Origin of the sequence: Paenibacillus sp. M-152, assembly GCF_003856555.1 — a bacterium.
Taxonomy (GTDB): Bacteria; Bacillota; Bacilli; order Paenibacillales; family Paenibacillaceae; genus Paenibacillus; species Paenibacillus polymyxa_C.
In genome coordinates, this window is the sequence record NZ_CP034141.1 from 2697501 (window position 1) to 2928186 (window position 230686).

97 protein-coding genes, 2 rRNA genes, 6 pseudogenes and 1 riboswitch (2 of these 106 only partly in view) are annotated in these 230686 nt (G+C 45.7%); of the genes and pseudogenes, 79 read left to right on the forward strand and 26 right to left on the reverse strand.

Annotated elements, in window-relative coordinates; genetic code table 11:
• The 4 genes from EGM68_RS12115 to EGM68_RS12130 all read left to right on the forward strand — a co-directional run.
• Positions 1-1409 (forward strand): 23S ribosomal RNA (locus EGM68_RS12115); it begins 1518 nt to the left of the window's first position.
• A 145-nt stretch (positions 1410-1554) separates the two neighbouring features.
• Positions 1555-1671 (forward strand): 5S ribosomal RNA (gene rrf, locus EGM68_RS12120).
• Between the two features lie 383 nt (positions 1672-2054).
• On the forward strand, positions 2055-2906 hold the full coding sequence (locus EGM68_RS12125) for an alpha/beta fold hydrolase (RefSeq protein ID WP_013371126.1): 852 nt from the start codon (positions 2055-2057) through the stop codon (positions 2904-2906).
• A 257-nt stretch (positions 2907-3163) separates the two neighbouring features.
• Positions 3164-3886 carry a YjjG family noncanonical pyrimidine nucleotidase gene (locus EGM68_RS12130; protein WP_013371127.1) on the forward strand — a complete coding sequence of 241 codons (723 nt, stop codon included), beginning with the start codon at positions 3164-3166 and terminating at the stop codon, positions 3884-3886.
• Positions 3887-4068: 182 nt separating this feature from the next.
• On the opposite strand, the gene EGM68_RS12135 is transcribed toward EGM68_RS12130, so the two are convergent.
• Positions 4069-6342: an alpha-galactosidase gene (locus EGM68_RS12135; RefSeq protein WP_013371129.1), complete on the reverse strand. Its 2274-nt coding sequence runs from the start codon at positions 6340-6342 to the stop codon at positions 4069-4071.
• A gap of 70 nt (positions 6343-6412) precedes the next feature.
• A complete protein-coding gene (locus EGM68_RS12140; RefSeq protein WP_013371130.1) occupies positions 6413-7411 on the reverse strand; it encodes a LacI family DNA-binding transcriptional regulator in 999 nt (332 codons plus the stop codon).
• 175 nt (positions 7412-7586) lie between these two features.
• Here EGM68_RS12140 and EGM68_RS12145 point away from each other — a divergent pair, with 175 nt between their 5' ends.
• The 7 genes from EGM68_RS12145 (at position 7587) to EGM68_RS12180 (ending at position 17202) form a co-directional block, all read left to right on the forward strand.
• The gene (locus EGM68_RS12145; protein ID WP_014599749.1) at positions 7587-9395 is read left to right on the forward strand and encodes a sensor histidine kinase; all 1809 of its coding nucleotides are present in this window, start codon (positions 7587-7589) and stop codon (positions 9393-9395) included.
• Positions 9388-10494 (forward strand): response regulator transcription factor, encoded by a 1107-nt coding sequence (locus tag EGM68_RS12150; protein WP_025678391.1) that lies wholly within the window; start codon positions 9388-9390, stop codon positions 10492-10494. Before EGM68_RS12145 ends, EGM68_RS12150 begins: the two co-directional genes overlap by 8 nt.
• Positions 10495-10689: 195 nt before the next feature.
• Complete coding sequence (locus tag EGM68_RS12155; protein ID WP_013371133.1) at positions 10690-11991, forward strand: ABC transporter substrate-binding protein; 1302 nt, start codon at positions 10690-10692, stop codon at positions 11989-11991.
• Positions 11992-12067: 76 nt separating this feature from the next.
• On the forward strand, positions 12068-12946 hold the full coding sequence (locus EGM68_RS12160) for a carbohydrate ABC transporter permease (protein ID WP_013371134.1): 879 nt from the start codon (positions 12068-12070) through the stop codon (positions 12944-12946).
• A 28-nt stretch (positions 12947-12974) separates the two neighbouring features.
• Positions 12975-13817, forward strand: coding sequence for a carbohydrate ABC transporter permease (locus EGM68_RS12165; protein ID WP_013371135.1), 843 nt, complete (start codon positions 12975-12977; stop codon positions 13815-13817).
• Positions 13818-14011: 194 nt separating this feature from the next.
• The gene (locus tag EGM68_RS12170) at positions 14012-15613 is read left to right on the forward strand and encodes an alpha-amylase family glycosyl hydrolase (RefSeq protein ID WP_013371136.1); all 1602 of its coding nucleotides are present in this window, start codon (positions 14012-14014) and stop codon (positions 15611-15613) included.
• 524 nt (positions 15614-16137) lie between these two features.
• Positions 16138-17202 carry a Gfo/Idh/MocA family oxidoreductase gene (locus EGM68_RS12180; protein ID WP_013371137.1) on the forward strand — a complete coding sequence of 355 codons (1065 nt, stop codon included), beginning with the start codon at positions 16138-16140 and terminating at the stop codon, positions 17200-17202.
• A 161-nt stretch (positions 17203-17363) separates the two neighbouring features.
• Here the strand turns inward: EGM68_RS12180 and EGM68_RS12185 are convergent, their stop codons facing one another.
• On the reverse strand, positions 17364-17882 hold the full coding sequence (locus EGM68_RS12185) for a DUF3231 family protein (protein ID WP_025678384.1): 519 nt from the start codon (positions 17880-17882) through the stop codon (positions 17364-17366).
• 151 nt (positions 17883-18033) lie between these two features.
• Between EGM68_RS12185 and EGM68_RS12190 the strand changes: the two genes are divergently transcribed.
• The 5 genes from EGM68_RS12190 to EGM68_RS12210 all read left to right on the forward strand — a co-directional run bounded on the left by EGM68_RS12190 (position 18034) and on the right by EGM68_RS12210 (position 22377).
• Complete coding sequence (locus EGM68_RS12190) at positions 18034-18297, forward strand: WGxxGxxG family protein (RefSeq protein WP_013371139.1); 264 nt, start codon at positions 18034-18036, stop codon at positions 18295-18297.
• A gap of 188 nt (positions 18298-18485) precedes the next feature.
• A complete protein-coding gene (locus EGM68_RS12195; RefSeq protein WP_014599751.1) occupies positions 18486-18914 on the forward strand; it encodes a MarR family winged helix-turn-helix transcriptional regulator in 429 nt (142 codons plus the stop codon).
• Between the two features lie 213 nt (positions 18915-19127).
• A complete protein-coding gene (locus EGM68_RS12200) occupies positions 19128-20150 on the forward strand; it encodes an NADH:flavin oxidoreductase/NADH oxidase (protein ID WP_013371141.1) in 1023 nt (340 codons plus the stop codon).
• 193 nt (positions 20151-20343) lie between these two features.
• The gene (locus EGM68_RS12205) at positions 20344-21396 is read left to right on the forward strand and encodes a helix-turn-helix transcriptional regulator (protein ID WP_013371142.1); all 1053 of its coding nucleotides are present in this window, start codon (positions 20344-20346) and stop codon (positions 21394-21396) included.
• Positions 21397-21582: 186 nt separating this feature from the next.
• The gene (locus EGM68_RS12210; RefSeq protein WP_043885951.1) at positions 21583-22377 is read left to right on the forward strand and encodes an SDR family NAD(P)-dependent oxidoreductase; all 795 of its coding nucleotides are present in this window, start codon (positions 21583-21585) and stop codon (positions 22375-22377) included.
• Between the two features lie 276 nt (positions 22378-22653).
• On the opposite strand, the gene EGM68_RS12215 is transcribed toward EGM68_RS12210, so the two are convergent.
• Complete coding sequence (locus tag EGM68_RS12215; protein WP_013371144.1) at positions 22654-24039, reverse strand: MFS transporter; 1386 nt, start codon at positions 24037-24039, stop codon at positions 22654-22656.
• A 112-nt stretch (positions 24040-24151) separates the two neighbouring features.
• Between EGM68_RS12215 and EGM68_RS12220 the strand changes: the two genes are divergently transcribed.
• From EGM68_RS12220 to EGM68_RS12240, 5 genes are all read left to right on the forward strand, one after another.
• On the forward strand, positions 24152-25030 hold the full coding sequence (locus EGM68_RS12220; protein WP_013371145.1) for a LysR family transcriptional regulator: 879 nt from the start codon (positions 24152-24154) through the stop codon (positions 25028-25030).
• A 350-nt stretch (positions 25031-25380) separates the two neighbouring features.
• The gene (locus EGM68_RS12225) at positions 25381-26754 is read left to right on the forward strand and encodes an MFS transporter (protein ID WP_129549256.1); all 1374 of its coding nucleotides are present in this window, start codon (positions 25381-25383) and stop codon (positions 26752-26754) included.
• Positions 26755-26983: 229 nt separating this feature from the next.
• Positions 26984-27988, forward strand: a complete 1005-nt coding sequence (locus EGM68_RS12230) for a LacI family DNA-binding transcriptional regulator (protein ID WP_013371147.1) — start codon at positions 26984-26986, stop codon at positions 27986-27988.
• 435 nt (positions 27989-28423) lie between these two features.
• Positions 28424-29905, forward strand: coding sequence for a glycoside hydrolase family 5 protein (locus EGM68_RS12235; RefSeq protein WP_013371149.1), 1482 nt, complete (start codon positions 28424-28426; stop codon positions 29903-29905).
• A 784-nt stretch (positions 29906-30689) separates the two neighbouring features.
• A complete protein-coding gene (locus EGM68_RS12240) occupies positions 30690-31658 on the forward strand; it encodes an aldo/keto reductase (RefSeq protein WP_129549257.1) in 969 nt (322 codons plus the stop codon).
• A gap of 36 nt (positions 31659-31694) precedes the next feature.
• Here the strand turns inward: EGM68_RS12240 and EGM68_RS12245 are convergent, their stop codons facing one another.
• Positions 31695-32516, reverse strand: coding sequence for a helix-turn-helix domain-containing protein (locus tag EGM68_RS12245; protein WP_129549258.1), 822 nt, complete (start codon positions 32514-32516; stop codon positions 31695-31697).
• A gap of 87 nt (positions 32517-32603) precedes the next feature.
• Here EGM68_RS12245 and EGM68_RS12250 point away from each other — a divergent pair, with 87 nt between their 5' ends.
• From EGM68_RS12250 to EGM68_RS12270, 5 genes are all read left to right on the forward strand, one after another.
• Positions 32604-32891: an oxidoreductase gene (locus EGM68_RS12250; RefSeq protein ID WP_129549259.1), complete on the forward strand. Its 288-nt coding sequence runs from the start codon at positions 32604-32606 to the stop codon at positions 32889-32891.
• Positions 32892-33049: 158 nt separating this feature from the next.
• Positions 33050-34561: an aminotransferase-like domain-containing protein gene (locus EGM68_RS12255; RefSeq protein ID WP_129549260.1), complete on the forward strand. Its 1512-nt coding sequence runs from the start codon at positions 33050-33052 to the stop codon at positions 34559-34561.
• 36 nt (positions 34562-34597) lie between these two features.
• A complete protein-coding gene (locus EGM68_RS12260) occupies positions 34598-35527 on the forward strand; it encodes a D-alanine--D-alanine ligase (protein ID WP_040101347.1) in 930 nt (309 codons plus the stop codon).
• Positions 35528-35815: 288 nt separating this feature from the next.
• Positions 35816-36370 (forward strand): GNAT family N-acetyltransferase, encoded by a 555-nt coding sequence (locus tag EGM68_RS12265; RefSeq protein WP_129549261.1) that lies wholly within the window; start codon positions 35816-35818, stop codon positions 36368-36370.
• A 36-nt stretch (positions 36371-36406) separates the two neighbouring features.
• Positions 36407-37018 carry a DUF1349 domain-containing protein gene (locus EGM68_RS12270; RefSeq protein ID WP_013371156.1) on the forward strand — a complete coding sequence of 204 codons (612 nt, stop codon included), beginning with the start codon at positions 36407-36409 and terminating at the stop codon, positions 37016-37018.
• A gap of 452 nt (positions 37019-37470) precedes the next feature.
• Here EGM68_RS12270 and EGM68_RS12275 read toward each other — a convergent pair whose 3' ends face one another.
• From EGM68_RS12275 to uxuA, 6 genes are all read right to left on the reverse strand, one after another.
• On the reverse strand, positions 37471-38199 hold the full coding sequence (locus tag EGM68_RS12275; protein WP_129549262.1) for an HAD family hydrolase: 729 nt from the start codon (positions 38197-38199) through the stop codon (positions 37471-37473).
• Between the two features lie 29 nt (positions 38200-38228).
• Positions 38229-39278: a 2-amino-2-deoxy-D-mannitol dehydrogenase GutB1 gene (gutB1, locus tag EGM68_RS12280; RefSeq protein WP_129549263.1), complete on the reverse strand. Its 1050-nt coding sequence runs from the start codon at positions 39276-39278 to the stop codon at positions 38229-38231.
• 34 nt (positions 39279-39312) lie between these two features.
• On the reverse strand, positions 39313-40581 hold the full coding sequence (locus EGM68_RS12285; RefSeq protein ID WP_481855621.1) for an aspartate aminotransferase family protein: 1269 nt from the start codon (positions 40579-40581) through the stop codon (positions 39313-39315).
• Between the two features lie 222 nt (positions 40582-40803).
• Complete coding sequence (locus tag EGM68_RS12290; protein ID WP_129549265.1) at positions 40804-42012, reverse strand: MFS transporter; 1209 nt, start codon at positions 42010-42012, stop codon at positions 40804-40806.
• A gap of 362 nt (positions 42013-42374) precedes the next feature.
• Positions 42375-43982, reverse strand: a complete 1608-nt coding sequence (locus tag EGM68_RS12295; protein ID WP_040101343.1) for a mannitol dehydrogenase family protein — start codon at positions 43980-43982, stop codon at positions 42375-42377.
• Entirely contained in the window at positions 43983-45062 is a 1080-nt protein-coding gene (gene uxuA, locus EGM68_RS12300) for a mannonate dehydratase (RefSeq protein ID WP_129549266.1), read from the reverse strand.
• A 158-nt stretch (positions 45063-45220) separates the two neighbouring features.
• Between uxuA and EGM68_RS12305 the strand changes: the two genes are divergently transcribed.
• Entirely contained in the window at positions 45221-45874 is a 654-nt protein-coding gene (locus tag EGM68_RS12305) for a GntR family transcriptional regulator (RefSeq protein WP_058831429.1), read from the forward strand.
• A 186-nt stretch (positions 45875-46060) separates the two neighbouring features.
• On the opposite strand, the gene EGM68_RS12310 is transcribed toward EGM68_RS12305, so the two are convergent.
• Together EGM68_RS12310 and EGM68_RS12315 are read right to left on the reverse strand one after the other, a co-directional pair.
• Positions 46061-46915 (reverse strand): SDR family oxidoreductase, encoded by an 855-nt coding sequence (locus tag EGM68_RS12310; protein WP_129549267.1) that lies wholly within the window; start codon positions 46913-46915, stop codon positions 46061-46063.
• A gap of 98 nt (positions 46916-47013) precedes the next feature.
• On the reverse strand, positions 47014-47829 hold the full coding sequence (locus tag EGM68_RS12315; RefSeq protein ID WP_058712353.1) for an AraC family transcriptional regulator: 816 nt from the start codon (positions 47827-47829) through the stop codon (positions 47014-47016).
• A 139-nt stretch (positions 47830-47968) separates the two neighbouring features.
• Between EGM68_RS12315 and EGM68_RS12320 the strand changes: the two genes are divergently transcribed.
• Positions 47969-51616, forward strand: a complete 3648-nt coding sequence (locus tag EGM68_RS12320; RefSeq protein WP_129549268.1) for a glycosyl hydrolase 115 family protein — start codon at positions 47969-47971, stop codon at positions 51614-51616.
• Between the two features lie 85 nt (positions 51617-51701).
• On the opposite strand, the gene EGM68_RS12325 is transcribed toward EGM68_RS12320, so the two are convergent.
• Positions 51702-52589 (reverse strand): dihydrodipicolinate synthase family protein, encoded by an 888-nt coding sequence (locus EGM68_RS12325; RefSeq protein WP_129549269.1) that lies wholly within the window; start codon positions 52587-52589, stop codon positions 51702-51704.
• A gap of 172 nt (positions 52590-52761) precedes the next feature.
• Positions 52762-53415, reverse strand: coding sequence for a YczE/YyaS/YitT family protein (locus EGM68_RS12330; protein ID WP_129549270.1), 654 nt, complete (start codon positions 53413-53415; stop codon positions 52762-52764).
• Positions 53416-53529: 114 nt separating this feature from the next.
• On the opposite strand from EGM68_RS12330, the gene EGM68_RS12335 reads away from it, so the two are divergent.
• The 3 genes and pseudogenes from EGM68_RS12335 to EGM68_RS12345 form a co-directional block, all read left to right on the forward strand.
• Positions 53530-53982 (forward strand): MarR family winged helix-turn-helix transcriptional regulator, encoded by a 453-nt coding sequence (locus tag EGM68_RS12335; protein WP_129549271.1) that lies wholly within the window; start codon positions 53530-53532, stop codon positions 53980-53982.
• Positions 53983-54012: 30 nt separating this feature from the next.
• Positions 54013-54534, forward strand: coding sequence for a spermidine/spermine N(1)-acetyltransferase (paiA, locus tag EGM68_RS12340; protein ID WP_102163756.1), 522 nt, complete (start codon positions 54013-54015; stop codon positions 54532-54534).
• An 8-nt stretch (positions 54535-54542) separates the two neighbouring features.
• Positions 54543-54641, forward strand: a riboswitch (guanidine-I (ykkC/yxkD leader).
• A gap of 94 nt (positions 54642-54735) precedes the next feature.
• Positions 54736-54873: pseudogene (locus EGM68_RS12345) on the forward strand (DMT family transporter); the annotation flags it as partial.
• A gap of 106 nt (positions 54874-54979) precedes the next feature.
• Here EGM68_RS12345 and EGM68_RS12350 read toward each other — a convergent pair.
• Positions 54980-57148, reverse strand: a complete 2169-nt coding sequence (locus tag EGM68_RS12350; RefSeq protein ID WP_129549272.1) for an amidase — start codon at positions 57146-57148, stop codon at positions 54980-54982.
• 475 nt (positions 57149-57623) lie between these two features.
• Positions 57624-57852, reverse strand: a pseudogene (locus EGM68_RS26070) (LysR substrate-binding domain-containing protein); the annotation flags it as partial.
• A 209-nt stretch (positions 57853-58061) separates the two neighbouring features.
• On the opposite strand from EGM68_RS26070, the gene EGM68_RS12360 reads away from it, so the two are divergent.
• The 10 genes and pseudogenes from EGM68_RS12360 to EGM68_RS12405 all read left to right on the forward strand — a co-directional run bounded on the left by EGM68_RS12360 (position 58062) and on the right by EGM68_RS12405 (position 69674).
• A complete protein-coding gene (locus tag EGM68_RS12360) occupies positions 58062-59735 on the forward strand; it encodes an RICIN domain-containing protein (protein ID WP_129549273.1) in 1674 nt (557 codons plus the stop codon).
• 436 nt (positions 59736-60171) lie between these two features.
• Positions 60172-61236 (forward strand): NAD(P)H-dependent flavin oxidoreductase, encoded by a 1065-nt coding sequence (locus EGM68_RS12365; RefSeq protein WP_129549274.1) that lies wholly within the window; start codon positions 60172-60174, stop codon positions 61234-61236.
• Positions 61237-61609: 373 nt separating this feature from the next.
• Positions 61610-62413 (forward strand): AAA family ATPase, encoded by an 804-nt coding sequence (locus EGM68_RS12370; protein WP_129549275.1) that lies wholly within the window; start codon positions 61610-61612, stop codon positions 62411-62413.
• A gap of 353 nt (positions 62414-62766) precedes the next feature.
• Positions 62767-63030 carry a dCTP deaminase domain-containing protein gene (locus EGM68_RS12375; protein WP_240664159.1) on the forward strand — a complete coding sequence of 88 codons (264 nt, stop codon included), beginning with the start codon at positions 62767-62769 and terminating at the stop codon, positions 63028-63030.
• A 29-nt stretch (positions 63031-63059) separates the two neighbouring features.
• The gene (gene rpsN / locus EGM68_RS12380; RefSeq protein ID WP_025678316.1) at positions 63060-63329 is read left to right on the forward strand and encodes a 30S ribosomal protein S14; all 270 of its coding nucleotides are present in this window, start codon (positions 63060-63062) and stop codon (positions 63327-63329) included.
• Between the two features lie 278 nt (positions 63330-63607).
• Positions 63608-64618 (forward strand): CobW family GTP-binding protein, encoded by a 1011-nt coding sequence (locus tag EGM68_RS12385; RefSeq protein ID WP_129549276.1) that lies wholly within the window; start codon positions 63608-63610, stop codon positions 64616-64618.
• A gap of 127 nt (positions 64619-64745) precedes the next feature.
• Positions 64746-65350, forward strand: a pseudogene (locus tag EGM68_RS26540) (GTP cyclohydrolase, FolE2/MptA family).
• Positions 65351-65580: 230 nt separating this feature from the next.
• Positions 65581-65988: a MarR family winged helix-turn-helix transcriptional regulator gene (locus EGM68_RS12395; protein WP_013371190.1), complete on the forward strand. Its 408-nt coding sequence runs from the start codon at positions 65581-65583 to the stop codon at positions 65986-65988.
• Positions 65989-66067: 79 nt separating this feature from the next.
• Positions 66068-67837: an ABC transporter ATP-binding protein gene (locus EGM68_RS12400; RefSeq protein ID WP_129549277.1), complete on the forward strand. Its 1770-nt coding sequence runs from the start codon at positions 66068-66070 to the stop codon at positions 67835-67837.
• Positions 67824-69674 (forward strand): ABC transporter ATP-binding protein, encoded by a 1851-nt coding sequence (locus EGM68_RS12405; RefSeq protein ID WP_129549278.1) that lies wholly within the window; start codon positions 67824-67826, stop codon positions 69672-69674. Before EGM68_RS12400 ends, EGM68_RS12405 begins: the two co-directional genes overlap by 14 nt.
• Positions 69675-69891: 217 nt before the next feature.
• Here the strand turns inward: EGM68_RS12405 and EGM68_RS12410 are convergent, their stop codons facing one another.
• Genes EGM68_RS12410 through EGM68_RS12420 form a run of 3 tightly spaced genes read right to left on the reverse strand, consistent with a single transcriptional unit; the run spans position 69892 to position 71109 of the window.
• A complete protein-coding gene (locus EGM68_RS12410; protein WP_165264017.1) occupies positions 69892-70392 on the reverse strand; it encodes an aminotransferase class I/II-fold pyridoxal phosphate-dependent enzyme in 501 nt (166 codons plus the stop codon).
• A 46-nt stretch (positions 70393-70438) separates the two neighbouring features.
• Entirely contained in the window at positions 70439-70570 is a 132-nt protein-coding gene (locus tag EGM68_RS26545; protein ID WP_481855663.1) for an aminotransferase class I/II-fold pyridoxal phosphate-dependent enzyme, read from the reverse strand.
• Positions 70571-70626: 56 nt separating this feature from the next.
• Complete coding sequence (locus EGM68_RS12420) at positions 70627-71109, reverse strand: MarR family winged helix-turn-helix transcriptional regulator (RefSeq protein ID WP_129549281.1); 483 nt, start codon at positions 71107-71109, stop codon at positions 70627-70629.
• Positions 71110-71449: 340 nt separating this feature from the next.
• On the opposite strand from EGM68_RS12420, the pseudogene EGM68_RS26080 reads away from it, so the two are divergent.
• The 6 genes and pseudogenes from EGM68_RS26080 (at position 71450) to EGM68_RS26085 (ending at position 75835) form a co-directional block, all read left to right on the forward strand.
• Positions 71450-72516, forward strand: a pseudogene (locus tag EGM68_RS26080) (dihydrolipoyl dehydrogenase family protein).
• Positions 72517-72518: 2 nt separating this feature from the next.
• Positions 72519-72662, forward strand: a complete 144-nt coding sequence (locus EGM68_RS26550) for a hypothetical protein (protein ID WP_129549284.1) — start codon at positions 72519-72521, stop codon at positions 72660-72662.
• Between the two features lie 204 nt (positions 72663-72866).
• Positions 72867-73673, forward strand: a complete 807-nt coding sequence (locus EGM68_RS12440; protein WP_129549285.1) for a MerR family transcriptional regulator — start codon at positions 72867-72869, stop codon at positions 73671-73673.
• A 43-nt stretch (positions 73674-73716) separates the two neighbouring features.
• A complete protein-coding gene (locus EGM68_RS12445) occupies positions 73717-74040 on the forward strand; it encodes a YetF domain-containing protein (protein WP_129549286.1) in 324 nt (107 codons plus the stop codon).
• 375 nt (positions 74041-74415) lie between these two features.
• Positions 74416-75282, forward strand: coding sequence for a DMT family transporter (locus tag EGM68_RS12450; protein ID WP_129549287.1), 867 nt, complete (start codon positions 74416-74418; stop codon positions 75280-75282).
• A 352-nt stretch (positions 75283-75634) separates the two neighbouring features.
• Positions 75635-75835 (forward strand): ferritin family protein, encoded by a 201-nt coding sequence (locus tag EGM68_RS26085; protein ID WP_240664162.1) that lies wholly within the window; start codon positions 75635-75637, stop codon positions 75833-75835.
• Between the two features lie 388 nt (positions 75836-76223).
• Here EGM68_RS26085 and EGM68_RS12460 read toward each other — a convergent pair whose 3' ends face one another.
• Both EGM68_RS12460 and EGM68_RS12465 read right to left on the reverse strand, forming a co-directional pair.
• On the reverse strand, positions 76224-76886 hold the full coding sequence (locus EGM68_RS12460) for a response regulator transcription factor (protein ID WP_129549288.1): 663 nt from the start codon (positions 76884-76886) through the stop codon (positions 76224-76226).
• Between the two features lie 6 nt (positions 76887-76892).
• Positions 76893-78410 (reverse strand): sensor histidine kinase, encoded by a 1518-nt coding sequence (locus tag EGM68_RS12465; RefSeq protein ID WP_129549289.1) that lies wholly within the window; start codon positions 78408-78410, stop codon positions 76893-76895.
• 662 nt (positions 78411-79072) lie between these two features.
• Between EGM68_RS12465 and fabD (EGM68_RS12470) the strand changes: the two genes are divergently transcribed.
• The 12 genes from fabD (EGM68_RS12470) to EGM68_RS12525 all read left to right on the forward strand — a co-directional run bounded on the left by fabD (EGM68_RS12470) (position 79073) and on the right by EGM68_RS12525 (position 138750).
• The gene (fabD, locus tag EGM68_RS12470; RefSeq protein WP_129549290.1) at positions 79073-81346 is read left to right on the forward strand and encodes an ACP S-malonyltransferase; all 2274 of its coding nucleotides are present in this window, start codon (positions 79073-79075) and stop codon (positions 81344-81346) included.
• A complete protein-coding gene (locus EGM68_RS12475) occupies positions 81343-84321 on the forward strand; it encodes a type I polyketide synthase (protein WP_129549291.1) in 2979 nt (992 codons plus the stop codon). Before fabD (EGM68_RS12470) ends, EGM68_RS12475 begins: the two co-directional genes overlap by 4 nt.
• On the forward strand, positions 84318-88985 hold the full coding sequence (locus EGM68_RS12480) for a type I polyketide synthase (RefSeq protein ID WP_129549292.1): 4668 nt from the start codon (positions 84318-84320) through the stop codon (positions 88983-88985). The genes EGM68_RS12475 and EGM68_RS12480 overlap by 4 nt, the downstream gene beginning before the upstream one ends.
• Before the next feature lie 19 nt (positions 88986-89004).
• Positions 89005-108705, forward strand: a complete 19701-nt coding sequence (locus tag EGM68_RS12485; RefSeq protein ID WP_165264032.1) for an SDR family NAD(P)-dependent oxidoreductase — start codon at positions 89005-89007, stop codon at positions 108703-108705.
• A 50-nt stretch (positions 108706-108755) separates the two neighbouring features.
• Positions 108756-115646: a beta-ketoacyl synthase N-terminal-like domain-containing protein gene (locus tag EGM68_RS12490; protein WP_129549294.1), complete on the forward strand. Its 6891-nt coding sequence runs from the start codon at positions 108756-108758 to the stop codon at positions 115644-115646.
• Between the two features lie 18 nt (positions 115647-115664).
• On the forward strand, positions 115665-125156 hold the full coding sequence (locus EGM68_RS12495) for an SDR family NAD(P)-dependent oxidoreductase (RefSeq protein ID WP_129549295.1): 9492 nt from the start codon (positions 115665-115667) through the stop codon (positions 125154-125156).
• Positions 125157-125348: 192 nt separating this feature from the next.
• Entirely contained in the window at positions 125349-125960 is a 612-nt protein-coding gene (locus tag EGM68_RS12500) for a PadR family transcriptional regulator (RefSeq protein ID WP_240664170.1), read from the forward strand.
• Between the two features lie 197 nt (positions 125961-126157).
• Positions 126158-129595, forward strand: a complete 3438-nt coding sequence (locus EGM68_RS12505; RefSeq protein WP_129549297.1) for a condensation domain-containing protein — start codon at positions 126158-126160, stop codon at positions 129593-129595.
• Between the two features lie 48 nt (positions 129596-129643).
• On the forward strand, positions 129644-133429 hold the full coding sequence (locus EGM68_RS12510) for a non-ribosomal peptide synthetase (protein ID WP_129549298.1): 3786 nt from the start codon (positions 129644-129646) through the stop codon (positions 133427-133429).
• Positions 133430-133462: 33 nt separating this feature from the next.
• Entirely contained in the window at positions 133463-133837 is a 375-nt protein-coding gene (locus EGM68_RS12515) for a hypothetical protein (protein WP_044788341.1), read from the forward strand.
• A gap of 379 nt (positions 133838-134216) precedes the next feature.
• Complete coding sequence (locus EGM68_RS12520; RefSeq protein ID WP_129549299.1) at positions 134217-135635, forward strand: efflux RND transporter periplasmic adaptor subunit; 1419 nt, start codon at positions 134217-134219, stop codon at positions 135633-135635.
• On the forward strand, positions 135628-138750 hold the full coding sequence (locus EGM68_RS12525) for an efflux RND transporter permease subunit (RefSeq protein WP_129549300.1): 3123 nt from the start codon (positions 135628-135630) through the stop codon (positions 138748-138750). The genes EGM68_RS12520 and EGM68_RS12525 overlap by 8 nt, the downstream gene beginning before the upstream one ends.
• A gap of 417 nt (positions 138751-139167) precedes the next feature.
• On the opposite strand, the pseudogene EGM68_RS26555 reads toward EGM68_RS12525, so the two are convergent.
• Positions 139168-139426, reverse strand: a pseudogene (locus EGM68_RS26555) (IS30 family transposase); the annotation flags it as partial.
• A 1960-nt stretch (positions 139427-141386) separates the two neighbouring features.
• Between EGM68_RS26555 and EGM68_RS12535 the strand changes: the two are divergent.
• From EGM68_RS12535 to EGM68_RS12595, 11 genes are all read left to right on the forward strand, one after another.
• Positions 141387-141632: a hypothetical protein gene (locus tag EGM68_RS12535; protein WP_129549302.1), complete on the forward strand. Its 246-nt coding sequence runs from the start codon at positions 141387-141389 to the stop codon at positions 141630-141632.
• A 73-nt stretch (positions 141633-141705) separates the two neighbouring features.
• The gene (locus EGM68_RS12540; RefSeq protein WP_129549303.1) at positions 141706-183948 is read left to right on the forward strand and encodes a non-ribosomal peptide synthase/polyketide synthase; all 42243 of its coding nucleotides are present in this window, start codon (positions 141706-141708) and stop codon (positions 183946-183948) included.
• Between the two features lie 693 nt (positions 183949-184641).
• Positions 184642-186549: a carbohydrate-binding protein gene (locus EGM68_RS12545; RefSeq protein WP_058830772.1), complete on the forward strand. Its 1908-nt coding sequence runs from the start codon at positions 184642-184644 to the stop codon at positions 186547-186549.
• 186 nt (positions 186550-186735) lie between these two features.
• Positions 186736-187449, forward strand: a complete 714-nt coding sequence (gene bglS, locus EGM68_RS12550) for a beta-glucanase (protein ID WP_013371213.1) — start codon at positions 186736-186738, stop codon at positions 187447-187449.
• 664 nt (positions 187450-188113) lie between these two features.
• Entirely contained in the window at positions 188114-188653 is a 540-nt protein-coding gene (locus EGM68_RS12560; RefSeq protein ID WP_129549304.1) for a GNAT family N-acetyltransferase, read from the forward strand.
• 515 nt (positions 188654-189168) lie between these two features.
• Positions 189169-189909, forward strand: a complete 741-nt coding sequence (locus EGM68_RS12570; RefSeq protein ID WP_025677748.1) for a LytR/AlgR family response regulator transcription factor — start codon at positions 189169-189171, stop codon at positions 189907-189909.
• A gap of 1 nt (position 189910) precedes the next feature.
• Positions 189911-191212 (forward strand): sensor histidine kinase, encoded by a 1302-nt coding sequence (locus tag EGM68_RS12575; RefSeq protein ID WP_129549305.1) that lies wholly within the window; start codon positions 189911-189913, stop codon positions 191210-191212.
• Positions 191213-191335: 123 nt separating this feature from the next.
• Entirely contained in the window at positions 191336-193378 is a 2043-nt protein-coding gene (locus tag EGM68_RS12580) for a serine hydrolase domain-containing protein (protein ID WP_129549306.1), read from the forward strand.
• A 317-nt stretch (positions 193379-193695) separates the two neighbouring features.
• Positions 193696-194679, forward strand: coding sequence for a LacI family DNA-binding transcriptional regulator (locus EGM68_RS12585; protein WP_025677743.1), 984 nt, complete (start codon positions 193696-193698; stop codon positions 194677-194679).
• Between the two features lie 198 nt (positions 194680-194877).
• Entirely contained in the window at positions 194878-196113 is a 1236-nt protein-coding gene (locus EGM68_RS12590) for an MFS transporter (RefSeq protein ID WP_058830777.1), read from the forward strand.
• A 26-nt stretch (positions 196114-196139) separates the two neighbouring features.
• Positions 196140-197609, forward strand: a complete 1470-nt coding sequence (locus tag EGM68_RS12595; protein ID WP_481855666.1) for a glycoside hydrolase family 32 protein — start codon at positions 196140-196142, stop codon at positions 197607-197609.
• Between the two features lie 249 nt (positions 197610-197858).
• Here EGM68_RS12595 and EGM68_RS12600 read toward each other — a convergent pair whose 3' ends face one another.
• Positions 197859-198872 (reverse strand): LacI family DNA-binding transcriptional regulator, encoded by a 1014-nt coding sequence (locus EGM68_RS12600; protein WP_080771922.1) that lies wholly within the window; start codon positions 198870-198872, stop codon positions 197859-197861.
• 317 nt (positions 198873-199189) lie between these two features.
• Between EGM68_RS12600 and EGM68_RS12605 the strand changes: the two genes are divergently transcribed.
• The 8 genes from EGM68_RS12605 to EGM68_RS12645 all read left to right on the forward strand — a co-directional run bounded on the left by EGM68_RS12605 (position 199190) and on the right by EGM68_RS12645 (position 228595).
• The gene (locus EGM68_RS12605) at positions 199190-200578 is read left to right on the forward strand and encodes an MFS transporter (protein WP_040103719.1); all 1389 of its coding nucleotides are present in this window, start codon (positions 199190-199192) and stop codon (positions 200576-200578) included.
• 528 nt (positions 200579-201106) lie between these two features.
• Positions 201107-201331 carry a hypothetical protein gene (locus EGM68_RS12610; RefSeq protein WP_013371223.1) on the forward strand — a complete coding sequence of 75 codons (225 nt, stop codon included), beginning with the start codon at positions 201107-201109 and terminating at the stop codon, positions 201329-201331.
• Between the two features lie 627 nt (positions 201332-201958).
• Positions 201959-203182 (forward strand): ACP S-malonyltransferase, encoded by a 1224-nt coding sequence (gene fabD / locus EGM68_RS12615; RefSeq protein ID WP_129549308.1) that lies wholly within the window; start codon positions 201959-201961, stop codon positions 203180-203182.
• Positions 203157-215804, forward strand: a complete 12648-nt coding sequence (locus EGM68_RS12620; RefSeq protein WP_129549309.1) for a non-ribosomal peptide synthetase/type I polyketide synthase — start codon at positions 203157-203159, stop codon at positions 215802-215804. The genes fabD (EGM68_RS12615) and EGM68_RS12620 overlap by 26 nt, the downstream gene beginning before the upstream one ends.
• A 23-nt stretch (positions 215805-215827) precedes the next feature.
• Positions 215828-225187, forward strand: a complete 9360-nt coding sequence (locus EGM68_RS12625; protein WP_129549310.1) for a non-ribosomal peptide synthetase — start codon at positions 215828-215830, stop codon at positions 225185-225187.
• Between the two features lie 166 nt (positions 225188-225353).
• Positions 225354-226046 carry a response regulator transcription factor gene (locus EGM68_RS12630; protein ID WP_013371228.1) on the forward strand — a complete coding sequence of 231 codons (693 nt, stop codon included), beginning with the start codon at positions 225354-225356 and terminating at the stop codon, positions 226044-226046.
• Between the two features lie 4 nt (positions 226047-226050).
• Positions 226051-227103 carry a HAMP domain-containing sensor histidine kinase gene (locus EGM68_RS12635; protein ID WP_129549311.1) on the forward strand — a complete coding sequence of 351 codons (1053 nt, stop codon included), beginning with the start codon at positions 226051-226053 and terminating at the stop codon, positions 227101-227103.
• 325 nt (positions 227104-227428) lie between these two features.
• Complete coding sequence (locus tag EGM68_RS12645) at positions 227429-228595, forward strand: alpha/beta hydrolase family protein (RefSeq protein WP_129549312.1); 1167 nt, start codon at positions 227429-227431, stop codon at positions 228593-228595.
• Positions 228596-228779: 184 nt separating this feature from the next.
• Here the strand turns inward: EGM68_RS12645 and EGM68_RS12650 are convergent.
• Together EGM68_RS12650 and EGM68_RS12655 are read right to left on the reverse strand one after the other, a co-directional pair.
• Positions 228780-229024: pseudogene (locus EGM68_RS12650) on the reverse strand (TetR/AcrR family transcriptional regulator); the annotation flags it as partial.
• A 140-nt stretch (positions 229025-229164) separates the two neighbouring features.
• Positions 229165-230040: a LysR family transcriptional regulator gene (locus EGM68_RS12655; protein ID WP_013371232.1), complete on the reverse strand. Its 876-nt coding sequence runs from the start codon at positions 230038-230040 to the stop codon at positions 229165-229167.
• A gap of 133 nt (positions 230041-230173) precedes the next feature.
• Between EGM68_RS12655 and EGM68_RS12660 the strand changes: the two genes are divergently transcribed.
• Positions 230174-230686: the 5' portion of an alpha/beta fold hydrolase gene (locus tag EGM68_RS12660; RefSeq protein ID WP_013371233.1), read on the forward strand. 336 nt of this gene lie beyond the right edge of the window; the window shows 513 of its 849 coding nt (coding positions 1-513); its start codon is at positions 230174-230176; the stop codon falls past the right edge of the window.

A 230686-nucleotide genomic window follows, 5' to 3' on the forward strand; every position in this document is an offset into this window, starting at 1 on the left:
AGCAGTGAGGCTGATGTGTAGGCAAATCCGCACATCGTTAAGGCTGGGCTGTGATGGGGAGCGAAAATTAGAGTAGCGAAGGTCATGATCTCAGACTGCCAAGAAAAGCCTCTAGCCAGGAGAAGGTGCCCGTACCGCAAACCGACACAGGTAGGCGAGAAGAGAATTCTAAGGCGCGCGGAAGAACTCTCGTTAAGGAACTCGGCAAAATGACCCCGTAACTTCGGGAGAAGGGGTGCCTCGGTAGGGTGAATAGCCCGAGGGGGCCGCAGTGAAAAGGCCCAAGCGACTGTTTAGCAAAAACACAGGTCTGTGCGAAGCCGCAAGGCGAAGTATACGGGCTGACGCCTGCCCGGTGCTGGAAGGTTAAGGGGAGTGGTAAGCCTTCGGGCGAAGCTATGAACCGAAGCCCCAGTAAACGGCGGCCGTAACTATAACGGTCCTAAGGTAGCGAAATTCCTTGTCAGGTAAATTCTGACCCGCACGAATGGCGTAACGACTTGGGCGCTGTCTCAACGAGAGATCCGGTGAAATTTTAATACCTGTGAAGATGCAGGTTACCCGCGACAAGACGGAAAGACCCCATGGAGCTTTACTGCAGCTTGATATTGAATTTGGGTACGATCTGTACAGGATAGGTGGGAGCCGTAGAACTTTGAGCGCCAGCTTGAAGGGAGGCATCCTTGGGATACCACCCTGATCGTATCTAGGTTCTAACTTGGTACCGTGATCCGGTACGAGGACAGTGTCAGGTGGGCAGTTTGACTGGGGCGGTCGCCTCCTAAAGAGTAACGGAGGCGCCCCAAGGTTCCCTCAGAATGGTTGGAAATCATTCGAAGAGTGCAAAGGCAGAAGGGAGCTTGACTGCGAGACCTACAAGTCGAGCAGGGACGAAAGTCGGGCTTAGTGATCCGGTGGTACCGCATGGAAGGGCCATCGCTCAACGGATAAAAGCTACCCTGGGGATAACAGGCTTATCTCCCCCAAGAGTCCACATCGACGGGGAGGTTTGGCACCTCGATGTCGGCTCATCGCATCCTGGGGCTGAAGTAGGTCCCAAGGGTTGGGCTGTTCGCCCATTAAAGCGGTACGCGAGCTGGGTTCAGAACGTCGTGAGACAGTTCGGTCCCTATCTGTCGTGGGCGTAGGAAATTTGAGAGGAGCTGTCCTTAGTACGAGAGGACCGGGATGGACGTACCGCTGGTGTACCAGTTGTTCCGCCAGGAGCACCGCTGGGTAGCTATGTACGGAAGGGATAAGCGCTGAAAGCATCTAAGCGTGAAGCCCCCCTCAAGATGAGATTTCCCAATACGTAAGACCCCTTGAAGACGACGAGGTAGATAGGTTGGGGGTGGAAGTGCAGTAATGCATGGAGCTGACCAATACTAATCGGTCGAGGGCTTATCCTAAGATAAAGCGCAATGAAGTTTCGGATCCAGTTTTCAGGGTGTAAGTTCAGTATATCGTCAGCTCAAGTAGCTGAAGTTACACGGACAAACACACAGCATTTGGCGATGCTGATTCCTGAAAAAGAATTTACACCGTAAATTCATGTTTGGTGGCGATAGCGGAGGGGTTCCACACGTACCCATCCCGAACACGACCGTTAAGCCCTCCAGCGCCGATGGTACTTGGACCGCAGGGTCCTGGGAGAGTAGGACGTTGCCAAGCACAAAAAAAGAGCACAGCCTTAATGGCTGTGTTTTTTTTGTATATCCGATTCATTTATCATTCATATGAAAGGCTCATGGCATGCCTTTGGTTAAAAGCACTACAATATTCTGATTGTTCCCTTGTATAGTGCTGCTGCTGGAGGACACTTAAGGCTTGAAGTTTACGGGTAATTTCCTTTTGCCACTTTGTATCTCCGACTTGACGGCAAGATTGAGAAGATCCAAATTCGGTTTTGTTTTAAAAAAAATCATGTTAAACTTTTCTCATAAAATAAACAGACTTTCAGAGGTGAGTTATAGTGCTGGAACGATCTATGGAGAATACAAGGGATTTAAACAACGGAAAGGGAGTGATTTAAAGAAGAAAAGGAGACGATGAAGATGAGCACTTATCAAACAGTTATTAGTGATGGATTTGAGCTGAAATATACTATAAGAGGTAACGGAAAGCCGATATTGGTGATCGGCAGTAGTGTATATTATCCTCGCTTATTTTCAGACCATTTATATAAAAAGTTTCGGTTTATTTTCTTAGATCATAGAGGGTTTGCAAAACCGACTCGTGCTTTAAAACCAGAAGACTATACTTTGGATAAAGTCATTAATGATTTAGAAACAGCAAGACGTTGCCTTCATTTAGATACATTTATTATATTAGGACATTCCGGGCATGCTTTTATGGCTTTGGAATATGCTAAACAATTCCCAGGCTATGTTGAAAAAGTGGTGCTATTAAATTCAGCACCTACGAACAGCCAAGAAAGACAGCGGCAAAGCTTTTCATTCTTTTATGAAACGGCCAGTCCAGAAAGAAAGGACCGTTTTGAAAAGGAAATTGCTTTATTAGAGAATGATATCAAAAGAGAGCCCGACAGAAGATTTGTTCACATGTGTATACGTATGGGAGCACAAAGCTTTTATGATTATACCTATGATGCAGCTTATATGTGGAATGATGTGCACACAAACATGCCTATCATAGATTATTTATGGGGAGAAGCCTTCGGAAAGATGGATTTGATACAGTCCTTGGCGGATGTCGATAAGCCCGTGTTTATTGGTCTTGGGAGATCTGATTACTTAGTCGCACCTGTTTCATTATGGGATCGGGTCGATGATAGCTATACGAACGTAAAAAAGGTGGTTTTTGAACATAGTGGGCATAATCCGATGTTTGAAGAACCTCATTATTTTGATCAAACATTAACCGAATGGATTAATGAAAATCACTAGGATTTTAAAACGGTCGATTCCTATTATAAGGAGTCGACTTTTTTGATATTTGGAGCACAATAGCAAGGATCAGCAAGTTTGATTCAATTATGGCGTGTTCCATGACTTGACGAATCAATGAGGTTCTGTATAATTACCGGGAGATCATACTGTATTGATAGTCTATTTCCGTTTTTCTATATCCTATTTGGGACAAGTCTATAGTTCATGGAACTTAACCATATAGCAAAGTTATGACATGGAGGTTGGGGGTCGTTATGAAATACGAAATTATTTTATTTGATGTTGATGATACGCTGTTTGATTTTAAAATGGCAGAGAGTCATGCGCTACATAATACGTTTGCCCAATTTGGATTGCCGCAAGGGGCCACTGAGTATAAATCTAGCTATGATGAGATCAACAGTTCGTTGTGGCGAGAGGCAGAGGAAGGACTTATTACCTCGGCACAGCTGCGGGTGGAAAGATTTAAACGATTGTTTACTGTTCATAAGCTAGACTTCAATCCAGACGCCTTTAGTGCTGCTTATTTACGTTATTTGGGTGAAGGAGCTTTTTTGATGGACGGAGCGGTTGAATTATGTGACGTACTATCTGAGTGTCGTTTGGCGATCATTACGAATGGAATAAAAGAGGTCCAAACCTCCAGAATTCAGCTTTCCCCGCTGCGTCATGTGTTTGAGCAGATAATTATTTCAGAAGAAGTGGGTTACCAAAAGCCGCAGGCCGAAATTTTTGATTACGCATTTACCAAGCTAGCTATTTCAGATAAAAGTAAGGTCCTAATGGTGGGCGATTCTTTAACCTCGGACATTCAAGGAGGGAATAAGTACGGAATTGACACTTGCTGGTTCAACCCTTCCGGAAAAACAAATACATCCGGCATTCAACCCACTTATGAAATAGCAAGTTTGATGGAACTACCGAGTAGTGTACTTTCAATGCCTCCCGTACTGAACCATACATCTTTAGAATACTAGATAATAAGAAATTGAAGTCAGACTCTAGCAGGTTAAAATTGTATAGTATGATATGGAAAAGGAAAATCAAGGACTGTTATGAACTGAGATGTCTGAATAAAGAGAAACGGATTCATTGTAGAACGAATCCGTTTCTCTTTTTATTTCCTATTGCGATATTGAAGCAAATCCCTTCATTTTGATTAGCAAGAGATCGCTTTAAGGCGGAAGGTAGAGCTGGCAAAATCCCCAGTAAGATCCGAGACAACAAGCCCAATTTTCATTAAGCGGTCACCTCCAAAAATTTCGCCGTCAAACGCTAGACGGAAAGGGGAAACGCCATCTTCAGTCGAGGTATTAATAGGATCTGAAGTATTGCCGGTCGCACCGGTTTCGATTATATACTTTTTGGCTGGGTCAAGTCCTTTTAGCGTTAGTCGCCGGATAGGTCCATTTGGCTCAGCCAGCACACGGAAGTAAGCGACAAAAGCTTCGGACTGGTCCTCGCTAACAAACATCCAGGCAGTATCGCCTCGGCCTTCAAACGGACTAAGAAGTCGATACATATCTCCCTGCTGTACAAGGGAGCGGATTTCTTTATACTGGGCAATTTGTCTGGCAGCGAGCTCTTTTTCTTCATTTGTAAATGCAGTAAGGTCAAGTTCGTAGCCAAAATTCCCGCTCATTGCCACGTCGCCACGTATGGCGAGGGAGGTGTTTCGTCCCACCTGGTGGTTCGGCACGTTCGATACGTGGGCCCCCATAGTACTGGCCGGATACACGATGCTGGTGCCGTACTGGATCGCCAATCTTTCAATAGCATCAGTGTCATCACTGGTCCATGTCTGCGGCATATAGTAGAGCATCCCTGGATCGAATCGTCCGCCTCCGCCAGAACAGCTTTCAAACAAGATGTCCGGGAACCGTGAGGTCAGGCGTTCCAGCAGATCATAAAGTCCTAGCATATAACGGTGCGCAATTTCCTTTTGGCGTTCGCTAGTAGCAGTAGCCGAAGCGATCTCCGTCATATTACGATTCATGTCCCACTTGACATAAGTAATTGGAGCGATCGAGAATACGGAGCTAAGCGTCTCGTACAAGTAATCGCATACTTCTTTGCGGGAGAGATCAAGCACCAATTGGGATCGACCTTCCGTCCGCCGCCGACCTTCTGCATGCAGGCACCAGTCGGGATGGGTGCGGTACAGTTCACTATCAGGTGATACCATTTCCGGCTCAACCCATAAGCCAAACTGTAATCCTTGTTCATTAACTCGTTTGGCCAAATCGGTAAGACCACCAGGTAGCTTGCGGCGGTCTTCGAACCAGTCTCCAAGCGAACTGTTATCGTTGTCACGCTTGCCAAACCAACCGTCATCAAGGACAAATAGCTCAATTCCAAGAGGTCCCGCTTCTTTGGCAATCGCCTCAATTTTATCGGCGTCGAAGTCAAAATATGTGGCTTCCCAATTGTTCACGAGAATCGGGCGTTCCTTGTCGCGATAAGTTCCCCGGCACAGACGTGTGCGGTAGAGCCGGTGATAGGTGCGCGACATGCCTCCAAGACCTTCTTCGGAAAAGACCAGCACGGCTTCAGGAGTCTGGAATGACTGACCCGGTTCAAGCCGCCAGGAGAAGTCAAAAGGATTGATTCCGATACTTACACGAGTCTGATTAAATTGCTCTACTTCCGCCTGTGCGACGAAGTTGCTGCTGTAAATTAGACTGAAGCCGTACACATCCCCACGATCTTCAGTTGCATCAGGACGAAGCAGTGCCAGAAAAGGATTCATTTGGTGACTGCTGGAGCCCCGTCGGCTTTCCAAGCGAATGGCGCCGGGCCCAAGATCGCGGCGCTGGATATGTCTTTCCCGAACCCAGGCACCAGATAAATAGAGAGCTTGGTAATTGGAATCGGCGAAGTCGACAGAGGCGCTCATCGCATGCTCAATATTCATGACAGCGCTTCCCTTATGTTCAAAAAGAGTAGACCTAGCAATGGCGCTGTGGTTCGCAAACACAGTATAAAGCAGTGTAGTCTTAAGGCCTGAGTGTTGATCCTCGAGGAACAACAAGAGAGTTGTTGCTTCATCATCTGATTCGGTATAGACGGAAGGAAGTCCTTCGAGCTTGGGTTTACCCGGTTCAATACGGTAACCACTATATTTTAGCTCTGTAGTCCGAGTTCCATCGGCAAGCGCAACTTGATAAGCCGGCTGACGGAAGTCGCTTGTTCCATACTGTGGATATTCCTGTGGAAGCGTATCCAAAGAAAGCGTACGACTGGAAGAATCGGGAGTGGGAGAGAAGGAACAGCGTTCTCTAAGCTCCAATATACTTGCAAGACTTTGGTCATGATGAAGTTGAGCTCCCCAATAGACATGTGCAGGATATCCTTCTACAAGCTGGATAATATAGCTGCAATCCTTGGACTGCAGGTGAAACAAACCAAGCGCCTCGTTAACATGAATGTTCATGATATTCACTCCTTAGGGGTTATCATCTCGATTGTCTTACGTAAGGATACTTATCAATGACAAATGACTCTTAAGAATTGATTTTACTGTTTAAGCATGAGCTTTCCCGTATGACAAGCTTAGTCCCGATCACGCTGTACGCAGGTGGTTCACGTCCCTCAAACCGTTCAGAGAGCAGCTGCACAGCAGCCTTTCCCATCTGTTCGGGATAGGCACGCACTGTAGTTAGCGGAGGCTGAACGAAGGCCGCCATCTCAATGTCGTCGAAGCCGACAACAGCCATATCTTCTGGTACCTTGACTCCATGTCCATGAAGGGCGCGGAGAGCACCGATGGCGAGCGGATCACTTGCAGCGAAGCAGGCTGTTGGTCGTTCCTGCTCGGCTAGGAGCTCATTCATCATGAGATATCCATCCGCTGTACTCCAGGCGCCTACCCGGACGAATTGAGGATTGTACAATCCTCGTTCCCGCATAAATCGTTCAAAATAATGCGCCCTTCGCTCTCCGTCGCTCTTGCCACCGATAAATCCGATTTGTCGGTGGCCAAGCTCGAGCAGATGTCCGAGTGCCTGATCAACCGCTTGCCGGAAATGGAGGCGTACGGAATCGTATTCTAGCTGCTCATGGTACTGGTCAACAAGGACAATGGTGTTCTTGTCTGGATACAGCTTGGACACCTCTTCAGGATCAACGCCTCCTACGACAATCAGACCGTCCGCCTTCTGCAAGGTGCCGAGAGATGAGCGGCCTCTCAGCGTCTGCCCCAATGTCAGGCCAAGCTCTTCACAGCGCAGTTCGATTCCACGGCGGATTGAGGCGTAATACGGATCGTCCCTTTCCTCCTCAATGGAACACCACAGCAGGAGGGCGACCGTTTTCCCGGCACGTTCCGTATTCCGCTTTAACTGCCTCAGCCGGGAAGGCTTATACCCAAGCTGTTCAGCAATTAAAAAAATTCTGTTTTTGGTGTCTGGACTCACGGACAGTGACAGATCGTTATTTAAAACCCTTGAAACGGTTGCGGCAGACACACCCGCTTCGCGGGCAATGTCTTTAATGGTTGCCAAAGAGCTCACACCTTTTTAGTTAATAATTTTACTAAAAATCGACTTTATCCTAACATATCCTTTTGCCACTTTCAAGATGGAGCGTTGAATTTTTTTAACAATATTTTAGTTCTACTACTGTTCAGATTAGTTGTGTTAACATGATGAATATTCTTTGATGACGGAGGGGGTTTATTTGAATATTCTGTCCCTAGCTCGTAAGTGGTTTGGTCGCCTTCGCTTTAAAAGCAAGGTTATAGCGGTATTTCTCCCGCTAATCATTATTTCTCTGCTCATTCTTGGACTTGTGTCCAATCAACTTTTCAGCCGTTCATTGATAGAGCAAACTACCAGCAACGTAGTGGACGAATCGCAGCTTATCCTGTCCCGGACCGACTACATATTCAGTAGTGTGGAAACAGCGGCCAATATTATGGTCACGAATATTAACCGCATGTATGATTCATACGGCGCTAGACCTGATACTGCTATGGATCGTGTTCAATTTGGAAACCTGATGCAAAGCCGCCTATCTATTGACTTGTCTATCTTTCGCGAGGTAGATGCGGCGGTATTTATTGATACTGAAGGGACAATTTTCGCTTCTTATACCGAAAGTGGGGACGATAGCAAAGTCGATAGCATGCTCAAACGGGTAAGGGAATCTGAAAGTTATGGACAGGCACTCTGGTTTGATATGGAGAAAAGAGATTTCCTAACACCAGATCCAAACTCTCCGGTTTTGACGCTGGGAAAGATGGTCATTAATATAGACACCGGCGACCCCTATGGAACGCTTTTTCTTTTGGTAAAGGAAGAAGGTTTGTCTGATTATTTTCGTTCCAGCGATCCCGATACGAACAAATCTTATTATTTTTTAGATAACGAGATGCGTGTGGCTGTGGCAGAAGACAATGGGATGCTGATGAAGCCAGTGAGTTCACAGTTGGCGGAGGCCATCCAAGGCTGTGGATCTAATGTGTCCCCAAAAACATGCTCATTTGAGGACGGCGGCAATCTCGTAACGGTCAATGATTATAACCGAATGGGTTGGAAGCTAGTCAATATTGTTTCTCTTAGCCTGCTTACAGCTGATGTCCGGCAAAATGTAAGGCTTTCACTCTTAATCGGCGTATTCTGTCTTGCTTTTTCCTGGCTCGGTGCTAGCTTTCTGTCCAAAATGGTCGTTAGCCCGCTCGAACAACTGACTAGAGCCATGCGAAAAGTAGTAACCGGCGATTTACAATCGGTTGCGACAGTCCGAACAGAAGATGAAATCGGTACCATTGCTGAAGCTTTTAACTTTATGATAAGACGGATTAGGGAGTTACTGGATGAAGTTAGGCAGGAACAAAACCGCAAGCGTGAATATGAACTTGCACTGATGACCGCTCAAATAAAACCGCATTTTCTGTACAACACTTTAGATACCATTTATGCACTGAATGAGTTGGATCGTAATGATGAGGCTAGAGATACTACGAAGGCGCTGGCAGATTTTTATCGAATGGTGCTGAATAAGGGACGGGAACTCATTATTTTAGAGAAGGAAGCTCAGATTACGGATGATTACCTGACAATTCTGCAAATCCGTTATCCCGATGTGTTCCGCTATGAAGTGGATATCCCTTCAGAGCTTGCGGGTACACCGATTCCGAAACTCTCGCTCCAACCACTTGTCGAGAATTCGATTTACCATGGTCTTAAAAAGAAAGGAACCAAAGGTTTTATCCGTATTTTCGCTTTTAAACAGAACGATAGGGTGATCGTCCGGGTAGAGGACAACGGTGTGGGAATGAACGAAGTTCAAGTTCAGAACATTATGTCCAGACATTTACCGAAAGAAGGAATACGATCAATCGGTACCTACAGTGTTCAGCAACGGCTGAGCCTGTATTTTGGCGAGGAGTACGGGATATCCGTGCAGAGTGTTCTCGGAGAGGGAACCATTGTTGACCTGTCACTACCAACGCTGCCAAAGGGGAGTGAACACCAAGATGTATAAAGTGATGATTGTTGATGATGAGCCGCTGTTCCGAGACTTTCTGCGAATTAAGATAGACTGGGAAAGTCACGGCTTTCGAGTTTGCTGCGAAGCAAGGAACGGGCGGGAAGCGCTTCAGGAAGCCGAGCGGCATCAGCCGCATCTTGCCCTCGTTGATATCAATATGCCATTTATTGACGGAATTGAATTAGCCCAGAGATTGAAAGTCAAGTTCGAACGAATCGTAATTGTATTCATATCCGGGCATAACGAGTTTGAGTATCTACAGAAGGCCGTTCGAACTGGAGTGCAGGATTATTTGCTGAAACCGTTCAATGCCGAAGAAATGCTTTCAATGTTGGAGCGTATTAAGCCGAAATTACCAGTGCTTCCACAGGAGAGCGAAAGCGCAGAGTTAAGGGGACAGGGCGGCGAAGCGTTGCATAGCAGAGCAGGTATGCCTGATTTGGGCCATCTACGCGATGCGGTTGTGCTTGACCTCCGAATGAAAGACAGTGAAACGCTAGAGGAGGTCCGCAAGGCAATCCGTCAGCTTAGTAAATATAACTGGGGAGACGAATACGCAGATGCGATGCTTATGGGAATCGTATCTTTAGCCCTTTCCTTTGCCAGTGAACGAGGCATTCCTTATGACCAGCTATGGGAAAACGGAGGAGACAATTCTCCTTACGAACGGCTGCGGGAGTTAGATTCCTGGGAGGCAGCTGAAGGTTGGATGCTCACCCTATACCGCAAGCTGATCCAACTGATGGAGAATATGCGTCCGACGAAGGCTTCCAATTTATTTGCGGCGGCGATCAACTATATTGAGGAACATTATGCAGACTCAGAGCTGTCTGCTGAGCAGGTTTCGTGCGGAGTATTCGTCGATCCCAGCTACCTGCGCCGCGTATTTCGCAAGGAGTCTGGCTTTTCCATAGTGGATCATATTACACACATCCGAATGAAGAAGGCTAAGGAGCTTTTGCTGAAAGGAAATCGGAAGCTGTCAGAAATCGCCGAAAGTGTAGGATACAGTGACCCTAATTATTTCAGCAAATGTTTCAAGAAACGCTTTGGTATGACACCCACAGAATATGAACAACTCAAAAAGAGGTAGCATCTGCCTTGTGAGGCAGAACACATCGATTTAAGCCTGGCGGTTTTCCTATATGGAGGACCGCTGCTCTATTTGTCCCGTTTTTTACTGATAATACCCGTTTTATTCCTTAAAGAAGAAAAGAGGCAGCGGTATACTGTAGTCAAGCAAATGAAAGCGTAATCATCAAAGACTCTTCATAAGGGGGAAAAACAAATGAAAAAAAATCTCAGAATTTGGAGTTCAGCCTTGCTAGTGCTCACCATGTCCGTCGGATTGGTCGCTTGTGGTGAAGACAACTCAGCCTCTTCCAATAACGGATCAGGGGATGGAACGATTAAATTGAAGGTGTATGCGCAGCATTTCGATGACGATACCATAAAGCCGTTCGATTATGCGGTGGAAGAGCTCAAGAAGAAGATGCCAGACGTAGAAATTGAACTAGATCCTGCCGTGCAGGACGGGGGACAGAAGCTTAAAACTTATGCAGCAACGGGCAACATGCCAGATATCTATTTAGCGGATTGGCCTGTCCTGCAAACTTTTGCAAAATCGAAAAATGTCGAGGTGCTGGACAACTATGACACAACTGCCGAATTCAAAAAGAATCTTAACCCAGGTGTGGAATCGCGTTTGGTAGCTCCTGATAATCATGTGTATGCTTATCCCGAGACTGGTATTGAATTCCAAATGATCTATTACAACAAGTCAATTTTTGAGAAGGTAGGAATCAAGACACCACTTAAGACGATTGACCAGATGGCCGATGCAGCTAAGAAGTTGAAAGCTGCTGGTTATGTACCGATGTCAATCTTTGCTAAAGAAAAATGGATTACGACCGCTTTTTATAATGGGCTGGTTACAAGAGAGCAACCACGTGGATTCGGAGCACTTGAGGAGAAGGGTGTAAAAGCATTGCCAGAAGCATTCGTAACAGCGGCACAGCAGATGAAGCAACTGCAAAGAGCCGGATTGTTCGATGCCAACGCCACGAACACCAATTATGATCAGGCATCGTCCCTATTTTATCAGGGCAAAGCTGCCATGTTCGTAAATGGACAATGGGAAATCTACAGCTCCCAGGAAAAGCTGGGCGATCAAGTCGACTGGATGTACTGGCCTGCAAAGGATGAAGCAACCTACGAGAATTCCAAATACTTTATTGACGGCTCAGGTTCTCCACAAGGTTACGCAGTATCAGCGAATAGCAAAAATAAGGAAACAGCCGTAAAGGTAGCGGCATTCCTTGCCTCAAAATCAGCAGAGTACAGATACTCCCAGCTTGGAAGTCCAATTGTTCCAGTGAAAGTTGATAAACCAATGGCCTCCAATGTTCCAGCAATGATGCAGCGAGTTGTTAAAGAGTTGTTACCAAATGCGCAGGAATATGCTCAACTTCTGAGTAATACAAAAATTCAGAACACGATTAATGACAATACTCAGAATATGATGGTCGACAACTTTTCAGAAAACGATTTTGTAAGTAATCTGAATAACACATTGAATAAAGAAAACTGAGAATTCAGGGAACGGCAACCCTTGGCGCATAAGGCGCTGAGGGGGCTGTTCCAAAGATAAGGGGTGGAAGCAAGACATGAATAAATATTTGGGGAACAAACCGGCGCTCGCACTGTTTCTCCTCCCTGCTTTGATACTGTATAGCGTGATTCTAATCTATCCCGTTTTGCAAACCGTTCTTCGCAGCTTTTATGATTGGGATGGCCTCAGTACACTGACCTTTTCAGGATTGAATAATTACCGGGAATTGTTCTCTGATCCTCTACTTGCTACTTCGCTTAAGAACGGATTGATCTTTGCCATTGTGCTGGCAGTCTTTCAGATCGGACTGGGAACGATATTGGCACTAATCTGTGCGGACCCACGTACACGCGGGCGGAAAATACTGAAAACCGCTTATTTTATCCCAGTTGTCCTATCGGTAACCGTGGTATGCCAGCTGTGGATTGCAATTTATGATCCAACCAACGGATTAATCAACCGACTGTTTGATCTCTTGAACATTCCGTATCAGCAAAATTGGTTGAGCTCCCCAACAACATCCATTATTGCCATCGCCTTTGTTAATGCTTGGCAGTTTATGGGATACCAATTCTCGTTGTTATATGCGGGAGTTAAGTCAATACCCGAGGACTACTTTGAGGCTGCCACGATTGACGGTTGCAGCAAATGGAAAGCGCATCTGCATGTTACGCTTCCTTTAATGAGAGAAACGTACAAATTTTGCTTCATTATCGCGATAACCTCTGGAATAGGGGCGTTTGTGCAGATGCTGATTATGACAAATGGTGGGCCCGGTACTACAAACTATACACTGACATTCATGATTTATCGCTATGCTTTTATGGAGAGCAACTATGGTTATGCGTGTGCTGTATCCGTGCTACTTGTATTAATCTCGCTATTGGCAACTGTAGTTATCAATAAGCTGTTCGACCGCGGACAAACCGCCTGATAAGGCGTGTATTGAAAAGGAGAACGAAATGAGTAAAACCGCTTTGAGCAAGTTCAGACATGCTGCCCTGCAGATACCACTGTGGTTGTATCTAATTGTTTCGGTCTACCCGTTGTTTTGGATGGTATCCTACTCGTTAAAGAACAACGATGAGATCTTCGTCTCTAACCCATTTGGACTGCCAACGCATTTTCGATACGAAAATTACATCAATGCCTGGACACAATTTAATATTCCCCGTTACTTTCTAAACAGTCTGGTCGTATCAACGATTTCGACTCTGTTTATCCTTTTACTGGCTCTGATGTTTGCCTTTGCAGTGGCTCGTATGAGGTGGAGATTTCGTTCTACCGTCCGGACTTATATGACCATAGGAATGTTTATGCCACTTCAGGTTATCATGATACCGCTGGCGATTCTGGTTCGCGATTTTAATCTAACGAATACGTATGGAGCTCTTATTCTTCCTTATATCGCAATTGGCCTTCCTTTCTCGTCCATGATTTTCTATGGGTTCCTTACGGGAATCCCTAAGGAGATTGAAGAGGCAGCATGCATGGATGGAGCTAATATTTATAGACTGTTCCTGAAAATCATTGTACCCCTTGCATTACCTGCAATTGCGACTGTAGCCATTTTTCAGTTTTTGAATAACTGGAATGAATTCACTTTGGCCTATATTCTCATTTCTGATGAAAATATGAAGACATTGCCGCTAGGCTTGCTTTTCTTCCAAGGCTCTTATAGTACAGATTGGGGAGCGATGGGTGCTGTTATGACTATTGCCTCCTTACCGATGGTACTCGTCTATCTGTTCTTGAGTGAACAAGTAGAGCGGGCGATGACGGTAGGTTCCGCTGTAAAAGGGTAAAAATAGACTTTCAAGCAAACTGCCTGGGTTAAGGATCACCAAGAGATCCTCTAACCCAGGCAGTTTGTTCGATAACGACATCAGACAATAAAATCGATATTTTCCACTATAATAGATAATAATATCCCCTTTTTTTGGGTGGTTTTTCTTTATAATGAAGGCGCACCCATAACAATTAAAGGAGCTGATATGTTTTGACTCGTAACCAACGCTTAAGAAAATGGTCCACAATCCTGTTAACGGTGCCTATGCTCACGATGTTCACCTCAGGTGCAATGGCCGAGCAGGATATGAACGGGCATAAGCCTCCGAATTCTGCTGGAAGCGGCGTGTTTTACGAAATTTATATTAATTCTTTTTATGATTCGAATGGGGACGGACATGGTGATTTAAAGGGTATTACACAAAAGCTTGATTACTTAAACGATGGCAATCCCCGTTCGGGCAAGGATTTGCAGGTCAGCGGTCTCTGGCTCATGCCACTGAATCCGTCTCCAAGCTACCATAAATATGATGTAACTGATTACTATCAGGTGGACCCGCAGTACGGGAATCTGAATGATTTCCGCACCTTGACGAAAGAAGCGAAAAGAAAGGGTGTCAAGGTGATCATCGACCTTGTTATCAATCATTCGAGCAGCGAGCACCCTTGGTTCAAGGAGGCCAGCGCCAACCCGCAAAGCAAATACCATGACTATTACGTATGGGCAGATGAGAATACAAATCTGGATGAGAAGGGATCATGGGGCCAGCAGGTATGGCATAAAAATCCGAATGGCGAAGGGTATTTCTACGGTACCTTCTGGTCGGGGATGCCGGATCTGAACTTTGACAATCCCGAAGTCTGCAAGGAAATGATCAAAGTCGGCAAGTATTGGCTACAGCAGGGTGCAGACGGATTCCGGCTTGATGCGGCGATGCATATTTTTAAAGGGCAAACGAAGGATGGCGCAGATAAAAACATTGCGTGGTGGAATGAGTTCCGTTCCGAGATGGAAAAGATAAATCCAAATGTATATCTGGCAGGAGAAGTATGGGATAAACCGGAGACAATAGCTCCTTATTACGAATCGCTCCACTCTCTGTTTAATTTTGATCTGGGCGGAACGATTTTGAACTCCGTGAAAAACGGCCAGGATCAGGGTATCGCAACATTCGCAGAGAAAACGCTAAAGCTGTACAAATCATACAATAGGGCGGCACTCGATGCTCCGTTCCTAAGCAATCATGACCAGACCCGTGTTATGAGCGAGCTGGGCGGGGATGTGCGAAAAGCCAAACTGGCTGCATCCATTCTTTTGACGCTGCCGGGCCAGCCATTTCTCTATTACGGGGAGGAGATCGGCATGAAGGGAGAGAAGCCCGATGAGTTTCTTCGGGAGCCTATGCGCTGGTACAAGGGAGAAGGTCTCGGTCAAACGAAGTGGGAGGAGCCCAAATACAACAAAGGCGAAGTATCGGTGGAAGCGCAGTTGCGGGACAATGATTCCCTGCTGGCAAGCTACCGTACGCTTATCCGCCTGAGGGAAGAACATGAGGCTCTTCGCAGCGACAATCTAGAACCGTTCCAAGCAGGTTCTGCCAACGTGGCGGCATACAAACGTTCCTCAGGCAAAGAAACATTGTATATATATCATAACCTGTCAGGAGAGCCGGTTACCCTCCAGATGAAAGATTGGGATAAGCAGAAGAGGAAAGTAGTCTTCTCCAGCTCAAAGGATTTGAAAGTAAAGAAAGATACGGTGAAGATTCCCGCCTACAGCTCTTTGATTACCAAAGAAGATAGAAAGAGCTGAGCTACGCAAACTTACAGCCACAATAAGGATAGACATTTATTGGTAAACTCATGTGGGGGTGTGAAAAACACCCCTCATAAGGAGGAAGCAACATTCTAAAAACGAATTACTGATTCATGATTTCAAATTAAAGTCTTCGGGAGACATTTTCGAACTGCCATAATATCTTTGAAGGATCAAGAGTCATATGAGGAAGCTTGTAAAAAAGCAAAATTTGCAGCAAGGATGGCCGGTTCCATGCGAGACAACTTAATAAATATGCTCCAAGAAATAGGATTGCAGATTTTTTGAAGGTGTCGCATGTACGTAATTAATTGATTCAGACTGCTCGTTGTTACATACAACTTCTTTAAACCACCTTGATCATAATAACCCCCTTTTTTTGGGGAAAGATTTCCTTTATAATGAAAGCGTATGCAATAACATCTTACGGATAGTTGCTTGGCAATAACCTATTTACAATTGAATTCGATCCGTGAGCAACCATTTGATAGGTGGTGGCTCAATTTAGGAGTGGAAGGAAAATGAAAATGGACAATCGGAAATACAATGTCGTTATTATTGGTTATGGAGGTATGGGAAGCTACCATGTTCAATTAATTGAACCTATTGAGCAGCTTGCCATTGGCGGTGTATATGATATTGTTGATTATCGGATGGAATTGGCTGCAGCAGCCGGCTATAAAACTTATGCCAGTCTAGAGGCTGTTCTCGGCGATCAGGACGTAGATATTGTATTAATAGCAACGCCTAATGACGTTCATAAAGAAATCGCGATCCAAGCACTGCAAGCTGGCAAACATGTCATTTGTGAAAAGCCAGTTACGATAACAAGCGCAGATTTCTTAGATATTGTCGAGGTGGCCAAGCAAGAAAATCGTCTGTTTACAGTACATCAGAATCGCAGATGGGATGAAGACTTCCGGATTGTCAAAGATATAATCAGTAAGAAGACCGTTGGCGATCTTTTCCACCTGGAATCGCGGGTTCAGGGAGCTAACGGCATTCCAGGAGACTGGCGGCAATTAAAGGCGTATGGTGGAGGAATGCTATTGGATTGGGGAGTGCATCTGTTGGACCAGCTTCTTCAGATTACGGACAGCCAAATCGAAAGCGTGACTGCTACCTTAAGTTATATTCTGGGGACAGAAGTGGATGACGGCTTTACCAGCTTGATTGAGTTCAAGGACGGTCTTACAGCGGTCATTGAAGTAGGTACAACGAATTACGTAAAGTTGCCGCGTTGGTATATTAAAGGAACTGAAGGAACAGCAGTGATCAAGGATTGGGATTTGAGCGGAGAGATTGTCACCCGAAATCCAGATGTCGCTCACGTGGAACCCAAACCGATTCAAGCAGGTCAAGGGTTGACGAAAACGATGGCACCGCCGTCTGAGGAATCCACCCTTAAGTTCCCGATTGAGAAAATACCTGCTGCAGCAGAAAGCTTTTACGAAAATTTTGTCTCCACCATCGAAGGAAAAGCCGAGCTTGCGATCAAAAGCGAAGAAGTGCACCGTGTGCTGGTGCTGATCGAAACCATTTTTGAGGCAGCAGCGACCAAAAGCGTGATTCGAAGATCGATTTAAAAGAAACGCAGAGTCTTTCACAGATTCTGGAATGAAATAATTTGAGAGCATGGCCAGGCGGATATGGCTCGTGAAAGCACCCCCTTTATCCTCATAGTGAGGACAAAGGGGGTGCTTGTTTAATCTACCCTGAATATAGCCAGCAGAAATTTTAGTCTGTTTTACACTTCAACAGCTTCGGGTCTTTTCACTTGGAGAGGAGGTGGAATTAACCATCCTTTTTCTTTAGACATTTGAAGAATCTTAACGCCTAAAGCAGTTTTGGTGGCATGATATTTTGCAAACAAGGCCCCTATATCCTCTCTGATGGATTGACCCATCACTTGACTACAAGCCACCAGTCCCAATGATGTATCAGACGCAATTTTAGCGGCGATCTCCGGGTCAGTAAACCGCGCACCTACAGGAATATCTTCAAGTTTCACTGGAGGTCTTTCTGGTAAGGCTGGCGCTGGGGCAATCCCATTGTCAGTAAGAAGCGTATCACACTCCTTAATTTCAAGTTTCGCTTGATCAATGAGTGCATCCAATATTTTTCTCAAATCCTTATCACCTGCATGATTCAGGAATGCTTGGTAGAAAGACAGAGCTCCTTTCGCGGCCAATGAAAATTGCCAAACACCGGAAATTTCACCATAGTGCATAGGTTCGTCTTTTGGATTCCCACTTAATATTCCCATCATAACCGCTCCTTTAATATTTTTTACACCAATCTTATAGTTCCAATTAATGATTAAAAGTATCCAAATAAATTTGTAAATACGCAATAGAATAAGGAGCGGATTTTTGGAGAAATTATATGCATCACACTTTCAGGGAGGATTCCTTTTTATGAAAAAACAAATAGTCACAGCGGTAACTTCCATTTGCTTATTTGCAGCTTTAGCCACCCCTTCTTTAGCACAAAGTCCAAATGTAAATGCAGCCAATGACCCAGCTCAAAACCCTTATCAAAGTAACAATCCAACTTATAACGCTAACAATGTACGAGCAAACGCCGTAGATAATGACAACGATATGGATTGGGGTTGGCTTGGCTTGCTTGGTTTGATAGGACTGGCTGGAATGCGTAGAAAAGTATCTGACCATAAATAATTTGTAAATAAAATCAAATTCAAAACAAAACACCTTCAGAAGATGCATTCCTAAGCATGGAAGCTGATTTGAAAGGTGTTTTTGTGTTGTTTTGACCATTTCCGGTAACCCTGATAGAATTAATTATTCCCTATGGTGACACCTATAATATGTGTAATTTATACTTAGAATAGAACGGATGAGTCGAAATGCATAACAACAATACTATCGAATTTTTAAATATTTGGCTGTCCCTTACTAAACTCCAATCGAACATAAACGATGAATTGGAACGCGCACTTCAAGAAAACTATAGTTTATCCTTAAATGAATTTTTGGTTCTGTATTTCTTATCTCAAACTGAGGAAAAGAAATTGAGATTGCAGCATTTACAAGAGATGGTTGGGTTAAGCCAAAGTGCATTATCTAGACTGGTAGTCAGAATGGAAGCAAAAAGCTGCGGAGCTTTGCAAAGACATATATGTGAAGATGATCGTCGGGGAATCTATACAAGCATGACCGATTTTGGTGAAAAGAAATTTGATAGAGCGCTCGAAACCTTCAACCAGATTCTGGAGTCAGTCCTTTCAAAAGATGAGTTGAAGCAAAAATTACAATCACTTATTGAAAAAATATAATCCTTTCATATAAATTAAAACTTAATACGAAAGTTAATGCTTGAATAGAGCAAGATTTAATCCTAGGTCTAGAGAATACAATCTCTGGGCCTTTATTACGTAAACGCATAGTTTAAACGATAGTTGACAAATAAAAAATGCATGCTGTATTATATGCATGTGCATGCATTTAATATAGTGTTCACTATAAAACCTAGAAAGGGGTCTTTCTTAATGAAAGATTTATTTAGTGCTTATAAATTTAAAGGCTTGGAATTAAAGAACCGGGTCGTCATGCCTCCAATGTGTCAATATTCTGTTGAAAAAAAAGATGGTATAGCTACCGATTGGCATTTCATGCACTACGTAAGTCGTGCAATTGGTGGAACTGGATTTATTATAATTGAAATGACCGATGTAGAACCCGATGGACGGATTTCTGATTTCGATCTGGGATTGTGGTCTGATGAGCAAATTCCTGCATTGAAAAGAATTGTAGATGCCTGCCATAGTTATGGAGCAAAAGTAGGTATCCAAATTGCTCATGCTGGACGTAAAGCAGAAGATGCTGAGGTGCCTGTTGCTCCGTCCGCTATTCCATTTGATGAGAAATCTAAATTACCCAGAGCTCTTTCAACACAAGAAGTTAAAGAAATGGTGGAGAAGTTCCGCGGTGCTGTAGCACGTGCTGTGAAGGCCGGAGTTGATGCCATTGAATTGCATGGAGCTCACGGATACTTAATCCATCAATTTCACTCTCCTCTTACCAACCAAAGAGATGATGAATACGGGAAAGATCTTACAAAGTTTGGTCGGGAAATTATTCAGGCAGCCAAGGCAGAGATGCCGGAAGACATGCCGCTTATCATGCGTATTTCCGCTAAAGAATACGTAGAAGGAGGATACGACATTCAAGAAAGCATTTCTTTTGCCAAAGAATATCAACAAGCAGGAGTAGATATTTTTGATATTTCTTCAGGCGGGGAAGGACCTATCGCTGCGTGGGGTAGACCAGGCAGTCACGCAGCATACCAAGTGACACTTGCTCGAGAAATCAGACAAGCACTCGAAGTTCCAGTCATTGCAGTCGGAAGACTCGATGATCCGATCCTGGCAAACGCTGTAGTAGGAAATGAGGACGCAGATCTTGTGGCTGTCGGGAGAGGAATGTTAAGAAACCCTTATTGGGCTCTTGAGGCGGCAACAAACTTGAAAAAAGAAACAACGATCCCGAAACAGTATACTACAGGTTTTTAGATACAGTTTCTGCTGGTAGAAATATAGGAAACTGCAATTATCGAAATAAAAATGACTCAAAAGCAACCGATATATCGGTTGCTTTTTTATTTATTGTGGTCAAACATTTAGTAAGCATATGTTAACAAAATTCACTATACTGGAATGGTTATAGAGCTTGAATAATGTAAGTAAATAAAGGAGGTCTATATGTATGAAGAAGACTCATACCTCTGACCATATTAAAATTCCGCCAGGATTTTGGACGGGATTACACGAATTAGGAATTTCTGCTCACGACGTAGCTCATAAAGCACGGCTGCCGCTTAACATTATGACAGAACCAGTAGTCACCCCAGCCCAATATTTCGCGATCTGGCAGGCTTATTCCGATCTCATTGGTGACACTGCCAAAGGAATCATCAAGCTTGCAACCGTCTTTGAAACAACGAAGTACCCACCGACCGTCTTAGCGTGTTACCACGCTCGTAACTACCGCGACGCTCTAAATCGAATGGCTCGGTACAAACAATTATGTCCCCCTGAAACCTTACGTATCACTGAAGAGGGCGAGCACTGTACAATCGAACTGGAATGGCTGTATACCGAGCAGCCTGGTCCACCGATGCTGGTCGGTATTACGCTGGCATGTCTTCTGGAGCTTGGGCGCCGGGGCACTGGTCAACCTTTGACGGCACAGCTTGTGGAATTTTCGCAATCAATGGGAGATGTACAAGCTCTTGAAGCTTACTTCGGTTGCCGTATCCGGATTGATGCAAAATGTAATCGAATGACGCTACATCGAAGAGATCTGGACCTCCCTTTTGTTTCGTACAACGAAGAATTGCTGGAGATTCTCACTCCCGTCCTAGACCGATCTCTGGCTGAACAGCAGCGCAACTGCTCCATTACCGAAATGGTCAAATGGATTATAAAACGGAGCCTCACAGGAGGACGCCCTGATATTGAGGCTATCGCGAAGGAACTCAACATGAGCGATCGCACGTTGCAGCGCCGGCTCACTGACCAAAACACGAACTTTAAGCATCTGCTGACACAAGCTAGACATGAGCAGGCACGAAAGTACTTGGCAGACCCATCGCTTGATATTAAAGAAGTAGCTTTCTTGATTGGATATGAAGACCAGAACTCGTTCTATCGGGCTTTCCGCCTTTGGGAAGGTGACACTCCTTTAAATTGGCGTACTAAACATTTAGCTGCAAACTCAATATCAGAAGGACAGCTCGGAAGACCGTCAATTCATTAATAGATTCCAGACTAGCCAATTGTTCAAAGAGCTAGTTTTATTGAGTTTTATCAATTGGCGTGTGAAACAAGAATTTTGGCGCAATATGCTAGTTACTGAACAATCCAGGCAAGGTAATATAATCAGGACTCTTTAAAAGGCTGATCTTAACATAGTTTGGAAGTAGAGAAAAAGGAGAAATGTATGATGGATATGAGTTTAAACAATAAAACTGCTTTAATAACAGGATCAACGAAAGGTATAGGTAAAGCAATAGCGATTGAACTTGCCAAAGAAGGTGTGAATGTACTTATTAATGGACGGAATTATGATGAGGTAGAACAAACAGTAAATGAAATAAAGTCAAAGTTCCCAACTACCTCTCCCCAAAATGCTACGGCCGATATTGTGGATAAAGAGCAAAGAAAAGCATTATTTGAAAAATACCCCGAAGTTGATATTTTGGTTAACAATATGGGTATTTACGAAATTATGCAGTATGAGGACGTTGACGATGAAGTGTGGGAAAAATACTTCCGTACTAATGTTCTTGCTGCAAATGGATTAGCTAAATTTTACTTATCTAAAATGTTGAAAAACGATTATGGACGCATTGTTTTCATTGCGAGTGAAGAAGCAATTATGCCTTCAGGACAAATGCCTCAATATTGTATGACCAAATCCATGCTGCTATCATTGTCAAAAAGCTTGTCTAAATTAACAAGAGGTACAGAAGTTACCGTTAATACAATCATGCCAGGACCAACACTTTCTGAAAATGTACATCAAATCATAGAGGGGATTTACACCAATGAAAATATGACTTTTTCAGAAAAAGAGAAACAATTTATGGCCGCAAACCTGCCTCAATCCGAAATACAGCGATTTATTAGACCTATTGAAATCGGTAGATTAGCCGCATTTGTATGTAGCCCATATGCGTCTGCATTTAAGGGTTCTCCAATCCGTATGGATGGGGGAATGGTGCCAACTATTTTTTAATATTTTTACTGCGAACAGGGCTTCGCTGCGTTTTACCGTAATGCATCAAGCACATCATCGAGCGCAAATACTGTCCTGATGAGACAAGCTAATTTACCTTTGCATAAAGGGATTTGAAAGCTGGATTAGGGATGTGAACTGGAATTATTGTCACCTACCAATCGCTACCAAAAACAGCCGATTGCTCGGCTGTTTTTTAACTAAATTCCTTTCTCTTTCGTTGAAAAATTAACGTTAAATAAAGAGTAGAGGGGTTTATTTGAAGAAACGGTAAACCTATGACTCTCGCAATTGTCCTGAATCCAGGCGTCGCCGACTCATGAATACCAAAGTCAATGCAATTACCGTAAGGACAATTCCAAGCACTTGAAATCCCTCGAAGCTGAACTTACCTCCCATTACGATACCTATCAATAATGAAGAGAAAATGGTTCCCAGATATCTTGATGTATTAAATAATCCGGATGCTACACCGATTATTTCTTTTGGAGAACTTTGGAACAAGGCTGCTTGCATACCTACATTGTTCAGTCCGTTGCTAATACCGAATGCAGCCAAAGCCAAACACACGCTGATCACCGGAGAAGTTGGATTTAATGTTACAAGCCACACAGATCCCAATGTCATCAGGATTGCCGATACCAGTAATGCCGGTCTGGGTCCTGATTTATCAATCCATCGTCCTGCTATTGGAGAAGCAGCAAGCGAGCACAAGCCTAAGCTTAGCATGAGAATCCCTGTTTGGAACTCGCTTACATGCCTTACCACTTGCAAGTAGGACGGAAGCCCGAAAAAAAGCGAGTAATAGAGTACGTTAACGAACATGAATTCGACATTAACCCAAGTCAACGCAGGATATTTGGCGAACGTGCGTAAAGGAATAAAGGGTGACGTCGCTTTTAACTCATATCGTACGAATGCCCCCAGCGCAACGAGGCCTATTAACCCGACAATGACGTTTTCTAACGAGATATGCCCAGATGATTTTGCCGAGAGTAATCCGACGAGCAGGGCAACCAGCCCTAATGTGAAGAGTAGGATCCCTCTTGCATCAATTAAATCAAACCATTTACGAAAGGACATGTTGCGTGCAACAGATGTTGGCGATTCGTCCTTAGGAATAGTCCTCCAAGCCAATAGAAAGCTGGCTACCACAAACGGAATATTGATGAAAAAGATGGCAGGCCAATTCCACCAATGAACCAAAACCCCGCCAATAAAGGGTCCAATTGCTGCCGCTCCTGATAGGAAAATGGACAAAACAGACAGCGCAGTCGCTTGTTTCTCTGTAATATGAATTCGAACAATGGCCATTCCAACCCCAACCATCATACTTGTTCCGATGGATTGTACAATGCGGAACACGATGAGCCATCCAAAGGTTGGTGACAACGGAGCTAATAATGATGCAATGAAGGCTACAACAAGTCCAATAAGAAACATCTTCCTACGGCCGAATAAATCGCTGGCCTTTCCCATGATAGGTTGAGCTATGCTACTTGCAATGTAGAAAGAAAAAATAATCCAGGAAACACCTGTAAAGTCAAGTTGGAACACATTTTGCAGACTTGGAATTGCAACAGAAACCATCGAAGAATTTAATGGGTTCAATAATATCCCTAGACCAACTGAAATCATTAACCACCAGCTGCGAACACTCATTTCTGCCCCCCCCATAGCGAATTAATGTCATCGTACTTGAAATCGATTATTTATTCCAATGCATTTGATGTTATAATCTCATTGATTTGAGGGAATGAATGGGGGATGCGAAATGGAACTTCTTCAACTGCAATATTTTCTCACGGTAGCTCATTTGGAACATGTAACCGAAGCTGCACGAAGTCTGCACGTTACTCAATCGTCGCTCAGCAAAACGATTCAACGCTTGGAGGAAGATTTGGGAGTCCCTTTATTCGATCGAACAGGGAGGAAACTGCGATTGAATGAGTTCGGAAGCAGATTCCTTTACCGTGCAGAAAGGGCTTTATTTGAATTAGAACAGGGGAAGCAGGAGCTTAGCGACTTATCCAGCCCAGAACACGGAACTCTCGAATTGGCAGTGACCACCGCAAGCACATTACCAGGTATTCTTCGAGAGTTTCGGAGAAAACGGCCCTATATTCAATTTCATGTACAAATGCTGACCACACAGGAAATGGTTACACTTCTTCATAGAGGAGAAGTTGATTTTTGCTTGTCTTCACCTCCTGTTGAAGGCGATGACATCGAATGTAAAATCGTATGTATCGACCCCATTCTTGTAGCTGTTCCAAAGGGGCATCGGCTTGCGGATCGAAATAGCGTATCCTTGACAGAGCTAAGGGAAGAATGGTTTGTCGGCGTAAAAAGAGGCTATGGTACTCGTGATTTAGTGGATTCTGTATGCATGTCGGAAGGATTTGTGCCTAACTATGTGTACGAGGGGGATGAACCTGCAAGGCTTAGTACTCTTGTGGAAGCCGAAATTGGGATAGCTTTCATACCGAGCACGGCACGAAATTCGCAGGAACATCTCAAATATCTCCAGGTAGAGAATCACGAATTGATACGTGAGATTGCTTTATTATGGAACAGGAATCGGTATATTTCGCGGGCTGCTCAGGAATTCCGCGAGATAGTAGTAGAATATTTTGCGACGAATTCCAAATAGACAACTTAACTCCATATATGTTTTTGATGATCTACCATTGAAAATAAATAAGTAGGAGATTGCGTTAATAAGATAGCGCAGAGGCTAAACATTGTTATCCAACGAGCAGGAACTAACCGTTTTTGCTTTACCTCGTCATGAAATGATTATTGTCAAAAATAACAGGTGATATTTTTATTATTTTAGTGATAATATGGTTAGGTAATTGCAATTAAACAGATTTTTACTTTTATTTTGTGGAGGCGTTAGAATGAAGTACATAGTGAAAAGAAGGGCACAAATTAAAGGGGATAACGCATCACTGGCCCTATAAACTGCGTAATCCCTGGCATTTTTAAGGGGTTTGCATAATGGAAAAATCGATTGAGAAACGTATTCCTAAATCTTTGATTTGGCTGTGCGTGCTTGCATTTTTCAGCGTATTGAATGAGACGGTGTTCAACGTATCGTTGCCCGACATTGCCGCTCAATTTGGAATTAAGCCATCCGCTGCAAATTATGTTAATACCAGCTTCATTCTTTCTTTTGCCGTAGGAACGGCCGTTTACGGAAAAATATCGGACATTTACGGCGTAAAAAAACTGGTTCTCATCAGTATGATGATATATAGCGGGGGATCGCTGTTTGGCTTGCTTTTTCATGCCTGGTTTCCGATTTTGCTTGTTGCACGATTTATCCAAGGAGCGGGTGCTTCTGCCGTCCCCGGACTGATTATGGTCATCGTTACCAAAAGTATCGAAAAGCAGCATCAAGGAAAAGCTTTTGGAATGATTGGATCGACCGTTGCTCTGGGAGAAGGTTTTGGTCCTATAGTTGGAGGCTGGATCGCGGACTATGTACATTGGTCCTATCTGTTTTTCCTGCCAATGATGACGCTTGTCACACTACCTTTTTTCTTACGGACGCTGCCTGACGAACCTATGAAAAAAGGTGGGCTTGATGTTCTGGGAGGCCTGCTCTTTGTTCTTGGAATTGTTTCGTTCACTTTATTTACGACACATTACGAGTGGTGGTATTTGACCAACAGTGTCATTCTTTTCATAGGATTTGTGCTGAGAATTCGAAGAGCTAAGGAACCTTTCGTAGAACCAGCTTTATTCAAGAGGAGAAGGTTTATTGTCGGCGTATTTGTAGGGGGAATACTTCTAGGGACCGTTGCAGGATTTATGTCTATGATCCCTTACATGATGAGAGAAGTACACCAGATGCCGACAAGCCTTATCGGAGGCGGTGTTCTGTTTCCAGGAACGCTTAGCGTGATTCTTTTTGGGATCGTTGGCGGTTCTTTGGTCGATAGGCAGGGAGCTCGTTTTGTCATGGTTGCAGGGTTATTGCTTCTCGTGATGGGGCTTTTCATCGTTTCACTTTTTGCCGATCGTAGCCTCTGGATCATTTCAGGAGCATTGGTTTTGATTTTTGGTGGGCTATCCTTTGTCAAAACGGTCATCTCAACCATTGTGGCAGGCTCGCTAAGTGCTGACGAATCAGGCTCAGGTATGGGGTTTTTAAATTTTTCCTGCTTTTTGGCGGAAGGGATTGGTATCGCAATTGTAGGAGGACTGCTTACACAGCTTAGGTGCAACTTTCCTATTCTCCCGATCGTTACTGACGTTGCAGCATATTTGTACAGCAATTTGACGTTACTACTTCTAGCTGTAGTAATTACAGGCGGTGCCATTTTTATGATCGTATTTAAGGGAGAAAAGGCTTCCTTGGATCATTAATAGAAAATAATAATTTTTATAGAGCTGACATTGATACGTAATGATGTCAGCTTTTTTGTACAAAAAACTAAACTTTTTAAAGGGTGCATACATTGATTATTTGGACATCAACTAGATGTTTTTTGGTATTACTAAACGTTTCCTATGAGGCTGAGCATCGCGTATAATATATAGTAAATTGTTATGTACCGAGTGTGAGATTCGTTTATTTTGGTTTGGGGTGAGTGTAGTGGCATCTATTCATGAGGTGGCGAAACAAGCAGGGGTATCGGTGGCAACGGTATCCAAAGTGATTAATAATTATTCTGATGTCAGCAGCAAAACGAGAAATAAGGTGAACAAGGCGATTGAATTGCTGAACTACCAGCCGAATGTGGTTGCCCGAAGCCTCGTGAAAAAGCGTTCCTGGACGGTCGGGATGTTCCTGCTGGATTTCTTCACGAATCCTTTTATTTCGGAGCTTCTTGATGGGTTAAGAAAGTCTCTTGAAGATAGCGGTTATGACCTGCTCTTTCTATCACCGAATCTTAGCAATCCCGATTATACCTTCACTAAGCATTGCATCAGCCGCAATGTAGATGGAGTTGTCATGTTTGGTGTCGATCGAACTAATCAAAATTTTTTGGATCTACTTCAGGCTGAGATGCCGACGATGATGATCGATACCGATCTGCTGGGACCTAGAACCGGATATGTAACAGCCGACAATCGCATAGGTGCTTACTTAGGTGTTCAGCATTTGGTGGAACTCGGACATAAACGCATCGCTTTTATTTCAGGGGATTTGGGATGTCTGGTTGGTCAAACGAGATTTTCCGGGTATCAGGAGGGGCTGCGCTCGAACGATCTTCCTTACTACGACCAATATGTGGAGGTAGAGAAATACAGCATTGAAGGTGGATATAAGGCGATGAAGCGCCTGCTACAGCTTCCGGAAGCACCGTCCGGCGTAATCTGCTCTTCAGACTATATGGCGACCGGTGCGATCGAAGCAATTCGCGAAATCGGAATGCGAGTACCTGATCATATTTCCGTTGTTGGGTTTGACAACACATTCTATGCGGAACTGTCCATGCCCAAGCTTACAACAATCAATCAGAACATTACGCTAATGGGAATGAAAGCAGGAGAGCATCTCATCCGAATGATTGAGAATCCCGATTATTCACCGCCAACGGAGATTGTCCCGGCAAATCTGGTTGTACGAGACTCGACAGGAGAGTATAAGGAATAGTTTTTTAAGAATTGACAAACACAAAAACAAATTGTATTTTAATTATGGTGTAAGCGCTTAATATAAGGTCCCTTGAATCACTTCTGCTCGTTCTTGTTTCATTCCCGAGTTATGGACAAAAGGGAAGGTCTCATATTGCGTCAGAGGGGAGGAAACTGGAATAGATATGATTTTAAAAGAAGGTGGTGATCCGGAAGACGTAGGGCGATATGTTGTTAACCTGAGGAAAGCGTGAAGATGTTAATGGTTGAATCTAATTGAGTCTATTGGAACAGGAGGTTTCACTAACATTTTTATTTCATTTTCGAAAACGTTTTCGCCAACAAGTTTGAATGCTGTCACTGTTCTTGAATCCGGCCGATATGCAGATGAATATCGGGGCTACTTGCCGAAATTTTTCGCGTAATCATGCCATATTAAAGGGAGAAGAGAATTATGAAAATGTCGTTCAATTCATTCACTAAGCCATTAATCATGATCCTACTGTTCAGTTTATTAACGCTACTTTTTCAAGCGGCCTTACCTGCAACGCCCGCTTCTGCAGCTGCCTGCGCAAACCCTGTAAGTTATTTCGGTGAAATGAAAGCAAGTGGAAACAAGATTAACGGCTCCAAAACGAATCGGCCTATGATGGTCAAAGGGTCGAGCTTCTTCTGGAGCAACTGGTCCGGTCCATTTTGGAATACCGCCACGGTGAATCGGATGGTGGATGAATTCCAAGTAGAGATCGTAAGAGCGGCATATGGCGTGGACCCCAGCGGAAATCCGTATAACACGGCCGATGAATCCAAAGTTCGTGACGTGGTCAATGCGGCAATTGCTAAGGGGATCTATGTTATTATCGATTGGCACTCACATGACGCGCACAACAACGTCAACGCCGCTAAAAGTTTCTTCAGCCGCATGGCGCAGGAATACGGAAGCTATGATAACGTCATTTTCGAGATCTATAACGAACCTACGCAAGTCTCGTGGGGGACAATCAAAAGTTACGCTGAGCAAGTTATTCCAGCCATTCGTCAACATTCTGACAATCTAATTGTCGTTGGTACGCCATTCTGGTCTCAGAATGTAGACCAGGCAGCGAACGATCCCATTACATCCTCTAGTAATATCGCCTATACATTGCACTTTTACGCTGGAACTCATTTTCAGTCGCTCCGGGACAAAGCCAACTACGCAATGAGTAAGGGCATCCCGCTATTTGTTACCGAGATGGGCTTTGTTAACGCGGATGGCGACGGCGGCATTAATTACGATTCCACGAACCAATGGCTTGACTGGATGAACCAGAATAACCTGTCATGGGCCAACTGGGCGATTAATGACAAGACAGAAGGCGCCAGTATTTTCAATACGAACGGGAGTCTCACAGCAGGAGGTAACTATCTGAAAAGCATTCTAGCCGGGCACGCACCGTATGCCGAGTGGAGGCAGAATGCGGCTTGCGGTGGCAGTAGCGCAAACACATTATATGACTTCGAGGGTAGTACGCAGGGCTGGACCGGTTCGAATATATCCGATGGTCCATGGAGCGTAAACGAGTGGTCATCCAAGGGCAGTAATTCTCTTAAAGCGGATATCATCATGTCTGCTAATTCCCAGCACTACCTGCTTCTCTCACAAAGCCGCAACCTTAGTGGTAAGGCAACGCTAAGCGCGACCGTCAAACATGCATCTTGGGACTCCGCAGGTGACGGACTCAATGCCAAGATTTATGCCAAGACAGGATCAGGTTGGGCTTGGTATGCTGGCAAAGCTGTCAAGATAAATTCTTCTGGAGGTACGACGCTGTCGTTCAACCTTGCATCTGTACCCAATCTTGACGATGTTAGGGAAATCGGCATACAATTTCTTGCCTCGGCGAACAGCAGCGGTAAGTCAGCCGTTTACGTTGACAACGTGACACTTCAATAATACACTCCTAACTTTTCCTGCTAAGGGACTTCATCGCTATATTGTGGGCTTGTCCTTTCGACCAAGTTATTTGCGAATAGTGGAGAAATAATGCTAGTGATAGTTGATTGATCCATAAAACAGTGCCAAATTAAAGAGGAAAGACGCAAGATAAAGCTCTTGCCCAAACCAAGTGACAAGAGCTTTATCTCATTACCGATTGTGTCAATAATATGATCTCATTACTCATGGTCTTCATGAAGTACCCGTGTTTTGTAGTTGGGAAATATAAGGCTTACAAAAGCTGGTACATATACCGAATTACAAACCAAACACCTCAGTAATTAAATAGAATCAATAAACCTCCTTTTAAGCACAACCTTATCTTAGTCCTCGGACTGGAGGAAGGTTGTTTTTCTTTGTTATAAAATAGGAATCCTTTGTTGTTTCACACAATTATTCCCTAATTAATCATTCACATTATGATATCGCGGATTTACGAGAGAAGACAGGGACTATGATGAATAAAGCAAAATTCTCATTATTGAAGATTTAGTAGCTGTCCTATTATCAAATAACATTATGACATGTATTTTTATCACAGTGACATTCCAATACATAAGAATTGTTAGATATACTTGAGCTGCCTAAGGTTAGGTCCTCAACTTTATGACATGTCTTGAGGGAGGCGTGAAATGAGAAATAAGAAATAAGAAGAGGGCACGTCAGAGGCCAGTATTTTGCTAGGAATGAGAAAGGATGAAATCAGGTGACTTATATTGCACAAGAGAATTGATACGAACAAATGAAATATCGGCGGATTGGACGGAGCGGTGTCAGGCTCCCGGCCATTTCGCTCGGCTTGTGGCAAAATTTCGGCGGGGACAAACCGTTTGAGGATAGTCGTGCAATGATATTACGTGCCTTCGATCTTGGTGTCTCGCACTTTGATTTGGCAAACAATTACGGACCACCTCCCGGATCGGCCGAGGAAACCTTTGGACACGTTTTAAAAAAGGACCTCGCACCTTATCGGGATGAGTTGTTTATTTCAACAAAAGCTGGCTACTATATGTGGCCTGGCCCGTACGGTGAGTGGGGATCGAGAAAAAACCTGCTTGCAAGCCTGGATCGCAGCCTTCAGCGAATGGGACTCGACTATGTCGATGTCTTTTACCATCATCGTCCCGATGGTGATACCCCCTTAGAGGAATCGATGGGAGCGCTTGCTCATGCTGTGAAATCAGGCAAAGCACTGTACGTCGGTTTATCCAATTACGGACCGGAGGAGACGAAGCAAGCAGCTGTGATCCTTAAAAACCTTGGTACACCGCTGCTCCTCCACCAGCCTATGTATTCGATGCTGAACCGGTGGATTGAGAACGGATTGCAGGACGTGCTGACTGAAGTAGGAGCCGGCACAGTGGCTTTCTGCCCGCTTGGTCGCGGACAGTTGACGGGAAAATACATCGATAAGCTGGAAGCTGAGTTTAAAACAGGCCTGCGCACGTTGAAACTAGAGGCCATATCTCAGGAGCGGATTAACAAATTCCGTGCGCTGGAGGCGATCGCGAAGCGCCGCGGTCAAACGTTGCCGCAAATGGCGTTGACATGGGCGCTGCGCGAAGGAGGTGTGGATTCGGTGCTAATCGGTGCAAGCCGTGTAGGTCAAATCGAGGAAAACGTGCAAGCAGTACACGCGGAACTGCTATCGGCAGCGGATCTTCAAGAGATCGACCAAGTTATGCATAATATCGGGGATGTCCCCTGGTAATGTCATGGCAACAACACGATTCATTAAACGAACAAATCAGTCGAGACTTGAAAGACCCATTGAGCTGTCTCTTTTAAGCCTTGAGCGAAAGTGTGATGGAGAAAGTCCCTTCACTTTTTTAAACATTTTGGAGAACAGTAGCGGGTCGCTATAACCAACAGAATAGGAGACTTCCGTGATGGACAGCTGCGAATTGTCCAGCAGATCGCCTGCTTTGTCCATCCGGAGGTTCAACAGGTATTGTTGTGGGGAAACATTAAGAATCTCCTTGAAAAGGACGGACAGATAGACACGATCAATCCCAACTATGTGTGCGACCTCGGAAATGGAAACTCTTTGGTTATAGTTCATTCGAATAAACTCGACCGCTTTACGAATGTAGGCGTCTTTGGGCCGTACCTCGGGCAGTAGTTGACTCGTAGCAACCAACATATCAATCCAATCGGCGAGTGACCTGAACAAAATGCTCTGTCTTCGTAGTTCACTGGTGCTGTGGTTCACGTCGCAGGCAGAAAATTCATCCAAATAAGAATCAAACCAAAACAATGGGGAGTACCTGAATACGGGATGAAGGGGAGAAATGTGCGCCTGCTCGAATAGAGGTATAACCCCGTTACCCGAAAAGGCTATCCAAGAATAAATCCAAGGATCAGTTGGGTCCGCTTCCATGTAACAAAGAATGTTGTCGTATACGATAAAGCCTTCGCCTTGCTGAAGATGAAAGGTCTTTCCGTCAATCTGGTAAACGCCTCTACCCGCATGGATAAACATGATTTTGTATTGTTCTTTGATGCCGGGCCCCCAAGAATAGCTGGGTTCACAAACTTGTTTGCCGTGATAACAGTAACAAATATCCATCTGGTTGCTTTCCTCCTATAATAGTACATCATGACATATAAGATCCTGAAAGTCACTTGCGAAATGAGTTCACTTATAAGGAGTATAATGCTTGATCAGTTCCTTACGAGCTATACGAATCGTCGAACAGATGAATACGGTGGATCCATTGAAAACCGGATACCAGTTATTGCGAATGGCCAGCTTGATAATCCTGATAAGGCTACCACAATCATTGGGCAAGGGTTTGCTGACGTAATTGCGTTGGGGAATGGCGTACTTGCAAATTATGATTGGATAAAGAAGGTTAGAAATGGTAAACCGTTATCTGAGCTGGATCAAAATAAAGTTTTAAGACCGGATGCAACCATTAAGGATTTCGAGATTAGTCAATAAGATGATCATTGCGTAACCAACCATTTGGAGGTACGGATATGATGAGGACGTAGCTGGGATAAAATCGGAAGAACCATCGAAGGATGAAAAGTCCAGAGCGGTGGTTCTTTTTTTCTTTTGTTACCTATGCCATCATTATAGATGGAGGGCGATGAACAATGTTCCAAGATTTTAAGCTCGTTGGTGACCGTCCGGTCGCGATACAAGTAAAAGAATATATTAAACGTTTAATTATAAAAGGGACGTTTCACAAGGATCAGAAGCTACCCTCCACACGAGAAATGAGTAGTGTGCTCAAGGTGAGTCGCAATACAGTTATTGCAGCCTATGAAGGCCTAGAGGACGATGGATTTACGTATACAATACCGAGTAGAGGCAGCTATGTGGCCGCTATGGTGGACTGTTTGGTTGCGAATAATGGAGGGGATGATGCCTCCTTCGCCTGGCAGATTGATTGGAAGACAAGAATGAGCAAGTACGCTGTATCGGCTGCAGAGCTTGATATGATGAAGCAGGGCATTCGCGCCCCAAGAGGAATCATCTCGTTTACAAGCATCGCACCGGATGAGCAGCTGTTTGATCTGGGAGATGTAAGGCGAGCCTTTATGGATCGGATGGCAATCGAAGGGCAGGTGCTGCTCAACTACGGCTATGCCAAGGGTTACAAACCACTGATCGATTACCTGATTAGATATATGGAGAATAAGGGCGTCGATATAAGCGGCAAGGATCTACTGATTACAAGCGGTTTTACAGAAGGCTTCGATATTGTGCTGTCAGCACTTCGCCCTTCAGCGCGCCGCGGTACAGTAATTTGTGAAAATCCGACCCATCACACAGCGATCAAAAATTTAAAGCTACAAGGCTTTGAGATTACCGGCATTCCAATGGAGCGGGATGGTATTAATGTGGAGCAGCTTGAAGCGGTATTGCAGAAGCAGACAAGTAGCTTCGATCTCGCCTATTTGACTCCTTCCTATCACAATCCTACAGGCATTGTCATGTCGCCGGCAAAGCGCAGCGCTGTAATGAATTTAATGATGCGCTATCAGATTCCGGTGATTGAGGATGGTTTTAATGAGGAGCTGCGCTATTCAGGAGCGCATATTGCGCCATTAATAGCAACAGCAGGGCGAGGGAACGGAGTCATCTATATTGGCAGCTTCTCCAAGGTGCTGTTTCCTGGCTTGCGAGTAGGCTGGGTGCTTGGAGATCGAGCGCTGATTGACACTCTGGAAAGCATTAAGCGTGCGCGCACCATTCATACCTCAACAATCGACCAATCGATATTATATCAATATTTGCTCAATGGAAATTTTGAGAAATATGTAAAAAGAGCACGTATGGAATATAAGCGCAAATACGAGCTTACGAAGGCATGCTGTGATACCCATCTCTCTGAGGCGCAACTATCTGGCGATGGGGGCTTGCATGTGTTTCTTACCTTCCCGGCAGGTGTAAATACGCGCCAGTTGCTTGAAGCATGCATAGATCAAGGCGTTATATATACACCTGGAGACAAGTTTTTTATACAGGAAGGTGAAGGGACGAATACTTTGCGGCTTGGCTTTTCCCGAGTAACGGATGAACAGATCGAGCGGGGTATTCAGATTATAGGCCAACAGGTGCGTAACTTTCATAAGGCATGTGGTCATAAGAACAATCCGTAACTGCACTATGATTTTTTAAGAAAATGGGGTGTCATGATGAAGATTGGCGTTATTATGGGGGGGACTTCCACTGAGCGTGAGGTTTCTCTGCAGACAGGTCAAGAGATGCTGAATCATTTGGATCGCAGCCGCTATGAGGTGGTTCCAATTGTGATCGATCAGCCAGCGGATTTAATCGCACAGGTTCAGCACACAGACATCGATTTTGCGCTGTTAGCGCTGCACGGCCAATATGGCGAGGATGGCACGGTGCAGGGAGCGCTGGAGACACTGGGCATTCCCTATACAGGGAGCGGTGTTCTGGCAAGCAGCCTGTGCATGAATAAGCAGCTGTCCAAGATGCTGCTGAAGTCGGCAGGGGTGCTTACGCCTGCAGGCCTCTGCTGGCAGGGAATGGGCGATTATGATCAGCAAGCGGTAGAGCAGTTGGGTTATCCCGTTATTGTGAAGCCGAATATGGGAGGATCCAGCATCGGCATCCAGCTTGTGCATAATGAGAAGGAGCTTCACTCGGCTATTCAGAAGGCTTGTGCTTTGGATCAGACGATTTTGGTTGAGCCTTTTATTCAAGGGACGGAGCTTACCTGCTCAATTGTGGATGGCGAGGTATTACCGATTATCAGGATTCGCTCTGCCCATTCTGAATGGTTCGACTATAAAGCGAAATATGAGACCGGCGGTGCTGAGGAGAAGGTGATCCAGCTTCCTCCCGTTATTGAGCAGCGTGTGCGCGAGACGGCGCTTGCCAGCTATCGGCTGCTGCAGTGCAAGGTGTATGCAAGGATCGATATGATTTTGTGCCAGGATGTACCTTACGTTTTGGAGGTAAACACCTTACCCGGAATGACCGCTAACAGCCTACTTCCGAAGAGTGCAGCTGCAGCAGGCATAACCTTTACGCAGCTGCTGGACCGTATTATTACTAGCTCACTTCATGAGCGAAAACGGGAATGGGAGAAGGTTTAACATGTTTGATGGATTAGACCAGCTAGAATACCTTGATACGGAAGCTTTCATCTGAGGGAACATCGGAAGACTTTGTTCATCTTAAAGAGAATTTAATGGTCTATAAAGTAAAGGGATTAGACAGAAAATGGCGAAATATTGTTATAATGGTTAGAACGGAACAGCGTTAAACTGATGTAGATTTGAAGAATGTTGCAGCAGTAATGCAACTTGATTTTGCTTCAAGATGGGGGAGGTGTTCACATCTCTATTCGCACCTTATAAAACTGTAGGAGAACGAATACGAAAATGAATATTTTAATCAGAGAAGTGAAGGCTGAGGACGGTGAGTGTAGCACAAACATTGATGGTAGCTTTATCGTGGATTCTACCCTTGTTTTGCAATTAACGGGACAGCAAATCGAATATACGGTGAAGGAGAGGCCTATTAGTAAAAAAAGCTACGATGATGATCAGTTTGAGGAAGACACAGTTGAGGATTATTCGAATTATATCGACAATCCCGATCAGATCATATATTTAGCGCTCGTAAATAATCAAGTCGTAGGTCAAATTGTTCTGAAAAGGAATTGGAATAAGTATGCATATGTGGAAGATATCAAAGTCGACAAGCTATATAGAAGCTTCGGTATCGGTAAGGAACTAATCGAACAGGCTAAACGCTGGGGGAAGGATGGCAGAATGCCAGGAATCATGCTGGAGACACAAAGTAATAATGTTCGCGCTTGTAAATTCTATGAAAGTTACGGTTTTGTGATCGGTGGATTCGACTCCTACGTCTACAGAGGCCTAGATAAAGAAAGTGACGAGATCGCGATCTATTGGTATCTGATGTTTGATTAGAACGACAAATTTATTTGAATAAAGGAGGACAAAAAGATGACTAAAAAGAGAATGGAATGGGAGGAAGGGAATTGGATCAATTCACCTCTATATGCCCGGAAAGAAGGAGATTTCCTTAAGGTTGCGCCTGAAAAGGGAAGAGATTTTTGGAAAAAGACATTATATGGTTTTGAATTTGAAGATGGGTCCGCTTTATTATCGGATTGGAATAACAACACGGCGGTGGAAGTATCGTTTCAACTCGCATCCTTTACGGAGCTTTATGATCAGGCAGGTATTTTGTTATACCATGGCCCCGAGCAATGGATTAAAGCGGGGATAGAAATCAATGATGGCATTCCTCAGCTTTCCACAGTCGTAACCGCTGGGTATTCTGACTGGTCGCTTGCGGCTGTGCCGGAGTGGGTTGGTGAAGAAGTCACCCTCCGCGCTTCCATCATCAAGGATGCTGTGGTCATTCGCGCACGGACGGAGAATCATGGATGGCGAACGATTCGTGTGGCGCGTTTTCCCTACACCACTGGAAATCAGGCAGGTCCATATACCTGTTCGCCAACCCGTGAGGGCTTTGAGGTTACCTTTACTCGCTGGCACTTTACAGAGCGGGACCAAGACCTTCATAGTGATCCTCCTGTAGAACATCATTGAAGAACGAATGCACAGCTGAGCACAGCAATATGAGATACGATAAACTAGCTTATATGCACATGAAATAATGATTAAGAGTAGGTGTCTCATAATAAAATATATTGTAATAGACCCAAAAGGGAAGATGTGTATTTTGGTGTGAAATCCGGGACTGATAAGGAAGACCAAAGCGGAAAACTACTACTTGACACAATAAAATACATACTCTAAAAACTCCGATTTTGTCTTTCCTAAGTTCAGTTTTTTACGCAACAGACATGAGGTTGAAAAATATTTGATGTAAAGCACGCCCCATAGAGTACACACAGGGTAGTCTAAATGACATACTCTACTATGTACTCTATGGGGCATAATTATATCTGTCATTATCCATTTTAAAGATCAGGCGGTTTAATATATTTATAGAGGAGATATGCCTTCCAGCATCTTACAGCCCTTCTCTTGGCAGACAACTATTCCCCGAATGGCAAGCTCTCTTTAAGCGCCCACAGGTCATCATAGCTGGAAATACGGTAATCTGCCTTGGATAAATCCTGCTGGCCCGAGCCTGGGGTGTGTAAACCAATGCAGCGCATACCAGCACTCTTGGCTGCATGAACACCATTTCGTGAATCCTCAATAACAATACAATGGTCCGGGGCTATGCCAAGTAGTTCGGCGGCATATAGGAAGATGTCTGGTGCCGGTTTACCCTGGGATACCTCTTCTCCAGTGATTCGAATATCAAAGTAACGGCCAAGTCCCGTTTTTTCCATAATGAGATCAATCAGCGACCGCGGAGAGGAAGAGGCTACTGCAATCGGAATTCCTTTTTCCCGTAACCAGTCCAGCCACCGTTCCAGTCCGTCGATCGCCATCAGGCCCTCATATGCTGTTATGGTCTGCATCACATTTTTTCGGTGATAGGCAAGTGCCTCTTCCAATGTATTAGTAAGTTGATGCCTGTCCAGCACTTGACGCCACATGGATTCGAGTGTCACTCCAACATAGGTGTGATGCTCTTCTTCCGTCATGGGTGCACCGAAATGGGCAAAGGAGCTGCGTTCAACCTCAAAATAAATCGGTTCGCTGTCTACCAACACCCCATCCATGTCGAAAATGACCGCTTTGACCGGAACGGACGCTGATAGGTCTCCTGTGCATTCATGATTCGTCGGTGTAACATGATGAATGCTCGTCATGTCCATTCTCCCCCTTGTTAGTAGCTAATTTAGTTGCCGGAGCCATTCGATTGCAGCACAATCTTGATCGCCTGAGACGAAGGCTGAAGTGTCCGCTCGCTGATATTACATCCAAGTGTCTTAAAGGCTTCATGGTAGTCATCAAGCGGATACGAGTGGGTAATGATTTTTTTGGCGGGAATGATTTGCTGCTCAATCAGATAATGCGCCGTGGAGAACGTGCCCAGAGAATCAATCGAGCCGATGATTTTAAGGCTACGGTCAACGACCTCTTTCGGATTAAACGAGCTTATCCCATCTCTCAGCCCCACCAGCATCAAATACCCGCCGCTCGCAAGCTGGCTTAGTACCTCGGTGCCGACCACGCCTGTGGTATCCACAATCATGTCCACCTGATTCTTTGCCGGAGCCAGCCTATGAATGGCCGCCTCCAGCGTGGCATGCGCGGACCACCGTTCGGGGGCAATAGAATCCGCAATGGCGAGCCGTTCCTCCGAGATGTCAACAAGGCAACCAGTCACGCCTTTCGAAGCAAGAGCATAGCTGTACAGAATCCCGATCGGACCTGCGCCTATAATAACAGTGGTGAAGTTCGGCAGCAGGTTAATCTGGTTGATCCCGGTCAGCATACAGCTCAGCGGTTCGGTCAGCGTCGCTTCTTCGTAGCTGATATGATCCTTCAGCTTGTACAAAAAACGGTCCTCAGTCACATAATAATCGGTGAACGTACCGTCGGCGCTGACTCCGGTCTCTGTTACGGCTTTATGTGTGCAATGATTCTGTCTTCCTGTCCGGCACATTTCGCATTGACCGCAGTAATATGTTGGATCAATCACCACACGGTCCCCAGGCTGCAGTGAACTGACGGCTGATCCTACAGCGATCACATCCCCCGCTGATTCGTGGCCCAAGATCGTAGACGGCACGGCATGATATTTACCGCTAATGATACCTAGATCCGTACCGCATACGCCTGTCGCCCGAATTCGGACAAGTACATCGTTATCTTTTTTAATCTCCGGGATAGGTCTTTCTTCAAGTGCGACATCCCAAGCTGATTTGTATACCAGTGCAAGCATGAATAATTCCTCCTTTTGCCTATTGGGCAGATCGTTAGTGAAGGGTAGCAAGAACGGTGTCAAGCCGTTTAACAATTTCGACAATCTCATCTTCTGTAGCCGTGAGGGAAGGTCTCACTTTGACCACGTTGCCATAACCGTAACGGGAACCTCTGAGAATTAATTGCTGTTCCTCAAATGCACGATCGATAATTCCATTGCTTTTCACTGCATCCGGGGCATCGTCCTCGTCTACAATTTCCAGTCCCCACATCAGTCCGACACCGCGAGCCTCACCAATGCAATCATGCTTGTCAGCCATCTCGGTCAGCAGGGATCCTAGCAGGCTTCCTTTGGACCGGACGGCTTCCAGAAAACCGGGCTCGGTTACAACCTCCAGCGTGGATTTGGCCGCCGTGACCGAGATCAGATTGCTACCCGAGGTAAAGGAATGCTCGTGCTTCTCCAGGACATCGAGACGAGACTGCATCAAGACCGCCGCAACCGGGACACCAATACCGCCTAGACCCTTGGCGAGAGTAATGATATCCGGTTGGATGTCAAACAGCTCACTTGCGAACATGTAACCTGTCCGCCCAATTCCGGTCTGCACTTCGTCAGCAATCAGAATCATTCCGTGCTCGTCGCATAGCTGACGGAGACGCTTGAAATATCCTGGAGGCGGGATGATATTACCTCCGTTGCCCAGAATGGGTTCGATAATCATGCAGGCCACAGACCCAGAGCTTGCATACTCAATGGCGTCTGATATGGCGTCAATACAATGATGACCACACTTGTCTGGTGAAGAATTAAAGGGACAGCGATAGCAGTAGGGGGCAGGCACATGCAGAGAGTTTGCTGCAGTTGAGTTAGGGAAGTTTTTCCGGCGGAAGGCATTGCCGGAAATGCCTGTTGCGAATTGGGTTTGTCCATGATGTGACAGATGCAAGCTGATGATATCAGTAGCTCCGGTATATTTCTGGGCCAGTTTCACAGCACATTCGTTCGCTGTGGAGCCGGTAATATCTCTCATCCACCCAGCGTCGATACCGTTCGGGGTGTACTGGATTAGATGATCTAGGACTTCTTCGACATAAGGCTCTGTAAAAGACGAAGACATGTGAGCAAGATTGCCGACCTGCTCCTGTACTTTTGCGACGACATGAGGGTGGTTATAACCGAGCGACAAGTTGAAGGTGCCGGATACGCCATCCAAATACTCCTTGCCCGAATCGTCAATCAGAGTAATGCCTTTACCATATCTGAAACGTTCTTTGGTTAACGTATGCACGATATTTACCCTCCATATCAGAATATACATTCTTATTAAGTCATCTTATAAAAGTGTACCACCCTATTAGAGCATCACGCGGCTGAACTCACCTCCCCAAAATAAGAAGTTTATCTTCCTTGCCCTCATGGGCAAGGGAGCACAATCTGGTGCTTCTGCGATTTCACAGATATGAGAGATAACCGCAGTAACAGAATCAGCCCGAAAAGCAAAAATGCGATAGGCCTCACCTCCCCTAAGAACTAAGCGATGTCATCCTTCCTTGCTCTGATGGGCAAGTGAATCAACTACTCGGCTACCCCGATTGTTCCACAGATGCGTGAGAATAAGTGCCAACAGCAAAATCAGAGTAAACCCTCCTAAAATCCAGAGGCTAGCCGCCACCGGCCATTCGCTCATGCTCCAGCCTATAACATATTGAAGCACCGATCCGCCAATTCCGCCTGACGCAATCAGAATGCTGGTCGTCCGTTCGGTCATTCCTGGAATCATTACGTTGGCGTAGACAAGCGCGATACAGAAGAGGCCAGACATGAATATGCCTGCACCAAAAATGAGAAGGTATGTAACCCATTGGCTGGATATAAACACCATGAAAACCAGAAAACAGAAAGTTCCAATTGCACTCCATAACAGATAAGGAATATATCCTGCTGATTCTGCAATCTTTCCTGAGAACATACGACCAATGATCATTGCAATCCAAAGCACGCTGACACCTAGCGAGGCAACAGATCCCTGAAGTTGTAGCGTTTCTGTCAGAATAGAAGGTAGGAAGTTCATGAGCCCCAGTTCAAGACCCATATAAACAAAGAAGAAAATAATGAAGATTCCTAGCAATACACGGTGCTGTCCTGAGTAACGAGCTTGTTCAACTGAACGCTCAGTAGTGCGGATGTCTGCTTGTGTGAGGTGAGTGGAGGCGGAAACAGGCATGGTAAGCCAAAATAGCAACAGGATAAAAGTAAGAAAGGAGATGGTGTAAAAAGTTAGATTCCATATTCCAAACCAGATATATAGGCTAACGATGGCAGGCATAAGCAGTGCACCAAGTGCAAAATAGACATCCAGCTTGGACATGGCCACGGCTTTTTGCTCCTCCGTAAACTCAATTGTAAACGCTCCGATGGATGATTCAATAATGCCTGAGCCGAAGCCAATCCAGATGGCCATTGCGATGACCCAATTCCATGAGGGCAGTACACCCAAGATAGTACATGCGATGACAATACTCCCCAAGGCAATAGCAAGCATGGACTTGCGGCCCATATGTAGAGCCATGAAGGGAGTGAGCAGAACGCCGACAAGAAAGCCGAAAAACTGCAAGAACAGCAGCAATCCACCATCGCTGTACCCCCGTCCATAGTGAGGCAGCAAAGTCGGCAGTAATGCCCCCAGCACAACGCTGGTGACACCGATTAACAGATAGAAAGCACAACTTAAAGCGAAAAGTCTCTTCAAGGCCTGTCCCTCCATAAGGTCATATTTTTTTATATGAGCATTGTTTTTACTAGAATATACCATTACTCTGGAAAAGTATATATACAATTCCACAGAAATTGTAAAAATAAATCGATAGACTCTTAATAATATGCGTCATGCTCCTTATCAACGTGATACACATCAGTTTTATCTTGAAGGCACTATATACTTTCGTACAATTGACTTTGATTTAGAAGTTGGTCCATCCTTCAAATGAACGGTTGATTAAAAACATTGGAGGGATCTTTCATGCGTTTGGGAGGAAAAGTTGCGGTCGTTATGAGAATTACAAATCCCCCTGACCAAAGTTTCGTAGCAGGGGGATTGCTTTAATATAAGTTCTAATTCACATACTTCTCTATCGTACTTCGGACTGCTCCGGGACTTGCCAGCATTTCATGAAACATGGCTTCAATCTTGTCGCCCAGACCAATCTCATATAATCGGACGCCGAACAGTTTTTCATCCTCAAGGAGGTAGCGAATTTCGGAGGTCTGATCGCCTAGCTTCGTATTCTGTAAATATCCCTGTAATGTATCCAGTAACGGGTCCGGACTGAGTGTGAAGGGAGCTCCTTGATCATCCAGTCCCAGCAAATAGCGACACCAAATCGCAATGGTCAAGGGAATAGCAGTCAAGTTGGCAGGATCAAGACCTGCTGTGCTAACATAAGACTTTATGGTTTCCCCAAAACGGATGCTCATCTTTTGAGATGTATCTGTTGCAATCCGCTGTGGTGCATCCGGAATATAGGGATTGGCGAAGCGTTCCTGCAATACCTCGTCAATGAATGCTTTCGGTTGGATAATTCCGGGATCAACCACAACAGGCAAGCCTTCCTTGTAGCCGATGGTTTCCACCAGACGACGCAAGGTGTGATCCTTCATTTCATCTGCAATGAGTTGATACCCTAGTAGACACCCGGAGAGGGCCAGCGCTGTATGTAGCGGATTGAGACAGGTAGTCACTTTCATCTTCTCCACTTTGTCCACCGTATCCCGATCCGTGAAGATGATGCCAGCTTCCTCTAGGGCAGGTCTCCCGTTTGTAAACTTGTCTTCAATGACCAAATACTCGCTAACCTCAGCATTGACAAAGGGGGCCGTATACGTATGCCTGGTGGTAACGATCATCTCCATGTCGACCAACCCCAGCTCCCGAAGAGCAGACTGTACCTGTAAGGAAGGGCGGGGGGTGATTTTATCAATCATAGTCAGCGGGAAGGTTATTTTCTCCTCATTCTGCAGATAGTCTACAAACCCTTTCTCAACTAGACCTCTGTGATTCCACTCCTTGGCGATAGTAATCATACTATCCATTAACAGATCGCCGTTATGGGAGCAATTATCCATGCTTACAAAGGTCATTGGAAGCTGCCCCTTCAGATAACGCTGATAGACAAGCGAAGTAGCTATGCTCATCACATGCACTGGCTGTTCAGGACCATTCGCTAAATCCCTCTCTACAACAGCCAGATACTTACCGTCGGGCCCGGTGAGGACGTATCCTTTTTCCGTGACAGTAAAGCTGGCCATCTGCAGAGTCGGATTTTCAAATATTTCAATCAGACGGAGGTAGTCGTCCGGACGATTCTGCTCTGCTGCGAGACCTTCAACGATGCTTGCGACCACACTCTTGCAAAATCTTCCGTCTGCACTCATCGACACCAGTAGGGTTAGATTGTCGTAAGGCTTATAGGCTTTGTCGATCATTTCAAAATCAAAGGCTTCGGCCGCAATTATACCTGTATCCGCTTTCAAACTATTCAGCAGCTGTTGCTGTGCATTGGCTACGAACCCCCGAAAAATATTGCCTGCGCCGAAATGCACCCATTGCGGTCTAACTCGGGTATTATGGGCTACAAGCTCCAAATCATATTTTGGCAGTTCAATACCTGCTGCTTCCCAGGCCGTCCTGTCTAAAAGGCTTTTCCGGTTAAGCTGGAGCATCTAATTCACTCCCTTGTTGTTTTGAGCCAGACTATCCCAGACACCCAGCAAGTACATAACTCCCAGTGCACGGTCATACAAACCGTAGCCTGGCCGACAATTCTTTTCTTCTCCCCATAGATGTCTGCCATGGTCTGGGCGCACATATCCCTGATAGCCGTTCTCGTAATAAGCTCTAACTACTTCCGGTACATCGACGCTTCCGTCCTTTCCACGGTGTGACACTTCAATAAAGTCGCCATTTTCGAACACCTTAACATTACGAATATGCGCAAAATGAATACGATCATGGAACTCCCGAATCATAGCTGGCAAATCATTCTCAAGATTAGTCCCCAGTGAGCCTGTGCAGAAGGTTAGACCATTATATGGACTGTTCACTGCATCCAGGATACGCCGGATGGTCTCACGACGCCGAACAATTCTCGGTAACCCGAAGATGGGCCATGCCGGATCATCAGGATGAATGGCCATCTTGATGTCAACCTCCTCGCAGACGGGGATAATGCGCTCAAGAAAATACTTTAGATTGTCAAACAGCTTGTCTTCAGTGACTTCCGCATAAGCAGCAAACAGTTCATCCAGTCTCGCCAACCGCTCAGGTTCCCAGCCTGGCATCGTGAACTTCCCTGCTCCCTTGAGAATCCGATCCACCATTTGGCGGGGATTATCGGTAATGGCAGCCTTCTCATAAAACAGAGCGTTAGATCCATCAGGTAGTTCTTTATACAACTCTGTTCTGGTCCAGTCAAAGATAGGCATAAAGTTATAGCAAATCACCTTGACTCCCACCTTGGCTAATTTGCGAATGGTGTCAATATAAATGTCAATGTATTGATCGCGGGATGGGAGGCCGATTTTGATATCATCGTGGACATTTACACTTTCTACGACCGCCGTACTAAAGCCCTTGCTTGTGATCTGCTCAGCTACCTTCTCAATTCGTTCCATTTCCCATACTTCACCAGCTACCTTATCATGTAAAGACCAGACAATACCCATAACTCCCGGAATTTGCCGGATATGATCCAGTGTAATATTGTCGTTGCCTTCTCCATACCATCTCCAGGTCATGTTCATAAAGATACCCTCCCTGATTTTATTGGTGATCTTGTATACAAGATCGGTTTGATCATAAAGTACAAAGTTTGCCCTTGTCAATGACAATTTTAGAGGGGGTCAACACATCAAAATGTTTTATAATAAGTCTAGATTTATAAAGTGAAGGCAGGAATGATATGTTTACAAAGGAAGAAATCAAGCAGCTTTTGAAAAATGATATTTTGTCGATGATCTTAAAGCCTGGTACTCTGCTCAGCGAGACGACCTTGTCAGAACGCTTCCAGTTGTCCAGAACTCCGCTGCGCGATGTATTGAAGCAGCTTGCACTGGAATCTTATATTGATATTTATCCCAAAAAGGGGAACATTGTCTCTTATATCGATCTGGAGTCCGTAGAACAAATGAGCTACTTGAGAAGCGCAGTGGAAAAAGAGATTATGAAGGAGCTTTCTACGCAATTTGCATTAAGCGATATACAGAAGCTGAGCGAAATTCTGGACAGACAGAGGGCTGTCATTGATGAAGATCATGCTACGGATCAATTTCTCATTTTGGACGATCAGTTCCACCAAACTATGTTCCAATTGGTAGGCCGAGAATTTCTTTGGCAGCTAATTCAGCAATCAAATGTTCACTATATCAGATATCGCAAGCTTCATATGCTGCAAGCAGGGAAGCTGATGGAAATCTGGCATGAGCACCAAACCATGCTTGAATATATGTTGAATCAGGAAACGAGCAAAATGGATGATCTGGTTCACCATCATCTCAGAAAGGATATACATTCTCTCGAATTTCTCCGGCAGTTCGCTGACTATATCAAGAAATAATGCTGGTGTGTGTTATTCATTTTTTGTTTATGAGTTTAGTTGTTTGCCGTCAAGTGGTGGTTGGAATTAAAGGGTTTCCAAAGGAATTCGAGATCTTGTATACAAGATAAGGCATTGTTGACACACTAAGCCCCTTGCCGGTTCGCAATTGTAAAATAGAAGGGCAAGGGCTGGAAAATGAAGATTCTATACCCCCGAATAGGCCATGAAACCACCATCGATAGGAATGACTGCACCTGTCACAAAACCGGAAGCGGTTTCATCGACCAGCCAAAGCAGCGTTCCGAGGAGGTCTTCAGGTTCACCGAAACGGCGCATTGGGGTGTGGGCAATAATCTTGGCCGAGCGCTCGGTAAGCGAGCCGTCCTCGTTGGTGAGCAATTGTCGGTTCTGCTCTGTCAGGAAAAATCCGGGGGCAATGGCATTCACCCGAATGCCGGATTCGGCTAGATGTACGGCCAGCCACTGGGTGAAGTTGTTGATGGCGGCTTTGGCAGCGCTGTAGGCGGGAACCTTGGTCATCGGGCTGGGAGCGCTCATGGAGGATATGTTAAGGACCACAGCGCCGGGTCGCCCGATCATGCTTTTGGAAAAAATCTGTGTTGGGATTAAAGTCCCGATAAAATTTAAATCAAGTACATTGCGGAAGCCAGGCACACTGAGATCGAAAAAGGTAGTGATTCCAGGCTGGTTCAGATCTTCAGGATGAAACGTCTCCAGACTCGTATTCGCACTGGGGTGGTTGCCGCCTGCTCCATTGATTAGAATATCGCACGGACCGAGCAGGAGGCGGACCCTCTCCTCAGCCTGCTTCACGCTTTCGACATCGGTCACATCGCAGGCAACCGCGATGGATTCTCCGCCGCTTTCACAAATTTCCTTTGCTATCAATTCGCCCTTATCAGCAGTACGGTTCAAAATGGCGACCTTGGCACCCTGGCGGGCAAGCTCCTTGGCCATGGAGCTGCACAACACGCCGGAACCGCCGGTTACCACAACTGTTTTTCCGGACAAAGCCGGATGCAGGGGAAGACTAGTCAATTTACATTCCTCTTTTCGGTGGAAGATAAGCCCGTATTACGCTTATACGCGTCCCACAAGCTGTCATGAATTTTAGTCTAAAACGATAACAGATGATCTTATCTAGCTTTCTTTCTAAATTCGCTAGGTGTCATGAATATCGTTTGTTTAAAGATCTTACAAAAATACATGGACGAGTTGAAGCCACATTCGTTACCAATCTCGAGTATCGTTAACTTTGTATTGATCAGCAAGTTGCAAGCATGTTGAATCTTAATATTATTTAAATATTGAATAACCGTAAGTCCCGTGACTTCTTTAAAACGATGACACAAATAATATTTGGACATGTAAAACGACTTTGCAATATCTTCGATTTTAGTGATTTTGTTATAGTTTTGGTTGATGTACGACAGAATAGGTCCAAAGTTAGCATACTTGGAAGACTGCTGCTCCACGGTTTGGGAATCCTTATTATTATTTAATAGTGATAACAGTTCAGCTAAAAGTATAAAAATACGATCACTCTCACCCGAGACGTTTTCTTTCTCCAGGGATTTCAATAGCCTTTTCACTTTCGCAAACACTTCTTGGTTCAAAGAGATGATGATTTCTGTGTTAAAGCAGCCTAATAAAGATTTTATCGCCCGCTCCGTAAAATATAATCGCAAGAAACGCTCCGTGAAATAGACACATGTTCTGGCACAGCCTTGATTTTGGTAGCTTCTATGGAACAAATTTGGTTTGAACAGTGCAACATCATGCAGCTCAATGTCATAGATGGAGTCCTGGATCAAAATCTGATGGTACCCTTTTTCTAGAAAATAAAGTTCATATGCATCGTGATAATGAAAATTGGTCATGTTGTGGTCTGCATCATGGACGACATACTCGATTGAAAATAGGGGATGCATATGACTTACATCAGCAATCATCGCTCAACCTCCATCCTATAGCAATATAATATAACAAATCGATAATTCGGCAACATATTAAAAGATTATTGCTTGGTATTCAGGTATAGTTTAGCTACCAGATTTTCTTCCGAATGGACCACATGAGGAGGTTAGACACTTGAAATCACACCAAGGAACCCAGAATGAATTTGAACTGTTGAAAAGAAATCACACGGTGCCTGTTTTTGTTTCCGAAACGGAAAACAGCGCGGTGCATCTTGCCTTTTGCAATCTTATGCGAGATATTGATTGGGTTTGCGGTTGTAAGCTATTGCGAGCAAAAGAAATGGATCAAAGCAGCATCGTGATCGGCACGATCACAGACAATGAGCCGTTACTCGCTTATCTGCAAGAAAAAGGGGTATCGCTGAAAAAACTAGCGCTGGAGGATGGCTCATATCGGTGGGAAGCGTTTCTTCAGGAAGTCATTGACGGTGTCTTATATATCATAGGAACCGACAGGCGCGGTACCATCTTCGGAATCTATGACTTGTGCGAGGCAATGGGTGTGTCTCCGTGGTATTACTGGGCAGATGTACCGGTGAAAACCTACGATGTATTTTGTCTGCCTTTGGACTACTCCAAAGCAGATTGGCCAGCGGTTCAGTACCGGGGAATTTTCCTGAATGATGAGGAAGAGCTTGATGACTGGGCCAAGATTCATACGCAAGATGGCACCATCGGGCCTGCCGCGTATCAATCCATTTTCGAACTTTTACTTCGACTGAAGGCCAATTTCATCTGGCCTGCCATGCATGTGAATTATTTTAATGAGAATCCCGAAAATGGAGCACTCGCTGAAAAAATGGGGATTGTTGTAGGCACGTCGCATTGCGATATGTTGCTTCGCAGCAACCAGAATGAATGGGAGCCATGGCTTGCAGCCAAGGGTTATGACGACGCCTCATACGATTATTCCATCGAAGGCCGAAATCGCGAGATTCTACAGGAGTATTGGCGGGAAAGTGTCGAGAAGAATAAAAATTACGAAGTGTGTTATACGGTTGGCATGCGTGGAATCCATGATTCGGGATTTTATACGCAGGCCATTGATGAGGACAATTCCATGACTAAGGAAGAACGGGCAGAAGCCAAGTGTTCTCTGCTAGGAAAGGTCATACAAGATCAAAAGCAAATTCTCAAGGACGTGATCGGCGAATCAAAAGAAAATGCTTCATTACAGACATTTATCCCGTACAAAGAAGTACTAGAGCTATATGACCGAGGTCTTGATATACCTGAAGGTGTGACTCTCATTTGGGCAAACGATAACTTTGGGCATATGCGCCGATACCCGAATGAGAAGGAACGTCAACGCAGTGGAGGCAACGGTTTGTATTATCACAACTCTTACTGGGCAGCTCCAGGAACGGGGATGAGCTATCTCTTTATCAATTCAATTCCATTGGCCCATACAGAAAATGAATTGAAAAAATCGTATGAATCGGGAATTCGAAAATTGTGGATTCTGAATGTTGGCGGGTTGAAGCCCCTTGAACAGGATATGGAATTCTTTTTGCGATCTGGCTGGGAAGCCGGCAAAGAGGAAGGAATGACCAAGAATGCATCCCAATTCGTTGAATCTTGGATAAACGCCAATTTTTCCGGCAACCACGGACCTGAAGTTGCGGAATTATATGAGACATTTGCACAGGTCACTAACGTACGAAAGATCGAACATATGCAATCCAATGTGTTTTCACAAACTGTATTAGGTGATGAAGCAGGGCGTAGATTAATGCGGCTGGAGGATATTTTTCGTCGAGGCAATGCCATAATGTACAGCCTTCCGGTCCAGGAGCGGGCTGCATTTTTCCAGATGTTTCTCATGAAAATTCACGCGTCATATTATACCAACCATGAGTTTTATTTTGCCGACAGAAGCACGCTTTCTTACGAGCGCGGAAACATGCAGGCTGCTGACCGATATGTGGAGCTTTCGATAAAAATGGCGGACTACAAGCGAAGAATGCTTCATTTCTATAATGCAAAAATGAGTGAAGGCAAGTGGAATGGAATCCTCACACCGGAAAGCTTTCCACCACCGCCTACCGCCTTGTATCCTGCGCGAAAGCCCGCATTGAAAATTGCTCAGGGTGGCATGAGAATCGACCTTTGGAATGAAGAAACCACACTGCGCTTTTCCATCCATGGTCAAAAACAAAAATGGTTTGAGATTGGAAACCAGGGGAACGGGACTATTCCATTCACGATTGAGGTAATGGAAGGCGAAGATTGGATCATTCTTTCCGAAAGTGAAGGATTGATCCAAACGGAGAAAAGAATTCTTGTCTCGATCATTGATCCGCATCAGCATGCTGGAAAGACTGGACAACTGACCGTCCGAAACCATAAAGATATGACTTCTGTTCCAATAAAGGTGCAAGTTGAGGAAGGTGTAAATGTTCCTGAAACGTTTTACGGACATATAGAGGCAGACGGGTATGTGTCTATCCCAGCAGCCTCCTACGACCATAATGTTCCCGGTGCAGATTCGACAGATAAGTCTGGTTGGGTAGTCATACCGGGGATGGGAAGATATGAAGGAGCCGCGATGATGGCCTGGAACGGTGAACTACGACCCCTTGGAGGAGAGCTTAAGAATCATCCATATTTAGGATACGATATTTTTTTGAAAGAGGCTGGGCAGTTTACCTTAGAGATTCACCGTTTTCTTACTTTAAATTCGACAGGCAACATTCGTTTCGGTATCGGAGTCGATGATATAGCACCTATTCTGGTAGAATCAGAGACTCGTGACGAGTGGCTGGGCACCTGGCAGGAATCCGTTTTTAATAACGGTGAGAAGATAAGAGTGGAGCTGCCCTACCTAGCTTCCGGTATACATGCCTTAAGAATTTATATGGTAGATCCTTATGTCACGATTAACAAGTTAGTGATATATACGAATGAGCAAAAAACGTGCAATTTAGGACCGATTGCCAGTCAGCATTATCATAGGTTGGTTACCGATCACGGTCTGGAAAGTCCTACTGTGAATTGGAATGAAATCGAACAATTATGTAATCAATTTTACGAAACTGGAGAGCATGAAGTACCTCTCCCCGTCGTTCTTTATGCCACAAGAGATTTTTACGCTACCATCGATGAGATCTTCTTGAAATGTTTTGATGTTCCGCAGACCATGTTGGGGGACAAACGCTATGTGGACATCTGTGATGCTGACGGTACAAAGGATATTATAAAAGAATTTGGTGCGGGTATGTTTATCGAATCAAACAGCATCGTTGCGATCGAAGCCGAATATGCATTGGAAAACTCTAAAAATGCGTATCTCACGTCCAGTAAAGACGGTAATGCTATTGATTGGAGCCACGTACAGGCCGAAACCAATGGAAGAACAGGTTTCGCCATGCATGTCTCTGAGCCTGGAAGGCAGTGGGAGAACCCGGAGATTGCTCCAGGGATGCATTACAAAATAAACATCACGAATTCAGGTAATTACCATATTTGGATTTTGGTTCGACATCATAACGGCCAATCCGATTCATGCTACTTATCGCTGGACGGCGTAGTGAGACCTTTATCCGAACAACTGGGCCAGGGCACACTGCATACGTATAACACAGCTCAAGTGTACTATTGGTGTTTACTGTCGGATTTGGAATTGACCCGTGGTGATCATCTGTTTTCGATCTTAGCTCGAAAGTCGCAACTCAGAGTCGACCGGATATATATGACACAAGGGAACGAATTACCGCCTGTGGATGCACTCTGGACGGATTCGATAAGAAAACAGCCCTAAGTTAAAGTAGCGCCTCCATGCTGAAAGAGCGGAATTTAGATACATGTTGAGATTCCGCTCTTTTTTCGATAATAAAAGAAACAATTCATTCCTGAAGATTGTTTAATATGAGTTTCAAGTGTTCTCTAGCTGATGGATTCAATGGTTGTAAGGGTAAAGGAAGACTGGGACTTGAGATCAAGCCACTTATTTCTGCTGCTGCTGAAACAACACGAAGGCTACCATATTGATGAAATAACGTCCAAATAGGTTCAAGTAGTGCCGAGAGTCGTTCTGCTTCGTCAGCAAAACCGTCCTGGGCCAATCGGGTCATATTTAGACACGCCTTTGGGAACAATCCGCCAAGAACTGAGAACCATGCTTCACAACCTGCATTCAAGCCGGTGACTGCAAATGAATCTCCACTTACTCCTATAGTTACGTGGGGAGGAATCGACCCTCGTAGTTTTTTGATGCGTGTCTTGGCTGCTTCGGGATCAGTAGGCACTCCGGGAATCTTAATCGAACCAACATTAGGTAACTCAGAAATTCGTCCGTGCAATTCATCACTGAAATGAAAATGGGAGGTACCCGGATTATCATAGACACAAAGTGGAATGGAGAGTGAACTGGTTACCTGTTCATAAAGTGAAAATACTTCTTCATTCGTTAGTGCTTGATAGGAGATGGGGGCTAGCAGCACTGCACTTGCTCCTGCTCTTTGTGCATCTTCCGCTAATCGAAGTACTTCTAAGGTACGAATCGCACTTATACTTGTCATCACGGGAATCCCCTCGGCTGAGTGGACAGCAAGTTGAAGAACACGTAAACGTTCTTCTCGATTAAGATATGCATAATTTCCAGTTGAACCTAATGCACCAATTGAGTCTACACCAGCTGTAACTAATCGTTGAATCAGCGTCACAAATGCTTTTTCGTCAATGCCTGTCTCATTAACCGGTGTGAGTGGAAAAGCAGATAATCCGTGGAACATAAAGTTACACTCCTTTATGAATTGACCTTCAAAATACAAACACATTATAAAAATGAATAAGACACAATTAAAGTACCAATTAAGAAACAAATAACTGTACCAATTCTTCTAGAGAAACTTAAAATTGAAAATAAAGATTCTGTTTCGAAATTAATGTAATGATATTACGCCTTCAGATCAGGTTAGTTGAATGCTTTTTGTCTTTATCATGATTTGGTGATGTACCAGAGTGTGTTAAGGTGCGATCTAATACTTTTCCAGTGAGGGGCATGAAATAATTGAGTATTAGCCCCCCTAGACCAACAGTTAACAAAGTTCCGATGCCAATGGGTCCATTTAAAATGAACGCTATGACCAAGAATATGAGGTAAATGAATGTTCTTGAAAAAAATAGATTTGTTCTAGTTAATTCCTGTACGATTATTGTTAATCGGTCAACTGGAATGGGCGCAAAGTTTGTCTGTAAATATGTTGCAGTTCCTAATCCAACAACAATTAAACCAATTCCAAAACAAACAACTTTGCTGTACCATAGTTCAGGCGTTAACACATCCTGCAATAAAAAAAGCCACATATCAATACCAATCCCCGTTATAAATGCTGTTAACAACCCCAGAACTTCTGGTCTTTGTCTATTTAAAAGTGAATTACAACAGATCAAAATCAAAGCCATTATGATTTCCCAACTTCCTACAGTAAGCCCCACATTTGTGGATAGTCCTACCAAAAGTGCATCAAAAGGTGATGTCCCAAGGTCTGATTGTATAGTGAAAGAAATACCAAGGGATAATATAAAAATACCTATTACAAAAAAAACATATTTCACTTTACTCGACCTCTTTAATATAATTTTATATTGCAAATGCAACAAAGTTAGGGTAGATTAAATATATACCATGTTTATTGCATTTGCAACAAAATAGGGGCAAAGGAGTTCATTATGAAGGAAGTACTTCGTGAAATTGGGATGATAGCCAGAGCATTAGATTCGATAAGTAATATTGAATTTAAAGAATATGACCTTACAAAAGGACAGTATTTATACCTTGTACGAATATGTGAAAACCCAGGAATCATTCAAGAAAAGTTAGCTGAGATGATAAAAGTAGATCGAACAACCGCATCTCGTGCTATCCAAAAACTTGTAATTAATGGGTTTATTGAAAAGAAAGAGGATCAGCATAACAAAAAAATTAATAAACTCTTTCCAACAGAAAAGGGGAACAATGTCTATACTTTCATAAAAAGAGAACATGATTATTCGGATAATGTTGCCTTAGCGGGATTTTCGGAAAGTGAAGTAAACACCATTTTTAATCTACTTCAAAGAGTAAGAAAAAATATAAGCGATGAATGGGAATTTGTGAAAAAAGGGAACAAAAGAAATTACTAATTGATTTATATGAAGGAGCATAAATTTATAATGAATGCGAAAATTATCAAATGCAGCCGTGCAGATTTACAAACACTCCAAGAAATAAGCATTGAAACATTCAACGATACTTTTAAAGAACAAAATTCACCTGAAAATATGCAAGCCTATCTGGAAAGAGCATTTAACTCGAAACAGTTAGAGAAGGAATTGTCCAATGTCTCTTCAGAATTCTTTTTCGTCTATTTTAATGAAGAACTTGCTGGATTTTTAAAAGTAAATATAAATGATGCCCAATCCGAAAAAATGGGTGATGAGTCACTCGAAGTTGAGAGGATTTATATCAAAAACAAATTTCAAAAACATGGGCTTGGTAAATATCTGTTAAATAAAGCTATGGAAATTGCACTGGGACATAATAAAAAGAAGGTCTGGCTCGGGGTATGGGAAAAAAATGAAAATGCCATTGCTTTTTATAAGAAAATGGGGTTTGTTCAAACGGGTGCACACTCTTTTTATATGGGGGATGAAGAACAAATTGATTTCATAATGACCAAATCAATGATACTATAATTGAATTTAAAAATGTTTTCTAGGGTTCCGCGATGTCATATCGGCTGGTCCGAGAGAAAACTCACAGTCGTTGCACTGTGTCACGGAAGGATAAAAGCCTGGGAGAAAAACTGCTGTATGCAGTATGATCTCAGGCTTTTTTTAATTGCTGCTTAGATCCATATTACATTTGCAACGTTATCAAAAAGGAGGAAGTACAAAATGAACAAGACATGGTTATCTGTTGTAATTGCGGTATTATTTGAAGTTGCATGGGTTATCGGGCTGAAACATGCCAGTGGATGGTTAGAGTGGGGAGGGACTTTGGTTGCTATTTTTGTAAGTTTCATACTCATGATTTGGACTAAAGCTTGTAGGCTAAACAATGATGGGATTTGAAGACAAACTCCCTATACTGGGAAAGCAGCTAGGGAGTTTGTTAATTTATGTTCTATGATGTCCTTCGTCATTGGGGTAATGTGACAGATTTGATTTGAGCAGAGGTATTTCCGTAAATATCCTTCGCCAGCACAAGAATATGCAGTGTATCGGCTTGGGAGGCACCACTCTGTTTGTATATCGTAGTTGGAAGTGTTGCTGACCAATTAGCTTTATCTTCTGTAATAGCGACACGCATGCCATTGACATAAACTTTGAGCTGAGCGATTTCACTTTGATCTGTGACTGAACCTTTCAAAGCGAGAATATCGCCCTTGAGCGAAGCATTCAACTTAAGTGCAGGAGCTTCTGTTTCCTTGCGTTTAGAGGGTGGGAGAGCAGTTTGTGGGTTATAGGAAAAGGTTTCATCCTCAAGCGCTGGCGTGCGTGTTGCAATAGGACGGTTTTTGGTTGCTTGCTCATAGGAATAAGCGTATCGAAGCAGGTCGTTATCGCTATATGCGGCACCTGCTATCGTCAGGTTGACGGGCATACCAGTATCTTTCATAGCACCCATACTCACAGACACACTCGGGATTCCGTACTCGCGTAGAAGGAAATTCGTATTGGAGAAATAGTTGCCATTCTCCCAAGCCTCCTCATAGGATGTTTCATTCACATCGGAGTCCGCTTTGCCGATATTCGAATTGGCCGGGAAAACTATAAAATCAAGGTTATTTTGCTTCATCCAATTTTCAAAATCAATCTTTCGTACATTTTCAAGCCCCCGTAGCCCTTCTTGAAACTGAGGAATTTGTTCGTAAGGGGTGACGCCTTTCTTTATTGTGTCAATGAATACGTCATAGTGACCAAGGTCTCTGCCACGTTTGGCATCAACTGAACCGGGCGGATTCGGAAAGACGGTTGCAGGGTCGATATTAGCCCATGACGGGAAATTCGGATCGCCCACACTTTTAAGGAATTCCTCAGCTACATAAGGATTAAGCAGCCCGAATTCCTTTTCAGCCCACTTTGCCGGCATCAAACCGCGTTCTTCAGGTGTTTTCGCTGTTGGTCGGTCCTTCTCGCTGTTCACTTGCAAAGGGAAGTCAACTTCCACAACTTCAGCTCCAAGAGCAGTTAAATCCTTTACAGCTTTTTCCCATAATGCCTGTATTGAAGGTCTGAATTTAATCGGAGTTGTGGTTTCAGGGTCCTTACCGATATAGATTTTTGGAACACCAATGCGTTTGCCTTTCAAAGCTTGAGTATCTCGCAGCTCTAAATAGGAATTGGGACGGACACTGTTGACAGAAGGGAGCCGAACAGCTTTCTGTTCTCTCCAGAAATCGCCCTTGGTGATCTTATCCTCAACAACAATCACGTCAAGCAGGCGGAGCATGTCCTCGATAGTTCTCGTATGTGGAACAACGACATCCCGTATAGGGAAGAGCGGCCAATTCCCCCGAATGGAGATTAGGCCCCGCGATGGGGTGTAGGCAATTAAACCATTGTTCGAAGCTGGTGATCTTCCAGAGGATACCGTTTCTTCCCCCATACCGAAGGCAGCGAGGTTGGCGGCTGTTGACACGCCAGATCCGTTAGAGGAGCCAGAGTACCAGGCTGCAGCCAAATAATCTGGATTGTACGGACTTTCGGCACGACCATAAACGCCTCTTTGCATTCCACCGGCTGCCATTGGCGGCATATTGGTTTTACCAATGAGCACCCCACCGGACTTTCGTATCTTCTCTACTGTAAAGGCATCATCTTTTGCCATCAGGTTTTTGAAAGCCGGAGATCCAGAAGCAACAGTGAGTCCCTTAACCTTGTAACTGTCTTTAACCGTGTAGGGGATGCCTTGCAGAGGCCCGGTATTAATCCCCTGAGCCCTTTGCTGATCAGCCTGAGCGGCTTCTTTTAGTACGTCAGGATTCAGAACAGGGATGGAATTCAGCCGAATGCCACTAGAATCATAGGCATATACCCGGTTAAGGTACATGGCTGTGAGCTCGACACTCGATAGTGCTCCTGACTTCATCGCGTCCTGCATCTGAGCAATCGTAGCCTCTTGCAATTGAAATGTAACCAGGGAGGAGGTAGGTTCACTAGTTTTACTTGAGGATGAGAGTGAGGGTGAAGGAGCGGCGGATGCAAACGAGCATCCCGTGAGAGTTACAATCATACCAGCTGCGATCCATTTGTAATAGCTACCGATTACATTCCTTGTATTCGCTTTTAACGTTCGTGCGCGCATAGCATTTTCACTCCTTAAAATAAGATAGGTAGGATCAAGAATTTGAATAGAGGGGAATGAGGAAAGGACTCTTTTTTGTACAAATCTTTCTATTTATACTACTTATTTTCATTGTAAATGTCAATTTTTGTAATGTTGAAAGCGAGAAAGTACAGCTAATAAGTTGCATTACAATCCTTGATACGTAAAGATACTTTCAGGACTGATATATTTTGGTTCCAATCAAGTAATCTATGAGAACAAATTAATATGAAGAATAAACAACTCAGTAATCAGATTTCTACAGGAGGCGGGTCAGTATATTAAATAAAAGATACATTGAAAGAGATCCACTATGAAGCATTAAAAGAAAAAAGACAACTTAATTACGCTAGTTTTTCACAATTATAATTGGCGCTCCTAGAGGGCAATAATACCAGTTATCCAACAAGTGGTCATCTTGAATTTTCGATCTCGTTATCCGTTTTACGGATCGATTTATAACAAGTTCAGAGAAAGCTTTCACTGTTGGAGATAGCCACTTTTTCTTTTTAATCAGCGTATGGGAGTATATAGGATCGAACTTTTCGGAATGATTTACAATTTAAGTTTTCCTCTATTTACGTTTCTTTAACTGTAATATAAGGCAAAAAAGAAAATCCAAGCCCACTCATAACGGTTTGTGTAATCGCCTCTACACTCCATAACTCCATGGTTTGAAAATGAAACTGGAAATGAAAATGAAGAAAAATGTTAAGCAAAAAGACCTATTTTTCAAGATATTACTATTATCAAACATTGAAGTGCCGATAAACATAATAGCGCAGAAAAAACAGGTATATATACCAACTCAAAGGAGAATTACATAAAGGAGGGATCGAGGATAAAATAGCGGAGGATTTATTTTAAACACACTAATATAAGGGGAATGTAAATGTTGAAAAGAATACTATTAGTATCCATTATTTTTTGCCTAGTAATAAGTACGTTTGAATTCACTGAGAAAACATTGCCTAAAGCTGCAGCATCCACTGGATTTGCTCATCCTGGCCTATTACATACGAAAGAAGATTTTGACCGAATTAAGCAAATGATTAATGAAGGCAGACAACCGTATTTGGATGGTTGGAATCAATTGCTGTCCAGTCCACTTTCACAGGCTGGATGGAAATCACGCGCTACTTCTACCATTATCAGGGGAGGAAGTGGGCAAAATGTAGCTGTGTTTTACAATGATATAGCTCGTGCTTATCAGAATGCACTTCGTTGGAAAATTACAGGGGACACCGCAAATGGAGATACAGCTCGTGATATTTTGAATGCCTGGTCCTCTAATCTTAAAACGATTTCCGGCAATGCTGATCGCTACTTAGCGGCGGGAATTTATGGATATGAGTTGGCTAATGCAGCAGAACTTATGAGAGATTATCCGGGGTTTAATGTGGAACAAATGCAGAACATGCTTCTTACCGTATTTTACAAACCATTGAACGAGAGATTCCTTATTGGCAATGAATATGGGAATAGTCATAATGATTCATATATACAGAATTACTGGGCGAACTGGGATCTAAGCAATATGGCTGCCACCATTGCAATCGGAATATTCTGTGACCGCCGGGATATTTATGATATCGGTGTTGAATATTTTAAAAATGGTGCAGGAAATGGGTCCATTTATAATGCGATCCCATTCCTTCATCCTGATGGTCTTGCCCAATGGCAAGAGTCTGGAAGGGACCAAGCGCATACTCAATTAGGTATTGGTTTAATGGCCACAATTGCTGAAATGGCGTGGAATCAGGGAGATGACCTTTATGGATGGGCGGACAATCGTTTCCTGCGTGCTGCTGAATATGTTGCCAAGTACAACAATGGCGAGGATGTGCCATTTACAACTTATGAATGGGGATCAGGTAGAAACGGCGCGATAAATAGTCAATCCGGAATATCGCCTGCCAGTCGTAATGAAATGCGGCCCATCTGGGCAATGATTTATAACCACTATGTCAATCGAAAAGGTCTATCTGCACCCAATATTGCTGCCCGAATGGCTCTGGAAGGTACCGAAGGTGGTCCGAATTTAAAATATCCATCAACGTTTGACCAACTTGGTTTCGGAACTCTTCTCTACACCCGGCCTGCTGGCAGCGGAGATAAAGCAAGCATTCCTGATGGAAATGCTTCTAATGGTATTTATCGTTTCAACGTGCGTTTGGACGGCAAGGTCATGGAAGCCGATAATACGATAGAAGGGGCAAATGTAATTAAATCAACCTATGCAGGTAAAGAAAATCAGCAATGGAGTGTTACGCATCTAGGTGGCGGTCAATACAGTATCAAGAATGTGCAGAGTGGACGTTCACTCGAGGTAACAAATGGCTCTCTGGATCATGGCGCTAAATTCCAACTGGCTGCTAGTACTGACCAAGATCAACAAAAATTTGCTTTTATCTCTACAGGAGATGGTTACTATCGCATCACTCCTGTAATTTCCAATAAGCCAGCTGATGTCACAGGCCTATCAACTGCAGAGGGAGTTCCTATCCAGCAATGGCGGTATACATCCAATTATAATCAACAATGGAAGCTTGAATCTATTGAATAGCACTGATCAGTAATTTGCCTAAAAGCATCAATCTAACATCGTTTATTCAATCGGTTGAATCTCATTCAGCATTTCCTTAGTCAAGCCACTATATTGGGAAAAGCTGTGCGGCAAAAACTGGTGTCGATATTCTGTCGGCGCCAGTTTTTTATTTTGGTACTTGAAAGATATATTACTCCAAGACAATAGTCCGTCTGGTCATAAGCGCCTCCTCTTTAACCAACCTCTTTATTGTAAACAACATAAGTTGTATAGTTGATTTTGAATGAAACTCGAGTATTATTTAATCGGCAATAGTGCTTCATTTTTGCCTAGACAACATGTATAAAAAATTGTTGAAAATAAGGAGAGCAGCCTATCGCGTCTTCTTGCCACTTTGTTGCTTGTTGAACTACCAATAGATCTTCAAATTTTCAACTAAAAGGAGGATTTAAAAGTGTTTGAGACTGAATTGACGCGTACTCTAAAAATTCGATACCCGATTTTTCAAGCGCCGATGGCAGGTGGCGTTTCGACGTCTGAATTAGTAGCGGCTGTTTCAAACGCTGGTGGGCTAGGCAACCTAGGAGGCGGATACTTAACGCCGGAACAACTCTGCAGCGAGATCCAAAAAATCAAGCAACAAACGGATCACCCATTCGGAGTAAACTTGTTTGTGCCTGAGCAATTTGAAGAGTCGGAAGAAGCTATCTACCGGATGACAGATTATCTCAATAAATATCGTATCGAACTTGGCACTGCTCAAAATCCATTGATTTTGAAGTCTGCAGAATCATTTGAGGAACAGGTACAGGTATTATTGGAGGAACGTGTGCCCATATTTAGTTTCACGTTTGGCATACCATCTCCAAACGTGATTCAAACCATGAAACAGCATGGAATATTCGTCATTGGAACTGCAACAACCGTTGATGAAGCCAAGCAATTGGAAGCAGGGGGTGTAGATGCTATTGTGACTCAGGGGAGCGAAGCAGGCGGGCATAGAGGGACCTTTCTGAAAGATGCCTCCCATGATGCTTTGATAGGCACCATGGCTATTGTTCCGCAGATCGTTGACCATGTGTCGATCCCGGTCATCGCAGCGGGGGGAATCATGGATGGGCGGGGACTTGCAGCAAGCCTTTTATTAGGAGCTTCTGCAGTACAGATGGGCACTGCGTTTTTAGCCTGTCCTGAGAGCGGTGCCCACGAAAAGTACAAGCAGAAAATCCTCTCGACAAATGAAGACTCCACTCAAATTACACGTGCTTACTCCGGCAAAGCTGCAAGAGGCATTCAAACAAAATTTATGATTGACATGCATCAGTACTCCGGTACAATCCCTGCTTACCCTATTCAAAACGCGATGACCCGGGACATTCGTCAGGCGGCTGCAAAAGCAAACAACCCCGAGTATATGTCACTTTGGGCTGGCCAGGGGCTTCGGTTAGCCAACGACCAACCTGCTGCTTCAATTGTAAAACAAACCATTGATGAAGCCAGTATTCTTGTCCAAAGTTAAAAGGCCATTATTCCGTTTTGATCTTATTTGAAGGGCGATTTCCCTGAGGTTTGGTGTCGAGATAATTTTAGATACCAGCATACTTGAGAAAATAAATGCGTGAAGACAAAGTCTATGGACTTCTGGAGAGAGAAGCAGTGGTCTTCTCTGGAGATGTACATCACACTTATAATTTACTCTCCCATGAGTACGAAATAGATGGTACCTAGTCACTTGGCTGGGTTTTTTTTTATTGAATAATAGAAAAAACATTCTAGATAATGAAAGGATAAACATGCCAGCAAACTATTTGAGCTGTTTGGTGGAAATCATAACCTGATTTTGATACACTTCTAATCGTAAATATTACTATTTAAAGAGGCAGGTAAAGACCGTGAACAATAAAAGCAAAAGCAATGCTGCTGTGCGGCTCCCGCGTGCCAAAGGCATTGATATGGCGACCGTATATACACCAAAGGAGTGCGCCCGCAAGGTCAAACGAATCGTACTAGCCGAGAAAAACCAGACAATTGTGGATGAGTTTATTACGATTTTGGGAATGAAAGAAAAGTTTGAGGAGCAGGATGTGCCCATGCCTAACAAGATCGTAATGTTTGGTCCACCAGGAACTGGAAAAACACTAACGGCTTTTTATTTGGCGCAGCGCTTGGATCTGCCGCTTATATTAGTGAGGCTTGACGCGATTATCCATAGTCATTTGGGGGAAACAGCGAGCAATGTGCGCAAGATCTTTGACTATGCAAATGGGACGCCTTGTGTTCTGTTTCTTGATGAATTTGATGCTCTGGGGCGTATGAGGGATTCAAATGATGAGGTGAAAGAGATGGCACGAGTGGTGAACACGCTGCTACAATGTCTAGACGAGTTCGGCGGAGAGAGTGTTTTTGTCGCAGCCACCAACCTTGAGGAAGAACTGGATACAGCGATATGGCGCCGTTTTGACACGAAAATGACGTATACATTGCCAACGCATGCGGATCGGATTCAATACATTGAACTGCTGATCGGGGAGAGCCTTGCTGGACAGGCTGCAGATTTGCTTGCCGGATGCAGCTTTGCTGATATTGAGCAGATTGTGTTAAAAGCAAAACGAAAAGCGATTATAGAGAACCGAGCACTTAATTTTGAAAACATAGAAAATGCACTGTCGGAGTATAATCCTCGCATGAAGGTATAGAAAGAGAAAATTCAAAAATACCCAGACGCCTATTAGCTGATTTGGGTACTCACTGGGTATTGTCATTATGGAGCCAATTTTTGATTGGTTCTCATATGTATTTATGTATATGCTATGTAAATAATCTTGGGCGTCGATAATTGTTTAGTGTGAAACAAATGTGGGAAGTAGATTTATAAACGACATGTTGTATTGACATGTGGACAAAACAGGATTATAGTTTTTTATTAATCGTAATTATTACTATTTAAATAATTCATCCTACAATCATGCAGGGTGAATACAACGATGTAAAAAAGGTTCATGAGAAATGACACCCTATATCTTGATCTGTGAAACTTATTCTAGAAGGAGTGCATGAAGTTATTTTATCTGACCGCACGCTGCGAACGCTGATCAGGCAAAAAAGGATGACCGTATCTCCGCTGACAGAGGAACAGATTCAGCCTGCTTCCATTGATAGTGAAGAGACCTTGATTCCACCGTTATCCTTTATGCTCGCAACCACGATTGAAACAATTCGGCTGCCGGGTTATATTACGACTTTTGTCGAAGGGCGGATTTCAATTGGACGTATGAGCTTATTTATGAAGCGGTCCGATCTGACATGCATTTAATCTAATACTAAAAGGAGCTAGAAAAATCAATGGCCAAAAAATCAAAAGTAGTACGTGAGAAGAAACGTCAGGAGACCGTAGCCAAATATGCAGAGCTGCGCCGTCAACTGAAAGAAAGAGGGGACTATGAAGCATTGCAGAAGTTACCACGTAATGCATCCCCTACTAGACTGAAAAACCGTTGTGAACTGACGGGGCGCCCGAGAGGATATTTGCGTAAGTTTAAAGTATCACGGATTGTTTTCCGTGAACTGGCTCATAAAGGACAAATTCCTGGTGTTACCAAGTCGAGTTGGTGAACAGAACAGAAGTCCAAGATGAAGCAATTGCTATTTTGACCGCATGTCTTGTTGCATTACCTACCGTGCATAAGGAAATGGGGAACATTCGCCGCACAGCTCACGAGCAGACAACTGCTAACCTCTGTGGGGGGGATTTTTCATGGCCTGCTTCATAGAAGATGTATAAAAAATCTACATTGAAGGGGTTTGAGCATGGAATAAACATGTGAAAAGTCTGATTGGGAGTTTGCAAGGAATGTACAGTTTAGAATTAGGACCTTAAGGGGGGGACTTACATGGAAACGGAACAAGATCCACGCATTCCGGTAACGATAATTACGGGATTTTTAGGAGCTGGTAAAACGACGCTGCTTAATCATATATTGAAGGCAGATCATGGTTATAAAATCGCTGTTATTGTGAATGAATTTGGAGAAGTGGGCATCGATAATGAACTAATTGTGGAATCTGGCGAAGAAATTATTGAAATGAACAATGGCTGCATCTGCTGCACAGTACGAAGTGATCTGGTGGATATCATGAAAAGTTTGTTGCATCGCAAATTTGCAGAGACTCTTACACCTGTCGAATATGATCGGATTGTTGTTGAAACTACGGGTTTGGCTGATCCGGGACCGGTCATACAGACTTTTCTTGCGGAGCCACTGATTTCAAACTTTTTCAAAATTGATGCTGTTATAACCGTAGTAGACGCTAAACATGCTGAACATCATCTTGATAACGGACATGAGGCAAAGGAACAAGTCGCTTTTGCCGATGTCATATTATTAAACAAAATAGATCTTGTCGAAAAGGAAGATATTGCTCGTTTGGAATCCCGGTTGAAAAAGATGAACTCACATGCCCGATTGACGCATACACATCAATCCTTAATTGATTTGGATCAGATTCTTGGAGTTAATACATTTGATCTTGATCACAAACTCGAAGTCGATCCACATTTTCTGGAAGAACATCATCACCATCATCATGATGACGATATTTTCTCCATTGTTCTCACTGAAACGAGACCTTTGGATTTAGATAAAGTGAATAAGTTTATAAACGATTGGTTGGTGGAGCATTCAGCTGATACGTATCGATACAAAGGAATTCTTAATGTACAGAAAACAAATAAAAGGGTCGTATTTCAGGGAGTTCACATGATATTGGGGGTGGATACTGACAGGGAATGGAATGTGGATGAAGACAGAACAAGCCGCATCGTTGTAATTGGAAAAGATTTGGATGAGGACTGGTTCAGAGCACGATTTAGCGAATGTGCGGTTGCCGAAGCAAGCGTCTGACAAGGAGCAGGATAACATGAGTAAGAGTGTGACACATTCATTTGTACTGCCTGATAAGGCTGAAAGGCTTGGGCTATTCGGTTCAGTTGATCCAATACAGGGAGACAAACCTGTTCTCAAAGAAGAGATGCAAGATTTGCAAAATAGCAAAAATGATTTTCTGTTTGAGTTACAGCAAGTAGGCATCGAAAATTTGAAGTATCCTATCGATGTTATTTCGGTAAAAAGTCCTGTAAAGGTGTCCAGCATTGGCAATTTTCGACTGACTACCTCACTGGAGCGGGAATTTAAAGGCATTAATATGAGCAGATTGGCAGAACAGCTTCAGTATAGTCGCAATGAGGGACTGAGTGACCAAATTACAGATTTACTTAGACTGACGCAGCGAATTGCCGAACAGATGTATCAACAGAAATCACAACGTTATGTCCTTGTTCTAAAGAAATAAGTGAATATAGTGCACACAATCAGCGTGGTATGCTACGAATTCAGGTACAGGGCAACCCTGGAGAATTATTGCCAAGTGATTGGAAGGAAAATCTGTTGGATGCCGCTGAATCCAATGCAAGCAGTTGCCTTCATCCCGTATTAAAAAGGCCTGACGAGAAACAGGTTACAGAACGTGCGTACGAGAATCCTCGATTTGTTGAAGACGTAGTGCGGTTGGTGGCTGCTGATTTGTATGAAAAGCACTGGATAAGGAAAGTTGATGATTACTTTACTTTAATCTAGATCATCAGAAGATGATAAACATCAGAGTGAACTGCACCCCAATTTTTAGACGCGATCTAACTTTGGAGGTGCAGTTTTTTGTGTCAAGTTGCAATGAAGTATTCCTCTTCGCATTCAGGTCGTGAGTGGTCATGAAACTTCAACCATTACATATTTTCCCGAATTGACTTTATGTCCGGATATCATTATTATCTTACAGTATAAGATAAATGCAGAAGGTGGTACTGCCAATGGACTATAAAGCGTCAGCAACAGAACTATTCGAGTGTATCGTCAAATCGCGCAAACCGGTGTTAGAGGAACGAGCGCATTTCTCTCGTGGTGAAATGGGGATTCTCATCGCTTTGAGTCATCAGGATGGGGTTACTTCGGGCCATTTGAGCGAATACTTGTCCGTCAGTACGGGACGGATCGCAACGGCACTGAAAAGTTTGGAGAAGAAAGGGTTGGTTGTACGACGTACGGATGCTAACGACAAACGTAAGGTGATTGTATTCATTACGGATTCAGGCAAGCAATTTATGATGGACAGGTATAACGAAGGAGTCGCATGGAGCGAGAAAATTCTTCGAAAGCTGGACGAACAGGATGCCAAAGAGTTTATCCGACTCATCAAGCTTATTGTCTCTAAAAGCTGAATTCCTATGTAGAGGACGTATGCAGGATACGTTAATTGCACCAAACACCTAAGATTTTCAGATAAAGGAGAAGAACAGAATGCTGAAGATATTCAAATATCTCAAGAAAAATGAATGGATGTTCGTGCTTTGCAGCTTGGCCTTCATCGTTGTGCAGGTGTGGCTGGATTTGAAGCTGCCTGATTATATGGCCGAGATTACAACCAAGCTGCAAACCGCAGGAACGCCGATGTCGGAACTGCTGATTCCCGGTATTTATATGCTGTTATGTGCTGTCGGCAGTATGAGTGCATCTATTATTGTCGGCTATTTTGCGGCAAAGGTCGCGGCAGGGCTGGCCATGCGTCTGCGTGCGATGGTCTTTGACAAGGCCTTATCTTTTTCCATGGAAGAGATGAACAGCTTTTCAACAGCCAGCCTTATCACCCGCTCCACGAACGATGTTACCCAAATTCAAACGGTGGTTGCGCTGGGGCTGCAGGTGATCATCAAGGCGCCGATTCTGGCCGTGTGGGCCATTGCAAAGATTGCGGATAAAAACTGGCAGTGGACTGCCTCTACAGGAGTGGCTGTGGCTGTTCTGATCCTGATGCTGAGTGTCATTGTTATTTTCGCTCTTCCGAGTTTCCAAAAAATCCAACGTCTCACCGATAATCTGAACAGGGTAACACGTGAGCATCTGACCGGGCTTCGGGTGGTGCGCGCTTATAATGCAGATCAGTATCAGGAGGAGAAGTTCGGGCAGGCTAATGCCGAATTGACGAATACAAACCTGTTTGCAAACCGGTTAATGGCAATGGTTGGCCCGGGTATGACCTTTATTATGTCGGGTCTGAGTGTCTCAATCTATTGGATTGGCACTTACCTGATTAACGGAGCGGCCGTGCCGGACCGCATTACGCTATTCTCTAATATGGTCGTATTCTCCTCATATGCGGTGCAGGTGGTCATGGCCTTTATGATGGTAAGTATGATATTCTTCCTGATGCCTCGAGCTTCGATTTCTGCCAAACGGATTATGGAGGTATTGAATACCGAATCTCGCATCATCGACGGACATGAGACAGCTGGAGAAGAGGGCGTTATGGGTCAGGTGGAATTCCGTAATGTCAGCTTCAAATATCCGGATGCGGAGGAACCTGTGCTTCGCAACATTAGCTTTTCGGCAAAACAGGGCGAGACAGTTGCCTTTATTGGCGCAACAGGCAGCGGCAAAACCAGCGTAATCAATCTGATTTCCCGTTTCTACGATGTGACTGAGGGAGAGGTGCTTGTGGATGGCGTGAATGTCAGAAATTATAAGCAGCAGACACTTCATAACAAAATCGGGTATGTCCCACAGAGAGCCGTACTTTTCAGCGGTACAGTGGCGTCCAACGTTTCGTATGGCGATAACGGAAGGTCAGAAGCATCGGAGAAACTCGTCAAAGCCGCCGTGGGGATTGCCCAAGGTACGGAGTTTGTTGAAAAAATGGACGGTCAGTATGAAGGACGGATTTCACAAGGTGGAGCGAACGTGTCCGGTGGTCAAAAGCAACGTCTGTCCATAGCGCGTGCCATCTACCGTCAGCCGGAGATTTATATCTTCGATGATTCCTTCTCGGCACTGGACTACAGAACAGACCGGATTCTGCGCTCCGCGCTTAAACAAGAAACCGGCCATGCTACGACACTCATTGTTGCTCAGCGCATAGGCACCATAAAGGACGCTGACCGCATTATCGTACTGGACCAGGGCGAGATTGTAGGAAACGACACACATGAAGAGCTGATGGCGAATTGTAGCACCTATCAGGAGATCGCTTATTCGCAGCTTTCGAAGGAGGAACTCGTACATGGACAAGAATGAACACACCGTCGACAGTGAGCATATCAAAATGAAACAGCAAGGTCCCATGGGTAAAGGTCCTACGGAGGGGATGGGGACTGGTAAAAAAGCGAATGATTTTAAAAAGAACATCCGTCAGCTCTTATCCTACATCAAGGCCTGTGCGCCTATGATTATCCTCTCTATGGTGCTGGCACTGGCCGGTTCCGTCTTCAATGTGATTGGTCCGGATAAGCTCAGCGATATTGCCAACCTGATCCAGGAAGGAATTGTAACAGGGATTGATATAAATGCTATTCAGAAGATTGTTCTTGTACTGGTAGTTTTGTATGGTCTCGGCCTTATCTTTAATTATTTCCAAGGATTCATTACGGTAACCGTGTCACAGCGCCTTACAAAGAAGATGCGGACAGAACTGTCCCAAAAAATCAATCATATGCCTTTGAAGTATTTTGATGCTACGAGCTATGGTAATGTGCTCAGCCGTGTGACTAACGATGTCGATACCATCGGACAAACGTTAAACAACAGTCTCGGCACACTTGTCAGCGCACTGGCAACCTTTGTGGGTGCATTGATTATGATGCTGTATACGAACTGGATCATGACCATTACCGGGATTGTAGCTACGCTGATTGGTTTTTCACTGATGACCGTAATTATGAAGCATTCACAAAAATATTTTGTAGCACAGCAAGCAGAGCTTGGCCAGATCAACGGTCATATTGAAGAAACCTATGCTGGTCATAACGTAGTCAAGGTATATAACGGAGAAAAAGCAGCCAAGGAAGTGTTCCATGGCATTAATGGCCGCTTGTATACAAATGCATGGAAATCCCAGTTCATGTCTGGCCTGATGATGCCGGTTATGATGTTCATCGGGAATTTCGGTTATGTAGCGGTCTGTATCGTGGGCGCTTTGCTGGTGAACCAACATGTTATAACGATCGGAACTATTGTGGCCTTTATGGTGTATATTCGTCTATTTACACAGCCCTTGTCACAGTTGGCGCAGGCTGCAACCAATTTGCAATCGGCGGCTGCTGCCAGTGAACGTGTATTCGAATTTCTGGATGAAGAAGAATTGAAAGATGAAAGTGACAAGACCATGAAGCTAGATAACGCCAAAGGGGATGTTGAATTCAAACATGTTCGTTTCGGTTATAACGAAGACCATATGATTATCAAAGACTTCTCTATGAAAGCTGAAGCTGGTCAGAAAGTCGCCATTGTTGGCCCGACAGGTGCTGGTAAGACGACGCTCGTGAATTTGCTCATGCGGTTCTATGAGCTGAACGGAGGGGAAATTTATATTGATGGAACTCCGATCAGCCAATTAACACGTGAGAATGTTCATAAATTATTCTGTATGGTACTGCAGGATACATGGCTGTTTGAAGGAACGATTCGTGAGAATATCGTCTTTTCCCAAGACCATGTTACCGATGAACAGGTAGAAGCCGCATGTAGAGCAGTGGGTCTGCACAACTTCCTTAAAACTCTGCCGCAGGGCTATGATACAGTACTAGACGACAAAGCCAATCTCTCTGCTGGCCAAAAGCAATTGATTACCATTGCAAGAGCCATGATTGAAGATGCGCCTATGCTCATACTGGACGAAGCCACAAGTTCGGTCGATACGCGTACGGAGTTGCTGATTCAACAAGCGATGGACCGACTTACTGTAGGGAAAACCTCTTTTGTGATTGCCCATCGTCTCTCAACGATTAAGAACGCCGATCTGATATTGGTCATGAAGGACGGTAACATTATCGAAACGGGTAATCATGAGGAATTGCTGGGTAAAGGCGGATTCTATGCCGATTTATATAACAGCCAGTTTGAACATGCATCCTGAAAAATATAATTTTAGGGAAAAACTATAGGAACACATGAAACTGGACAAATGTCTAGGGACAAGAACGTTGAAGCAAAAAAAGTCGCTACATAGCGGCTTTTTTGTTTTATTGAACAAGCTTTTGTGTCGTGTCAAGGACAAATGCTTGTTCCAATTATGAAGTTTATAAACATCTATGCAGATATGCGACTATTGATAATCTATAACTAAAATTCTCTTAATCGAGACCTTGCAGACTTCTTTCCATACTTTCTAATGCTCGTTGCAGCAAAGATCTAGGGCAAGCAAAGTTGATTCTTTGAAACAACTCTCCGCCAGCGCCAAAGATAAATCCATCATCCAATGCAACCTTGGCTTTTTTCTGCATTAACTGTTGCAGTTCAAGATCCGAAAGTCCGAGCTCTCTAAAGTCTAGCCACGCCAAATAGGTCGCTTCCGGTTTGATCAATTTTACTTTGGGCATGCGTTCTTTCACAAACCGATCAATAAAAGTCAGGTTCTCCTCAAGATAGGTAAGCAGCTGCACAAGCCATTCTTCTCCATCATTGTACGCAGCAATTTGGGCGATAGTTGCAAAAGAGCCCGGGTCAATATCGATGGTTGTTAATTTGTGGTTCAGCTCGTTCCGAAGTCTTTCATTCGGAACAATGATATTCGATAATTGCAAGCCTGCAAGATTGAACGTTTTAGAAGGAGATGTACATACGATAGAGTTCATTCTGAATTCTTCGGATATTTTTCCAAAAGGAGTATGATGATTGGGCTTAAAGATCAGAATGAATTTCGTCGGAAACGATAAGCACATTATTCCAAATACAAATCTCACCTAAACGTTTCAATTCTTCTTCAGTCCATACGCGGCCAACAGGAATATGTGGGCTGCACAGAAATATCATTTTCGTTTTAGAATCCTGGGCGATTGTTCCCAATTCATGGCTGAATATCTTGTGTTCTATTCGCTTCGTGGAGAGAGCATCATTTCAGTATATCGCTGCATCACGTTGTAAAAAGCCTTAATTTCTTCGCTACTGAAACTTTCGTGTAACGTTTTGTCGGCCCACATGAGTTCTTTAATATCGTATAATTTGTGCGCTCTGCTCAATGCCTCTCCTTTTTCTGTAGCGTAAAGGTTTAAGTTTTTTGCATTACCGTTTTCTTTTTTTCGAAGGATGAATCCGCGTTGCTCCAGCTTTTTTAGAATCTGTGAAGTTGCTCCTTTTGTACGGTTCCACTCCAATGACAGCTTGGCAGCAGTGATCCCTGGATTCTCTTCAATCATCGTCAGGGTGTGTACTTCGACCATGTTGATCTCTTCGCCAGTACCGTAGTCCCGAATGGCTCTAATATAGTCGCTATACGTCATAACAAATTTATATATGATACTGGCCTTATTATCTAATTCATGATATTTGTCGTCTTGTTCATGGAGTTTCATCGATTGCACCTTGTCTTTCATTAAGTATCTAATTGTATCGTACCACATGGTTCAAGCAGGTACATAATACATTGAGAAACATTACAGTTGACTTTCATCAACTTAGGTTCAACATTTTCAAAGATACAATCTCGTAAGGGCTTGGTCTTCTTTACCTTTATTGACGAGAATAGTCCAGGAAAACATGCTAACGTTAAAATAAAGTTGGATGTATTGACTCTTGAATTACTCCATAGTTTATTCTTGTTTTTAGATAGATCATACTGACACAAGGTGGTTAGGATATTGTTAAAAAATCATTATGATATTATTATCATTGGCGCAGGTGCAGGTGGACTTAATGCAGCTCAAAAAAGGAATTGAGTTAGGTAAACAAGTATTACTTGTTGAAAAGTATAAACCAGGTGGAGAGTGCACATGGGCAGGTTGTATCCCAAGTAAGGCTCTAATCCAAATCGCTGATGAAATTTTTACAGCTAAAAAATATGGAAATGTAACTCATTCATCTAACATCATGAGTAAAGTTAGAAGACTTACCGAGGAGGCTCATCAAGGAGAAGCTGTTGAAGTATTAGTTGGAGAAGGCATCGACTACTTCAATGGGACAGCAAAGTTTGAGAATGAAAACATGATCAATGTCAATGATACACTAATTAGTGCAGACTATATTGTCATAAGTACAAGCTCATCTACTTATGTGCCGCCTATTAAAGGTCTGGAAAGTATACATTACTTGACTAATGAAAATGTGTTTAAACTGACTGATTTGCCTAAAAGTTTGATTGTCGTCGGGGCAGGGCAATTGGAGTTGAGTTAAGTCAGGCTTTTAATCGACTGGGCGTTCATGTAAAACTTGTGGAACGAGCCGATCACATCTTGCTTAAAGAAGAATTGGATCTGTCTCAACATCTTGAAAGCATTTTAAAGCAGGAGGGGATAGAAATTTTTACGGGCTATAGTGCCGAAGAGGTGTCGGAAGATGAGACAGGGGTTTCTTTGAGTATCGTAAAAGATAGTCATAAAGAAGTTCTTCACGCAGAGAAAATTCTATTTGCACTTGGCCGGAAACCAAATGTTCATAGCTTAAACCTGGATGATGTAGGAGTAATATATACGGCAAAGGGAGTTCAAGTGAACGAGTACATGCAATTCAGTGCTCCTCATATTTTTGCTGTTGGGGATTTGGTGGGTTCCTATATGTTCTCTCATATGGGAGCTATTCAAGGTAAGCTCGCTGTGAATAATGCCTTCAATAAACAAATGAAAAAAGTATCCAATGAGTATGCATGGTGTACTTTTACACATCCAGAACTAGCAAGAACAGGCTTAACTGAACAAGAGGCACGTGAAAAGTACGGCAACAATATTAAAGTATATACTAGAAGTTATAAAGAGTTGATCGCGTAGTAGTGGATGGAAAAACGGATGGTTTTGCAAAAGTTATTTGTGATTCTAACGGATATGTGCTTGGAGCAAGTATTTTAGGTGAGAGAGCTTGTGAGATGTTAGGTGAAGTTCAATTACAACACTACACTTACCTCTTTCCGTTCTGAAGGATAGTATTCACCCGTACCCTTCATATAGTGAATTATTACTAGGTTTAAGTAAAGAGGCTTCTTTTGCTTAATAATAGTTCAGTCAGATTATTTCTGGCTGATTTTTTTGATCCTAAATCAGGAAAGGAAATGGGAGTCTGAGCACCTAATAGAATCTCAAGAGTGGAAAATCATTAAACACACAATAAGGAGGGAATAAACATGGACAATCCTTTTTTTAAAACAGGAGATATAGCGAAACTTCATAATGTAAGTACGGATACGGTGCGTTTATACGATAAAGAAGGGCTTGTTAAACCATCTCTTGTTAGAGAAAATAAATATCGTTACTATACTTTGCAAGAAGTCATGAATTTTGGTAATGTGACTATGTTCAGGGAATTGGACCATTCAATCAGCTCCATCAAAAAACGGTTGGATTTTAGTACAATCGATGAAGTTGTATCTCTTAATCATAATCAAATGAGCCATTTATCTAAGGAGATTAAACAGTTAGAAAAAAAGATGGCTTACCTTCAAACTCTCAATGAGCACCTGCATTCATTTTTAGAAGCACCCAATACTATACAGCTAATTGAGAATCCTTTCTTATTTATTTGCAGGGGAATGGAATTCTCTTGGGGAAAAAATGGAATAAGCTTAAGCTCTTCCTATGAAGATGAAGGTGTGGCTGAGTTATTTTGGACCCGAACTTCATTGATAAGCCGGAATTATCATAAACAGCCTGATCAAACTGTAAGGACTACAATGTATTGTTCAAATATAATAAATAGTGATTGTGAAGCTGCTGAGAAAATTAAAATTAAGCGTGCACTACGTTACAATTATGTAGGCAATCCTTTTGAGCACACGGATTATATGCAAGAAATAGATCAGCAAATTGATAGCTACTGTCAGGAGCAACAACTTACAATAAGCCAAGAGAAATATGAGGTTTTTCTCATTTGCCTATTAGATGAAAACCATTCCGAAAATTGTTACATCCATATCCTATACCCCTTGATTTAGAAAAAGGAGTCTTCTTTCATGATTTTCCGATTTCGGGAAGACTCTGAGCAAAGCGAAAAAAGGAAAACTAGAAATAAATAATTTACGCAGGCTTCGAGTGTCTGTTGATGACCTTGAAAAACGTCTGCGAATGGTTGGTATTTCGAATATTGAAGATGTGAAGTACGGTACGACTGAAAATAATGGCGAGTTTGGTTATGAGTTGTACCCCGAAGCAAAGCCAATAACAAAAAAAGACATGGAACTTATGTTGAAATCTTATTTGCCTAAGCCTAACAGAGACGTTTCATCAGGGGTGAAAAGAATTTCTTTAGAAGGAGACCAAACGGAATCCCATCGTGACGAAGTTCCTACACAACTTCAATGATTTAAAGTAGAAGAAGGCAATCCCAACACTCCGTCTGAGTTTGAAAGGGGATATTGTTACATGGAAAAGAAGACCTTTAACTTGATGGGCGGGTGTTTTCGCTGAAATACCACCAGATTGAGCATGATCTATATAAAAAATGCACTTAACAACTGGTTATTATAACTTTCGTGCATAACGCAGGCACAATATAGAACTCCCTCCAATAATTTATACATATGAGATCTATCACCAAGTCATATACCATGAAACCAATGGAAATCACTCTAATTGAAGATGATGTTTCGTACAGTTCTTTTCTGAACTCAAACCTATACTATACCTACATGAATAAATTTCTCTAAATACAATCTAGCAGGAAAGAGGCGATAAATAATGAAACAGAGAAGAATCTATCTGTTCCTTATTTTAGCTAATTTATTTTGGGCAGGGAATTATATTTTTGGAAAAATGGTGGTGTCAGAGCTTACTCCCGTACAGATGACTTTTTTCCGTTGGACTATTGCAATCTGTATCTTGTTTCCGATTTCTCAGATCGTAGAAAAACCGAAATGGAAAGAAGTTTGGAAGAAATGGCCTATTCTTTTATTAATGGGGTTACTAGGAGTTATCGGATATAATTTTCTACTGTATGTGGCATTACGTTTCACTTCTTCTTTGAATGCATCTTTGGTCAACGCAATGAATCCTGCTTTAATCGTATGCTTTGCGGCCCTTTTTCTGAAGGAGCCCCTTACGCTATCAAGGATGGTAGGTCTTTTGATGTCACTTATCGGGGTTCTTCTGGTTCTTACAAATGGTCAACTTGGAATGATTTTTCGGACAGTATACAACGTGGGAGATATGCTGATGCTGGCAGCGATCTCAGTATGGACAGCATATTCTTTGCTGGGACGCAGAATCAAGGAGATCCCACCCATCGCTGCAATTGCAGTATCTGCTTTACTTGGTTTATTTGTTCTTGTATTCTTTCTCCCAACCTCTGGAAACCCATTTCCTTTGAATGGGAGAGTAGTGATAGGTATTTTGTATATTGGATTGTTTCCATCTATACTTTCATTTATTTTTTGGAATGCCGGTATTCGGGAGATAGGGGCAAGTCGTGCAGGCGTATACATGAATTTAATTACTGTATTTACTGCGATAATGAGTGTGGCTATGGGGAATCCTGTTCATCTTTCGCAGATCATTGGAGGATTAATTGTATTTGCTGGAGTATATGTGACAACATTGAAGGTGTAATGAGCGATTAATGGAGTCATTTTCAAATAGAGTTTTGTCAATAATTTCCATATAGTAGTTCCTAATATTAGGAACCGACATGGGCAGATGCGCATATATTTTCTATAAACTAACGTCGGGAGGAGACAAACTTGTATCAAGTACCTTCTTACTGGGTAAATTCAAACTATATGCGGGTCGATTTTGTTCCTATCTGGAACACAGGATTTCCAAAAGCAGTACAAATGATAAAGGAAGCGGTACAAGGGGAGCGTAACGATGAGCGCGGCCACAATAAAATGTTTAGAGAGATGTATCGGGCTTTGACAGGTCAAGAGAAATTTCAGGCATCAGTAGTGAGGAATATGAGAAAGTGCAATCCTATACAGAAGGTCTACAGCGCGCCTTGATGGGGGAGTTGGATGCGGTGGAACGATATCGCGACATCTGGTTTGGATTGCCTGCTGGCATCTATAAAGATACAGTGTACGGTGTTATATTGGATGAGCTTAAGCACGCTGCCAAATACAATTATCTGATTACGTTGAATCTTAAGTGTTTAGTTACCAAATAGTACTCTGAGAGCAATTCTAAAACACAACTCAGATGTAAGGCACAAACAAAAGATCGAAATCATGTAGTATTGCTCGATTAGTAGAAAAAACGAACTGTTCTTATCAAGGGAGTAGTTCGTTTTTTCTTTTTAAGAGTTATATCATTTGGATAATAGACAAAGCTTAAAGTGTAAAAAATTGTGCTATCAGGTGAGGAATATGAAGTAGAAGTAGTTGACTTTCCTTACAATTGTAGTTTTTATTGAAATAAGTTCTGATTTACAATTACAAATAAATTAGTCGGCTATGAAAAGTTAACATAAAAATAACATTGTGTAATAACTATGGGAAAAATTTAAGGTATAAATATATGAATTGATCGTTAAAATTGTTAGTTATTCAAGATGCCTAAATATTAATGTTTACGATACCATGACGAACGGCTTCGGCTAACGCTTCAGAACGATTGGTTACTTTTAATTTCTTGAAAATTTTAGTAAGATTATATTCTACTGCCCGTAGACTCATATAAAGATCATCAGCGATTTGCTTATTATTTTTTCCTTTAGCGATATATTCTAGCAATTCTTTTTCCTTCTGGGAAATGGTTACTCTACTGGTAGAGTGCAAAGAATTATTTTCTTGAGCACTTTCATATACAAACTCGGTAACTCTCAACTGTTTAAGTAAAGATACAGGTATTAACGTATACCCATTGATAACAGAGCGGATAGACATAATTAGATCTTGTTGAGAAGCAGATTTGCTTAGGATACCGCTAATACCTGTGTCAATTAACAGATTGAATATGGACAAATATTCAAATCCGGTATATAAGATGATCTTGGCATTCTTATGTATTTTCATAATTGACTTGGCAAGTTCAATACCGCTGCACTGAGGCATATTCATATCAAGCAAATACACATCGTATTGTTTATGTCTTAGATCATTTAACATTGAGTTAACATCGCTGGAATAAGTAGCAGACATGTCTTTCTCCAACTCAATCATTTTTTTAGTTCCTTCACCAACTAGCTGATGATCGTCCACGATAATTATTTGAATCAATTGGTGTCACCTCGGTATACTTATTTGAACAACAGTACCTTTGCCAACGGATGTTACGATCGTTATCTCCCCTCCCAGTGAACGAATCCGCTCTTTAATTCCTGACAGCCCCATGTGTTGATGAAGGGAACGCGATGATTCCAGATCAAATCCAATTCCGTTATCACTGTATTTAAGCAAAATCATGGAGTCTACTTCGGAAATGCTAAGAAGTACGTTAGTAGATTGGGAGTGTTTTTTTGCATTGTTAATTAACTCTTGAATCACTCGATACAAAGATAGAATTTGTTCGAAATTATAGTATTTTTCCTGAATATCATAATATTCGAAATGGATAGTGAATTCAGCCCTTAGCTGTGCCTGTGACAGCCATTCTTTGACTGAGCCAATTAAACCAATATCGGATAAGAGAGAGGGTCGAAGGTCGTTGCATGTACTGCGGATTTGATGGATAACATCCAGCATACCGACTTTTATTTTTTCCAATTGGCCCCTTAAATCTTCCTCCAAAATGTTTTCACCGAGTAGCGTCTCAAGTTTACGATACCATAGAATTTGATCTTGCAGAGCCTCGTCATGCAGATCGGAAGCAAGTCGGCGGCGCTCTTTTTCTGATAATTGAAAAATGAGCCGTCTAAGTGTGACGGAATAAATTTGCTCTTCGATATTCTGCTCTTCAAAACTCTTAATTACTTGATGAATACAATTCAAATTTTCATAGACTAGATGTATGTATTTCCCAAATGTTAAAAACCATTGCTTTTGTTTTTTACAGAAAGCCGCTCGTTCCAACGTATGACCAACCCAGACGACATAACTGGTTTCTTGTTTGTTATATAGAAATATACCGATGTCTCCATCTGATTCATACAACTCATAGCGAGTTTTTGTTTTCATTTCATTCTTCATATTATCGGTTATTACAAATTCCTCACTATAACAGCCTGTATTGCTATATAAACCATAATTTTCGGTTCTTGCGGTATATTTCAAAAAAACTAGATATGAGGGATTCAGGATCTGTTGAATCTCTTCAGCGATAATTTTATTTAAATCTTCAGTTCTCATTATAGTAGGGAGTTGTTGTATAAATTTATCAAGCCGCTCATGTAAATTATTATTTGGGTGTAATACACTCAACAATTTCATAACTCTTTTCTCTTGCGGGATGAGCAAAATATGTAGGGCAAGCAATTCCAAGAAAATCTCAACGAAGAAAACAAATCCTTTCTCGGCATTTTCAAACAATATGTAGAAAATATATGTATTTAAGCTACTGTAAATTAAAGATAACAGCACGGCATATTTCCAATGGTGAAACAATGGGTTCTCCCGTATCGGCAGTATGGAAATGCCTTTTTTGAGTAGGTAGAAGAAAAAGGTGATTAGAATTAATTCTTCCATGCTCAAAAAAAATTCAAATAACGATGTATCCAGCGTGGAAAAGCTCCAACACATAACAAAATATATGAAACTGAAAGCTAAAATTAAAATAAAACCATTACTTTTATGTGAAATACCCATGAGAATATGCTCCTTTCTATAGTATTTATATTCAAAAGCATTGAAATTAATATTTTCTTAAATTTTACCGTGGTATGGAAATTGGACTTTCTTTAAATGTATTGCATGAATCTTTTAAAACAATGTTGGATTAGGGGAATACACAATCAATTTGCGGTGACAAGCCATATAGTTTACGGTTCATACCATTCAATATAGAGCTAAAATACTAATAAATACTTAGTGAGTATACACTTTAAGGAGATTTCTATATGAAAAGTCCTTCAATCCTCGTTCTGAGGGAGGAATGCTAGAAGTTACTGTTCACTCTTCCACTACAGATGAAACTTATATCTAATATGGTAATTATTTAAAATTTTAACTTTTGATCCTTATAACATCCCTTTTCTCTCAAGATTATTTTTGGCAAGCCATTTGCGAGCCAATTCGTTTTGCTGAAGCAGCAAAATCTACGATCATTCCATGAATCTACCGTATACCTTGATTTGAGTCTTTCTGGAGATATAGTCAATACTTTAAAGGAACTGATATATATCAGCTAACAACTGATTAATATCCGTTTTTGCCCATTTGTTCAAAACTGTGCACAGTTAGACAGCTTTGTTTTAATACATAAAAATGAAAGATTAGGCGAAGAAATAAATTTTAAGGAGGACAACAAAATGCTTGGATATATATTCCCGGGTCAAGGGTCCCAAAAAAAAGGAATGGGAGCGGATTTGTTTGACCAATTTCCAGATATCATCAGACAAGCTGACGTTATTTTGGGCTATTCCATTTGCGACCTATGTACTCAGGATCGTAATAATCTGCTTCGACAGACACAATATACACAGCCGGCTTTGTACATAGTTAATGCTTTAATGTACATGCAAGCGACCCAGAAGGGAGAATATCCCCATATTGTCGCTGGCCATAGTCTCGGTGAGTATAATGCTTTGTTTGCAGCTGGCGTGTTCGATTTTGCAACTGGCCTAAAGCTGGTACAAAAAAGAGGGGAATTGATGAGTCGAACAAGCGGGGGAGCTATGGCCGCTATTTTGGGTTTAAATGAAGAAGAATGTACCGAAGTTTTGAATCGTGTTCCTTCTCATACGATTTCAATAGCCAATTATAATTCTGCGAAACAGTATGTTATTTCTGGGACACAAGCTGATATCAACAGGGTACAACCTTACTTTGATGAAATAGAGAATATTACATATATTCCGTTGAACGTAAGCGGGGCTTTCCACTCTCAATATATGAGTGAAGCAAAACAGGAGTTTGGTAAATTCATTCAACAGTTTTCTTTTTCTGAGCCATCCTTACCCGTCATCTCTAACTTGAAAGCTCGTCCTTATCGTTTATCTGAGATTGCATTCAATTTAATAGAACAAATAACTCATCCTGTAAAATGGTCCGAGACTGTAAGGGTTATGCAAGGTTTTGGTGACATTAGTCTAGTGGAGATAGGCCCAGGCCACGTACTCACGGGACTAGCAAACCGAATACAGCAAGAGTTTGATCCTATCCGACTCTCTTCCGAAGAATGGGCATGGCAGGAAACGAAAACAGCTGCTCCACTTCAACCTAGCTCGTCCGTGAAAACCTCAAGTGCAGAAAAACTTGGAAGTGATGAATTTAAACAGGCTTATAATCTAAAATATGCGTATTTATCGGGGGGGATGTATAGAGGGATTGCATCCAAAGAGCTGGTGATCAAAATGGGGAAAGCCGGAATGATGGGTTTCTTGGGTACAGGTGGATTAACGCCAGAAAAAATTGAAGAAGACATCAAATATATTAAACAAGCGTTGAATCAAGAGCAGGCTTTTGGGATGAATCTTCTGCATACTCCTGATAAGCCAGAAAAAGAAGAACAAAATGTCGAGTTGTTTATGAAATACGGAGTAAAGAATATTGAGGCTGCAGCATACATAGGCGTAACGCCAGCATTAATTAAGTTCCGGGCGATGGGCTTATCTGAACTTCCAGACGGTACAGTGGTAGTGAACAATCGTATTATTGCAAAGGTATCTAGACCAGAAGTTGCACAAAATTTTTTGAGCCCAGCCCCTGAACAACTATTGGAGAAAATGTTGAAGACAGGAGCTATATCCCACCAGCAAGCAAAATGGTTGAGGGAGATCCCGGTAGCCGATGATTTATGCCTTGAGGCTGATTCGGCAGGTCATACCGATGGGGGTGTGGCTTATGTGTTAATGCCAGCCATCAGTAAATTACGTGAAGAGATGATGGAAAAGTACAAATATAGGAAAAAACCTAGTATTGGTGCGGCTGGGGGGATAGGTACACCAGAAGCAGCCGCAGCTGCTTTCCTTATGGGAGCTGATTTTATAGTTACTGGATCTATTAACCAATGTACAGTAGAGGCCTGCACAAGCGATGCGGTAAAAGATCTCCTTCAGCAAATCAACATCCAAGACACAGCGTACGCTCCAGCCGGTGATATGTTCGAATTAGGCGCTCGTGTCCAGGTATTGAAGAAAGGTGTGTTTTTCCCAGCTAGAGCCAATAAATTATACGAGCTTTATGTACAGCATTGTTCAATAGATGAAATTGACGAAAAAACAAAGAAGCAGTTGCAAGAACGATATTTTAAAAAAAGTTTTGAAGATGTATATGCTGAAGTTAAACAGTATTACGACCAGGCTGAAATTGAGAAGGCCGAACTCAATCCTAAACGTAAAATGGCACAGATCTTTAAATGGTATTTTGCATATTCCAGCCGGGCTGCAATTGAAGGCATAGCAGGTTGTCAAGTGGACTATCAGATTCATTGCGGTCCTGCGCTCGGAGCATTCAATCAGTGGGTCAAAGGCACAGAGTTGGAGGAATGGCGGTATCGTCATGTAGATGAGATCGCTTTAAAGTTATTGGCGGGAACAGTCAAGTTGCTTCAATTAAACGCGAGAAAAGAGTGGGGATCATGAAATCCAGAAGAAGAGAGATAGCGGTGATCGGCATAGCCTGCCGCTTTCCAGGAGCTAATGATTACAGCTGTTTTTGGGATAATTTAGAAAAAGGTGTGAATTCAATCCGAGAAATAACCCCAGATCGGTGGGATCCAGACATTTATTATAGTCCCGACGCAGATAGTCCGGGGAAAAGCGTAAGCAAGTGGTGTGGGCAAGTAGAAAATATTTACGATTTTGATTCCGGCTTCTTTAATATTTCACCGCGTGAGGCATTGACTATGGACCCGCAGCAAAGAATTTTATTGGAAGAGACTTGGCATTGCATCGAAGATTCAGGAATTCCGTTATCAGTTCTACAAGAAAAAATTACGGCTGTATATGTGGGAGCTATGACAACTGACTATAGACAAGAGTTTACTTCCGTTAACCTTAATACAGACAGCTATGACTGCTTAGGAAATTTTGAAAGCATATTGGCCAATCGTATATCTTATACATTTGATCTAAAGGGAACTAGCCAAACATTAAATGCCGCTTGTGCTTCTTCACTGGTAGCTGTGCAAGAAGCACGGCGTGCATTAATAGAAGGTGAATGTGACTATGCGCTTGTTGCAGGGGTAAATCTTAACTTGCACCCATGGAAATATGTATCTTTTTCCAAATCGCGTATGTTGAGTCCGGACGGTCAGTGCAAAACTTTTGATATTGCCGCTGACGGTTATGTACCAGGTGACGGGATCGGCGTGGTGCTCCTACAGCGTGTAGATGAGTCCACTATGGATAAAAACCATATTTATGGGGTGATAAAAGGAGCTGCCGTTAATCATGTGGGCAAAAGCTTATCAATGACGGCTCCCCGAATGGAAGCACAGCGTAATGTCATATTATCAGCACTTGAAGATGCGGAGGTACAAGCCGAGACAATTAGTTACATTGAGGCTCACGGAACAGGTACGTCGCTAGGAGATCCCATTGAGATTCAAGCGCTGACCCAGGCTTTTCAAAAGCACACGGAGAACAAACGGTTTTGTCATATTGGATCTGTAAAGACCAATATCGGGCATCTGGAGGGAGCGGCAGGGTTGGCGGGTGTAATTAAGGTATTGCTAATGTTGCAACATCGAAAAATACCAGCCACTTTAAATATTAAAACGATCAACCCTATTCTTCAACTGGAGCAAACACCATTTTGCATAGCAGATCAACCTTTAGCATGGCAGGATAATGGAACAAATCCCTTACGCGCGGGTGTCAGTTCTTTTGGATTTGGAGGAGTCAACGCACATATTGTGATAGAGGAATACGTGAATAGAGACCCTGAGACTGATGATTTCCAATCCGCTTCTGTAGCTTTGGAGTTTTTTGCTTTATCGGCCAAAAGCTCCTCAAGTTTGTCAGATGCTTTACATAGCTGGACATCTGGCCTGCTTCATAATAAATGGGGGTCTTATACGTTAACCGACATAAGCAAGACATTATTGACGGGCAGATCGTCCTTTCCCTATCGATACGGATGCCTTGTGGAGAGCAAAGAGGCGTTACTGCGACAACTAGCCTCCCGTAGCGAGTTGCTGACAAAAGTTCCTCATTCCTCTTGGGTTTTGCATATTGGACAAAGATCATGCAGTGGCTTTGGAGAATTTAGTGATTTTTATGCAGAATGCTATTTATTTCGTAAACAAATAGACCAACTAATCAAAATACTGAAGAAATTAAGATATCAACGAAATGTGTGTAATGATTTTTATGAATCCGTGTGGCCAGAAAAGTATGTCGATTTGTACAATTTTATAGCTCATTTTGCTTATGTTTCGGTTTATTTGGAGCTAGGCTGTTCTCTACACCAGGTGACTTGCGACATTTCAGGTATATGGGTTGCCATTGCCGTAAGTGCAATGGCTCAAATAGAAAAAATTTTGGCGGTGAAAAGTGGCAGAATGTCTTTGGCAATGTTGCAATTAAAACGTCCCCGTATTCCATTTAAAGATCCGGTTAGCGGCAACGAATTATTGCCCATTGTTATTGACGCTGAATACTTGCGGGAACTAATTACAAGCATACTGGAGCAGATTCCTATTGAGAAAGCAGATCATACGAGGCAATGTTACGTAGCAATTTCTAATAATTTCGTTGATTATCTTGAAAAAACAAAATTACTGTATCACAGCCAATTCACTTTAAAAAAATATATAGACGAATGGCAGGAACAAATTATTCGGATCACAGGATACGATATTTATAAACATATAAACCAGGAAGAAACCACTGTAAATATTACGCAAAGTACAAACAGGGAACAGTTATTGCTAGGATTGGCTATTGTATGTTCATGGCGCAAACTTAACCGCAAGTGGAACCTTCAAGACCAGACTGAACTGCTGGATTCTAGATTCCAGGAATTAACAGATTTAATTATCGATGATTTTATCCCCGCAGAAGTAATACTGGAATTGCTAACTGATCAAAAAGCTCCTTGGGAAAAAGTGGCTGATATCTTGGTTGATGCCCAGTCTAAACTCAGTTATGAGCACCATCCTTATGTATTGCTTAAAAAACATAATGAGCAACTGCGTGAAATTATAAACGTTTCCGAGTGGTTGACTGCGGCGAGTGACATGGAGCCAAGTACAGTAGACGAAAATTCGATTTGCCTCTGTATCAAGGACGACCTGGCAAATGCGACAGATACCAATAAAACATTTAAGGAAAATCTTCTACGTTTATGGTTACAAGGAGCTGATATAGATTGGAGTCGTCTTTATGAGAAACCAGTTCACAAAGTACAATTGCCAGGCTATTTTTTTGACAGATCGACGTGTCGTATATCTCAAAATCAAAAAGGAGATAAACATCTATTTTCTTGCCAATCCGATAGCAAACAGGACAAAAATTTGCTTGTGCAAGACTTAGAACTGCAACACTTGCTGAAGTTACTGGAACAGGGGAATCTTGGGGTTGATGAGCTAAAACAAATAATGGGGGCCGAATGATGGATGACAATCAGATGTCAGTGGATAACATTCTACACATGATTAAGGACGGTCTTATGAGCGCAAAGGAAGGTTTTTCCTGCATTAAGCGCATTCAATATCAGCAAGAAGTAATTCATCATTCATCATTAACTCAGCCTGCTTTACTGTATCAGCCAGTGTGGGACGAACAGATTGCAGTTCCACGGCTTAGCGAATCACGTCAAATCATAATGTTTGATACAGATGATTGTCACTGGAACGTTTTAAAACAAAATGGGGTAAGAGTGACACTTGTTAAGCCAGGAACTTCGTTCAAATGCTTAGCAGAAGATGTATATGAAATCTCTCCTATGGTGGAAAACGACTACAATAAAATATGGGGAGCTTTATTAGATAAAGGTCAGGAAATAACAGATATCATTCATTGGTGGTCGAAAATAGGACAGGACTCGAATGAATTTGAAAATAATAATCATTTATATCATTTATTTTTTCTTACCAAAGCATTAATGAAAATAGAGCGACAAGAGCCAATCCGACTTTTATATGTCTTTAAAGAACAAAAAAACAAACTGAATTTCCTGGAGGCAATGGGTGGATTCGCTAGAACTGTAAGACGCGAAAATCCTGATTTTATCTATAAAACGTTCCAATACACTGAACCTGCTGAACATATAGTGGATCAACTTTTGGAAGAGTTACGTTCAGCAGATAAAGACGTTGAAATTAGATGCTATAAAGGAAAGCGACAGGTCAAACAGATGGTTCTCATGCAAAAAAGGCAGCAACAGCCATCAGCAATACCTTTTAAAAAACATGGAACTTTTCTGATTTCAGGGGGATTAGGCGGGCTTGGATATATTTTTGCTGTACATTTTGCAGCTAAATTTCAGGCCAATTTGGCCATTGTTGGCCGCTCCGAACTAACTTCATCAAAGAGAGAAATGATACATAGACTGGAATCGCTCGGAGCTAAAGTGTTGTACATACGTACCGACATCGCTACGAGGGAAGGAGCCCACGAAGCCGTTAAACTAGCCAAGCAGCAATTTGGTGCTGTGAATACCGTCATTCATGCAGCCGGTGTTCTGCGTGACTCATATATTCCTTATAAGACTGTTCAACAAATACGGGAGGTTCTAGAACCTAAAGTAAACGGAACATTTTGGCTGGATGAAGCTACAAGTGATGAAACACTAGACTATTTTATTATGTTTTCTTCTATTATGGCTTTTAAAGGAAATCCGGGACAAAGTGACTATGCTTTTGCCAATGCCTACATGAACAGTTTCGCAGTTCAAAGAGAGTCATTACGCAAACAGAGAGCACGGACAGGAAAAACAATTTCTGTGAATTGGACTCTGTGGGAAGACGGTGGGATGAAAGTGGATGATGCCACACTGGTTTTTTTGGAAAACACAATGGGGATTGTCCCTTTATCCACATTGGAGGGTATTCAGGCCTTTAAATACGTCATTGCCGCTGGAGCACCTCAAGTGGCTGTATTAAAAGAACTTTCTGACGTGAAAATTGTTTCTAAAAGCAGTGCGGATAATCAACCTCAAAAGCAAGGCACCACCACAACAAGTGAAGACAAAGAGTTGTATGATTTTATTTGTCTGGAAATAAAAAAACTGATTTCTGAAATTTTGTATGTGGATGTATTAAAAATTGATCTTGATACGGACAAAAACGAATATGGTTTTGATTCTATATCTGTAACCGATCTTATTAACCGTCTAAACAAAAAATTCGGACTTGAGCTGACTCCGCCATTATTTTATGAATATAGCGATTTCTCTGCATTTTGTTCGATGCTCAGAAAAAAATACTCCCGTCAAATTGCATTTGTGTATGGTCAATTGGATTCTGACAAAAAACTGCCGCCACTTGTTCAAGATTCTATCTTGTCGCCCAGTCCTGTTAACTCCATTCCCAATTCCCAAAATAGAACTTTTATAAATGAATCATATGAAGCTGAACCCATAGCCATTGTAGGCATGTCCGGCGTTATGCCACAGACCGCAGATTTAGATGAGCTTTGGCAGCAAATATACCATGAGGCCGATTTAATTACAGAAGTACCGAAAGACCGTTGGGACTGGCGAGAATATTATGGTGATCCGCTTAAGGAGACGAATAAAACAAACATCAAATGGGGGGGATTTATGAATGAAGTTGACAAGTTTGATGCCCTCTTTTTCGGTATTTCACCGCATGAAGCTGAATTGATGGACCCTCGTCAACGCATATTTCTAGAAACAGTATGGAAAGTAATCGAAAATGCCGGTTATAAAACTTCTGATTTGTCTGGGAGTCAGACGGGACTTTTTGTAGGTGTGGGCAATTCGGATTATAATGATGTGCTAATTGACAATAAGACAGAAATACAGGCTCATACTCCATCGGGATTATTTAACTCAATTTTAACAAACCGTATTTCCTATATCCTGAATTTGCATGGGCCAAGTGAGCCGATCGACACAGCTTGTTCAAGTTCTTTAGTTGCTGTTCATCGGGCTGTAGAGTCTATTAGAAGCGGCGAATGTGAAATGGCAATCGCAGGAGGAATCAATGTCATTCTCAGTCCCAAACTCTTTATAGCTCTGAATAAAGCGGGGATGCTTTCAGAAAGTGGACGCTGCCACACATTTGACCGCAGAGCTGATGGGTATGTGCGTGGTGAGGGAAGTGCTGCGGTGATGTTAAAACCACTCTGTAGAGCTATCAAGGATGGGGATACAATTCATGCTGTTATAAAAGGTTCATCCGTAAATCATGGTGGACATGCCACTTCCTTGACTGCACCCAATCCAAACGCACAAGCCCGTTTAATCATTGAAGCATGGAGAAAAGCGAATATTGATCCCGCTACCGCTGGCTACATCGAGGTTCATGGATCGGGAACACCTTTGGGAGACCCCATCGAGATCAATGGTCTTAAGAAAGCATTTGACGAATTATATTCCTACTGGGGACGAGATATTCCGGTGGAACCCCACTGCGGCATCGGTACGATAAAGACGAATATCGGTCATTTGGAATCAGCTGCTGGTATTGCAGGCTTGGTTAAGGTAGTGCTTTGTATGAAACGACAAAAATTAGTGAAGAACCTTCATTACGAAGAGCACAATTCCTACATTGAGTTAAATAACAGTCCATTTTATATTGTGAACCAGACTGGAAATTGGAACCGAACAGGTAAGGATATACCGCTTAGGGCGGGCGTAAGTTCTTTCGGTTTTGGTGGAGTCAATGCTCATGTAGTGATTGAAGAGTGGATGAATCAGAAAAAAACAGCCGAAATAACAAAGCAGGCAAATGTGATTGTTATTTCCGCCAAAAATGAAGACAGATTGCATGCTTATGTTAAAAACATATTGAATTATCTCGAAAATAGCGATCCGGAAATATCCGATCTTTTCTATACACTTCAAGAGGGTCGGGACGAGATGGATGAAAGACTGGCTGTAGTAACGGATGATAAGCAGGATTTGATTGCTAAATTGCAATTGTATCTCCAGCAGAAGTCGGCTACAGAATCTATTTACCGAGGAAATGCCAAATCCGGTTCAATTGTACTGGGCTCCCTGATGGATGGTGAAGAAGGAAAAGCATTTATTGAACACCTTATTAAAACGCATAAGCTAAATAAATTAGCTAAATTATGGGTTTCTGGTATGAAAATAAATTGGAAACTATTATATCAATGCCTTCCTAATCGTATCCCATTGCCCGTTTATCCTTTTAAAGGTGAGAGATACTGGATATCTCCGTCTACCAAAATCGACACAGAAACTTCCAGCCATTACGCTTATGAAAATCATCCACTCATACAGCGGAATACATCCGATTTGTCGGAATTTCGATTCAGTTCAATACTTTCAGGACATGAATCTTATTTGGTACATAGTAATGAAGGGGAGTTCCCAGTATTTACTGGAGGAATTTTTCTGGAGATGGCTTGTGTGGCTGTTCAGGCCATAACGGGGTTACAAGAGCGCAAACTAATAGGGCAAGAACTCCACATAGCTCTTGAGGATATTCACTGGATTTCTTCCGTACAGACGAATACAGGCCCCTTTGATATCCATATCGGGCTTTGCCCGGAAGAAGATCAGTATATAAATTATGAAATCTATGGAGGATGTCGGACTCAAGATGAGCAAATGGTGTATAGCCAAGGAAAAGGATTTATTGGGAGCTATTTAGAGCAAAACTTTGACATCGGAATTCTCCGTTCACAATTTCCGCAGCTTGTGGAATTGACAGAGCAGTTTTATAAGGAATTTTACAGCTTGCAGGGGTCTACATTTGCCCGCCAAGAACTCTGGAGGATCGACTCTTTATATACAGGATTAAGCGGAGCTTTAGCCAGATTTTTACCTACATCCGCTGAGTCAGATAATTTTCAGCAATTCGTACTCCACCCTTGTCTTGTAGATCTAGCTTTGCAGACTCTCGTATGGTTCTATGAACCAAACCAAGCGGAAAGTGGAAACTCACAAGAAATGGAAAAGACTTTTGCTATGCATAAATTAACAGTCTTACAAACGTGCCCTAAGGCGTTGTGGATTCATATCCAGTACACTCCCGGCAGAGAGACAAAGACATTTGATATAAACATGTTAGATGAACAAGGCAGACTATGTGTACGGATGGAAGGTCTTACCTATAACTGATCCGAAGGAGATTCTAACCATGACAAAAATGTTGATGTTTGAACCTATATGGTGTGATCAACTCTCTACTTCAAACAAAATTGAATTTGAAAGAATTATTGTTTTGCTCTGCGATCCTGAAAAAGAATTTAAAGAAGATTTATGTGAGTATCTAAAGGAGAAATTATCCTCAGCCTTTAAAAACCACTCTTTCAAAAATACAGTTGACGCGGTGGATTGTTCGCGTATAGATACAACTGAGAACCGCCGGGATCGAATATTTCGGGACTACGCTTTGCAGAGTTTTCAGGTATTAAAAAATGTAATGGAAAGTAAGCCACGGGGGCATATTCTTTTTCAAATTGTTTCAGTGCTTCCACGCCACGCAGAGCAACAATTGCGGGCTGGTTTAACAGGATTATTGCGTACTGCTAAGCTTGAAAATCCAAAAATAGTAGGACAATTTATTGAAATCAATTCGGCATGTTCCGCGGAAAAGTTACTTTCCATTCTAAAAGAGAACAGTCAATATCCTCAGGAACACCATGTTCGGTATGTAGATAATATACGTGAGACGGCTTCTTGGAAGGAGTGTAATGTACAGGACCAAAATCACACGATTGTAGAGCTTAATAACCCCGTCCCATGGAAAGATGGAGGGGTATATTTAATTACCGGAGGAACCGGTGGAATTGGACAGATTCTTTCGCATGAAATAGCGGATACAGTAAAACATCCTACGATTCTGTTGGTCGGTCGCTCTCCTGCTAATAGTGCAAAGGGATTTCTTTCAGAACTGCAGGCTAAGGGGGCTAGAGTAATATATGAAAGCGTAGATATAACTGACTCAAGCTCTATCCAGAAATGGATGAATCTTGTTGTGGAAGAACACGCTCAACTTAATGGAGTTATCCATTGTGCAGGTGTTCATAAAGATAACTTTATTATAAAGAAGGATAGTTCCGAAGTTGATGAAATCATGTCTCCAAAGGTCGCGGGAACAGTGAATTTGGATGAAATAACTAAAGACATGAAGCTGGATTTTTTTCTAATGTTTTCTTCTGCCGCGGGTGCTGTTGGTAGCGTAGGACAGGCCGATTATGCGCTGGCTAATTCTTTTATGGATCGGTACGCAGCTTATCGGAATGAACTTGCCAATAGACAAGAGCGGTATGGTTGGACACAATCTATCAATTGGGCCCTCTGGGAACGTGGGGGAATGAAGGTAGATGATGTAACCAAGCATACGATGAAGGAAACCATGGGAGTAATACCTATGCTTTCAACCTCGGCCATTAAGGCTCTATACGCTGTTATGAAAAGTGAAAAACAGCAAGTGTTATGTGCAGAAGGTGAAGAACAAAAGCTTAGAAATTATATCCTTTGCAATCATGCCGCAAGCAACTTGAAAAATAAAGAACAGGCTTCCTCAAATATAGATAAACAACGATTAAGAATGCAGGTTCAAACTAAGTTAAAAGAATTAATGAGCAAAGAGTTAAAGCTTGAAGCATCCCAAATAGATGTGTTTGAACCTCTGGAAACATACGGTATTGATTCTCTAATTATTATGAGTGCGAACCGAAAGCTTGCTGAAGTATTCGATGATTGCTCAAAGACCCTGTTTTATGAATACAGAACATTACATGAGCTAAGTGAATATTTCACAGAAAATATGACAGACAGTTGCTCTGAGTGGACAGGATTTCTGATAACTACTCAGGATGAAGGGGAATCACAGGATCATACGCAAGTCGAGACACGGAAGTTAAGAGAGAAACCTCTGAAAAAAACAAAAAAAACCAACTCTTTCTTCTATACGTCTTCTCCATTTTCACGGAATAAGTCAAAAGATCCTATTGCTATTATCGGAATAAGCGGGCATTATCCGGAGGCAGACAATTTGGATGAATACTGGAATAACTTAAAAAATGGAAAGGATTGTATTAGTGAGATTCCCACGGACAGATGGACATTGGATGATTTTTATGAACCTGATCCCAATAAAGCACTAGTTGAAGGGAAAAGTTACAGCAAGTGGGGGGGATTCTTGCAAGGATTTTCTAACTTTGATTCCTTGTTTTTTAATATCTCACCTCGTGAAGCCCTCAATATGGATCCTCAGGAGCGCATATTTATCCAGACTTGCTGGGAAGCCCTAGAAGATTCAGGTTATACAAGAGCATTAATTAAGCAACGACATTTTGGAAAAGTCGGAGTATATGCGGGTATTACTAAAACTGGTTTCAGCCTCTATGGACCAACTTTTTGGAGCCAAGGTGATAAATTATTTCCACATACATCATTTAGTTCTGTAGCTAACAGAATATCTTATTTATTAAATTTGAATGGTCCTAGTATGCCTGTTGATACGATGTGTTCGTCCTCCTTAACGGCAATACATCAAGCTTGTCAGCATCTGCATAACGGAGATTGTGAAATGGCAATTGCTGGCGGAGTAAATTTGTATATGCATCCTTCCAATTATATAGAGTTATGCAATGCAAAAATGTTATCAGTAGACGGTAAATGCAAAAGCTTCGGGCAAGGTGCTAACGGATTTGTTCCAGGAGAGGGTGCAGGGGCAGTTATACTGAAGCCTCTATCACGGGCCCTCGCAGATGAGGATCATATTTATGCACTTATCAGTGCAAGTCATATCAATCATGGAGGTAAAACTAACGGTTACACCGTGCCTAATCCTGTTGCCCAAGGGGAACTCATCCGTGAGGCCATGCAAAAAGCGGGGGTTAATGCCCGAGCCATTAGTTACATCGAGGCCCATGGAACAGGAACGGAACTTGGAGACCCTATTGAAATAACGGGGCTTCAGCAAGCGTTTGATAAAGACACGCAGGATACAGATTTTTGTGCAATCGGCTCGGTCAAAACCAATATCGGACATCTTGAGGCTGCAGCTGGAATAGCGGGATTAACCAAAATCGTTCTTCAACTTAAACACAGCCAATTAGTACCTAGTCTGTACGCAGATAAGCTAAATCAGAATATAAATTTCTCTAAAACACCTTTTTTTGTGCAAAAACAACTATCAGAATGGAAAAGGCCGTTACTGAATACTGGAAAGGAATTTCCAAGAATTGCGGGTATTTCTTCCTTTGGCGCTGGGGGCTCCAATGCCCACGTTATTATCGAGGAATATATCCCTAAGGCAGAAAGCAAGTCGGTGTGGACGGTAAGTTCGGAGCAGCCAGCCATCGTGGTGTTGTCCGCACGAAATACGGAGCGGCTACAGGAGCAAGCCGGGCAGTTACTACAGGCGATCGAAGAGACGCAGATACCGGACGAACGCTTAGGGGATTTGGCGTATACCCTGCAAATTGGCCGGGAGCCGATGGAGGCGCGACTGGGATTTCTAGCCAGCTCCATGCACGATCTAAGGGACAAACTAACGGCATATCTGTCGGGCGAAGCCGGGAAAGCGGAACTGTATACGGGTCAAGTCAAGCGCGGCGGGGAAGGCGTGCGCACGTTGACGCTGGATGAGGATATGCACGAAGCGGTGGGGAAATGGATGGAGAAACGCAAGTACGCCAAGCTGCTGGACTGGTGGGCTCGCGGGCTGAATGTGGAATGGAACCAGCTCTACGGAAATATACGTCCACGGCGGATGAGCCTGCCGACCTATCCGTTTGCTCGCGAGCGGTATTGGGTGCCGCAACCCGCTGAACCCCGTGTATTGCCCACTGGAGTGAATCCAGCAGGTGCCCCTGCCCGGGCTGTGCTGCATCCGCTGCTGCAGGAGAATACCTCGGATCTGGCGGGACAGCGGTATAGCAGTACCTTTTGGGGAACGGAGCCCTTCTTGCGCGATCATGTGGTGCAGGGAGCAGCGGTGCTGCCGGGGGTGGCCTACTTGGAGATGGCACGGGCGGCGGTGGAGAGCGCCAGGGGGACGCAAGAGCAGCCTGGGGTGCTGCAGCTCAGCCGGATCGTCTGGTCTCGTCCCCTACAAGTGGAAGGGGACGCGGTACAGGTGGATATCGGGCTGGCGGTGGAGGAAGACGGCCGGATCTGCTATGACATTTACCAAGAAACCGGCGTCTCTGGGGAACCGGTGGTGCACAGTCAAGGACAAGCCCGCTGGCTGGAAGCAAGCGAGATAGCCCGGGTCGACCTGGCAGCTCGTCAGGCCGCCTGCACGCAGGGCGTGATGGAAGGAGCCGCCTGCTACGCGCAGTTTGCCAAGCTCGGGCTGCAGTATGGGCCGACGCACCAAGGGCTGGTGCGCCTGCATCTGGGCGAGGGGGAGGTACTGGCGCACGTGAGACTGCCAGAAGAAGCCCGGGCTACGCAGGCCCTCTACACCTTGCATCCGGCACTGATGGATGCCGTCTTGCAAGGGTGCCTGGGGCTGCAGCTGGCAGCCGGTCAGGGAGCTCCCAAGCCAGAACTGCCGTTTGCCCTGGAGGCTTTGGAAGTGAGACAGGCTTGCCCCGAGGAGGGGTGGGCATGGATCCGCTACAGTGCAGGTAGCGGACCTGAAGCGCGGGTGCGCAAGCTGGATATCGAGGTTTGCGATCCGCAGGGGCAGGTCTGCGTGCGGCTCAGCGGGTTCAGCACCCGGCCGCTGCATGGGGAGAAAACGCAGCTAGGTACCGTCATGGCGGAGCCAGTTTGGCACGCGCAAGAGGTCCCGGCAGCACACGCGCAGCAGGAACCTGAGGAAGCACATCTGGTTCTGCTGTGTGCCCCGCCGAAAAGCGCGTCGCCAGTGGCATGGGCAGCATTGCTAGACTTGCTGCAGACCTCGCCGCAGGTGGTGTGTCACCGCCTGCAGGCCGAGGCACAGCGTCTGGAGCAACGCTACGAGCAATATGCGATGCAAGCGCTGGAACGAATCCAGGAGGTGCTGCGCAGCAAACCACAGCAGCGGGTACTCATTCAAATTGTCTCCGTGGATTCGGAGGTAGAAGAAGCGGGATACGCCGCCTTATGGTCAGGGCTGACAGGCCTGCTGCGCACAGCCCAGCTGGAGCAACCGAAGCTGCGAGGACAGATGATTGAACTGGGACGGCTGTCCACGGGTCAGGAAGGTCTGCAACGGCTGCAGGACAACCGCCGTTGCACGCAAGAAACAGACATCCGCTACCGTGCCGGGGCACGCGAAGTAGCCCGCTGGCAAGTATGCCCGGAACCGACGAGTCCAGAAACGTTACCAACGTTACCTTGGAAAGACGGCGGGGTGTACGTTGTGACGGGCGGAGCTGGAGGCCTGGGGCAGCGGGTGGCGCAAGACATTGCGGCGAAGACGAAGCACCCGATTCTGATCTTGGCCGGTCGCTCACCCGAGTCAGCAGCGGCAGAGCCATTGGCGCAGCTGCGGGCGCAAGGGGCAGAGGCGATCTATGCCCAGCTGGATGTAACCGACGGCCCGGCGGTACACGCCCTGATGAAGCAGATTCAGCAGAAGTATGGAGCGCTGAACGGGGTGATTCACAGCGCTGGAGTGATTGAGGACCAGTATCTTTTGAAGAAAAACGTAGCGGAAGGGAAGCGGGTGCTGGCACCGAAGGTGGCAGGCACCGTGCATCTGGACGAAGCGACGCGCGGCATGAAGCTAGACCTATTCCTGTTGTTCTCGTCGATAGCTGGGGTGCTGGGGAACGCAGGTCAGGCGGACTATGCGATGGCCAATGCCTTTATGGATCGTTATGCGGTATACCGCCAGGAGCGGGTGAAGCAAGGCATAGGACACGGGCGCACGCTATCGCTGAACTGGCCATTATGGGCAGAAGGCGGAATGCAGGTGGACTTGGCTACGCGGCAACGGATGGAGCAGCAGTTAGGCCTGACACCGCTGCGGACGACCACGGGAATAACGCTATTGTATCAAGCACTGGCCGGTACGTCCGCTCGCATAATGGCCGCCGAGGGACGGATAGCACGGCTGCGTACAGTATTGCTCAACGAGAATGCGCCTGAAAGGGCAACGGTGCAGGTGGAGCCTAAGGTAGAGGGAGTAGATTCTATCGCTTTACAGGATGAGGTAGAACACGCCTTGACCCGTCAGATCTCAAACATGCTGAAAGTGAAGCTGGACGAGATTGATCACGAGGGGGAACTGCATGAATACGGATTTGATTCCATCACCCTGACGGAGCTGGCCAATGTGCTGAACCAAACCTATACCCTGGACCTGACGCCAACGATCTTTTTTGAATATGCCACCATCCGAGACTTGGCGGGATATTTGGTGCGGGAGCACCGCGGAGCCCTGTCCCGCAGTTTCGGCGGGATGAGGCAGACCGCAGCTTCGGTTCCAGCTCGTCCAAGCTTCGTAGAGCCACAGGCATATGAGTCCGAAAGCGGCCAACCGCCTGTACGTCTGGCAGGACGGGGGCACCGGACAGGGTTTGCCCCTGCCGCTTCAACCCCTACAGCCCGAGAAGCGATTGCCATTATCGGGATGAGCGGTAAATTTCCCGGTGCCAACAATGTAGACGAGTTGTGGCAAGGTCTGGTCTCAGGTATCGACGGCATCCGGGAAATCCCGGCCGAGCGGTGGGACTGGCGTGCATATTACGGCGACCCGCAGGAAGAAACGAACAAAACTAACATCAAGTGGGGCGGTTTTATGGAGGGGATGGATGAGTTTGATCCCCTGTTCTTCGGTATTTCGCCCCGAGAAGCGGAGCTGATGGATCCGCAGCAGCGGCTGCTGATGACATATGTGTGGAAGGCCATCGAGGATGCCGGCTATGCGGCACAGAGCTTGTCCGGGAGCTCGACAGGCATTTTTGTGGGTACAGGTAGTACAGGCTACCATGAACTGATCGCCCAGTCTCAAGTTGCAATTGAAGGGTATTCTTCCACCGGGAAGGTGCCTTCGGTGGGGCCGAATCGGATGAGCTATTTCCTGAATCTGCATGGGCCGAGTGAACCGATTGAAACAGCCTGCTCCAGTTCCTTGATCGCCGTGCACCGCGCCGTACGGGCTATGCAAGCAGGAGACTGCGCTATGGCCGTGGTGGGCGGTGTGAATACCCTGGTGAGTCCGGCGGACTACATCAGCTTCAATAAAGCAGGCATGCTTAGCGAAGACGGACGGTGCAAAACCTTTTCGGCCGAAGCAAACGGCTATGTGCGAGGCGAAGGGGTGGGGATGATTGTGCTCAAACGGTTGTTCGAAGCAGAACGAGACGGGGATCATATTTACGGGGTAATTCGGGGAACGGAGGAAAATCACGGAGGACGAGCGAACTCGCTGACCGCGCCGAATCCCAAGGCGCAAACCGAACTGCTGAAGTCGGCTTACCGCAAAGCTGGAATTCACCCAGCGACCGTAAGCTATGTGGAGACGCACGGCACCGGAACGCCACTGGGCGATCCGATTGAAATTAGTGGGCTCAAACATGCGTTCGAGGAACTGAGTGAAGAAATGGCCGATCCCGGGCTGGGGAGCGGGACTCCCCAAGTTCGCTGCGGCTTGGGGTCAGTAAAAACCAACATAGGGCATCTGGAGCTGGCAGCAGGCATAGCCGGGGTGATTAAGATCCTGTTGCAAATGAAACACCAAACCTTAAGCAAAACCTTACACTTTGAACGGTTAAATCCATACATTGACTTGCAGGATAGCCCGTTTTATATCGTAGAGGAAACGATGCCTTGGGAAGCACTTACCGATGCCCAGGGACAGGAAATACCGCGCCGGGCGGGGGTGAGTTCGTTTGGATTTGGGGGCTCCAATGCCCACGTTATTATCGAGGAATATATTCCTAAGACAGAGAGCAAGCCGGTGTGGACGGTAAGTTCGGAGCAGCCAGCCATCGTGGTGTTGTCCGCACGAAATACGGAGCGGCTACAGGAGCAAGCCGGGCAGTTACTACAGGCGATCGAAGAGACGCAGATACCGGACGAACGCTTAGGGGATCTGGCGTATACCCTGCAAATCGGCCGGGAACCGATGGAGGCGCGACTGGGATTTCTGGCCAGCTCCATGCACGATCTAAGGGACAAACTAACGGCATATCTGTCGGGCGAAGCCGGGAAAGCGGAACTGTATACGGGTCAAGTCAAGCGCGGCGGGGAAGGTGTGCGCACGTTGACGCTGGATGAGGATATGCACGAAGCGGTGGGGAAATGGATGGAGAAACGCAAGTACGCCAAGCTGCTGGACTGGTGGGTCCGCGGGCTGAATGTGGAATGGAACCAGCTCTACGGAAACATGCGTCCACGGCGGATGAGCCTGCCGACCTATCCGTTTGCTCGCGAGCGGTATTGGGTGCCGCAAACCAGTGAAACCCGTGTACTGTCCGTTGGAGTGGCCCCTGCCCGGGCCGTGCTGCATCCGCTGCTGCAGGAGAATACCTCGGATCTGGCAGGTCAGCGGTATAGCAGTACCTTCTGGGGAACGGAGTCCTTCCTGCGCGATCATGTGGTGCAGGGAGCAGCGGTGCTGCCAGGGGTAGCCTACTTGGAGATGGCACGGGCGGCGGTGGAGAGCGCCAGAGGGACGCAAGAGCAACCTGGGGTGCTGCAGCTCAGCCGGATCGTCTGGTCCCGTCCCCTACAGGTGGAAGGGGACGCGGTACAGGTGGATATCGGGCTGGCGGTGGAGGAAGACGGCCGGATCTGCTATGACATTTACCAAGAAACCGGCGTCTCTGTGGGACCGGTGGTGCACAGTCAAGGACAAGCCCGCTGGCTGGAAGCAAGCGAGATAGCCCGGGTCGACCTGGCAGCTCGTCAGGCCGCCTGCACGCAGGGCGTGATGGAAGGAGCCGCCTGCTACGCGCAGTTTGCCAAGCTCGGGCTGCAGTATGGGCCGACGCACCAAGGGCTGGTGCGCCTGCATCTGGGCGAGGGGGAGGTACTGGCGCACGTGAGACTGCCAGAAGAAGCCCGGGCTACGCAGGCCCTCTACACCTTGCATCCGGCACTGATGGATGCCGTCTTGCAAGGGTGCCTGGGGCTGCAGCTGGCAGCCGGTCAGGGAGCTCCCGAGCCGGAACTGCCGTTTGCCCTGGAGGCTTTGGAAGTGAGACAGGCTTGCCCCGAGGAGGGGTGGGCATGGATCCGCTACAGTGCAGGTAGCGGACCTGAAGCGCGGGTGCGCAAGCTGGATATCGAGGTTTGCGATCCGCAGGGGCAGGTCTGCGTGCGGCTCAGCGGGTTCAGCACCCGGCCGCTGCATGGGGAGAAAACGCAGCTAGGTACCGTCATGGCGGAGCCAGTTTGGCACGCGCAAGAGGTCCCAGCAGCACACGCGCAGCAGGAAGCCGAGGAAGCGCATCTGGTCCTGCTGTGTGACCCGCCGGAAAGCGCGTTGCTCTCTGGTGAGGAAACCGCATGGGCAGCATTGCTAGACTTGCTGCAGACCTCGCCGCAGGTAGTGTGTCACCGCCTGCAGGCCGAGGCACAGCGTCTGGAGCAACGCTACGAGCAGTATGCGATGCAAGCGCTGGAACGAATCCAGGAGGTGCTGCGCAGCAAACCACAGCAGCGGGTACTCATTCAAATCGTCTCCGTGGATTCGGAGGCAGAAGAAGCGGGATACGCCGCCTTATGGTCAGGGCTGGCAGGCCTGCTGCGCACAGCCCAGTTGGAGCAGCCGAAGCTGCGAGGACAGATGATTGAACTGGGACGGCTGTTCACGGGTCAGGAAGGCCTGCAACGGCTGCAGGACAACCGCCGTTGCTCGCAAGAAACAGACATCCGCTACCGTGCCGGGGCACGCGAAGTAGCCCGCTGGCAAGTATGCCCGGAACCGACGAGTCCAGAAACGTTACCAACGTTACCTTGGAAAGACGGCGGGGTGTACGTTGTGACGGGCGGAGCCGGAGGCCTGGGGCAGCGGGTGGCACAAGACATTGCGGCGAAGACGAAGCACCCGATTCTGATCTTGGCCGGTCGCTCACCCGAGTCAGCAGCGGCAGAGCCATTGGCGCAGCTGCGGGCGCAAGGGGCAGAGGCGATCTATGCCCAGCTGGATGTGACCGACGGGCTGGCGGTGCACGCCCTGATGGAGCAGATTCAGCAGAAGTATGGAGCGCTGAACGGGGTGATTCACAGCGCTGGAGTGATTGAGGACCAGTATCTTTTAAAGAAAAACGTAGCGGAAGGGAAACGGGTGCTGGCACCGAAGGTGGCAGGCACCGTGCATCTGGACGAAGCGACGCGCGGCATGAAGCTAGACCTATTCCTGTTGTTCTCGTCGATAGCCGGGGTGCTGGGGAACGCAGGTCAGGCGGACTATGCGATGGCCAATGCCTTTATGGATCGTTATGCGGTATACCGCCAGGAGCGGGTGAAGCAAGGCATAGGACACGGACGCACGCTATCGCTGAACTGGCCGCTGTGGGCGGAAGGCGGAATGCAGGTGGACTTGGCTACGCGGCAACGGATGGAGCAGCAGTTAGGCCTGACACCGCTGCGGACGACCACGGGAATAACGCTATTGTATCAAGCACTGGCCGGTACGTCCGCTCGTATAATGGCCGCCGAGGGACGGGTAGCACGGCTGCATATAGCATTGCTCAACGAAAGGGCAACGGTGCAGGTGGAGCCTAAGGTAGAGGGAGTAGATTCTATCGCTTTACAGGATGAGGTAGAACACGCCTTGACCCGTCAGATCTCAAACATGCTGAAAGTGAAGCTGGACGAGATTGATCACGAGGGGGAACTGCATGAATACGGATTTGATTCCATCACCCTGACGGAACTGGCCAATGTGCTGAATCAAACCTATACCCTGGACCTGACGCCAACGATCTTTTTTGAATATGCCACCATCCGAGACTTGGCGGGATATTTGGTGCGGGAGCACCGCGGAGCCCTGTCCCGCAGTTTCGGCGGGATGAGGCAGACCGCAGCTTCGGTTCCAGCTCGTCCAAGCTTCGTAGAGCCACAGGCATATGAGTCCGAAAGCGGCCAACCGCCTGTACGTCTGGCAGGACGGGGGCACCGGACAGGGTTTGCCCCTGCCGCTTCAACCCCTACAGCCCGAGAAGCGATTGCCATTATCGGGATGAGCGGTAAATTTCCCGGTGCCAACAATGTAGACGAGTTGTGGCAAGGTCTGGTCTCAGGTATCGACGGCATCCGGGAAATCCCGGCCGAGCGGTGGGACTGGCGTGCATATTACGGCGATCCGCAGGAAGAAACGAACAAAACTAACATCAAGTGGGGCGGTTTTATGCAGGGGATGGATGAGTTTGATCCGCTGTTCTTCGGTATTTCGCCCCGAGAAGCAGAGCTGATGGATCCGCAGCAGCGGCTGCTGATGACATATGTGTGGAAGGCCATCGAGGATGCCGGCTATGCGGCACAGAGCTTGTCCGGGAGCTCGACAGGCATTTTTGTGGGTACAGGTAGTACAGGCTACCATGAACTGATCGCCCAGTCTCAAGTTGCAATTGAAGGGTATTCTTCCACCGGGAAGGTGCCTTCGGTGGGACCGAACCGGATGAGCTATTTCCTGAATCTGCATGGGCCGAGTGAACCGATTGAAACGGCCTGCTCCAGTTCCTTGATCGCCGTGCACCGCGCCGTACGGGCTATGCAAGCAGGAGACTGCGCTATGGCCGTGGTGGGCGGTGTGAATACCCTGGTGAGTCCGGCGGACTACATCAGCTTCAATAAAGCAGGCATGCTTAGCGAAGACGGACGGTGCAAAACCTTTTCGGCCGAAGCAAACGGCTATGTGCGAGGCGAAGGGGTGGGGATGATTGTGCTCAAACGGTTGTTCGAAGCAGAACGAGACGGGGATCATATTTACGGGGTAATTCGGGGAACGGAGGAAAATCACGGAGGACGAGCGAACTCGCTGACCGCGCCGAATCCCAAGGCGCAAACCGAACTGCTGAAGTCGGCTTACCGCAAAGCTGGAATTCACCCAGCGACCGTAAGCTATGTGGAGACGCACGGCACCGGAACGCCACTGGGCGATCCGATTGAAATTAGTGGGCTCAAACATGCGTTCGAGGAACTGAGTGAAGAAATGGCCGATCCCGGGCTGGGGAGCGGGACTCCCCAAGTTCGCTGCGGCTTGGGGTCAGTAAAAACCAACATAGGGCATCTGGAGCTGGCAGCAGGCATAGCCGGGGTGATTAAGATCCTGTTGCAAATGAAACACCAAACCTTAAGCAAAACCTTACACTTTGAACGGTTAAATCCATACATTGACTTGCAGGATAGCCCGTTTTATATCGTAGAGGAAACGATGCCTTGGGAAGCACTTACCGATGCCCAGGGACAGGAAATACCGCGCCGGGCGGGGGTGAGTTCGTTTGGATTTGGGGGCTCCAATGCCCACGTTATTATCGAGGAATATATTCCTAAGCCAGAAAGCAAGCCGGTGTGGACGGTAAGTTCGGAGCAGCCAGCCATCGTGGTGTTGTCCGCACGAAATACGGAGCGGCTGCAGGAGCAAGCCGGACAGTTACTACAGGCGATTGAGGAGACACAGATACCGGACGAACGCTTAGGGGATCTGGCGTATACCCTGCAAATCGGCCGGGAGCCGATGGAGGCGCGACTGGGATTTCTGGCCAGCTCCATGCACGATCTAAGGGACAAGCTAACGGCATATCTGTCGGGCGAAGCCGGGAAAGCGGAACTGTATACGGGTCAAGTCAAGCGCGGCGGGGAAGGTGTTCGCACGTTGACGCTGGATGAGGATATGCACGAAGCGGTGGGAAAATGGATGGAGAAACGCAAGTACACCAAGCTGCTGGACTGGTGGGCTCGCGGGCTGAATGTGGAATGGAACCAGCTCTACGGAAATATACGTCCACGGCGGATGAGCCTGCCGACCTATCCGTTTGCTCGCGAGCGGTATTGGGTGCCGCAAACCAGTGAAACCCGTGTATTGTCCGTTGGAGTGGCCCCTGCCCGGGCCGTGCTGCATCCGCTGCTGCAGGAGAATACCTCAGATCTGGCAGGTCAGCGGTATAGCAGTACCTTCTGGGGAACGGAGCCCTTCTTGCGCGATCATGTGGTGCAGGGAGCAGCGGTGCTGCCAGGGGTGGCCTACTTGGAGATGGCACGGGCGGCGGTGGAGAGCGCCAGGGGCGCGCAAGAGCAACCTGGGGTGCTGCAGCTCAGCCGGATCGTCTGGTCCCGTCCCCTACAAGTGGAAGGGGACGCGGTACAGGTAGATATCGGGCTGGCGGTGGAGGAAGACGGCCGGATCTGCTATGACATTTACCAAGAAACCGGCGTCTCTGGGGAAACGGTGGTGTACAGTCAAGGACAAGCCCGCTGGCTGGAAGCAAGCGAGATAGCCCGGGTCGACCTGGCAGCTCGTCAGGCCGCCTGCACGCAGGGCGTGATGGAAGGAGCCGCCTGCTACGCGCAGTTTGCCAAGCTCGGGCTGCAGTATGGGTCGACGCACCAAGGGCTGGTGCGCCTGCATCTGGGCGAGGGGGAGGTACTGGCGCACGTGAGACTGCCAGAAGAAGCCCGGGCTACGCAGGCCCTCTACACCTTGCATCCGGCACTGATGGATGCGGTCTTGCAAGGGTGCCTGGGGCTGCAGCTGGCAGCCGGCGAGGGAGCTCCCGAGCCGGAACTGCCGTTTGCCCTGGAGGCACTGGAAGTGAGACAGGCTTGCCCCGAGGAGGGATGGGCATGGATCCGCTACAGTGCAGGCAGCGGACCTGAAGCGCGGGTGCGCAAACTGGATATCGAGGTTTGCGATCCGCAGGGGCAGGTCTGCGTGCGGCTCAGCGGGTTCAGCACCCGGCCGCTGCATGGGGAGAAAGCGCAGCTAGGTACCGTCATGGCGGAGCCAGTTTGGCATGCGCAGGAGGTCCCGGCAGCACACGCGCAGCAGGAACCTGAGGAAGCACATCTGGTTCTGCTGTGTGACCCGCCGGAAAGCGCGTCACTCCCTGGAGAGGAAACCGCATGGGCAGCATTGCTAGACTTGCTGCAGACCTCGCCGCAGGTGGTGTGTCACCGCCTGCAAGCCGAGGCACAGCGTCTGGAGCAACGCTACGAGCAGTATGCGATGCAAGCGCTGGAACGAATCCAGGAGGTGCTGCGCAGCAAACCACAGCAGCGGGTACTCATTCAAATCGTCTCCGTGGATTCGGAGGCAGAAGAAGCGGGATACGCCGCCTTATGGTCAGGGCTGACGGGCCTGCTGCGCACAGCCCAGTTGGAGCAGCCGAAGCTGCGAGGACAGATGATTGAACTGGGACGGCTGTCCACGGGTCAGGAAGGTCTGCAACGGCTGCAGGACAACCGCCGTTGCACGCAAGAAACAGACATCCGCTACCGTGCCGGGGCACGCGAAGTAGCCCGCTGGCAAGTATGCCCGGAACCGACGAGTCCAGAAACGTTACCAACGTTACCTTGGAAAGACGGCGGGGTGTACGTTGTGACGGGCGGAGCTGGAGGCCTGGGGCAGCGGGTGGCGCAAGACATTGCGGCGAAGACGAAGCACCCGATTCTGATCTTGGCCGGTCGCTCACCCGAGTCAGCAGCGGCAGAGCCATTGGCGCAGCTGCGGGCGCAAGGGGCAGAGGCGATCTATGCCCAGCTGGATGTAACCGACGGCCTGGCGGTACACGCCCTGATGAAGCAGATTCAGCAGAAGTATGGAGCGCTGAACGGGGTGATTCACAGCGCTGGAGTGATTGAGGACCAGTATCTTTTGAAGAAAAGCGTAGCGGAAGGGAAGCGGGTGCTGGCACCGAAGGTGGCAGGCACCGTGCATCTGGACGAAGCGACGCGCGGCATGAAGCTAGACCTATTCCTGCTGTTCTCGTCGATAGCCGGGGTGCTGGGGAACGCAGGTCAGGCGGACTATGCGATGGCCAATGCCTTTATGGATCGTTATGCGGTATACCGCCAGGAGCGGGTGAAGCAAGGCATAGGACACGGACGCACGCTATCGCTGAACTGGCCGCTGTGGGCGGAAGGCGGAATGCAGGTGGATATGGCCACGCGGCAACGGATGGAGCAGCAGTTAGGCCTGACACCGCTGCGGACGACCACGGGAATAACGCTATTGTATCAAGCACTGGCCGGTACGTCCGCTCGTATAATGGCCGCCGAGGGACGGGTAGCACGGCTGCATATAGCATTGCTCAACGAAAGGGCAACGATGCAGGTGGAGCCTAAGGTAGAGGGAGTAGATTCTATCGCTTTACAGGATGAGGTAGAACACGCCTTGACCCGTCAGATCTCAAACATGCTGAAAGTGAAGCTGGACGAGATTGATCACGAGGGGGAACTGCATGAATACGGATTTGATTCCATTACCTTGACGGAACTGGCCAATGTGCTGAATCAAACCTATACCCTGAACCTGACGCCAACGATCTTTTTTGAATATGCCACCATCCGAGACTTGGCGGGATATTTGGTGCGGGAGCACCGCGGAGCCCTGTCCCGCAGTTTCGGTGGGATGAGGCAGACCGCAGCTTCGGTTCCAGCTCGTCCAAGCTTCGTAGAGCCACAGGCATATGAGTCCGAAAGCGGCCAACCGCCTGTACGTCTGGCAGGACGGGGGCACCGGACAGGGTTTGCCCCTGCCGCTTCAACCCCTACAGCCCGAGAAGCGATTGCCATTATCGGGATGAGCGGTAAATTTCCCGGTGCCAACAATGTAGACGAGTTGTGGCAAGGTCTGGTCTCAGGTATCGACGGCATCCGGGAAATCCCGGCCGAGCGGTGGGACTGGCGTGCATATTACGGCGATCCGCAGGAAGAAACGAACAAAACTAACATCAAGTGGGGCGGTTTTATGCAGGGGATGGATGAGTTTGATCCGCTGTTCTTCGGTATTTCGCCCCGAGAAGCAGAGCTGATGGATCCGCAGCAGCGGCTGCTGATGACATATGTGTGGAAGGCCATCGAGGATGCCGGCTATGCGGCACAGAGCTTGTCCGGGAGCTCGACAGGCATTTTTGTGGGTACAGGTAGTACAGGCTACCATGAACTGATCGCCCAGTCTCAAGTTGCAATTGAAGGGTATTCTTCCACCGGGAAGGTGCCTTCGGTGGGACCGAACCGGATGAGCTATTTCCTGAATCTGCATGGGCCGAGTGAACCGATTGAAACGGCCTGCTCCAGTTCCTTGATCGCCGTGCACCGCGCCGTACGGGCTATGCAAGCAGGAGACTGCGCTATGGCCGTGGTGGGCGGTGTGAATACCCTGGTGAGTCCGGCGGACTACATCAGCTTCAATAAAGCAGGCATGCTTAGCGAAGACGGACGGTGCAAAACCTTTTCGGCCGAAGCAAACGGCTATGTGCGAGGCGAAGGGGTGGGGATGATTGTGCTCAAACGGTTGTTCGAAGCAGAACGAGACGGGGATCATATTTACGGGGTAATTCGGGGAACGGAGGAAAATCACGGAGGACGAGCGAACTCGCTGACCGCGCCGAATCCCAAGGCGCAAACCGAACTGCTGAAGTCGGCTTACCGCAAAGCTGGAATTCACCCAGCGACCGTAAGCTATGTGGAGACGCACGGCACCGGAACGCCACTGGGCGATCCGATTGAAATTAGTGGGCTCAAACATGCGTTCGAGGAACTGAGTGAAGAAATGGCCGATCCCGGGCTGGGGAGCGGGACTCCCCAAGTTCGCTGCGGCTTGGGGTCAGTAAAAACCAACATAGGGCATCTGGAGCTGGCAGCAGGCATAGCCGGGGTGATTAAGATCCTGTTGCAAATGAAACACCAAACCTTAAGCAAAACCTTACACTTTAAACGGTTAAATCCATACATTGACTTGCAGGATAGCCCGTTTTATATCGTGGAGGAAACGATGCCTTGGGAAGCACTTACCGATGCCCAGGGACAGGAAATACCGCGCCGGGCGGGGGTGAGTTCGTTTGGATTTGGGGGCTCCAATGCCCACGTTATTATCGAGGAATATATTCCTAAGACAGAGAGCAAGCCGGTGTGGACGGTAAGTTCGGAGCAGCCAGCCATCGTGGTGTTGTCCGCACGAAATACGGAGCGGCTACAGGAGCAAGCCGGGCAGTTACTACAGGCGATCGAAGAGACGCAGATACCGGACGAACGCTTAGGGGATCTGGCGTATACCCTGCAAATCGGCCGGGAACCGATGGAGGCGCGACTGGGATTTCTGGCCAGCTCCATGCACGATCTAAGGGACAAACTAACGGCATATCTGTCGGGCGAAGCCGGGAAAGCGGAACTGTATACGGGTCAAGTCAAGCGCGGCGGGGAAGGTGTGCGCACGTTGACGCTGGATGAGGATATGCACGAAGCGGTGGGAAAATGGATGGAGAAACGCAAGTACGCCAAGCTGCTGGACTGGTGGGTCCGCGGGCTGAATGTGGAATGGAACCAGCTCTACGGAAACATGCGTCCACGGCGGATGAGCCTGCCGACCTATCCGTTTGCTCGCGAGCGGTATTGGGTGCCGCAAACCAGTGAAACCCGTGTACTGTCCGTTGGAGTGGCCCCTGCCCGGGCCGTGCTGCATCCGCTGCTGCAGGAGAATACCTCGGATCTGGCAGGTCAGCGGTATAGCAGTACCTTCTGGGGAACGGAGTCCTTCCTGCGCGATCATGTGGTGCAGGGAGCAGCGGTGCTGCCAGGGGTAGCCTACTTGGAGATGGCACGGGCGGCGGTGGAGAGCGCCAGAGGGACGCAAGAGCAACCTGGGGTGCTGCAGCTCAGCCGGATCGTCTGGTCCCGTCCCCTACAGGTGGAAGGGGACGCGGTACAGGTGGATATCGGGCTGGCGGTGGAGGAAGACGGCCGGATCTGCTATGACATTTACCAAGAAACCGGCGTCTCTGGGGAACCGGTGGTGCACAGTCAAGGACAAGCCCGCTGGCTGGAAGCAAGCGAGATAGCCCGGGTCGACCTGGCAGCTCGTCAGGCCGCCTGCACGCAGGGCGTGATGGAAGGAGCCGCCTGCTACGCGCAGTTTGCCAAGCTCGGGCTGCAGTATGGGCCGACGCACCAAGGGCTGGTGCGCCTGCATCTGGGCGAGGGGGAGGTACTGGCGCACGTGAGACTGCCAGAAGAAGCCCGGGCTACGCAGGCCCTCTACACCTTGCATCCGGCACTGATGGATGCCGTCTTGCAAGGGTGCCTGGGGCTGCAACTGGCAGCCGGTCAGGGAGCTCCCGAGCCAGAACTGCCGTTTGCCCTGGAGGCTCTGGAAGTGAGACAGGCTTGCCCCGAGGAGGGGTGGGCATGGATCCGCTACAGTGCAGGTAGCGGACCTGAAGCGCGGGTGCGCAAGCTGGATATCGAGGTTTGCGATCCGCAGGGGCAGGTCTGCGTGCGGCTCAGCGGGTTCAGCACCCGGCCGTTGCACAAAGAAAGAACTGTGGAACACGCGAATAGTGAGAGTTTGAACACATTGAAGCAGCCAGATATGGCTTCTTCAGCCGTAACAGCAGAGCCGATCATGCTAACTCCAGTTTGGGAAACGTTTCAACCAGAGTTTTACCAAGACAGCCTCCCACCAAGCGGTCGCCTGGTTATTATCGGAGAGGACGCCACGCGCTTACAGTCTTTTCTCAACCATTATCCGGATGCGTATAAACTGCAGCTCCACAGTGGACATACCATTGAGGATATAAGTCAGGAGTTAGAGGCGTTGGGCAGCATTGATCATCTGGTGTGGATCGGCCCTGCTTATAACCCAGCTCAGCTAGTGGATGCATCTATTATCTCGGATCAGGAAAAAGGGGTTATGCTCGTATTTAGAATCATTAAAAGCCTTCTGCAAGCTGGCTACGGAAGCCGTCCGTTACACTGGACGCTTATCACTCAACAGGCGCAGCCGGTGCATATGTATGATGCGGTTAACCCAGCTCATGCTAGTTTGCACGGTCTGATGGGATCAGTAGCCAAGGAATACGCCCGCTGGAATATAAAGGTTCTGGATATGGAAACGAAAGAAGAATGGCCACTGGAAGAGATGATGGTTACATCCTCCCAACCATACGAGGGCGTGTGGATTTGTAGGGAAGGAGATTGGTTTCGGCGCGAACTGATTCCTGTTAGCATGTCTGTCCCAGAGAATACGAAACTGCGCTTGGGAGGTGTGTATGTGGTGATTGGCGGAGCCGGGGGCATCGGTACAGTGTGGAGTGAGTATATGATCCGCACTTATCAAGCGCAAATTATTTGGATTGGACGGCGTCCACAGAATGAGGAAATCGTTCACCAGATACAGCGGTTGTCGAAGCTAGGTCCGGCGCCAACCTATATAACAGTGGATGCAGCAGATGAAGTCGGTCTGGCACAGGCCTGTCGCCAAATCAAGGAGCGCTACGGAAATATTCACGGGGTGGTACATTCGGCCATCGTGCTTTGTGACAAGTCAATTAGCTATATGGAGGAGGAGCGATTCCGCACAGGATTACAGGCTAAAGTAGATGTCAGTGTTCAGTTGGCGCAGGTTTTTGGAGGAGAAGAACTAGACTTTATGCTTTTTTTCTCATCAATGAATTCTTTTCTTCAGGCAGCAGGCCAGAGCAATTATGTGGCGGGTTGTGTATTTGAGGATGCTTTCGCACACCAGTTGTCCTTAGAAAGAGGTTGCACAGCCAAGGTGGTAAATTGGGGTTATTGGGGAAGCATCGGGGTTGTAGCATCAGAGGAGTATCAGAAAATAATGTCTACTCAGGGCTGGGGGTCAATTGAACCGCAAGAAGCCATGAAAGTTATTGAAGCATTACTTGCTGGAAATCTGAACCAGATCGCATTTCTTAAAGCACACCAGAAGTTGGCGATTGAAGGGGTAGCTTGGGAAAAATCACTTGTTTTGTTATAAGCAGAAATCTTCAATGAATTCATACATTCCAGCAGATTGAGGGTGTTAATGTGAATTTTCATCAATCCAACATTAAAGAACTGGGAGAAATGCAAGGTTTTCTAATAGGATGGCTGCAGACTTTGCTTAATTCTTATAACCTACGGGAGAACGAGGACGTTCTCCCGCAGTATAAAAATTGGCTGGAAGCCGGGAAGTTATTTGTGCAAGAATTCAGAGAACAAAATCCAGAGGTAAGCATAGAAACTATGACTTCATCCAAATTACAGGTGGGCTGGGAGGAAGGAAAAAAACGTTGGTCCACAAAAGAAAATATGAAAGCACAAATAGATTTACTGGAAGTTACCTTAAAAAATATTCCCGCCATCTTGACAGGAAAAATCCAAGCAACTGATGTGATGTTCCCAGGTTCTTCATTACATTTGGTGGAGAATGTTTACAAGAATAATCCGACAGCTGATTACTTTAATACCAAAGTTGCTACGGAGGTAATAGAGTATATACAAAAAAAATCAAATCAGCCATTAACAGCGGGTATACGCATATTGGAGATTGGCGCAGGTACAGGAGGAACTAGTTTTTCCGTTCTAAAAAGCATACAGACCAGCGGCTTTGATATTGCTGAATATTGTTATACAGACTTGTCAAAAGCTTTTTTGATGCATGCTGAGAACGAATTTGGACCGCATTATCCTTTTTTAACTTACCGTTTGCTAAATATTGAAACTCCGTTGCAAGATCAGAGCATAGATTTGGCAAGTTACGACGTGGTGATTGCTTCCAACGTCCTGCATGCGACCAAAAGTATACGCCAAACTTTACGCAACGCAAAGACACTACTTTGTAAAAATGGAATACTAATCTTAAATGAAATATCTGATAAGTCGTTGTTCACCCATTTAACTTTTGGTCTTTTACCAGGCTGGTGGCTGTATGAGGATGCAAAACAACGTATTCCAGGATGTCCTGGTCTTTATCCTAAAAGCTGGAAACGGATTTTGGAGATTGAAGGTTATGGTTCAGTCTCTTTTCCTGCACAACACGATCATGGGGCGGGACAGCAGATTATTACGGCCATAAGCGATGGACGTATTCATATGCTGTCTGGAGCTACATTGCATCAAAACAGTTCTTTCGTAAACAAATCGCTCCCTCACAAGTTTTCGCTTAGAAACAAAGCATCCGTTTACGAAGAGGGAAATCCTATCGCCATTAAAGTCAGGGAATTAATTGTAAGTAAATTATCTGAGTCGTTAAAAGTGAACAAGGAAGTCATTAATTATGATGAGTCATTTTCAGATTATGGAGTAGATTCTATTACAGGTGTACAGTTGGTCCAAGAAATTAATCGTAGTCTTGTATTAACGCTTGAAACAACGGTTCTTTTCGATTTTAGCTCCGTTAATCAATTAACAAATTATATTTTGGAATATCACATCCCGCTATTTCATACGGATGAAGATAAGGATACGGTCATAGCAGCAGACGAACAACATGTTCAAAAGGTTATCATTGAAAAGTTGTCTGAATCTCTTAAGGTTAGCCAGAGTGCTATTGATATAAACGAATCATTTTCGGATTACGGGGTTGACTCTATTACAGGCGTACAATTGATACAAAGTATTAATAAAGCGCTGACTATTCAATTAGAAACCACAGATTTATTTGACTACAGCTCGGTTTATCAGCTAGCCAGCTATATTGCCGCTCATCATTCGCCGCTCGTACCCCAATTAAATATGAGCAGTCAAGAGCAAACCACCAAGAAGCATAAACTGGTAAAAGAAAATACTTTGGAACGTTCCCACTCAAATGTTAACTCTTACTCCACTAATCGGATTTTCCATAATTCCTCTTCATCTGGATTTACGGTGAAAAGTGACCCATTGGTACAGGAGAACGGGCAGAGTACAAACGGTAAAAAAGTTGCTATTATTGGCATGAGTGGGCGATTTGCCCATTCAGATCAATTGGAAGATTTTTGGGATAATTTGATTAACGAAAGAGATTTAGTTCAAAAAGTTTCCCGTTGGGATTTGTCTAAATATCATCATGAAGACACCAACTATTGTAATTGTGGAAGTTTTATTGATGATATGGACACTTTTGATCCGCTCTTCTTTAATATTTCAGGCTTGGAAGCGACGTATATGGACCCGCAACAGCGTGTTTTCCTGGAAGAGTCATGGAAAGCACTTGAAAATTCCGGGTATGCTGGAGAAGAAATATCGGGGAAAAAATGTGGTATCTATGCTGGGGGCGTGTCTATGGACTATCAGCGATTAATCGGGGACACCCCTCCTGCGCAAGCATTCTGGGGTAATTCAGGTGCTCATATACCAGCTCGTATTGCTTACTATCTAAATTTGCAAGGTCCAGCCATCGCTGTAGATACAGCTTGTTCCAGTTCACTGGTTGCCATACATCTAGCATGTCAGAGTTTGTGGGCAGGAGAAATAGAAATGGCGCTGGCAGGTGGCGTATTTCTTCAGTCAACACCTGGATTTTATGTAGCGACGCAAAGGGCTGGTATGTTGTCTACTTCTGGTCGTTGCCACGCTTTTGATCGTCGTGCCGACGGATTTGTACCTGGCGAAGGTGCTGGAGTGATAGTATTGAAACTTCTCGACGACGCATTAAAAGATCGAGATCATATTTACGGGGTTATTTGTGCAACAGGAATAAACCAGGACGGGACGACTAATGGAATTACAGCACCTAGCTCCAAATCGCAGGAACGTCTGTTGCAAGAAGTTTATGAAAATTTCAATATCAACCCAGCCACAATTCAGATGTTGGAAGCACATGGTACCGGAACCAAGTTGGGGGATCCCATTGAGTATAGGGCTCTCACGAGAGCTTTTCGTACATTTACAGATAAGACGAAATTTTGCGCACTTGGAACCGTAAAAACCAATATCGGGCATACTCAATATGCAGCTGGAATTGCCGGACTGCTTAAAATATTGCTTTCTTTAAAACACCACCAAATTCCTGCAACCTTACATTTCGAGTCACCAAATGAAAGTATCAATTTAGAGAATAGCCCTTTTTTCGTCAATAGCCGAACTAGTAATTGGGCAGTAGAACCAGGCATGGTTAGGCGCGCTGCCATCAGTTCATTCGGATTTAGTGGTACTAATGCTCATATGGTTATTGAAGAACTAGACGTTAAAGAAGAACAACCCCGTGCTTCTAAAGAGTTCTTATTTGTGTGGTCGGCTACATCCCGAGATCAGTTGGAGAAATTGGCAGAACGATTTATCTTATTTTGTCAACAGCAACCATTAACTGATTGCGGGAATATGAGTTATACCCTTATGACGGGTAGAAAACACATGAATTATCGGTTAGCTTGTGTTGCCGCAAGTACGGAGGAACTGATTAGCTTGTTATCTGCTTGGCTAGCTCATAGAGCAGCGGACAAAGTGTTTTACTCCGTAACAAACGGCATGGAACAGCAGCAAGAAACCGGAAGACTAGATTCAAAACAAAACGGCAATGATCTCATCCGGTTCAGTAGGGAAACATCGGGCAGGGAACGTACAAGCCAACTAATGACGTTAGGTGCAATGTATACACGTGGCTGTGAATTAAATTACAAAGAGTTGTTTTCCGCTGAACCCTATAAAAAATGTCCACTTCCTTGTTATCCTTTTTCTAAAAAGCGTTACTGGGCCGAACAAGTATCGGAAATCCAGAACAATCGTGTTTCTGTCAGTTCGGTACCATCTATTAAGCCGACAATTGGGCAAACAAAGCGCAGCGCATGTATTGCCGTAAAAGGATGGGATCCAGTAGAGATATCCGCTTCACTGGCTTCTATAGGAAATGTGATCATTTTGACTACGCCAGACAGCGAATATCTCGCAGAATGTTTGGCTCGCCATTTTAATTCAGCAAAAATTGTTCATGATTATGAGTTGAAACTCGAACATCACTGGAGTACATATCAAGGATTCATTGATTTAACAGGCTGCGGAATACATTCAACTTTTAGTTCAGAATGGATTTCATGGCTGCAAAAGCTGATTTCCTCCAAAGCGAAGCCTGATATTATGCTTTTGTTTGTCACTAAAGGCCTGGAGTCCTATCAGAACAACAGAATTCGTATGGCAGGAGCATCAAGAGTTGGATTGTACCGAATGCTGCAAAGTGAGTACAGCCATGTCCGCTCGAGACATATGGATGCTGAATTTGTGACGGATGATGAATCGTTAGCACATCAAATTGCCTGTGAGTTTCAATCCAATAGTGAAGAACCCGAAATTTGTTACCGCAATGGAGTTCGCTATAGAGCAGTTCTTCATATTAAAAATGAAGAGGAAGCAGTAGACGTGTCCCGTCTATCTTTTCCTGCAGAACAGGTGCTTTGGATTACAGGGGGTACTCGTGGACTGGGGTTGTTATGCGCTCGGCATTTTGTGAAACAATACGGGGTCAAGCAACTCGTATTGTGTGGTCAAGAAGCACTGCCACCACGAGATGAATGGGATCGCTATGACGGTCAAAGCTCTATCGTGGCTCAGAAAATTCAAAACTTTAGAGAACTTGAGAATTTGGGAGTGCGTGTGCAAGTGTTGACTCTTGATCTGGCAGATGAGAAGGAGGTCTGTTCAAGTATACAAAAGGTGAAACGCACGATGGGGTCTGTCGGGGGTGTCATTCATTGCGCTGGTTCAGTAGATATGGAAAATCCCGCCTTTATCCGAAAGCGGTCTGAACATATTGAACGCATTCTACATCCCAAAGTGGACGGACTTGCTATGCTACATCGTCATCTGGAGAACGAGCCGCTCCAGTTCTTCATGCTATTTTCCTCAGTGGCTGGCATTGTGTCTTCTTTAGGAGTAGGCCAGAGTGACTATGCAATGGCTAACGCTTATATGGATTATTATGCGGAGTCAGTATCCTCCCATTGTCCGGCTGTGAGTATACAATGGCCAAGCTGGGCGGAAACAGGGCTTGGACAAATAAAAAGTAAGGCATTGGAGCAGATGGGGTTTTTAGGGATGACTGATCAGGAGGGCTTGCGGTTGCTTGATCTTGTACTGCAAATAGTCAACCGTCCTAGCGGAAAAGGCGCAGTGCTTCTTCCAGCAATAGTGAACCCGGAAGTATGGGAACCAAGCACTCTCATTCAGCGCAGGATGCGTACCGTTTCAGCAGATGATTTAAAAGTTGCTCCGGTCTTTTTACCAACAGTCAGTAAGGGACAGCAAGTTGACAATGTCGTTCTGGATACGCAGAACTGGTTAAGACACATTTTGTCTGAAGAACTCCAGTTAGAGAAAGCAGAGCTTGATAACAGGCGCAGTTTTCAGGAATATGGTATGGATTCTATTCTGCTGGTACAGCTAGTGAAAGCAATGGATAAAGAACTTGAAGGTATTTCAATGGATCCTACGCTGATACTGGAATATCCCACAATTGAAGCGTTGACTGAATATTTAGTGGACCGATACAGGGAGGAACTACAGCGGAAATTTGGAACTAAGCCAGTTGATTCACAAGAGACGGTCTCCGAGGACAATCAGATGCTTAATACAATAGCAGTTATAGGGATATCATGCCAATTTCCAGATGCTGACGATGTCGAAGAATTTTGGGGGAATTTAAGGAATGGGAAAGACAGCATTGGTGAGGTCCCTTCAAACCGATGGAACACTGAAAAGTATTATGATCCTGAGTATTCACATAATGGAAAAAGTATTTGTAAAAAAGGAGCTTTTCTAAAAGATATAGAAAACTTTGATGCAGATTATTTCCAAATTCCTGAAGATATGGCCGTTCATATTGATCCGCTCCAAAGAAAAGTACTAGAGTGTGGGGCCCAAGCTTTCGCAGATGCAGGCTATAGTAAAGAGAAATTATGGGGACGGAATGTTGGCGTATTCATGGGTGCTCGGACCAGTAATTATTACAAAAAGTTAGGGCATTGCGAGAAGGACACCATTATTGGAACCGGACAAAATTTTATTGCAGCTCATCTAGCCCATATCTATAACTTTAAAGGTCCTAATATGGTCGTTGATACAGCTTGCTCCAGTGCCTTAACTGCCGTACATCTTGCTATGCAGAGTCTTCAGCTTGGTGAAAGTGAAGTAGCACTGGCTGGAGGGGTAGATATTCTACTGGATCAAACCCCTTTTGTGATAATGAGCACATCTCAAATTTTATCTGCCGACGGGTACTGCAAATCTTTCAGTGCGAATGCGGATGGGATTGGACTTGGAGAAGGTTGTGGTGTTGTTGTTCTTAAACCACTTCATAAAGCAATTGAGGATCAAGATAAAATTTACGCAGTCATTGACGGTTCAGCAATTAATAATGATGGCAACACAATGGGTGTGACAACACCAAATCCTCAAACTCAGCGGGAATTGATTCATAAAGCAATTACCGTCGCTGGTGTTCATCCTGAAACTATCACTTATATAGAAGCACATGGTACAGGAACCTTAATAGGTGATCCCATCGAATTAAAGGCTCTGACAGAGGTGTTTGCTGATTATACCGACCAAAAACAGTTTTGTGGAGTAGGTAGTGTCAAAAGCAATATTGGACATACCTTAAGTGCTGCAGGTGCGGCTAGCCTGATTAAAGTAATCCTGTCCATGATTCATGAGGAATTGCCACCAACACTTCACTGTCTCAATCCTAATCCAAGGTTCGAGCTTCAGAATTCCCCATTTTTTATAGTCCAAAATTTAAGGGATTGGAAAAGTGAAACGGGCGTTTTGCGGGCAGGAATAAGCGCTTTTGGTTTAGGAGGCAATAATGCGCACTTGATTGTGAGTAATGAAGATATCCCAAAAGCACTCCGAGCTTCTTTGGAATCTCGACTAGCCAAAATATCGTTTAACAAGAAGAAATATTGGCCGGAAAGCGATCATGTTGAAAAGCAATTCACTGGATTTTTTGATGCAATCCAACTCTAAAAAAGCGAGGAATTAAGGATGATTGAGCCATCTGAAAAAACGTATGTTCAGCGGTTGGAACACACTAACCCGATAGTTCAGGATCACCGTGTACATGGAGTGTGCACACTTCCCGGCGTGGTACTGTTAGACATGATTTATCGTTTGAGCATACAGCAATTGGGGTTAGAGATCATAGAATTAAAGCAGATTGTATTTATGCAGCCTGTGGTGACTACGGAACAATTTGATCAGAATATTTACGTCACCTTTACTCCGGTTGGGTCGGATTGGAGAGTGTCTGTCTCAAGTCGCAGAATCAGAGGCGAACAATTTATTGATGACCAAACTTCCATAAATATGCAATGTTTACTTCAAAGTATCGATTATCTTAAGGAGCGTTATGATCCTGGAATTGATATTAAGCAATTAATGTCCAGTGCAACAGCTAAGTGGGATATGGATGAGGTGTATAGCTTGGCCAGGGGTGTGAAAATCAACCACTATCCCTTTATGAAAACGAATGGAACCGTTTTTCAAAAAGAGAACCAAGAACTGATGCGCTTACAATTAAGCCCGCTAGCCGTCAAGTATATTGATAAATTTCATGCTCATGTAGCTTTTTTAGATGGTTCCACCTTTGCAGGTTCTTCGTTCCGTTTAAAAGGATTACAAACAGGAGTCTTTGAAGATGACACACCTTATATTCCCTTTATGATCAGTCACTTCCGTATATACCGTCCACTACCTCATACTATCTATACCTATACAACTCAGCAAAACGAAGCGATCAAGGAAGTTTCGGGGGTCGTTCCTGATATTTTAACCCGAGATATTACCATTATGGATGAAATGGGGCAGGTGCTGGTTGAATTCAAAGGGTTTTCAATAAAACGCATCCGAGAGCCTCGTTTAATTAAGGATTTAATTGAATTGGAAGAATTATCTCCTGCCGTATCTAATCACTTGGATGTCAATATAAATGAAACACTCTCATTAGAGAAAAGCCAAGGCATGGAAAATAGAGCTGCTCCTGCGCTAAGACCGCACAAAAGCTATGATGCCAAGAAGACTATTCTTTATTATTTGCAGACAGAAATTGCAGCAATGCTGAACACTTCGGCAAACCAGGTAGGAATTTACGATGGTTTTTACCAACTAGGCCTAAATTCCATCCAGCTGCTTGAATTGGTTAAAATTTTAGAACAGAAAATCAGACGCCCACTGTACCCTACCTTATTATTTGAGTATTCTACTCTAGAAACCCTTTCTGAGTATCTAATGGAGAACAGCGGGGATGCATTTTCCTATCAAGAGAGCTCTGAAGAACCAGTTGATCAAACTCCTAAGGTTAAAGCCGGATATCCAACAGCGCAGAGATTATTATTTGAAGAAATCTGGAATAGACAGTGTCGCAGCAGTAGCAGCAACTCCTCCGCTGAACGACGTCATTGCATTATTTTTTATGATCGCATGCATAATTTACAGGTCTATCTTCAGCAACATACAGAGTTTGAGCAAGTTTTGGATTTAAATGCAGCTACTCCTTACGAAGGAGAGGCATGGGAAGATAAATTCAAGCGTTTGCTTTTGATTATCCAAAATGAGCTTCTCAGGAAGTCTCAAACGAAACTATTAATCCAGTTAGTCAGCGGAAACCAGGAAACCAATAAATATGCAGCTGCATTGCAGGCTTTATTAAAGACAGCATATATTGAAAATCCTAAAATTCAGAGCCAGCATATCATTATTGATGACTTGGCTTCATGTTTGCCAGAGACCATCGTTCCTTTACTTCAATTAGAAGCACAAGCTCATGATCAGGGGACAATCGCCATTGCATATCAAGGAAAACAACTTGAACGTTACGTGCAGGAGTTTATCGAACTAAAGGTGCCTGATGCACCTTATAATTATTGCAAAGATGCTGCTTATGTTATCACAGGTGGACTAGGGGGAATTGGAATACTTCTAGCCCATCATTTGACGGATGTTTGTGAAGGAAGAGTAAAGCTTGCTCTTCTCGGAAGATCACCTTTAACTTTAGAGAATGAAATGAGAATCAATGCCTTAATTGAAAAAGGGGCCGAAGTTATATACTTGCAGACAGATCTGACATCGCTTAATGAAACCGAGCATGCTTTTAAGGTCATTAAACAAAAATGGGGTGCTCCAGCAGGAATATTTCATTGCGCAGGAGTGATTCACGATCAATTAATTATACAGAAAACACCGTCTGAAGTTGACCGAGTATTGAAACCGAAACTGCAAGGTTCTCATCACCTGGATATAGCAACACAAGGCGAAGCATTGGATTTCTTTATGCTGTTTTCTTCCGTTTCTGCAATCACAGGTAATCTTGGACAAGCTGATTATGCCAGTGCTAATGCCTATATTGATATTTTTGCAAAAGAACGCCAGCGCAAGGTAAAGCAAGGGCAGCGCAAAGGCATTACTTTATCTGTTAATTGGCCATTATGGTCTGAAGGCGGTATGCAAATCGGGGATCAAATGGAAGAAATGATGTATGCTTCATCGGGAACGCTTCCTCTGCCTACTACGGAAGCTCTTCGCATAGTAGATAGTCTGTTGATGGCAGAACAAGCTCGGGCTATTGTATTATATGGAGATTATGAAAAAATACTAAAAAACATGGGTGGTTTAGCATATAATTCACCTGCTGGAGAACTTGCATCTACGACGGGGGATAACGTCATCTCTGCCAATGAGCGGAGCAGTGATACAGACGACATTGCCATCATCGGAGTTTCTGGCAGATATCCGATGGCGAACAACCTTGATGAATTGTACCAGAATCTAAAAGAAGGAAAAGATTGTATTTCTGCAATTCCCGAAAGTCGATGGGCGAATAACTCCATTTCTTATGATGTAAATGAATTTTATAAATACGGTGGGTTTATAGAAGGAATTGACGAATTTGATCCTTTATTTTTTAACATTACACCTTTTCATGCTGAAATGATGGACCCTCAGGCCAGGCTGTTTTTACAAACAGCTTGGGAAGCCTGCGAAGATGCGGGTTTTGCGTTACAACGCACCCATCATGATTATTCTTCATCCAGCCATCGCAGCGTTGGCGTTTTTGCTGGTGTGATGTGGAATCATTATGAACTGTATGGTTCTGAAATGACACAACGTGGGACACCTATGGGGTTTGGAATCAGTTCTTCTTCTATTCCAAATATGGTGTCTTACAGCATGAATTTCCACGGTCCTTCTATAGCTGTCGACACCATGTGCTCTTCTTCATTAACCGCTATTCATCTGGCTTGTGAGAGTATCAGACGTGATGAATGTCAATATGCCCTTGCAGGTGGCGTTAATTTGGTTACCCACCCTCATAAATACGTATTTTTGCAACAAGCACACTTTTTATCTTCAGATGGAAAATGCCGGAGCTTTGGCGTAGATGGAGATGGGTATGTGCCAGGTGAAGGAGTAGGCGCCTTGCTTCTGACTAAACTTTCAGTAGCTGAGAAGGAAGGATATCCTATTTATGGAGTTATTAAAGGGTCGGCTATTAACCATGTTGGTAAAACATCCGGTTCAACTGTACCTGACCCTATTGCACAATCGGAGGTTATATCTGATGCTATCCGTAAAGCAGGTGTTGATCCTAAAACAATTACTTATGTTGAAGCTCACGGAACCGGAACCTCTCTTGGCGATCCTATTGAAGTTCATGGATTGCAACGTGCCTTCCAACCTTGGACAGATGGGGAGAAATTTTGTGCGCTTGGTTCATTAAAGTCAAATATCGGGCATTTAGAGGCGGCAGCAGGTATAGCAGGGATAACCAAATTGTTGTTGCAATTTAAACACAAAGAAATTTTCCCATCATTGCACGCTGAGAAACTTAATCCATACATTTCTTTAGATAATACCCCTTTTTATGTGGAAACAGGTTTTCAATCATGGGCTAGACCGACAATCGAAGTAGCCGGACAAAAAACAACGGTTCCGCTTCGTGCAGGGATAAGTTCTTTTGGCGCAAATGGAAGCAATGCGCACCTAATTGTGGAGGAATATGAGAAGAAAATTGTTTTCGAAAACGAGAGACAAAAAGAAATCAAAAGTGTATTAATTCCGTTGTCTGGAAAAAATGAAGATCGTCTTCAAGTCTATGCAAAGAAAATATTGGAATTTTTACAAAATCAGCTTGTCGCACTAGACGATAGAAATATTAAAGAAGCTGATGCCGCCAAAGAACTACTTATGAATATGGCTTTCACTTTACAGACCGGGCGTGAAGCTATGGAACACCGGGTCATATTTGAAGTATCGACTATTGCTGAATTGATGCACCAACTGGATATGTTTTTAAATAAACTTACAGATATTCCAAATTGTTATCAAGGAAAAGTTGTAGGACAGCATTTTGATAGACAGATTCTTGATGAGGATAGAAAAATAGATGCTAAATGGATACAGGAAAGAAAATTTAGAGAGGTCTCAAAGCGATGGGTAAAAGGAGCCCTGATAGACTGGTCTTTGTTATATGGAAACATGCGTCCACGGCGGATGAGCCTGCCGACCTATCCGTTTGCTCGCGAGCGGTATTGGGTGCCGCAACCCGCTGAACCCCGTGTATTGCCCACTGGAGTGAATCCAGCAGGTGCCCTTGCCCGGGCCGTACTGCATCCGCTGCTGCAGGAGAATACGTCGGATCTGGCGGGACAGCGGTATAGCAGTACCTTTTGGGGAACGGAGCCCTTCTTGCGCGATCATGTGGTGCAGGGAGCAGCGGTGCTGCCGGGGGTGGCCTACTTGGAGATGGCACGGGCGGCGGTGGAGAGCGCCAGGGGGACGCAAGAGCAGCCTGGGGTGCTGCAGCTCAGCCGGATCGTCTGGTCCCGTCCCCTACAGGTGGAAGGGGACGCGGTACAGGTGGATATCGGGCTGGCGGTGGAGGAAGACGGCCGGATCTGCTATGACATTTACCAAGAAACCGGCGTCTCTGGGGAAACGGTGGTGTACAGTCAGGGACAAGCCCGCTGGCTGGAAGCAAGCGAGATAGCCCGGGTCGACCTGGCAGCTCGTCAGGCCGCCTGCACGCAGGGCGTGATGGAAGGAGCCGCCTGCTATGCGCAGTTTGCCAAGCTCGGGCTGCAGTATGGGCCGACGCACCAAGGACTGGTGCGCCTGCATCTGGGCGAGGGAGAGGTGCTGGCTCATGTGAGACTGCCAGAAGAAGCCCGGGCCTCGCAGGCCCTCTACACCCTGCATCCGGCACTGATGGATGCCGTCTTGCAAGGGTGCCTGGGGCTGCAGCTGGCAGCCGGTCAGGGAGCTCCCAAGCCGGAACTGCCGTTTGCCCTGGAGGCTCTGGAAGTAAGACAGGCTTGCCCCGAGGAGGGGTGGGCATGGATCCGCTACAGTGCAGGCAGCGGACCTGAAGCGCGGGTGCGCAAGCTGGATATCGAGGTTTGCGATCCGCAGGGGCAGGTCTGCGTGCGACTCAGCGGGTTCAGCACCCGGCCGCTGCATGGGGAGAAAGCGCAGCTAGGTACCGTCATGGCGGAGCCAGTTTGGCATGCGCAGGAGGTCCCGGCAGCACACGCGCAGCAGGAACCTGAGGAAGCACATCTGGTTCTGCTGTGTGACCCGCCGGAAAGCGCGTCACTCCCTGGAGAGGAAACCGCATGGGCAGCATTGCTAGACTTGCTGCAGACCTCGCCGCAGGTGGTGTGTCACCGCCTGCAAGCCGAGGCACAGCGTCTGGAGCAACGCTACGAGCAGTATGCGATGCAAGCGCTGGAACGAATCCAGGAGGTGCTGCGCAGCAAACCACAGCAGCGGGTACTCATTCAAATCGTCTCCGTGGATTCGGAGGCAGAAGAAGCGGGATACGCCGCCTTATGGTCAGGGCTGACGGGCCTGCTGCGCACAGCCCAGTTGGAGCAGCCGAAGCTGCGAGGACAGATGATTGAACTGGGACGGCTGTCCACGGGTCAGGAAGGTCTGCAACGGCTGCAGGACAACCGCCGTTGCACGCAAGAAACAGACATCCGCTACCGTGCCGGGGCACGCGAAGTAGCCCGCTGGCAAGTATGCCCGGAACTGACGAGTCCAGAAACGTTACCAACGTTACCTTGGAAAGACGGCGGGGTGTACGTTGTGACGGGCGGAGCCGGAGGCCTGGGGCAGCGGGTGGCACAAGACATTGCGGCGAAGACGAAGCACCCGATTCTGATCTTGGCCGGTCGCTCACCCGAGTCAGCAGCGGCAGAGCCATTGGCGCAGCTGCGGGCGCAAGGGGCAGAGGCGATCTATGCCCAGCTGGATGTAACCGACGGCCCGGCGGTACACGCCCTGATGAAGCAGATTCAGCAGAAGTATGGAGCGCTGAACGGGGTGATTCACAGCGCTGGAGTGATTGAGGACCAGTATCTTTTGAAGAAAAACGTAGCGGAAGGGAAGCGGGTGCTGGCACCGAAGGTGGCAGGCACCGTGCATCTGGACGAAGCGACGCGCGGCATGAAGCTAGACCTATTCCTGTTGTTCTCGTCGATAGCTGGGGTGCTGGGGAACGCAGGTCAGGCGGACTATGCGATGGCCAATGCCTTTATGGATCGTTATGCGGTATACCGCCAGGAGCGGGTGAAGCAAGGCATAGGACACGGGCGCACGCTATCGCTGAACTGGCCATTATGGGCAGAAGGCGGAATGCAGGTGGATTTGGCTACGCGGCAACGGATGGAGCAGCAGTTAGGCATGACACCGCTGCGGACGACCACGGGGATCGCGCTGCTGTATCAAGCACTGGCCGGTACGTCCGCTCGCATAATGGCAGCAGAAGGACAGGTTCATCGTTTAAAAGAACTTATACTGGGACACGGCCATGTTGTTTCAGATAACTTAAATACGATTGAATTAGACCTGACTCAGATGGTGGCCAAAGTTCTCAAAGTTGAACCAGATTACGTGGATATAGATGTAGATCTAATAGATTACGGTTTCGACCAAGTATTGTTTGCTGAACTTATGGGTACAATGAACAAGCATTTCCAGCTTGACTTGTCTACTAATATTTTTCAGGAATATACAACTATTTTACGTTTGTCGGCTTATTTGAAAAGTATATTCATTGATCCGACTCAAAATCAGCATACAATTAATCCTGCTTCAGATCCGCATATTTTTAATAAAACGGTTGATTATCTACGCAAAATGCTTTCATCGGTCATTAAGTTACCTGTGCAGCGCATTGATGCAGATAAAGAATTAGAATATTATGGAATTGATTCCGTGATGATTGTAACAATGACTGATAATCTAGAGAGGGTATTGGGTCCCCTATCCAAAACTTTGTTTTTTGAATATCAGACCCTTAATGAACTGGCTGCATATTTTTCACAAAATCATGTGGATAAATTAATCAAATTGTTTGATGTCTCTATGATAACTTCCTTGCCAACTCCTCAGTCTGCTTCTTTGATAAAGGAACCTGTCCAATCTATACGTGCCAAGCGGTCTGCCAGTCACCATGAGCAGATAGCTAAAACCCCGGATATTGCCATTATTGGACTTTCTGGTAAGTATCCTGGAGCGGATAATCTACAGCAATATTGGAACAACCTGAAAGATGGAAAAGATTGTATCACTGAGATTCCTCCAGAGCGGTGGGATTATCGCGCCTACTTTGATGCGGATAGCAGCAAGGTAGGAAAAGTATATTCTCGATGGGGAGGTTTTCTGAACGGTGTAGACCAGTTTGATCCGAAGTTCTTTCACATTTCACCACACGATGCTCAGTTTTTAGATCCACAAGAACGGTTGTTTCTGCAATGTGCCTACGAAGTAATTGAAGACTCGGGCTATACAAAAGATACATTAGTTGTTAAAGACGAAGAAAACCCTACTGCAAGTGTAGGCGTTTTTGTAGGGATCATGTATGAAGAATACCAACTGTATGGAGCGCAATCTCAAGTATTAGGACAGCAAATAGCCTTTGGAGGACACCCTGCCACCATTGCTAATCGTGTTTCATACTATTGTAATTTTCATGGACCGAGTATGGCTGTGGATACCATGTGTTCTTCTTCATCCACTGCAATCCACTTAGCCTGTCAGAGTCTGCGTAGCAACGAATGCGAAGTGGCTATTGCTGGGGGGGTAAACGTATCAATTCATCCCAACAAATACTTGAAACTGTCACAGGGGAATTTTTTATCCACTACAGGTCGTTGTGAAAGTTTCGGAGAAGGGGGGGATGGATACGTTCCTGGAGAAGGGGTAGGGGCTGTACTTCTTAAACCTCTAAATAAAGCAATTGCAGATGGGGATCATATTTACGGTGTACTTAAAGGTACAGCGGTTAACCATGGTGGCAAAACAAACGGATATACCGTACCTAATCCCAACGCCCAGGCAGCTGTGATTAAACGGGCGCTCCGTGAAAGTGGAATTGATCCGCGGGCTTTGAGTTATATTGAAGCGCATGGAACAGGGACTAGTTTGGGGGACCCCATTGAAATTGCCGGGTTGACAAAGGCTTTTAAGGACTATGGAACAGATAAACATTGCAGCATTGGATCTGTTAAATCTAACATCGGTCACTGTGAAAGTGCATCTGGCATTGCTGGGTTAACTAAAATATTACTTCAGATGCAACACAAAAAACTAGCTCCGTCACTTCATTCGCAGACATTAAATCCAAATATTAACTTTGAGAATACTCCTTTTATCGTTCAACAAGAACTGACACCTTGGCATAGACCAAAGCTTCACATAAACGGAGAGTTAATTGAACATCCGCGAACTGCGGGAATTTCATCTTTTGGAGCTGGAGGAGCCAATGCACATATCATTGTTGAGGAATATATTCCTCAGAAAAAGGTTTCCTCGAAAAATGCGAGTATATTTGTGCCAGAGAATGGCGAAGTGATAATCGTGCTATCTGCTTTAAATGAAGAGAAACTTGTTGAACGGGCCAAACAACTAATCAACGTCATTCAAGATAGTAAATATTCTGATACACATTTGAATGCGATGGCATATACTCTGCAAACAGGCAGAGAAGCGATGGTAGAACGTTTGGCTGTTATAGTAACTTCCATGCAGGAGTTAAAGGAAAAGCTCACCGCTTTTATTAACAATCCAATTTCGGATGGTCTTTATAGAGGACATACCAAAAATCATCATGAGATATTACGTTTGTTTACCGAAGATGAAGAGCTAGATAATATCGTGGAAAAATGGATGGCCCGTAAAAAGTACACGAAATTAGTGGATTTGTGGGCTATGGGAATGAATATAAACTGGACCAAGTTATACAAGGATGGTCACCCACAACGCATGAGTCTGCCAACTTATCCTTTTAGTAAGGAGAGATACTGGATTACTCCACCCGAAGTTGCATCTCGTGCTTTTATACAGTCAAAAGACGACGGCCATCCTTTATTGAAACATTACCTCAATTTGTCTTCTGATCATACGCATATGCTCGCGGATAATTTAAGCAACAAAAATTGCTGGAACTACGCATCAGAAAGAGTTAAATCTATTTAATAATTACCTTACAAATCGTCTCTGGCTCAGTCATTTTGAGATAAAGCCAGAGGCGATTTATATTTTTTTGAACTTGTTTTGTATATTACTCAAAATGTATTATAATAATTATAGTACTACTCCATTTTCTTTGTACTGAAAAATAAAATTACCTTAACTACTATTAGGAGAGCGAGTGATTTCATTTTGTCTATGAAACTGGTAATTCTAGGCCTACTATTGGAAGGGGATGCACATCCTTACGAAATTCGCAGAAAATTAACCGAACGTAAAATGAACTTGTACATTAAAATTCAAGATGGTTCCTTATATTATGCAATCGACCAACTTCGAATGGAAGGCTGCATTGATGTAGTGGAGGTTGTACGTGAGACAAATCGACCTGATCGCACAATCTACCAGATTACAGAAGTGGGGAAAGAAAAATTTCACCAATTAATGAAAGAGCAGTTTCAATTCACACCGAATATGTTTCATCCCATCAATCCTGCCATTGCATTTAGCCAATTTTCTGACCTGGAAATTATAGAACAGGAGCTTAAAAGATGCATTCGCGAGCAAATTGAATTCATTCGGAATTTGCTCGATGATTTTGTTGTTTTTCGTGATGTTATGCCTCTTGCTAAACAACATCTTTTCCTTGCTGGGCATAAATTTGGTCTGTTTCAAATTGAATGGCTAAGCCAATTGCTTGAAGTTGCTAAACAGAACAGACTGGCAGAAGTTGGAATTTTTGTAGAGATTGATCTAGACGCCGAGAGAGAAAAAATAAATCTGCTTGAGAGCAAAATATTTGATGAATAGTTTTGGCTAAAACCTACTTTTTGAAGCAAGAACTATGATTTTTTTAATGTATATTTTGTGAAATATCACATCAGCAATTACAACAACAATTTTGTGGTATAACTCTATTTAATTGCGGTCAACCCAGACCTACATAGTGGTAACATTTGATAAAGCATACTCTTCATTCAATCAATAAATAAAGGCGGAATGTATTCATGGATACAATTGTTGATGATTTGGGAGAAAAAGAAGCTTTATTAAATGATAATATTGCTATTATTGGGATGGCAGGTCTGTTTCCAGATGCCTCTGAATTGGATCAATTATGGGATATATTGGAGTCCGGTCGGATAAATGAAAATGTTTTGCCAACGCAACGCAATCAGGACCTCTTGCATTACCTCCGCTGGATTGGATTGGATAATGGACAACAACCCGAATTTCAAAAGGGTGCTTACCTCAATGGGATAGATCAATTTGATTATAATTTTTTTGGGATTTCTGCGGAAGAAGCATGTTTGATGGACCCAGGGCAACGTCTTTTTTTGCAAACAGCATGGAAAACAATGGAAGATGCTGGTTATGGGGAAAAACAGCTTGAAGGAAGCCGCACTGGTGTATTTGTAGGGAAAAGTGATTTGCCTCACTATACATACAGACAAATGGTATCTGATGTATATCCTCACCAGGTACATTTTCTTGATGAAGGAAATCTCGCAGCCATTCAAGCCGGAGGCATCTCTTATCTAATGGATTGGAGAGGAACCAGTATGGTTATTGACACCGCTGAATCCTCATCACTACTATGCCTACAAAAGGCATGTCAGGCTTTGCAATATGGAGAATGTGACCAAGCGCTGGTAGGAACATTCCACCTGAATTTGTTCCCTCACGTTCAGCAAAATCCGGTCCATACTTTGGAAAATAAGGGCTATTTTCCGGGAGAAGCCGTAGTATCTGTTTTGATTAAGCCTTTAAGCCGAGCACTGGAAGATGGGGATATGATTCATGCAGTTGTGAAAGGATCCGCAGTGATTCAGAGCGGGAGATACCAGTCTGTGCAGGATCAGCAGTCAACTGCATGCGAACTTTTGATTCGTGCATGGCATAATGCATCCATTCATCCAGATACCCTTTCTTTTATTGAAACGAACCACGACATAAACCTAGTAGATTCGCTGCAAGAAATGCAAGGCATTGAACAAGCTTTTTCTTATTTTACTTCACAAAAAAAATCCTGCCCCGTTAGCTCAATACACTCGCAATTTGGGATGTCTTATCATGCATCAGGTTTGGTAAGTCTATTCAAAGCAGTGCTCTCGCTTCAAAACAAAAAAATACATCCACCATTTCATAAAGCTTATCCTTACGATGTAAAAAGTGATTTGCCAAGTTCTCCTCATGATGAGAACCGCGCAGTTAAACTTTCTGCTGAAGATTATCCATTACGTTGCGGTGTCAGCTCATATTCAAAAAGCGGGACTCATTGTCATATCGTTTTGGAGGAATCGCCCCTAACTATTCAGAAAAAACAAGACCCTCCTGATTTTCCACTGATATTTACGATTTCTGCCAAAACGGAGTATATGTTAAAGAAACTGTTGCTGGTATACCACTCTTTTTTGATAGAAAATGGAAATCTTTCGTTAGTACAATTATGCTACACCTTACAGACGGGAAGAACCCATCATGTTCATCGAGCTGCAACTACTTTTAGCAGTAGGGAAGATCTTATCCTCAAGCTGAAGAAGCTATCGTCCGCCAATTTTACAGATCTATCATGGTCTGATCTATACTACGATTCACTTTCAGCTGACATGATATTAGACCACTGTGATTGGAAAAGAAATAAAAATGCAACTGATTTATGCCTAGCTTATGTTCGCGGTGAAGAAGTTGACTGGGAGAAACTGTACAGGAAGCAATCGGTTCGAAAAATGAGGTTACCAACTTACCCGTTTGAACCAAATAGGTGCTGGGCAGAATTTGGTGGATCCGTTCCGAGGGGGGAAACTGACCTTTTCGGAACTCAATCATTTGAAATGCATGTAACATCTGAGAAAGATGTATATGACGGAGAAATTGTTGAACAGATTATGTGCCATTATCTCGGGATACATCAAATAGATGACTCAGATGACTTTTATCGGTTGGGCGGAGATTCCATCACAGCTGTTAAAATTATAAATGATCTCAAAAAAACACTAAATCCTTATATTCAGATTAATGATCTGTTAGAAAATCCAGTATTAAGTAAATTTAAAGCAGCCATTGAGCGAAAGGATAAGGGGCAGCAAACACATCAGGATGCATCAAGAAAAATGTCACACCCCCAATCTCCACTGTCTTTTTCCCAGCAGCGACTGTTTATTATGACAAAATACGATCCTCAGTTACCTATCTATAACATGCCGTATTCCTTTATTGTAGAAGGTGACTTGCATAAAGAGAGATTTGAATGGGCCCTAAATCAGTTGTTGGAACGACATGAAACGTTGCGTACTTCTTTTACGATGACAGATTCGGGTCCCATTCAAACCGTTCATGAGCATGTAGTGTGCCAACTGCAGGAGTTGTATATCCCTTTACAAGAAAATGAATTGGATGCAGCATTAAGAGAATTCACTAAGCCATTTGATCTTCAGCAGGCGCCGCTTTTGCGTGTTGCATTGGTGCATATGGTTAATGGCCAGTGTGCTTTATTTCTTGATATGCATCACATTATTTCAGACGGTACCTCGTTAACCATTTTTCTGCAAGAATTGATGCATTTTTATGAGTCTAATGAAAAATTAGAGCCCTTATCCATTCAGTATAGAGATTACGCTACCCAGCAACGTTTAATGATGGAGACGGGGACATCCGACTCTGAAGATTTTTGGGTCAAACAATTCAGTGGTGGGGTGCCTGTATTACAGCTAGCCGCAGATTATCCACGTCCTGCTCGTAAAACATTTCATGGGACTCAAGCGCATTATACGGTGAATAAGAAAGCTACGGATACGATACTCCATTTTGCACAGCAGACAGGGGTAACTCCTTATGTCATTTTACTCACCGTATATCATCTGCTGCTCAGTCAAATGTCGGGACAGCAGGACATCGTCATCGGTTCATGGACTCAGGGCCGTTCAGAACAAGAACTTAGCCAAATCATTGGCATGTTTGTTCAGACAATACCCTTACGCAACAATTCATCGGAAGCCACCACGTTTATCGAGTTTATCAAGCAGGTACAACGTAACGTTTTGCAGGCTTTCCAACATCAGGAGTATCCACTGGAAGCTTTGATAGAACGGCTCCAGCTCAAGCGTGATCAATCACGCAACCCATTGTTTGATGTTGTATTCACGATGCAAAATATGGACCTTCCGGTTTTGAAATCTGAGAACCTGACTTTGAAAGTACGCCCTTTCAACAATACAATTTCGATGTTTGATCTGACTTTATATATTTATAACTGGGAAGGACAATTTGAATGTATATGGGAGTATAACACAGCTTTATTTATCGAAGAGACGATTACAAGGACAGCAGACGATTATTTCCAGTTACTTATGAGGCTTATTCATAATTCTGATGAACAGCTAACCGAAATTTTGAAACTTTCGGATCATGAAATTGATATAGAGAATGTAGAATTCAACTTTTAAAGTTAGTTTAGTTATCTAATTATTGAAATATAAAGTGAGGTAATATCTATGGAAAACATGAAGCGGGGTATGGTCGCGGCATTAACAGACGGCAGCAGTAAACACACAAATTTTTGGACCAATATTTTGGACCCTGAGGTGCTGATTTCCACATTTCCTTATGACTTCGAACCCTCTTCTGAAACAACATTAACAGAGAATAAGTTGAAAGAAATCAGTCGGGTCCTACCTTTGCCTGTTACTTCTTCTTTAAATGAAATGAGTGGCAAATCAGAACTTGGCACATATATGATTTTATTGTCAGGAGTTATGTACTTGCTTGCTCGCTATACAGGAAGCGAGGATCTTGTAATCGCAGCTCCAAAGATGAAACCAAAAAACGGATCGGCATATATTAATGAGCCCATACTATTAAGATCCTGTATGAAGCCTCAGTTAACTGTTCGAGAATGGTTAACCATAGTAAAAGATACAGTTAGCGATGCATTTAAACATCAATCTATTGCTTTTGCACGAATGGCTGAATACATCGGTATAGTCACTGACCCACAAGGAAAGCATGTGGTAGAGACACTTGTACAATTTGATTCAATCCATTCAACTGAGGAAATGACCAATATACATGCTCATACGCGATTCAGGTTTTTCAAAATGGGCGGTCACTTAGCTGTTAAGGTTTCATATTATGAAGAATTATTCAATGCAGGGACATTGGAGCGTTTGCTGGACGCTTTGTTTATGTACTTAGAAGGAATTATCCATAACTCAGAAATGTACTTGTATGATATCCCTCTACTCACAAAGAAAAACCTAGATGAGATTATGTACGAATTTAATTCAATACAAACAGACACACAATTGGGAGGAATAACAGTAGATCAACTCATCCAACCACAGCTGTTGGCTCGGTCCGATCAAGTAGCTCTTATTTTTGAGAATCGGAAGTTGACCTATCAAGAAATAAATGAACAGGCTAATCAGTTAGCTCGATACATTAGCCAAAAGAATATGGAAAAACCTGTTGCTGTATATATGGGCAGATCCCCATTTATTCTTCCTGCTATTTTAGGTATTCTCAAAGCTGGCACTACATACGTACCAATCGATCCGATGATTCCAACCGCACGTTCTCAATCCATTATTGAGGAAGCAGAAATTTCTATTATCGTTACAACAAGTGCCTATAAAAAAAATCTCAGTACTATAAACGATCATGAAGGCAATGACCCGATCGTGCTTTGTCTTGATACCGATGATATTAGTGACTCCTATTTCCCTGCTACATATGCGCCCCTTTCACCCGACGATGAAAGGCTGGCATATATTATTTTTACATCTGGCTCCACAGGAAAACCAAAAGGTGTTGAAATCCAGCACAAAGCCGTAGTTGCCTTTCTTGATGGTATTAATGAAGTTATTAAACCCGCGTTAACATCTGTGATGTTAAACGTTACCAGCTTATCCTTTGATATTTTTATGGTTGAGTCTTTATATTGCTTGCTTCACGGAATTACAATTGTAATGGCCAGTGATCAAGAGAATATGGACCCCGTTGAAATTGAACGGTTAGTGCGACAGCATAACGTTGATCTTACACAGCTTACTCCTTCCAGGTTACAACTATTGCTAAATCATCCCTCTGGTAGAGAAGCACTATCTCGATTGAACAAAATTTTAATCGGCGGAGAAGAATTCAAACAGCAGGCGCTTAAGCAGCTTCGCACATTGACAAGTGCTAGTATAATCAATGTTTACGGTCCAACAGAAGCAACGGTCTGGGCTACGGCTGCCGAGTTAAATGAATCAGATGTTGTGACGATAGGCCGACCTCTTAATAATTATGCTTGTTACATTATAGATGACTTCAATCATCTTCAGCCAGTTGGAGCTATTGGGGAATTGGCAATCAGTGGGAAAGCGTTGGCTAAAGGATATCTGAATAATCCGGAACAAACAGCACTTAAATTCATACAAAACCCACTTCAAAAAAATGAGCGGTTGTACAAAACTGGAGATAGAGCACGCTGGACGTCCTCTGGGATGATTCAATGTTTAGGACGTGCAGATAACCAAGTCAAAGTAGGGGGCTACCGCATTGAACTGGGGGATATTGAAGTAGCGATCTTGTCGCATCCTGATATTTTAGAGGCTAAAGTGATTGTGAAACCAAATGAATCCGGAGAGCTTTTGTTGGTAGCCTATCTAGTTAGCGATCACTCTTGGACAATGGACGCTATACATAAATATCTGCAAAGCAAATTGCCGAATTACATGATACCGGCACGTATTTTCCAAATTCCAGTAATGCCTTTGTCTGTTAGTGGCAAAGCAGATACAGCAGTGTTGAAAGGATGGAGTGGGGATACACTCCCTCAAAATGAATATCGCGCTCCAGAAAACGAGGTTCAACTCTATTTGAGTGAAGTCTGGAAAAATATTTTAAACCTTAAACGTGTCGGAATTAAAGATGATTTTTTTCAGATAGGAGGCAGTTCACTTTCCGCTATCAAGATGATTGCACATCTTAGTGATCAATATACAGTATCCATAAACGATATATTTGCTTATCCAACTATTGAACAATTATCTCTGCATGTTGCTGAGCAACAAGGTTATTTCCAGCAGATTATCAACGAGATGAAAAATGCCCCCATACCAAAAAGAGACAATATGGACAGCTTATTGCAGTACTACCGAAGTAATATTCAATTATATGATTCCGAAATTCTTAAACAGCGCAAAAAATATGAGAACATTTTTCTGACGGGAGGAACTGGTTTTCTGGGGTGTCATTTAATATATGAATTATTACATAAAACAACGGCTCAGTTGACATTGTTGGTGAGACCAGTATCCGGCGAAATTCCAGAAAACAGAGTCCGTAATAGAATGCGTTGCTATTTTGAACAAGCGAGTGACGAACTGAGGTGGGATAGGGTCACTATAATTGCAGGTGATTTAACTGAGCCTCGTTTAGGATTAAGCCAGGAACGTTATGAGCAACTCGCTCGGGAAACGGATTGTATCATTCATGCAGGCGCCTTAATTAAGCATTACGGAACGGTAAAGGAATTTAATGAGATAAATGTATCAGGCACACAGGCTGTTATTGATCTGGCCAAGGTGGGACAAAGCAAGGATCTCCATCATATCTCTACAGTTAGCATTGGGATTGGTAGTGAACTAGAAATTTTCCATGAGTTTACTGAAGAAAACGGAAATGTAGATAATCTTTATTTACAAAGCAAAGGTGAGGCAGAAGCGCTGATTCGCAAAGAACGAAAAAATGGGCTTAGTTGTACGATCTACCGACTGAATTCGTTACATCCAAGTAAGAAGTTGCAAAAATTTATGATTAATAAAGAAGGGAATGGCTTCAACAATTTTGTGAAAGGATTGGCTGAACTTCAATTGTATCCCGACTTGAATGAACCTGTGTTGGATCTAACAGGTGCTGATCAGGCAGCCGAAGCCATAGTGAAGCTATTTGATCACCCCGCTGTTCACAACCTGAACCACCATATTTTTAATCCTAACCGCATAAGTTGGGCTGGATTTGCAAAAATGCTTCACAATAATAACAATTCATTTCAGCTGGTTCCATATGCAATCTTCATTCAAAATCTGGCGGACGCATTTGAGCAACCAGCGACCCGAAACAGTGTTATTAACGTTATCCTCAATCTTTTCTTATTACGCAATACACAGATTATCGGCTACGCCCGGGTTTGCGAACAAACCCAATATATATTAACAGAGCTTGGTTTTAGCTGGGGAGCTATAGATATGAGCCAGGTAGAAATCTATAAGAACCTTTACCAAAATACTCAATAATTTGCCCAAATAAAATATGGAACTGGTGATGAGATGAAGAAGCAAATGAACGAACAAATAGTTGAATTACCTGCTATGTTGCCTTGTGATGTGTCTTATGATTTTAAACTCAGTATGGGCAAAACAAGCGGTGTACAGATTCAACTCTACATTTGCTGTGAACAGGCGGACATTGAAAAGATATATTATCAGCTAACCCCTAAGAGTAAGCAGGATCCATTATTTATAAGATTAATAGGACAAGGCCTTATTGGGTTAAGCATTGAAGAGCTAAATGCAATGGATCGTGATGACATTGATCGTTTTTTAGAAAATAGTAATGTTCCAGTTTCCGCAGAGTATGTTCAGTTTGTATCTACATTTATACAAAAGTTTCTGGATTCCTATTTTAACCGATTTTTCACCTGAATCCGAGACAACTTCTGATTTATATATATGAAATTTCATAATTTAAAAAGTGACTTTTTCCTTGATTACAAGTTCTGGGGTAGACAGAACTTTCTTACTGAGGAGAAGTCCTTTTTTTATTACCAATTTTGCTTTATTTGCTTTAATGAATCTGCTTCGTCAGCAAAAATAAATACAAAAGACAGTTGTTTTGTACTCAAATTTTAGTATAATAATTATATTATTAAAATTAGATCTTGGGTAGTATTTATCAGCCCGATACGGCCAGTCAGATAATTGATTTGCTTCTTTTGTTTTCGCTTCTTCTGATTTCTGGTTTCGGAATAGGTGCTGAAGTTTCAAGTAACCTAGATAAGCAGATTAAAGGAGGCAAAAGAGTATGTTTTTTTCAAGAAAAATTTTTTGGATAGGATTAGCATGTGTGGTTGTTTCAACAACTGGATGTGCAGCAAATCAAGAGTCTAGTGCGTCTACTCAAAGTTCTTCAAATGTTCCAGTCGTGCAGATCCATCAGATTACAAAAGAATCTCTTCAAACAAGCTCGGAGTTATCTGGGGTTCTAATGGCGGGTGAAGAAAGGACGTTATCCTTCGAAAATGGGGGGCGCATTGTTAGTACGGAAGTAGCTATAGGCAGTAAAATTGCAAAGGGCAGCATTCTTGCTAGATTAGATGAAGCTGACGATCGGCTGCAGATTGAACAATCAGCAGATAATATAGCGGACGCTATTGCCGGTATTGAAAGTGCGGATGCGCGCATTCAATCTGCCAATGCATCGATCAGCGCCGCAGAAGCAGGTATCGCCACTGCAGAAGCTAACGCCAGCAAAGTAAAAAATGGCGCTCGTCGACAGGAGAAAGCACAGGCACAAGCTGCTGTTGATAAGGCGCAAAGTGCTTATGTCAAAGCTCAGACAGATGCTCGTCGGATAAACCAACTTTATGAAGCAGGTGCGTCCTCACTTTCCGATCATGAATCCACCCAACTTGCCGCATTGAATGCAGCCAAAGATTTAGAACAGGCTAAAGACAAATTATCTCTTCTAGTGGAAGGAGCCACTCAGGAGGATTACCGTACCAGCCAAGCTGCCGTTAAAGAGGCACAAGCAGCCAGAATTTCAGCCATCGCAGATCAAGCACAAGCCAAGGCTTCTGGTAAACAGGCGAAAGCTAATTACGAAAAAGCTTTGCTTTCAAAAAAACTAGCCGAATTAAATTTGAGCAAAAGTCAACTTATAGCTCCCTTTAATGCTGTAGTTTTAAAAAAGGCTGCAAATGCAGGTGAACTGGTCGCCTCAGGGCAAACGATCTATCAGATTGGCTCAATTCAAAAGCTCAAGGTTCTTCTTCCCGTTCCTGATAGTGAGATTTTTAACTGGAAAAAGGGACAATCCGTTCAAATCTCACTGTATGATGAAATTAAAAAAGGAAAAATCACTAATATTTATCCAACTACTAATGCGGACACAGGCACCATTAATGTGGAGGTAAGTGTTGCTAACGATGATCACAATTGGGTACCTGGTCAGGTAGTAAAAGCTGCTCACAAGTCAGTAGAACGACAGAGCTTTTTAATTCCAACAGAAGCAGTTATCCAACAGGGAAAACAAACTTATGTATTTAAAATTGCACATAACAAAGCAGTTAAAACGCAAGTTAAACTGGGCGATCATGTTACAGCCAATAAGCTTGAGATTTCTTCAGGTGTGAGTGAAGGTGATGTGATTGTTGTTAAAGGAGCTTCGACCCTGTTTGACGGCGACAAGGTAGAAGTGGTAGAAGGCGGTCAACATGATTGAATTTATTATAAGAAAGCGTAAAATCACACTGTTGTTTTTTTTAATGGCTATTATTGTAGGATTATTTAGTTTCTTTCGGCTGCCGCACCAGGAAATGCCTGATGTTGTTGTGCAAAAAGCGTTGGTCACGGTTACTTATGCAGGTGCATCACCACAAAAGGTTGAGCAAACCATCACTAAGATATTGGAGCACCGCATTAAGGAAGTGAAAGGTGTTTCAAAAATCACCTCAACCTCAGCCAATAACTATGCCTCTATCCTGGTAGAATCGGAAGACGGTACGGACCCTCAGAGCGTATGGGATAATATGAGAAAGAAAGTGCAGGATGCTGAGACGGATTTGCCTAAGGGAGCAGATGTGCCTGTTATTAATGATAATTTAACGAGTTCGTTTATCGGAGCATATGCTATTACATCCGATTCACTTCAAACGTTATACCAGTTAAATGATCTGATGACTACTTGGAAAGACAAGTTGAGCGAAGTTCAAGGAGTATCTAATGTAGATATGGACGGACTGCCTGATAGGGAAGTTCGCATAGATCTGAATGCGCAAAAAATGCAGCTTTATCACCTGTCATGGGAACAGGTATCACAGGCCATCAGTGCACAAATCGATCGTGTTCCCATTGGGGATGTGCAATACAACGAACGCAGTTATCAACTTATTATAGATGAGCCTACAAATGCTGATGAACTCAATCAGACTATAGTAGCCCAAAATCATGATGGCGTTCCAATTTACTTAAAAGACATCGGCTCTGCCCAACTCGCTCATGCCAAGGCCGATTCGTTTTCTTATGTAGACGGTAAGCCTGCCATTACTATTAATGTTGGGGCCGAAATAGGCAGTGATGTGCCAGCAATGAGCGATAAGGTAAATGCCAGAATTGCTGAATTACAAAAAACGCTGCCGACAGGAGTTCATTTTCAAACACTTTTTTCGCAGCGCAAGCATGTTGGAGAATTATTTGAAGATTTGTCTCGTGAAACTTGGATTTCCATTATATCTGTAATCGTAATTTGTACATTAGGGCTAAATCTGATTACTTCCGCGTTCGTTGCACTAGCTATTCCTGTATCTATTGCAATCGGTATAATATTTTTACCTATCTTTGGGGTAACGCTAAATCAAATATCCATTATTGGTCTTATAATTGTGCTTGGTATTTTAGTCGATGATGCGGTCGTTGTGAATGATAATATTGAACGTAGGTTAAGTGACTTGCAAGAATCGCCAGATGAAGCTGCCTTGCGGGGAACAAAAGAAGTATCTATTTCTATTCTGACGGCAACACTTGCCACCATTTCAGCGTTTGCACCTTTATTGTTCTTGAGTGGGGATATCGGAGCCTTTATCAAACCCATTCCAGTTATTATTTCACTGACCATGCTAGGTTCTATGATTATGTCACTTACGGTTATTCCCATATGTCGGGGATGGTATGAAGCTCGGCGAAGAGGAAAAGGAAAAAGTAATGACGAAAAAATTTCAGGATTGCTCGGTCGTCAAATTCAATGGCTGACCCGCTGGTACTCGGAGCGCATAATGATGAAGGTAACGAAAAGGCCGCTATTAACAGGAATTATAGGCATTCTAATTGGTACGCTTGCTTACGGCCTTGTAGCCTTTACGCCAGTCGAGTTATTTCCAGAATCGGAAGATCCCAATTTCTCCGTAAATATTACGATGCCTATTGGTACTTCTTTGGAAGAAACAAATAAGGTAACTACAGAAATTGCGCATTGGATTCAAAAGCAGCCGGAAACAGAGAAGGTTTCATTTTCTGCAGGCGGGGCGGCTCCCTTACTGTATAGTGACTTAGGTTCCAGTGCACCCGAAGGAGATATTTATGGTCAAATAGGGGTAACAGGGAAGAAAGGAATATTTGATCTTAAAAAGAGTGTAAGTTCATGGAATAAATATTTTCGAAAAAATTATCCTGGTGTAAGCATTAAACCTATTATTCCGGAAATGGGTGTTCCGGTTGGTAAACCAATCTCTGTCCGGATTACTGGTAGTGATGTCAATCAACTACAATCATTAAGCCAAAAAGTAAAAGAAAGCATTGCGAAGGTAAATGGAACAAGCAATATTGAAGATGATATTGGGTTGGAGCGAAATGCACTTGAGTTAAAGGTCAATAAACTGGCTATGGATCAGCATTTGATAAACTACACGAACTTAACTCAAACGCTTATGCTATTAAATGAAGGGGTGAATATGAGCAAGTTTGATACAGGCAATGAATTGGTTGATACTAAGATGTTTTTGAATCAAAAGCAGGGGATTGATCCTAATGTTTTGTTACAACAGCTCAGTGTCATTAATGCAGCCGGTAATCAAGTTCCACTCTCTCAGTTGGTGCAGGTTAGACCTAGCTTTGCTGTTCAACAGATTAAACACTACAATTTAGAACGCACGATTACTGTTGAAGCAGATGTGACCAACAGAACAGCAACAGAGGCAGTTAATGATGTAACAGCAATCCTTTCCAAAATGAAGTTTCCTGAAGGTTATAGTTGGCAAATAGGAGGCGAGACATCAGATCAATCTGATATCTTTATGGATTTGGCTGTTTTATCCATTGTTGTGCTATTTCTAATTGTTTTGTTAATCACTATGCAATTTTATTCAGTTTCCATTGCAGCAATTATAATGACTTCTGTTTATCTTGCGGCAGCTGGAGGGATTTTAGGAATTTTCTTGACAGGAAAACCAATTGGTTTTATGAGTATCATGGGAATTATTGCACTTGCTGGAATCGTTGTTCGTAATGGTATTGTCCTAATAGAATTTATTGAAGATGCACGTAAAGAAGGGGCGAGTCTGCATGAAGCTGTAATCCGTGCAACCGTTGCACGTTTCCGTCCAATCTTATTAACATCCATGACAGCGATTGTCGGAATGCTCCCTATTGCTATTATGGGCAGTATGCTGTTTAAACCATTGGTATACACAGTCATTTCCGGCCTTTTCTTTTCGACATTATTAACGTTACTAGTCGTCCCCTCACTGTATATGGTAGTAGCCCAATTAAAACTTAAAAGACTACAGAAAAAACTGTCACGAATTACTCCAACATCTGGTCAGGGACCAAGTACGAATGTATAGGATCATGGTTTTAGCCCCACGGCGATGCTATCTCGAGGTAATAACGCAGGCGAACATTCGTGGAACTGTCCGTGCTATGTATCGTTATAATCACAATGGTGACTTTTGGTTACTAGGAACCAAACATCGTCGTGTCCAAGCGAGGAAAGAAAAATACTAGATCAAGCATGTCAAATACAGATTGTAGATCGGGCATCCGTGTCATGTTGAACATCATTAGCAAGAAGTTTAGAAGAGATCTACTTGACGTAGGTCTCTTCTACTATTTCCGGTCGAGGGATTGAATACTAGGGCGTGTATTCAAGCTACAAATCAAAGTTAAATCACAGTAAATTAGAAATTTGAAGAGGCAATACGAAATCCAACACGATCAGTGGGAAAAGATTAAAGACGGAATGCCACCAGAATAATGGATTGTCAAGCTAAGTGCGACAGTTCCACTGTGTAAGATTCATGAGCAATTTCCAGCCCAGACATTTTCGGGGACAGTCGTTGATAAGATGAAGTGAACGTGTTAGTACTTTATCTGTAATCCGGGTAAATTAGGTTATTTTAGACAAAGTGTTAGCGTTTTCGTTAGACTCTTGTTGTCACGAAGAGTAAGGGCTGAGAAATAGACCTCCAGATGGTGAACCGCATAGCAAGTAAACTCCTTGCCCCGATCTGTCGTAGCGGTTGAAACGTTCCAGTAGACAATCAAAGTGAATGTATTAAAGATAGCAAAACAAAAAGATACATTCCAATTATCAGATGAGGTGAAATAACGTACTTAAGTTTCTACTTTGGTTTTAACTCCCTAGTATATTTTGATATTAGATTAGATACCTGTGCTTAAGTTTCTTCGAAATGATTCAATTTGAGTTTTGCCGCCTTGTTCCCCTATATGGAAGGTTGAACTCAAAGATTATGCATTCAATGAGCTTACATAAAATTAACTTAGGAGATGCAAATTGGAGGTGGTAATACGCACATCAGAAAAAGTCAAGCAAAAGACCAAGTCAACTTCATAAACCACAAGTAGCTATTATGATGATTCTGACTTTAACTGAGCCTGTGCATATCGCTTCCCACGACGCAGTGGCTTGGAAATCTACTGACCAAGGTTTCAGAGACGATTTGCGTTCTGGAGACTATATACTTCAGTGGAGAGGTAGGGATTATAAAGTTAACGGGAAATGCAAAAAAATAAGGACCGATTGGAATTGTATTGGGAGTTTTACGAATACAAATTGGCTTGAAGATCACAGTGCAGAGGTTTACTCGGTCGTGATGCGCTCATCACAAAAACGATTCGATTTGTATAAAGTAATCATCACAACGACAAATATGTTCAGTACTTTTGCTGTGTCAATCTTCACTTCATTATTAAAGGATTAACTCGTCAAAACTTAAAAAAATAGCAAGTTTCTTGCCACATGGAGACTTGCTATTTTATGTTTTTGGGTCAATAAGTTTCACAAAAGAAATGGTCCAAAAGTTATAAATTTTCTGAAAATCTAAACTTTTAATGAAAAATCCAAACGTTTCTATTAATAAAAAAGTAAAGTTTATAGCTCAAATGAGAGAATATTTAACCTAAATCGAAATTCTGAGAGAAAATTTAAAGAAAATTTTGCTCGGTAATTAGTTCAAAAGATCTAAAAAAATCACTATCTATTTAAAAAGTGAAGAGTTATTAATTTCGAATTAATTCAGCTTGAGCAAATAAATCCCATGATTTAGGTAGTTAAAGAATATTGCTGAAAAAGTTGAAATTTGTCGGATGGTGTCAGGATCGGCTTGTTATATTTGTGTTAATGATATGTAACGTAAAATGTGTTTTGGTACAAGGGTTTTGGGCTTCATGCAAGCACACAGCATTTTTATTTTATCGATTATAAAATCAAAAATTTTGTTCTAAATCATATTAACTTGTCGTAGTTAGTATTCAATTTAATAAAAAAGTGGAATTCTTGCATTTAAAGATATAAAAATAATAGAATAATATGGGCTGTTTATTAATTTTATGAAATCTATCAAATTAGAACTTATGTCCCATGTTAATCGGTTTTAAAGTTTGTATATTTAAAATAGCTAGAAAGTATTGGGAGAAAAGAAGATATATAAGGATTTATTGTTATATTGTGGACGGAAAGAGGATGTGAGAAATTTGTATGGCAACTCGGTCGTCTCTTGTTTGGTTTTTAAAAAATTTCCGGTAAATCCGTCCCACGTCTTCCATATTCCAAAGACAACTCCAATTTTATTCAGATTAATCTTTCACCAAAGAGCTTCGTTTGATGCAGAGAACACCGGAAGAAGTACTGTAATTCATCCATGTACAAAATCAGGAAGTCATAAGCGCAGTCGTGAGTATTTTTAGCTCCTTTCAGCCTAGAATTACGCTCCTAATCACGCTGCAGCAGTTCATGCGTCTCGTAGCATCGATACCCTCAAGCCAAGATTCAGACAGCACACATCACGACACACTACGTTGTTAACATTGCGGCAACCATTCTACAACCCACCACCAAGATGCACTCACAGCATAATTCGAAAATGTTCCCATTCCATGCACATATTCATACATCCAGAGTCAGAGTTTTTTCACCATGACCGCCCAACTAAAAAAAGCTTGCACTGCGAAAGTGTGAGCGATGAAAAAGAAGATGTGCTTATTTCGATTAAAATCAGCTCTTCGAAGCTCCGGGGGACTGAAGGAAACCAGCTTTCAGATAGGAGAAGGAGAAACGGTAACGATTGTCGTCGCACCGTGGCGGCAAAAGCACGATCATCAAACTGCTACAACAAGTATGCGAACTCAGATCTCAATGGTATATCAGGAGTGGTCGCTTTTGCCGACTTCCATTGGTAATTCAATGCCGGAAAAAAGGATCGCATGACCGTTTCTTGCCATGGGCGGTCATTTTAGCAGAGTTACTTTTACACATATCTATTTTGCGAGGAGAGGTACGTATGACTCAGCACGATGTTCAATTGTTTGCATTAAGCCAGCCACAGCAACGTATTTGGTACACGGAGCTTGTGTATCCCAATCGCAACACGTCTACGATTATTACTACTGTTAAAATCAAGGGAACGGTTCGCATAGATGCATTGCAGCAGGCAATGAACCGGGTTATTGCACGAAATGATTCTTTTCGTATCAAAATCACGGTTTGGGACGGCATTCCCTATCAATATGTTGAGCCGTTTGCTAATCAAAGCATAGAAACCCTTCAGGTAACCCAGGAGGAAGCTGAGCTATGGGTGAGTCATCATAACGCACAGCCGTTCCCCTTACTGGATTCGCAGCTGTATCGGTTTGTTATTTTGCAGCTGGGGGCAGAAGATACCTGGTTTAGTTTCAAGATGCATCATATTATTTCTGACGGCGTTACCATGGAGCAGGCCATTAATGAAATTACGGGAAATTATATGAATATTGTGCATGGTACAGGTTCAGATGCGCCGGTCCCAGCGAACTCATATCTCGATTTTATTCAGACAGAGCAAAGCTATGAGCAATCAGAACGCTATCAAAAGGATAAGATGTACTGGACGGAGAAATTTGCCAATTTGCCGGAGGTTACAGGTTTAAAATCGTACAATCCGCTCACAGTAAGCACGGCTGCACGCCGGGAGACCTATACACTGGAACATGAATTATATTGTGGTGTCACGGCTTTTTGCGAGGCGCATAACATCAGTATTTTTACATTTTTTCTGGCTGCTCTGTATATTTATTTACATAAAACGACAGGTGAACAAGATTTAACGGTTGGTACATTGTATGCTAACCGTACGTTGAAGAAGGAAAAAAATACAATGGGCATGTTCGTCAGCACTGTGGCTACACGTTTGCAAGTTGAGCCGGAATCCGAGCTGCTTACTTTCCTACAGGGTGTTGGCAAGGAGCAGTCGTCCATTTTGCGGCATCAGCGTTATCCGTATAACAAAATCATACAGGATTTGCGTGAACAACAAAGCGGCACGGATATTGGCCGCCTGTTTGGCGTTACCATTCAGTACCGTACGCTGAGCTTCTCTCGTTTTGATGAAGCTGTTCAGCAGGTGCATACCGATTTCTGCGGAGATACGGTGAGTGACTTTGATATTGCCATGATTGACATGCTGGATGACGATAAACTTGTATTGCAACTGGATTATCGGACCGAGCTGTTCAGCGAGCAGGAAATCGCCCGAATGATTCACCAATTTTTGAGTGTGGTAGAGCATATGGTGAAAGGGCCACAGCAGCGGATTCAGGAGTTGTCACTGATGAGTGACAAAGAGCGGGCACAAATTATGAATGTATTTAATGCGACCACAGTTCCCTTTCCAGACGATGTGGGGATTCATGAGCTATTCAAGAAACAGGCAGAATGTACACCAGATCAGACAGCGGTTATGTTTGGAAGTCAGAGTCTGACTTATCGGGAACTGAATGAACGGTCGAATTCATTGGCACGAATGCTTCAAGCACAGGGAGTAGGACCTGACAAGCTGGTCGGCCTGATGATGCAGCGCTCAGTGGAAATGATCGTAGGCCTGCTGGCTGTTCTAAAAGCAGGCGGTGCTTATGTGCCGATTGATCCCGAATTTCCGTCATCTCGTATTGAATACATGCTGGAAGACAGCAAGGCTGCAGTGCTTCTGACCAGTCGTGATTTGGCAGAAGAGCACCATTGTCAGGCCAATACCATGTTTCTTGAGGATGCAGAATTGTATCAGGGAGACAGCTGCAACCTGGAGGTGATTTCTCACCCAGAGCATTTGGCTTACGTCATCTATACCTCTGGATCGACTGGTAATCCGAAAGGAGTTATGCTCCAGCATCGTTCGGTACTCAACTTTATTACCGGGATGCGTGAAATCATTGACTTTGAAGCTGGTAAAACCATTTTGTCACTCACGACCATTTCATTCGATATTTTCGTCTTGGAAACTATCTTACCGCTATTGGCTGGAATGACGGTTGTGCTTGGCGATCACCAGCATCAATTGGATCCTCAGGCGCTTGGTGAGTTGATTACCCATCATTCTATTGAGATGTTGCAAATGACACCATCCCGGCTGCAGATGCTGCTGGATCATGAAGCTGGTTCCCGCGCGCTGCGGGGCGTAAAGGAAATCATGGTGGGAGGTGAAGCCCTTCCTTCCAAGCTGCTCGCAGCACTGCAAGAAATAAATGGCCCCCGTATTTATAACATGTATGGACCTACAGAAACGACGGTTTGGTCGACCGTACAGGAACTGACTCATGCTCAAGAAATTAATATAGGACGTCCCATCGCGAATACCCAAATATATATCATCAATGCGAATGGGGAATTGCAGCCAGTCGGTGTGCCGGGCGAGTTATGTATAGCAGGGGAAGGCTTGGCCCGTGGGTATTGGAATCTGGAAGATCTGACGGCAGAGAAATTTGTAAATAATCCGTTTGCCGGAGATAAAGCAGGTTATGAACGGATGTACCGTACAGGCGATTTGGCGAGATGGACACTGGACGGCAACATTGAATATTTGGGACGGATGGATCACCAGGTGAAAATCCGGGGCTACCGGATCGAACTGGGCGAGATCGAATCGCAGCTATTGCAGGTGGAGTCGGTACGAGAAGCGGCCGTCGTGGCTCGTGTGGACGAAACAACGGGCCAAAAACAAATGGTGGCATACTATGTGGCCAGTCAAGCAATGGAAGCCAGTAAACTGAGAAGTGAGCTGGGGCGGGAGCTACCAAGCTATATGGTGCCGTCGTATTTCATTCAGTTGGAGCAGATGCCGTTGACACCGAACGGTAAAATCGACCGCAAGTCCCTGCCAGCACCGGAAGGCAGTCAGCAAAGCGGAGCGGATTATGAAGCGCCCCATACTGCGCGGGAACAGGCACTCGCAACGATCTGGCAGTCCGTCCTGGGCGTGCCAACTGTAGGTATTTTGGACAATTTCTTTGATCTGGGCGGCGATTCCATCAAGGCGATTCAAATCGTATCCCGTGCGTTCCAGGCAGGCTACAAGCTGGATATGAAGGATCTGCTTCGGTGTCCAACCATCGCAGCATTGGCACCGCTTATGACAAGTCGTATGGCAGATCAGGGAGAAGTGAGCGGGGAAACGGCATTGCTTCCGATCCATCATTGGTTCTTTGAACAGGAGCAAGTGGACGCGCATCACTTTAATCGGCTGGTTATGCTGCACCGGGAGCAGGGCTTTGACGAAGCTGCTTTGCATCAAGCGCTAATCCAGTTGACGGAGCACCACGATGCACTGCGGATGGTGTTCAGGAAGACCGAGCAAGGCTACCAAGCGTGGAATCGCGGAATACAGGAAGGCGAGCTGTATCATCTGGACGTGCTGGACTTTAGGGATTTGACGGATGAAGTCATCCTAAGCACGAAGATTGAAACGAAAGCAACTGAAATTCAAAACAACATAAACTTGTCTGAAGGACCGCTGGTAAAGCTCGCTCTGTTCCGTTGTACTGATGGAGACCATTTGCTGGTGGCGATCCACCATTTGGTGGTCGACGGCGTATCATGGCGTATTTTGCTGGAGGATCTGGCATCCGGCTATGAGCAGGCTTTACGGGACGAGTCTGTCCGCTTGCCCAATAAGACGGATTCCTTCCGCCTGTGGGCAGATCAACTGGCAGCTTATGCGAACAGCACCGCGTTGGAGAAGGAACGTGCGTATTGGGAGCAGGTGGAGCGAGCTGGTGCTGCTCAAGAGGCATTGCCTAAGGATTACACTCGTAAATCTCAGGCCAAGCCACAGCTTCGTGATGATCGAACACTGACCGTAGCGTGGACGGTCGAAGAAACGGAACAATTCTTGAAACAAGCTCATCGGGCCTACAATACAGAAGCAAACGACCTGCTGCTGACAGCTCTGGGCATCGCCATTCAGGAGTGGGCAGGCATCCGTCAGGTGCTTGTAAACTTGGAGGGTCACGGACGGGAAGCCATTTTGCCGGATATGGATATTACGCGCACGGTCGGTTGGTTTACCAGCCAATTCCCAGTTGTACTGGATATGGGCGAAGACCGGAATGTGGGACAGCGTGTCAAGAACGTCAAGGAAGGGCTGCGCCGTTTGCCGCATAAAGGGATTGGATACGGGATTTTGAGATATCTTGCTGACAGAGAAGGGAAAGCAGCTTTTGTTGCCGAGCCGGAAATCAGTTTTAACTATCTCGGACAATTCGATCAGGATTTGAAAAATAATGCATTCCGCATGTCTCCTTATTCCATCGGGGCCTCCATGAGTGACACATTGACCAAGCGGTATGCGCTGGATATCAACGGCATGATCACAGACGGCGCACTGGAACTGACGATCAGCTACAGCAACAAAATGTTCATGAAAAAATCAATCAAAAAGCTGGCTGATTTACTTCAGGAGAGTTTACGTGAGGTATTGGCTCACTGTGTGGTCAAAGAGTTGCCGGAGCTGACCCCAAGCGACTTGTCCTTCCAAGGACTAACGGCCGGAGAGCTGGATCATATTGTAGAGCAGACGGCTGCTGCGGGGGAACTGGAAAACATTTATTCGTTAACACCCATGCAAAAAGGCATTCTGTTCCACGGCTTAATGGAGCCGCAATCCGGGGCGTATTTTGAGCAGGCGACATTTGATCTACAAGGCAGCTTTCAAGTGGAGGCTTTTGCCGAAAGCCTCAATCAACTGGTGGATCGCCATCAAATATTCAGAACGAATTTTTATAGCGGCTGGAATGAACAGCCTTTACAGGTAGTGTACCGCCACAAACCTGCCGGGTTCCGTTTTGAAGATATACGCTTGATGGGACAAGAAGAGCAGGACGCATACATTGCTGATTTTGCTGAGCGCGACAAAGCCGAAGGCTTTCATTTCAGCTCAGGCGAGCTGATGCGGGTGTCTATTTTACGTACAGGCGAGGAGTCGTACCGCTTTGTGTGGAGCTTCCATCATATTTTGATGGACGGTTGGTGCTTGTTCCTGGTTGTAGGGGAAGCATTTAATACGTACTTTGCCATCCTCGAAGACCGCAAGCCGGAGCTTGTCCCGGTAACACCATACAGCGAATATATTGAATGGCTGGATCGGCAGGACAAGACGGAGGCTGAACGGTTCTGGCGCGATTATTTTGCGGGCTTTGAGCAGCAGACGGTATTGCCGCAGGTCAAACAGCTGGACGGTCACGCTAAAGCATATGAAGCGGACAAGCTTTCGTTTACACTGGGCCGTGAAGTGACGGAGCGGATGAACAAGCTGGTTAAGCAGAAGCAAGTGACGGTCAACACACTTTTGCAAGCAGCGTGGGGCGTTGTGCTACAGCGGTATAACAACAGCCGGGATGTGGTATTTGGCAGTGTCGTATCTGGTAGATCAGCAGATATTCCGGGCATAGACAAAATGATTGGGTTGTTCATTAATACGGTTCCTGTACGGATTCACAGTGAGAAAGATATGACATTTGCTGGGCTGATGAAGCAGATCCAGGAGCAGGCACTGGCTTCCCGTGCCTACGAAACCTATCCGTTGTATGACATTCAGGCCCTGACCGAGCAGAAACAGGACTTGGTAAACCATATTATCGTGTTTGAAAACTACCCGGTAGAACAGCGCATGGAGCAGATGGGTAGCCGTGGCGCGAATGGCTTTACGATTGCCAATGCTTCCATGTCAGAGCAAACGAACTATGATTTCAACATTACCGTTGTGCCGGGTGATGAAATTCATTTCCATTTGGAGTACAACGCGCGAGTGTTGGAACGTGCAGCTGTAGAGCAAATCCGTGAGCATTTGCTGCATATGATTGAAGAAGCGATTCACAGACCAGATGCACGGGTAGATGAGCTTGAATTGGTGACTGCTGCGGAAAAAGCAAAAATCATCGACGGTTTTGGATCCGTGGGCGTATCTGCATGGAGTGATGAAAAGCAATCAGAAGGGTTGTTTCACGCCTATGTGGAAGAACAAGCGCAGCTTGTGCCGGATCATGTGGCAGTGGTATACGAGGAACGGCAGTTTACGTACCGCGAGCTGAACGAGCGTGGAAACCAGCTTGCTCGCAGATTGCGGAATGAGGGCATTGGACGGGAGTCCATTGTCGGTATTTTGAGTGAACGCTCGGTGGACATGCTGGTCGGCGTATTGGCGGTCTGGAAAGCAGGAGGCGCATATGTACCGCTGGATGCGGATTATCCGTCCGATCGGATTCGCTTTATGCTGGAGGACAGTGGTGCGACGGTGCTGCTAACGCAAACCGGTTTGCAAGAGCGTGCACAGGGTTGGCTGGAGGCAAGTCGGCAGGCCTTGGTCGGAGGGCAGACTGAGGGTGAATTGGAAACAGCGGCTGGCGCTGAAACGATGGAAAGAGACAGCCTGAGTGAAGGCGTAAGCTTGAAATCAGATTCGAAGTCTGACAACGAAGAAGCATCCGAACCGGCAACAGGACTGCGTCTGCGTACTGTATTGGCATTGGACGATCAGTCGCTGTACACCGGGGATGTCACGGATATCGAACCGATCAATGAACCGCACGATTTGGCATATGTGATATACACGTCTGGGACAACCGGACGTCCGAAGGGCGTCATGATCGAACATCGCAGCCTGGTAAATACGGCTGCGGCGTATCGCCGGGATTACCGTCTGAACCAGTTCCCAGTACGACTGCTGCAACTGGCCAGCTTCTCTTTCGACGTGTTCGTCGGGGATATGGCACGGACGCTCTATAACGGGGGCACGATGGTCATTTGTCCGAAAGATGACCGCATTGATCCAAGCCGTCTGTACGGCTGGATTCGTGATTACCAGATTACCGTGTTCGAATCGACTCCGGCCCTGATCGTACCGTTTATGCAGCATGTGCATGAACAGGGCCTTGACATGAGCAGCATGGAACTGCTGATCACCAGCTCGGATAGTTGCAGCGTGACGGACTACCGGGTGCTGCAAGAACGGTTTGGCGCAGATATCCGCATCATGAACAGCTACGGCGTCACCGAAGCGGCGATTGACTCCAGCTTCTACGACGAAGAGCTGTCGAAGCTGCCAAGCAGCGGCCATGTGCCGATTGGTCAGGCATGGCTGAACGCCCGCTTCTACATTGTGGACAGCCAGCTGAATCCGGTGCCGATCGGCGTACTGGGTGAGCTGTGCATTGGCGGTGCTGGCGTGGCACGGGGGTACCTGAATCGTGCGGACCTGACCGCTGAGAAATTCGTAGCGAACCCGTACGTACCGGGGGAACGTTTGTATCGCACAGGCGATTTGGCGCGGTGGATGCCGGACGGTAATGTGGACTTTATTGGCCGGATGGACTATCAGGTCAAAATTCGGGGCTACCGGATCGAGCTGGGCGAGATTGAAACGGCGATCCAGCGAGTGCCAGGTGTGCGTCAAGCCGTAGTCATCGACCGGACGGACGAGCGTGGAAACAAATATTTGTGCGGATACATCACGGGAGAAGCCGAGCTGCGGATTGAGGAGGTACAGGCAGCGCTGGAAGCCGGTTTGCCAGCGCACATGGTGCCTGCGCGCCTGATGCGACTGGAGATCATCCCGCTGACCAGCAACGGCAAAATCGACCGCAAGGCTTTGCCGGAGCCAGAAGGCAGCATCCATACGGGAGCAGCCTATGTAGCCCCGCGTACCACAGTGGAGCAAGTACTGGCTGCGGTATGGGCTGGAGTACTGGGCGTGGAAGCCGTAGGCACGCAGGATAACTTCTTTGAGCTGGGTGGCGATTCGATCAAAGCACTGCAAGTATCGTCTCGCTTGCTGCAAGCAGGCTATCGATTGAACATGAAAGACCTCTTTAGTAATCCGACAGTAGCAGCACTCAGTCCTTTGCTTCGTACAGATGGCAAGATGGCCAGTCAGGAAGAGGCAGTAGGCCCGGTGGAACTGACACCTATTCAGCGATGGTTCTTCGAGCAGCAGCCGGCCGACCTGCACCACAGCAACCAGGCGATGATGCTGTATCGAGCTGGGCGCTTTGACGTCGACGCGTTGCGCCGTACGATGGACCGTATGGTCCAGCATCATGACGCATTGCGCACGGTATTCCGTGAGACGGAGCAGGGCTATGTCGCTTGGAACCGCAGTGTAGCGGAAGGCGAGCTATACACGCTGGACATTGTAGATTTCAGCGCAGTGGAAGACGAATCCACCGCTGTCGAAGCCAAGGCGAGTGAAATCCAAGCCAGCATTCATTTGAGCGAGGGTCCGCTTGTGAAGCTTGGTCTGTTCCACTGCGCTGAGGGCGACCATTTATTAATCGTCATTCATCATTTGGTTGTAGACGGCGTATCGTGGCGTATTTTGCTGGAGGATTTGGCATCCGGTTATGAGCAGGCTGTTGCAGGTCAAACCGGCACAGCGATCCGACTGCCGCATAAAACAGATTCATTCCAGGTATGGGCCAAACAGCTGTCAGCCTATGCCAGCAGTGCGACGATGGAGCGGGAGCTTGCTTACTGGCAACATATCGAACAAGCAGAAGCTAGCCTTGCGAAGCCTTTGCCGAAGGATTTTGCAAATGACAATGCTCTGCTTGGAGACAGTGAGGTTGTGACGGTCCGCTGGACGAAGCAGGAAACCGAGCAGCTGCTCAAACAAGCTCATCGCGCGTACAACACGGAAATGAATGACCTGTTGCTGGCTGCGCTCGGAAAAGCAGTCTATGACTGGTCTGGTTCCGAACGGGTGCTGGTCAATCTGGAGGGCCATGGACGGGAAGCCATTGTACCGGATGTGGATATTACGCGCACGGTCGGCTGGTTTACGAGCCAGTTCCCGGTTGTACTGGATGGAAGTTTGGGACAAGGGGGACATACCGCTCGTCTGATCAAAAAGATCAAGGAAGGGCTGCGTCATATTCCGCAAAAAGGCATCGGCTACGGTATTTTACGATACCTGTCAGATATGAATATGCTGGAGAAAGCAGGCGTGCGGTTACAGGCTCAGCCTGAGATCAGTTTTAACTATTTGGGCCAATTCGATCAGGATTATAAAGGCAATGATCTACAGCCTTCCGCCTATTCTATCGGTGTGCCTGTCAGCACGAACGCGACTATGGATTTTGCGCTGGATATCAATGGAGTGATCGAAGATGGCGAGTTGATGTTCACGATTCGCTACGGCACAACACAGTTCCGTCATGAAACGATTGAACGGCTTGGAGAGCTGCTGGCATCCAGCTTGCGTGAGGTGATTCATCACTGTGTTGCCCAAGAAAGAACGATGCTAACCCCAAGTGATGTCCTGTTGAACCATGTAACGCTGGATGAGCTGGAGCAATTGGTGGAAGATACGCGAGATCTGGGCGAGCTGGAAAATGTGTATGCCTTGACGCCGATGCAAAAGGGGATGCTCTTTTACAGCTTGATGGATGAGAATTCAGCGGCTTATTTTGAGCAGGCCACCTTTGAGTTGAACGGGCGTTTTGATGTGGTCACTTTCGGTAAAAGTTTTGATTTGCTCGTACAGCGTCATGAGGCATTGCGGACGAACTTTATCAGTTCATGGAAGGACGAGCCTGTACAGGTCGTTTTCCGCAATCGTAGCGGACAATTATACTATGAAGACCTGCGCGGACTGGAAAAAGAGGAACGAAAAGCTCAAGTTGAAGCTTTTACCCTTGCCGATAAAGCAAAAGGATTCAATCTCGCAGAGGGCGCACTCATTCGTATCTCCATCCTGCAAACCGGGGATGAAACGTATCACTTTATCTGGAGCTTCCATCACATTTTGATGGATGGCTGGTGCTTGTCCTTTATGACACAGGAGGTATTCGGTAGCTATCTGGCACTGCGTGCGGGATGGGAGCCAGTACTGGAGCCAGTCACGCCGTTCAGTCGATTTATTGAATGGCTGGAACGTCAGGACCGTGAGGCAGCCTTGCAATACTGGAGTGGGTATTTGGCGGACTATGAGCAGCAAATTACGCTTCCTCAGCAAAAAACACAGCCTAAATCGATGCACGTCGGGGAATATATCGCTGAAGATCTGGATTGCGAATTCCAGCCAGAGCTGGTTGCCCAGATTGAACGGGTGGCGAAGCAAAATCAGGTCACGATCAATACGCTGATTCAGACGGTATGGGGCGTTCTGTTGCAAAAATATAACAACAGTACGGATGTCGTGTTCGGTAGCGTCGTGTCCGGTCGTCCAGGGGATATTCCAGGCGTGGAGCACATGATCGGGCTGTTCATTAATACCATTCCAGTGCGTGTGCAGTCTGAACAAGGCGAAACCTTTGTCGAGCTGATGAAACGAACCCAGCAGCAGGCGCTGGCTTCCAATGCCTACGATGCGTTCCCGCTGTATGAAATTCAGGCGCTGGCCGAGCAGAAACAGGATTTAATCAATCATATTATGATATTTGAAAATTATCCGGTGGAGCAACAGGTAGAGCAGTTGGGCAGTGAAGGACAGGAGCCCTTCACAATTTCGAATGTGGTGTCTACAGAGGAAACCAACTACGAGCTGAACGTCGTCGTTATGCCGGGAGAAGGCATTAAAATTCGTTTTATGTATAACACGCTCAGCTTTGATCAAGCAGGTATTGAGCGTCTATATGGGCATTTCGCACGTCTGCTGGAGCAAATTTCGCTCAACCCGCATGTTCGGGTTGAAGAGCTGGAACTACTCACAGCAGCGGAAAAACAACAGATTACAGCGGCATTTAATGACACCGCTTGTGCATTCCCATGCAAACAGACGATCCATCAGCTGTTCGAGGAGCAGGTAGAATATACGCCAGACCAGGTGGCATTGGTGTTTGGACATCAGAGTCTGACTTATCGGGAACTGAATGAACGGGCCAACTCATTGGCACGCATACTTCAAGCACAGGGAGTAGGACCTGACAAACTGGTCGGCCTGATGGTGCATCGCTCAGTAGAAGTGATCGTAGGTCTGCTGGCCGTTCTAAAAGCAGGTGGTGCTTATGTGCCAATTGATCCCGAATTTCCGTCCTCTCGTATTGCATACATGCTGGAAGATAGCGAGGCCACAGTGCTTCTGACCAATCGTGATCTGTTGGAAGAGCATCATTGCCACGCCAATGCAATATTTCTTGAAGATAAAGAATTGTATCAGGGAGAGAACGGCAACCTGGAGACAGTTGCTCAGCCAGAGCATTTGGCATACGTCATCTATACGTCTGGTTCGACTGGAAATCCGAAAGGAGTTATGCTCCAGCATCGCTCGGTCCTCAATTTTATTACAGGGATGCGCGAAGTCATTGACTTTGAAGCCAGCCAAACCATTTTGTCACTGACGACCATTTCATTCGATATTTTTGTCTTGGAAACCATCTTGCCTCTGCTGGGTGGAATGACGGTCGTGCTTGGCGACAGCCAGCATCAGGTGAATCCTCAGGCACTAGGTGAATTGATTGCTCATCATCATATTGAGATGTTGCAAATGACACCATCCCGGGTGCAAATGCTGCTGGGTCATGAAGCAGGCTCCCGCGCGCTGCAAGGCGTGAAGGCAATTATGGTCGGGGGCGAAGCCCTTCCGTCCAAGCTGCTCGCAACACTGCAAGAAATAAACGGTCCCCGTATTTACAATATGTACGGACCTACAGAAACGACAGTTTGGTCGACTGTGCAGGAACTGACCCATGCTCAACAAATTAACATTGGACGCCCTATCGCGAATACCCAAATATTTATCATGAATGCGAATGGGGAGTTGCAGCCAGTCGGTGTGCCGGGTGAGTTATGTATTGCCGGGGAAGGATTGGCCCGTGGGTATTGGAAACGTGAAGAACTGACGGCCGAGAAATTTGTAAATAATCCGTTTGCTGGTGACAAGGCAGACCATGAGCGGATGTATCGTACAGGCGATTTGGCAAGATGGATGCCGGATGGCAACATTGAATATTTGGGTCGGATGGACCATCAAGTGAAAATCAGAGGCTACCGGATCGAACTGGGCGAGATCGAATCGCAGCTGCTGCAGATGGAGTCCGTACAAGAAGCGGTCATCATGGCCCGCACGGACGAAACGGGTCAAACCCAGCTAGTGGCGTACTACGTGGCGAGTCAAGAGCTTGGAGCTAATGAGCTGAGGCAGGAGCTGGGACAAGAGCTGCCAAGCTATATGGTGCCGTCGTATTTCATCTGGTTGGAGCAGATGCCGCTGACACCGAACGGTAAAATCGACCGCAAGGCACTGCCTGCACCGGAAGGCAGTCTGCACAGCGGTGCGGATTATGCAGTGCCACGCACTGTAACGGAACGAGCACTCGTAGCGATCTGGCAGTCCGTCCTGGGCGTGCCAACTGTAGGTACTTTGGACAATTTCTTTGACCTGGGCGGCGATTCCATCAAGGCGATTCAAATCGTGTCGCGTGCGTTCCAGGTAGGCTACAAGCTGGACATGAAAGATTTGTTCCGCTATCCAACCGTTGCAACACTGGCACCGCATATGCATGAGACAAGTCGTATGATAGATCAGGGAGAAGTAACTGGAGAAACGACTTTGCTTCCGATCCAGCACGGGTTCTTTGCACAGGAGCAAGTAGACGTGCATCACTTTAATCAGGCGGTTATGCTGCACCGGGAGCAGGGTTTTGATGAGTCTGCTCTGCGTCAGGCACTTGGCAAACTAGCAGCGCACCATGATGCACTGCGGATGGTGTTCAGCAAGACCGAGCAAGGCTACCAAGCATGGAACCGCGGAATACAGGAAGGCGAGCTGTACCACCTGGATGTGCTGGACTTTAGCAATTTGACGGATGAAGTCATGCTCAACACGGCAATTGAGACGAAAGCCAGTGAAATTCAAAGCAGTATTCAACTGCAAGAAGGGCCGCTGTTAAAGGCTGGCTTGTTCCACTGTGCAGACGGGGATCATCTCCTGATGGCAATTCACCATTTGGTCGTGGACGGGTTATCATGGCGTATTTTGTTCGAGGATTTGGCTGTAGCTTATGAACAGGCCATCCGTGAAGAGGCGCTCCAGTTACCAGACAAAACGGATTCATTCCGTTTCTGGTCACAAAAACTTTCCACCTATGCGAATAGCGCGACCATGGAAAGTGAACACACCTACTGGGAACAATGGAACGCAGCCGCTTTGTTAGACCAAGTACGTTTGCCTGAGGATCAAGGGCAGGCTGAGCCATTTACCCTAGCTGACACGGATACAGTGGACTTCCAGCTTACGGAAGAAGAGACAGAAAAACTATTGAAGCAAGCACACCGCGCATATAACACGGAAGTGAACGATCTGCTGCTGACCGCATTGGGCATGACGCTGTACACGTGGACGGGTCATGAACGCAGTCTGATTCATTTAGAGGGACACGGACGTGAGAACATTTTGCCGGATACGGACCTTTCTCGTACAGTAGGCTGGTTTACGAGTCAATATCCGGTATGGCTTGACATCGGCCGTGATCACGCTTTGTCGGAATGCATCAAACAGGTCAAAGAGAGTCTGCGTCATATTCCTAATAAAGGAATTGGCTATGGAATTTGGAGATATCTGAATGAATCTGGTCAAGCCGTTGGTCAACATCAAGCTTTTGCCGAGCCACAAGTAAGCTTTAACTATCTCGGACAGTTTGATCAGGACTTGCAAAACAGCGATATCCGTATGTCTCCTTACTCGATGGGATCGGTCATTAGTGACCGTACGAAGATGAAATATACGCTCGAAGTGAGCGGAATCGTAACGAACGGCATCCTGGAACTGGAGATTCGGTATAACGGAAAAGCCTTCCGTAAGGACACCGTGCAGATGCTGGCTGATCTGTTGAAATCCAATCTGCTTGAAATGATCGAGCATTGTGTCACACGGGAGCGGACCGAATTGACTCCAAGTGATGTACTGTTTAAAGGTCTGACCCTGGAGCAATTAGATACGATTAAGGAGCAGACAAAGACGCTTGGGGAATTGGAAAATGTGTACCCGCTAACGCCAATGCAAAAGGGTATGCTGTTCCACAGTTTGATGAATGCAGAAACAGGCGTGTATTTTGAGCAGGCGACCTTTGATCTTGAGGGCTACTTTACACCGTCTATATTCGAGGAAAGCTTGAAGCTGCTGGTTAGTCGACATGCTATATTACGGACGAATTTCTATAGTGGCTGGCATGGTCAACCGTTGCAGATTGTCTATCGTCATAAAAATCCGAGCTTCTTTTATGAGGATGTCAGAGGGTGTGAACAGGCTGTAGCTGAATTTGTGGCCCAGGACAAAGCTCGAGGCTTTGATTTAAGCAAGGATGCGCTCATGCGCGTAGCTGTCTTCCGCACGGGTGATCGCTCATACCGTTTTGTATGGAGCTTCCATCATATTGTGATGGACGGCTGGTGCCTGTCCCTGATGACGGACGAAGTGTTTGGTGCATATGTTGCCTTGCTGGAGAATAAGCAGCCAGAGCTCGCACCTGTCAAGCCGTATAGTGACTATATCGAATGGTTGGAACATCAAGATGCACGGGAAGCGACCCGTTATTGGAGTAACTATTTGGCAGGTTTTGGGCAGCAAACATTGTTGCCTAGTGAGAACGTGCAAGCTTCTGTAGTAGAACGCGATGAAGATACAGACAGAAGCGGTGGAAGTTCAAATTCCGGTTATGTTTCGGAAAAGCTGCCATTTATGTTGGGTAAAGAACGGAGTGCCACATTAAACCGAATTGCCAAGCAACAACATGTAACGATTAACACATTGCTGCAGAGCGTTTGGGGCGTTATTTTACAGAAATACAATAATAATCAGGATGTTGTGTTTGGTAGTGTTGTATCCGGTCGTCCGGCAGAAATTGCAGGCGTAGAGAACATGATCGGTTTGTTTATCAACACGATTCCGGTACGGATATGCAGTGCACCAGATGCTACATTTGCTGAAGTATTGCAGCGTACACAGGAACAGGCTTTGGCCTCCAGTGTCTATGATACGTTCCCGCTGTACGACATTCAGGCACTGACTGAACAAAAACAAGACCTAATTCATCACATCATGGTCTTTGAAAACTACCCAATCGGGCAGCAGATGAAGCAGATGGGCGGTTCCGGCGAGACAAAGGCACAAACAGGCTTCTCTATTGCCAATGTGGCACTTGCAGAGCAAACCAACTACGATTTTAATCTGATTGTCGTACCTGATGAGGATATCTCTATCCTGTTTGAATACAATGCGCTGGTGTATAACCGGTCTGCAGTGGAGCGTATCTATGGTCATATCAACCATGTCATCGGACAAATCGTGGACAATCCGCATATCCATGTGAATGAGCTGGAATTGGTGACACCGGAAGAGCAGACACAGATCGTTCAGGTGTGGGGAGATACGGCGGCAGCCTATCCGCAGGATCAAACGCTAAGCGCATTATTCGAGCAGCAGGCAGCGAACACGCCGGAGCAAGTGGCGGTGTTGTGCGGAGCGGAATCGTTGACCTACGCAGAGCTGAATGAGCGAGCCAACCGTCTCGCACGCACCTTGCGTGCCGAAGGGGTTGAACCGGATCAGCCGGTAGGCATTCTGGTCCACCGTTCACTGGACATGATCGTAGGCATCTATGCGATCCTGAAGGCAGGCGGAGCCTATGTGCCGATTGATCCGGAATATCCGGCCGACCGCATCCGCTTTATGCTGGAGGACTCAGGCGCGAAGCTGGTGCTGACGCAATCGCATCTGGCGGAGCAAGCATCGCTGAGTTTCGACGGCCAGGTGCTGATACTGGATCACGAGGACATCTATCACGAAGATGGCTCGAATCTGGAGCCACTGGCTGGATCGCACCATGTCGCCTATGTCATTTATACCTCTGGCTCCACGGGAAAACCGAAGGGCGTGATGGTGGAACACTATTCCGTGCTGAACCGGATTTTGTGGATGCATGATCGGTACGGCTTGAGTGCGGAAGATACGATCCTGCAAAAGACCGCCTTCACCTTCGACGTGTCGGTGTGGGAGCTGTTCTGGTGGTCGATGGTCGGCTCGAAGGTAAGCCTGCTGTCCGTGGGCGGGGAAAAGAACCCGGAAGATATCGTCGAAACGATTGCCCGCGATGGCGTGAGCACGATGCACTTTGTTCCAGCCATGCTGCATGCGTTCCTGGAGTACGTTGAGCAGCAGCCACGGGAAGTGATGCAAGCGAAGCTGGGCACACTGCGCCATGTCTTTGCCAGTGGTGAAGCGTTGCCGCCACAGCATGTGGCCAGGTTCCAGCGGCTCGTATCGAGCCTGACCGGAGCGAAGCTGATCAACCTGTACGGCCCAACCGAAGCGACGGTGGACGTATCGTACTTTGATTGCGAGCCGGATGAGGAATATACAGTTATCCCGATCGGGAAACCGATTCAAAATATCCGTCTGTATATCGTGAAGGAAGGCACGGAGCAATTGCAGCCGATTGGTGTGGCAGGGGAACTGTGCATCGGCGGTGTCGGCGTAGCCAGAGGTTACCTGAACCGTCCGGAGCTGACGGCCGAGAAATTTGTAGAGAACCCGTTTGCCGGAGGCAAAGCAGGCTATGAACGGATGTACCGCACCGGCGATTTGGCGAGATGGATGCCGGACGGCAACATTGAATATCTGGGCCGGATCGATCATCAGGTGAAAATCAGGGGTTATCGGATTGAGCTGGGCGAGGTCGAATCGCAGCTGCTCCAGGTGGAATCGGTACGCGAAGCGGTCGTCGTGGCCCGTATGGACGAAATGGGCCAAAACCACATGGTGGCCTACTATGTCGCGGGACAAGAAGTCGAGGCCAGCAAGCTAAGAAGTGAGCTGGGACGGGAGTTGCCAGGCTACATGGTGCCATCCTACTTTGTACAACTGGAACAGCTGCCACTGACACCGAATGGCAAAATCGACCGCAAGGCCTTGCCTGCACCAGAGGGCAGCCTGCAAACCGGAGTCGATTATGCCGAGCCGCGTACGGCGCAAGAACGCGCTTTGGTAGCCGTCTGGGAGTCGGTACTGGGGTTGCAGACGGTCGGTATTCTGGACAATTTCTTCGATCTGGGCGGTGATTCGATCAAGGCGATCCAAATCGCCTCCCGTGCGTTCCAGGCCGGCTATAAGCTGGACATGAAGGATTTGTTCCAGTATCCAACCGTTGAAGCCCTGGCACCGCATATGCAAGAGGTCCGTCGTATGGCAGATCAGGAAGAAGTCAGCGGGGAAACGGCGCTACTTCCGATCCAGCATTGGTTCTTTGCGCAGGAGCGCGAGCGTCCACAGCACTTTAATCAAGCGGTCATGCTCTATCGCGCGGAGGGCTTTGAGGAGATGGCAATTCGCCAAGCCATGGATCACCTCGTGAAGCATCATGATGCGCTGCGTACGGTATTCCATCAGACTTCCGCTGGTTATACAGCTTGGACTCGCCATGTAGAGGAAGGCACGTTATATACACTGGAAATGGTAGATTACCGTGAACGGGCCGCTTATGCGGAAGCGCTGGAAGCGAAGGCAACGGAAATCCAAAGCAGCATGGACCTGTCCGCAGGACCTTTGGTGAAACTCGGATGGTTCCGCACAGCGGAGGGCGACCATCTGCTGATCGCCATTCACCACTTGGTGGTGGACGGGGTGTCGTGGCGGATTCTGTTTGAAGATTTCTCGACAGGCTACGAGCAGGCGATCCAGGGCGAGTCCGTACGATTGCCCTATAAAACAGATTCCTTCCAAAAATGGGCACGGGAGTTGTCCTCTTATGCTAACCGTCCTGAGGCTGCATCGGATGAAGTCTATTGGAAGCAGCTGGAACAGGTCAAAGCTGAAGCTGCACCACTGCCTAAGGATTTTGCCTACGAGGGCTCCGTGAATGCAGACAGCGAAGTGCTAACGGTGGAGTGGACTGAAGCTGAAACCCAGCAACTGCTGAAGCAGGCCCATCGCCCCTATAACACCGAGGTCAATGATTTGCTGCTGACCGCGCTGGGACTCGCGGTGCACAACTGGACAGGTGCAGGACATGTACTGGTGAACCTGGAGGGCCATGGTCGGGAAGCGATCTTGCCAGAGGTGGATATTACACGTACAGTAGGCTGGTTTACGAGCTTGTATCCAGTGCTGCTGGAGACCGGCAAAGAAATGACACTGGCAGAGCGGATTAAAGAAACGAAGGAAGGCCTGCGGCGTATTCCGCATAAAGGGCTTACCTATGGCACTTGGCGTTACCTGTCCTCTGCGTTGCCTGCAGATGAAGTGGGCACGATCGCAGCAGAACCGGAAATCAGCTTTAACTATTTGGGGCAGGTCGATCAAGATCTGCAAAACAGTGGAATTACGTTGTCCTCCTACCGTGCAGGGGAAACAGAGGATGCCCATTCACCGTTACTGTACACGCTGGATTTGAACGCGATGATCTCAGAAGGCAAGCTGCGCTTGACGATCGCTTACAGCCGTAAGCAGTATCGTAAAGAAACGCTGGAACAGGTGGCGGGGCTGCTGCAATCCGCTTTGCAGGAGGTCATTACGCATTGCGTCGCTCAAAAGCAGCCTCAGCTGACGCCAAGTGATGTATCCTTCAAAGGTCTGACGACTGGAGAGCTGGAACAGATCGCGGAACAGGCAGCACGTATCGGTGAGCTGGAAAATGTATACGCACTGACGCCGATGCAGAAGGGCATGCTCTTTTACAATCTGATGGATTCGCAATCGGGAGCTTATTTTGAACAGGCCTCCTTTGATCTGCGAGGACATTTTAATATCGCTGCCTTTGCAGCCAGTTTGGATGTCTTGGTGCAGCGGCATACGGTACTGCGCACGAACTTCTACAGCGGCTGGAAGGATGAACCGCTTCAGGTCGTGTACCGGAATAAGCGCAGCGAACTGTATGTTGAAGATTTAAGGGACATGGAGGACGAGCAGCAAAACGAGTACATCCTCGAATTTACGCGCCAAGACAAGCAAAGAGGCTTTGATCTGGCGCAGGATGTTTTGATGCGTGTGGCTGTTTTGCGCACAGGTGAGGAATCGTACCGTTTTGTATGGAGCTTCCATCATATCGTGATGGACGGCTGGTGCTTGTCGCTGGTGACCAACGAAGTGTTTGCGAGTTATTTTGCGATACTGGCTCATAAACAACCTGAACTGGCCCCTGTAACGCCGTACAGTCAATATATCGAATGGCTGGAACAGCAGGATCGTCAGGCCGCATCAAGCTACTGGAGCAAGGTTCTGGAAGGATATGAGGAGCAGTCCCGTTTGCCACAGGCAAAAATTCAGGGTAAGACGGGGTATCAGGCGGAGCGTTTGGATTTTGATTTGGGCGCAGACCTCACAGCTGGTATTCAGCGCATAGCCAAGCGTTATCAGGTCACCATCAATACGTTGATGCAAACCGTTTGGGGCCTTTTGCTGCAAAAATATAATGGCACCGATGATGTCGTGTTTGGCAGTGTAGTATCTGGACGTCCGGCAGACATTCCGAATGTGGAGCATATCATTGGTCTGTTTATCAATACGATTCCGGTGCGTATCCGCAGTCAGGTGGACAGCGTATTCTCCGACGTGATGAAGCACATCCAGGAGCAATCGATTGCTTCCCATGTGTATGATACGTATCCGTTGTATGAAATTCAGGGGCTGTCGGAGCTTAAGCAGGATTTGATCAACCATATTCTTATTTTTGAAAATTATCCGGTAGAGGAACAAATCGAGCAATTAGGTAGTAGTGAGGCGTCCAGCTTCACGATCACAGGAGCCGAGTCTGTCGAGCAGACCAACTATGACTTTAACGTGGTAGTGCTGCCGGGGAATACCATTCACATGAGCTTTGGCTATAATGCCCTAGCCTTTGAACGGGAAAGTGTGGAGCAAATTCGAGGTCATCTGGTGCAGCTACTGGAGCAGGTGACAGCGAATCCGAACATTCGCGTACATGAACTGGACATGGTTACGATGCAGGAGCGTAAGCAAATCGTTGAGGTGTGGGGCAATACAGCGGCAGCCTATGCAAGCGAGCAAACGATTCACGGCTTGTTCGAGGCGCAAACCGCGCAGACGCCAGAGCAGACAGCCTTGTTCTTTGAAGGAGAGCAGCTGACTTATCGCGAGCTGAATGAACGCGCCAATCGATTAGCGCGTACCTTGCGCAGTCAAGGCGTGACGAAAGATCGTTTGGTGGGTCTGATGACCGAGCGGTCGGTGGACATGCTTGTGGGCATCTTCGGGATTTTAAAAGCCGGAGGCGCCTATGTTCCTATCGATCCAACCTATCCGGAGGAACGTATCCGCTATATGCTGGATGACTCGGGAGCGAAGCTGCTATTGACACAAAGTCATCTGGTGGACAAAGCCGTTATCGACGGTCAAGTGCTGGTATTGGATGGGGAACAATCGGTGTACCACGAGGATGGTTCCAACCTGGAGCCGCTGTCTGGTCCAAACGATTTGGCGTATGTGATCTACACGTCAGGTACAACCGGGCAGCCGAAGGGCGTGATGCTGGAGCACCACGGGCTGTGCAATCTGAAAACGTATTTTGATCAGACGCTCAAGATTCGTGCGTCGGATCATGCGCTGCTATTTGCCAGCTACTCGTTTGATGCGGCTTGCTGGGAAATCTTCCAGGCGCTGTTCTGCGGGGCTACGTTATACGTGCCAACAACAGAGACGATTTTGAACTACGAACGGTTTGAGCAATATATGGCGGATCACCACATTACGGTGGCTGCTTTGCCGCCAACTTATGCAGTGTATTTGGAGCCGGGGCGGATGCCGCACCTGCGTATTCTGTTCACTGCGGGTTCAGCCTCATCCACCGAACTGGTATACAAGTGGAAGGATCAGGTGGCGTACTACAATGGCTATGGTCCAACCGAAAACTCGGTGGCAACATCCATCTGGCCGGTATCCGAGGATGAAAGGGCAGGACAACTCATTTCCATCGGACGTCCTGTGCCGAATCACCGGGTATACATGGTGGATGTCCATGGACATTTGGCGCCGGTCGGCGTAGCAGGTGAGCTGTGCGTGTCCGGTCCGGGTCTGGCGCGTGGTTATCTGGATCGCCCAGAGCTGACGGCGGAGAAATTCGTAGCGAACCCGTTTGCGGCGGGTGAAGCAGGCTATGAACGAATGTACCGTACGGGGGACTTGGCGAGATGGATGCCTGATGGCAACATTGAATATTTGGGCCGGATCGACCATCAGGTGAAAATCCGGGGCTACCGGATCGAACTCGGCGAAGTCGAGGCACAAATGTTGAAAGTGGAAAACGTGCAAGAAGTCATCGTCCTGGCTCAAGCGGATGAGCAGGGACAAAACCAACTGGTGGCGTACTATGTCGCTGAAAGAGACGTAAGCGCTGGGGAGCTGCGCGGCTTCCTGGGTGAGGAGCTGCCAAACTACATGGTGCCTTCGTATTTCATCCAGCTGGAGCAGATGCCGCTGACACCGAACGGCAAAATCGACCGTAAGGCCCTGCCGGCACCGGAAGGCAGTCTGCAAAGCGGAGCGGATTATGTAGAGCCGCGCACAGCGCTGGAGCAGACGTTGGCTTCGATTTGGCAGTCTGTATTAGGAACGAAGAACATCGGTATTTTGGATAATTTCTTTGATCTGGGCGGCGATTCGATCAAAGCAATCCAGGTATCCTCCCGCTTGCTGCAAGCGGGCTACAAGCTGGACATGAAGGATTTGTTCCAATATCCGTCCATTTCGCTGCTGAGTGGTCATGTACACCCAGTCAGCCGTACGGCCGATCAGGGCGAGGTTTCGGGCAGCGTCAAGCTGACCCCGATCCAGCAGTGGTTCTTTGGACTATCGTCGGCAGAGCCGCACTATTTTAACCAGTCGGTAATGCTGCATCGAGCAGAAGGCTTTGATATAGATGCATTGCATCGCACGGTGACCCAGGTGACGGAGCATCATGATGCGCTGCGTATGGTCTTCCGTCAGACCGAACAGGGCTATGAGGCGTGGAATCGCGGTGTGAACGAAGGCGAGCTGTATCATCTGGACGTTGTAGATTTGACAGGCGTCGAAGATACGGCAGATGTGATGATGGCGATTGAGATGAAAGCCAATGCCATCCAAAGCTCCATTCATCTGGATGAAGGACCGCTGGTGAAGCTGGGACTTTTCCGCTGCATGGATGGAGATCATTTACTGATTGCCATTCACCATTTGGTTATAGACGGGATCTCATGGCGGATTGTGTTTGAAGATTTTGCGACTGGATATGAGCAGGCCGTTCGGGGAGAAGCGATTCGCTTGCCTTATAAAACGGATTCGTTCTCTGCTTGGGCAGAGCGGTTGTCTCAATATGCGAATAGTCCAGCCATTGACAACGAACGCGAATACTGGCAGCGTCTTGCCCACATAGAAGTTGCATCGCTACCTAAGGATCAAGACAAAGCAGCAGGACAGCCTTTTTGGGTCAGAGATAGTGAGACGGTGACCGTGGCTTGGAACGAACAGGAAACCCGGTTGCTGCTTCAGGAATCACATCGTGCGTACAATACGGAGGTCAATGATCTGCTGTTAACCGCACTCGGCAGCGCATTGTACAACTGGAGCGGTCAGGAGCGTGTGCTGGTCAATCTGGAGGGACATGGCCGGGAAGCTATTGTTCCAGATATGGATATTACACGTACCGTGGGCTGGTTTACGAGTCAGTATCCGGTGCTGCTGGATGTCGATGGAAAGGCAGAGATTGGGCAGCGCATCAAGCGGGTCAAAGAGGACCTGCGTCATGTGCCGCATAAGGGCATTGGCTACGGTATTTTGAAGTATATGTCTTCGGATGATGCTACCTCTTCCTGGAGCCTGCAGCCAGAGATCAGCTTTAACTATTTGGGACAATTTGATCAGGATTTGGAACAAAGCGATATCGTGCTGTCTTCGCATACGGACGGAGAGCCGATGAGTGGTTATACCGTGCTGGAGCAGCCGCTGAATGTGAACGGCATGATTACAGCAGGCGTGCTGACACTGGAAATTCGCTATGACAGACAAGTATATCATCAGCAAAACGTAGAAAAATTTGCGCAGTTGCTACGGGAAAGCTTGCAGGAAGTAATCAAGCATTGTGCCTCCCAAGAGCGGAGCGAACTAACGCCAAGCGATGTCTTGTTCAAAGGCTTGTCGTTGGAACAACTGGAGCAATTGACGGAGCAAACGGCTTCTGTGGGCGAACTGGAAAATGTGTATGCTCTTTCTCCCATGCAGAAAGGGATGCTGTTCCATAGCTTGATGGAGCCAGACTCAGGCGCATACTTCCAGCAAGCATCGTTTGATCAAAAAGGCAGCTTCGATGTTGCTGTTTTCCGCAAGAGCCTAGATCTGCTGACACAGCGTCATGAAGCGCTGCGGACGAATTTCTATCGGTTTGAGACCGGACATGGTCAGGAGCCATTGCAGATTGTATTCCGTCACAAAGATAGTGACCTTTCCTACAAGGATGTACGCGGAATGCAGAAAGCAGAACAACAGGCGTATATCCAGGCGTTGAAGCAGGAGGATCAGGCTCGGGGCTTTGATCTCGGTACGGATGCACTGATGCGCGTACAGGTAGTGCAGACCGATGAAGAAACGTATCACTGGGTCTGGAGCTTCCATCACATTATCATGGACGGCTGGTGCTTATCGCTCGTTACCGGGGAAGTGTTTGGTACGTACTTTGCGCTGCTGGAGCAGAAACAGCCGGAGCTTGCTCCAATCACACCGTATGGTCAATATATTGAATGGCTGGAGCGTCAGGATGAACGTGCGGCAAAAGAGTATTGGAGCAACTATTTGGCAGGCTTTGAACAGCAGACGTTGCTGCCTGGATCGGATACTGCATCGAAAGATCAAGTGGCAGACAGCAGAGATAACACTGTATCCACTACAGCAAGTACAACCAGCGAATATGTTTGCGAAAAAATAACGGTGGAGCTGGATCCAACATGGAGCGAAGCCATGTACCGGATTGCCAAGCAGCAGCAGGTCACGATTAATACACTGATGCAGAGCGTGTGGGGCCTGATTTTGCAGCAATATAACAACAATGAGGATGTTGTATTCGGCAGTGTCGTATCTGGACGTCCGACGGATATTGCGGGTGTAGAAAATATGATCGGTTTGTTCATTAATACCATCCCGGTTCGGATTCAAAGTGAACGGAATGCCACGTTTGTCGACATCATGCGGAACACGCAGGAGAAAGCGCTGGCTTCGGGGGTATATGACAGCTTCCCGCTGTATGAAATTCAGGCGCTGACCGAGCAGAAGCAGCATCTGATTAATCACATTATGGTATTTGAGAACTATCCGGTCGAGGAGCAAGTCGAGCAGTTGGGCGAAGTTCGTCCATCCGCGTTTGACATTACGAATGTAGAGGTTGTTGAGCAGACGAACTATGATCTGGACTTGATTGTGATGCCGGATGAAACCTTCCGTATCATGTTCAGATACAACGCAAATGTGTACGACCGGTCTACGATCGAGCGGATGCAGGGACATGTACTGCATGTCATTGAGCAAATCGTGAACAATCCGCATATCCGTGTGAATGAGCTGGAATTGGTGACACCAGAAGAACAGGCACAGATCGTTCAGATATGGGGAGATACAGCGGCAGCCTATCCGCAGGATCAGACGCTAAGCAGTCTGTTTGAGCAGCAGGTCGCGAACACGCCGGAGCAAGTGGCAGTGCTGTGCGGAGCAGAATCGTTAACCTACGCTGAGCTGAACGAGCGAGCCAATCGTTTGGCCCGGACGCTACGTGCGGAAGGGGTGGAACCCGATCAGCCGGTGGGCATTCTGCTTCACCGTTCGCTGGACATGATCGTAGGTATCTACGCGATCCTCAAGGCAGGCGGAGCTTATGTACCGATCGATCCGGAATATCCGGCCGACCGCATCCGCTTTATGCTGGAGGATTCAGGCGCGAAGCTGGTGCTGACGCAATCGCATCTGGCGGAGCAAGCATCGCTGAGTTTCGACGGCCGGGTGCTGGTGCTGGACCGTGAGGACATCTATCACGAAGATGGCTCGAATCTGGAGCCCTTGGCCGGACCGCACCATGTGGCCTATGTGATCTATACCTCCGGTTCCACCGGAAAACCGAAGGGTGTAATGGTGGAGCACCATTCCGTGCTAAACCGGATTTTGTGGATGCATGATCGGTACGGCTTGGGTGCGGAAAATACGATTCTGCAAAAGACCGCCTTCACCTTCGACGTGTCGGTGTGGGAGCTGTTCTGGTGGTCGATGGTCGGCTCAAAGGTAAGCCTGCTGTCGGTCGGCGGGGAAAAGAACCCGGAAGACATCGTCGACACGATTGCCCGCGATGGCGTGACTACGATGCACTTTGTACCAGCAATGCTGCATGCGTTCCTGGAGTATGTGGAACAGCAGCCACGAGAAGTGATGCAAGCGAAGCTGGGCACACTGCGCCATGTCTTTGCCAGTGGTGAAGCGTTGCCGCCACAGCATGTGGCCCGGTTCCAGCGGCTCGTGTCGAGCCTGGCCGGAGCGAAGCTGGTCAATCTGTATGGCCCAACCGAAGCGACGGTGGACGTATCGTACTTCGATTGCGAGCCTGATGGAGCCTATTCGGTTATTCCTATCGGGAAACCGATTCAAAACATTCGTCTGTACATCGTCAAGGAAGGCACGGAGCAATTGCAGCCAATTGGCGTGGCAGGGGAACTGTGCATCGGCGGTGTCGGCGTAGCCCGCGGTTACCTGAACCGTCCGGAGCTGACGGCCGAGAAATTTGTGAAAGATCCGTTTGCCGGCGGGGAAGCAGGGTATGAGCGAATGTACCGCACCGGCGATTTGGCGAGATGGATGCCGGACGGGAACATTGAATATCTGGGCCGGATCGACCATCAGGTGAAAATCCGGGGGTACCGGATTGAGCTGGGCGAGGTCGAAACGCAGTTGCTCCAAGTGGAATCGGTACGCGAAGCCGTGGTCATGGCTCGTGCAGATGAAACGGGACAAAAACACATGGTGGCCTACTATGTTGCCGGGCAAGAAATCAGTGCCAGCGAGCTGAGAAGTGCGCTGGGGCAGGAGCTGCCAAGCTACATGGTACCATCGTACTTTGTACAGCTGGAGCAGATGCCACTGAGTCCCAATGGCAAAATCGACCGCAAGGCACTGCCAGCACCGGAAGGTAGCCTGCAAAGCGGAGCCGATTATGTCCCGCCGCGGACGTGGGTGGAAGTGAAGCTGGCGCAAATTTGGCAAGATGTGCTGGGCCTGGCGCAAGTTGGCGTGAAGGAAAACTTCTTCGAGATTGGCGGACATTCGCTGCGGGCGACGACACTAACCTCGAAGATTCACCAAGAGCTGAACAAGCAGCTTCCTCTGCGTAGTATTTTTGAAGCACCAACGATTGAACAACTGGCGGCTGTGCTGGAACAGCTGGATCAAGTGGCGTATGCGTCCATTCCGGTAACGGAAGAGCGCAGCTTCTATCCACTATCCTCGGCGCAAAAACGACTGTATGTGCTGCATCAGTTCGATCCGCAGGATGTGAACTACAACATGCCGTCGGTGCTGCAAGTGAGCGGTCCGCTGGACGTGAAACGAGTGGAACATATATTCCGTCAACTGATCGCCCGCCATGCGACCTTGCGTACTCGCTTTGAGCTGATCGACAGTGAGCCAATGCAATGGATCGAGGACACCGTACCGTTCGAGGTGGAATATACGAAGGTACAGGCAGAGGGTGCGACTGCGGATACAGATCAGGACACAACTACAGATACGTACACCAGGGTCAACATAGAGGCGCAACAGCTGGTGCGGCGCTTTGTCCGTCCGTTTGATCTCAAAGCTGCGCCGCTGCTACGAGTAGGCTTGGTGGATCTGGGCCTTCAAGGAGTAGAACAGGAATCCCAACATCTGCTTATGCTCGATATGCACCATATCGTCTCAGATGGGGTGTCCCTGGAGGTCCTGACTGATGAGTTTGTCCGTTTGTATGGCGGTGAAGAGCTGGCGCCATTGCGGATTCAGTACAAAGATTATGCCGTATGGCAGCAAAGCGAAGCCCATCAGGAATGGATGCAGCGTCAGGAAGCGTACTGGCTGAACACCTTCCGAGGGGAACTGCCTGTGCTGGATCTCTCTACGGACTTTGCCCGCCCAGCGGTACAGAGTACGGCAGGGGATACGATCGAATTTGTACTGGAGCGTGAGGTTAGTGAACGCCTGAAAGAACTGGCTGCCCAGACCGGCTCTACCCTGTATATGGTGATGCTGGCGGCGTACACCACACTCTTGCACAAATACACAGGCCAAGAGGACATTGTAGTCGGTACGCCGATTGCAGGACGACCGCATGCGGAGCTCAGTAATCTAGTCGGTGTCTTCATTAACACGCTGGCGATTCGCAATTATCCATCCGGCGATACATCGTTCCTTGAGTATCTGCAAGAGGTCAAGGAGCAGGCACTTAATGCTTATGAGCATCAGGATTATCCTTTTGAAGAGCTGGTTGAAAAACTGAATTTAACCCGGGATACGAGCCGGAATGCGCTGTTCGACACGATGTTTGAATTGAAAACATGGGAGCAGCGGGAGTTCGAGCTGGAAGGGCTGACCTTGAGCTCCTATCCACTGGACAATCAAACGGCAAAATTCGATCTGAGCTTGGAGGCGATAGAGCAGCCGGAAGGCATTCTGTGCAGTCTGGAATACAGCACAGTGCTGTACAAGCGGGAGACCATGACGCGATTGGCACAGCATTTTGCGGAAATCGTTCGAGCGATTGCCTATCATCCGCAGCAGCCACTGGCAGTTTTGAATATGGTAACCGATGAGGAACAAGAGCAACTCATCTACGGTTTTGGAGAAGTGGGCGTATCGGATGTTGCTGTTGAAGCAGGAGCCCTGTTCCATACCTATGTGGAAAAACAGGCACAGCTTATACCAGATCAAGTGGCGGTGGTATACGAGGGGCAACAGCTTACGTACCGGAAACTGAACGAGCGTGCGAACCAATTGGCGCGCAGACTAAGAAATGAAGGTATCGGACGCGAGTCGATTGTCGGCATTTTGAGTGAGCGCTCGGTAGACATGCTGGTCGGTGTGTTGGCGGTATGGAAGGCTGGAGGCGCATATGTGCCGCTGGATGCGGATTATCCGTCCGAACGCATTCGTTTCATGCTGGAGGACAGCGGTGCGACGGTGCTGTTGACCCAGACGGGATTGCAGGAGCGCGCACAAGCATGGCTGAATGAAAGCCAATGGACTTTGGGCGATGAAAAAGCTAAGGGTGAGCTGGAGACGGCGGTTAGCGCTGAAACGATGGAAAGAGACAACCTGAATGAAGGTTTGAGCTTGAAATCAGATTCGAAGTCTGACAGCGAAGCAGCATCTGAATCGGCAACAAAGCTGCGTCTGCAAATCATGCTGGCATTGGACGATGAGTCACTGTACACCGGAGATACGACAGACGTTGATCACATCAATGAACCTCAAGATCTGGCGTATGTGATCTACACCTCCGGAACAACCGGACGTCCGAAGGGTGTTATGATCGAGCATCGCTGCTTGGTGAATACGGCTGCGGCGTATCGCCGGGATTATCGCCTGAGCGAGTTCCCAGTCCGACTGCTGCAACTGGCCAGCTTCTCCTTCGACGTGTTCGTCGGGGATATGGCGCGGACGCTCTATAACGGCGGCACGATGGTCATTTGTCCGAAAGACGACCGACTTGATTTTAGCCGTCTGCACGGTTGGATTCGTGATTATCAAATTACCGTGTTCGAATCGACTCCGGCCCTGATCGTACCGTTTATGCAGCATGTGCATGAACAGGGGCTGGACATGAGCAGCATGGAACTGCTGATCACTAGCTCGGATAGCTGCAGCGTGACGGATTACCGGGTGCTGCAAGAACGGTTTGGCGCAGATATCCGCATCATGAACAGCTATGGCGTCACGGAAGCGGCGATTGACTCCAGCTTCTATGATGAAGAACTGTCGAAGCTGCCAAGCAGCGGCCATGTGCCGATTGGTCAGGCATGGCTGAATGCCCGCTTCTACATCGTGGACAGCCAGCTGAATCCGGTGCCGATCGGTGTACTGGGCGAACTGTGCATCGGCGGCATCGGGGTCGCACGGGGGTACCTAAACCGTGCGGACCTGACGGCCGAGAAGTTCGTAGCGAACCCGTACGTACCGGGCGAACGACTGTACCGCACAGGCGATTTGGCGCGGTGGATGCCGGACGGCAATGTAGACTTTATCGGCCGAATGGATGATCAGGTCAAAATCCGGGGCTTCCGGATTGAACTGGGCGAGGTGGAAGCGCAGCTGCTGACTGTGGATGGCATTGAGAAAGCCATCGTCACCGCCTGGGAAAACGAAAACGGAGACAAAGATCTGTGCGCGTATGTCGTAGCCTCGGAGGCGCTGAATTTGCCGGAGCTGCGCAGCATACTCCAGCCCAAACTGCCGGGCTATATGATCCCGACGTATGTCGTACCACTGGATCAATTCCCGCTGACACCAAACGGAAAAATTGACCGCAAAGCGTTGCCAGCACCGGAAGCGCGCCTCGAAGGAGGCACGGAGTATGTTGCGCCGCGGACACCGCTGGAAGAGCAACTGGTACGTATTTGGCAAAGCGTTCTGAATCATCAGCGGGTAGGCATCCAGGATAACTTCTTTGAAGTGGGAGGACATTCTCTGCGCGCTACAACACTGATGGCGAAAATCCATCAGGAGCTGAATCACAAGCTGGCCTTGCGAGATATTTTCCAATATCCGACGATTGAGCAATTGGTACAGGTGATGGGTGAAGATCAGACCCAGCAAATGTATGTATCCATACCTGTGGCGGAGGAGCGCGAATATTATCCCGTTTCCTCGGCGCAAAAACGGATGTACGTGCTGAGTCATCTGGAAGGCGGAGAGGTGAGCTACAACATGCCAGGAGCTTTGATTATCGAAGGCTCCTTGGATAAAAAGCGACTGGAACAAGCCTTCCGCCAGCTGATTGCCCGTCACGAAACCTTGCGAACCCGATTCGAGATGGTGGATGGCGAGGTGATTCAGCGGATTGAATCTAACGTCCCATTCAGCGTGGAGTATGTGCAAGCAAGCGAAGAAGAGACACCGCAGTACGCACAGGACTTTGTACGTGCCTTTGATCTCGCACAAGCCCCGTTGCTGCGGGTTCAGTTGATCGAAAACGGACCGGGGCGTCACGTTATGCTCTATGACATGCACCATATTATTTCGGATGGCGTGACAGAAGGAATTATCGTGCAGGAGTTCTCTCAATTGTATGAAGGCAAGGAACTGCCGCCCCTGCGGATACAGTACAAGGACTATGCGGTTTGGCAGCATGCAGATATGCAAAGTGAACGTCTTCGTGCGCAAGAAAGCTATTGGCTGAACACCATGTCTGGTGAAATTCCGGCACTGGATATGCCAACGGATTTTACAAGACCCGCCGTACAGCGTCTGGAAGGAACTCGATTTGAGTTTGCGATCTGCATGGAGGACAGCGAGCAGTTGAAGCAGCTGGCCGCGCAAACCGGATCCACCTTGTACATGGTATTGCTTGCAGCGTATAGCACACTCTTGCATAAATACACGGGTCAAGAGGACATCATCGTCGGCACGCCGATTGCCGGAAGACCACATGCGGAGCTGGGTAGCCTAGTAGGCGTATTCCTGAACACACTGGCGATTCGCAATTATCCGTCTGGTGATAAAACGTTCTTGGACTACTTGCAAGAGGTCAAAGAGCATGCGCTCAGTGCGTATGAGCACCAGGAATATCCGTTTGAGGAGCTGGTTGAAAAGCTGAATGTAACGCGGGATACGAGCCGGAATGCGCTGTTTGATACGATGTTTGAGCTGAAAACATTTGAGCAGCAGGAGTTCGAGCTGGAAGGGCTGACCTTCAAGCCGTATCCGACGGACGATCATACGTCCAAATTTGATCTGACCTTGGATGCCGTAGAGCAGTCAGAAGGCATTCTGTGCAGTCTGGAATACAGCACGGCGCTGTACAAGCCTGAGACCATCGCGCGCTTTGCACAGCATTTTACTGAACTCGTACGAGCCATTACACTTCACCCACAGCAGTCACTGTCCGCTTTGGATATGGTAACTGTCGAGGAAAAAGCACAAATCATCTATGGTTTTGGAGATGTAGGCGTATCGGATGTTGCTACAGTTGAAGCAGAAGCCTTATTCCATGTCTTTGTGGAAGAACAGGCCCAGCTTGTACCAGATCATGTGGCGGTGGTGTACGAAGAGCAACAACTTACGTACCGCACACTGAATGAACGTTCGAACCAACTCGCTCGCAGACTGCGAAATGAAGGTATCGGACGCGAATCGATTGTCGGCATTTGGAGTGAACGCTCGGTAAACATGCTGGTCGGCGTACTGGCGGTGTGGAAGGCTGGAGGCGCATATGTGCCGCTGGATGCAGACTATCCGTCCGAGCGCATTCGTTTCATGCTGGAGGATAGCGGTGCGACGGTGCTGCTCACGCAAACCAGTTTGCAGGAGCGTGCCCAGGCATGGCTGGAGAAAAGCGATCAGGCCTTGGTCGAAGGGCAGACTGAGGGTGAGCTGGAAACAGCGGCTGGCGCTGAAACGATGGAATCAGGTGCTCTTCATGGAAACCTAAATGGAACAGCAGATTCGAAGTCTGACAGCGAAGCAGCATCCGAATCGGCAACAGGGCTGCGTCTGCATACCGTACTGGCATTGGACGATGAGTCACTGTACACCGGTGATACGACAGACGTTGAACCTATCAATGAACCGCACGATCTGGCGTATGTGATTTACACCTCTGGCACAACCGGACGTCCGAAGGGCGTCATGATTGAGCATCGCAGCCTGGTAAATACGGCTGCGGCGTATCGCCGGGATTACCGTCTGAACCAGTTCCCGGTACGACTGCTGCAACTGGCCAGCTTCTCCTTCGACGTGTTCGTCGGTGATATTGCACGGACGCTCTATAACGGGGGCACGATGGTCATCTGTCCAAAAGATGACCGGATTGATCCAAGCCGTCTGTACGGATGGATTCGCGATTACCAGATTACCGTGTTCGAATCGACCCCGGCCCTGATCGTACCGTTTATGCAGCATGTGCATGAACAGGGGCTGGACATGAGCAGTCTGGAACTGCTGATCACCAGCTCGGATAGCTGCAGCGTGACGGATTACCGGGTGCTGCAAGAACGGTTTGGTGCGAATATCCGCATCATGAACAGCTACGGCGTCACCGAAGCGGCAATTGACTCCAGCTTCTACGACGAAGAACTGTCGAAGCTGCCAAGCAGTGGCCATGTGCCGATTGGTCAGGCGTGGCTGAACGCACGCTTCTACATTGTGGACAGTCAGCTGAATCCGGTGCCGATCGGCGTACTGGGCGAACTGTGCATCGGCGGCATCGGGGTCGCACGAGGGTACCTGAACCGTGCGGATCTGACAGCCGAGAAGTTTGTAGCGAACCCGTACGTACCAGGTGAACGACTGTACCGCACAGGTGACTTGGCGCGGTGGATGCCGGACGGCAATGTAGACTTTATCGGCCGGATGGACTATCAAGTCAAAATCCGGGGCTACCGGATCGAGCTGGGCGAGATTGAAACGGCGATCCAGCGGGTGCCGGGTGTGCGTCAAGCCGTGGTCATCGATCGGACAGACGAGCGTGGACACAAGTATTTGTGTGGATACATTACGGGAGAAACAGAGGAGCTGCGGATCGAGGAAATACAGGCAGCCCTGGAAGCAGGACTCCCCGCGCACATGGTGCCTGCACGCTTGATGCGTCTGGAGGCCATTCCGCTGACCAGCAACGGCAAAATCGACCGCAAGGCCTTGCCAGAGCCGGAAGGCAGCATCCATACGGGAGCAGCCTATGTGGCCCCGCGTACCAAGGTGGAGCAAGTACTGGCTGCGGTATGGGCCGGAGTGCTGAGCGTGGAAGCCGTAGGCACGCAGGATAACTTCTTCGAGCTGGGCGGCGATTCGATCAAGGCTCTGCAAGTCTCGTCTCGCTTGCTGCAAGCAGGTTATCGACTGGAGATGAAAGACCTGTTCAGTCATCCGACGGTGTCTGCCTTGGCGCTGAAAGTCCAATCGGTTACCCGATTGGCGGATCAAAGCGAAGTGGTGGGCACTGTGAAGCTGACACCTGTTCAGCATTGGTTCTTTGAGCAAAACCTGACGGATGCTCATCATCATAACCAATCCATTATGCTGCATAGCAAGGACGGTTTTAATGTAGCGGCGCTGCGTACAGCGATGGATCAAATGGTTAGTCATCATGATGCACTGCGGATCGTTTTCCGCCTTACCGAGCACGGGTATGAAGCTTGGAACCGCGCGGTGGGTGAGGGCGAGCTGTATACGCTGGAACGTATAGACTTCAGCCATGAGACTGAAGTGTCTGCAGCGATCGAGGCCAAAGTAAATGAAATTCAGGCGGGCATTCATTTAAGCGAAGGACCGCTGGTGAAGCTGGGGCTATTCCATTGCCCCGATGGAGATCATTTGCTGATGGCTATTCATCACTTAGTAGTGGATACCGTATCCTGGCGCATTTTGTTCGAGGATCTTACGACAGCCTATGAACAGGCATTGCACGGGCAAGCGGCTCGTCTTCCGCACAAAACGGATTCGTTCCGTAACTGGGCTGAGGCACAGTCTCACTATGCGAACGGTCCAGCAATGGAAGCAGAGTTCTCATTCTGGAAAGAAGTGGAACAGGGAAGGTATGAGCCGCTTCCAAAAGACCAGCCACAGTCATCTTCCTTGAATAAAGACAGCGAGCTTATGACGGTCACATGGACCACTCAGGAAACGGAGCAGTTGTTAAAACAAGCGCATCGTGCCTACAACACAGATATGAATGATCTGCTGCTGACCGCACTCGGCCTGGCTATTCATCGCTGGGCGGGGATTGAACGCGTACTCGTCAACTTGGAAGGCCATGGACGGGAATCCATTTTGCCAGAGCTGGATATTACGCGCACGGTGGGCTGGTTTACGAGTCAATTCCCGGTTGTCCTGGATATGAGCGCAGGGCAAGATCTTTCACAACGTATCAAACAGGTGAAAGAAGGGCTGCACCGGATTCCGCAAAAGGGTATTGGCTACGGGATGCTGAGATACCTATCTGCAGCATGTGAGCAAGCGCATTTTGGAACCGAACCTGAAATCAGCTTTAACTATCTCGGACAATTTGACCAGGATATGCAACATCAATCCATTGGCGTGTCTCCTTACGCTAGTGGTGCCGAGCTTAGCGCACATGCAGCCAGATCGCACACGCTGGATCTGAACGGACTGATTTCCGAAGGTCAATTGCAATTGACGATCAGCTACAGCCATCAGGAATATCGCAAGGAAACGATGGAACAGCTAGCCGAAGCGCTCAGAACCAGCCTGCAGGAAATCATCGCGCATTGCGCGGGTCGCAAACAGCAGGAACTGACGCCAAGTGATGTGATGCTTAAACCTGTAACCTTGGCCGAGCTAGATCAGTTGGTCGAACGGACGCGTGACATCGGGGAACTGGAAAATGTATATGCATTGACACCGATGCAAAAAGGGATGTTGTTCCATAGTCTAATGGATGCAGAATCAGGGGCTTATTTTGAACAAACGACCTTTGATCTACACGGACGTTTCCAGCCCGATATTTTCCAAGATAGCTTGAATCAACTGGCGCAGCGGCATGAGATCTTTAGAGCCAATTTCATCAGCGGGTGGCAGGATGAGCCCGTACAGGTGATTTTCCGCCATAAAGAGGTTGGTTTCAGATGTGAAGATTTGCGTCATTTGGATGATCAGGAACGTGACGCGTATGTGCAGGAATTTATTCGCCAGGACAAGGCAGCTGGATTCGATTTGTCCCGGGATGCGTTGATGCGCGTGGCGATTTTGCGGACAGGTGATGAGGATTATTATTTTGTATGGAGTTCTCATCACATCCTAATGGACGGCTGGTGTGTGGCGTTGGTAACGGATGAGGTGTTTGAGGTTTACTTTGCAGCCGTAGAGCATAGAGCACCGAAGCTCCCCCCTGTGACTCCATACAGTCAGTATATTGCGTGGCTGGAAGCACAGGATGTAGAAGCAGCAGCCTCGTACTGGAAGGAATATTTGCTGGGCTATGATCAACAAACTTCGATTCCGACCGGAAAAGTAGGCGCGAAAGCGGACGGCGAACAATTTGAGCATGTACTGTGCGACCTAGGTAAGGATTTAACAGGACGTATGGAAATGGTAGCCAAGCAGTATCACGTGACCACCAATACGCTCCTACAAACGGCCTGGGGCTTACTGCTTCAAAAGTACAACGGTAGTAACGACGCTGTCTTTGGCGGTGTAGTATCGGGTCGCCCGGCAGATATTTCAGGGATCGAAAACATGGTGGGCTTGTTCATTAACACCATTCCAGTACGTATCCGTAGTAAGGCTGAGGACACCTTTGCCGACCTGATTAGAGCGAATCAGCAGCAGGCGCTGGCTTCTCAAGATTATGAAACGTATCCGCTGTATGAAATTCAAGCCTTGACCGAGCAAAAGCAAGAGCTGATCCAGCACATTATCGTGTTTGAAAACTATCCGGTGGAGGAGCAGGTCGAGCAGCTTGGCGAAGGTGCGGAATCGGATTTTGTCATCAGCAATGCAGGGATGATTGAACAAACGAACTATGATTTCAATCTGGTCGTCATGCCGCAGGAAGCGATGAAAATCCGATTCGAATACAATGCGAAGTTATATGATCGGGAAGCGGTGGAACGGACGCAGGGTCATCTGGTACAGCTGCTGGAGCAGGTGGTAGCGCAGCCGGACATTCAAGTGCAGGAGCTGGATGTGTTAAGCGAGCAGGAACGCGAGCAAATTCTCCGTGTATGGGGAGATACAGCTGCTGAGTATCCAAGCGATCAAACGATCCATGGCTTGTTCGAAGCACAAGCAGTGCAGACACCGGAACAGCCAGCGCTGTACTTCGAAGGAGAGCAGTTGACCTATCGCGAGCTGAATGAACGTGCGAATCGTCTGGCTCGTACCTTACGCAGTCAAGGCGTGACGAAGGATCGGCTGGTGGGTCTGATGACCGAGCGTTCGGTAGACTTGATTGTGGGTATGTTAGGCATTTTGAAAGCTGGGGGCGCATATGTTCCAATCGATCCAACGTATCCAGAGGAGCGTATCCGCTATATGCTGGATGACTCGGGAGCAGAGCTGTTGTTGACGCAAAGCCACTTGGTGGACAAAGTAGCTTTCGACGGTCAGGTGCTGGTGCTGAATGGGGCAGAGAGTGTGCATCACGAGGATGGCTCCAATCTGGAGCCGTTGTCCGGTCCGAACGATCTAACGTATGTGATTTATACGTCGGGTACGACGGGGCAGCCGAAGGGTGTCATGGTAGAGCATCGCAATGTTGTGCGTTTGGTGAAAAATACAAACTACGCGCAGTTGGATGCTGACACGCGCATTTTGCAGACAGGCGCGATTGTTTTCGACGCATCCACCTTCGAAATTTGGGGAGCTCTATTAAACGGTGGACAGCTTGTGTTAGTGAGTCAGGATGTCATTTTGGACGCGCTCAAGCTTAATGAAGCTGTCCGCAGTCATGGCATTACCACGATGTTTCTGACCACACCGCTCTTTAACCAGCTGTCCCAGCAGAATCTGGCGCTGTTCGAGGGGGTACGGGAGCTACTGGTTGGTGGTGATGTGATGTCCGTACCACATATGAACCGGGTGCTGGAGGCCCATCCGTCCCTGCGAATCAGTAACATCTATGGCCCTACTGAAAATACGACCTTTTCCACAGTACACGCGATCACCGGTGTACAATCGGAATCGGTGCCAATTGGCAGACCAATCCATAATTCGACAGCGTATGTTGTGGACCGTTCGATGCGGCTTCAGCCCGTGGGGGTATGGGGTGAACTACTGGTAGGCGGTGACGGGGTAGCACGTGGTTACCGCAACCGTCCGGACCTGACATCCGAAAAGTTCATCGACAGCCCGTTCCGTAGCGGAGAACGCTGCTATCGCACAGGCGACATGGTACGCTTAAATGCGGATGGTTCGCTGGAATATAAGGGGCGGATCGATGCGCAGGTGAAAATTCGGGGCTACCGGATCGAACTGGGCGAGGTAGAAACGCAGCTGTTGAAACTGGAGGCAGTGCGAGAAGCTGTGGTCATCGCATGGGAAGATGAGCAAGGGCAAAAGCAGCTCTGCGCTTATGTGGTCGCCGATGAGGAAGTTGTCGCAAGTGAGCTACGCAGCGCTTTGAGCCAGAAGCTGCCGGGTTACATGATTCCTTCCTATGTGATACAGCTGGAACAAATGCCGCTGACACCGAACGGTAAAATCGACCGCAAGGCCCTGCCAGCACCAGAGGGCAGCCTGCAAAGCGGAGCCGACTATGTTGCACCTCGGACATGGGTGGAAGTGAAGCTGGCGCAAATCTGGCAGGATGTACTGGGTCTCACTCAGGTCGGTGTGAAGGAAAACTTCTTCGAGATTGGCGGGCACTCACTACGGGCGACGACACTGGCCTCGAAGATTCACAAAGAGCTGAACAAGCCACTTCCACTGCGCAGTATTTTTGAAGCACCAACGATTGAGCAACAGGCCGTTGTACTGGAACAGCTGGACCAAGTAACCTATGCGTCCATTCCAGTAACGGAAAAGCGCAGCTTCTATCCCCTGTCCTCGGCGCAAAAACGACTGTATGTGCTGCATCAGTTCGATCCGTATGATGTGAACTACAACATGCCGTCGGTGCTGCAAGTGAGCGGTCCACTGGATGTGAAGCGGGTGGAACATGCATTCCGTCAACTGATCGCCCGTCATGCGTCCTTGCGCACCCGCTTTGATCTGATCGACAGTGAGCCGATGCAATGGGTTGAGGACACGGTGCCGTTCGAAGTGGAATATACGAAGGTACAAGCAGAGGGTGCGACTACGGATACAGACACGAGGGTCGGCAAGAAAGTGGATGAGCTGGTGAGTCGCTTTGTCCGTCCGTTTGATCTCAAAGCTGCGCCGCTGCTGCGAGTAGGCTTGGTGGATCTAGGCGTCCAGGGAGTAGAGCAGGAATCTCAACATCTGCTTATGCTCGATATGCACCACATCGTTTCGGATGGCGTGTCCATGGGGGTACTGACTAATGAATTTGTCCGCTTGTACGACGGTGAAGAGTTACCGCCACTGCGGATACAGTACAAGGATTATGCCGTATGGCAGCAAAGCGAAGCCCATCAGGAATGGATGCAGCGTCAGGAAGCCTACTGGCTCGATACCTTCCGGGGTGAACTGCCTGTGCTGGATCTACCGACAGACTTTGCCCGTCCGGCGGTGCGAAGTACGGCAGGCGATATTGTGGTGTTCGGACTGGAACGTGAAGTGAGCGAACGCCTGAAGGAACTGGCGGCGCACACCGGCTCTACACTGTATATGGTGCTGCTAGCGGCGTATACCGCACTCTTGCACCAATACAGCGGCCAGGAGGACATCGTCGTCGGCACGCCGATTGCCGGACGACCGCATGCGGATTTGGAGCCGATTCTCGGCATGTTCGTGGGTACGTTGGCACTGCGAAACTATCCGACAGCAGAACATACCTTCCGCAGCTACGTGGAAGAAGTGAAGGTTCGCGCCCTGCAAGCCTACGAGCATCAGGACTATCCATTTGAGGAGCTGGTGGAAAAGCTGAATGTGAAGCGGGATATGAGCCGCCATCCGCTGTTCGATACGATGTTTACCCTGCAAACGACCGAGGAAGGTGAGCTGCAACTGGCGAACCTGAGCTTCCGTCCTTATGGCCTGGAGCAAACGCCAGCGAAGTTTGACTTGACGCTGGAAGCTAGAGAGGAAGAGGCAGGCATCCAGTTCGGATTGCAGTATGCCACTGCGTTGTATCAACGGGAAACGGTCGAACGGATGACACGTCACTTTATTCGCTTGGCCGAAGCTGTGGCAGTGAACCCGGATGCGAAGCTGGGTGAGCTGGAGCTCATTACGACTGAAGAAACCGAGCAGATTCTGAAGGTATTCAATGATCCGAATGCGCATAGCGTACGCGGAACACTGCAAGGGCTGTCGCTCAGCGAGCGTTTTGAAGAGCAAGCGAAGAACCATCCTGAGCGGATAGCCGTGGTGTCTGGGGATATGGCGCTAACCTACGCTGAGCTGAATGAGCAGGCGAACCAATTGGCTCGTGTGCTACGGGCGAAAGGGGTTGAAGCAGATCACCCGGTAGGCATACTGCTGGAACGTTCTGCGGATCTTCTGGTGAGCATTCTGGCGGTACTGAAGGCTGGAGGCGCGTATGTGCCAATGGATACGATGTATCCACAGGAGCGGATCGACTATATGCTTCAAGACAGTGGGGCGAAGGTTGTAATCACAAGCAGAGCCGCCAACCTGTCACTTCAACTGCCATCGACAGTACAAGCTATCGTTCTTGACGATGAGGACGTACAGGCTCAATTGGGAGCACAGGATGCGAGCAACCTGATCCCTGTCGCCGGCCTGTACAACCTGGCCTATATGATTTACACGTCAGGTACAACCGGTCAGCCGAAAGGGGTCATGATCGAGCAGGGCAGTGTCAGCAATCTGGTAGATGCTTTATACGAGCGGGTATACAGCCGGTATGATCAGCCGCTTCACATCGCATGGCTGTCCGCATTTGTATTTGACGCTTCAGTGAAGCAAATCTTTGCCAGCTTGCTGCTAGGCCACACCCTGCATGTGGTGTCCCGTGACGTCAGCCTGAGCGGAGAGCATTTGATCGCCTACTATCGCACGCACCGAATCGATCTGTCGGACGGCACACCAGCGCATCTGCATATTTTGAACGAAAGCGTCAATGTGACCGAAGCGCCGGATGTGAAGCATTACCTGATCGGGGGCGAGGCCTTATCCGTGCAGCTGGTACAGGGGTTCCTACACAAATGGTCCGGGTATCGCCCGGTCATTACGAACGTGTATGGTCCGACCGAAGCGACGGTAGATGCAACAGCCTATACGATTGAAGGTGTAGAGTCACTGAATGGACTGCTGGAAAAAGGGGAGCATACAGTATCCATTGGAACGCCGATAGCGAACCAGGCTGTGTACATCTTGAACACTCGACAACAGCTGGTACCGATCGGGATCGCGGGTGAGCTCTATATTGGAGGTGCAGGTATCGCACGAGGATACCTCAACCTGCCGGAACTGACGGCTGAGAAGTTTATTCCGAATCCGTTTGCCTCGGCTCCACTGGAAGTCGAACAAGCTCCAAATGCCCACAGCAACCTGATGTACCGAACGGGCGACCTGGCACGGTGGCTGCCGGATGGCAGTATCGAGTATTTGGGCCGGATTGACCACCAAGTGAAAATTCGGGGGTATCGGATCGAGCTGGGCGAGGTGGAAGCGCAGCTGCTGACCGTGGACGGCATTCAAAAAGCCGTGGTCACAGCCTGGGAAAACGAAGACGGACACAAGGATCTGTGTGCCTATATCGTAGCTTCGGAGTCGCTGAGTTTACCGGAACTGCGGAATGCGCTGCAGCCGAAGCTGCCGGATTATATGATCCCGACGTATGTGGTACAGCTGGATCGTTTCCCACTGACGCCCAACGGGAAAATCGACCGGAAGGCACTGCCAGCACCGGAAGCGCGCCTTGAAGGAGGCCTGGAGTACGTGGCACCGCGGACGCCACTGGAGGCCAAGCTAGCCCAAATCTGGCAGGATGTCTTGAAGCTGTCCAGCGTAGGCGTCACCGACTCATTCTTCGATGTGGGTGGGCATTCCCTGCGGGCCACGACACTGGTGGCCAAAATCCATCAGGAACTGGGCAGCCGAATGACACTGCGTGAGGTGTTCCAACACTTTACGATTGAGCAGCAAGCCCAACTCATTGCAACGCACGGGACAGACACCTATACGGTGATCCCTGCTGCGACGAAACAGTCTTACTATCCTGTCTCCTCGGCGCAAAAACGACTGTATATTTTGAGCCATCTGGAAGGTGGGGATCTCAGCTACAATATGCCGGGTGTATTAACAGTGGAGGGACCGCTTCAGGCAGATCGACTGGAGGAAGCGTTCCGTCAGTTAGTAGCCCGTCATGAAACGCTGCGAACTTCCTTTGAAATGGTGGACGGCGAGGTTGTTCAGCGGATTTACGATCAAGTGGAGTTTGTCGTAGAACGCCTGCAGGCCAGTGAGTCCGAAGCGGAAGTGTATATCGAGTCCTTTGTACGCAGCTTCGATCTTCGGCAGGCACCGCTGCTGCGTGTCCGTCTTATTCAAACCGGACCCGAGCGCCATCTCCTGATGTACGACATGCACCATATTATTTCAGACGGGGTATCGTCTAACAATATCGTGCAGGAGCTGGGACAACTGTACGAGGGACAGGCCTTGGAGCCGCTGCCAATTCAGTACAAGGACTATGCGGTGTGGCAGCAGCAGGAAATGCATCGTGAGTCCTACCAGCGCCGGGAACAGTTCTGGCTGGAGCATTTAGCCGGGGAATTACCGGTACTGGATCTGCCGATTGCTTATCCTAGACCTGCTGTTCGCAGCTTCGAGGGGGCAATGTATGAGTTTACCGTGGCCCCGAATGTATCCGAGCAGTTGCACCGGATAGCGGCACAGACTGGAAGCACATTGTATATGGTGCTATTGAGCGCCTACACCGTCCTGTTGTCCAAATACAGCGGTCAGGACGATTTGATCATCGGTACGCCGGTAGCAGGCCGCTTGCTGCCTGAACTGGAGCCGCTGATCGGCATGTTCGTCAATACACTAGCCATCCGGCACCAGCCGCAGGGCAACCAAACTTTCCATAACTACTTGCTGGAAGCCAGAGATCGTACGCTGCAAGCCTTCGAGCATCAGGATTATCCACTGGAAGAGCTGGTGGAAAAGCTGGATGTAGCGCGGGATGCAAGTCGTAACCCGTTGTTTGACACTGTGTTTGTACTGGAAAATACGGAGTCGCAGGAAGCACAACTTGAAACACTATCCTTTAGTCCTTATGTTAAGGAACACAGGACCTCCAAATTCGATTTGACCTTGTCTATGAGTGATGAAGACGGGCAGATCAAGGGTTCCTTTGAATATTGCACGAAGCTGTTTGGCGCAGATGCTATTGAACGATTAATCGGAGATTTGATAGCGATCCTGTCACAGGTTGGAGCCAATCCAGATTTGCTATTAAGCGATCTTCAGGTAAACTCGGACGAGCAAGCAGAAGGCTTCTCGCCCGATTCCATCGATTTTATTTTCTAAATTAGTTTTCATTTTTCTAAAAAAAATGATTTCACTTAGCAGGCAAGGGCAGCGGCTCCGTCCGATTGTCCTTGCCTGCTAAGTATTTTTTTCTAATATTACAACGATCCAGGCTTGTGATCTGGACTATTTATAAATGATAAAACCCTAAGGACCTTATGCAATAACCAACCCCATGTAAATTGCAGATTGCCCACCACAATTCCGTTTACCGGTGCTGCATTTTCTCTTAATATGAACAAAATCAAGCCAAGTAGGGCAGAAGAGCTTTTGCTCACTAATCCTACCAGATAGTCTGCCTTTAATTTGCCCGGCTACAATCAAATTCAAGGTTACATCCCTTTTGGTGTGCTCTTTTTAAATTAGAATGATATTGTTATATTTGATAGAGTATGGTATGATTATCCCAAATAAATCCATTATTCTATATCCAATTACATATTAATACTCAAATTTTTATATTTCTATATTTTATTAAATTAATACTGACATCATAAGGACAGAGATAAGTATTTAGTGACTCCTCTTGTATAATGTTTCCAAACAATACTTTGTAAGCGATTTCAAAGCAATTCTATCTCTTACCATTCTTCACGTCATTCTCCTTACGGGTAAAGGTCTGAGCATATCCATAAATTTGATATATTTACGGATAGCTCGGCTTTAGACCATATAAAAAACGGAGGTTATGTTATGATTAGAAAATGTCTAGTTTTATTTCTTTCCTTCGCTTTATTGCTGAGTGTCTTTCCCATGCTAAATGTAGATGCTGCCAATCGACCACTGGCTAAACTACCTGGAAATTCCAACCCTCTAATGGATCACAAATTGGGAGCTGACCCGTATTCATTGGTATATGATGGAAGAGTGTATATTTACATGTCAAGTGATACGTACGTGTATAACAAGGATGGATCGATTAAAGAGAACGACTTTAGTAAGCTGGATCGTATCCAGGTCATATCCTCCACAGATATGGTGAACTGGACGGATCACGGAACGATACCAGTCGCAGGTGCCAACAACAAAAACGGTGGAAGAGGCATTGCCAAATGGGCCTCTAACTCCTGGGCTCCAGCAGTTGCGCATAAAAAAATAAATGGCAGAGACAAGTTCTTTTTATATTTCGCCAATGGGGGAGCAGGTATTGGTGTCCTGACAGCGGACACGCCTATCGGACCTTGGACAGATCCCCTTGGCAAAGCACTTGTGACACATAGTACACCTGGGATGGCTGGCGTGACTTGGCTTTTTGACCCGGCTGTACTGGTAGATAATGATGGCACGGGATACCTGTATAGCGGTGGCGGAATTCCTAATGAATCCGATCCGGCTTCCATTGCAAATCCGAAAACCGCCAGAGTCATCAAATTAGGCGCAGATATGACAAGCGTTATTGGAAGTGCCACCACTATAGATGCTCCTTACCTGTTTGAAGATTCCGGTATTCATAAGTACAACGGCAAATACTACTATTCGTACTGTATCAACTTTGCCGGAACACACCCTCCACAGTACCCTGCTGGTGAAATCGGCTATATGGTTAGCGACAACCCGATGGGTCCCTTCACTTATAAAGGTCATTTCCTGAAAAATCCGTATACGTTCTTCGGCGTTGGCGGCAACAACCACCATGCTGTATTTAATTTCAAGAATGAATGGTATGTCGTATACCATGCCCAAACGGTCAGCAAAGCTCAAATTGGAGATGGAAAAGGCTATCGCTCTCCGCATATTAATAAGCTGGTGCACAAGGAGGACGGAAGTATCTCTGAGGTGCAAGGGAATATGACAGGAATTGCTCAGCTATCCAATATGAACCCGTATACCAGAGTTGAAGCGGAGACCATTGCCTGGCAAGCAGGCATTGCGACCGAACCCACGCAAGCCAGCGGCGGCCCGATTGGCAATCTGAATGTGACCAACATCCATAATGGGGACTGGATCGCTGTTGGAAAGGCTAATTTTGGCTCTACCGGAGCGAAGACGTTCAAAGCTAATGTGGCTACAAATGTCGGTGGCAACATTGAAGTACGGCTTGACAGTGAAACAGGTCCTCTAGTCGGTTCCTTGAAAGTACCTTCAACTGGAGGTATGCAAACCTGGAGAGAAGTAGAGACCACGATCAATAATGCAACAGGAGTTCACAACGTTTATCTGGTGTTTACCGGGTCAAGTAACGGTAATCTGTTGAATTTGGATGCCTGGCAATTCACTCCCAACACGGGGGAAAATACGGTAACAAAGGTTGAAGCCGAGAATATGAATATTGGCGGCACTCATGCAGGCAAGATCAGCGCACCGTTTGAGGGGGTAGCTTTGTATGCCAATGCTGACTACGCTTCATATTCACAGTATTTTGCCAACCCTACGCATAATATCTCAGTGCGGGGGGCTTCAAGCAATGCTGGTACGGCCAAGGTGGACTTGGTTATTGGAGGAACAACTGTAGGTTCCTTTAATTTCACAGGTAAAACACCAACTGTCAAAACCTTGTCCAATATTACTCACGCTATCGGAGATCAAGAGATCAAACTCACCTTGACGAGCGATGACGGCACTTGGGATGCCTACGTGGATTTCATTGAATTTTCATTATGATCGCTCGTCGAAACAGTAGTTGTTCTGGACCTTTTGTAAAATCGAGAGATCCGCCTGTTATTCCAAGCGAGCGCAATCGGCGGGTGAAATGCTCTATTAATTGGTTTTCGGCAGACTGTATCGCGTTTGCTGGAAACGTATTCCACAACTTTGTTCATATTTGAAATTATTCTTGGAGGTGTATTTATGAAGAAGAAGTATTGGTTTACACTGGTGATCACGGGTATAGTTTCTCTGTTTTTTTCGGTAAGCGCTTTTGCGGCGAATGTGTTCTGGGAACCATTAAGTTATTATAATCCGAGTACATGGCAAAAGGCAGATGGATATTCCAATGGGGACATGTTTAATTGCACTTGGCGTGCCAATAATGTCAATTTTACTAACGATGGCAAAATGAAGCTTAGCTTAACGAGTTCTGCGTATAATAAATTTGACGGTGGAGAGTATCGTTCGAAGAATACTTACAGATACGGCTTATACGAGGTCAACATGAAGCCTGCTAAAAATACAGGAATCGTATCTTCCTTTTTCACATATACGGGACCTGCTAATGGCACGCAATGGGATGAAATAGATATTGAATTTTTAGGAAAAGACACAACAAAAGTGCAATTTAACTATTATACAAACGGGGTCGGTGGACATGAGAAGGTTGTCGATCTGGGTTTTGATGCATCAAGTGGCTTCCACACCTATGCATTCGATTGGCAGCCAGGATACATTAAGTGGTATGTTGACGGGGTTCTAAAGCATACGGCAACTACGAACATACCGAAAACGCCAGGCCAAATTATGATGAATTTATGGAATGGCACCGGAGTAGATAGCTGGTTAGGTCCATATAACGGAGTCAATCCGTTGTACGCCGAATATGACTGGGTAAAATATACGAGCAATTAGTATGATTACAGCAGAAGAGGCAGCCCTGTAGGGCTGCTTTTGCGTGTTCAGGGGGAGATAGCTGAATAGACCCGCTAGGGGATTTTTTAGTTAACATAATGATGTTATGAAAAACTGCAAAAAAATAAGTGATTTTACTTAAATTTTTGAATAGATTTAGAAATAGAATTATCTCGAAATTCTTTTGGTGTTATAACCTATTTCGTTTTCAATCCCATAAATAGGAATGTCAGTATTTTCAAGTAAGATAGATGCTCTAGTTAACTTTTGAAGTAATATAATTTCTGAGAAAGATCTATTGGTAGTTCTTTTAATTAAATTACTTAGATAGTTTGGATGAAAATTGAAATGCTTAGCTGTGGAAATTAAAGTACAAGTCATATAATTTTTCTCTAAGTAATTAAGTATTTCTATAACAGGTGTATTGTTGAGCACCATAAAGCAATCAATTATTCATTTGAACATAAAGATTTATATGAGTTTCACCTGAAAATGCTGGACTCCTTGTAATAGAGTCCGGCATTTTTTGTTTGGTTCTCCCAGTCTAACATAACTATTTAAACGGTTAGTTAAAAAAAAGCATTGCATTAAATACTTGACTCTCCCCATTAGGGGATACATTAAACTCAATTTGTAAGCTAATCAATTAAAAGGAGGAATCAAAATGAACTTAGATATTAGAGACATTAGAAAAAAAGATATAGAACCTATTAAAGCAATTATTGCGGATACTTGGAACGCAAAGGATTTTATAGAGGATGAGGGCGTGATAAATGCAGCAGTTACAATGATGTTCATAAGTTCAATATTAAATAAAAGTACTTTTGGAAGAGTAGCTACATTAGATGGAGAAGTCATTGGTGTAATTTTTGGTTCAAGAGTTGGTGAAACAACATCTTATAGAATGCTTCAGGAAGATTATACAAGTGAATTACTACAACTCTTAAATCTAAATGACATAGAACGAAAAGTATTTGTTGAACTCACCTCTATGACTAATGAGGCATACAGTAAGTTAATTAGAGGAAAAGAAGATGAGTTTCAGGGTTGCTTAGAATTCTTTGCTGTTTCTGAAAAAGCTAGAGGAAAAAAGATAGAGAAAAAATTATTTAATGAACTCATCTCTTACTTAAGAGATACAAAAGCAACTAAAATTTATGTGTATACAGACACAATGAGTAACTATGGATTCTATGATCATTAATGGATTTGTCCGTCTTGATGAAGCAGTAACTGTATTTAATCTACCTATCGGCAAACTCGAAAATACAAATTTTGCTTATGAATAGCTGTCCTTAATATTTCTATTCGTTTATTAAGTTCTTCTAATTTCTTTATGAATTTCTTCATTTTTCTGCTCTAAGTAAAGTTTAAGGTAATTAGTATCGGCTTTAGCAAATAAGGCTTTAATTTCTTTAACACTTACATTACTTTGCTTACTAATTTTTATAATATCCAGATAGATGAATTGATTAATTATACTTTTTGTTCTCCATAATTTCCTCCAATAAGTCTTATGTGTGAAAGTCGTCGTTCTGCTAATACATCAATTCCTACCCTCCTAATAAATCACAAGTTGTGCTCTTACACAATAACTCGCATTTAAGGGATTTGAATTTGCGTTTTATCCAAAAGCTATGTATAGAATATTAAAATATTGTATACTGTTCAGACTATAATTCCATGCAACATGCAATGGGGAAGAGGTGTATGGTATTTATGTATAGAGTGGCTATTTGCGATGATGAGTACAAGCAAAGAGAGCTTGTTAAAAATATGCTGATTGCTTTATCCATCAAAACAAATATAGAATTTAAAATTGAGTTATTCAACTCAGGAGAACAGCTGGTAGCTCATTATTTAAACCATGAATTGCCATTCCATATCTTAATATTGGATATTGAAATGAACGGCATGAACGGAATTCAAACAGCTCAAAAAATAAGGAGTTTACGTCACCTTGATGAACAGATCATTTTTTTAACGAGCTATCCCGAATATATGCTAGAAAGCTTTGACGTAGTTACCTTTCAGTACTTAATAAAACCGATTGCTTCCCATATCTTTGAGGAAAAAATGATAAAACTGTGTCAGTATTTTCAATCTCTTGATAAAAAATTCGTTATCATCAAGTCAGCTTATGAAGAAGTGCTTTTAAAATATGATGATATCATTAGTATTGAAGTGGCCAAAAGCTTGACCATAAAAAACAAACTGCATTTTGTAACCTCTACACAAACCTATGATAGCAAAGGGATTCTTTCAGATTATGCTTTAGCATTAAAGGAATATAATTTTCTGCAAATTCATCGTTCGATTATTATAAACTTAATTCATGTCAAAAAATTTGCTGGCGGTGATGTTCTGATGTCAAATGATGTGAAGTTGCCTATTGGACGTTCTAAAATAAAAGAAGTTAAAGATCTATATACCAAATTTATGATCATGAAGATGCATTAATATGATGGAATATAACTCCCTGTTTCTTAACCTATGTGTTGTCTTGGTGATGTGCTTTCAGGTGAATTTTTACTTCAACTCGGTTTTTGATAAGTCCAGTCGAAAGCCGAACAGAATGATGTATTTCATTATTTTCGGGCTGCTGAATTTTTTATATTTAAGTGTTTATCTGTCTCCTACGTTTTCCTCCATTTTGGCGTTATTTGTCATATTTAGCTTGGCCCAGTCTTATACCGTGGAAATAAAGACAAAGATCATTTTTTCCATCCTTTATGCTGTGTTGATCACCATCGTTAATTTTATATCTCTTTATATTTTATATACTGTAGACTCTGTTAAAGTTAGCAACCTTAGCCATTTGAGCAGTCAAGATCACTTGATATTTTCTAAGGTTATGTTACTCAGCTGTATTATCATGTTTGCTGTCATTCAGATTATACGATTATTTGCCAAACGCAGAACCTTCCCTTTGCATGCCCGTTATTACATTTTATTTCTAATCGTTCCTATCATAAGTATATACCAGGTCAATGTTTTATCTGTTTATAGTGAAAAGAATATGTATTATTTTGTATCTATTATTGGCTTTATTTCCTTAAATGTTTTTATCATATACATCTTCGATAATGTCATTGAAAAATTCCAGTTAATGCATGAAAATGCTCAACTACAACATCAGATGGACTACCAAGATGCTAACTACGAAAAAACGGTTCACAGCTTTAAAAATATGAAAAGAATCATTCACGACACACACCAACAGTTTTTGTATATTGACGAATGTATCAAGAGAAATGAATTAGCTGAGGCAAGTGAACATATTAAGGTCACATTAAATAAAATCGAAGGAGCCTATCAGAGGGTTAACACCGGTAATCTGGTTATAGATGCTCTTGTCACAAATAGTCTTAATATTGCTCAGGCCAATGGCATCAAGGTGGATACCCAGCTCAACTTATACTCACAGAAAGTAAACATTGAACGTTATGACTTGTGTGTCGCTCTGGGTAATATGCTGGATAATGCCATAGAAGCATCTAAAAAGGTCAAAATTGCGGATGATAGGTACATTCTTATTAAAATACATTCCAATGAATCTGCGCTTTTCATTCACATTCTGAATCATATGGAGAATGAAGTTGCCCATTTGCATAGTCAAAAATCAAACCCGGATATTCATGGTATTGGCTTAACGAATATAACCAGAATATGTGACAAATACGGTGGAAACATGATCATTGAAACGAAAAATAAAATATTTAATAATATGGTTTTAATCCCATTTTATAAGGACAGTCCTTAAACATCATGCTGTTTAGGGATTGTTTTTTTCGTTTTAGGATGACTTTGCTATATGGAATCCTCGTTCATTGTATGATCAGTCCAGAAATAAAATCTGGGAACCTATAAGAGGAGGAAATATGGAATGAAGAAAATAATAGCTGTGTTCATTTCGGCCATGCTTTTTGTACTGCCGATGACGAATGCTTTTGCTCAAGACAATCCTAAACCCATTAAGGAAAAGGCGCGTAATCTGACCTCGGAGCTGGTATCCAAATACGGTGTTAGCGGTGTGCAGTATGCCATTATGGACCATGGAAACATCGTATTATCGGATAGCGTGGGTGTAAAGAATAAAGCAACCAACGAGCCAATCACTAACGATACGATGTTCGGTATAGGCTCTACAAGCAAAATGTTTGTATCTGCTGCAACGATGATGCTGGTAGATGCCCATAAGGTAGATATTGATCAGCCACTAACAACATACATTAAGGACTTTACAATGGCTGATGAAAGATACAAAAAAATTACACCGCGTATGCTGTTAAATCATTCGTCAGGCCTTTACGGTGCTCACTATAAAAATAGTATGTTATTTAATGACAATGATACAGAAAATCATGATGAGCTATTGCTGAGATTACGATCAGAAACTTTAAAATCCAACCCCGGCGAATATTCTGTATATAGTAATGATAGTTTTCAATTGCTTGAAATATTGGTTGAACGGGTGAGTGGTCTAAGTTATACCGAATTTCTGGCAAAGCATGTTAGTGCCCCTTTGGGTTTGAACTCTACGAAAACACCACTCGATCAGTTTGATAGACAAAAGCTGTCCAAAACTTATTTTCCTGCGATTGAGGGAGCCTTACCCGTTGAAAATGCCAATGTCATCGGGACAGGGGGCTTATACTCTACCGCAGAAGAATTGACCCAGTTTGCAGAAGTATTAACAGGGAATAGAACTGATATTTTATCTGAACAATCAGCAAAGTCCATGCAAAGCCATGAATATCGAAAAGGAATCTGGGTATCTGAAGAGACAAACAGCTTTAATTATGGCCTTGGCTGGGACGCGGTTCGTTTGGCACCATTTAGTGATTACGGAATAACTGCGTTGTCCAAGGGGGGAGACACTGTTTTGTATCACTCTGTCTTGATCACCCTACCAGAGCATCATATCTCTATGGCTGTGCTTTCATCTGGAGGGTCTTCCATCCTAGATAGTATTTTTGCTTCTAATGTTTTATTGGAGCATTTAAAAGACAAGGGCATCATTAAAGACATTCTACCGGATAAAACATTTGAACCTCCTGTAAAAGTGGAAATGCCATCTGACTTGCTTTCTTATTCTGGATTATATGGCACTGTGGGTACAACCATCAATGTAGAGATTAAAAATGGAGAGTTTGAGTTACCAGCTTTTCTGGATGGACTCGTCCCGGCGCAAAAATATGTGTATGCAGGCGATGGAGCATTCAAAAGCAGTGATGGCAGTGTAGCCATAAGCTTTGACAAACAAAAAAACGGAAAAACGTATATTAAGGCTAACTTCTATTTAAACTTTCCGGGATTAGGTCAAATGGTTATGGTAAATTATGAATATCAAAAGCTTGATGCCAATCCTCTAAATACTACAGTTAAAAAGGCATGGGAACATAGAAACGGGAAAAATTATTATGCCCTGGATGAAAAGATATCTTCTATTTTTTATTTGGCTCCATCATTTATTACGAAAAAAATATCTGTTGATCATGAGGGATACGCAAGTGGTACTAAAATTGTGGATGAGAATAAAGCTGTTAATGCCGTTGAAATTCCAGTAATGAGTGGAAGAGATGCATTTGATTTGAATTTTACTACCAAGGATGGCTCAGAGTATTTAACCATAGATGGAGAGTCCTACATCAGTGAGGATGCTATTAAACCTATCCTAGGTGGGAAATCACAGTACACTATACCATCCAATGGCCAAGCCATATGGTTTAAAATAGATAAAAACGCAGCCCATAAAACGATGACCGTTGATGTTCCAGCAAGTGGAGGGTTCGCTGTCTATGATGAAAACGGAGGGGCTGTAGATTTTTCAACTGCCAGCCATAACAATTCGGTTGTTCTGCCCCAAGGGGGCTTGATCGTTTTGGGTGGCCAAGCAGGGGATGGATTTAAAATCAATATAAATTAAGCGTGTAGCCGCTTCTGAAAAATTCAGGAGCGGCTATTATAATAGGAATATCTCAAAACGCCTTGACGCTATGAGCACGAGGGAAAGCAGGGCAACTTAGTACTTGGAAGCATCTTCAGCCAATTCATTGATGGGATTACTTTAAATGTAAACGCTTGTTAAAAGCTTATATAAGCAGAATGGAAGAGCTAAAGTGTATACAATATTCTTGATGCATATACAGCACGGAATGCTGGAGACATGTTTTTTCACGTTTAACCATGTTAAAATAATAGGATAATTGGAGACTTGGCATGGAGAGAAGGCAGGTTGAATCAATGAAACCAAAACTTAACGATGTTGCACAATTAGCCGGAGTTTCACCGACCACGGTTTCTCGCGTACTTAACAATCGTGGCTATATCAGTCAAGAAACGAAGGATCAAGTTCATAAAGCGATGCAGGAGCTGAATTATTTTCCTAATGATGTAGCTCGGTCATTATTTAGTAAACGAACAAATCTGATTGGATTAATCATTCCAACTACAAGCAACCCATTTTTCGGAGAGCTGACTTTCCATATAGAGAATATTTGTGCGTCATTAGGCTATAAGCTGTTGCTTTGTAACAGTTTAAATCAGCTGGATAAAGAAGAATCTTATGTCGATATGCTTATGCGAAATCAAGTTGACGGTATTATCGTCGGTACACACAACCGAGGTATCGTAAATTATGAACAGAAGAATATTGCCGTCATTGCGATCGATCGCTTCCTATCCGATTCAATCCCAGTTGTAGGATCAGATAATTATTTGGGTGGCAAACTGGCGTCAGAACTGCTTATTGAAAAGGGATGCAAGCATATTTTTCACATAAATGGCCCTGTTGAATTGGAAACACCAGCAAGCTTAAGAAGAAAAGCATATGAAGATGTGATGGAGCAGTATGGTCGAAAGGCAATTACCTATGAAGTACATGATCCCTTTCACCAACAGAATCACAATGAACCGATTAAACGCTTGCTCGATGAACATCCTGAAGTAGATGGATTGTTCGCGAGTAATGACATGGTGGCTGCGTCTTTTATTGCTGAAGCAAGAAGAAGAGGAAAACGGGTTCCTGAAGATATCCGCGTAATTGGATATGACGGAACTGAAACAACCCGCAATCTTCTCCCTGAATTAACGACAATTCAGCAACCAATACAGGAAATCGCGAGATCTTCCATAGAGTTACTTATTAAAGAAATTGAAGGTGGATTCAGTGATGTCCCGCGAGAAACCTATCTACCAGTGAAACTTATTGAAGCTAGTACAGCTTAACACAATTTCCATAGTTTTCAGCATTGTGATATAAGATGGGCTATCCTTATTAGAGTAATTGAAATCAAAGAGGAGAGCTCTTTTTCTTTTGAAGATATGTCAAGCGGTTGACATATGAAAGCGGTTGACATATAATCGATCTGTAAATACGAAAGTGCTTTCATTTACATTAAATGTTCAACTAGAGGAGCGTTCGATATGAGAAAGTCAAAGAGCATGTACTGGAAACTAAGTGCCTATTTCTTCTTTTTTTTCTTTACTTGGTCAGCAAGTTATTCATTGTTCTCCATCTGGCTAGGGCAAGAAATCAGTCTGAATGGTGCTGAAACAGGTGTTATCTTTACTGTAAACGCTATCTTTGCGCTTTGTATGCAACCGCTTTATGGCTATATATCTGATAAAATCGGATTGAAGAAGCATATTTTATTTCTAATCAGTTCTTTACTCTTATTTGTTGGTCCTTTCTATATCTTTATCTATGGACCGTTACTTCAATACAATGTATTTCTCGGCGCCATTGTAGGTGGATTATACTTGGGTATTGCTTTTTTGGCAGGGATTGGAGCCATCGAATCTTATGTCGAGAAAGTCAGCCGAAAATATGACTTTGAATATGGAAAATCTCGTATGTGGGGCTCGCTAGGTTGGGCAGCAGCAACATTTTTCGCTGGTCAACTCTTCAATATCAACCCTAACATTAACTTCTGGATTGCATCAGTATCTGCTGTCATTCTGTTTATCATTATGATGACAATTAAAGTTGAGATGACAGATTCCGAGATGGAGCGAGCAGATTCTGTTAACTTTAAGCAAATCGGCTATTTGTTTGCAAATAAGCATTTGTGGTTCTTCATTTTATATGTTCTTGGCGTTACTTGTATTTACAATGTGTATGACCAGCAGTTCCCGAATTACTTTTCATCGACGTTCTCAACGGTTGCTTTAGGCAATCAAGTTTACGGTTATTTAAATTCTCTACAAGTATTCCTGGAAGCAGGCATGATGTTCTTAGCGCCTTTCATTGTCAACAAAATTGGGGCAAAAAAGGGTCTGATATTGGCAGGATTCTTGATGGCGTTCCGGATCATGGGTTCAGGCTTAGTTATTGGACCTTATGGTATCTCAGCTATGAAATTGATCCACGCATTGGAACTGCCAATCATGCTGATCGCCGTATTTAAGTACTTGGCTGCTAATTTCGATACGCGTCTGTCTTCGATCCTATATCTGGTGGGATACCAGTTTACGAGTCAGGTAGGAGCTTCGATCTTCTCGCCAATCGCCGGTATGTCTTATGACATTAGAGGCTTTGCAAATACGTACGTAATTATGGGTGTTTTCGTATTCGCCTTTACAACCATCTCAATCTTTACCTTAAAGAAAGAACCGAAAAAGCTAGAACCCAAGCCTAACAAGCATATTAAAACAGCATAGGAGGAAGACAAATGAACAGCACATATATAAACAACACGAAGCAAGCTGAGGAAGCATTAAAACAAGCAGAAGCGAAAATGAACAAGCGGTACCGATTAGGTTATCATATTATGGCACCGGCAAACTGGATTAACGACCCTAATGGATTAATTCAATTTAAAGGTGAATATCACGCCTTCTATCAGCATCATCCTTATGATGAGAACTGGGGTCCAATGCATTGGGGGCACGTGAAGAGTAAAGACCTTGTACATTGGGAGCATTGTCCGATTGCATTAGCGCCAGGTGATGCTTGTGACCTTGATGGCTGCTTCTCAGGAAGCGCAGTAGATAATAACGGCGAACTGACATTGATTTATACTGGCCATCACTATATTGATCAACCAAACAATATCTTTTTCCAAAATCAAAATGTGGCAGTTAGTACAGACGGCATTCATTTTACAAAACTAGGGCAGAATTCCGTAATCGCTGAACCTCCGACAGATAGCTCCCAGCATTTCCGTGATCCGAAGGTATGGAAGCATGAGGATACATGGTACATGATCCTAGGTAACAGCACGAAAGAAGATCTGCCGCGTGTTATTCTATATACATCTCCTGATCTTAGAACTTGGACCTATCATGGTGTGCTTCTGCAGGGAGATAAAAATATGGGCTTCATGTGGGAGTGCCCTGATTTCTTTGAACTGAACGGTAAGCATATATTTATGTTCTCCCCACAAGGTATTGATGCACAAGGAGATAAGTACAATAACTTGTTCCAGACCGGATATTATGTTGGCGAATATAATTATGATAGTAATGAATATAAACATGGAGAGTTCATCGAGTTGGATAATGGTCATGACTTCTATGCGGTTCAAACTTTTCTAGATGATCAAGGTCGCCGCATTGCGATTGGTTGGATGGATATGTGGGAATCGGATATGCCGACGAAAGCAGACGGCTGGTCCGGAGCGCTGACGATCCCACGTGTAATTACGTTGGGTGCCAATAATAAATTGCTGATGAATCCAGTAGAGGAAATGAAATTGCTTCGTCAAAGCGAACAGGTTTTGTACCAATATCGCGCTATTTCTGGAAGTTACTTGACGGAAGTTGAAGCGGATCTGCTTGAAGTGAAGGTCGTGTTCGACCTGACGAAGTCAAGTGCAGACCTGGTAGGCTTGAAGCTTCGCGGAACAGGTGAGGAGGAAACGGTTATCACTTATTCTATCGCGGGTCAGAAACTTATGCTTGATTGTTCTAATTCGGGCAAAAAGACGGATGGAGTACGTCAAACAGCCTTAAGTGCAGAGGGGCAGCTGACGTTACATGTATATCTGGATCGCTCATCCATTGAAATATTTGCGAATGAAGGGCAAGCTACGATGACAAGTCGCATCTATCCGAGTGAAAAACTGCTAGGCATAGAACTCGTAGCGGAGCGCGGAGAGGCACTAGTAAATGAGTTGACATACTGGAAATTGAAAGATATCTGGCAAGCTGAATAACTCGATGAAAAGGTTGCTTTCTGAGTCCTTGTAATGACTTAGAAAGCAACCTTTTCGGCAATGGCGACTTTCCCCGGAAATGCTCACCTACATGATAGCCAACTAAACCAAGCCTGGTTTCTGCGTATCCTCAATCATGTCCTTTTGGAAAAACACAAGAGAACGTTTCCATTATTCGGCGTCGGATTCGCTGAAAAGACCATCCCAGCCGGTTAAGCACTTCCAGTAACCGCGTAGGAGCATCAAAGGTTAGGATACTCCATGTTTTGTAATGCTGTCCCGAATTTCTAACTGATGCGATATGGACCAGTGGACAGCTGCTAATTCTTCTCCTCTAATAAGCTTAATGAGATTGCGGGCGGCAACCATGCCCAGTTCGGATGCTGAATATCGGACAGTTGATAATTTAGGCCGGATTATTGTAGCCATATCAATGTCGTCAAATCCCAAGAAGGAGACCTGTTCAGGTATTTTCACACCATTTTCGGCCAGAAAGTTCATAGCACCTATGGCAATTCGGTCCGTTGCGCAGAACACCGCACTAGGCAATGGGCCTGAATGATAAAGTTTTCTCATAGAGGTTATGCCGTCTTCAACTGAAAAGCCGCTTTCCAACACACGTTCGGCACGTACTGGCAGGTGAGCGGTCTTCAATGCCTGTTCATAGCCCAAAAAACGCTGATTGCCCACTGAAATATCCCCCGCTGGTCCCTGCAGCATCGCTATATCTTGATGCCCCTGCTGAATTAGATAAGTTACCGCCTCAAAAGCAGCCGTTATGTTGTCAACATGCACGGAAGGAATGGATTGGTCTCGAAAATCCCGTCCGACAAGGATGCAGGGAATTCCCGCCGCTTCAATGAGCGCAAATAGCGCATCCCGGATTTCGCTTACCGATATAATAATTCCGCTCGCCTGCATTTCACGGAACATATTGTAATAGTGTATTTCAGAATCCTCGTCCCCCCCTGACAAGGCGATTATGACATCGAAGCCGTATAGATGCGCTACTTGATTGATGCCTTCAACCATGTCATCAAAGACGTTGTTTTTAATCGCGGGCAGAAGTACCCCAATCAGAGATGTATCATTCTTTACCAGTGTCCGTGCTATGGCATTTGGACGGAATTGAGTGGCTTCAAGGACATCCTGAACTCGTTTGCGTATTTCACTGTTCACCGTCTGGCTGTTATTGATAACTCTGGAAACCGTTGAAATGGAGACGTTGGCCATTCGAGCCACATCTTTTATAGTCATTTTCATTGTACACACCGACTTTCAAGCAAGTATTTATTTAGAAAAAGTTTCTCAAAGTGGATTGAATTAATTATATCAGTTTATTGAATTGTTTATTGAGTTTAACAAAGATTCCAGAGCAAAGAAAGCGCTTGACCTTGGTTTATAAGGAGAGTATAATCAACCCCGGAAAACGTTTTCTAGTATTTTCTGGACAAAAACAATTGTTTTTACCAATAATCAGCTGGATTCAAGGTATTTCAGCTTGTTTTTTTGATGATTAAGAAAACGTTTTCTTGATGGCATTGAATTGTAGAGAATAACAAGGGAAAAGGAGCATGAGCATGAGAAGTTCGAGCGATATTGTTGTAATGGGAAATGAGACTTCAGTGCAAACCGGTTCAAATATTACGCTGAAAGAAAAAATTGGTTATGGATTCGGTGATTTTGCCAGCCAGTTGCTGTTTGCCGCCGCAATGACTTTTCTGTCCTATTTTTACACAGATGTAATCGGGATCAGCGCTGGGGTCATTGGTACTTTAATGCTAGTTGCACGCGTACTGGATGCGTTTATTGATGTCGCGATTGGGGCTTTGATTGATAAAACGAAGAGCAGACACGGGAAGGCCCGTCCTTGGTTACTGTGGATGTCCGGGCCATTTGCATTGTCTGGAATTCTCTTGTTCACGGTTCCAAGTGGAAATATGACGATCACTATTCTATACATTTACGTTACCTATCTGCTAATGAACTTTATCTATTCTAGCATTAACGTCCCTTATGGTGTGCTTAATTCCATGATAACGCAGGATTCTTACCAGCGTTCTCTGCTTAATATTTTTCGTATGAGTCTGGCGAATATTGGTGCCTTGCTAATTAATTATTTCACCCTCCCGTTAGTGAAGTCATTCGGCGGCGGTCAAAAAGGGTGGATTTTCACCTTTATTATATTTGGCTTGCTCGGAACCTTTTTATTTCTCGTTACCTTCTTCAGTACCAAGGAAAGGGTTACTCCATCTGTTGTACAAAAGCCAATTCCGTTTGGACGCGCTTTTGGAGCGCTGATGCGTAATAAGTATTGGAAATTGATCCTTGGGTTTGCTGTGGTCTATTTTATAAATAACGCACTGGGCACAGGTATGAATATTTACTACGCACGTTATGTGTTAAAAGACGCCAATCTGATTGGAGTCCTCGGCATATCCTTACTGCTTCCTTCCCTGTTTGGTTATATGCTATTACCCCCCGTCGTCAAGCGGATCGGTAAACGAAATTCCTCCATTATCGGAAGTATCCTCCTGATTGTCGGATCGCTTGTCATTGCCGTCAGCCCCACAAGTCTGATGGCGGTCTGTCTGGGACTCGTTATTAAAGCGCTTGGGCATGCCGCTATTCTCGGAACCTTCTTTGCTATGTTGGCAGATACCATTGAATATGGCGAATGGAAGACAGGGATGCGCACCGAAGGACTGGTGTACAGTGCGGGTAGTTTCGGCACAAAAGCGGGAGGCGGTTTGGGAGCGGCACTTATCGGTTGGGGACTGGCATTGGGAGGATATGCTGGTGGACAAGCTACAATCAGTACTACTGCGCTAGCGTCTATTCATTTCATGTTTATCTACGTTCCAATTATCTTGGCTATCCTGCAAATTTTATTGCTGGCATTTTACAATCTAGATAAATTATTTCCCGGTATTGTCAAAGAGCTTGAATTCTTAAAAAACGCTGAATAGCTACTTGGTAAATGAGGTAGCCCATGAATGAACTCATCCTATTGTTGAAGTGACTAGCAGTAAGGCAGTCCAAGAGGGGCTGCTTTTTTCATTGAGGGGTATTCGGATTTTATTCATTTATAAAAGGACAGGGCAGTGTGGTATTATCCCCTTCTAGTAGACAAGAGAGAAAAGACATCTGTTAAGATGGACTTAATCTTGTTGAACGGAGGGGATTTTTCATGGCTAAAAAGGGACAATCATTCCGGCAATACTCCTTAGATGTGAAGATGGAGGCAGTCCGGTTGGTGAACGAAGAACATATGAGTATTCGTGAAGTGACGAAACAATAATCGCTGCGGTTCGAACTGTGGGTATCCATAAATTTGAAAATGGATAAAGGAATTCCAAGTCATTTCCTGCAGCTGATCTAATAGTCGATAATCTCATTGTTATATAGGTCTTTGATGGCAGATAGGTTTTAACTCCTCATCTCGTTCATCATATTTTACCTGAACATTCAGATAACTTAGTGCAGACAAACAGTATATGACCTACGAAGCGTACGAAACGATCCGGCAGTTGGGAATCCAGTGGCCTGCCGCTCAGGCAGATGTTGCTCTCATTCGGCAGAACATTAAACACAATGATTGCTATGTGCTGGAAATTGACGGGGTCATTCAGGCTACTGTCACCCATCTGAGATATAAGACCCTTGATTTTATAACCGACTTGCCGTTTGTGATATGGTTCGCTGTAGACCCGGCTAACTGAAGTAGTTCCGATTACAGGGAACGGACGAAGCTAATTCATTTAACGAAAGGGGCTTAATGATCCCTGCCATGATCTGTTATTACAAACCATGCCTGATTTTTTAGACAAAAAAGGACATGGTTTGTGTGTATAATATACTTAACATTATATTGCCATGCTTTAATTTACTTTTACGCTTAATGTAACAAAAACATTCATATCTCATCAATTTCTCTTATTAAAGGAATTGGATGGATATTGACATTTTTCGAGTCCATATTTAATATATAAATAAAATATTCCATATTTAACGCTTACTTATAGAAAAACACCCTGTATGACTCCAGTAATTTCACACCATTCATCTATGATGCTGAATTTTAGCTTTCAAGCCTGAAATTTCAGTATACTCCAAGGTTTTTACACTTCCAAGTCTACTCACACACCTGACTTTTGTTCACAAACACACCACGAACGGAACCCTATTACCAATTCACTTCCATATGTCGATTACTGTTTTTTGGCAATCTACTTCGTTGCTTTTTACTGCAGTTTTCTCTACATCTTAATGTCACCATACATATGATACATACATGAAATGTAAAGACACCTTTGTTCTTCCATAATTTTTGTGGAAAGGGGTTTGATATGAATCGTATGGCTTTGGTTTTTCCTGGACAAGGATCTCAGTATGTAGGAATGGGGGCTACATGGCATAGCGGCTTTGCAGAAGCGGATCGCTTGTTCGAAGAGGCTGCTGATATTTTGGGATATGATCTGAAAGCTTTATGCATGGCAGGTCCGATGACCAAGCTATCCAGAACATTCTATACGCAGCCCGCACTTCTCACGATCAGTGTCATTGCATTCCGGCGTTATATGCATGAAATCGGAATTATCCCTGAATTTTCAGCTGGTCATAGCTTAGGTGAATATTCAGCGCTGGTAAGCAGCGGTGTTCTGTCCTTTGGAGACGCTTTACGATTAGTCCAAGAGCGGGGACGCTTTATGGAAGAAGCCGCAATGACAAAGCTGGGCAGCATGATTGCCATTCGCGGAGCTGAGCTGGGCGAAGTGGAAGAATGCTGTCGTTTGTACTCCACAGTCGATCAGCCTGCAGCCATTGCATGTTACAATTCACCTAGCCAAAACGTCGTTTCAGGTCATCATACCTCTGTCGCTTTGGCAGCTGGCGAGTTAGAACAGCGAGGTGCCCAAATTACGCGGTTGCAGGTCAGCGGCTCTTTTCATAGTCCGCTTATGCAGCCTGCTGCGGACAGACTGGCCGCAGAGCTGCAAAAGTACACTTTAAATGAAGAGAAGTGGCCCGTGATCTCCAATGTGACCGCTCAGCCATACCGCGATCTTGACAGCATACGCCAAGGATTGATTTTGCAAATGACTCACCCGGTTCGATGGATTCAAACCGTGCAATATATGATGAATCATGGCGTAAAACAAGGCATCGAGTTAGGTCCACGAACAGTGCTGAAAAATTTAGTGAGGGAAATAAGCCCTAATATCGAAGTGCTGTCCTTGGACAGAGACTTGGATCGCTTTGAACTGGGCCGCCGTTTCTCGATCCGTGATTGGATTGCCTGTTCCCTGTCACTAGCAGTGTCTACTCCCAACGCCAATTGGAATGAAGATGAGTATCGAAAGGGTGTTATTTTACCTGTGCGCAGACTGGAAAAATTACTGCGAAACTTGCAATCAGGCAGTAGTTCGCCTCCTGCTTCTGAGCAAAGACAGGAAATACTGGAGTGTATTTGCCTTGTGTTGCAAACCAAACAGGTCTCCGAAGGAGAGCGGAAAGCAATGCTAGAGCAATTGAGGAGGGATCAGGATGGAGCAGTTTCAAACCTTAGTTGAAATCATTCAGGACCGTGCAAGCCGGGATGAGAACGGAATCATTTTTATTTCCGGTGATAAACAAGAGGAATACGTATCCTACAGGAAACTTCTGGAGCAAGCATTACAGGTGCTTTATGAATTACAGGAACAAGGAGTAAAACCCGGCGATGAGCTGATCATACAGATCGACGACAACCATAACTTTTTGAATGTATTTTGGGGTTGCCTGATTGGTGGAATCGTTCCTGTACCTGTAAGCATAGGGAATAATGATGAGCATAAAATGAAATTGTTTAAAATCTGGAACACACTCTCCCGCCCATATATGGTTGCAGATGACAAGGTATTAGAGCAGCTTGAAAAATACGCGCAAGAGCACGAGCAGCTGGATTCCTTTGAGCCGGTTAAAAAAGCGACTTTTTCAAGCCATAGATTCGATTATTCCACTCAGAATAAAGGTGTAGTTCATGTATCCAAACCGGAGGAGCTAGCTTTTATCCAATTCTCCTCGGGTTCTACAGGCGATCCCAAAGGAGTCATGCTGACGCATGAAAATCTAGTTTACAATATCCGGGATATTGTAAATCAAACAGACATGAGCTCCAAGGATGCTTATTTGGGCTGGATGCCGCTTACGCATGACCTGGGATTGATCGCATTTCATTTAACCTGTGTGATTGCTAATGCCAAACAGCTGATTATGCCGACGGCACTTTTTATCAGGCGTCCGTCTTTGTGGCTGAAAAAAGTATCGGAGCATAAGGTTACTCAAATATGCTCTCCCAATTTTGGATATAAATTTTTTCTCGATCAGTATAAACCTGAAACAGCAGCTAACTGGGATTTGACGAGTGTTCGTATGATTTTAAATGGAGCTGAGCCAATATCTGTAGAGCTTTGTCATGTGTTTATGGATGCAATGAGTGTTCATGGTTTGAATAAAAATGCCATGTTACCCGTCTACGGGCTGGCAGAAGCGAGTGTAGGTGTTTCCTCTCCGCCTCTGGACAAAAACACTTTTATTCCCATTCATTTGAACCGGCACCAGTTACACGTTGGTGAGCCTGTAGAAGAAGTGGACAAGTCTGACAAGCGGTGTCTTACTTTTTTGGATTTGGGTTATCCATTGGCTAATACCTCTGTCCGTATTTGTGATGAACAAAATCAGGTGCTTGATGATGGGGTGATTGGATACACGCAAATCCGCGGCAAAAATGTTACATCCGGATATTATAACAATCCAGAAGCTACCGCAAAGGTTATAACGGAGGATGGCTGGCTTATCACTGGAGATTTAGGGTTTATGCGAAACGGACGCCTGACTATTACCGGTAGAGCCAAGGATATCATTTTTGTGAACGGACAGAATGTCTACCCACATGATATTGAGAGAATCGCCGAGGAACTGGATGGTGTGGAACTCGGAAAAGTAGCTGTGTGCGGTGTACATGATACGCAAACGAGGCAGGATCGTATTATAGCCTTTGTAATGCACGCAAAAAAAATAGAGCATTTTGTACCGCTTGCCCAAAAGCTGAAAAGCCATCTGAATTACCGGGGAGGCTGGCATATTCACAAGGTGGTTCCGATCCGGCGTATACCTAAAACAACCAGTGGAAAGGTTCAGCGCTTCAAATTAGCCCAGAGTTATGAGCAGGGCGAATTTGATGAAATATTGACAGCACTGGCCGAGGCTGTTCGGGTCACACAATCAGCTGAGCGTGCGGTCTTGCCTCAAGGAGAAGTAGAGAAGAAGCTGATTGGAATATGCCAGGATATTTTAAATATAAAGTCGATCGGGACAGACGACAGCTACTTTGATATCGGAGTAACTTCCTTGCAGCTTGTTCAAATTGTGGACCAATTGGAGGATCAATTAGGAATTCATATTGAGGTGACGGACTTCTTTTCCTATCCGACCATCGCCAAGCTGGCTGCGTATATCTCCAGTCAAAATCTAAACGGAGATGCAGCTGCAACAGCAGAGTCCAAAGCCAAGGAAGAAGCAAATGTCCGGGATATCGCCATCATCGGCATGTCAGGCAGGTTTCCTCAAGCGGAAACATTAGAGCAGTTTTGGGCGAATGTAGCATCAGGCGCTGATAATATCGGCCCGTACAGCGACGAAAGAAGAAAAGATGCCGAAGCTTTTCTTTCGCGTCTGAATACGGAAGGACGGAATATGCAAATTGCAGAAGGCGGTTATCTGGATGAAGTAGACAAGTTCGATTACTCCTTCTTTAAACTGACTCCAAGAGAGGCTTCGCTCATGGACCCGAACCAACGGTTATTTCTAGAAACAGCCTGGAGCACGATTGAGGATGCAGGGTATGGGGGAAAGCAACTGGCAGGCCAAAAGGTCGGTGTATATGTCGGCTTCTCCAAGACCAGCTTTGAATATGAGCGTTTGTTGTCCGAGGTAGAACCAGGCGCGCTGCCGAACTTTGCCATTGGTAATTTACCGTCCATTATTTCCAGCCGGATTGCATATTTGCTCGATCTGAAAGGTCCAGCAGTAACAATTGATACAGCATGCTCTTCTTCACTCGTGGCAGTGCATTTGGCCTGCAAGTCCATCCTTAATGGAGACTGCGATATGGCCTTGGCAGGTGGAGTGAAAACGATTTTGTTGCCGCTGAAAGCCGGTATTGGCATGGAATCCTCCGATGATCGGGCACGCGCCTTCGACGACCAGTCGGACGGAACGGGCTGGGGTGAAGGAGTTGGTGCTGTTTTCCTGAAACCGCTGCGCAAAGCGGAACAAGACGGCGACCACATTTTAGCCGTGATCAAGGGTAGCGCCATCAATCAGGACGGCAGCACGATTGGTATTTCCGCGCCTAATGCGCTGGCTCAGGCAGAAGTCATTTTGCAGGCGTGGCGCGATGCACGGACTGATCCTGAAACGATCAGCTATATCGAAGCTCATGGAACCGGAACCAAACTGGGCGATCCGGTTGAAATTGACGGCATTGCCAAGGCTTTCCGCAAGCATACACAGCGTAAGCAGTTTGCGGCGATCAGCACGGTCAAAACGAATATCGGTCATTTATACGAAGCCGCCGGGATTGCGGGCTTGATCAAATCCGTGCTGTCCATGAGGCACCAGCAAATTGCGCCGCTTGTTCATTTTCGCACACCAAACCAGAAGATTCATTTTGAGGAATCCCCGGTATATGCCAATACGAAGCTGAGGGAATGGAAGACGGACGGATTCCCGAGAAGAAGCGGGGTGAGTTCCTTTGGATTCAGTGGGACGAACTGCCATGTGGTGCTGGAGGAGTATATAGCGAAGACAAAACCAGATCCAAGTCCAACGGACAGCAACAATAAATCATCACCGCTGCTGTTGACCCTGTCGGCGCGGAGTGAATCCGCTTTGCGCCAGTTGGTCGGACGGTACGCAGAACGGTTCGGGCGCGTGGAAGAGATCGTGATGGAGGATGTATGCTATACGGCTAACACAGGCAGAAGCCATCTGAATCACCGGATTGCTGTGACTGCTGCAGGAGCGGATGCGTTAAAAGCGAAGGTGCTTCAGTTGCATGAACAAGGCAGAGTCGTCGAAGGTGTATACACTGGAATAGCGGATAGCATAGGCAGTGCAGAGATGGTCACTGGAAGCTTGGACACGCTCCAATCCCTGGAGCAGCTGTCTGCCAAGTATGTGCAAGGAGCGCAGATCAATTGGAATGCCCTCTATGCAGGTAAGCGTTATAAAAAGGTTTCTCTGCCTACGTATCCATTCGAACGGAAAAGATGCTGGATTAACGTGCCTGAACAGGTTCGAGCGGAACAGAAAACGCCAGTTCATGAAAACTCAACAGTAAAGGAGTCTCGAATGATGGGGAACGAGTATTCAGCGCCAGCATTTGCTGCCGATGATCAGCATAAATCATCTATACTTCAAAAGCTAGCGAAAATGATCGGTAACGTGTCCCAGCTCAGCCTGGAGGAACTGAAGCCGCAGACACATTTTCTCGAGCTTGGGCTGGATTCCATTAATTTGTCCCAGGTTCGCCACAGTATCAAGGATACCTTCGGACTAGACATTCCAATGAACGAATTTTTCGAATCGTTGACCACGCTGGAACGGTTGGCCAGCTACGTAGCCGAACGGGCGAGCATTTCTACTTCTGTTGAACTCCCGGGTCAGTCTATGGAAAATCGTCCAGAAGCAACGCTGAAACAGTTTCATCATGCAGCTTTTCCGTTAACCCAACCGACTCTTAAATCCGCCGTTCCGGCTGGACCCACACGGGCTCCAAACTTTCCAATCGCTACAGCTCCTACGGCTGTAGAGCGAATTGTGCAGCAACAGCTGCATCTGATGTCACAGCAGCTTGACATTCTCCAGCATCAGCCGGCTGCATCCGTAATAGCTTCCGAGTCATTAAGCCCTCAAACAAGCGCCTCTCCATCGGGAATTAGTGAAAGCACGCAGATCATCCATACGGAACCGAAGCAGAAAGTTGCGGCTGGATTAACACCAGCTCCATCCGTAAAGGCTGCTTCCAAGCAGGCAGGACATGAAGCCAAGCCGTATACGCCCTATAAAAAGCTGGATGTTAAAGCAAGTGAATTGCTTTCGCTCCGTCAGGAACAACACCTGCAAGAGCTGATAGAGCGCTACACGGCCCGTACGTGCAGCACCAAAAAATACACTCAGCAGTACCGTTCCGTATACGCAAATAACCGGAATGTGGCTGGCTTTCGGCCTGCTTTGAAGGAAATGGTGTACCAAATTGTATCCCAACGTGCAGACGGGGCTAAAATCTGGGATTTGGATGGCAATGAATATGTCGATTTGACGATGGGCTTTGGCGTAAATCTGTTCGGGCACAATCCGGCCTTTATTCGTGAAAAAATTGAGGAAGAGCTGAAGCACGGCATGTGTATCGGCCCCATGTCCAACATAGCCGGACAGGTGGCCGAACGAATATGCAAGATGACCGGGGTGGAACGAGTTGCCATGTATAATTCCGGCACCGAGGCCGTTATGGTCGCGCTCCGTTTGGCGCGTGCTGCCACAGGACGAGCTAAAATCGTCATTTTTGCTGGCTCGTATCACGGTACATTCGACGGGGTGCTGGCGCTGGGGAGTGCAGATGACAACAAGGAACATTCGACACCTCTAGCTCCAGGCATCTTGCAGCATATGGTAGACGATGTCGTCGTGCTTCCTTATGGGACGGACGATTCCCTGAATTATATTCGCACTCATGCGCATGAACTGGCCGCGGTCATGGTGGAGCCGGTGCAAAGCCGCCGACCTGATTTTCAGCCCAAAACCTTTTTGCAGGAAATTCGCCAGATTACGAAGCAGTCGGGTACTGCCTTCATTTTTGATGAAGTCATCACAGGCTTCCGAATTCAGCCCGGAGGAGCTCAAGCGTGGTTTGGAGTACATGCGGATCTCGTGACCTACGGTAAAATCATTGGCGGTGGGCTACCCATTGGGATCGTAGCCGGAAAAGCCGCCTTTATGAACGGGATTGACGGAGGCACATGGAGATTCGGGGACGATTCCTATCCACAGCATGACCAGCAGCGAACCTTTGTCGCAGGAACCTTCTGCCATCATCCGCTGGCCATGGCTGCATCTTTAGCGGTGCTGGACCATTTGGAGAAAAATGGTGAGCAGCTGCAAAATCGCTTGAACAGCCGTACCTCGGCGTTAGCGGCGGAGCTAAACAGCTATTTCACTGACGAACACGTACCTATGAAGGTCGTTCACTTTGGCTCCCTATTTCGCTTTGTGCTCAAGGGCGATCTGGAGTTGTTCTTTTATCACATGCTGGACAAAGGCATCTATATTTGGGAAGGACGCAACTGCTTCTTGTCCACGGCCCATACCGAGAAAGATATAGCGCGTATCGTACAAGCTGTCAAGGATAGCGTGGACGAGCTGCGCAAAGGTGGCTTTTTACCGGACCCGCCCCCGAATGGGAACGGCCCGGGGCCGGGCAAGCAGCCTGTAACGGTACCTGCAGATGCTGAAGCAGCTGATACTGTTATTGCGTTAACGCCAGATCAAAAACAGCTTTGGTTCGCCTCTGTTTCAGAACGCGGCGATTCTCTATCTTTACACGAAACCGCCTTGTTGCGGTTTCGTGGTCCGCTTCAGCAGCAGGCGTTCAACGAGGCTGTCCAGACCATTGTAAACCGTCATGAAGCCTTACATATCTATATGAGCGGAGATGGAGAAACTCAGGTGATCGCTCCTGAGATGAAAGTGGAAGTCCCGCTCTATGATTTTACCACTCACCATCCCGATGAACAGGAGCAGCATCTCCGGGCATGGATGATCAAGAACAGCGAAACCCCGTTTAACATGATACCAGGTGAGCCGCTATTCCGGATTCACCTACTAAAAATATCAGATGAGGAGCATCTGAATGTCTTTACGTTCCATCACTTTATCGCGGATGGTTGGTCAATCGGTGTATTTATTGAGGAACTGGAACACATCTATTCTGCGCTTGTCCGGCATGCTGACTACAACCTTCCTGAACCGATACCTTTTCGGAATTATGTGGTTTGGCAGCAGGACCAGTTGAAAGCAGGAAAGGAAGAGGCCCTGGCTTTTTGGTCGGCGATGCTGGAAAAACAGCAGCCTGTCCTCCAGCTGCCATCTCCAGTGAGGGGAGTGCAGATTCTGTCCTCTAGAGGAAGCAGACATACCCTAATTCTTGAGACGCCGCTTGTTAAACAATTGAGGTCTGCTAGCATAAAGCTTGGCAGCAGTCTTTTTATAACGCTGTTATCCGCCTTTCAGATTTTTCTGCATCGCCTGACAGGGCAGCGGGAAATAACGGTGGGGGTTCCCACCGCAGGACAATCCCATATGGACGCATTCTCTTTGATCGGCAACTGTGTCAACCTGCTTCCGGTCATCAGCGAAGTGCGTCCTGATTCTACTTTTATGGAGCATGCTCACACGGTCAAAAAGCGCATGAATGAACTGGAAAGCTATCAAAAGTACAGCTTTGCCGGACTCGCTCAGCTGGGGCTAAAACATTTACCTATCATAAAGGCTGTATTCAATATGGATCGACCGATTCCGCGTTTTCAATTCCATAAACTGGAGACGGAGCTCGTTGAACATGAGGTATCATTCAGCAAATATGAGTTGTTTTTGAACGTGACAGAGACGCAGAAGCAATTACGTCTTGATTTTGACTATAATGCAGATCTTTTTCAGCCAAACATAATCTTGGCCTGGTCAGGATATTTCCTGAATCTGCTGCATTCCCTTGTAGAGGAAGAAGGGGCTCGCGTTTCCGCGCTGACGTTACTCCGTGCGTCGGAGACCGAAAAACTTCGAGCAGCATGGGCAGCGAATACCGATGCCAATGGAAACTATCTTTGCGCCCTTGATGCGTACAAGCATTTGGCGCCTGTCGGGACAGCAGGGGAGGCGTATCAAGCCTCAGCAGCAGGTCTGTTGGGAACGACCCAGGAATGGGTTTATGTGGAGAACGATGGTAAGCTGCGGCATATCGGAAATTTGAATCGGGTCATCCATATTCGCGGGCATCAGGTTAATCTGGAGCAGTTGGAGAAACACCTGCTGCAGGTTCTCCAATTGGAGTCCTGCGTCATTACACCGCAAACGGACGAAACTGGAATCGTCTCATATATAAGCGCCTATGTGGTCGCAAACGCATCGAAGCCTTGGGAAGCAGACGCATTAAAAAAGGCTGTAATTGAAATGCTTCCAGATTATACGCAGCCCCGTTTTTGGATTCTGATGGATCATATTCCTCTTCTGCCGAATGGCCAGCCTGATCTACAGGCTTTGCCAGCACCGGGACAAGCAGGCGTATTCGCTAAAACAGGCATCGCTTCAGAGAACCGAGGTATGGAAGATCAACTTGTGGACATTTGGAAGGACGTTCTGAATGTAACGGATATCAGCCATGACGATAACTTTTTTCAACTGGGCGGTGATTCGCTAAAAGCGACGGTGATTCTGTCGAGAGTCGGTAAGGAATTGGGGGCACACATTCCGCTTAGCCGCATTTTTGAGCTGCAAACGATTGCTGATCTGACTGCATATATTGCGGGTGGGAGCAAGAGGGCCTACGAACCGATTGTAGCTGTGAACAGACAAGCCTTTTATCCGGTATCTTTTGCCCAAAAGAGAATGTACGTGCTTGAACAGCTAGGAGCCGGAATGGCCTATCATGTCCCTGGCCAGCTTTTCATAGAGGGAGCTCTGGAGGTTCCCCGCTTCATTGAAGCCGTTAAGGAAGTTATTTCTCGTCATGAATCTTTTCGGACATACTTCGATCTGGAAGACGGGGAAGTGGTGCAAAAAGTTCGGGACACCATTCCATTCGATATCCCGCATACCCGTATTTCCAAGGAAGAAGCAAAACAGGCCAGGACCTTGTTTGTTCAGCCTTTTCAGCTGGGAACAGCTCCTTTATTCCGCGCCGAACTGCTCGAATTTATCGAAGGTGGCTTCAATCTGCTCGTGGATATACATCATATCGTGTCTGATGGTTTTTCCATGGCTGTACTGCTTAATGAAATCATTCAACGGTACCAGGGTAGACAACTTGCGAACATTCAGCTTCATTATAAAGACTTTGTTGCTTGGCAGAAGCAGCAAATAACTGATGAGGCATGGAAAGCGCATGAATCATATTGGCTTCAGAACTTGAATGGGGAGCTTCCTATTCTAAATATGCCAACAGACTTTCCACGTCCGCAAGTACAAAGCTTTGAAGGTGACAGCTTGACCGTCACATTGGAATCCAAACTAGCGAGCAGACTCTATAAATTGGCCCAGGATACAAAGTCCACGATCTTTATGGTGCTTTTGGCGGTTTATAATGTCCTGCTGGGCAAATATGCGGGTCAAGAGGACATCATCGTAGGTACACCTGTTGCCGGAAGACGGCATGTAGACACGCAAGCGATGATTGGCATGTTCGTCAATACGCTGGTGCTTCGTAACCAGCCGCAATCTTCTTTAACGTTCCAATCCTTTTTGCAGGAGGTTAAGCAAAACTTGCTGCTGGCACTGGAGCATCAGGAATACCCGTTTGATAAGCTTGTAGACAAGCTGGAACTGGTACGCGATGTAAGTCGAAATCCGATATTCGATACGATGTTCAGTTTGCAAAATGTCGGCACAGATATTGTGGAAGCAGGAGGTATTCGTTTTAAACCGGAGGAATTCAACGCGGGCATATCCAAGGTGGATTTTTCATTGCATGTGACCGAAGAAAAAGAACGATTGTTCTTCACTTTAGAATATGGCACAAAGCTGTTTAAACCGGAGACCGTCCGGCGGCTGGCAGAGCATTTTGTACGAATTTTGGAAAAAGTAACGCAGGATGCAGGGATGCGGTTGGCCGATATTACGATTATTTCAGATGAGGAGAAGCAATTACAGCTAACCGTATTTAATCGTACCGTCGTACCTTTCCCGTTTAATGAGACAGTACACGGGCAGTTTGAAAAGCAGGTTGAACAGACGCCGAGTCATACAGCATTGGTGTTCGGAGATCAGCGTCTGACCTACCGGGAGTTGAATGAACGTGCTAACTCACTGGCACGGGTGCTTCAAGCGAATGGTGTAGGACCCGATAAGCTAGTCGGTTTGATGGCGCCGCGTTCAGCGGAAATGATGATCGGCTTGCTTGCCGTGCTAAAAGCAGGTGGTGCTTATGTGCCTATCGACCCTGAATATCCGTCAGCCCGTATCGAATATATGCTGAGTGACAGTGAGGCTGCCGTACTCCTGACCAGCCACGATCTGGCAGGAGAACACCATTATAACGCCAACATCCTGTTTATTGAAGATGAGGAATTATATCAAGGAGAAAAGACCAATCTGGAAGTTACGACTCAGCCGGAGCATTTAGCCTACGTTATCTACACCTCTGGCTCAACCGGAAATCCGAAAGGAGTGATGCTCCAGCATCGCTCGGTGCTGAATTTTATCACTGGGATGCGTGAAGTGATTGACTTTGCAGCGAATAAAACGATTTTATCGCTAACTACCATATCGTTTGACATTTTCGTTTTGGAAACGATTCTGCCCCTGTTGGGCGGCATGACCGTCGTGCTGGGCGATCGTCATCATCAGGTCGATCCTCAGACACTTGGCGAATTGATTACTACACTCCACGTTGACATGCTGCAAATGACACCATCCCGGCTGCAATTGCTGCTGGGCCATGAGGAAGCTTTCCGTGCGCTGCAAGGTGTGCAGGAGATTATGGTCGGGGGAGAAGCGCTTCCGTCTAGGCTGCTGGAAGCATTGCAGAAATTGAACGGTCCCCGCATTTATAACATGTATGGACCTACGGAAACAACAGTTTGGTCGGCAGTGCAGGAAGTTACCCATGCCAAACAGATCGACATTGGGCGTCCTATCGCGAATACGCAAATGTATGTCATAGATGCGCAGGATAGATTACAACCCATCGGCATACCGGGCGAGCTATGCATTGCAGGGGAAGGGCTAGCCCGCGGCTATTGGAACCGCGAGGAGTTGACGGCGGAAAAATTTGTGGTTAATCCATTCTCCACAGGCACACGAATGTACAGAACGGGTGACCTGGCTCGCTGGAAAGCAGATGGGAACCTGGAGTTTATCGGCCGAATCGATCATCAGGTAAAAGTACGCGGATTCCGGATTGAGCTGGGCGAGGTTGAACATGCCTTGATGAGCCATTCTGCAATTCAGGAGGCTGTTGTCACTGTCAATGAAAGCCAAAATCATGAATCCGTACTATGTGCCTACATTGTACTGAATACAGAAGAAGCACCTAGCTTGACGGCCATTCATGAACATGCTGCCAAACTGCTCCCCTATTACTCGGTTCCGTCTCACTTCGTTTTTCTGGATCAGATACCGTTGACACCGAACGGTAAAACTGATCGAAAAGCATTGCCAGAGCTTGAAGAGCTATCCCGACCGGGTGTGGCCTATGCAGCGCCACGAAATGATGTGGAAGAGGCTTTGGCCGCCGTATGGCAAGATGTTTTGGGACGCGATCAGGTAGGCATTCAGGATAACTTCTTCCTGCTCGGAGGCGACTCTGTTAAAGCCGTTCAAGTCATCGCGCGTATGCGTCTTCACGGGTATTCGCTGGATATCCGGCACGTATTGGAGCATCCGTCCATTGAAATCCTGAGCGGCTATGCAGAAGCACTGGCCCTTCCGATTGAGCAAAGCCTAGTAGATGGGGAGGCGCCACTGACACCGATACAACAACATCTAATCCATCGGTTCGAACGGTGTTCAGCATCCGAGGCACTTCCTGCTACAGCGTCAGTACTGCTGTTAGCAAAGTCGGGCTTTGAAGAGCCGCCCTTGCGTGCCGCATTGAAGAAAATTGTAGAGCACCACGATGCTCTGCGCCTTGGCTTATTACAAGAGGCTGACGGATCAGTTGTGCAAACTCACAAAGAATTGAATGAGGAGCTAATCACTTTGGAGGTGCTGTCGCTAACGGGAACGGAAACCGAAGCACGTAGCCAATTGGCAGCTGAATGTCAACGTCTTCAAAGCAGCCTGCGGCTGTTTGAAGGACCGCGAGTTCGAGCAGGGCTTTTCCGAATGGGTAGCGGTGATCATCTTTTCCTTGCTATAGACCCGCTAGTGGCTGACGCCATTTCATGGAATATTTTGCTGGAAGATCTGGCAACAGGCTACAGGCAAGCGCTGGACAAGGAAACGATTGTCTTACCGTACAAAACGAACGCTTACCAAACGTGGGCAGAGCATCTAGAGCATTATGCGAATAGCAAAGAGCTGCTCAAGGAGCAGGATTATTGGAACAAGATAGAGGTCTCTGAGTGGGGGACGCTTCCCAAAGACCATGGAGTCATTATTGATTCTGGATCGGAGAGACCGACACACCAGCTCCACCTGCAATTATCACCAGACGAAACCCGGCAACTGATGACACAAGTTAATCATGCCTACAACACCGTGCCAGATGAAGTGCTGCTGTCCGTACTAGGTCAGACAGTATCCGAATGGTCAGGACTAGAACGGATTGCGCTCTACGTGGAAAAGCCGGTCCGAGAGCCGGGAGAACAGAGTTCGCTGGATTTCTCTAGAACGGTGGGGCAGTTTACGTCCGTGTATCCAGTTGTACTGGACATCAAATCTGCAGATGATATTTCGATGCTGCTCAAACGTGTGAAGGAGACCATTCGACAGGTTCCCAACCAGGGGCTGGGCTACGGTGTATTAAAATATCTGACCGAAGTCAGTAATCAAACGAATTCCAGCATTTCTCGTTATCCGGAAATCGGGTTCCGTTACATAGACTCCGTGGACCCGGAAACGGTATATTTTTCAACATCGCCGCTGGAAGCTGAGGTGGCATCAGGTTCCCAGGCTGCAAATAGCGCTTCACTTTATGCTCTCTTATTAAGCAGCCGAATGGAAGATGGAAAATTAAACATCCGACTAACCTATGACCGAAATGCATACGAAGAGTGCACGATCAAGCAGCTTCTCTCTCGCTTTAAAACTCACCTGTTAAATGCCATCCGTCATTGCCTGGATCACTCCGGTCAGGAACTGACACCAACAGACGTAGGCGCGGATGATCTGGACCTGGAAGAGTTTGAAGAGATGAAGCACTTCTATGAAAGCCTATAATATTCGGCCGAGGGGGAAATCCGATGAGTAAAAGTCTTGAAATCGAAAAAGTGGCTAATTTAACGCCTTTGCAGGAGGGGATGCTCTTTCATACAGTGATGGAGCCAGAATCACAGGCTTACTATGAGCAAGTACGAATGACCATCCGGGGTGAACTGAACCTGGAGGCTCTGCAAAAGAGCTTCCAGACTCTGGTGCAGCGTCATGAGGCGCTTCGTTCGAATATTTATCATCAAAGCGCCTCCCGTTCGCGGCTCATCGTGTTTAAGGAGCGAAATGCGGTGCTTCGTTACGAGAATTTGATAAATATTCCCGAGGCAGAGCAAGCTGCAGCCATTCGCAGCTATGCAGACACAGATCGGAACCAGCGTTACGATCTGAGCAAGGATTTACTCATTCGTCTGACGGTGCTTCAAACCAAAACGCACGTATATACGCTACTTTTAAGCTTTCATCATATAATTATGGACGGTTGGTGCCTCGGCATCGTTATGGAAGAGCTGTTCGCGGCTTATGAAGCACTGAAAGCGGGTAAGACTGTACAACTGCCGACACCGCAGCCTTATACGGGCTATGCCCGTTGGCTGGATAAGCAGGATAAGAAGGCGGCGAAGGAGTACTGGCAGTCCATTCTGAACAGCTATGATCAGCCAGCCGTGCTGCCGACCCTGCCTGTAGCACATTCACTCCTGGCAGATACCGGGTACCTGCTACATGAGCATAAAATAACACTCACGGATGAAACAACCCGTCATTTGCGAACGGTGGCAGAACACAACGGCACAACCCTTAGCAGTCTGTTTCTGGCCGCATGGGGAGTGGTGCTTGGAGGATACAACCAAAGTGAAGACGTCGTTTTCGGCACCGTTGTTTCCGGTCGGCCGCCGGAGCTTGCAGGTGTAGAACAGATGTTGGGACTTTTCATAAACACCATGCCGGTACGAATCAAATGGGATGCAGACCAGCCGTTTTCAAGTCTGCTTCGTGAAGTGCAGCGCAACATGGTTCAATCACGGGCATATGACTATTGTTCACTCGCTGAAATACAGGCCCAGTCTGTGCTCAAGCAGCAACTTATGGATCATTTTGTTGTATTTGAAAACTACCCACTGGAGGATATAGTTGGTCGGCCTGATTTGCAGGAACGGCTTGGATTTGTCGTAGAGGACGCCCAGTTATCTGAAGAAACGCCTTACCACTTCAATATCGAAGTAGAAGACGGAAAAGCACTGGGCTTTATGCTGTCCTACAACAGCTATGTCTACAGCGATGAAGCCATGAAACGGTTAGCCGGACATTTGGAGCACGTACTCGTTCAGATTGCACATGCACCTGAACTCCCGCTGGAGGACATTCGCCTGCTGACTGCTAGCGAGAAGGCTGAGCTCACCAATGTATGGAGCGGACCGGTTGCCGCCTATCCTGCTGGGACGTTCCATGGAATATTTGAGGCGCAGGCAGAACGTGTGCCGGAACAGACTGCTGTCATCTACGAAGATACCGCACTGACCTATCATGAGCTGAATGAGAAGGCCAATCTGCTTGCTCAAGCGCTACAAAGCCGCGGGGTCGAACGCGAGCATCTCGTCGCCGTGATGCTTGAGCGTTCAGCAGATATGATTATCGCTGTGCTAGGCATTATGAAAGCGGGAGCTGCCTACGTACCTGTCGATCCGACCTACCCGAAGGAGAGAATTACTTACATGCTGCAGGATAGCAGGGCTACAATTATGCTCACGCAATCTTCCCTGACTGAACTACTGGCAGATGTGGATTTTGTAGGTGAAGTGCTGGATTTGCCAGTATTACTTCAACAAGCTTCGCAAGCGGAGCAGGCCTACCAACAGGGGCCCACTTACACACCTATCCATGATCCTGAGGCTTTGGCTTACGTCATTTACACATCGGGAACGACGGGCAACGCCAAAGGCGTGATGATCGAGCATCGCCATTACGTAAATACGGCGTGGGGCTATAGAGAAGCTCACCAGTTAAAAGAATTTCCAGTCAAGCTCCTTCAGATTGCCAGTATGTCGTTCGATGTCTTTGCAGGTGATCTGGCCAAGACATTTGTGAACGGGGGCACCATGGTCATCTGCCCGCAGGATGTGCGCAACGATCCTCCAGCTTTGGCCCAGGTCCTCGAGCAGCATAAAATTACGACGTTTGAAGCTCCGCCAGCCTTGTTGACGCTGCTCATGGACTATGTATATGAACACGGTACAGATGTCAGTGCCATGAAGCTACTTACTACAGGCGCGGACAGCTTTGGCGTTGATAATTATCGGACACTTTTGAATCGCTTCGGTGATACGATGCGCATCATGAATACCTATGGTGTAACCGAAGCGGCAATTGATTCCAGCTTTTATGAAGAAACTGCTGAGCGTATGCCTTCATCCGGTATCGTCCCAATTGGAAAGGCACTGCCCAATCATAAAGTATATATCCTGGATGAGGCTTTGCGTCCGCTCCCGATCGGTGTAGCCGGGGAGCTGTGCTTGGGCGGCGCCTCAGTAGCCCGCGGATATTTGCACCGTCCTGACTTGACGGCGGAGAAATTTGTACCGAATCCTTTTGTGAACGGAGAGCGTCTGTACCGCACCGGAGATCTGGCACGCTGGCTGCCGGATGGCAACATTGATTTCATCGGCCGAGTTGACTTTCAGGTGAAAATTCGTGGCTACCGGATCGAACTTGGGGAAATTGAGTCGGCCTTACTCCAACTGGATGAGGTACGCCAAGTGGTGGTCACGGATAGAACGGATAAGGGCGGACAAAAGTATTTGTGCGCCTACGTAGCAGGTGCAGCCAACAAATCCTTCCTGCGGACAGAGCTAGCCAAGCAGTTGCCGAGCTATATGGTTCCCGCCCATATTATCGTGCTGGATCAATTGCCTTTGACCCATAATGGAAAAATTGATCGTCATGCGCTTCCGGAACCCGAAGATTTTGTGTTGACCGATACCGAATATGAAGCGCCGCGGAGCAAATTGGAGCAGACACTCGCTTCCATCTGGGAGGAAGTGCTTGGCGTTAAACCGATTGGCCTGCGCAACAACTTTTTCGAGCTTGGCGGAGATTCTATCAAAGCACTGCAAATTGCAGCCCGGTTGAATGCAAAGGGCCTCAAAATGGACATGAAGGATTTGTTCCGTCATCCGCAGATTGATTTGATCGTTCCTTATATTAAGACAATAACACGGATCATCCCGCAAGGGGCAGTCCAAGGTGCAGTGGAGCTGACGCCAATCCAGTGGGAATTTTTTGAGTATCATCAAACCGAACGTCATCATTACAATCAGGTTGTCATGCTCCAGAACACCAAAAGATGGAATGAAACCTGGCTGAGAAGCGCCATGGATAAGCTGACCACGCACCATGATGCCTTGCGAATTACCTTTGATGAGCGAGAAAAAGAACCTGTCGCCTATAACAGAGGCACAGCCGAAGGTGAATGCTTCACATTGGAAAGCTACAACTTATTACATGCTGATCAACCTGAGGCAGAAATCTTACAATTGGCTGACGCGTTACAACGCGGCTTTGATTTGCGTAACGGCCCGCTTGTGCGTTTGGCTTTATTCCGGCTGCAGGAAGCCGACCATTTATTAATCGTCATTCACCATCTTGTCGTAGACGGTGTATCGTGGAAAATTCTGTTGGAAGACCTGGAAAAAGCCTATCAGCAGGCTGCTAACGGTCAAAAGCTACAACTGCCTGCCAAAACTGATTCCTATAAGGAATGGGCAGCACGTTTATCCAAGTACGCGCATAGCGCGCAGGTGCGTCAGGAAATAAACTATTGGAATGAGGTAGAAGCCCGTGAGATACGTCCTCTGCCAAAAGATCATGAGGTTTCGGTTAGCCTCATCCGTGACGCACACCAATCAGAAGTGACACTCAGCCGGGAAGAAACTGAAAACCTGTTGAAACACGCGCACCATGCCTACAATACAGAAATAAATGATATTTTACTGACGGCGCTAGGATTAGCTTTTTATGAATGGAGCGGACATGCTGAAATTGCAGTCCAGGTGGCTAGTCATAACAGGACGGATTGTATTAAAGACATTGACGTATCCCGTACAGTTGGACGGTTTACGTCCGTATATCCGTTTGTGATACATGTGAGCAAGCCCGAAGATCAGGCCTATCAAATCAAGCTGGTTAAAGACAATTTGCGGCGTGTACCCAACCAGGGTGCTGGCTATGGTATTTTACGCTATTTGACCAACAGGGAGCAGCAGGATAAAACAACCCTTTTTTCTGCCAAGCCACCTGAGATTAGCTTTAGCTTTGACGAAGAAACCAGAGAAGGTACAACATGGCGTACCTCGGCACTATCCATGTTTGCCGGTTCTGCAATCAGCCCTCTGACTGAAAAAGCACCCGGCTTTGGTATTCATGGTGTGGTGGCTAAGGAGAGACTCAGCATTGTATTCGAATATAACGCGCATGAATATGAAGAATCGACGGTGACGCAACTTACAGCCAGCTTTAAGAATCATCTGATCGAACTTATTCGCCATTGCTGTGCTAAGGAAACAGCAGAACAAAGCCCGACGGATTTTACATATGGGCAATTGTCTTTGGACCAGTTTGAAAATATTGCAAACCGTTTGACAGATAAGCTGTTAAACCACCAAGTGAAAATTAAAGACCTCTATCCGCTTTCCCCGATGCAGGAGGGAATGCTATTTCATGCCATAGCTGATGAAAAGTCAGAGGCTTATTTCGAACAAACGATTATTACCATTCATGAAGCTATGGATACCGACCTAATCAGCCGAAGCCTACAAAGGCTGATTGACCGCTATGATATTTTCCGTACGGTATTCGTGTATAAGGAGACGGATCGTCCGCTTCAGGTTGTACTGGAGGAACGATCAGCTACTCCTGTGCATACCGAAGATGTGCGCGGTCTACCAGAGGCGGAAAAGCAGAGACGACTTCAAGCCATTTTACAGGAAGAGCGGCAGAGAGGTTTTGACCTGGAGAAGGAAGTTCTTATCCGGTTAGCGCTTGTGCAGTGGGATGAGGATATCTCGAAGCTTATCTGGATTTCTCATCATATAATTATGGACGGCTGGTGCCTGCGAACGGTAGCCAAAGATTTTTTTGAAATTTACACATCACTTCGGGACGATACGCCTTTAACATTAGAGCCCGTCTATCCATTCAGCAGCTTTATTCAGTGGTTGAAAAGACAAAATAAAGAGGAAGCAGCAGCATACTGGAACCATTTTGTGGATGATTTTGAAAATGAAACCGTCGTGCCCGGCTATACCCGCTCCGTTGATTCTTCGTTTCAGGCAGAGCAGCTCATATGCACATGGGGAGAGCAGCTGACCCAAGGCATGGAACAAATCGCGAAGCAAAACCGTGTCACCGTCAGCACCTTATTTCAAACCGTATGGGGCTTGTTACTACAAGCGTACAACAATAGTAATGATGTCATTTTCGGGTCCGTTGTGTCGGGCAGACCTGATGAAATCCCTGGGATTGAAAATATGATCGGATTATTCATTAATACCATACCTGTACGTATTAAAAGCTCCGCAGAACTTCGGTTTTCCGACTTGCTTACGTCTATACAGGATTCCTTGATGGAGTCCAATCGGTATTCCTATTTTTCCTTGGCTGATATTCAAGCCCATAGTGTACTAAAACAAAACCTGATCCAGCATATTGTTGCCTTTGAGAATTTCCCCGTTTCGGAAGAACTTGTGGACACGGAAGTAAAATCCAAATCTCTCCGTGTTGGTAAAGTTGAGGATATTGAACAGACCAACTATGATTTAAATGTAATTGTCATGCCTGGGCGCGAGCTGGAAATCAAATTTAGTTATAATGCATTGACGTATAACAAAAATGCGATCAAACAATTGGCTGCCCACCTCATCCAAATCATGGAGCAAGTGATTCAGAACCCAAATATCCGGGTTTCGGAGATTGATCTTTTGACGGCAGAGGAAAAACAACAGATTTTGTTTGAATTTAACGATACACGAAGACCGTACCCATCGGATCACACTATACATCGCGCCTTTAAAGAACAAGCAGAGAAAACACCGGAAGCAGTGGCGGTTTTATTTGAAGATTGTGAGCTAACCTACCGCGAATTAAATATAAAAGCTAATCAACTGGCCTCGAAACTGCGGAAACTGGGCGTTGTGTCAGAAACCATCGTAGGCATCTTGACTGAACGTTCACCGGAAATGATTATCGGTATTCTTGGTATTTTGAAGGCGGGTGGAGCCTACTTGCCGCTGGAACCTTCTTATCCGCAGGAACGGATTATGTTCATGCTTCAGGATAGCGGCAGCGAAATTTTGCTAACCCTGTCCGGCAAGGGAAAACAGATGAACACTTTCAATTTCTCGGGTATGGTTCTGGATCTGGCAGACATCAACTCCTACGATTCAGACGACTTCATTCTTTCTGAATCGATGACGGCAGACGACCTGGCGTATGTCATGTATACATCCGGTTCAACCGGGCGTCCCAAGGGTGTCATGATTGAACACCGGAATGTCATACGGCTAGTGAAGAACACCAATTACATGCCGTTTGCCGAGAACGAACGCATTTTGCTAACAGGGGCGCTCGTGTTCGATGCCTGTACTTTTGAAATTTGGGGAGCTTTGCTGAACGGATTGCGCTTGTACATTGTACCGGAATCCGTAATCTTGGATGCTGTTCAGCTTGGTGAAGCGCTGGATCGATATCATATTACAACGATGTGGATGACATCGCCTTTGTTTAATCAGCTCACCCAGCATAAACCAAATCTCTTTGCTTCGCTAAATCACCTGCTGGTGGGCGGGGATGTGCTTTTATCCGGGATCATTAATACAGTGAGATCACATTCTCCGGGACTGAACGTTATCAACGTTTATGGCCCTACGGAAAACACCACCTTTTCTACTTATTTCCCGATTGATAAGGAATATAACAGCATTCCTATTGGTCGTCCAATTGGCAATTCAACCGTTTATATTTTGGACTCTTCAAGCAGGCTGCTTCCTATTGGTGCTCAAGGAGAAATATGTGTTGGCGGGGATGGTCTCGCGCGTGGCTACCTGAACCGGGATGATCTGACCCAGCTAAATTTTGTCCCTAATCCATTCATTCCGGGCGAAAAAATGTATCGGACAGGTGATTTGGGCAGATGGCTACCCGATGGCAATCTGGAGTATCTCGGACGGATAGACCAGCAGGTTAAAATCCGCGGATTTCGTATTGAACCTGGGGAAATTGAAACCCAGCTCATGAGGCATGATGCAGTTCAGGAGGCGCACGTAACGGTAAAAAGCACAAACGATGGTCAAAAAACGCTCTGTGCTTATATCTCAACCGACGTACCGCTATCTAAGAGTGATATGAAGACCCATTTGACTGGCCAGTTGCCGGATTATATGATTCCTGCCCAGTATGTGTTCCTGCGGGCTTTTCCTCTGACAACGAACGGTAAAATCGACCGCCAAGCATTGCCTGAACCAGAAATGGCCAGCGGTACCGATATGGAATATGTTGCTCCGACTAATGAAGTGGAACAACAGTTGGCGGACCTGTGGCAAGCAGTGCTTGGCGTTGAAAAGGTCGGCATTGACGACGGCTTTTTCGAGCTTGGAGGTCATTCATTGAAGGCCATTCAACTGGTATCCAAAATGCAGGAATCGAACATTCCATTGGATATACATCAATTGCTGCGATATCAAACGATCAGAAACCTGGCCAAGCTATTACAACGTGGTGAAGAGGGCGGAGAGAACACGGATACGCTTATTGCGAAAACTCAGGAGGTTGAGCAGGCAATTGCCGATGCGTTTGGTGTACAGGCATGGCTTCATTTCGTATCCGCCGATAAGCAAGACTATTTGTTCCTGCAAGTTAAGCCTTTTCACACAGAACAAGTTCAGGCAATCACAGCATTTATCCAATCTCGTATCCATCCAGACCTTCATCCCCATTATATCGTTCGCTGGGGAACCGACGAACCAGATAGAATTTTTGGGACTCTACCAACTAACGAAGAACAAGAAACCTTACTTAAACTACAAGTCGATGAATGGCTTGCTAGCATTGCCGAGTCAAATATAAGCTGGAATACCAATATATTAAGTCTAAATGCTATTGGGTGCTATCCGCTTGCACCAGCTCAGCAGTATCATTTGCAGCATTTTACAGGCTCGGGCATGGCAATACAGTTAGATAGCTACTTGGACACCGAGCATTTGAACGCAACAGTTCAGCGGCTTCTTCACCGCCATGAATTGCTAAGAAGTGTGCTTGTTCAATCGTCCGGAGCATGGGAATGGGAGCTGCATCCAGCTCCAGAGCATCTTTCTATACCGATTGTTGATCTCTCGGATCAGCCGGTACAAGCACAACGTAGGCTACTTTTATCTATCGCTTCCAGCCTGTTTTTAGAACCTTATGAACTTACACAATCGTTGCAGTACCGGATTGTCCTGGTTCGCTTAAATTTGCGTGAACATCTGTTGTTATTTCCTTGCTCGCACATCATCTTTGATGCTACGAGCAGCGACATCTTACGCAGACAGCTTCTTGATGAATATCATCACCCGCAACAGGAATATACGATAGAAGAGATGCAGTACCGGGATTATGTGAACCATATCCGTCAAGGCCCTCAAGGAATCAGGGATCAGGAAATCAGCGAGCAATTCGAACTTCAGAGGTTTGGTGAGAATAATGAACGTATCCACGCGCTGACCGAAGAACGCAACTATGCTGACACTACTAGATATCGCTGGACGCTAAATTTAGACGGAATTTCAGAGCAGCACGGCCCTGCGATGATGTGGGAGATTTCGCTTCAAATGGCTGTACGTTTTTTCAGCAGCTATTTCGAAGGCTCTGATGTTCCGCTTTGGCTTACTAATTATGGAAGACAATATGGCGACCGGAATTATTTTGGAATCGTAGGCGAGTGTATTGATCATATCCCCGTTGTACTGCAGGAAGATGACATGGAACCCTATGAAAAGAGGATCCATACCCATCTGGACTTTGCTTCACGCTATCATTTGAACTTTTTCAACCTGATCTTTAATGCGGAAATGGAGGAAGCTTACCCGGTATCCAGTAGCTTTTTGAAGAAGGGACTTGGGCAGCTGCCCATCGTATTCAACTATTTAGGTGAGGGACGCGATAATACAGAATTGCTCGACAATCTATATACTGAAAGCACACAGACTAATGTCAACAAGGTTATTTTCTTCGAGTCAGAGCATATAGGGGATATTCTGAAAATTTCACTTACTATTCCATATAAAGAAAACCGGCAGTATATCCATCAAATCTTCCAGACTGCTCGTGACAGGCTTTTGAATGCTTTGACTATTTTGCAGTAGAAGATGAAGATGTGAATCTATTGTTTAAGGATAGCCGTTTTATCCGTTTCTCATACAGGGCGGGATGGCCAATCTGATCGCTATTCTTGTTATTGTATTCATTGCATCATGCTGCCGCAACTGGTAGACTCGCAAAAGTATATTAAAGCAGCTCGGAGGTGCAAAAGTGCAAAAAAAGATATTAGTTGTAGATGATGATAAAGATATAGTAAAACTCATAACAAAGAGTTTAAGTTATGAGGGATTTGAAACGATTCCAGCATATTCTGGGAAAGAAGCCTTATGTGCATTGAAAGAAAATCACATTGATTTCATCATTCTTGATATAATGATGCCTGGTATGAATGGTCTTGATGTCTGCCGAAGCATCAGAAATTCTTATAATGCTCCAATTCTGTTTTTAAGCGCTCGGGATAAGGATATTGATAAAATCGTTGGGCTCGAAATAGGGGCAGATGATTATATGACAAAGCCCTTTAGCATTCAGGAGCTTACTTCCAGGATAAGGGCCAACTTCAGAAAAGTTGACAGGCTGCTTAAAGAGTGGAATGAACTTAGTCCCAATAGAGAAAGGACTGATTCTCCTCTCATCTTGAATGATAAGACCTTTGAAGCATTTCTAAATAACAGAAAGCTTAACTTATCAACAAAGGAATTTCAAATATTGTCCATGCTCATGCATAACCCCAATAATGTATTGACTCGTGAGCGGATATATGAATATGTCTGGGGAGACGAATACGGAGAATTAAATACCGTAACGGTTCATATAAAAAATATCCGTAAGAAACTTGGTCCTGAATATGACTTTATTAAAACAATTTGGGGCATCGGATATAAGTACAAGGAAAGAGAGTAATGGTATGAAACTGAAAATAAAGCTGCCTTTACTCTTCCTGGTGATGTTTATAGTTTTTATGGTTTCAATTGGAATCTATTTAAAGTTTATCTTTGCAGCATATTCACCTATATCCAGTTCATTACTGAATCCCTCATATATAGGATTACTCTTTCCTATATTTGCTATTGCCTGTTTCATCTTTATTATTTTGATTATGTATATTTATTTTTTTATAGAAAAACCAATCGGACTGCTTAATACCAGATTGGAAAGAATAAATATTGTGCATCCATTGCCTCCACTTGCATTAAGAAGTAATGATGAAATTGGAGACCTTTATAATCACTTTAATAAGATGGAAAAGAGGCTCCAACTAGCACACAAAGAGCAAACGGATATCATTGCTGCCATTGCTCACGATCTAAAAGCACCATTAACATCTATTAATGGTTTTGCTGAACTGTTAGCTATGCAAAAGGGTCTATCAGAAAATGAAAAGCAGGAATATTATGAGTTGATACAAAAAAAGTCAAAATATATGGCTGAACTCATCAATGACTTTGTAAGCTTCACCAAAGAGAAACAGGATTTAGAATCCATGACTGTGAAACCCGTCGATGCATCAAAATTATTTGAAAACATTGCCCTAGAATATGAATATGAGCTATCAGGACTTGACTGTGAGCTTGTTTACAAACATTTATTCACGGGAAATGTAATGCTTATGGTCAATGAAATTATGATAGGTCGGGTCTTTGGTAATTTCTTCAGTAATGTTGTAAGATATGGAGGAAAAAATGAGTTGAAAGTGTATATGACTGGATACTCACAAGGTTCTTATGCCTATTTTGAAATTGAGGATAATGGGACTGGAGTGCCGGATAAGGATATCTCTTCACTATTTCTTAAATTTTTCACTGTGGATAAATCCCGGCAAATTGAAAATGGCGGGATAGGGCTTGGACTTGCAAGCTGTAAATCAATTATTGAACATCATGGTGGAGAAATCTATGCATATTCTTCTGAGTATGGCGGTCTGGGCATAAAGTTCAGCCTTCCACTTGCAAAACACTAATTTTATTTTTTTACAATAATTTAGAGGCCGCTGCTGGTTGAAAGTACAGAACATAGGCAGTGGCCTTTTTGCTTTTTAGTACTTTATGATTTTTTATATTCTCTTTATAAAGTTTTATTTTCCTTTTAGAGAAGCTTTATTTTTATATCTTAAAATTTACTTGTAGCTTAAACACTACAAGTAAATTGATAGGAGGAAATGATATGGTAGAAAATCAAGTTTGCGGCACCGACATAGATAGGTGCTACCATTTCGAAACATACACCCTTGCTTAATCAGAGAAGGACGGTAGTAATCAATAGAACTAGAAAAGGGGGATACTGCAATGTCAATTGAATTCAGTCGTTGGCCAAACAACTATATGATGTCATATCAAGTAACTAAAGCTCTAGGCATGGCAAGTCTTGGTGCTACTGATGTCACCGAAATTTATGAAGCATGCAAAAAAATAGATCCCAATGATAAGGAAACATGGCATAGGGAATGGCTCATAACAGCAGAGGCCTTGGAAAGACATGGCAAGGAGGCAGAAGCTTTTGGAAACTGGTATACAGCACGTAACTGCTACATTCGTGCTTGCAATTACCACCGAATCGCTGAATATGCTGTGATGGATAATGACACCGAGAAAATCCGTATATTTAGGAAGGTAAATGAACTCTTCGAAGCTGCCGGAAAGTACTTCGATGTCAAACCCGAGAAAATCCAAGTAGATTATGAGGATGTCAAGTTGGATGGGTACTTTTTCTCACCTTCTTGGATAAAAGGTCCGAAGCCCACAATTTTGGCTCTCAATGGTGGTGATGAGTGGTCAATTGAGAACTATTTCTGGTTAGGGCCTGCCTTTATTTCGTGTGGATATAACTTTATGGTCTATGACCAGCCTGGGACCGGTCTCTCAATGTACGAAAAGGGAAAGGGCAGACGAGCTGACAGCGAGGCTTTTCATTCAAGAGCAATCGACTTTCTTCTGACTAGACCGGAAGTGGATCCTAGCAAGATTATTGTCCATGGTGAGAGCTTTGCGGCATACGACTCCCTTAGATTTGCTTCCTTCGACCACAGGATTGCTGCCGTCATCTCTAACGGAGGCACCCACGCATTCGACTGGGAAGCAATGCTAAAATGGATGCCGCCGAGTTTGGCTGCTCACGGCATGAGAATCCTGGGTGCAAAAAGCTTGGATGACTTTGCGGAAAATCCTCGTTTTGCCTACAATCTCGAGGGCGTGCTTCACCAGATAGAATGCCCGCTTCTTGTGATGCACGGTGCGGAAGAGATATTAGTTCAGCCCAATCCACTAACGCAAGCTCTTAAAAATTACGAGCAGGCTGGTTCGAAAAACAAGACGTTCTTCGCCATAGAGGATAGAAGACTTGGCGGATTAGAACACTGCCAGGTAGACAACATCAACGTGCTGCATGAGGTAGTACTGAATTGGCTTTGTTCCGTTGGTCTTGGCCCTTCTGCACCTAGACCAAGTGATTGCTAGGACATTTTTAAGTTAATTAGAAGGTGGATCTTATGAAACTTACATTAGTTACAGGTGAAAATGTGTTTGTTAGAAAGCATGTAGCGAGATATTTATAATTTAAGGATCATGAAGTTTAATATAAGGGGGCTCGCTAACATTTTAACCGTTCTATACGCTTATATTAGCGGACATGCATTTTTGACTGCAAATATGGAACAAGAGCATCAGCCCATTCCATCTGACATGCCCAGGTATCTATTTCTTTTAATTCATTAATGTGTGTCTCGTGATTTGACTCAATAAATCATATTTGTCCTGATAATGAAGATAAATCGTACCACGGTTTACGTTTGCTTGGTCTGCAATGTCTTGAATGGTAATGTTATCGAAGTTTTTTACAGCCGTTAGCTCTATAACAACAAGAAAGCAGCCGACCAATGTGATCAGCTGCTTTCTTTGTTTTGTTGCCCATGACGCCAGTCCGCTAGAAGGCTGCGGTTTCTATAAGTTAATTACACAGTATGGTTTGTTCTCGTTAATATGGTGCTCTAAAATGTAGGATATTGTCGATAACTTTCGATGGCAGATTACGTAAGAATGAACCTCTGTTTTGAAATCCGGATAAATTCGGACATAGCTGCAGTTTCATAAGTATCTTTACGACGTATGAATAGAGTCGGGGTTTTATAGAATTCTTCCGAGATTTCTTGAGATCGCAAGTTATATTGAACCGTGGCTCTTTCAACCACCGAGCGAGGTAAAAGGGATACTCCGAGACCAGCATGAATACATCCAAGGATTCCTTCCAATGTTCCGAACTCCATGATCTTAGCAGGAATAATTCCTTGCAAATGTAACCAATCCTCGAGTTTTCGTCGGTATGAACACCCAACACGAAATACTAGTAAAGTCAGATTTTGCAATTGTTCAGGCTGATCTATTGAGGGGAATTGTCCTCCCGATATAAACGCAAGTTCCTCAACCCCTACCTCAGTAATATCGAGCTCAGCATGATCAACTGGCGCAGCTACGAAAGCTCCGTCCAACTCGTATTTCAACACTAAATGGATAAGTTCTTCCGTCGTTCCAGTTTTTAATGCCAAATCCACCTCTGGATAGGATTTATGGTAATCAGTGAGAATAGATGGTAGCCGAATCGCAGCTGTGGTTTCAGGCGATCCGATCCGAAGCGGGCCTCTTGGGATTGAGTTATCTGCCACGACTCGTTCTGCCTCTTGAGTAAGAAAGACAATTTTCTCAGCATAGGACTTGAGTGTCTCTCCGGATGTTGTGAGCCGAACCCCTTGCCGGCCACGACGAAATAACGCTGTTTTCAGTTTCTTTTCAAGCTGCTGGATACGGATGCTTATACTCGACTGAACATATTCCATTTTTTCGGCTGCTCTGGTAATGCTTCCTTCGTTCGCAACCGCCAGAAAAATCTGCAAGTCCCGGATGTCCACCGTCATTCCTCCATTTTATTATTGATAATTTTGATATTACAAATCGTATAAATTCATTTTACACGATATTTTTGAGGAGTTACAATTAGTTTAGTAAGCGGCAGGTCTTATGAAGAAAACAGGAGGTTATAGTATGAGGGCTTATCATTCATTAGAGATAGAAGGATTAAACGTATTTTATCGTGAGGCTGGTAATCCCAACAAGCCAGTCATTTTATTGCTTCATGGCTTTCCATCCGCAAGTCATATGTTTAGAGAGCTAATACCTATTTTAGAAAAAGACTACTATTTAATTGCTCCTGATTATCCGGGGTTCGGGAATACCTCATCACCTGACAGAGAAGATTTCCAGTATACATTTGACCATATTACTGAAATTATCGAAACTTTCATCGATAAACTAGGGCTTACTAAATATGCGTTATATGTCTTTGACTACGGAGCCCCTATTGGCTTTCGCATTGCCAAGCACCATCCAGAACGTGTAACAGCAATAATAAGCCAAAATGGCAACATTTATCGTGAAGGACTAGGAGGAAAATGGGCGGCACGAGAAGATTATTGGCGTTATCCTACACAAGAAAAAAGGGAAAGTTATAGGACAGCATTTGCGCCTAACACAATCAAGGGCCAATATGTTGATGGA

Bases quoted from the DNA above. Each gene is read 5' to 3' on its own strand.
- EGM68_RS12125 (WP_013371126.1), top strand. From the start codon at position 2,055: ATGAGCACTTATCAAACAGTTATTAGTGATGGATTTGAGCTGAAATAT.
- EGM68_RS12130 (WP_013371127.1), top strand. From the start codon at position 3,164: ATGAAATACGAAATTATTTTATTTGATGTTGATGATACGCTGTTTGAT.
- EGM68_RS12135 (WP_013371129.1), bottom strand. From the start codon at position 6,342: ATGAACATTCATGTTAACGAGGCGCTTGGTTTGTTTCACCTGCAGTCC.
- EGM68_RS12150 (WP_025678391.1), top strand. From the start codon at position 9,388: ATGTATAAAGTGATGATTGTTGATGATGAGCCGCTGTTCCGAGACTTT.
- EGM68_RS12155 (WP_013371133.1), top strand. From the start codon at position 10,690: ATGAAAAAAAATCTCAGAATTTGGAGTTCAGCCTTGCTAGTGCTCACC.
- EGM68_RS12160 (WP_013371134.1), top strand. From the start codon at position 12,068: ATGAATAAATATTTGGGGAACAAACCGGCGCTCGCACTGTTTCTCCTC.
- EGM68_RS12165 (WP_013371135.1), top strand. From the start codon at position 12,975: ATGAGTAAAACCGCTTTGAGCAAGTTCAGACATGCTGCCCTGCAGATA.
- EGM68_RS12180 (WP_013371137.1), top strand. From the start codon at position 16,138: ATGAAAATGGACAATCGGAAATACAATGTCGTTATTATTGGTTATGGA.
- EGM68_RS12185 (WP_025678384.1), bottom strand. From the start codon at position 17,882: ATGGGAATATTAAGTGGGAATCCAAAAGACGAACCTATGCACTATGGT.
- EGM68_RS12190 (WP_013371139.1), top strand. From the start codon at position 18,034: ATGAAAAAACAAATAGTCACAGCGGTAACTTCCATTTGCTTATTTGCA.
- EGM68_RS12195 (WP_014599751.1), top strand. From the start codon at position 18,486: ATGCATAACAACAATACTATCGAATTTTTAAATATTTGGCTGTCCCTT.
- EGM68_RS12200 (WP_013371141.1), top strand. From the start codon at position 19,128: ATGAAAGATTTATTTAGTGCTTATAAATTTAAAGGCTTGGAATTAAAG.
- EGM68_RS12205 (WP_013371142.1), top strand. From the start codon at position 20,344: ATGAAGAAGACTCATACCTCTGACCATATTAAAATTCCGCCAGGATTT.
- EGM68_RS12210 (WP_043885951.1), top strand. From the start codon at position 21,583: ATGGATATGAGTTTAAACAATAAAACTGCTTTAATAACAGGATCAACG.
- EGM68_RS12215 (WP_013371144.1), bottom strand. From the start codon at position 24,039: ATGAGTGTTCGCAGCTGGTGGTTAATGATTTCAGTTGGTCTAGGGATA.
- EGM68_RS12220 (WP_013371145.1), top strand. From the start codon at position 24,152: ATGGAACTTCTTCAACTGCAATATTTTCTCACGGTAGCTCATTTGGAA.
- EGM68_RS12225 (WP_129549256.1), top strand. From the start codon at position 25,381: ATGGAAAAATCGATTGAGAAACGTATTCCTAAATCTTTGATTTGGCTG.
- EGM68_RS12235 (WP_013371149.1), top strand. From the start codon at position 28,424: ATGAAAATGTCGTTCAATTCATTCACTAAGCCATTAATCATGATCCTA.
- EGM68_RS12240 (WP_129549257.1), top strand. From the start codon at position 30,690: ATGAAATATCGGCGGATTGGACGGAGCGGTGTCAGGCTCCCGGCCATT.
- EGM68_RS12245 (WP_129549258.1), bottom strand. From the start codon at position 32,516: ATGGATATTTGTTACTGTTATCACGGCAAACAAGTTTGTGAACCCAGC.
- EGM68_RS12250 (WP_129549259.1), top strand. From the start codon at position 32,604: ATGCTTGATCAGTTCCTTACGAGCTATACGAATCGTCGAACAGATGAA.
- EGM68_RS12255 (WP_129549260.1), top strand. From the start codon at position 33,050: ATGTTCCAAGATTTTAAGCTCGTTGGTGACCGTCCGGTCGCGATACAA.
- EGM68_RS12260 (WP_040101347.1), top strand. From the start codon at position 34,598: ATGAAGATTGGCGTTATTATGGGGGGGACTTCCACTGAGCGTGAGGTT.
- EGM68_RS12265 (WP_129549261.1), top strand. From the start codon at position 35,816: ATGAATATTTTAATCAGAGAAGTGAAGGCTGAGGACGGTGAGTGTAGC.
- EGM68_RS12270 (WP_013371156.1), top strand. From the start codon at position 36,407: ATGACTAAAAAGAGAATGGAATGGGAGGAAGGGAATTGGATCAATTCA.
- EGM68_RS12275 (WP_129549262.1), bottom strand. From the start codon at position 38,199: ATGACGAGCATTCATCATGTTACACCGACGAATCATGAATGCACAGGA.
- gutB1 (WP_129549263.1), bottom strand. From the start codon at position 39,278: ATGCTTGCACTGGTATACAAATCAGCTTGGGATGTCGCACTTGAAGAA.
- EGM68_RS12285 (WP_481855621.1), bottom strand. From the start codon at position 40,581: ATGTATATTCTGATATGGAGGGTAAATATCGTGCATACGTTAACCAAA.
- EGM68_RS12295 (WP_040101343.1), bottom strand. From the start codon at position 43,982: ATGCTCCAGCTTAACCGGAAAAGCCTTTTAGACAGGACGGCCTGGGAA.
- uxuA (WP_129549266.1), bottom strand. From the start codon at position 45,062: ATGAACATGACCTGGAGATGGTATGGAGAAGGCAACGACAATATTACA.
- EGM68_RS12305 (WP_058831429.1), top strand. From the start codon at position 45,221: ATGTTTACAAAGGAAGAAATCAAGCAGCTTTTGAAAAATGATATTTTG.
- EGM68_RS12315 (WP_058712353.1), bottom strand. From the start codon at position 47,829: ATGATTGCTGATGTAAGTCATATGCATCCCCTATTTTCAATCGAGTAT.
- EGM68_RS12325 (WP_129549269.1), bottom strand. From the start codon at position 52,589: ATGTTCCACGGATTATCTGCTTTTCCACTCACACCGGTTAATGAGACA.
- EGM68_RS12335 (WP_129549271.1), top strand. From the start codon at position 53,530: ATGAAGGAAGTACTTCGTGAAATTGGGATGATAGCCAGAGCATTAGAT.
- paiA (WP_102163756.1), top strand. From the start codon at position 54,013: ATGAATGCGAAAATTATCAAATGCAGCCGTGCAGATTTACAAACACTC.
- EGM68_RS12350 (WP_129549272.1), bottom strand. From the start codon at position 57,148: ATGCGCGCACGAACGTTAAAAGCGAATACAAGGAATGTAATCGGTAGC.
- EGM68_RS12360 (WP_129549273.1), top strand. From the start codon at position 58,062: ATGTTGAAAAGAATACTATTAGTATCCATTATTTTTTGCCTAGTAATA.
- rpsN (WP_025678316.1), top strand. From the start codon at position 63,060: ATGGCCAAAAAATCAAAAGTAGTACGTGAGAAGAAACGTCAGGAGACC.
- EGM68_RS12385 (WP_129549276.1), top strand. From the start codon at position 63,608: ATGGAAACGGAACAAGATCCACGCATTCCGGTAACGATAATTACGGGA.
- EGM68_RS12395 (WP_013371190.1), top strand. From the start codon at position 65,581: ATGGACTATAAAGCGTCAGCAACAGAACTATTCGAGTGTATCGTCAAA.
- EGM68_RS12400 (WP_129549277.1), top strand. From the start codon at position 66,068: ATGCTGAAGATATTCAAATATCTCAAGAAAAATGAATGGATGTTCGTG.
- EGM68_RS12405 (WP_129549278.1), top strand. From the start codon at position 67,824: ATGGACAAGAATGAACACACCGTCGACAGTGAGCATATCAAAATGAAA.
- EGM68_RS12410 (WP_165264017.1), bottom strand. From the start codon at position 70,392: ATGAACTCTATCGTATGTACATCTCCTTCTAAAACGTTCAATCTTGCA.
- EGM68_RS26545 (WP_481855663.1), bottom strand. From the start codon at position 70,570: ATGATATTTCTGTGCAGCCCACATATTCCTGTTGGCCGCGTATGGACT.
- EGM68_RS12420 (WP_129549281.1), bottom strand. From the start codon at position 71,109: ATGAAACTCCATGAACAAGACGACAAATATCATGAATTAGATAATAAG.
- EGM68_RS12440 (WP_129549285.1), top strand. From the start codon at position 72,867: ATGGACAATCCTTTTTTTAAAACAGGAGATATAGCGAAACTTCATAAT.
- EGM68_RS12450 (WP_129549287.1), top strand. From the start codon at position 74,416: ATGAAACAGAGAAGAATCTATCTGTTCCTTATTTTAGCTAATTTATTT.
- EGM68_RS12465 (WP_129549289.1), bottom strand. From the start codon at position 78,410: ATGGGTATTTCACATAAAAGTAATGGTTTTATTTTAATTTTAGCTTTC.
- fabD (WP_129549290.1), top strand. From the start codon at position 79,073: ATGCTTGGATATATATTCCCGGGTCAAGGGTCCCAAAAAAAAGGAATG.
- EGM68_RS12475 (WP_129549291.1), top strand. From the start codon at position 81,343: ATGAAATCCAGAAGAAGAGAGATAGCGGTGATCGGCATAGCCTGCCGC.
- EGM68_RS12480 (WP_129549292.1), top strand. From the start codon at position 84,318: ATGATGGATGACAATCAGATGTCAGTGGATAACATTCTACACATGATT.
- EGM68_RS12485 (WP_165264032.1), top strand. From the start codon at position 89,005: ATGACAAAAATGTTGATGTTTGAACCTATATGGTGTGATCAACTCTCT.
- EGM68_RS12495 (WP_129549295.1), top strand. From the start codon at position 115,665: ATGATTGAGCCATCTGAAAAAACGTATGTTCAGCGGTTGGAACACACT.
- EGM68_RS12500 (WP_240664170.1), top strand. From the start codon at position 125,349: ATGAAACTGGTAATTCTAGGCCTACTATTGGAAGGGGATGCACATCCT.
- EGM68_RS12505 (WP_129549297.1), top strand. From the start codon at position 126,158: ATGGATACAATTGTTGATGATTTGGGAGAAAAAGAAGCTTTATTAAAT.
- EGM68_RS12510 (WP_129549298.1), top strand. From the start codon at position 129,644: ATGGAAAACATGAAGCGGGGTATGGTCGCGGCATTAACAGACGGCAGC.
- EGM68_RS12515 (WP_044788341.1), top strand. From the start codon at position 133,463: ATGAAGAAGCAAATGAACGAACAAATAGTTGAATTACCTGCTATGTTG.
- EGM68_RS12520 (WP_129549299.1), top strand. From the start codon at position 134,217: ATGTTTTTTTCAAGAAAAATTTTTTGGATAGGATTAGCATGTGTGGTT.
- EGM68_RS12525 (WP_129549300.1), top strand. From the start codon at position 135,628: ATGATTGAATTTATTATAAGAAAGCGTAAAATCACACTGTTGTTTTTT.
- EGM68_RS12535 (WP_129549302.1), top strand. From the start codon at position 141,387: ATGAAAAAGAAGATGTGCTTATTTCGATTAAAATCAGCTCTTCGAAGC.
- EGM68_RS12540 (WP_129549303.1), top strand. From the start codon at position 141,706: ATGACTCAGCACGATGTTCAATTGTTTGCATTAAGCCAGCCACAGCAA.
- EGM68_RS12545 (WP_058830772.1), top strand. From the start codon at position 184,642: ATGATTAGAAAATGTCTAGTTTTATTTCTTTCCTTCGCTTTATTGCTG.
- bglS (WP_013371213.1), top strand. From the start codon at position 186,736: ATGAAGAAGAAGTATTGGTTTACACTGGTGATCACGGGTATAGTTTCT.
- EGM68_RS12560 (WP_129549304.1), top strand. From the start codon at position 188,114: ATGAACTTAGATATTAGAGACATTAGAAAAAAAGATATAGAACCTATT.
- EGM68_RS12570 (WP_025677748.1), top strand. From the start codon at position 189,169: ATGTATAGAGTGGCTATTTGCGATGATGAGTACAAGCAAAGAGAGCTT.
- EGM68_RS12575 (WP_129549305.1), top strand. From the start codon at position 189,911: ATGATGGAATATAACTCCCTGTTTCTTAACCTATGTGTTGTCTTGGTG.
- EGM68_RS12580 (WP_129549306.1), top strand. From the start codon at position 191,336: ATGAAGAAAATAATAGCTGTGTTCATTTCGGCCATGCTTTTTGTACTG.
- EGM68_RS12585 (WP_025677743.1), top strand. From the start codon at position 193,696: ATGAAACCAAAACTTAACGATGTTGCACAATTAGCCGGAGTTTCACCG.
- EGM68_RS12590 (WP_058830777.1), top strand. From the start codon at position 194,878: ATGAGAAAGTCAAAGAGCATGTACTGGAAACTAAGTGCCTATTTCTTC.
- EGM68_RS12600 (WP_080771922.1), bottom strand. From the start codon at position 198,872: ATGAAAATGACTATAAAAGATGTGGCTCGAATGGCCAACGTCTCCATT.
- EGM68_RS12605 (WP_040103719.1), top strand. From the start codon at position 199,190: ATGAGAAGTTCGAGCGATATTGTTGTAATGGGAAATGAGACTTCAGTG.
- EGM68_RS12610 (WP_013371223.1), top strand. From the start codon at position 201,107: ATGACCTACGAAGCGTACGAAACGATCCGGCAGTTGGGAATCCAGTGG.
- fabD (WP_129549308.1), top strand. From the start codon at position 201,959: ATGAATCGTATGGCTTTGGTTTTTCCTGGACAAGGATCTCAGTATGTA.
- EGM68_RS12620 (WP_129549309.1), top strand. From the start codon at position 203,157: ATGGAGCAGTTTCAAACCTTAGTTGAAATCATTCAGGACCGTGCAAGC.
- EGM68_RS12625 (WP_129549310.1), top strand. From the start codon at position 215,828: ATGAGTAAAAGTCTTGAAATCGAAAAAGTGGCTAATTTAACGCCTTTG.
- EGM68_RS12635 (WP_129549311.1), top strand. From the start codon at position 226,051: ATGAAACTGAAAATAAAGCTGCCTTTACTCTTCCTGGTGATGTTTATA.
- EGM68_RS12645 (WP_129549312.1), top strand. From the start codon at position 227,429: ATGTCAATTGAATTCAGTCGTTGGCCAAACAACTATATGATGTCATAT.